The organism is Rhizobium sp. RSm-3 (assembly GCF_001854685.1).
GTDB classification, from domain to species: domain Bacteria; phylum Pseudomonadota; class Alphaproteobacteria; order Rhizobiales; family Rhizobiaceae; genus Rhizobium; species Rhizobium ecuadorense.
This window is the reverse complement of sequence record NZ_MAWZ01000058.1, coordinates 1-226,281: the sequence shown is the minus strand read 5'-3', so window position 1 is coordinate 226,281 and position 226,281 is coordinate 1. Positions and strand designations below refer to the sequence as shown.

219 protein-coding genes and 2 pseudogenes (1 of these 221 only partly in view) are annotated in these 226,281 nt (G+C 62.3%); 95 read left to right on the top strand and 126 right to left on the bottom strand.

What is annotated here, in order from left to right:
• The 9 genes from BBJ66_RS29810 to BBJ66_RS29770 all read right to left on the bottom strand — a co-directional run.
• Positions 1–466: the 5' portion of a 2-hydroxychromene-2-carboxylate isomerase gene (locus BBJ66_RS29810; RefSeq protein ID WP_071092559.1), read on the bottom strand. Its footprint begins 131 nt before the window's first position; the window shows 466 of its 597 coding nt (coding positions 1–466); the start codon lies at positions 464–466; its stop codon lies off the left edge, out of view.
• A gap of 63 nt (positions 467–529) precedes the next feature.
• Positions 530–1,564, bottom strand: coding sequence for an LLM class flavin-dependent oxidoreductase (locus tag BBJ66_RS29805; protein WP_071092558.1), 1,035 nt, complete (start codon positions 1,562–1,564; stop codon positions 530–532).
• Positions 1,565–1,593: 29 nt separating this feature from the next.
• A complete protein-coding gene (locus BBJ66_RS29800; protein ID WP_071092727.1) occupies positions 1,594–2,532 on the bottom strand; it encodes an ABC transporter substrate-binding protein in 939 nt (312 codons plus the stop codon).
• Between the two features lie 79 nt (positions 2,533–2,611).
• Positions 2,612–3,556, bottom strand: coding sequence for an ABC transporter substrate-binding protein (locus BBJ66_RS29795; protein ID WP_071092557.1), 945 nt, complete (start codon positions 3,554–3,556; stop codon positions 2,612–2,614).
• A 92-nt stretch (positions 3,557–3,648) separates the two neighbouring features.
• Positions 3,649–5,427 (bottom strand): amino acid ABC transporter permease/ATP-binding protein, encoded by a 1,779-nt coding sequence (locus BBJ66_RS35720; RefSeq protein WP_083335651.1) that lies wholly within the window; start codon positions 5,425–5,427, stop codon positions 3,649–3,651.
• A 35-nt stretch (positions 5,428–5,462) separates the two neighbouring features.
• Positions 5,463–6,014: a GNAT family N-acetyltransferase gene (locus tag BBJ66_RS29785; protein WP_083335658.1), complete on the bottom strand. Its 552-nt coding sequence runs from the start codon at positions 6,012–6,014 to the stop codon at positions 5,463–5,465.
• An 8-nt stretch (positions 6,015–6,022) separates the two neighbouring features.
• Positions 6,023–7,222: a M20 aminoacylase family protein gene (locus BBJ66_RS29780; protein ID WP_071092548.1), complete on the bottom strand. Its 1,200-nt coding sequence runs from the start codon at positions 7,220–7,222 to the stop codon at positions 6,023–6,025.
• A gap of 17 nt (positions 7,223–7,239) precedes the next feature.
• Positions 7,240–8,589, bottom strand: coding sequence for an LLM class flavin-dependent oxidoreductase (locus BBJ66_RS29775; protein WP_071092546.1), 1,350 nt, complete (start codon positions 8,587–8,589; stop codon positions 7,240–7,242).
• A gap of 23 nt (positions 8,590–8,612) precedes the next feature.
• Entirely contained in the window at positions 8,613–9,605 is a 993-nt protein-coding gene (locus BBJ66_RS29770; RefSeq protein WP_071092544.1) for an LLM class flavin-dependent oxidoreductase, read from the bottom strand.
• A 187-nt stretch (positions 9,606–9,792) separates the two neighbouring features.
• Here BBJ66_RS29770 and BBJ66_RS29765 point away from each other — a divergent pair, with 187 nt between their 5' ends.
• A complete protein-coding gene (locus tag BBJ66_RS29765) occupies positions 9,793–10,074 on the top strand; it encodes a type II toxin-antitoxin system Phd/YefM family antitoxin (RefSeq protein ID WP_071092541.1) in 282 nt (93 codons plus the stop codon).
• Positions 10,074–10,397: a type II toxin-antitoxin system RelE/ParE family toxin gene (locus BBJ66_RS29760; RefSeq protein ID WP_071092538.1), complete on the top strand. Its 324-nt coding sequence runs from the start codon at positions 10,074–10,076 to the stop codon at positions 10,395–10,397. Before BBJ66_RS29765 ends, BBJ66_RS29760 begins: the two co-directional genes overlap by 1 nt.
• 42 nt (positions 10,398–10,439) lie before the next feature.
• On the opposite strand, the gene repC is transcribed toward BBJ66_RS29760, so the two are convergent.
• The 5 genes from repC to BBJ66_RS29740 all read right to left on the bottom strand — a co-directional run bounded on the left by repC (position 10,440) and on the right by BBJ66_RS29740 (position 16,210).
• Positions 10,440–11,744, bottom strand: a complete 1,305-nt coding sequence (gene repC / locus BBJ66_RS29755; protein ID WP_071092535.1) for a plasmid replication protein RepC — start codon at positions 11,742–11,744, stop codon at positions 10,440–10,442.
• A 198-nt stretch (positions 11,745–11,942) separates the two neighbouring features.
• Positions 11,943–12,932: a plasmid partitioning protein RepB gene (gene repB, locus BBJ66_RS29750; protein ID WP_071092722.1), complete on the bottom strand. Its 990-nt coding sequence runs from the start codon at positions 12,930–12,932 to the stop codon at positions 11,943–11,945.
• A complete protein-coding gene (gene repA, locus BBJ66_RS29745; RefSeq protein ID WP_071092533.1) occupies positions 12,929–14,146 on the bottom strand; it encodes a plasmid partitioning protein RepA in 1,218 nt (405 codons plus the stop codon). Before repA ends, repB begins: the two co-directional genes overlap by 4 nt.
• 293 nt (positions 14,147–14,439) lie before the next feature.
• Positions 14,440–14,616 carry a hypothetical protein gene (locus tag BBJ66_RS35110; RefSeq protein ID WP_190238057.1) on the bottom strand — a complete coding sequence of 59 codons (177 nt, stop codon included), beginning with the start codon at positions 14,614–14,616 and terminating at the stop codon, positions 14,440–14,442.
• Positions 14,617–15,124: 508 nt separating this feature from the next.
• Positions 15,125–16,210, bottom strand: coding sequence for an ROK family protein (locus BBJ66_RS29740; RefSeq protein WP_071092531.1), 1,086 nt, complete (start codon positions 16,208–16,210; stop codon positions 15,125–15,127).
• Positions 16,211–16,332: 122 nt separating this feature from the next.
• On the opposite strand from BBJ66_RS29740, the gene otsB reads away from it, so the two are divergent.
• The 7 genes from otsB (at position 16,333) to BBJ66_RS29705 (ending at position 23,227) form a co-directional block, all read left to right on the top strand.
• Complete coding sequence (gene otsB / locus BBJ66_RS29735; RefSeq protein WP_190238058.1) at positions 16,333–17,112, top strand: trehalose-phosphatase; 780 nt, start codon at positions 16,333–16,335, stop codon at positions 17,110–17,112.
• A gap of 201 nt (positions 17,113–17,313) precedes the next feature.
• On the top strand, positions 17,314–18,198 hold the full coding sequence (locus BBJ66_RS29730) for a helix-turn-helix domain-containing protein (protein ID WP_071092528.1): 885 nt from the start codon (positions 17,314–17,316) through the stop codon (positions 18,196–18,198).
• A gap of 250 nt (positions 18,199–18,448) precedes the next feature.
• Positions 18,449–19,522: an ABC transporter substrate-binding protein gene (locus tag BBJ66_RS29725; protein WP_190238059.1), complete on the top strand. Its 1,074-nt coding sequence runs from the start codon at positions 18,449–18,451 to the stop codon at positions 19,520–19,522.
• 67 nt (positions 19,523–19,589) lie between these two features.
• Positions 19,590–20,411: an ATP-binding cassette domain-containing protein gene (locus BBJ66_RS29720; RefSeq protein ID WP_071092524.1), complete on the top strand. Its 822-nt coding sequence runs from the start codon at positions 19,590–19,592 to the stop codon at positions 20,409–20,411.
• Positions 20,408–21,667, top strand: coding sequence for a sugar ABC transporter permease (locus tag BBJ66_RS29715; protein ID WP_071092521.1), 1,260 nt, complete (start codon positions 20,408–20,410; stop codon positions 21,665–21,667). The genes BBJ66_RS29720 and BBJ66_RS29715 overlap by 4 nt, the downstream gene beginning before the upstream one ends.
• 26 nt (positions 21,668–21,693) lie before the next feature.
• Complete coding sequence (locus tag BBJ66_RS29710; RefSeq protein ID WP_071092518.1) at positions 21,694–22,422, top strand: SDR family oxidoreductase; 729 nt, start codon at positions 21,694–21,696, stop codon at positions 22,420–22,422.
• A gap of 40 nt (positions 22,423–22,462) precedes the next feature.
• On the top strand, positions 22,463–23,227 hold the full coding sequence (locus tag BBJ66_RS29705; RefSeq protein ID WP_071092514.1) for an SDR family NAD(P)-dependent oxidoreductase: 765 nt from the start codon (positions 22,463–22,465) through the stop codon (positions 23,225–23,227).
• A gap of 21 nt (positions 23,228–23,248) precedes the next feature.
• Here the strand turns inward: BBJ66_RS29705 and BBJ66_RS29700 are convergent, their stop codons facing one another.
• Positions 23,249–23,644 carry a VOC family protein gene (locus BBJ66_RS29700; RefSeq protein WP_071092511.1) on the bottom strand — a complete coding sequence of 132 codons (396 nt, stop codon included), beginning with the start codon at positions 23,642–23,644 and terminating at the stop codon, positions 23,249–23,251.
• A gap of 74 nt (positions 23,645–23,718) precedes the next feature.
• Positions 23,719–24,147 carry a tautomerase family protein gene (locus tag BBJ66_RS29695; RefSeq protein WP_071092507.1) on the bottom strand — a complete coding sequence of 143 codons (429 nt, stop codon included), beginning with the start codon at positions 24,145–24,147 and terminating at the stop codon, positions 23,719–23,721.
• Between the two features lie 119 nt (positions 24,148–24,266).
• Here BBJ66_RS29695 and BBJ66_RS29690 point away from each other — a divergent pair, with 119 nt between their 5' ends.
• The gene (locus BBJ66_RS29690; protein ID WP_071092504.1) at positions 24,267–24,863 is read left to right on the top strand and encodes a TetR/AcrR family transcriptional regulator; all 597 of its coding nucleotides are present in this window, start codon (positions 24,267–24,269) and stop codon (positions 24,861–24,863) included.
• Between the two features lie 41 nt (positions 24,864–24,904).
• On the opposite strand, the gene BBJ66_RS29685 is transcribed toward BBJ66_RS29690, so the two are convergent.
• The 5 genes from BBJ66_RS29685 to BBJ66_RS29660 all read right to left on the bottom strand — a co-directional run bounded on the left by BBJ66_RS29685 (position 24,905) and on the right by BBJ66_RS29660 (position 29,636).
• Positions 24,905–25,945: a sensor histidine kinase gene (locus tag BBJ66_RS29685; RefSeq protein WP_071092500.1), complete on the bottom strand. Its 1,041-nt coding sequence runs from the start codon at positions 25,943–25,945 to the stop codon at positions 24,905–24,907.
• Positions 25,945–26,649: a response regulator gene (locus BBJ66_RS29680; RefSeq protein WP_071092498.1), complete on the bottom strand. Its 705-nt coding sequence runs from the start codon at positions 26,647–26,649 to the stop codon at positions 25,945–25,947. Before BBJ66_RS29680 ends, BBJ66_RS29685 begins: the two co-directional genes overlap by 1 nt.
• A gap of 46 nt (positions 26,650–26,695) precedes the next feature.
• A complete protein-coding gene (locus BBJ66_RS29675) occupies positions 26,696–28,192 on the bottom strand; it encodes a DUF4153 domain-containing protein (RefSeq protein WP_071092494.1) in 1,497 nt (498 codons plus the stop codon).
• 369 nt (positions 28,193–28,561) lie between these two features.
• A complete protein-coding gene (locus BBJ66_RS29665; protein ID WP_064841742.1) occupies positions 28,562–28,750 on the bottom strand; it encodes a hypothetical protein in 189 nt (62 codons plus the stop codon).
• A gap of 169 nt (positions 28,751–28,919) precedes the next feature.
• Positions 28,920–29,636 carry an Ig-like domain-containing protein gene (locus BBJ66_RS29660; RefSeq protein ID WP_071092488.1) on the bottom strand — a complete coding sequence of 239 codons (717 nt, stop codon included), beginning with the start codon at positions 29,634–29,636 and terminating at the stop codon, positions 28,920–28,922.
• 444 nt (positions 29,637–30,080) lie between these two features.
• Here BBJ66_RS29660 and BBJ66_RS35105 point away from each other — a divergent pair, with 444 nt between their 5' ends.
• The 3 genes from BBJ66_RS35105 (at position 30,081) to BBJ66_RS29650 (ending at position 30,771) form a co-directional block, all read left to right on the top strand.
• The gene (locus tag BBJ66_RS35105) at positions 30,081–30,233 is read left to right on the top strand and encodes a hypothetical protein (RefSeq protein WP_190238060.1); all 153 of its coding nucleotides are present in this window, start codon (positions 30,081–30,083) and stop codon (positions 30,231–30,233) included.
• A gap of 35 nt (positions 30,234–30,268) precedes the next feature.
• A complete protein-coding gene (gene rpsU, locus BBJ66_RS29655; protein WP_071092484.1) occupies positions 30,269–30,502 on the top strand; it encodes a 30S ribosomal protein S21 in 234 nt (77 codons plus the stop codon).
• 74 nt (positions 30,503–30,576) lie between these two features.
• Positions 30,577–30,771 carry a hypothetical protein gene (locus BBJ66_RS29650; protein WP_071092481.1) on the top strand — a complete coding sequence of 65 codons (195 nt, stop codon included), beginning with the start codon at positions 30,577–30,579 and terminating at the stop codon, positions 30,769–30,771.
• A gap of 70 nt (positions 30,772–30,841) precedes the next feature.
• Here the strand turns inward: BBJ66_RS29650 and BBJ66_RS29645 are convergent, their stop codons facing one another.
• Positions 30,842–31,753 carry a LysR family transcriptional regulator gene (locus BBJ66_RS29645; protein ID WP_071092478.1) on the bottom strand — a complete coding sequence of 304 codons (912 nt, stop codon included), beginning with the start codon at positions 31,751–31,753 and terminating at the stop codon, positions 30,842–30,844.
• Positions 31,754–31,849: 96 nt separating this feature from the next.
• Here BBJ66_RS29645 and BBJ66_RS29640 point away from each other — a divergent pair, with 96 nt between their 5' ends.
• Complete coding sequence (locus BBJ66_RS29640) at positions 31,850–32,725, top strand: aldo/keto reductase family oxidoreductase (protein WP_071092475.1); 876 nt, start codon at positions 31,850–31,852, stop codon at positions 32,723–32,725.
• Between the two features lie 104 nt (positions 32,726–32,829).
• Here the strand turns inward: BBJ66_RS29640 and ppk2 are convergent, their stop codons facing one another.
• From ppk2 to BBJ66_RS29605, 7 genes are all read right to left on the bottom strand, one after another.
• The gene (gene ppk2 / locus BBJ66_RS29635; protein ID WP_071092472.1) at positions 32,830–33,744 is read right to left on the bottom strand and encodes a polyphosphate kinase 2; all 915 of its coding nucleotides are present in this window, start codon (positions 33,742–33,744) and stop codon (positions 32,830–32,832) included.
• A 108-nt stretch (positions 33,745–33,852) separates the two neighbouring features.
• Positions 33,853–35,505, bottom strand: a complete 1,653-nt coding sequence (locus tag BBJ66_RS29630) for a GMC oxidoreductase (RefSeq protein WP_071092468.1) — start codon at positions 35,503–35,505, stop codon at positions 33,853–33,855.
• An 83-nt stretch (positions 35,506–35,588) separates the two neighbouring features.
• Positions 35,589–36,671 (bottom strand): ABC transporter ATP-binding protein, encoded by a 1,083-nt coding sequence (locus tag BBJ66_RS29625; RefSeq protein ID WP_071092463.1) that lies wholly within the window; start codon positions 36,669–36,671, stop codon positions 35,589–35,591.
• A gap of 7 nt (positions 36,672–36,678) precedes the next feature.
• Positions 36,679–37,563, bottom strand: coding sequence for a carbohydrate ABC transporter permease (locus BBJ66_RS29620; RefSeq protein WP_071092455.1), 885 nt, complete (start codon positions 37,561–37,563; stop codon positions 36,679–36,681).
• A complete protein-coding gene (locus BBJ66_RS29615) occupies positions 37,563–38,450 on the bottom strand; it encodes a carbohydrate ABC transporter permease (protein ID WP_071092453.1) in 888 nt (295 codons plus the stop codon). Before BBJ66_RS29615 ends, BBJ66_RS29620 begins: the two co-directional genes overlap by 1 nt.
• A 93-nt stretch (positions 38,451–38,543) precedes the next feature.
• Positions 38,544–39,776: an ABC transporter substrate-binding protein gene (locus BBJ66_RS29610; RefSeq protein ID WP_071092451.1), complete on the bottom strand. Its 1,233-nt coding sequence runs from the start codon at positions 39,774–39,776 to the stop codon at positions 38,544–38,546.
• A gap of 58 nt (positions 39,777–39,834) precedes the next feature.
• Positions 39,835–40,788: a sugar phosphate isomerase/epimerase family protein gene (locus tag BBJ66_RS29605; protein WP_071092716.1), complete on the bottom strand. Its 954-nt coding sequence runs from the start codon at positions 40,786–40,788 to the stop codon at positions 39,835–39,837.
• Positions 40,789–41,009: 221 nt separating this feature from the next.
• On the opposite strand from BBJ66_RS29605, the gene BBJ66_RS29600 reads away from it, so the two are divergent.
• From BBJ66_RS29600 to BBJ66_RS29575, 6 genes are all read left to right on the top strand, one after another.
• Entirely contained in the window at positions 41,010–42,080 is a 1,071-nt protein-coding gene (locus BBJ66_RS29600) for a LacI family DNA-binding transcriptional regulator (protein ID WP_071092449.1), read from the top strand.
• Positions 42,081–42,182: 102 nt separating this feature from the next.
• A complete protein-coding gene (locus BBJ66_RS29595) occupies positions 42,183–43,613 on the top strand; it encodes an SWIM zinc finger family protein (protein WP_244511763.1) in 1,431 nt (476 codons plus the stop codon).
• Positions 43,610–45,022, top strand: coding sequence for a DUF5691 domain-containing protein (locus BBJ66_RS29590; protein WP_071092437.1), 1,413 nt, complete (start codon positions 43,610–43,612; stop codon positions 45,020–45,022). The genes BBJ66_RS29595 and BBJ66_RS29590 overlap by 4 nt, the downstream gene beginning before the upstream one ends.
• Complete coding sequence (locus tag BBJ66_RS29585; protein WP_071092433.1) at positions 45,015–46,097, top strand: ATP-binding protein; 1,083 nt, start codon at positions 45,015–45,017, stop codon at positions 46,095–46,097. Before BBJ66_RS29590 ends, BBJ66_RS29585 begins: the two co-directional genes overlap by 8 nt.
• 3 nt (positions 46,098–46,100) lie before the next feature.
• Entirely contained in the window at positions 46,101–48,431 is a 2,331-nt protein-coding gene (locus BBJ66_RS29580) for a DUF5682 family protein (protein WP_071092429.1), read from the top strand.
• Positions 48,428–49,576: a VWA domain-containing protein gene (locus tag BBJ66_RS29575; protein ID WP_071092427.1), complete on the top strand. Its 1,149-nt coding sequence runs from the start codon at positions 48,428–48,430 to the stop codon at positions 49,574–49,576. Before BBJ66_RS29580 ends, BBJ66_RS29575 begins: the two co-directional genes overlap by 4 nt.
• Positions 49,577–49,668: 92 nt before the next feature.
• Here BBJ66_RS29575 and BBJ66_RS29570 read toward each other — a convergent pair whose 3' ends face one another.
• Together BBJ66_RS29570 and BBJ66_RS29565 are read right to left on the bottom strand one after the other, a co-directional pair.
• Positions 49,669–50,091, bottom strand: a complete 423-nt coding sequence (locus tag BBJ66_RS29570; protein ID WP_071092424.1) for a type II toxin-antitoxin system VapC family toxin — start codon at positions 50,089–50,091, stop codon at positions 49,669–49,671.
• Complete coding sequence (locus BBJ66_RS29565; RefSeq protein WP_071092421.1) at positions 50,088–50,342, bottom strand: type II toxin-antitoxin system Phd/YefM family antitoxin; 255 nt, start codon at positions 50,340–50,342, stop codon at positions 50,088–50,090. Before BBJ66_RS29565 ends, BBJ66_RS29570 begins: the two co-directional genes overlap by 4 nt.
• A gap of 279 nt (positions 50,343–50,621) precedes the next feature.
• Between BBJ66_RS29565 and BBJ66_RS29560 the strand changes: the two genes are divergently transcribed.
• The 7 genes from BBJ66_RS29560 to BBJ66_RS29530 all read left to right on the top strand — a co-directional run bounded on the left by BBJ66_RS29560 (position 50,622) and on the right by BBJ66_RS29530 (position 56,618).
• Positions 50,622–51,053: an acetyl-CoA carboxylase biotin carboxyl carrier protein gene (locus BBJ66_RS29560; protein ID WP_071092418.1), complete on the top strand. Its 432-nt coding sequence runs from the start codon at positions 50,622–50,624 to the stop codon at positions 51,051–51,053.
• Positions 51,053–52,447, top strand: a complete 1,395-nt coding sequence (gene accC, locus BBJ66_RS29555) for an acetyl-CoA carboxylase biotin carboxylase subunit (protein WP_071092413.1) — start codon at positions 51,053–51,055, stop codon at positions 52,445–52,447. Before BBJ66_RS29560 ends, accC begins: the two co-directional genes overlap by 1 nt.
• On the top strand, positions 52,444–52,869 hold the full coding sequence (locus tag BBJ66_RS29550; protein WP_071092410.1) for an acetyl-CoA carboxylase biotin carboxyl carrier protein: 426 nt from the start codon (positions 52,444–52,446) through the stop codon (positions 52,867–52,869). The genes accC and BBJ66_RS29550 overlap by 4 nt, the downstream gene beginning before the upstream one ends.
• Positions 52,866–53,573 (top strand): 5-oxoprolinase subunit PxpB, encoded by a 708-nt coding sequence (gene pxpB / locus BBJ66_RS29545; protein ID WP_071092408.1) that lies wholly within the window; start codon positions 52,866–52,868, stop codon positions 53,571–53,573. Before BBJ66_RS29550 ends, pxpB begins: the two co-directional genes overlap by 4 nt.
• Complete coding sequence (locus BBJ66_RS29540) at positions 53,570–54,565, top strand: biotin-dependent carboxyltransferase family protein (RefSeq protein ID WP_071092405.1); 996 nt, start codon at positions 53,570–53,572, stop codon at positions 54,563–54,565. Before pxpB ends, BBJ66_RS29540 begins: the two co-directional genes overlap by 4 nt.
• A gap of 21 nt (positions 54,566–54,586) precedes the next feature.
• Positions 54,587–55,354, top strand: a complete 768-nt coding sequence (locus BBJ66_RS29535) for a 5-oxoprolinase subunit PxpA (protein ID WP_071092402.1) — start codon at positions 54,587–54,589, stop codon at positions 55,352–55,354.
• Positions 55,355–55,415: 61 nt separating this feature from the next.
• Entirely contained in the window at positions 55,416–56,618 is a 1,203-nt protein-coding gene (locus BBJ66_RS29530) for a pyridoxal phosphate-dependent aminotransferase (RefSeq protein WP_071092714.1), read from the top strand.
• A gap of 91 nt (positions 56,619–56,709) precedes the next feature.
• On the opposite strand, the gene BBJ66_RS29525 is transcribed toward BBJ66_RS29530, so the two are convergent.
• From BBJ66_RS29525 to nac, 5 genes are all read right to left on the bottom strand, one after another.
• Entirely contained in the window at positions 56,710–57,396 is a 687-nt protein-coding gene (locus tag BBJ66_RS29525) for a GNAT family N-acetyltransferase (RefSeq protein WP_071092399.1), read from the bottom strand.
• Between the two features lie 43 nt (positions 57,397–57,439).
• On the bottom strand, positions 57,440–57,832 hold the full coding sequence (locus BBJ66_RS29520) for a cupin domain-containing protein (RefSeq protein WP_071092396.1): 393 nt from the start codon (positions 57,830–57,832) through the stop codon (positions 57,440–57,442).
• A 78-nt stretch (positions 57,833–57,910) separates the two neighbouring features.
• Complete coding sequence (locus BBJ66_RS33870) at positions 57,911–58,231, bottom strand: helix-turn-helix transcriptional regulator (protein ID WP_161492686.1); 321 nt, start codon at positions 58,229–58,231, stop codon at positions 57,911–57,913.
• 120 nt (positions 58,232–58,351) lie between these two features.
• On the bottom strand, positions 58,352–58,702 hold the full coding sequence (locus tag BBJ66_RS29515; RefSeq protein ID WP_071092393.1) for an AraC family ligand binding domain-containing protein: 351 nt from the start codon (positions 58,700–58,702) through the stop codon (positions 58,352–58,354).
• A gap of 501 nt (positions 58,703–59,203) precedes the next feature.
• Entirely contained in the window at positions 59,204–60,109 is a 906-nt protein-coding gene (gene nac / locus BBJ66_RS29510) for a nitrogen assimilation transcriptional regulator NAC (RefSeq protein ID WP_042954472.1), read from the bottom strand.
• 232 nt (positions 60,110–60,341) lie between these two features.
• Here nac and BBJ66_RS29505 point away from each other — a divergent pair, with 232 nt between their 5' ends.
• From BBJ66_RS29505 to BBJ66_RS29480, 6 genes are all read left to right on the top strand, one after another.
• A complete protein-coding gene (locus tag BBJ66_RS29505) occupies positions 60,342–61,115 on the top strand; it encodes an SDR family oxidoreductase (RefSeq protein ID WP_071092390.1) in 774 nt (257 codons plus the stop codon).
• On the top strand, positions 61,112–61,819 hold the full coding sequence (locus BBJ66_RS29500; RefSeq protein ID WP_071092388.1) for an amino acid ABC transporter permease: 708 nt from the start codon (positions 61,112–61,114) through the stop codon (positions 61,817–61,819). The genes BBJ66_RS29505 and BBJ66_RS29500 overlap by 4 nt, the downstream gene beginning before the upstream one ends.
• The gene (locus BBJ66_RS29495) at positions 61,816–62,571 is read left to right on the top strand and encodes an amino acid ABC transporter permease (RefSeq protein ID WP_071092385.1); all 756 of its coding nucleotides are present in this window, start codon (positions 61,816–61,818) and stop codon (positions 62,569–62,571) included. Before BBJ66_RS29500 ends, BBJ66_RS29495 begins: the two co-directional genes overlap by 4 nt.
• Entirely contained in the window at positions 62,568–63,332 is a 765-nt protein-coding gene (locus tag BBJ66_RS29490; RefSeq protein ID WP_071092382.1) for an amino acid ABC transporter ATP-binding protein, read from the top strand. The genes BBJ66_RS29495 and BBJ66_RS29490 overlap by 4 nt, the downstream gene beginning before the upstream one ends.
• A gap of 31 nt (positions 63,333–63,363) precedes the next feature.
• A complete protein-coding gene (locus BBJ66_RS29485) occupies positions 63,364–64,200 on the top strand; it encodes an ABC transporter substrate-binding protein (protein WP_071092378.1) in 837 nt (278 codons plus the stop codon).
• A gap of 88 nt (positions 64,201–64,288) precedes the next feature.
• On the top strand, positions 64,289–64,963 hold the full coding sequence (locus BBJ66_RS29480; RefSeq protein WP_071092376.1) for a 4-carboxy-4-hydroxy-2-oxoadipate aldolase/oxaloacetate decarboxylase: 675 nt from the start codon (positions 64,289–64,291) through the stop codon (positions 64,961–64,963).
• A 59-nt stretch (positions 64,964–65,022) separates the two neighbouring features.
• Here BBJ66_RS29480 and BBJ66_RS29475 read toward each other — a convergent pair whose 3' ends face one another.
• Positions 65,023–66,057, bottom strand: a complete 1,035-nt coding sequence (locus BBJ66_RS29475; protein WP_071092373.1) for a LacI family DNA-binding transcriptional regulator — start codon at positions 66,055–66,057, stop codon at positions 65,023–65,025.
• Positions 66,058–66,217: 160 nt separating this feature from the next.
• On the opposite strand from BBJ66_RS29475, the gene BBJ66_RS29470 reads away from it, so the two are divergent.
• The 9 genes from BBJ66_RS29470 (at position 66,218) to BBJ66_RS29430 (ending at position 75,735) form a co-directional block, all read left to right on the top strand.
• Positions 66,218–67,192 carry a sugar ABC transporter substrate-binding protein gene (locus BBJ66_RS29470; RefSeq protein WP_071092370.1) on the top strand — a complete coding sequence of 325 codons (975 nt, stop codon included), beginning with the start codon at positions 66,218–66,220 and terminating at the stop codon, positions 67,190–67,192.
• Between the two features lie 106 nt (positions 67,193–67,298).
• Positions 67,299–68,345, top strand: a complete 1,047-nt coding sequence (locus BBJ66_RS29465) for an ABC transporter permease (RefSeq protein ID WP_071092367.1) — start codon at positions 67,299–67,301, stop codon at positions 68,343–68,345.
• A gap of 10 nt (positions 68,346–68,355) precedes the next feature.
• The gene (locus tag BBJ66_RS29460) at positions 68,356–69,354 is read left to right on the top strand and encodes an ABC transporter permease (protein WP_071092365.1); all 999 of its coding nucleotides are present in this window, start codon (positions 68,356–68,358) and stop codon (positions 69,352–69,354) included.
• 9 nt (positions 69,355–69,363) lie between these two features.
• A complete protein-coding gene (locus tag BBJ66_RS29455) occupies positions 69,364–70,185 on the top strand; it encodes an ATP-binding cassette domain-containing protein (protein ID WP_071092362.1) in 822 nt (273 codons plus the stop codon).
• A 107-nt stretch (positions 70,186–70,292) separates the two neighbouring features.
• A complete protein-coding gene (locus BBJ66_RS29450) occupies positions 70,293–71,198 on the top strand; it encodes a sugar phosphate isomerase/epimerase family protein (RefSeq protein ID WP_071092359.1) in 906 nt (301 codons plus the stop codon).
• Complete coding sequence (locus BBJ66_RS29445) at positions 71,195–72,220, top strand: Gfo/Idh/MocA family oxidoreductase (RefSeq protein WP_071092356.1); 1,026 nt, start codon at positions 71,195–71,197, stop codon at positions 72,218–72,220. The genes BBJ66_RS29450 and BBJ66_RS29445 overlap by 4 nt, the downstream gene beginning before the upstream one ends.
• A 31-nt stretch (positions 72,221–72,251) precedes the next feature.
• Positions 72,252–73,424, top strand: a complete 1,173-nt coding sequence (locus BBJ66_RS29440; RefSeq protein WP_071092353.1) for a Gfo/Idh/MocA family protein — start codon at positions 72,252–72,254, stop codon at positions 73,422–73,424.
• An 80-nt stretch (positions 73,425–73,504) separates the two neighbouring features.
• A complete protein-coding gene (locus BBJ66_RS29435) occupies positions 73,505–74,446 on the top strand; it encodes a sugar phosphate isomerase/epimerase family protein (protein WP_071092349.1) in 942 nt (313 codons plus the stop codon).
• 104 nt (positions 74,447–74,550) lie between these two features.
• Entirely contained in the window at positions 74,551–75,735 is a 1,185-nt protein-coding gene (locus BBJ66_RS29430; protein WP_071092346.1) for a hypothetical protein, read from the top strand.
• Here BBJ66_RS29430 and BBJ66_RS29425 read toward each other — a convergent pair.
• Genes BBJ66_RS29425 through BBJ66_RS29390 form a run of 8 tightly spaced genes read right to left on the bottom strand, consistent with a single transcriptional unit; the run spans position 75,732 to position 83,903 of the window.
• Entirely contained in the window at positions 75,732–76,745 is a 1,014-nt protein-coding gene (locus tag BBJ66_RS29425) for a succinylglutamate desuccinylase/aspartoacylase family protein (protein WP_071092343.1), read from the bottom strand. The genes BBJ66_RS29430 and BBJ66_RS29425 overlap by 4 nt on opposite strands.
• 20 nt (positions 76,746–76,765) lie before the next feature.
• A complete protein-coding gene (locus tag BBJ66_RS29420; protein WP_071092339.1) occupies positions 76,766–77,110 on the bottom strand; it encodes a RidA family protein in 345 nt (114 codons plus the stop codon).
• A gap of 33 nt (positions 77,111–77,143) precedes the next feature.
• The gene (locus BBJ66_RS29415; protein ID WP_071092336.1) at positions 77,144–78,454 is read right to left on the bottom strand and encodes an alanine racemase; all 1,311 of its coding nucleotides are present in this window, start codon (positions 78,452–78,454) and stop codon (positions 77,144–77,146) included.
• Positions 78,447–79,403 carry an amidohydrolase family protein gene (locus BBJ66_RS29410; RefSeq protein ID WP_071092333.1) on the bottom strand — a complete coding sequence of 319 codons (957 nt, stop codon included), beginning with the start codon at positions 79,401–79,403 and terminating at the stop codon, positions 78,447–78,449. The genes BBJ66_RS29415 and BBJ66_RS29410 overlap by 8 nt, the downstream gene beginning before the upstream one ends.
• Entirely contained in the window at positions 79,400–80,341 is a 942-nt protein-coding gene (locus BBJ66_RS29405) for an ABC transporter permease (RefSeq protein WP_071092712.1), read from the bottom strand. The genes BBJ66_RS29410 and BBJ66_RS29405 overlap by 4 nt, the downstream gene beginning before the upstream one ends.
• A complete protein-coding gene (locus tag BBJ66_RS29400; RefSeq protein ID WP_071092329.1) occupies positions 80,338–81,300 on the bottom strand; it encodes an ABC transporter permease in 963 nt (320 codons plus the stop codon). Before BBJ66_RS29400 ends, BBJ66_RS29405 begins: the two co-directional genes overlap by 4 nt.
• Positions 81,297–82,811 carry a sugar ABC transporter ATP-binding protein gene (locus BBJ66_RS29395; RefSeq protein ID WP_071092326.1) on the bottom strand — a complete coding sequence of 505 codons (1,515 nt, stop codon included), beginning with the start codon at positions 82,809–82,811 and terminating at the stop codon, positions 81,297–81,299. Before BBJ66_RS29395 ends, BBJ66_RS29400 begins: the two co-directional genes overlap by 4 nt.
• A 21-nt stretch (positions 82,812–82,832) precedes the next feature.
• Entirely contained in the window at positions 82,833–83,903 is a 1,071-nt protein-coding gene (locus tag BBJ66_RS29390) for an ABC transporter substrate-binding protein (protein ID WP_071092323.1), read from the bottom strand.
• Positions 83,904–84,126: 223 nt separating this feature from the next.
• Between BBJ66_RS29390 and BBJ66_RS29385 the strand changes: the two genes are divergently transcribed.
• From BBJ66_RS29385 to BBJ66_RS29365, 5 genes are all read left to right on the top strand, one after another.
• Positions 84,127–84,912, top strand: coding sequence for an IclR family transcriptional regulator (locus tag BBJ66_RS29385; RefSeq protein ID WP_071092320.1), 786 nt, complete (start codon positions 84,127–84,129; stop codon positions 84,910–84,912).
• A gap of 360 nt (positions 84,913–85,272) precedes the next feature.
• The gene (locus tag BBJ66_RS29380) at positions 85,273–86,625 is read left to right on the top strand and encodes an LLM class flavin-dependent oxidoreductase (protein ID WP_071092316.1); all 1,353 of its coding nucleotides are present in this window, start codon (positions 85,273–85,275) and stop codon (positions 86,623–86,625) included.
• A gap of 10 nt (positions 86,626–86,635) precedes the next feature.
• Complete coding sequence (locus BBJ66_RS29375) at positions 86,636–87,490, top strand: ABC transporter permease (RefSeq protein WP_071092313.1); 855 nt, start codon at positions 86,636–86,638, stop codon at positions 87,488–87,490.
• Between the two features lie 38 nt (positions 87,491–87,528).
• On the top strand, positions 87,529–88,512 hold the full coding sequence (locus BBJ66_RS29370; protein ID WP_071092310.1) for an ABC transporter substrate-binding protein: 984 nt from the start codon (positions 87,529–87,531) through the stop codon (positions 88,510–88,512).
• A gap of 9 nt (positions 88,513–88,521) precedes the next feature.
• On the top strand, positions 88,522–89,292 hold the full coding sequence (locus BBJ66_RS29365; RefSeq protein WP_071092305.1) for an ABC transporter ATP-binding protein: 771 nt from the start codon (positions 88,522–88,524) through the stop codon (positions 89,290–89,292).
• A 27-nt stretch (positions 89,293–89,319) separates the two neighbouring features.
• Here BBJ66_RS29365 and BBJ66_RS29360 read toward each other — a convergent pair whose 3' ends face one another.
• From BBJ66_RS29360 to BBJ66_RS29350, 3 genes are all read right to left on the bottom strand, one after another.
• Positions 89,320–89,742: a type II toxin-antitoxin system VapC family toxin gene (locus tag BBJ66_RS29360; RefSeq protein WP_071092302.1), complete on the bottom strand. Its 423-nt coding sequence runs from the start codon at positions 89,740–89,742 to the stop codon at positions 89,320–89,322.
• Positions 89,739–90,005, bottom strand: coding sequence for a type II toxin-antitoxin system Phd/YefM family antitoxin (locus BBJ66_RS29355; protein ID WP_071092300.1), 267 nt, complete (start codon positions 90,003–90,005; stop codon positions 89,739–89,741). Before BBJ66_RS29355 ends, BBJ66_RS29360 begins: the two co-directional genes overlap by 4 nt.
• Positions 90,006–90,151: 146 nt before the next feature.
• Entirely contained in the window at positions 90,152–91,963 is a 1,812-nt protein-coding gene (locus BBJ66_RS29350; RefSeq protein WP_071092296.1) for a chloride channel protein, read from the bottom strand.
• Positions 91,964–92,160: 197 nt separating this feature from the next.
• On the opposite strand from BBJ66_RS29350, the gene BBJ66_RS29345 reads away from it, so the two are divergent.
• A complete protein-coding gene (locus BBJ66_RS29345; RefSeq protein WP_071092294.1) occupies positions 92,161–92,598 on the top strand; it encodes a MarR family winged helix-turn-helix transcriptional regulator in 438 nt (145 codons plus the stop codon).
• Between the two features lie 18 nt (positions 92,599–92,616).
• Here BBJ66_RS29345 and BBJ66_RS29340 read toward each other — a convergent pair whose 3' ends face one another.
• The 8 genes from BBJ66_RS29340 to BBJ66_RS29305 form a co-directional block, all read right to left on the bottom strand.
• Positions 92,617–93,405 carry an ABC transporter ATP-binding protein gene (locus BBJ66_RS29340; protein ID WP_071092291.1) on the bottom strand — a complete coding sequence of 263 codons (789 nt, stop codon included), beginning with the start codon at positions 93,403–93,405 and terminating at the stop codon, positions 92,617–92,619.
• Positions 93,402–94,454: a FecCD family ABC transporter permease gene (locus tag BBJ66_RS29335; RefSeq protein WP_071092288.1), complete on the bottom strand. Its 1,053-nt coding sequence runs from the start codon at positions 94,452–94,454 to the stop codon at positions 93,402–93,404. The genes BBJ66_RS29340 and BBJ66_RS29335 overlap by 4 nt, the downstream gene beginning before the upstream one ends.
• Before the next feature lie 66 nt (positions 94,455–94,520).
• Entirely contained in the window at positions 94,521–95,639 is a 1,119-nt protein-coding gene (locus tag BBJ66_RS29330; RefSeq protein ID WP_071092280.1) for an ABC transporter substrate-binding protein, read from the bottom strand.
• Positions 95,640–95,818: 179 nt separating this feature from the next.
• Positions 95,819–96,727: a homocysteine S-methyltransferase family protein gene (locus BBJ66_RS29325; protein WP_071092277.1), complete on the bottom strand. Its 909-nt coding sequence runs from the start codon at positions 96,725–96,727 to the stop codon at positions 95,819–95,821.
• 74 nt (positions 96,728–96,801) lie between these two features.
• Positions 96,802–97,491: an ABC transporter permease gene (locus BBJ66_RS29320; RefSeq protein ID WP_071092274.1), complete on the bottom strand. Its 690-nt coding sequence runs from the start codon at positions 97,489–97,491 to the stop codon at positions 96,802–96,804.
• Positions 97,492–97,503: 12 nt separating this feature from the next.
• The gene (locus BBJ66_RS29315) at positions 97,504–98,229 is read right to left on the bottom strand and encodes an ABC transporter permease (RefSeq protein WP_071092271.1); all 726 of its coding nucleotides are present in this window, start codon (positions 98,227–98,229) and stop codon (positions 97,504–97,506) included.
• 9 nt (positions 98,230–98,238) lie between these two features.
• Positions 98,239–99,012 carry a transporter substrate-binding domain-containing protein gene (locus BBJ66_RS29310; RefSeq protein WP_071092268.1) on the bottom strand — a complete coding sequence of 258 codons (774 nt, stop codon included), beginning with the start codon at positions 99,010–99,012 and terminating at the stop codon, positions 98,239–98,241.
• A gap of 45 nt (positions 99,013–99,057) precedes the next feature.
• Positions 99,058–99,837 (bottom strand): ABC transporter ATP-binding protein, encoded by a 780-nt coding sequence (locus BBJ66_RS29305; RefSeq protein WP_071092265.1) that lies wholly within the window; start codon positions 99,835–99,837, stop codon positions 99,058–99,060.
• Positions 99,838–99,999: 162 nt separating this feature from the next.
• Between BBJ66_RS29305 and BBJ66_RS29300 the strand changes: the two genes are divergently transcribed.
• The 5 genes from BBJ66_RS29300 to mctP all read left to right on the top strand — a co-directional run bounded on the left by BBJ66_RS29300 (position 100,000) and on the right by mctP (position 104,514).
• Positions 100,000–100,464, top strand: coding sequence for an Lrp/AsnC family transcriptional regulator (locus BBJ66_RS29300; RefSeq protein ID WP_071092262.1), 465 nt, complete (start codon positions 100,000–100,002; stop codon positions 100,462–100,464).
• An 86-nt stretch (positions 100,465–100,550) separates the two neighbouring features.
• A complete protein-coding gene (locus tag BBJ66_RS29295) occupies positions 100,551–101,936 on the top strand; it encodes a cache domain-containing protein (RefSeq protein WP_071092259.1) in 1,386 nt (461 codons plus the stop codon).
• Positions 101,933–102,604, top strand: a complete 672-nt coding sequence (locus BBJ66_RS29290) for a response regulator transcription factor (protein ID WP_071092257.1) — start codon at positions 101,933–101,935, stop codon at positions 102,602–102,604. Before BBJ66_RS29295 ends, BBJ66_RS29290 begins: the two co-directional genes overlap by 4 nt.
• Before the next feature lie 247 nt (positions 102,605–102,851).
• On the top strand, positions 102,852–103,049 hold the full coding sequence (locus BBJ66_RS29285; protein WP_003577760.1) for a DUF3311 domain-containing protein: 198 nt from the start codon (positions 102,852–102,854) through the stop codon (positions 103,047–103,049).
• On the top strand, positions 103,039–104,514 hold the full coding sequence (gene mctP, locus BBJ66_RS29280; protein WP_071092253.1) for a sodium:solute symporter family monocarboxylate transporter: 1,476 nt from the start codon (positions 103,039–103,041) through the stop codon (positions 104,512–104,514). The genes BBJ66_RS29285 and mctP overlap by 11 nt, the downstream gene beginning before the upstream one ends.
• Before the next feature lie 76 nt (positions 104,515–104,590).
• Here the strand turns inward: mctP and BBJ66_RS29275 are convergent, their stop codons facing one another.
• A complete protein-coding gene (locus BBJ66_RS29275; RefSeq protein WP_071092250.1) occupies positions 104,591–106,555 on the bottom strand; it encodes a HAMP domain-containing methyl-accepting chemotaxis protein in 1,965 nt (654 codons plus the stop codon).
• 499 nt (positions 106,556–107,054) lie between these two features.
• Here BBJ66_RS29275 and BBJ66_RS29270 point away from each other — a divergent pair, with 499 nt between their 5' ends.
• Positions 107,055–108,731: a GGDEF domain-containing protein gene (locus BBJ66_RS29270; RefSeq protein WP_071092247.1), complete on the top strand. Its 1,677-nt coding sequence runs from the start codon at positions 107,055–107,057 to the stop codon at positions 108,729–108,731.
• Between the two features lie 31 nt (positions 108,732–108,762).
• Here BBJ66_RS29270 and BBJ66_RS29265 read toward each other — a convergent pair whose 3' ends face one another.
• From BBJ66_RS29265 to BBJ66_RS29230, 8 genes are all read right to left on the bottom strand, one after another.
• Positions 108,763–109,833 carry an LLM class flavin-dependent oxidoreductase gene (locus BBJ66_RS29265; protein WP_071092245.1) on the bottom strand — a complete coding sequence of 357 codons (1,071 nt, stop codon included), beginning with the start codon at positions 109,831–109,833 and terminating at the stop codon, positions 108,763–108,765.
• 406 nt (positions 109,834–110,239) lie between these two features.
• Positions 110,240–110,578, bottom strand: a complete 339-nt coding sequence (locus tag BBJ66_RS29260; RefSeq protein WP_071092242.1) for a hypothetical protein — start codon at positions 110,576–110,578, stop codon at positions 110,240–110,242.
• A gap of 95 nt (positions 110,579–110,673) precedes the next feature.
• Positions 110,674–111,771, bottom strand: coding sequence for an ABC transporter substrate-binding protein (locus tag BBJ66_RS29255; RefSeq protein WP_071092239.1), 1,098 nt, complete (start codon positions 111,769–111,771; stop codon positions 110,674–110,676).
• 50 nt (positions 111,772–111,821) lie between these two features.
• Positions 111,822–112,862, bottom strand: a complete 1,041-nt coding sequence (locus BBJ66_RS29250) for an ABC transporter permease (RefSeq protein ID WP_071092236.1) — start codon at positions 112,860–112,862, stop codon at positions 111,822–111,824.
• Positions 112,863–112,880: 18 nt separating this feature from the next.
• The gene (locus BBJ66_RS29245; protein WP_071092233.1) at positions 112,881–114,377 is read right to left on the bottom strand and encodes a sugar ABC transporter ATP-binding protein; all 1,497 of its coding nucleotides are present in this window, start codon (positions 114,375–114,377) and stop codon (positions 112,881–112,883) included.
• Between the two features lie 102 nt (positions 114,378–114,479).
• The gene (locus BBJ66_RS29240) at positions 114,480–115,373 is read right to left on the bottom strand and encodes an NAD(P)-dependent oxidoreductase (RefSeq protein ID WP_071092227.1); all 894 of its coding nucleotides are present in this window, start codon (positions 115,371–115,373) and stop codon (positions 114,480–114,482) included.
• A complete protein-coding gene (locus tag BBJ66_RS29235; RefSeq protein ID WP_071092224.1) occupies positions 115,363–115,917 on the bottom strand; it encodes a gluconokinase in 555 nt (184 codons plus the stop codon). The genes BBJ66_RS29240 and BBJ66_RS29235 overlap by 11 nt, the downstream gene beginning before the upstream one ends.
• Positions 115,918–115,930: 13 nt before the next feature.
• Positions 115,931–116,695: an SDR family oxidoreductase gene (locus BBJ66_RS29230; protein ID WP_071092222.1), complete on the bottom strand. Its 765-nt coding sequence runs from the start codon at positions 116,693–116,695 to the stop codon at positions 115,931–115,933.
• A 135-nt stretch (positions 116,696–116,830) separates the two neighbouring features.
• Here BBJ66_RS29230 and BBJ66_RS29225 point away from each other — a divergent pair, with 135 nt between their 5' ends.
• On the top strand, positions 116,831–117,772 hold the full coding sequence (locus BBJ66_RS29225; protein WP_071092217.1) for a 2-hydroxyacid dehydrogenase: 942 nt from the start codon (positions 116,831–116,833) through the stop codon (positions 117,770–117,772).
• Between the two features lie 10 nt (positions 117,773–117,782).
• Positions 117,783–118,814: an L-idonate 5-dehydrogenase gene (locus BBJ66_RS29220; protein ID WP_071092214.1), complete on the top strand. Its 1,032-nt coding sequence runs from the start codon at positions 117,783–117,785 to the stop codon at positions 118,812–118,814.
• A 12-nt stretch (positions 118,815–118,826) separates the two neighbouring features.
• Here BBJ66_RS29220 and BBJ66_RS29215 read toward each other — a convergent pair whose 3' ends face one another.
• Entirely contained in the window at positions 118,827–119,897 is a 1,071-nt protein-coding gene (locus tag BBJ66_RS29215; protein ID WP_071092211.1) for a LacI family DNA-binding transcriptional regulator, read from the bottom strand.
• Between the two features lie 180 nt (positions 119,898–120,077).
• On the opposite strand from BBJ66_RS29215, the gene BBJ66_RS29210 reads away from it, so the two are divergent.
• Positions 120,078–121,004: an SMP-30/gluconolactonase/LRE family protein gene (locus BBJ66_RS29210; RefSeq protein WP_071092207.1), complete on the top strand. Its 927-nt coding sequence runs from the start codon at positions 120,078–120,080 to the stop codon at positions 121,002–121,004.
• A 188-nt stretch (positions 121,005–121,192) separates the two neighbouring features.
• On the opposite strand, the gene BBJ66_RS29205 is transcribed toward BBJ66_RS29210, so the two are convergent.
• Both BBJ66_RS29205 and BBJ66_RS29200 read right to left on the bottom strand, forming a co-directional pair.
• On the bottom strand, positions 121,193–123,280 hold the full coding sequence (locus BBJ66_RS29205; RefSeq protein WP_071092204.1) for a vWA domain-containing protein: 2,088 nt from the start codon (positions 123,278–123,280) through the stop codon (positions 121,193–121,195).
• A complete protein-coding gene (locus BBJ66_RS29200; protein WP_071092201.1) occupies positions 123,277–123,801 on the bottom strand; it encodes an RNA polymerase sigma factor in 525 nt (174 codons plus the stop codon). The genes BBJ66_RS29205 and BBJ66_RS29200 overlap by 4 nt, the downstream gene beginning before the upstream one ends.
• A gap of 255 nt (positions 123,802–124,056) precedes the next feature.
• Between BBJ66_RS29200 and BBJ66_RS29190 the strand changes: the two genes are divergently transcribed.
• Positions 124,057–124,968: an alpha/beta hydrolase gene (locus BBJ66_RS29190; protein WP_071092195.1), complete on the top strand. Its 912-nt coding sequence runs from the start codon at positions 124,057–124,059 to the stop codon at positions 124,966–124,968.
• A gap of 3 nt (positions 124,969–124,971) precedes the next feature.
• On the opposite strand, the gene BBJ66_RS29185 is transcribed toward BBJ66_RS29190, so the two are convergent.
• The 10 genes from BBJ66_RS29185 to BBJ66_RS29140 form a co-directional block, all read right to left on the bottom strand.
• Positions 124,972–126,975 carry a CocE/NonD family hydrolase gene (locus tag BBJ66_RS29185; RefSeq protein ID WP_071092193.1) on the bottom strand — a complete coding sequence of 668 codons (2,004 nt, stop codon included), beginning with the start codon at positions 126,973–126,975 and terminating at the stop codon, positions 124,972–124,974.
• Between the two features lie 13 nt (positions 126,976–126,988).
• Positions 126,989–128,620: an ABC transporter ATP-binding protein gene (locus tag BBJ66_RS29180; protein ID WP_071092191.1), complete on the bottom strand. Its 1,632-nt coding sequence runs from the start codon at positions 128,618–128,620 to the stop codon at positions 126,989–126,991.
• Positions 128,613–129,440: an ABC transporter permease gene (locus BBJ66_RS29175; protein ID WP_071092184.1), complete on the bottom strand. Its 828-nt coding sequence runs from the start codon at positions 129,438–129,440 to the stop codon at positions 128,613–128,615. Before BBJ66_RS29175 ends, BBJ66_RS29180 begins: the two co-directional genes overlap by 8 nt.
• Positions 129,437–130,444, bottom strand: coding sequence for an ABC transporter permease (locus tag BBJ66_RS29170; RefSeq protein WP_071092181.1), 1,008 nt, complete (start codon positions 130,442–130,444; stop codon positions 129,437–129,439). The genes BBJ66_RS29175 and BBJ66_RS29170 overlap by 4 nt, the downstream gene beginning before the upstream one ends.
• Before the next feature lie 89 nt (positions 130,445–130,533).
• On the bottom strand, positions 130,534–132,123 hold the full coding sequence (locus BBJ66_RS29165) for an ABC transporter substrate-binding protein (RefSeq protein WP_071092178.1): 1,590 nt from the start codon (positions 132,121–132,123) through the stop codon (positions 130,534–130,536).
• 119 nt (positions 132,124–132,242) lie between these two features.
• Positions 132,243–133,025, bottom strand: coding sequence for a carnitinyl-CoA dehydratase (locus BBJ66_RS29160; protein WP_071092175.1), 783 nt, complete (start codon positions 133,023–133,025; stop codon positions 132,243–132,245).
• A gap of 7 nt (positions 133,026–133,032) precedes the next feature.
• Positions 133,033–135,087 (bottom strand): acetate--CoA ligase family protein, encoded by a 2,055-nt coding sequence (locus tag BBJ66_RS29155; RefSeq protein ID WP_071092172.1) that lies wholly within the window; start codon positions 135,085–135,087, stop codon positions 133,033–133,035.
• Between the two features lie 4 nt (positions 135,088–135,091).
• Positions 135,092–136,252: an acyl-CoA dehydrogenase family protein gene (locus tag BBJ66_RS29150; RefSeq protein ID WP_071092169.1), complete on the bottom strand. Its 1,161-nt coding sequence runs from the start codon at positions 136,250–136,252 to the stop codon at positions 135,092–135,094.
• A 10-nt stretch (positions 136,253–136,262) separates the two neighbouring features.
• The gene (locus tag BBJ66_RS29145) at positions 136,263–137,750 is read right to left on the bottom strand and encodes a carnitine 3-dehydrogenase (protein WP_071092166.1); all 1,488 of its coding nucleotides are present in this window, start codon (positions 137,748–137,750) and stop codon (positions 136,263–136,265) included.
• A 7-nt stretch (positions 137,751–137,757) separates the two neighbouring features.
• Positions 137,758–138,660: a 3-keto-5-aminohexanoate cleavage protein gene (locus BBJ66_RS29140; RefSeq protein WP_071092163.1), complete on the bottom strand. Its 903-nt coding sequence runs from the start codon at positions 138,658–138,660 to the stop codon at positions 137,758–137,760.
• On the opposite strand from BBJ66_RS29140, the gene BBJ66_RS29135 reads away from it, so the two are divergent.
• A complete protein-coding gene (locus BBJ66_RS29135; RefSeq protein WP_443217148.1) occupies positions 138,659–139,747 on the top strand; it encodes a GlxA family transcriptional regulator in 1,089 nt (362 codons plus the stop codon). The two genes, BBJ66_RS29140 and BBJ66_RS29135, sit on opposite strands and share 2 nt — an antisense overlap.
• On the opposite strand, the gene BBJ66_RS29130 is transcribed toward BBJ66_RS29135, so the two are convergent.
• Positions 139,734–140,597: a LysR substrate-binding domain-containing protein gene (locus BBJ66_RS29130; protein ID WP_071092159.1), complete on the bottom strand. Its 864-nt coding sequence runs from the start codon at positions 140,595–140,597 to the stop codon at positions 139,734–139,736. The two genes, BBJ66_RS29135 and BBJ66_RS29130, sit on opposite strands and share 14 nt — an antisense overlap.
• Positions 140,598–140,708: 111 nt before the next feature.
• On the opposite strand from BBJ66_RS29130, the gene BBJ66_RS29125 reads away from it, so the two are divergent.
• Positions 140,709–141,614, top strand: coding sequence for a DMT family transporter (locus BBJ66_RS29125; RefSeq protein WP_071092156.1), 906 nt, complete (start codon positions 140,709–140,711; stop codon positions 141,612–141,614).
• A 49-nt stretch (positions 141,615–141,663) separates the two neighbouring features.
• Here the strand turns inward: BBJ66_RS29125 and BBJ66_RS29120 are convergent, their stop codons facing one another.
• Positions 141,664–142,098 carry a hypothetical protein gene (locus BBJ66_RS29120; RefSeq protein WP_064841648.1) on the bottom strand — a complete coding sequence of 145 codons (435 nt, stop codon included), beginning with the start codon at positions 142,096–142,098 and terminating at the stop codon, positions 141,664–141,666.
• A 290-nt stretch (positions 142,099–142,388) separates the two neighbouring features.
• On the opposite strand from BBJ66_RS29120, the gene BBJ66_RS29115 reads away from it, so the two are divergent.
• On the top strand, positions 142,389–142,568 hold the full coding sequence (locus BBJ66_RS29115; RefSeq protein WP_071092153.1) for a hypothetical protein: 180 nt from the start codon (positions 142,389–142,391) through the stop codon (positions 142,566–142,568).
• 195 nt (positions 142,569–142,763) lie between these two features.
• Positions 142,764–143,954, top strand: coding sequence for a formaldehyde dehydrogenase, glutathione-independent (gene fdhA / locus BBJ66_RS29110; protein WP_071092710.1), 1,191 nt, complete (start codon positions 142,764–142,766; stop codon positions 143,952–143,954).
• A 101-nt stretch (positions 143,955–144,055) separates the two neighbouring features.
• Here fdhA and BBJ66_RS29105 read toward each other — a convergent pair whose 3' ends face one another.
• The gene (locus BBJ66_RS29105; RefSeq protein WP_071092150.1) at positions 144,056–144,862 is read right to left on the bottom strand and encodes a transporter substrate-binding domain-containing protein; all 807 of its coding nucleotides are present in this window, start codon (positions 144,860–144,862) and stop codon (positions 144,056–144,058) included.
• Between the two features lie 104 nt (positions 144,863–144,966).
• Between BBJ66_RS29105 and BBJ66_RS29100 the strand changes: the two genes are divergently transcribed.
• Positions 144,967–147,354, top strand: coding sequence for a putative bifunctional diguanylate cyclase/phosphodiesterase (locus tag BBJ66_RS29100; protein ID WP_190238062.1), 2,388 nt, complete (start codon positions 144,967–144,969; stop codon positions 147,352–147,354).
• A 76-nt stretch (positions 147,355–147,430) separates the two neighbouring features.
• Positions 147,431–148,015: a cysteine hydrolase family protein gene (locus BBJ66_RS29095; RefSeq protein ID WP_071092147.1), complete on the top strand. Its 585-nt coding sequence runs from the start codon at positions 147,431–147,433 to the stop codon at positions 148,013–148,015.
• 162 nt (positions 148,016–148,177) lie between these two features.
• Here the strand turns inward: BBJ66_RS29095 and BBJ66_RS29090 are convergent, their stop codons facing one another.
• The 7 genes from BBJ66_RS29090 to BBJ66_RS29060 form a co-directional block, all read right to left on the bottom strand.
• Positions 148,178–148,531: a cupin domain-containing protein gene (locus BBJ66_RS29090; RefSeq protein ID WP_071092139.1), complete on the bottom strand. Its 354-nt coding sequence runs from the start codon at positions 148,529–148,531 to the stop codon at positions 148,178–148,180.
• Positions 148,524–149,192: a cysteine hydrolase family protein gene (locus BBJ66_RS29085; RefSeq protein ID WP_071092137.1), complete on the bottom strand. Its 669-nt coding sequence runs from the start codon at positions 149,190–149,192 to the stop codon at positions 148,524–148,526. The genes BBJ66_RS29090 and BBJ66_RS29085 overlap by 8 nt, the downstream gene beginning before the upstream one ends.
• Positions 149,192–150,742: an ABC transporter ATP-binding protein gene (locus BBJ66_RS29080; RefSeq protein WP_071092135.1), complete on the bottom strand. Its 1,551-nt coding sequence runs from the start codon at positions 150,740–150,742 to the stop codon at positions 149,192–149,194. The genes BBJ66_RS29085 and BBJ66_RS29080 overlap by 1 nt, the downstream gene beginning before the upstream one ends.
• A complete protein-coding gene (gene biuH / locus BBJ66_RS29075; protein ID WP_071092133.1) occupies positions 150,739–151,440 on the bottom strand; it encodes a biuret amidohydrolase in 702 nt (233 codons plus the stop codon). Before biuH ends, BBJ66_RS29080 begins: the two co-directional genes overlap by 4 nt.
• Before the next feature lie 65 nt (positions 151,441–151,505).
• The gene (locus tag BBJ66_RS29070) at positions 151,506–152,432 is read right to left on the bottom strand and encodes an ABC transporter permease (protein ID WP_071092131.1); all 927 of its coding nucleotides are present in this window, start codon (positions 152,430–152,432) and stop codon (positions 151,506–151,508) included.
• Complete coding sequence (locus BBJ66_RS29065) at positions 152,432–153,559, bottom strand: ABC transporter permease (RefSeq protein ID WP_071092129.1); 1,128 nt, start codon at positions 153,557–153,559, stop codon at positions 152,432–152,434. The genes BBJ66_RS29070 and BBJ66_RS29065 overlap by 1 nt, the downstream gene beginning before the upstream one ends.
• Positions 153,560–153,579: 20 nt before the next feature.
• Positions 153,580–154,707, bottom strand: a complete 1,128-nt coding sequence (locus BBJ66_RS29060; RefSeq protein ID WP_071092125.1) for a BMP family ABC transporter substrate-binding protein — start codon at positions 154,705–154,707, stop codon at positions 153,580–153,582.
• 339 nt (positions 154,708–155,046) lie between these two features.
• Between BBJ66_RS29060 and BBJ66_RS29055 the strand changes: the two genes are divergently transcribed.
• A complete protein-coding gene (locus BBJ66_RS29055; RefSeq protein WP_071092122.1) occupies positions 155,047–155,721 on the top strand; it encodes a GntR family transcriptional regulator in 675 nt (224 codons plus the stop codon).
• 36 nt (positions 155,722–155,757) lie between these two features.
• Here BBJ66_RS29055 and BBJ66_RS29050 read toward each other — a convergent pair whose 3' ends face one another.
• The 13 genes from BBJ66_RS29050 to BBJ66_RS28990 form a co-directional block, all read right to left on the bottom strand.
• On the bottom strand, positions 155,758–156,555 hold the full coding sequence (locus tag BBJ66_RS29050; RefSeq protein ID WP_071092119.1) for an ABC transporter ATP-binding protein: 798 nt from the start codon (positions 156,553–156,555) through the stop codon (positions 155,758–155,760).
• Positions 156,556–156,567: 12 nt separating this feature from the next.
• Positions 156,568–157,461 carry a nitrate ABC transporter permease gene (gene ntrB / locus BBJ66_RS29045; protein WP_071092116.1) on the bottom strand — a complete coding sequence of 298 codons (894 nt, stop codon included), beginning with the start codon at positions 157,459–157,461 and terminating at the stop codon, positions 156,568–156,570.
• 58 nt (positions 157,462–157,519) lie between these two features.
• Positions 157,520–158,833 (bottom strand): CmpA/NrtA family ABC transporter substrate-binding protein, encoded by a 1,314-nt coding sequence (locus BBJ66_RS29040; RefSeq protein WP_071092113.1) that lies wholly within the window; start codon positions 158,831–158,833, stop codon positions 157,520–157,522.
• A 511-nt stretch (positions 158,834–159,344) separates the two neighbouring features.
• Positions 159,345–160,532 carry an alpha-hydroxy acid oxidase gene (locus BBJ66_RS29035; RefSeq protein ID WP_071092110.1) on the bottom strand — a complete coding sequence of 396 codons (1,188 nt, stop codon included), beginning with the start codon at positions 160,530–160,532 and terminating at the stop codon, positions 159,345–159,347.
• A 202-nt stretch (positions 160,533–160,734) separates the two neighbouring features.
• The gene (locus BBJ66_RS29030) at positions 160,735–161,646 is read right to left on the bottom strand and encodes an ABC transporter permease (RefSeq protein ID WP_071092107.1); all 912 of its coding nucleotides are present in this window, start codon (positions 161,644–161,646) and stop codon (positions 160,735–160,737) included.
• Positions 161,643–162,743 (bottom strand): ABC transporter permease, encoded by a 1,101-nt coding sequence (locus tag BBJ66_RS29025; protein WP_071092104.1) that lies wholly within the window; start codon positions 162,741–162,743, stop codon positions 161,643–161,645. Before BBJ66_RS29025 ends, BBJ66_RS29030 begins: the two co-directional genes overlap by 4 nt.
• Entirely contained in the window at positions 162,740–164,263 is a 1,524-nt protein-coding gene (locus tag BBJ66_RS29020) for an ABC transporter ATP-binding protein (RefSeq protein WP_071092102.1), read from the bottom strand. The genes BBJ66_RS29025 and BBJ66_RS29020 overlap by 4 nt, the downstream gene beginning before the upstream one ends.
• Before the next feature lie 3 nt (positions 164,264–164,266).
• A complete protein-coding gene (locus BBJ66_RS29015) occupies positions 164,267–165,364 on the bottom strand; it encodes a BMP family ABC transporter substrate-binding protein (RefSeq protein WP_071092099.1) in 1,098 nt (365 codons plus the stop codon).
• A gap of 25 nt (positions 165,365–165,389) precedes the next feature.
• The gene (locus tag BBJ66_RS29010) at positions 165,390–166,769 is read right to left on the bottom strand and encodes an amidohydrolase (protein WP_071092095.1); all 1,380 of its coding nucleotides are present in this window, start codon (positions 166,767–166,769) and stop codon (positions 165,390–165,392) included.
• Position 166,770: 1 nt separating this feature from the next.
• The gene (locus BBJ66_RS29005) at positions 166,771–167,433 is read right to left on the bottom strand and encodes a glutathione S-transferase family protein (protein WP_071092091.1); all 663 of its coding nucleotides are present in this window, start codon (positions 167,431–167,433) and stop codon (positions 166,771–166,773) included.
• Positions 167,430–168,275, bottom strand: coding sequence for an aromatic ring-hydroxylating oxygenase subunit alpha (locus BBJ66_RS29000; RefSeq protein ID WP_071092088.1), 846 nt, complete (start codon positions 168,273–168,275; stop codon positions 167,430–167,432). The genes BBJ66_RS29005 and BBJ66_RS29000 overlap by 4 nt, the downstream gene beginning before the upstream one ends.
• A complete protein-coding gene (locus tag BBJ66_RS28995) occupies positions 168,272–168,925 on the bottom strand; it encodes a Rieske 2Fe-2S domain-containing protein (RefSeq protein ID WP_071092085.1) in 654 nt (217 codons plus the stop codon). Before BBJ66_RS28995 ends, BBJ66_RS29000 begins: the two co-directional genes overlap by 4 nt.
• A gap of 126 nt (positions 168,926–169,051) precedes the next feature.
• Positions 169,052–169,441, bottom strand: a complete 390-nt coding sequence (locus BBJ66_RS28990) for an acylphosphatase (protein ID WP_244511762.1) — start codon at positions 169,439–169,441, stop codon at positions 169,052–169,054.
• Positions 169,442–169,556: 115 nt separating this feature from the next.
• Here BBJ66_RS28990 and hpaR point away from each other — a divergent pair, with 115 nt between their 5' ends.
• From hpaR to BBJ66_RS28940, 10 genes are all read left to right on the top strand, one after another.
• A complete protein-coding gene (gene hpaR / locus BBJ66_RS28985; protein WP_443217149.1) occupies positions 169,557–170,072 on the top strand; it encodes a homoprotocatechuate degradation operon regulator HpaR in 516 nt (171 codons plus the stop codon).
• A 111-nt stretch (positions 170,073–170,183) separates the two neighbouring features.
• Positions 170,184–171,170, top strand: a complete 987-nt coding sequence (locus BBJ66_RS28980; protein ID WP_071092076.1) for a helix-turn-helix domain-containing protein — start codon at positions 170,184–170,186, stop codon at positions 171,168–171,170.
• 204 nt (positions 171,171–171,374) lie between these two features.
• Positions 171,375–172,781 carry an aldehyde dehydrogenase family protein gene (locus BBJ66_RS28975; protein ID WP_071092073.1) on the top strand — a complete coding sequence of 469 codons (1,407 nt, stop codon included), beginning with the start codon at positions 171,375–171,377 and terminating at the stop codon, positions 172,779–172,781.
• 3 nt (positions 172,782–172,784) lie between these two features.
• Complete coding sequence (locus BBJ66_RS28970; RefSeq protein WP_071092070.1) at positions 172,785–174,380, top strand: GMC family oxidoreductase; 1,596 nt, start codon at positions 172,785–172,787, stop codon at positions 174,378–174,380.
• 57 nt (positions 174,381–174,437) lie between these two features.
• A complete protein-coding gene (locus BBJ66_RS28965; protein WP_071092067.1) occupies positions 174,438–175,691 on the top strand; it encodes an ABC transporter substrate-binding protein in 1,254 nt (417 codons plus the stop codon).
• 68 nt (positions 175,692–175,759) lie between these two features.
• The gene (locus tag BBJ66_RS28960; RefSeq protein WP_071092064.1) at positions 175,760–176,626 is read left to right on the top strand and encodes a branched-chain amino acid ABC transporter permease; all 867 of its coding nucleotides are present in this window, start codon (positions 175,760–175,762) and stop codon (positions 176,624–176,626) included.
• Complete coding sequence (locus tag BBJ66_RS28955) at positions 176,623–177,660, top strand: branched-chain amino acid ABC transporter permease (protein WP_071092061.1); 1,038 nt, start codon at positions 176,623–176,625, stop codon at positions 177,658–177,660. Before BBJ66_RS28960 ends, BBJ66_RS28955 begins: the two co-directional genes overlap by 4 nt.
• Positions 177,657–178,361, top strand: coding sequence for an ABC transporter ATP-binding protein (locus BBJ66_RS28950; RefSeq protein WP_071092058.1), 705 nt, complete (start codon positions 177,657–177,659; stop codon positions 178,359–178,361). The genes BBJ66_RS28955 and BBJ66_RS28950 overlap by 4 nt, the downstream gene beginning before the upstream one ends.
• A gap of 1 nt (position 178,362) precedes the next feature.
• Positions 178,363–179,079, top strand: coding sequence for an ABC transporter ATP-binding protein (locus BBJ66_RS28945; protein ID WP_071092055.1), 717 nt, complete (start codon positions 178,363–178,365; stop codon positions 179,077–179,079).
• Positions 179,080–179,094: 15 nt separating this feature from the next.
• Positions 179,095–180,039 (top strand): helix-turn-helix domain-containing protein, encoded by a 945-nt coding sequence (locus tag BBJ66_RS28940; RefSeq protein WP_071092051.1) that lies wholly within the window; start codon positions 179,095–179,097, stop codon positions 180,037–180,039.
• A gap of 33 nt (positions 180,040–180,072) precedes the next feature.
• Here BBJ66_RS28940 and BBJ66_RS28935 read toward each other — a convergent pair whose 3' ends face one another.
• From BBJ66_RS28935 to BBJ66_RS28860, 16 genes are all read right to left on the bottom strand, one after another.
• Complete coding sequence (locus tag BBJ66_RS28935; protein ID WP_071092706.1) at positions 180,073–180,462, bottom strand: nuclear transport factor 2 family protein; 390 nt, start codon at positions 180,460–180,462, stop codon at positions 180,073–180,075.
• Positions 180,463–180,473: 11 nt separating this feature from the next.
• Complete coding sequence (locus BBJ66_RS28930) at positions 180,474–181,253, bottom strand: MoaF C-terminal domain-containing protein (RefSeq protein ID WP_071092048.1); 780 nt, start codon at positions 181,251–181,253, stop codon at positions 180,474–180,476.
• Positions 181,254–181,268: 15 nt separating this feature from the next.
• Positions 181,269–182,057, bottom strand: coding sequence for an SDR family NAD(P)-dependent oxidoreductase (locus BBJ66_RS28925; RefSeq protein WP_071092045.1), 789 nt, complete (start codon positions 182,055–182,057; stop codon positions 181,269–181,271).
• Between the two features lie 111 nt (positions 182,058–182,168).
• Positions 182,169–182,975 carry a 4-hydroxy-2-oxoheptanedioate aldolase gene (hpaI, locus tag BBJ66_RS28920; RefSeq protein WP_071092042.1) on the bottom strand — a complete coding sequence of 269 codons (807 nt, stop codon included), beginning with the start codon at positions 182,973–182,975 and terminating at the stop codon, positions 182,169–182,171.
• 11 nt (positions 182,976–182,986) lie between these two features.
• Positions 182,987–183,790 (bottom strand): 2-oxo-hept-4-ene-1,7-dioate hydratase, encoded by an 804-nt coding sequence (gene hpaH / locus BBJ66_RS28915; RefSeq protein WP_071092039.1) that lies wholly within the window; start codon positions 183,788–183,790, stop codon positions 182,987–182,989.
• Positions 183,790–184,662 (bottom strand): fumarylacetoacetate hydrolase family protein, encoded by an 873-nt coding sequence (locus BBJ66_RS28910; RefSeq protein ID WP_071092036.1) that lies wholly within the window; start codon positions 184,660–184,662, stop codon positions 183,790–183,792. Before BBJ66_RS28910 ends, hpaH begins: the two co-directional genes overlap by 1 nt.
• Before the next feature lie 25 nt (positions 184,663–184,687).
• Positions 184,688–186,139 carry an NADP-dependent succinate-semialdehyde dehydrogenase gene (gabD, locus tag BBJ66_RS28905; protein ID WP_071092033.1) on the bottom strand — a complete coding sequence of 484 codons (1,452 nt, stop codon included), beginning with the start codon at positions 186,137–186,139 and terminating at the stop codon, positions 184,688–184,690.
• Between the two features lie 59 nt (positions 186,140–186,198).
• Complete coding sequence (gene hpaD, locus BBJ66_RS28900; protein WP_071092031.1) at positions 186,199–187,179, bottom strand: 3,4-dihydroxyphenylacetate 2,3-dioxygenase; 981 nt, start codon at positions 187,177–187,179, stop codon at positions 186,199–186,201.
• A gap of 40 nt (positions 187,180–187,219) precedes the next feature.
• Positions 187,220–188,737, bottom strand: coding sequence for a 5-carboxymethyl-2-hydroxymuconate semialdehyde dehydrogenase (gene hpaE / locus BBJ66_RS28895; RefSeq protein WP_071092029.1), 1,518 nt, complete (start codon positions 188,735–188,737; stop codon positions 187,220–187,222).
• 45 nt (positions 188,738–188,782) lie between these two features.
• Positions 188,783–189,169, bottom strand: a complete 387-nt coding sequence (locus tag BBJ66_RS28890) for a 5-carboxymethyl-2-hydroxymuconate Delta-isomerase (RefSeq protein ID WP_071092026.1) — start codon at positions 189,167–189,169, stop codon at positions 188,783–188,785.
• Positions 189,170–189,221: 52 nt separating this feature from the next.
• Positions 189,222–190,241 (bottom strand): phosphotransferase, encoded by a 1,020-nt coding sequence (locus tag BBJ66_RS28885; RefSeq protein WP_071092023.1) that lies wholly within the window; start codon positions 190,239–190,241, stop codon positions 189,222–189,224.
• A gap of 7 nt (positions 190,242–190,248) precedes the next feature.
• Positions 190,249–191,532: an aspartate aminotransferase family protein gene (locus tag BBJ66_RS28880; protein WP_071092020.1), complete on the bottom strand. Its 1,284-nt coding sequence runs from the start codon at positions 191,530–191,532 to the stop codon at positions 190,249–190,251.
• A gap of 2 nt (positions 191,533–191,534) precedes the next feature.
• Positions 191,535–192,890 (bottom strand): aspartate aminotransferase family protein, encoded by a 1,356-nt coding sequence (locus BBJ66_RS28875; protein WP_071092017.1) that lies wholly within the window; start codon positions 192,888–192,890, stop codon positions 191,535–191,537.
• Between the two features lie 15 nt (positions 192,891–192,905).
• Positions 192,906–193,556: an HAD family hydrolase gene (locus tag BBJ66_RS28870; protein ID WP_071092013.1), complete on the bottom strand. Its 651-nt coding sequence runs from the start codon at positions 193,554–193,556 to the stop codon at positions 192,906–192,908.
• Entirely contained in the window at positions 193,553–194,806 is a 1,254-nt protein-coding gene (locus tag BBJ66_RS28865) for a Tm-1-like ATP-binding domain-containing protein (protein WP_071092010.1), read from the bottom strand. Before BBJ66_RS28865 ends, BBJ66_RS28870 begins: the two co-directional genes overlap by 4 nt.
• Positions 194,806–195,591, bottom strand: a complete 786-nt coding sequence (locus BBJ66_RS28860) for an IclR family transcriptional regulator (protein WP_071092007.1) — start codon at positions 195,589–195,591, stop codon at positions 194,806–194,808. Before BBJ66_RS28860 ends, BBJ66_RS28865 begins: the two co-directional genes overlap by 1 nt.
• 321 nt (positions 195,592–195,912) lie before the next feature.
• Between BBJ66_RS28860 and BBJ66_RS28855 the strand changes: the two genes are divergently transcribed.
• A complete protein-coding gene (locus BBJ66_RS28855; RefSeq protein WP_071092004.1) occupies positions 195,913–197,367 on the top strand; it encodes an APC family permease in 1,455 nt (484 codons plus the stop codon).
• Between the two features lie 56 nt (positions 197,368–197,423).
• Positions 197,424–198,902: an aldehyde dehydrogenase gene (locus tag BBJ66_RS28850; protein ID WP_083335643.1), complete on the top strand. Its 1,479-nt coding sequence runs from the start codon at positions 197,424–197,426 to the stop codon at positions 198,900–198,902.
• A gap of 352 nt (positions 198,903–199,254) precedes the next feature.
• Here BBJ66_RS28850 and BBJ66_RS28845 read toward each other — a convergent pair whose 3' ends face one another.
• The gene (locus BBJ66_RS28845) at positions 199,255–199,767 is read right to left on the bottom strand and encodes a flavin reductase (RefSeq protein ID WP_071092000.1); all 513 of its coding nucleotides are present in this window, start codon (positions 199,765–199,767) and stop codon (positions 199,255–199,257) included.
• 10 nt (positions 199,768–199,777) lie between these two features.
• Entirely contained in the window at positions 199,778–201,340 is a 1,563-nt protein-coding gene (locus tag BBJ66_RS28840; RefSeq protein ID WP_071091997.1) for a 4-hydroxyphenylacetate 3-hydroxylase N-terminal domain-containing protein, read from the bottom strand.
• A gap of 95 nt (positions 201,341–201,435) precedes the next feature.
• Here BBJ66_RS28840 and BBJ66_RS28835 point away from each other — a divergent pair, with 95 nt between their 5' ends.
• Positions 201,436–202,311, top strand: a complete 876-nt coding sequence (locus tag BBJ66_RS28835; RefSeq protein WP_071091994.1) for a helix-turn-helix domain-containing protein — start codon at positions 201,436–201,438, stop codon at positions 202,309–202,311.
• A 28-nt stretch (positions 202,312–202,339) separates the two neighbouring features.
• Here BBJ66_RS28835 and BBJ66_RS28830 read toward each other — a convergent pair whose 3' ends face one another.
• Positions 202,340–203,233: a DMT family transporter gene (locus BBJ66_RS28830; RefSeq protein ID WP_071091992.1), complete on the bottom strand. Its 894-nt coding sequence runs from the start codon at positions 203,231–203,233 to the stop codon at positions 202,340–202,342.
• Positions 203,234–203,398: 165 nt separating this feature from the next.
• On the bottom strand, positions 203,399–204,274 hold the full coding sequence (locus BBJ66_RS28825; RefSeq protein ID WP_071091989.1) for a GNAT family N-acetyltransferase: 876 nt from the start codon (positions 204,272–204,274) through the stop codon (positions 203,399–203,401).
• 240 nt (positions 204,275–204,514) lie between these two features.
• On the opposite strand from BBJ66_RS28825, the gene argE reads away from it, so the two are divergent.
• Genes argE through BBJ66_RS28810 form a run of 3 tightly spaced genes read left to right on the top strand, consistent with a single transcriptional unit; the run spans position 204,515 to position 206,952 of the window.
• Positions 204,515–205,642, top strand: a complete 1,128-nt coding sequence (gene argE, locus BBJ66_RS28820; RefSeq protein WP_071091986.1) for an acetylornithine deacetylase — start codon at positions 204,515–204,517, stop codon at positions 205,640–205,642.
• 15 nt (positions 205,643–205,657) lie between these two features.
• Positions 205,658–206,581: a 2-hydroxyacid dehydrogenase gene (locus tag BBJ66_RS28815; RefSeq protein ID WP_071091983.1), complete on the top strand. Its 924-nt coding sequence runs from the start codon at positions 205,658–205,660 to the stop codon at positions 206,579–206,581.
• A gap of 14 nt (positions 206,582–206,595) precedes the next feature.
• The gene (locus BBJ66_RS28810) at positions 206,596–206,952 is read left to right on the top strand and encodes a cupin domain-containing protein (protein ID WP_071091978.1); all 357 of its coding nucleotides are present in this window, start codon (positions 206,596–206,598) and stop codon (positions 206,950–206,952) included.
• A 43-nt stretch (positions 206,953–206,995) separates the two neighbouring features.
• Here BBJ66_RS28810 and BBJ66_RS28805 read toward each other — a convergent pair whose 3' ends face one another.
• Positions 206,996–207,706, bottom strand: a complete 711-nt coding sequence (locus tag BBJ66_RS28805; protein ID WP_071091976.1) for a cupin domain-containing protein — start codon at positions 207,704–207,706, stop codon at positions 206,996–206,998.
• A gap of 300 nt (positions 207,707–208,006) precedes the next feature.
• Between BBJ66_RS28805 and BBJ66_RS28800 the strand changes: the two genes are divergently transcribed.
• The 3 genes from BBJ66_RS28800 (at position 208,007) to BBJ66_RS28790 (ending at position 212,643) form a co-directional block, all read left to right on the top strand.
• Positions 208,007–209,284 (top strand): NAD(P)/FAD-dependent oxidoreductase, encoded by a 1,278-nt coding sequence (locus tag BBJ66_RS28800; protein ID WP_071091973.1) that lies wholly within the window; start codon positions 208,007–208,009, stop codon positions 209,282–209,284.
• Between the two features lie 105 nt (positions 209,285–209,389).
• Positions 209,390–210,844 (top strand): aldehyde dehydrogenase family protein, encoded by a 1,455-nt coding sequence (locus tag BBJ66_RS28795; protein ID WP_071091970.1) that lies wholly within the window; start codon positions 209,390–209,392, stop codon positions 210,842–210,844.
• 341 nt (positions 210,845–211,185) lie between these two features.
• A complete protein-coding gene (locus tag BBJ66_RS28790) occupies positions 211,186–212,643 on the top strand; it encodes an NAD-dependent succinate-semialdehyde dehydrogenase (RefSeq protein WP_071091967.1) in 1,458 nt (485 codons plus the stop codon).
• A 150-nt stretch (positions 212,644–212,793) separates the two neighbouring features.
• On the opposite strand, the gene BBJ66_RS28785 is transcribed toward BBJ66_RS28790, so the two are convergent.
• The gene (locus BBJ66_RS28785) at positions 212,794–213,462 is read right to left on the bottom strand and encodes a haloacid dehalogenase type II (protein ID WP_071091964.1); all 669 of its coding nucleotides are present in this window, start codon (positions 213,460–213,462) and stop codon (positions 212,794–212,796) included.
• Positions 213,463–213,874: 412 nt separating this feature from the next.
• Here BBJ66_RS28785 and BBJ66_RS28780 point away from each other — a divergent pair, with 412 nt between their 5' ends.
• Entirely contained in the window at positions 213,875–214,708 is an 834-nt protein-coding gene (locus BBJ66_RS28780) for a GNAT family N-acetyltransferase (RefSeq protein WP_071091961.1), read from the top strand.
• A gap of 13 nt (positions 214,709–214,721) precedes the next feature.
• The gene (locus BBJ66_RS28775; protein WP_071091958.1) at positions 214,722–216,098 is read left to right on the top strand and encodes an aspartate aminotransferase family protein; all 1,377 of its coding nucleotides are present in this window, start codon (positions 214,722–214,724) and stop codon (positions 216,096–216,098) included.
• A 133-nt stretch (positions 216,099–216,231) separates the two neighbouring features.
• Here BBJ66_RS28775 and BBJ66_RS28770 read toward each other — a convergent pair whose 3' ends face one another.
• Both BBJ66_RS28770 and BBJ66_RS28765 read right to left on the bottom strand, forming a co-directional pair.
• Positions 216,232–216,708 (bottom strand): Lrp/AsnC family transcriptional regulator, encoded by a 477-nt coding sequence (locus BBJ66_RS28770; protein WP_003577877.1) that lies wholly within the window; start codon positions 216,706–216,708, stop codon positions 216,232–216,234.
• A 166-nt stretch (positions 216,709–216,874) separates the two neighbouring features.
• Complete coding sequence (locus tag BBJ66_RS28765; protein ID WP_071091955.1) at positions 216,875–217,948, bottom strand: tartrate dehydrogenase; 1,074 nt, start codon at positions 217,946–217,948, stop codon at positions 216,875–216,877.
• 128 nt (positions 217,949–218,076) lie between these two features.
• On the opposite strand from BBJ66_RS28765, the gene BBJ66_RS28760 reads away from it, so the two are divergent.
• Positions 218,077–218,991 carry a LysR family transcriptional regulator gene (locus BBJ66_RS28760; protein ID WP_071091954.1) on the top strand — a complete coding sequence of 305 codons (915 nt, stop codon included), beginning with the start codon at positions 218,077–218,079 and terminating at the stop codon, positions 218,989–218,991.
• Between the two features lie 62 nt (positions 218,992–219,053).
• Here BBJ66_RS28760 and BBJ66_RS28755 read toward each other — a convergent pair whose 3' ends face one another.
• Complete coding sequence (locus BBJ66_RS28755; RefSeq protein WP_071091951.1) at positions 219,054–220,049, bottom strand: LacI family DNA-binding transcriptional regulator; 996 nt, start codon at positions 220,047–220,049, stop codon at positions 219,054–219,056.
• 170 nt (positions 220,050–220,219) lie between these two features.
• On the opposite strand from BBJ66_RS28755, the gene BBJ66_RS28750 reads away from it, so the two are divergent.
• From BBJ66_RS28750 to BBJ66_RS28720, 8 genes and pseudogenes are all read left to right on the top strand, one after another.
• Positions 220,220–221,167 (top strand): sugar ABC transporter substrate-binding protein, encoded by a 948-nt coding sequence (locus BBJ66_RS28750; protein WP_071091948.1) that lies wholly within the window; start codon positions 220,220–220,222, stop codon positions 221,165–221,167.
• 125 nt (positions 221,168–221,292) lie between these two features.
• A complete protein-coding gene (locus BBJ66_RS28745; protein ID WP_071091945.1) occupies positions 221,293–222,414 on the top strand; it encodes an ABC transporter permease in 1,122 nt (373 codons plus the stop codon).
• 2 nt (positions 222,415–222,416) lie between these two features.
• The gene (locus BBJ66_RS28740; protein WP_071091942.1) at positions 222,417–223,211 is read left to right on the top strand and encodes an ATP-binding cassette domain-containing protein; all 795 of its coding nucleotides are present in this window, start codon (positions 222,417–222,419) and stop codon (positions 223,209–223,211) included.
• 82 nt (positions 223,212–223,293) lie between these two features.
• Positions 223,294–224,097: a TIM barrel protein gene (locus tag BBJ66_RS28735; protein WP_071091940.1), complete on the top strand. Its 804-nt coding sequence runs from the start codon at positions 223,294–223,296 to the stop codon at positions 224,095–224,097.
• Between the two features lie 41 nt (positions 224,098–224,138).
• Complete coding sequence (iolG, locus tag BBJ66_RS28730; protein ID WP_071091937.1) at positions 224,139–225,131, top strand: inositol 2-dehydrogenase; 993 nt, start codon at positions 224,139–224,141, stop codon at positions 225,129–225,131.
• 138 nt (positions 225,132–225,269) lie between these two features.
• Positions 225,270–225,548, top strand: a pseudogene (locus BBJ66_RS35550) (MurR/RpiR family transcriptional regulator); the annotation flags it as partial.
• 52 nt (positions 225,549–225,600) lie between these two features.
• Positions 225,601–225,717: pseudogene (locus BBJ66_RS35545) on the top strand (AbrB/MazE/SpoVT family DNA-binding domain-containing protein); the annotation flags it as partial.
• The gene (locus tag BBJ66_RS28720; protein WP_071091934.1) at positions 225,714–226,118 is read left to right on the top strand and encodes a type II toxin-antitoxin system VapC family toxin; all 405 of its coding nucleotides are present in this window, start codon (positions 225,714–225,716) and stop codon (positions 226,116–226,118) included. The pseudogene BBJ66_RS35545 and the gene BBJ66_RS28720, both read left to right, overlap by 4 nt.
• Positions 226,119–226,281: the final 163 nt, after the last annotated feature.

The following is a 226,281-nucleotide window of genomic DNA, read 5'->3' as shown; positions in this document are numbered from 1 at the left end:
ACCATTTGTTCTGGACATCGTCGTCGGCCTGCCGCCGGAGAAGGGCGGCGCCATCGAAACCGGCTGATGTGACGATCGCCTCGCGTATATCGGGCTTGCCGATATCCCTCGCCTCGGCCCAGAAGGCATGCTGCAGGATCCTGCTGACACCGATCCAGTCCTGTCCGTCGAGATAGGCGGCAATCACGAAGAGGGATGCCGGCGTCGGATCGCTGAGCTCAGGGCGATGTTCGAGCCGCAATTCCTTGCCCCGCACGCGCGCCCAGCGTTTAAGGTCCCGCGTCCAGTAAGCACGCCGGATTTCCGGCCGGTTGCGCGAGAAGATCCCGCCATTTTCCTCGACCACCGTGGTCAGATAGGGCGTGATGACGACATCGTTCTTTGCCGCCAGTTCGGTGAAGGCGTCGAAGCCGATGTAGGACCAGGGCGATCCGATCGAAAAGAAGTATTCCACCGTTCTCGTCACTGATGATTGTTCCTCGTGAATGATTGTCTGGAGTCGAATGAGAGGCCTCAGCGCGGCGATCTTTCAGGAAGCGGCCCAAATTTCGGGCTGTGCTTTCCATCCGAGCTGCGGCGCGATCCTTGTCACGAAGTCGTGCAGGATCTGACGGTATTCCTCGTGCTCGAACTCGTAAGGAAGTTCCAGCCGCAGCTCGCTGACCTCTGGCAGGATAGGATCGGAAAAAAGTTGCTCCAATATTTCCTCAGACGTGCCGACGATATCGCGGGCAAACAGGGTTCGCCGCTCGCCCTGGGGCGAAAGCGTCCGCTGATGGCGGCCGTCAGCATAATCGCGATAGCGGCGGCGTGTCGCCTTATCGGCGCTGTCGAAAGGCACAATGACGCGGCCGAGCGCGACGCGACGCTGAGATCCGGCGGCACGGTAGGTTTCGATCAACCTGGATTGCGCGACGAAGAAGTCGTCGGTCCCCTCCCCCGTTATGACATTGCCGGTCAGGAGATTGAAGCCGTTGCGCCCGGCCCATTCGGCCGAGCGCTGAGACCCGCCGCCGTACCAGATCCGATCGATCAGGCCTTTGGCATAGGGCTGCAGGCGCGGCCGCTGCTGCCCGAAAGGCGTCTTGATGAAGGTCTCATCGTCGCCGAGATAGGCGCCGCGCAGATTGCCGGCGAAGCGCAGCACGCGGTCATGCGAGAAATCATAGCGCGTCCAGTCGCCGTCGAAGGCGAGCGGGGCAATCAATTCGGCATGCAGCGGCCGGCCGGCGCTGACACCGATATTCAGCCGCCCGCGTGAGAGGACGTCGACCGTGGCGAGGTCTTCGGCCAGCCGGTAGGGGCTTTCATAGCCGATCGGAATGACCGCCGTTCCGAGCTGGATCCGGCTGGTTCGCTGGGTGGCGGCCGCCAGAAAGGCGCTGGCGGAAGAAATTCCCGGCTCCAGGTGCCGCTGGCGGACCCAGGCGCTGTCGAAACCTAGTTCTTCGCCATATTGCAGCTGCTGAAGCGTCTGCTCCAATCCCGACAGGGGATCGTCGTCGCGATAATTGCCGGGGGTGAGGAAACCGATATGGCTGATGGATAGGCTGCGGCCGCTCATGTCGTCACGTCCATTCATGCTTTCCGCAATCAGTATTTCGGCAAACCGGGCGGATTGGTCTCGGATGCGGGCAAGGCCTCCTCGGAAAGATGCCAGTGGTCGAGGATTTTGCCGTAGGTGCCGTCCTTGATCAGGCCGTTGGTGGCGACGGTCAGCGCATCGGCAAGCCCGCTTCCCTTGCGGGTGGCGATGGCGACGTCCGAGCGTTCCGGCCAGCCGGCGCTGAGCGTGCCGACGCGCTTGATATTCTTGTCGCGCGCGGCGATGAAGACGAGCTGCGCATGCGGCTGGACGATGACATCGGCCCTGTCTGACCGCAGGGCGAGAAGGCTTGCCGCCTCGTCATCGTAATATTGCAGCTCGATCGGTTTCAGGCCGGCGGCGACGTCCTCATCGCTCCACTTCAGCAGAATGCGCTCCTGGTTGGTGCCGGCGCCGACGATGGTTCTCAGGCCCGCCGCATCCTTGGGTTGCTTGATCGAGGTGATTGGACTGTCGGATTTCACGAAGAAACCGTGCAGGCCCTGGCGGTAAGTGGAGAAATCGAATTTTTCCTTGCGCTGCTCGGTGACGCCGACATTGGAGATGACGGCATCATATTTGCCCGAGGTCAGGCCGAGCGGCCAGTCGATCCAGGCGACCGGCACGATCTCCAGCGTCAGGCCGAGACTGTCGGCAATGGCAGAGGCATAGTCGGGATCGGCTCCGACCACGGTCTTGGCATCCGTGGCATAGGTGGAAAGTGGCGGACTGCCGGGGCTGACGGCGATGGTGAATTTGCCCGGGGTGACGAACTTGAAGTTCTTCGCAATCGCTGCGATCGCCGCATCGTTCCTGGCGGCATGAAGCCGGCCCGGCTGTTCCGGGCTGAGGTCGAAATCGTCGGCCGCACGGGCGGCACCGAAACCAGTCAATGCTGAGAGCAGGGCTGCGAAAAGCAGGGTGCGAGATATTGGATGGATCGTCACGTTCAATTGTCTCCGTTTGCGTCGAGGAGCGGGAACGGACCGGCGCGATTCCCTATAACGCCGGTCCGCCAGACCAACGTTACGAACCGCTCTTCGGCAGGCCGGGGGGATTGGTCTGCGCCTTGTCGATCGCCTCAGGACCGAGATTCCAGGTGTCGAGGACCTTCTTGTAGGCACCGCTGGCGATGAGGTCGTTGACGACATCGGTCAAGGGCGCCGCCAGGCCGCTGCCCTTGCGGGTGGTAACCGCAATCTCGGCGGTGATCGGCCAACCGCCGCTGACGGTGCCGACGAGCTTGGTCTTGCCATTGATGCCCGCCGCATAGGCCTGCGTCGCGTTGACGCTGAAGACGGCGTCGGCTCTACCGGACTGGACGGCGAGATCCTTGACCGCATCGTCGTCATAATATTGCACCTCGATCGCCTTCAGGCCGGCGGCGACGTTCTGACGGTCCCATTCCAGCAGGATCTTCTCCTGGTTGGTGCCGGCATCGGTGATGACTTTCAGGCCGGCAATATCCTGCGGTGCCTTGATCGCCGCAATCGGGCTGTCGGCCTTGACGTAAAAGCCGAGCTCATCCTTGCGGTAGGTCGAGAAGTCGAATTTCTCCTTGCGCTCTTCCGTGACGGTCACATTGGAGATCACCGCGTCGAATTTGCCGGAGGTCAGCCCGAGCGGCCAATCGGCCCAGGCAACGGAAACGAGATTGAGCTTGAGGCCCAGGCTGTCGGCAATCGCCTGCGCCAGATCGACGTCATAGCCGATGACCGTCTTGGAATCGGAAGCATAGTCGTGCAGCGGCAGATTGCCGCTTGAGCTGATGCCGACGGTGAAGACACCGCTTTCGACGAACTTGAAGTCCTTGATTTCAGCGATCCGCTTCTCGTTCTTTTCCACCCGCAGCCGGTTCGGCTGTTCGGGGCTGAGATCGAATTTCTGCTGCGCCTGAGCGGAACCGAAACCAAGCGCGCCAATGGTGACGGCTCCCGCTATCAGAAGCCTTACTCTATCTGTAAATGCCATGCCCCTTCTCCATTTCATTTTAAGGTTGTAGCTATTGTCATTCGACCGGAGCAGCCCGTCGCGGCCCGGCATTTCACCAGCGCTGATCGGCGCTAGAGAACCTTGGCGAGGAATTCGCGGGTCCGGGGATGCTCCGCCTGCGTGAAAATCCGGGCGGGCGGGCCGGCCTCCAGAACACGGCCGCTTTCCATGAAGACGACGGTGTCGGCGACTTCGCGGGCAAACCCGATTTCATGGGTAACGATGACGAGCGTCGTGCCGGTGCGGGCGAGTTCCTTGATGAGGTCGAGCACTTCGCCGACAAGTTCCGGATCGAGTGCGGAGGTCGGCTCGTCAAAGAGCAGCATCTTGGGACGGAGCGCGAGCGCCCGGGCGATCGCCACACGCTGCTGCTGGCCGCCGGAGAGCTGGCGCGGATAGGCGTTGATCTTGTCGCTGAGGCCGATGCGGGCAAGCAGTTCCTGCGCCAGCTGCACGGCCTGCTCGCGGCCGAGCCCACGAACCTGGATAGGCGCCTCGATGAGATTTTCGAGCACGGTCAGATGCGGGAAGAGATTGAAGCTCTGGAAGACCATGCCGATATCGGCGCGGCGCCTGAGGATCTCTTTTTCCTTGAGTTCGTAGAGCGTGTCGCCCTTTCTGCTGTAGCCGACGAAATCGCCGTCGACGGAGATGAAACCCTCATCGACACGCTCCAGATGGTTGATGGCGCGCAGAAGCGTCGATTTGCCAGAGCCGGACGGACCAAGGATGGCGGTCACGCTGCCCGAGGGCAGGCTGAGCTCGACTTTGTCGAGCACCTTCAGCGAGCCGAAACTCTTCGAAATCGTTTGCACGCGCACCACCCCGCCCGCGGCCCGCAGTGAGGCCGCATCCCGGAAACCGACCGTGCGCACGGGCTCCGCCGCCGTATCCAAGACAGGAAGCGGACGGCGGAAACGCTCGAAGAATGCCTGAAAGGGCAGTGGCGTCGGATTGCGCACGGCGCCCTTGGAGAAATAACGCTCGATATAATGCTGGGCGATCGACAGCACCGTCATGATGATCAGATACCAGACGGTGGCGACCATCAGCAGCGGAATAACTTCGAGGTTGCGGCGATAGATCACCTGCACCGTGTAGAAGAGTTCCGGCAGCGCCAGCACATAGACCATCGACGTGCTTTTGGCCAATCCGATGAGTTCGTTGAAACCGGTCGGCAGGATGGCGCGCATGGCCTGCGGCAGCACGATGCGGAAAGCCTGGCGCCGGCGCGGCAGGCCGAGGGCGGCCGCCGCTTCCAGCTGCCCATGATCCACCGAAAGGATACCGCCACGGACGATCTCGGCGAAGAAGGCCGACTGGTTGAGTGTCAGGCCGAGGAAGGCGGCAGCAAAGGGCGTCAGCAGCTGCACCGTGGGATAGTCGATGAAGACCGTGTTGGTGAAGGGAATGCCGATCCTGATCGTTTCGTAGAGATAGCCGAGATTGTTCAGAATCAGCAGCAGCACGATCATGGGGATCGAGCGCAACAGCCAGATATAGCCCCAGGAAAGGCCTGATAGTAGCGGCGACTTGGAGACCCTGGCGAGCGCCAGGGCCGTACCCAGAATGGAACCGGAAACGGCGGCAAGCGCGGTCAGGAGCAATGTCCTGCCGAGGCCGACGAGCACCGGCTCGGCAAAAAACCATTCGGCAAAGACGTTCCAACCCCATCGCGGATTGGTGAAGGTGGAATAGAGCGCGGCGACGATGACGACGGCGGCGAATATGGTGCCGGCCAGCCGCTCCGGATGGCGCGCCGGCACGATACGATACCGGGAATGATCCTGCTTTGGTTCTGCCGTCCTGCTGTCGGGCGCGATGCCTGCGAAATCCGTCGTCAGTGCCATTGTGCTTCCCTTTTATGATTTTCGTCTTGTCGCTTTCAGAGGTTTGCGCCGGCCACACGCAGGCGCGGTTCGGCCGCCTCGGTTCCGAAGACCGGCGGAACGAGATGGGTGATGTCCTTCTCGAAGGGCAGACTCTTGTAGATCTCTGGATCGGCTGACGTGTCGAAGAGAGCGGTGTAGCCATAGTTCAGATAGAGGCCGACGGCCTCCGGCTGGCGGAAACCGGTCGTCAGATAGATCCTCGTATAGCCTTGGCGGGCCGCCTGAGCCTCCAGCTCCACCAATACCTTGCGGGCAAGACCCTGACGGCGCAGGTCGGAACGGGTCCAGATGCGTTTGAACTCGGCCGTGCGCTCGTCATAATGTTTAAAGGCGCCGCCGCCGATGGTTTCGCCGCCCCGGATCAGCAGGAGAAAACTGCCCTGTGGCGGCGCGAAGGCCTCGGGAGGATAACGGTTCAGCTCGGCCGCAGCACCTTCGGCATTGAAATAGGTGCCGTAGCGGCTGTCATATTCGTGGATCAACTCATCGATCAGCGGCTTGGCGCGGGGGTCGAGAGGGCTCGTATAGAGAAACGTATCGCTCATATCGTTCGTCACCCGTGATCATCAGTGAGAAAGGTTTCTGCAAGCCGCACCCAATAGCGGGCGGCGGGCGCAATGATCGCGTCGTTGAAATTGTAGTGGGCGCTGTGCAGAGGCGCGCTGTCGCCATTGCCGACGAAGAGGTAGCTGCCGGGATTGGCCTGCAGCATGAAGGCAAAATCCTCGCTCGCGGTGCGCGGCCGAAAATCCTTCTCGATCGCCGCGAGACCGAGCGCGTCATAGGCGACATCCCGGGCAAATGCCGTTTCCTTGGCGTGATTGACCAGCGCCGGAAAACCGAGCCGGTAGTTCACCTCCGCCACCGCGCCGAAGCTTTCGGCCTGGGCGCGGGCAAGGGCTGGAATACGCTCCTGCAGCAGCTGGCGCACCGTCTCGCTGAAGGCCCGCATCGTCAACTTCATCTCCACGCTCTCGGGGATGACGTTGGAGGCGGAGCCGGCATGGATCGAACCGACGGTGGCGACCGCCATGTCCTGCGGATCGACATTGCGCGAGACGACGCTTTGCAGGGCGGTGATGAAGGAGGCCGAGGCCAGCACCGGATCGACAGCGCGGTGCGGCTCGGCGCCGTGACCGCCCCTGCCGACGATCTTGACGATCGCCTGGTCGACCGAGGCCATGGCCGGACCGGCGACAAAACCGAACTGGCCCGTCGGCACCCCCGGCCAGTTGTGCAGCCCGAAGACCGCATCGACCGGAAACCGCTCGAACAGGCCTTCCGAGATCATCTTGCGGGCGCCGGCGCCGATTTCCTCGGCGGGCTGGAAGATCAGCCTGAGCGTGCCGCTGAAATTGCCGCTTTCGGAGAGATAGCGGGCGGCCGCCAGCAGGATCGAGGTATGACCGTCATGGCCGCAGGCATGCATGACGCCGGGATTGCTGCTGGCATAGGCAAGACCGGTCGCCTCCTCGATCGGCAGCGCATCCATGTCGGCGCGAATGCCGATCCGTTTCTTGCCTTCGCCGCGCCTGAGGGTGGCGACGATGCCGGTGCCGGCAATGCCCGTCGCCACCTCATAGCCCCAGGAGGAAAGGCGGGAGGCCACGAGCTTGCTGGTCCTGAACTCCTGGAAGGCAAGCTCCGGATATTGATGCAGATCGTGGCGAAGCGCGATGATCTCATCGAGATAGGCGGCGATACCCTTCTCGACCGGATCGTTGCTGCGCGGGTTCTGAGCGATGACGTCCATGGTGGTTCGCCGGCGCCTCAGGCGCCGACAGCCCTTCCTTGCTCGAGCTGATCGGCGCCGGCCGCATGGCGGCTTTCGCGAAAGGGCAGGCCCAGATGATCGCGCAGCGTCTCGCCCTTTAGGATCGGATCGAAATAACCGCGCGCAGTGAGGATCGGCAGGACATGTTCGGCAAAATCGTCGAAGCCCTCGGCGATAACGGGGAAGCCGAGAATGAAGCCATCGGCAGCGCCATGATCCACCCAACGGATGATCTCGTCGGCGATATGTTCTGCCGTACCGATGAAGGCGGTGCGGGGCGTCGCGGAATCGAGCGCGACCTGGCGGAGCGTGAGGCCTTTTTCCCGCGCCGTTTTTTTGATCCGGTCGGTGGTGGCGCGGAAATTATTCCTGCCGATATCGCCGAGTTCGGGGAAAGCCTCATCGAGCGGGTAGACGCTGAAATCATGGTGATCGAAGAAGCGGCCGAGATAGAGGAGCGCCTCTTCGATGGTGACGAGATTGCGGATCGCCTGATATTTGGCTTCCGCTTCCTCGGCCGTCTTCCCGACGATTGGGCCGATGCCGGGATAGATGCCGACTTCGGCTGCCGGGCGTCCATGGGCGACGACGCTGTCCTTCAGCTGCCGATAGAAGGCCTGGGCTTCCTCGAAAGGGCCGCCATTGGTGAAGACGGCATCGGCATGTTTGCCGGCGAGCCTGATGCCGGAGTCCGACGCACCCGCCTGGAATACGACCGGTTGCCCCTGCTTCGAACGGCCGATGTTGAGCGGCCCCTCGATGCGGAAGAAGCGGCCCTTATGGTTGAGACGATGCATCCTGGTCTTGTCGGCATAGACGCCGGTTTCGCGATTGCGGACGAAGGCGTCGTCATCCCAGGAATCCCACAGGCCTTTGATCGCATCGATATAGTCCTCGGCGATCTCGTAGCGCAGCTCATGTTCGGGATGTTCGCGGCTGTAATTGCGCCCCGAGCCCTCGAGCGGCGAGGTCACCGCGTTCCACCCTGCCCGGCCGCCGCTGATGAGATCGATCGAAGCGAACTGGCGCGCGATGGTGAAGGGATCGCTATAAGAGGTCGAGACTGTGCCGACGAGGCCGATTTTCGAAGTCGAGGCGGCAAGCGCCGAGAGGATGGCGATCGGCTCGAACCGATTGAGGAAATGCGGGATCGACTGCTCGTTGATATAGAGCCCGTCGGCGACGAAGGCGAAGGCAATGCCGGTCGCCTCCGCCTTGAGCGCCGTCTTGACGAAGAAGTCGAAATTGACGCTGGCATCGGCCGGCCCGCTTGGATGCTTCCAGGCATTCATGTGACCGCCTGGGCCCTGCAGCATGATGCCGAACGTGACGTGTTTTTGAGCCATGTGATCGATCTCCTTGAAAACGGTCAGGCGACGAGGGAAAGCCGCTCCTCGGCGAGCAGCTCGATGGAGGCCAGGCGCTCGGCAACCGAAAGCGCCGGCGTGTCGAGCACGAACTCCTTGACGCCGTAACGGCGGTGAAGCTCATCCAATTCCTTGCGGATCTGCTTTGCCGTGCCGTGCAGCACGCTCGGCACCTTCTCCTCGATGCGGTAATCGGTGACGTCGGCCTGGCGGGCAAATTCGGCCGCCTGCTCCGCGCTGCCGACATTGACGGTCTGGCCGTCCGGCAGGAACAGTTTGACGATGCGCAGATGGCCGATCCGCTCGCGGGCATAGTCCTCGCTTTCGGCGGCAAAGGCTGCGAGCGCCAGGATCGGCCGTTTGCCGCCGGACGCCCGCTCATAAGCCTCGAAGGTTCTGCGCAGATTGTCAGGATCGCCGTTCAGGTGACCGGCAAAGACCAGTTCCCAGCCCTTCTCGGCCGCCAGTTCAGCGCTTTCGACGCTGGCGCCGAGCAGGAAACGTTCGGGCGCGGTCGGCGGAAACGGCGTTGCCTGGGCGCCCTGGTAATTCGGGTCGGCGGCGAGATAGGTATTGAGATCGGAAAGCTGGCTCGCGAAATCCGGCTTCCTGGCCGGATCGACGGCAAGCTGTAGGGCGCGCGTCGACAGCGGAAAACCGCCCGGCGCCTTGCCGACGCCGAGATCGACACGGCCGGGCGCCAGCGAAGACAGAAGATTGAACGTCTCGGCAACCTTATAGGCGCTGTAATGCTGCAGCATGACGCCGCCGGAGCCGATGCGGATCTTCGAGGTCCTGGCAAGGAGATAGGCGATCAGCGCCTCCGGCGCGGAGCTTGCCAGATTGGACATGTTATGATGCTCAGCCACCCAGAAACGGTGATAACCGAGTTCCTCGGCGCGGGCGGCAATCTTGACCGTCGCCCGCAACGCGTCCGCCGCGGTGAAACCCTGTTCGATCGGGCTTTTGTCGAGAAGGCTGAGGAGATAGGTCATGAGATCACGATCCGATCGGTGGTTGCAAAGTTTAATCTATAAAATCAGTAGACAATATTCATTATAAGAAATGGCATTCTCTTTCGCGGAGGTTGCGTGAAAAAAAGCGGCCGCGACTGAAATGGGAGAAGGCTTCTTTCAATCGACCATTTGATGATCTATATTCTGGTCAAAATGGAGTAATCGCATGAAGCTGTCAGAACAGGTCAAGCCGATCAGCTATCTCAAGGCCCATGCGCCTGAGATCATCCGGACACTCAAGGACAACCCGCAGCCTGTCGTCATTACTCTTCACGGCGAGGCGAAAGCCATTCTGCAGGATGTCGGCCAATACGAGGAAACGCAGGAGACCTTGGCGCTGCTCAAGGTGCTGGCGCTGACCAACCGGCAAGTCGAGGAAGGCAAGCTGCGCCCTGCTGCCGAGTCCTTCGCACGCATCCGCAAGCGTTTGTCCGACAGCCAAACCTGATGCCTTATCGTGTTCTTTTCGCCGAGGAAGCGGAACGCGACATCGAGGATCTCTATCGTTTCATCGCCGGCCGCGACGGCGCAGAGACGGCTGAGCGCATCCTGACGGAAATCGAAAGTGCCTGCGCCGATCTCGAAGAATTCCCTGCCCGAGGAAATGCCCCGAAAGAACTCACCGGTATCGGCCTCACCGAATATCGGGAGCGGCACCATAAGCCCTGGCGCATGATCTACCGCATCATGGGCAATGATGTCGTCGTCTATTGTGTCGTCGACGGTCGCCGCGACATGCAGGCTTTCCTGGAGCGAAGGCTGATCCGCTGATCCCCGACCTATCCATTTCAGCGGTCTCACAACCCTCGCGCCTTATCCAGCTATTCGGCCGGCCGGCGCATTTGCCCGCAGGAGCGCCATGAGCATCGGGCCGATCGCGAATTCTCCCTTTTCACTTCGCCGCGTCAGGTCGCGGAGATAGCCACCGGCCGAATTGATATGGCCGCCGCGCTCCAGGATGCATGCCATCACCGTCGCGGCATTTTCCGGTCCCATTGTATTTGCCGCCTCCTCGTAGGCTGACGGGCTGACGCCCAGCATCGATCGAACGGTCACCGCCGCGGCCATCAGGTCACGCCAGTTGCGGATTTCGCCATTCGGCCCGTAGGCAAGGATTTCAGGGCAGGCCTGCAGAACCAGGCCGAGCGGGAAGGATTTCAGGCCGCCGGCATCATCGCGCCCCCCTGGCCGTCGACTCAGCCCCTCCCCCTGCCTGCTCGGATGAGCAATCTCAGCCCTCCCCTCTTCCAGCGTCACGGCCCCTCGCCCATTGCCTTGCTCCGGCATCGCGCCCTGCTTCGTGTCGAAGCCTGGTTCAAGTTCAGAAGGGGATTCGGGGTTTGAATTCTGTATGTGACGCTCGCTATAAGCGGCATTGCCGCGCTCTTTTGTCGATTTAACTCGAATTTCCAGCCGGTTAAGAATATCCGCCCTAAGCGTGGTCAATTCGTCCAGCAATTGTTCGAGCTGTGCCGTCGTCGGCGACCGGGGCAGGCCTTCGATCATATCCCGAAATTCCTGGTACAGGCCCTGCCAATCCCCTTGAACGTCTTCTTCGACGGCCGCTTCGATCAGCTTGGCGATATCGCGGCGGCAAAGCGTGATGCGTTCGCGCAGGCGCTGGACATGCAGCCGCTCGGCCATCACTTCGACAGCCAGCTGTTCGATCTCCTCGGCGCGGGCAAGCAGCGGCGCCAGCGAGAAGCCGAAGGCCTCGTTGACCTCCCCTGCCCTGTCCCTGCGGACATAACGCTTGCCGTTGGGGCTGTCCTTGCGCAACAGGAGCCCCGCCTCGACGAGCGCTGCAAGATGGCGCCGCACCGTCTGCTCGGCCATGCCATGCGTCCTCAGCGAAAGCTGGATATTCGATGGAAAGACGATCAGCCCGTTTTCCTGCGCCAGCTCGTTCTTGGGGTAAAAGCTTAAGAGTGCGTTGAGCACGGCAAGCGCTCGATCGCTGACGCCGAGCAGCGGCTTTGCTTCGCACAGCGCACGAAACAGCTTCCATTTGTCGACCGACTGATCGGGCTTGATTTCGCCTGCCATCGCCTGGCTGGCAAGCATGCCAAGCGTCATCGGCCGCCGCCCGAAGGGCGTCGTTACACTTCCGATTTCCATCTCTTCCACCTCAACAAGGCAAAAGAAATCCGCTCGCCAAACGGCGCCAAAAACTCTTGACAGCGATTCTCGGAAGTGCGATTCTCGGAGGTGTTCAAGACTACGAGGAAAGCTTCCGTGACGGTGACGTTCGGGGGCTTTTTTCTTTTGCGCGCTATCTCCTATCCGAATTGTCAGCTGACAATCGGTCTAAATGCCTCATTTTCCCTCATTTTCCTCTTCGAACTCGGCGGCGAGGCCAACCAACCGCTGAGCCAGGAATTCTGAAAATGCCGCCGATTTGACGGTGATGCGAAAGGTCTTCCCGGAGCGGGTCACCGAAGCAAGCTGTGCGCCGCCTTGGGTCCGAAGCGTCTGTTCGGCCCGCTGCGGCGCGCTCTTTTCCTCCAGCGCCTTCCAGATGGCGTCGAAGCGGCCATTGCTCTCCAACGCTTGGAAAGCTGTAGCGTCGATTGCGGTCCGCGCCTTCTTCTGCCCGCCTGCCTCCCTGAATTTCTCGGCGAAGGCCAGCCAGCGCGGCCGTCCAACCTTGGGCGCCGGTCCGATGGCGAGAATGACCTCGGGATCGATCGTCTGTGCCACCTGCAGCAGCCTCGACGTTTCGGGCTTGTCCGTCGCCAGCGCCTGGGCAATCATGTCGCGGCTGAAGCCGTGTTCATCCATGCGTCGTGCAAACAGCGCCCGCTCGATGAAGCTCAAGTCGACACGCGGGCCGTTTTCCTGACCCTGCGCGAGGATCAATTCCTCATCGGTAAGCTTGCGCACCACAGCCTTGATGGGAACCCCAATCTCAGCTGCCGCACGCAGACGCCTGTGGCCATAGGCGGCCTGGTAATGCCCGGCCTTTACGGGATCCGGCCGCACCAGGATAGGAACCTGCTGCCCGCTTTCCTGGATCGACTGCTTCAGCCGCTCGAACTCGGCATCCCTATCGACCGGAATGCGGTCGCGGATGAAAGACATTTCGACGGCAGCCGGATCTATCTCCAGCACCTTGTCGCCGGAGGCGAGCGATTCCCGCAGCGCCTTGGCGGCCGCCGCTTCCTCTCCCAGCCGTCCAAGCGACAGGTTCATCGCCTTGACCGCCCCCGATGGCCGATGCGGCGGCGGCGCGGCCGGCGCATCCGGCCGTGCCGGCTCGACGGCGCCAACCATGCTCTTCAGGATATCGCGACCTTTGGGGCTCATGTCCTGCTCCATGCACTGCGAATGAGTTGTTCCACCTCGGCATTGACGTTGTCGACCGATTCGACGCCGCGGTCATAGGTCTGGCGATGCATCGTCTCGCGTCCCGCTTCATAGATCGTCTGCTTGGACAGGCCCGCATCCGAGACCGCCGTCGACTTGACCATCATCGAGGTCAGCACACGCTCCCCGAACAGGCTGCGCAGGAAGGCGACGATCTGCGCCTGCGGGCCATCATTGGCCTCATAGCGGGTAACCAGATAGCGCATCCAGTCGTAATCGAGATTGCCGCCGGCCTCCTTGACCACGGACAGAAGGTCGGAGGTCATCGTCAGGAACTGGTTCATCGACGCGACGTCGAGCATCTGCGGATGAACGGTGATCAGCACGGCAGTGGCGGCGCAGAGAGCAGACAGCGTCAGGAAGCCGAGGGTAGGCGGGCAATCGATGATGACAACGTCGTAGCTTTGCTCGAGCGAATGCAGCGCATTGCCGACCCGCATGAAGAACATGTCCTTGTCGTCGCGGTTGGTGTCGGCCAGCGCCTTTGGCGTATCGTGCTCGAACTCGTGCAGCTCGAGATTGCCGGGAATGAGATCGAGACCGGGGAAATAGGTCTGGCGGACGATGTCGCCAACGTCGCGGCGCGTCTCGTCATATTTGATGGCGCCGTAGAGCGTCTCGTTTTCACCGACGTCGAATTCGGGCTGATATCCGAGCATCGCCGACATCGACGCTTGCGGATCGAGATCGACGGCCAGCACACGATAGCCCCGAAGCGCCAGGAACTGCGCCAGATGGATGGATGTCGTCGTCTTGCCGGAACCGCCCTTGAAATTGGTGACGGCGATCACCTGGAGATGATCGCCCGGCCGGCGCATCGGCAGATAGGAGGGTTTGGTACGCCCGAGATGCTGGCGCATCGCATGGATTTCCTCAAGCGAGAACACCCGGCGGCCGGACGCCGTCTTTTCAGGATTGATGGTTTCCACCTGAGCGGCGAGGTGGCGAACATAGCTATCGGTGACGCCGAGCAGCTTGGCGGTCTCTGTGCTGCTGAAGCGTCGCAGCGATTTGCGGGCATCGGGCGAAAACAACCGCTCGAACAGCACCTGGAGCTGGCTGCTGAGCATTGTCGAGTCCTGCGCAATCGTCTCGTCGATCGAGACTTGACTCGCCCTCTTGGCTTTCTCAACAATCGCGGCCTTGGTCGGCATTCACGCAAATCCTGATAAATCGGGTAATTTTGCGCAAATGATCGTGAGTCTGGCAATGACGTCAAGCGGTTTCTTGGTTAGCGAATGGATAACAAACCGGATTCAACGAAAAAAATCATGTGCAATTCCGGAATCTTAGTTCTGTTGTCAGCTGACAACGGTGGCCGTCTCCACATTCGCCGACGTCAGCCTTCAAAATATCGCAGAAGATTCGATGCGACTCAGCATTGGCGCCGACTCGGCGAAGACCGATTTCCGCCGCTGAGCGCGAACCGGATTGGGCAATCCGCCTCTCATTTATAGGCGGACGAATGGTACAGGTTTTCGACTTCCGATCCGCGGACGGGGCCATTGCCTGAGGACTTACCGTTAGCGTCCTGGGTTTCAGGTTCACGGCGCGACGGGGCAAGGCCGAGCATTTGTTCGAGACGACCGGCATTGAGCGGAGCGCTTATTCCCTTGAAGTTCATGATCCATCTTTCGTCTGCGCATAGCTTGTGTAACGCTGCAGAGATAAGCGCAATTTGAAGCCGCCGAGAACAACCCGTCGGCGTTATCACCATCTTTTCCGACGAGAAGCAGGAAAGGGGAGGGGCCTCCATCTTTTTTTTGCCGCCGCCCCGAATACGGCATCTGAAGGTGACGCTGAAGGTAGCGGACAGGTTTCAGCCCCTCATGCCGGCAGTTGAGAGCGAGGCGATACTGGAGCAGGGGCCAGTCATGGTCACAACGGCATAGGCTAGGCGAATCAGGTCTCGGTGAGTAAGCTCGATAGCGTTCGCATGATTGCGGCACCGCAGAGCGGCCGCCAGCCCGATCCGACCTCATCTCCATAGTCGAACCGACAGCCTTCCTAACGGAAATTATTGATGCTTTCGCTTCCGTCTGCGAAAATCCTTGTTGTTTACCTGTTATTTACCATAACGCGCCGCAGCGCAAAGAGCCTGTGGTTCTGTGGGCGTAGCGTGAGGGGTGAGCCTATCGCGCCTTCGTTGTCTCGCGATTGGTGAAATGCGCATTGCCCAAACCGGTGCCGATCGTCAGCACTGCCCATCGCGATACGTCGGTCATAAAAGGGATCTGCGACAATCCCTGGACGACAGCGTCGTTGTGCATCATCACGAAAGTGCTGTCGTCACCGATTTCAGGGATGGCCTTCATCAGCGCGGCGGGAAGGTTGAAGCTGTCGCTCTCCCAGTTTCCCCCCGGCAGGTTCTGCCCGCCGCGTTCGATGGAGCCATCGGCTTTGATGATGCCGGGGCAGGCGATCCCGATGATCGGCGCGGGCTTGAGGTTCGCCTTTTCGGCCTTGTCGATCAGTTCCTGCAGCATCTCGGCTAGGCGCTCGATGGTTGCGGTGCGACTCGGCTCGTCGTCGGCATGACGCCAGATCGTTGATTCCCAGACGCTCGCATCCGCGAAATTCGGCACGTCATCCTTTCCGAATTTAACGACGCCGGCGCGAACATTGGTGCCGCCGATATCGACGGCCAGGATCGCCTCGTGACCTTTAAACATCCAGCGCGGCATCAGATGGACAGAACCGATCAGTCCGGCCTCATCAGGATGGTGAACGATCGGCACCACCTCGACGTCGATGCCGGCCGCCTTGAGAATAACCATGGTCCTGGCGATCGTCAGTTCGCCAAAGCGGCTATGCCGGAAGCCACCGCCGACGACGATGCGTTCCGTCTTCACCCATCGTTTGTCCTTCAGGAACTTTCCGATCACATCGGCAAAGTCCTGAGCGAAGTCCTCCACCGCGCCCATGACCAATGCCGCTGCCTCCATATCGTCACCGTTCAGAAAGGCATCGATCTTTTTCTTGGAAAGCTTCGCCGTCGCGGTCTTGCCGATCGGGTCGTCTCCGATCTTGCGGACGCGTTTTCTCCAATCGTCGAGCTTCATCTGAAACGTCTTCTTGTTGGCGTTGTCGCCAACGAAACCATCCTTGTCACGCAGTTCGTTGTTGTAATCGTCGATCGTCACCAATGGCAGGCTTAACGCGCCATGTGCCAACGGGGCATCGACCTCATCACGGGACTCGGAACTGCTTTTGGCCATCAAACTACCTTCTGCGGCGCGAGTGCTCAAACGGGCGGCGAGATAAAACGCAGACTGGCCCCGGATGTTCCGGCGTCCGAAAAGTCACTTGCCCTCGTCGGCCGGTGACCTAGCTTCCATGATTGCAGAGTTTGGAGAATGCCGTGCAGGACGATACCGCGACCCAGGAAATGCTTTCACTGGTCCTCGAAGAGCCGGATCATTGGGCGATGTTCCTCGACATCGACGGAACGCTGCTCAACCTCGCGCCCACGCCAGATGCGATCGAGGTTCCGGAAGCTCTTCCCGGACAACTTCACCGGCTGTCGAACAAGCTCGGCGGCGCTTTAGCGCTGGTCACCGGGCGATCGCTTGCCTATGCGGACGCGCTGTTCAAACCCTTTGCATTTCCGACGGCAGGCCTTCACGGCGCGGAAATCAGGAGCGCCGGCGGAATGCACACGGTCGAGGCCACACCCGAATTTCAGGCGCTGAAACATGCCTTGACGGCCGAAGCCGAGCACTATCCCGGCGTCCTGATCGAGGATAAGGGCGCGGCCGTGGCCGCCCATTACCGGCTGGCGCCCGAATATGAAAAGGTGCTCGAAGAGCGCATGCATCATTATGCCGAGGTCGCCGGGCCGAACTGGGCGTTGCAGCTCGGCAAGATGGTTTTCGAGCTGCGACCGGCACGATCGAGCAAGGGCGATGCGCTGGAGCGGTTTTTCCAGGCCGACCCGTTCAGGAACCGCTGCCCGATCACGATCGGCGATGACCTTACCGACGAGTCGATGTTTGCGATCGCCAACGCGCGCGGCGGCGTTTCGGTGCGTGTCGGTGCGATCGGCGCCCCGAGCTGCGCCACGAGCCGGCTGTCCTCCTCTGCACTGGTGAGAAATGTCATTGCCGGTTTGGCCGCCTGAAGCAGGTCCTTGGTTGATATGCGTGCGGATCGCTGCCGCCTTTTACCCGGCCGCACAGCGTCAATCGTCAAAAAAGTATCGGTTTTGACCGGGAATCGTGGTGGCGGGCGTGAAACGAGCCCACTACACTCCCCTTCAATAATAAAGCCAAAAAGGGAATTTGGCGGGTGGGCTTGGAACCCGTCCTCGGAGGAGGAAACGATGGAACCCGACTTGGAAGTCATTCAGATCAGGCCGGGCGAATCCTTCGCGACGAAGGCGCATGGCTATCCCTATCATACGGTTCGCTGGCACTTTCATCCGGAATACGAACTGCATCTCGTCGTGGCGACGACCGGGCGCTATTTCGTCGGCGACTTCATCGGCGAGTTCGAACCGGGCAATCTTGTGCTTGCCGGCCCCAATCTTCCCCACAACTGGATCAGCGACGTCCCGAAGGGGTCGAGCATTCCGCTGCGATGCCAGCTCATCCAGTTCAGCGAGAATTTCATCAGCGACACGATGAAGGTGCTGGCCGAGCTCGGCCCCTTCGAGCCGGTGCTCGAAGCTTCCCGCCGCGGCGTGCTCTTCGGCACTGATACCAGCCGTCAGATCGCGCCGCTGATGAACGAGGTGCAGCAGGCGCAGGGCGTGCGTCGCATCGAACTCTTCATGATGATCGTCGGCCTGCTCAGCCGGGCGCAGGATGCCCAGCTTCTCGCCAGCCCGAGCTATCTACCCGATCCGTCAGGCTACATGTCGGCCGGCATCAACAAGGCACTCGCCTATATCAGGGAGAACCTGACGAAATCTTTCGACGAAGCCGATCTCGCCAGGATTGCCGAACAGTCCACAGGTGCCTTTTCGCGCGCCTTCCGCCGCCATACCGGCATGTCGCTCGTGCAATATGTGAAACGCCTGCGCATCAATCTCGCCTGTCAGATCCTGATGAGCGACGACCACGCATCGATAACCGACATCTGCTTCGAAGTCGGCTTCAACAATCTGTCCAATTTCAACCGGCAATTTCTCGCGGAAAAGGGCATGACGCCTTCGCGCTTCCGGCGGCTGTTGGGTGACAATATCAACGTGGCGAAGGCGGCTTAAGCGAGCCGGACGAGCACCGTTGTCGGGAATATGATGAAGGTCGGCCGAAGACGGCGATAGGGAGGACGAGGAGGAGGAACCAAAACAGACATCGATTTGGACGCGAGCGCGCAACGAGCGGTTCGCGACAGGAGACGCTTGTCCTCAGAAAACTGCAAACCGCCGGGACAGGCGCGGCTGTTCGCTCGACCGAACGGCCACAGCAGACCACTGCAATGCCGAAGCTACACAATTTTTCCAATGGGAGGAGATGGAAATGATGAAATTCTCGACAAAAGCGGCAGGGGCCGCGGCACTTGTCCTGTCCTTGCTCGGCGGTACTTCCGCCTTTGCGCAAACCGCCGTTGCCGATGCGACGGTCGCATTCCTCATGCCCGACCAGGGCTCGACCCGCTACGAAGAGCACGACCATCCGGGCTTCGTCGCGGAAATGAAGAAGCTCTGCGCCACGTGCAAGGTCCTCTATCAGAATGCCGATGCCGATATCGCCAAACAGCAGCAGCAGTTCAATTCGGCCATCACCCAGGGCGCCAAGGTCATCGTGCTCGACCCGGTGGATTCGGCAGCGGCCGCCTCTCTCGTCCAGCTCGCCCAGAGCCAGGGTGTCAAGGTCATCGCCTATGACCGCCCGATCCCGAAGGGCAAGGCCGATTTCTACGTCTCCTTCGACAATAAGGCGATCGGCAAGGCAATCGCTGAATCGCTCGTCCAGCATCTGAAGGCGAAGAATGTGCCGACCGATGGCGGCGGCATCCTGCAGATCAACGGTTCACCCACGGATGCGGCCGCCGGGCTGATCAAGGACGGCATTCACGAGGGTCTCGCCAGCGGCGGCTACAAGACGCTTGCCGAATTCGACACGCCGAACTGGCAGCCGGCGAATGCCCAGCAATGGGCAGGCGGCCAGATCACCCGTTTCGGCAAACAGATCGTCGGCGTCGTCGCCGCCAATGACGGCACCGGCGGCGGCGCCATCGCCGCCTTCAAGGCAGCCGGCGTCGATCCCGTGCCGCCGGTGACCGGCAATGATGCGACGATCGCCGCGCTGCAGCTGATCATATCGGGGGATCAGTACAACACGATCTCCAAGCCGAGCGAAATCGTTGCCGCGGCTGCGGCCGACGTCGCGGTAAAGCTCTTGGCCGGAGAACCGATCAAGGCGGAAATGACGCTTTACGACACGCCGGCGCAGCTCTTCGTCCCTGCCGTCGTCACCGCCGAAAACCTCAAGGCCGAGATCATCGACAAGAAGATCAACACCGCCGAGGAACTGTGCACCGGCCGTTATGCCGAAGGCTGCAAGAAGCTCGGCATCACCAAGTAATCGAGCCAAGGGAAAGCGCGGCCAACTGCCGGTCGCGCTTCCGCTCTCGCTTCGGAAAGGCCAGGCGATGTCTGACACCTCTCATATTCCTGACGGCTCCCGCCAGCCCGTTCTCAGCCTGCGCGGAATATCGAAGAACTTCGGGGCGGTGTCGGCGCTCACCGATATCGAACTGGACGTCCATGCCGGCGAGGTCGTGGCGCTCGTCGGCGACAATGGCGCCGGCAAATCGACGCTGGTCAAGATCCTGGCCGGCGTGCATCAGCCGAGTTCGGGCACGATCCTGTTTGAGGGTAAACAGGCAAATCTGTCGAGCCCGAGTGCTGCGCTCGATCTCGGCATTGCGACCGTCTTCCAGGATTTGGCGCTCTGCGAAAATCTCGATGTCGTCGCCAATATCTTTCTCGGCAAGGAGCTCAATCCCTTCCAGCTCGACGAGGTCGCCATGGAGATCCGCGCCTGGAAGCTACTGAACGAGCTTTCGGCCCGTATCCCAAGCGTGCGCGAGCCCGTCGCCTCGCTCTCCGGCGGACAGCGCCAGACCGTGGCGATCGCCCGGTCGCTGCTGCTTGAGCCGAAACTGATCATGCTGGACGAACCCACGGCAGCGCTGGGTGTCGCCCAGACCGCCGAGGTGCTGGATCTGATCGAGCGCGTGCGTGAACGCGGCCTCGCCGTCATCATGATCAGCCACAATATGGAGGATGTGCGTGCGGTCGCCGACCGTATTGTCGTCCTTCGGCTTGGACGCAACAACGGCACCTTCATGCCCGACGCCTCCAATGAAGAGCTCGTCAGTGCGATCACCGGCGCATCCAACAATTCCGTCTCCCGCCGCGCCACACGCCGCAAGGCGCAAGGCCGAGAGAACGAGGAGGGCAGGGCATGATGAAGACCTTGCAGAACGAACCGGCGGCACCCGCGCTCCTCGACCGGCGCGACGAAAGAGTGCGCCATGACGACAGCCTTGCCGGCTCGATCCGCGCCTTTTGGGATCGCATCCGTTCCGGCGACCTCGGCTCGCTGCCGGTCATTGTCGGCCTGGCGATCATCTGGACGGTGTTCCAGGCGCTCAATCCGGTGTTTCTCTCCAGCGCCAATCTCGTCAACATGCTGTTCGACTGCTCGACGGTCGGCGTCATCTCGCTCGGTATCGTCTGCATCCTGATGGTCGGTGAGATCGATCTTTCCGTCGGCTCGGTCAGCGGCTTCGCCTCGGCGCTGGTCGGCGTCTTCTGGGTCAATCAGGGCTGGCCGGTGCTCCCAGCCGTCCTCGCAGCAATGATCGTTGGCGCCCTGATCGGCTCGCTGTACGCCTTCCTGTTCAACCGCTTCGGCATGCCGAGCTTCGTCTCCACCCTGTCGGGCCTGCTCGCGGTTCTCGGCCTGCAGCTCTATATTCTGGGAGCCACCGGCTCGATCAATCTCCCCTATGGCTCCTGGCTGGTGAATTTCGGGCAGATCATGGTGATGCCGGACGTGGTCGCCTATCTGCTGGTGGCGCTTGCCGGCATTGCCTTCTTCTTCGCGAGCTACCGCACGTCGGCGCGCCGGCGGGCAGCCGGACTGTCTGCGAAATCGACGGGCGGATTGTTGCTGCGCGCCGTCGTCATCACGGTCGCTCTGGAAGCGGTTGCCTTCTACCTCAACCAGTCGCGCGGCATTCCCTGGATGTTCGGCCTCTTCGTCGGGCTCGTCGCCGCCATGAACTATGCGCTGACGCGCACCAAATGGGGACGCTCCATGCAGGCCGTCGGCGGCAACAGGGAGGCCGCCCGCCGCTCAGGCATCAACGTGTCGCGCATCTATGCCAGTGCCTTCGTCACCTGTGCCCTGCTTGCAGCGACCGGGGGCGTGCTTTCGGCCGCGCGGCTGGCAACCGCCAGCCAGCAGGCCGGCACCGGCGACGTCAATCTCAACGCCATCGCCGCTGCGGTCATCGGCGGCACGAGCCTGTTCGGCGGGCGCGGCAGCGCCTATTCGGCCCTTCTCGGCATCATCGTCATCCAGTCGATCGCCAGCGGGCTGACGCTTCTCGATCTGTCGTCGTCGCTTCGATACATGATCACCGGCGCCGTCCTTGCCGTCGCCGTCATCGTCGACTCGCTCGCCCGCCGATCGCGGATCTCGCACGGCCGGGCCTAAACCACTCAAGAAAACAGAGGAAGAAAATGGGACAGGATCTGTCTGGAAAAGTCGCGGCCGTCACCGGAGCGGCATCGGGTATCGGCCTGGAATGCGCCAGGGCCTTGCTGGCCGCCGGCGCCCGCGTGGTGCTGGTCGACCGCAACGAGGAAGCATTAAAAGAGATCTGCTCGACGCTCGGCGCCAGTGCCATTCCGCTGGTCATCGATCTCACCGATCCGAAAAGTGTGGCAGGAATGATGCCGCAGATTCTGGAGAAGGCAGGGCAGTTGGATATTTTCCACGCCAATGCCGGCTCATATATCGGCGGCGAGGTGCTGACCGGCGACCCCGACGCCTGGGACCGGATGCTCAACCTGAACGTCAACGCCGCCTTCCGTTCGGTGCATGCCGTCTTGCCGCATATGGTCGAGCGCAAGACCGGGGATATCATCCTGACGAGCTCCGTCGCCGGTCTGGTTCCCGTGGTATGGGAGCCGATCTACACGGCTTCGAAACATGCGGTGCAGGCCTTCGTCCATACGTTGCGGCGGCAGGTGGCTAAACATGGCCTGCGCGTCGGGGCGGTCGCGCCAGGCCCCGTGGTCACCGCTCTTTTGAGCGATTGGCCGCAGGAAAAGCTGGATGAGGCGCTTGCCGCCGGCGGCTTGATGGAGCCTAAGGAAGTGGCCGAGGCGGTGCTCTTCATGCTGACGCGCCCGCGCAACGTCACCATCCGCGATCTCGTCATCCTGCCGCAGAGCACCGACATCTGATGCGCGCTTGCCGCTTTCGCAAAACCAGAAAGGAACCACCATGATCTTCGACAGATTCCGCCTGGACGGGCAGGTGGCGCTGGTAACCGGCGGCACGCGCGGCATCGGGCTTGCGATCGCCGAGGCGCTCGGCGAGGCCGGCGCCAAAGTTGTCATCACCGGACGGACCCGCAATACGGCGGCGGAAGCCCGGCTCGTCAAAGCCGGTGTCGATTGCGATTTCATCGCCGCCGATCTGACGAAAGACGATGCCGCCGACGCGCTTGTCACCGAGACCCTCTCGCGGACCGGCCGGCTCGACATCCTTGTCAACAATGCCGGCATCGCCATTCATGGCGATAGCGGCGAATTCTCCGATGCCATCTGGCGCGAGATCATGACCGTCAATGTCGACGCCGTCTTCCGCGCCTGCCGCGCGGCACTCGCCCCCATGCGGCGCCAGGGCAGGGGTGTTATCCTCAATATCGGCTCGATGTCGGGCATCGTCTCCAACATTCCGCAGAACCAGGTCGCCTACAACACCTCCAAGGCGGCGGTCCATATGATGACGAAGAGCCTGGCGAGCGAAGTCGCCGCCGAGAATATCCGCGTCAACGCCATCGCGCCGGGCTATATCGACACCGATCTGTCGCGCGGCGGCATCGACAATCCCGACTGGTTCCCGACCTGGCGCAGCATGACCCCGATGGGACGCGTCGGGCAGCCGGAAGAGGTGGCGGGTGCGGCCTTGTTCCTCTGCTCGGCGGCGGCAAGCTACGTCATTGGCGAAGTGCTGGTGATCGATGGTGGTTATACGACACGATAATGGACTGACGGCGGCACGAGTTCACCCCAAGCAATCGAGCATCCATTGGACACCAAAACGATCGGTGAGCTTGCCGTAATAGCTCCCCCATGGCTGGACAGCGAGTGGTGTCGTAATCTTGCCGCCTTCGGCGAGCCGGGCGAACAACCCGTCGGTCCTGTCGCGGTCATCCAAGATCAGCATGTGGGCGGAGCCTCGCATCGGCTCCGCATCGTGATTGTCCGAAGCGAAGAACAAAACACCAGGCCCTTCGAAACGAGCATGCATCACCTTGGCCCGCATGGTTTCGCTGGCAATGGGCATTCCGTCCGCGCCGTGGCGCTTTAATTGCGTGACCCGGCCAAGCCCGCATTCGGCATAGAAGGCGAGCGCCTCCTCGCAGCCGTTGGAAAAGAACAGATAGTTGGCAAGCTGCATGGCTGGCTCCGTCGCGCCGCCGGATAGCGGCGCTGCTGTGTCAGGTCTGAGGTTCCGCACGTGCGCCGCAAACCCTACAACGCGGCGGCCGCGCCCTGGATGGCGCCGACGAAGTCGGCATTGCTGTAACTGTCGCCGGCGATTCCCCAGGCCCCCTCGGGAGCATAGACGATGTTCGACCATATATGCTCTCGCTTGAGCCGGCCTTCGGCGGCCTGCTCGACGACATCGGCCGCTTTTTCGATGAAGGCCTGCTTCGCGTCGGCGCTCGCCAGCGCTACCTCCGGCAATTTAAGTTCAACGAACGCTGCGGCGATCGGCTTTCCCGCCGCCAGCACGTGCTCGCGCGGCAGCACGTTGATGGTGCCGATGACATTGGCGGTCATGAAAGCGTTGCCGGTCAAACCGGCGACATCAAGCAAGGCGTCCGTCAATCCGGCAAAGGCTCGCGCCTGGGCCTCCGGCGAGAGCAGGCCTTCCGGCACGGTGAGTGTGATAGGCATCTAATATCTCCCTCTTTGAATCGTGACCGCTTCTGATATACCGATCACTCTTTATGGATACACACCGGTCACTCTCTTAGCAAGCAATAAAGAGAGATCACTCTCTAAATGAGGTTTTCATGCGTTACAGCGCCGAGCACAAACTGGAAACCCGGGCCCGCGTCATCGCTGCCGCGGGACAGGTCTTCCGCAAGGACGGTTATGGCGGCGCCGGAATCGACGCGCTGACGAAGGCTGCCGGCGTGACGAACGGCGCCTTCTACGGACATTTCAAATCGAAGGCCGAAGCCTTTCGTACAGCCGTGCTGGAGGGGCTCGAAGAGCTGCGGCAGGGAATCGCCGCGCTGAAGACCAATCAGCCGAAAGACTGGCTGCAGACATTCGTCAGCTACTATCTCGGTTATAAAAGAACCTGCGATTTAGGCGAGAGCTGTGCTCTGCCGAGCCTTTCGCCCGACGTGATGCGCGCGGATAAAGAAACACGAAGCGCCTACACGGCTGAGATCAAACGCCTAGTCGACGAAGTCGCTGCCGGCCTGCCGGAGCACAAGATAGAGGGCCGATCCGAAATGAGCCGGGAAGATCAGGCGATTCTGCTTCTCGCCATGCTGAGCGGCGGTGTCACCCTTGCGCGCGCCGTGTCCGACCCGGCGCTGTCCGAACGCATTGCAGATATCATCGCGCAGGCGGCGTTGACGGCAATAAAACGCAACTGATCCGCTTGCTTGCGAGCATGCGGTCGGCACCCGAAAGGCCCCTAACTCAACGTGGGATTCCCAATCATAAGAGAATACACAGGTATGGTGATTTCGAACTCGGCGCCTGCGCCGGCCGTCTGCAGCAGGCGGATCGTACCGCCATGGGCGCTCAGCATGGCGCGAACGATGCCGAGACCCATGCCGGTGCCGCCTTGTTCGCGGCGGGTTGAAAAGAACGGCTGAAAGACACGTTGGCGATTTGCCTCGGAAATACCGCCGCCGTCGTCACGGACAAGAATGACGGTTGTCCGGGCATCGGCTGACACGCTGAGTTCCAACAGCGTAGCGCCATGCTGAAGGGCGTTCTCGGCGAGATTGGCAAAGACGATGCCGGCTGCTTCCCGGGGAAGAGCAAGCGATATGTCCGTGTCGCCTTTGCCTGAGATATCAAGGGCGGGGAATTGCCCGCGCAGCGAGGGCAGGATGTCCGTCATGCTGCTTTTGCCCTCGGCTACCGGGATTTCCGCTTGCGCAAGCTCTCTCAGCCGCTGTAACAGCGCATCAAGCCGGGCTGCATCGGCGACGATATTGTCGAGAAAGTGCAAACGTTGGGCCTTCGTCATCGGCCTTTCGGCATCGTCGTCGCGCAGAAGCTCCGCCGCACCGCGGATGGCCGTTAGCGGCGATTTCAGTTCGTGGGAGACATGGGCGGCAAAGGAGCGGACATATTCGGTGCGATCGACCAGTTTTCCGGCGAGATCGAGGAAGCTTTGCGACAGGACGGCGATCTCGCGCGTTCCATAGCTTTCAAGCGGCCGGATTGCCCCCTTGCCGCCGCGGGCGATCTCGTCCGTGCGGGCGATCAAGGCGTCGATCGGGCCGGTGATGGTGCGCGTCAGCACATAGGCGATGCCGAGCGTCAGCATGGCGACGACGGCAAGCGCCCCGATTTCCGCCGGCGCCATCCGGTTCGAACTCACTTCCATGGCGCGAAACCAGACGACGATCAGGATCGGCAGCGCCATGACGGCGAGAAGCACGACATAGACGATCAGCGCCAGCGTCGGGCGCCATTTCGTCCTGACTTTCGGTGCCGGCATCAGGCCTTCCTCCCGATTTCACTGCCGAGTTTAAAGCCGATGCCGTGAACCGTCGCGATGATCCCCTGGCCGCCGGCCGCCAGGAATTTGGCCCTGATGTTGCGGATATGGCTGTCGATCGTCCGGTCGGCGACATAGGTTCCGGCGCCATAGGCCGCCTCCATCAGTCGTTCGCGGCTGAAGACCATGTCGGGGCGTGACAATAACGCGTCCAGGATGGCAAATTCGAGCGCTGTCATCGTGATCGCGCTGTCGCCGAACATGACCGTCCTGCCATGGCGATCCAGACTGAGCTCGCCGGCGACAAAGCTGGCGCGGCGCCGGTCAGGCCCCGCTTCGTTGCCGCTGCGCTTCAGGATCGCCTTGACCCTGGCGACGAGTTCGCGCGGGCTGAACGGTTTGGTGACGTAGTCGTCCCCGCCGATTTCGAGCCCCAAGACCCTGTCGATCTCCTCGTCGCGCGCCGAAAGAAACAAGATCGGCAAACCCGAAGTCTTGCGGATCTGGCGGCAGACCTCCAGACCATCCATGTCGGGCATGCCGATATCGAGGGTGATCAGATCGATGTTGCCGCGGCGGAAGGCCATCATCGCCTCGGTGCCGTTGCCGGCTGCGATCGGCGTCATGCCGGCGCGCTCGAGGGCAAAGCAGATCACATCTCGGATATGCGGTTCGTCATCGACGACGAGAATGCGGGGCGCCATCACCGGTCCTGCGTTGTTTGTCGTGCCTGTTGTTATCGTTCTCGTTCTATCTTGCAATGGCTGCGGGAGACAGAAGATAGGTCTCCAGCCGCGCCGCCCGGAAAGTCCAGCTCCGCCAGTCACGCCGACGCATCTCGAAACTCCTGGCGAGGGAGTCTCGAACCGCCACCGCTTCGCTCCTTTGGTCGATCAGGTGGCCCGGCAATTCAAGGAGGTAGAGATCGAGCGCCGGAATGACGGAGGGGCCGAGCGAGGAGAGATAAGAAAGGTCGAGCGGCGGGCCTTCCTGGCTGATCTCCTGGCTGTGGGCGACATTGAAGCGGGCGATGAAAGCCGGGAAATCGATGAAGGAGCTGATGTAGAAAACCATAAGGAGGGAGGCGAGATTCGCCGCGACCAGCCACGCATTGGATCGGTTGAGCAGAATGCGCAGCAGGATCAAGACAAGGCCGATGGCGACGATACCCATCCAGAGGCCGGCGGCGACACGCAGTTCGGTCAGCGAATAGACCTCGACATAGAGACCAAGCCGCAGCATCGACGACAGGCAAAGCAGAACGTTCTGGCCGATCCAGGCGTGAACGAGGCCGCGGATCAGCGGGCTGTGATCGCCGGGACCGCCGCGCCGCATGGCGACGAGAACGAAAGCTGCGGCAAGAAGCGCTGTGGCAATCAGCGGATAGGCGCCGCGATGGGCATATTCGGCATGGCTCATGTGCTTCGGCAGATCTGCGCCGCCCCAGAGATAGACGAGGTCGAGAAGCGTCTGCACGGCAAAGAGCGCATTGAACAGGACGAGCGACCGCAGCAGCGAGGCATGGCCGAACGGCGCATTTTTGACGGGCACGATCATGAAGGTCCTGCCAGCCTGCAACCTCTTGGCGCGACGCTTCAGGCGCGGCCGCAACATCGCCCAGACCACAACGGCAATCATCATCCAGAAGCCGATCCGCCACAGATCGAAAAACTGCAGCAGGGCGGCAAAATTAATGCTGCGCAGCGCGATTTCAATAAGCGGGTTCGCAGCTGCAAAGAGAGATACGAAGACCGCTGCGAGGACGATCGGCATGATCCAGAGGCCGACGCCCTGTCGGACCGCGGTGAAAGAGAAGTGTTTTCCCGGTGTCGCAAGCGACTTCCTGATATCTTCGGCAAGCCGCAGCGGGATGACGAGGACGAAACGGAAAAATACCAGGGGCAGAGCGGGCAGGCGGCGGGGCAGGAGCCTGGCGCTGGCGAGCGCAACCGACATCAGCGCGCCGAGGCAAAGAGCCATGCCCGTCAGCGAAGGCGATTCCATCAGGGGCGCCGACGCCAGAACCGAAAAGCCGAGCAGGAAAGCCGCCATCGAAAATCGAGCTCTCTTCCTGGCCGAAAGCAGAATGCCGGCGCAGATAGCGAGCGCAAAAAGGAAGAGGTTTATCCCGAATTCCTGGCCAAAGATCAGAAAATCACCAAGTGCCACCAGCGCAGGCAGCGCGACGGTCCGGCCGCTGCCGCGTCTGATCGGCATCGGTTCTGTCAAAGTATCGGCTGTATCCATTGCTGCTCCTCTCGCAAATGCTGCGTTTCGATCACGATGAGCCTGCTTCCCAACCTCGCCGCGGCGGGGGCGTCTTGAGGTCCCTCCGCAAGCCACCACCCGTCATTGCGGAGGCGTTCCGGCAAGACGGAGGGGGCGGGACGGAGTTGGATGTCGTTCTTGCTCATGGCGGCAACATGCCGCGCCGAATTGCAGATTCTGTGCAGAAGGTGAGGAGCTATTCAGGAATCGTCCACAGCCCGGAAGACACGGAAAAGGCTTGCGAAAGCCGCGCCGACGGGCGTCACCCGATCAAGCGATGTCTGACACGGCCTCGTTCACCGAACGACCGGCATTTGTGAGAAGATCAATGAGGGAATAGAGACGGGTTCATCTGAATCGTGGTGCGCGCTTGGCATTGTGGAGCAGTTCGCAGGCTGTCGCGAATGGCCCGAAAAGTTTGAGCAGCAGCGCCTGTTCTTCGGCATCTATCCGATGGCGGGCGCAGAACTCGGTGACCGACCAGACTTTCGTCAGGTCATCGGTCTCAATTTGCTTGGGTTCGATGTGTTCGGTCAAGGGCGTGTCCTCCGAACTTCGAGACTACCCTTCGCCGACATATATAAGAACTAGCTAAAAAGAATTATTTTTGGCGGTCCATCCAGACCTTGCCTCAAGACAGGCGGAGAGACGAAGACGCCCGCCGATTGCGCGGCGGGCGTCGTATTCCCTGATCTATCGTCGTCGATCAAACGATATGGGACGAGTCAAAATCCGTGCCGGTGATGTTGAGCGTCACCTTGGCAGTGTCCGTGTGGCCTTCGCCGTCGGAGATCTTGTAGTAACGGAGAACTTCCGTGTAGGTCTGACCGGCAACCAGATCGGTGTCCAGGTCGTAGGTGAACGTGCCATCCGACTTGACATGGAAGGTGCCGTAGGTGCCGGCAACGTCGGTTACAGCGTCGGCAGCGGCGTCTACCTTGGTGGTCAGGAACTGGCGGAGGAACATCTTGCCGTTGTCGCCGGCAATGTCGTTGTCCAGAACGTTGCCGCCGATGGCATGGCCTTCGGTGAAGCTGAAGGTATCGTCGACAGCGACCGGCTTGACCTGGGTTACGCCCTGGATATTCAGGGTGAACAGGCCGACATCGGTATGACCGCTGCCGTCGGAGATCTTGTAGGAGACCTTTTCCTGGTACGATTCGCCGTTGGCGAAGCCGATCTTGGCGGCATCGCTCAGGACATAGGTGTAGCTGCCGTCCGGCTTGACGAAGAACGTGCCGTAGTCGCCCTGGATCTCGGTGATCTGGCTGTTGCCGCCCTTGGCGTTAACCGTCGCGCCGTCGAAGGCGCGCAGGAACAGGTGGCCGTTGTCGGATGAATCGTTGGAAAGCAGATTTCCTGAAATAACGTCGGTTTCTAGAAATGTTGCACTATCATCGGTTGCGTGTATCGGCGAAGCCATCGCTCTCTCCTTAAATTATTATGACGGGTCAGTTTTGACCTCAGCAAGCGGGCCCTTTAACAACCTATTAATACTGCAAGTCAATAGCTTATTTAACGAAAGGTTAATGTCGTCCCCGATATCGGCATTGCTTCATTCCCGGCGGAATATTTTCATTTTCAAGACAAATTGAAGAAAATCCGACTAAATCTATACCCGGCTAACTTGAAGATCGGCAATGAATATATCTAAGGGTGATTCCCGGCGCTGAGCCGGGCCATTCCGCGCTATCCGTTGCAATCGCGTTCGCCAACGACTATTTTAGGGCTGAAGCGGAAATCGAAGCCGGCACGGCTTGGGAACGAGACGCTTTTACATCGGCTGAATCGACGCGCCCTTGGGGCGGCGCGATGGTCAAACCCACAACAATCGAATGAGGCCGGCAATCGCCGGTAAAGGATTTTTTTGAACGATACAAAGACAGCCACCGCGGTTGCGGTGGCCAATCCGCGGGAGCGTGACGAAGCCGTCTGCCGCGCTGCCAAGCCTTGGAAGCCGTATCCCTGCCTTCTCACCCGCCGTGAATTGCAGGTGCTGATCGCCGAGCAGCTCGGCTGAGCACTGGGCATACCTTACGAAAAGGAGAATTCGAAATGCAGGTACTCGTCAGAGACAACAATGTCGATCAAGCCCTCCGGGTTTTGAAAAAGAAAATGCAGCGCGAAGGCCTGTTCCGCGAAATGAAGGAACGGCGCGCCTATGAGAAGCCCTCCGAGCGACGCGTCAGGGAAAAGGCACAGGCGATCGGCCGGCAGCGCAAGGCGGCACGCAAGAAGTTGCAACGCGAAGGCCTGATCGCCAGGCCGAAGCGGATGGGTGCCCGTTAGAGCAATTCCAACCAAAGTGCGCACGGCCGGCCTAGCCACGCTTCGACGGTTACATTCTCTGGAAAGGACAGACGATGGACGAATTGAATAGCCTTACCGTTTCGGAAGAACGCCTCGAGGATTGCCGCGATGTCGTGGAGCCGGATCTGCAGGATCTGATCCAGCGCGCATTGACTTCAGGCTTTTCCCGCGAGGAAATCCTCATCGCCGTCAGCGAACTGGTCGCTGAAGACTTCGCAATCGTGATGGAAACCCCAAGCGTGCATTGAGGAACAAACGCAGTAGATGTGTCAGTGCCCGAATATGCGGAACATTGACCTCGGTGCATGAAAGCGCCGTTCAAGCCTGCTTGGTCGAGGCCTTGACGAAATCGATGAAGGCCCGCAAGGGCGCCGGCACCAGCCGCCGTCCGGGATAATAGAGGAACGGCCCGGAAAAGCGCTGCCACCACGGCTCGAGGATAGGCTCCAGGGCGCCGCTCTCAAAATGCGGACGCAGCCAGTCCTCGAAAACGCAGACGATCCCCGTGCCCGCTATCGCTGCGTCGACGGTCAGATCGGTCGCCCCGCCGACCCTGACGATCAATGGCCCCGAAGGGTCGACCCGCACCACTTCGCCGTCCCGTTCGAACTCCCAGGGTGTCGTCAGCGCACCGCTGGCAAAGCGGCCGAGCAGACAGGCGTGGTCGAGGAGTTCACTCGGATGCTGCGGCCGGCCATGGCGGTCGAGATAGTCGGGGGAGGCGGCGGTGGCAAAGCGCTGGACACGCGGCCCGATCGGCACGGCGATCATATCCTGCTCCAGCCGCTCGTCATAACGGATGCCGGCATCGCAGCCGGCGGCGAGCACGTCGACGAAGCTCTCCTCGGCGATCACCTCGAGGCGAATGTCGGGATAGGCGGCGAGGAACGGCGGAACGATGGCGGGCAGCACCAGCCGCGCGGCGCTGACCGGCACATTGAGCCGCAGCGAGCCGGCCGGCCTGTCGCGGAATCCGTTGACCACGTCGAGTGCCGACTCCACCTCGGTCAGAGCCGGGCCGAGCCGCTCCAGCAAACCCTTGCCCGCTTCGGTCGGGACGACGCTGCGTGTCGTGCGGTTGAAGAGCCTGACGCCGAGTTCGGCCTCCAGACGGCGCACCGCCTCGCTGAGGAAGGAGGCGCTGCTGCCGCTTACGCGCGCGCCCTCGCGAAAACCGCCGGCCCGCGCCACCGCAACAAAGGCGTTGAGATCCCCCAGATCGACTTTCACTGTTCGCCACTCCGCACGGCCTGTGCGGATTGTACCGAATTATCATGCGCGCCGACAACGCCTATCTTGGGGTCACCTCTTGAAAGGAGTGAGATCATGTCCATCATCGATCAGTCCGGAACCTTCAAACTCGGTGACCGCAGCGTGAAGCGGCTCGGCTACGGCGCCATGCAGCTTGCCGGGCCCGGCGTGTTCGGCCCGCCCAGGGATCACGGCGCGGCCTTGGCCGTGCTGCGCGAGGCGGTTGCATCAGGCGTAAACCACATCGACACCAGCGATTTCTACGGCCCGCACGTCACCAACCAGATCATCCGCGAAGCGCTCCATCCCTATCGCGACGATCTCGTCATCGTCACTAAGATCGGCGCACGGCGCGGCACGGACGGATCCTGGATTCCGGCTTTCTCGCGCGAAGAGCTGACGGCGGCCGTGCACGACAATCTTCGTAATCTGGGCCTTGACGTGCTTGACGCCGTCAACCTCAGAATCATGTTCGACGTTCATGGCCCTGCCGAAGGGTCGATCGAAGCACCCCTAACGGTCCTGGCCGATCTCCAACGACAGGGTCTCGTCCGTCACGTCGGCTTGAGCAACGCCACATCGAAGCAGATCGCCGAAGGGCGTGGGATCACCGAGATCGTCTGCGTGCAGAACCAGTATAATCTTGCGCATCGGGCCGACGATCGGCTGATCGACGAACTCGCCCGCGAGGGCACCGCTTATGTGCCCTTCTTCCCCCTCGGCGGCTTCAGCCCGCTGCAGTCCTCAACCCTGTCCGGTGTCGCCGCACGCCTCGATGCGACGCCCATGCAGGTCGCGCTCGCCTGGCTGCTGCGTCGCGCACCGAATATCCTGCTGATCCCCGGCACCTCGTCCGTCGGCCATCTCAGGGAGAACCTCGCCGCTGCCGCGCTTGTTCTGCCGGATGAGGCGATCGAGGAACTCGCCCAAATCGGCAACATCGTCGCCTGATCGCAGGCCGCGAGCTATCGCTATATCACGCTCTCACCTGGTGTATCGAAGCCGAAAGCATAAGCGACGCTGGAAACCGCACGTCATCTCCGGCCGTGAATGCCTCAATAACGCTCCGGTACGCACATTTCAGGCGGCACCGGCGCCCTGGTGTAGTCGGCGTGGCGGATGCGGTCCGGCAGCTGGATTTCGGGTTTCGGAACATCTTCGTAGGGGATCTGCTCGAGGAGATGCGCGATGCAGTTCAGCCGCGCCCGCTTCTTGTCCACCGCCTGTACCACCCACCAAGGCGCTTCCTCGGTGTGCGTGCGGGCCAGCATTTCTTCCTTGGCCTTGGTATATTCCTCCCAATGGACACGGCTTTCCATATCCATCGGTGAAAGCTTCCACTGCTTCAGCGGATCGTGGATGCGCATCCTGAAGCGGAATTCCTGCTCCTCGTCGGTGATCGAAAACCAATATTTGATCAGCACGATTCCGGAGCGCACCAGCATACGTTCGAATTCAGGTACCGAGCGGAAGAATTCGTCGAGTTCTTCCGGGGTGCAGAAGCCCATCACGCGCTCGACGCCGGCGCGATTGTACCAGCTGCGGTCGAAGAGCACCATTTCGCCGGCCGTGGGAAGATGCGGGACGTAACGCTGGAAATACCATTGATGGCGCTCCCGCTCGGTCGGGGCGGGCAGCGCCACCGTCCGGCAGACACGCGGATTGAGCCGTTGGGTCACGCGCTTGATCGCTCCGCCCTTGCCGGCCGAATCCCGGCCTTCGAACAGCACCACCACCTTCAGCTTCTTATGCTGCACCCAATCCTGAAGCCGCACCAGCTCGTGCTGCAGCCGGAAAAGCTCCCGGAAGTAGATTTTTCGCTCGAGCGTCTGCTCGGCCGGTTCCGACATTCCTTCGGCGACCAGATCATCCAGCCGGTCTTCCTCCATCTGCATTTCCAGCTCTTCATCGAAGCTGTCGGCGATTTCGGCCTTTATCCGGTTGAGCTGGTCCTGATGTGTTTGCGACATAGGTTTTTCCTTCCTGCTTTTGTTGACAGGAGCATGTCAGTGCGAAGCTTATATGACGGTCACTGATCGAAGCTGAAACGGTTACCCGCGCCTGTCGTTCCAAGCGCCTTAGAGCTGTCCCGCCCGGTACTGGTCGACGAGGTTGCGGCAGGCGCGGAGCGTCAGCGCCATGACGGTCAGCGTCGTGCCGGCGATGCCGCTGCCGGGGAAGGCGCTGGCATCGGTGACGATGAGGTTCGGAGCGTCCCAGACTTGATTATAGGGATTGAGCACCGAAGCCTCCGGGCTTTCGCCCATGCGCGCGCCGCCGGTTTCGTGGATCGCCGCGCCCATGCACATGGTCTTGCGGAACCATGTGCGGAACATGAAGCGGCTGAAGGCGTCGGCGTCGGGGAAGGCGCCCTTGCCCATCTCCTTGAGGCCGGTGGGCGAACCGATGAATTCGAGATCGCCGCCAACTTCTTTAATCATCGCGATCAGTGTTTCCTCCTGCCGGCGAAGCAGCGCCTGCTCCTCGGCCTGCATGACGCAGCGGATATGCGGCACGGGAATATTCCAGGCGTCCTTGCGCCTGACATCGATGGTGATGCGATTATCGGCATAGGGCAGCATGCGGCCGAAGCCGAAGAAGGCGAGGCGTGCATCGGCATCGTCCGAGACCGGCGCCCGGCCGACGCTGCCCTGATAGTCGAAATCGCCGCGGGCCATGTCCCGTTCGCCGAAGCGAGGGATGAAGATCCCGCCCGACGGATTGTAGAACGGATCGGTCGGGGCGGATTCGTCGGTTGCCCAGCCCTTCGCCTTCGAAAAGGAACCAAAGGCGAGGCAGGGAAGCTGGTCCATGAAATAACGGCCGAGAGCGCCCGAGCTGTTGCCGAGCCCGTCGGGATGTCTTGCCGAAGCCGAATTCAGAAGCAGCCGCACGCTCTCGATCGGCGAGGCGGACAGAACCACCATCGCGGCACGCGCCGTCGATACTTCTCCTGTATTGCGATCGACGAAGTCCGCGCCGGTGGCGCGGCCGGTTTTCTCGTCGGTGGTGATGCGGCGGACGACGGCATCGTAGCGGACCGTCAGACGGCCGGTGGCCTTGGCGTCCCTGAGCGGCCGCGGCATGCGGTCGGCATCCGGCGCGATGTAGCGCCAGGAGACGACGTGCCTCTCCGGCCAGCGGCTTTCGACAGCCTGCTTGAAGGTCTGTTCTGCCGGTGTCAGGCTTGCCGGTTTGGCATAGATGCCGTCCGGCAGGGTCGCCACATCGTCCTTGTTGCCGTAGAGCCCGAGATAGGCCTCGACCTCGTCGTAGAAAGGCGTGAGTTCGTCATAGGAAACCGGCCAGTCGACGCCCTTTCCGGTGCGCGACCGGATCTTGAAATCATCGTCGGTCCAGCGCAGCAGCACCCGGCCGAAGCTGTGCAGACGCCCGCCGCCCTGGCGGCCGCGGATCCAGAGAAAGGGCTCGCCCTTTGGCGTCGTATAGGGATTTTTGCGGTCGTTGACGAAGAAGTGGCTGAAGCGCTCGGTAAAAAACGCCGCCCGCGCCTGGATCGGCTGGCCCTTGATTGTGGCCCGCGCCCGCTCCCAGATATTGATGCTGCTTGCGGGCGCCTTCTTGCGCGCCGGGTCGAAATCCCCAGGCCCGACAGCGGGACCTGCCTCCAGAAGCAGCACCGACAATCCTTGTGCCGTCAGTTCTTTAACCGCGAAGGAACCCGCCGCGCCGGAGCCGATCACCAGCGCATCATAGACGATCTCAGACATGTCTTTTCAAATCCTGTCCTGGAGCAATCCCCGAAACGGCGAGCAGCGCGTCCGGAATTGCGGGAAAACAAAGGGATGATGCGTCACAGCCGCGATCCGTCGGCGCCGAAGAGCGACGCCTTGGCGATATCGAGCCCGGGCGCCAAGGCATCGCCGGGCTGCAGGGTGACGTCTCCCATCAGCCGGAGCGAGAGGCTTTGATCGGCCCAGTCGAACCAGACGACGGCATCCGAGCCCATCGGCTCGACGACAGAAACCCGGCCCGGAATGGTGGGCAGGCTGCTTGCGGCTCCATCGAGTACGAGATGCTCGGGCCGAAAGCCCAATGTAACAGGTCCGTCCGCCGCGGCGTGGCTGAAGGCATAGCCGGAAAGATCGACGGCGAGCCCCTTGCTCCGGAAGACCGGCGAGGCGCCGCCGCGCTCGATCCGGCCCTCGATGAAATTCATCGCCGGCGCGCCGATGAAGCCGGCGACGAAGAGATTGGCCGGGCGACGGTAGATCTCGGCCGGCGAGGCGAGCTGCTGGATCACGCCGTCCCGCATGATGGCGATGCGGTCGGCAAGGGTCAGGGCTTCGACCTGATCGTGGGTCACGTAGATCATGGTATTGCCGAGGCTTTGATGCAGCTTCTTGATCTCGACGCGCAACTCGTTGCGCAGCTTGGCGTCGAGGTTCGACAGCGGTTCGTCGAAGAGGAACACATCGACTTCGCGCACCAAGGCCCGGCCGATGGCGACACGCTGGCGCTGGCCGCCTGACAGTTCGGCAGGGCGGCGGTCGAGCAATGTGTCGAGATGAAGGAGAGCAGCCGTACGGGCAACACGCGCCTCGATCTCGGCCTTCGGCAGGCCGGCGACGCGAAGGCCGAAGGAGAGGTTTTTGCGCACCGACATGCGCGGGTAAAGCGCGTAGGACTGGAAGACCATGCCGATGCCCCGGTCCTTCGGCTCCTCCCAGCTGACGTTCTTGCCCGAAATCCAGACTTCGCCTGCGGTAATGTCCTGCAGGCCGGCAATGGCGTTCAACAGCGTGGACTTGCCGCAGCCGGAAGGGCCAAGCAGGACCAGGAACTCGCGCGGCGCGATGTCGATCGACATTTTCTCGATCACCGTATGGTCGCCATAGGCGATCTTCAGGTCCTTGACGGAGACGGCGGATTGCATGGAAACGTTACCCCTTGACTGCGCCGGCGGCGATGCCACGCACGAACCAGCGGCCGGACAGGAAATAGATGGCAAGCGGAACGATGGCGGTCAGGATCGTCGCCGCCATGTTGACGTTGTAGGTCCGCTCGCCCATCGTGGTGTTGACGATATTGTTGAGCTGCACGGTCATCGGCAGGTTGTCACGCCCGGCAAAGACCAGGCCGAGCAGGAAGTCGTTCCAGATGCCGGTGAACTGCAGCATCGAGACCACGACCACCATCGGCACGGCGATCGGCAGCATGATCTCGAAAAAGATCCGCCAGAAGCCGGCGCCGTCGACGCGCGCCGCCTTGCAGAGCTCCTCCGGCACGCTGACGAAATAGTTGCGGAAGAGCAGCGTCACCAGCGGCAGGCCGAAGATGACATGCACGAGAATGATGCCGGCGAGCGAATTGTAGAGGTCGATATTCGCCATCGCCCGGACCATCGGATAGAGGAATATCTGATAGGGGATGAGACCGCCGGCCATCAGCAGGCCGAAGAGCAGATTTGCCCCGCGCGGCCGCCAGAGCGACAGCGCATAGCCGTTGACCGCGCCGATAAAAACCGAGAGCGCCACCGCGGGAAGGGTGATCGCCACCGAATTCCAGAAGCCGCTGCGAATGCCGACACAGACGGTCCCCATGCAGGCGCCCGACCAGGCAGTCACCCAGGCGGAGAAATCGAGCGTTGCCGGCAAGGCGAAGATCTGCCCGAGCCGGATTTCGTCCATCGACTTCAGCGAGGTGACGATCATGGTGTAGAGCGGCAGAAGAAAGAAAAGTGCGGCGACGACCAGGAAGGCATAAAGGCCGATGCGCCCGGCGGTGATCTGCGCCGGCTTCGGCCCGTTCGGATGAGGCTTGATCATCACGCCGCTCCCTTTGCCCGGTTGCGCATATGCATCGCGTAGCGGAACGGAGCGACGGCAATGACCACGCCGAGGACAAGCACCGTCGCACCGGCGGTGGCGAGGCCGAGGTTCTGGCGCCCGAACAGATTGTCCATGATGAATTTCGCCGGCACCTCCGTCGCATTGCCGGGGCCGCCATTGGTCATGGCGACGACGATGTCGTAGGTCTTGATCACCCCCATGGCGAGCAGCATGCCGGCTGCAGCCAGCGCCGGCCCGAGCTGCGGCAGGACGATCGAGACATAGATCCGCCAGACGGGAATGCCATCTATCCGCGCCGCCTTCCATTGCTCGGCCTCGATGCCGCGCATGCCGGCCAGCGCGATGACCATGACCAGGCCCGCGCCTTGCCATACGCCGGCAAGCACCAGCGCATAGATCGCCATGTCGCGATTGACGACCCAGTCGAAGACGAAGCTTTCCCAGCCGAGCGAACGCACGCTCGCCTGGATGCCGAGCGTCGGATTGAGCATCCATTGCCAGATCAGTCCGGTGACTACGAAGGACATGGCGTAGGGATAGAGGAAGATGGTCCGGAAGGCGCTTTCGAAGCGGATCTTGCGATCCAGCGCCGCAGCCAGCAGGAAGCCAAGCAAAAGGCAGCCCGCGACGTAGAGCACGCCGAAGATCAACACGTTTTGCAGCGATGCGAGCCATTTGGCGGAAGAGAACAGTTTCGAGTACTGCGCAAATCCGACATAGGTCGAGGATGGAAAAAGCGTCGAGTTGGTGAAGGACAGGCGGATCGACCAGCCCATGGTGCCGATGAAGACCACGACCGCGACGAACCAAGTCGGCAACAGGGCGATGGTGGCGGAAAGATTGGGTTTGCGTTTGATGGGCATCGGCCAGCTCGTTGACGGAAAAGCGGGGCACGCCGCCGCGCACTGCAGTCGGCAATGCGGCGTCGGGATCAGGCCGACGCCGCAGGCACTATTCTACTCGAAGACGGCGAAGAAATTCTCGGCCGCAGAGGCCGCATCGTTCGAGCCACCGCTCCAGTACTCGTCGACGAAATCGTCGAGCGCGCCGACTTGCTGGGGAGTAAGCACGATCGCCTGATCCGGGACGATCGCACCGGCAGCCATCAGCTCGGCACCCTTCTGGGCGCAGACATCAAGCTTCGACTTGTCGACGTCGGTGCGCATCGGAACCGAGCCTTTCTTCAAGGCGAATTCGACCTGCACCGCCGGATCCATGACGACTTCGGCGAGAAGTTTCTGCGCCTTGTCGGTCGCGGCATTGCCGGTCTTCGGGAACCAGAGGGAATCGGCGATATAGACCATGCCCTTGGACTCCGGCACGATCATGCAGCCATAATCCTTGCCCGGCTCTTTGCCGGCGACAGTGAATTCGCCCTTTGCCCAATCGCCCATGAACTGCACGCCGGCCTTGGCGGTGATCAGCATCGCCGTCGCGTCGTTCCAGTTGCGGCCAGCGGCACCCGCATCGACATAGCCGCGCAGCTTGCCGAGAATTTCGAGGGTCTTCTTCACGCCGTCAATGGAGGCCTCGCTCTTGTCCTTGTCGACATAGATCTTCAGGAAGCCGTCGATCCCGACCTGCGAGAGCAGGATCATGTTGAAGACCTTGGTCTGCTGCCAGGGCTGGCCGCCCCAGGCGACCGGAACGATGCCGGCAGCCTTCAGCTTGTCGAAGTCGGCGAAGAACTCGTCCCAGCTCTTGGGCTCCTCGGCGATGCCGGCCTTGCCGAAGGCTTCCTTGGAATAAAAGACCCAGCTTTCGCCATGGGCGCCAGTCGGCGAGAGATAGACCTTGCCGTCATAGGAGATGAGATCATGGATCGATTTCGGCAGGACGTCGGCCCATTTGCCGGCAGCCGCCACGTCGTCGATCGGATTGAACAAGCCCTGGCCGACGAAATCCGCGGCTGCGAGGCCGATGACGCCCTGCTTGGCGCCGGGCGCGTCACCGGCGACGATGCGGTTCTGGAAGGCGGCATCGGCGGCGCCGAAGCCGGCGATCGAGGAATCCTTCCAGACGCCGCCGCGCTTTTCGAACTCGGTCTTGATGACGTTGAGGGCTGCCGCTTCGCCGCCCGACGTCCAGGACGACATGATCTCGATTGTCGGTTTGTCCTCGGCATGCGCCGAAGCGAAGAGACCGGCGAATGCTACACCGGCAAGAAAAAGCTTCATCATTGTCTTCATTGTTCCACCTCGTGAAAATGCCCTCTTTGCGGGGCGTTCGTTGTCTTGGGAATCATTGTCAGCGATAGATCGGCAAGAGCGCCTGCCGGACGAGCCTGAGCCCGTTGGCGATGTCGCGGACGGGATCCGGCGCGGCATCGAGTTCGAGAATTGCCCAACCTTCATAGGCCCGGTCGCGCAGCAGCCGGATCCAGGCCGGCCAGTCGACCCGCCCGAGGCCGAAACCACAGAAGTAGGGCTGATGGCGTTCGTGAATGTGCTTGTCGATCGGGGTGTCGGCCGGCATCGGGCCGATCGCATCCTTCCAATGGGCGATGATCATCCGCTCGTGATGGCGATCGACGAGTTGCACGGGGTCGGAGCCGGCAACGATGATATGAGCCGTGTCCGGGCACATATGCACATAGGCCGGGTCGGTCAGAAGCATCATCAGGTCAACGTCACGCGCGGCGGCAAAAATCGAGTGCGCCTCGGTGTGCAGCGCCAGCCGCACGCCCCTGGCATAGAGGGTCGCGCCGAGCCGGTTCAGAAAATCGGCGATCACCTTGGCGCGGTCGAAATCGTAAAATTGCACCGGCTGGGCGCCGAGCGTCTGGCGAAGCGGGGCGCCGATCACCATGATGTCGCTGCCGCAGGCTTTCAGGAAGTCGGCATAGCGTTCCGCCTTGTCGATCAGCGCGCGCTGGGCCTCGGGCTCGGCAAAGTCGCCGGCCGCCTCCAGTTCCGCGAAGAAGCCGCTGCAGAGCGTCAGACCGCGTTTTGCCAATTCGGCTGCGAAAGCGTCGATGGAACCATAGGTCTTGATCGCATCCTGCCAGTTGAAGGGAGAGAAGGTCAGCTCGACGCCGGTGACGCCGGAGGCCTGGACGCTGTCGAGAATCTTGTCCCAGAAGGCGCGCGGTTCAGCGCGCGCATAGGCGACGATCGCATCATAGCTGTCGACGCCCCAGAAGCCCGGATGAAAGAACGTCACGAGATCGACGCCGAAACTCAACCTGCCGCCAGTAGCCATCATCAATCCTTTTCTCCAGGCACGACCCGTCTGCATGCGGAAGGGCAGTTCCGCATGAAATAAGCCATTAATTTCAATGCATTAATAGATGGCAATCGTTTGCCATGCACAGATGATAGCCAAGCTGGTTTTTTAAGCAAGCGATTTTTGGCAAACGTTTGCTATAAACCGTCGCCTGCCTTAGATTACAAATCGAAGCATTCGGGAGGCGGAAAGTAAACGTGAATAAAAACAAGGGCCTGCCCGGCGAAGATCAATCAGGCGCATTGATGGCTGACGTCGCACGGCTTGCCGGTGTGGCGATATCGACAGTCAGCCGCGCCCTTGCCAATCCCGGGCGGGTCAACGAGAAGACCCGCGCCAAGATCAATGCGGCGGCCAGGCAACTCGGCTATACGCCGAACGCGATGGCGCGCGGTCTTAGGGTCGGCAAATCCAACATCATCATGATCATTCTGCCGGGATCGCTCTATTATGGCGTTTCCCAGATCATTCCGCAGGTTCTGCAGAGCATCAACAAGACGCTGATCCAAGGCGGCTACAACCTAATGATCGCCAACCTCGATCGCGACGAGGCCTCCGAGCGGCACATTCTCGACCTCGCCTTCGGCGGCAGCGTGCGCGGAGCCATCATCTTGTCGTCGAAACTTCCTGAGGTCGATGGGCGGTCGCTGGCAAATTCCGGCCTGCCGATCGTTTCGATGCTGCTCGACATGAGCGATGCGGGCCTGCAGAGCGTCGTCACCAACGACCGCGAGGCTGTGCGCGACGTCACGGCCGAACTGATCCGGCTGGGCCATCGCCGGTTCTTCTATCTTGCAGGACCTGAAGGCAATTATCATGACGTCGAGCGCTATGGCGGCGTGCTGGAGGCGCTTGAGGCAGCCGGCCTATCGAAGGAGGCAGTGCGTCGCTCGGGCGGTCGCCTCGATTATCAGCACGGTTTCGACATCGGCGTGCAGGCGGCAGACGATTTCGCTGAATTGGCCGAAAAACCGACGGCGGTCATCGCCACCAGCGACGACATGGCCATTTCATTCGTCAGCCGCATCAAGCGCGCAGGCCTGAGCATTCCCGACGATCTCTCCGTCGTCTCCTTCGACGGCTCGCCGGTCTGCGAATTCTCCGCGCCGCCGCTCTCGACGATCGAGCAGCCGGTGGAAGAAATGGGCCGCGCCGCGGTGGAACTCCTGCTCGACGCCATTGGCCAGAGGCAAAACGTAGAAACGCTGCGCACTATCGTCCGCAGCCAGTTTATCCTGCGGGAGAGCATCGCTCCTCCGAAGGATTGACGATCAGCCACCTGAACGCGATCGAGCGGGCAACCATATGAAAGAGCGCACCCGGAGAGCAGTTTTGCTTCCTCAAGTTGGCGTTGCACATCCTGCTATGCCGTGCCAGAAAACCCACCATCGTGGGATGCAGACGAGTCGAGGGTTCCATTGAGTTTGAGTCTCGCAAAGATCGAAGAGCTTGCACCCGATCAAGGCTCGCTTGCAGCGGCCAAGGCACTGCTCAAACCCTCGAATTGGCCGACGCTCGCCGAGGACGGATCAGGCCTCATCTGGGGCGAATGCCAGGGATCCGGTGCCACGCCCTATAGGATTTCCGTCACGGAGGCCGATGCCGGCTACAAATGTAGTTGCCCTAGCCGCAAGTTCCCTTGCAAGCATTCGATTGCCCTGATGTGGATGCGCGTCGAGGGCAAGGTCGAGTTCGCCGCCGGGACCGCCCCGGGTTGGGTGACCGATTGGCTGTCGCGCCGACGTGGCCCATCCGCCGGCGTCTCTGTAGCCGATACCGACAGGCCCAAAGCCTCGATCGCGGCAGTTGAGGACAGCCGGGTCGAAGCCGATCCGAAGGGGGAAGCTCGTGCCGCCGCAGCCCGGGAGCGCAACCGGCTCGAGCGCGAGACTTCCATCGCCGCCGGCCTCGACGAACTTGATGTCTGGCTTGCCGATCAGATGGACGCCGGGCTCGCCGCTTTTCCGGCCAAGGCAACGGCCGCGTGCCGGGTGATGGCACAGCGCCTGTTCGATGCCAAGGCGTCCGGCCTGGCCATTCGCGTGGATAGCATTCCGGCTCGGCTTTTCGCGTTTTCGGAAGCGATGCGTCCTTCTATCGCGGTTCGGGAACTCGGGATGCTGTGCCTTCTGGCAAACACCTATCGCCGGCAAGACAGCCTGGCGGCCCCGATGCGCCATGACATCCGGCAGATGATCGGCTGGAACGTCACCCGGGAGGCATTGCTCGCCGATGAGCACGCATTGCGCGTCTCGGGTCGCTGGCGCGTTTGGGCGACCCGAAGCGAAGTGCAGGCTGATAAGCTGCGACGGATCGAAACATGGCTTCATGGCAGTGACCGAAATGCCGTGTTGATCGAATATGTCCCGGTTTCGACGGGCGCCTCCTCAAGCGGCTACAGTGTTGGCGATACCTTTGAAGCCGAACTCGTCTTCTATCCGTCAAGCATGCCGCTTCGCGCGGTGATTGCCCGGCAGAGCAGTGGTACCGAGCCGTCTGACACCCCATGGATTTTTCCTGATAAAGACCTCGCATCGGCTTACCTCAGCTACGAAGAGGCGCTGATCGAAAAACCGTGGCTCGGCGATTATCCGATGATGTTTCATGGGGCACGATTGATGCGCTCGGGCGAAAACATCTATCTCAGCGGCAGCGAGATCAGTCTTCCGGTAGCGAAGGCGCAGTCGGCAGCAATCTGGCCGCTCCTGCAGCTCGAGGGGATCGATGGCGCAGGTCTCTGGGACGGCAACGAACTGATATTGTGCTGGTCGGAAACTGCACTGGGACGGTGGACCGCATGAATGTGCCGGACCTGAAGAATGTGATCCTGCCGAAGCTGCTCTCCGGTGTCCGGGATGGCCTTCCGCTGGATGCCATCGGCGCGACGGATTGCCTGCAGGCACTGGCGCTGACCGGCCAGGCCTTGCGTTTCGACCGCCCACGGCATCCGGAGCGGTTTCAGGTCGAAGAATCCGCCGTCGATCACGGCGCAATCCTGCCGGATGTGGCAAGAAAATTGGTGCTGCGCCTGCTTTCGGGCAAGAATCCAGCCTCGGCCCCTTTAGCTGCGGCAATCGTTCGAAAGCTTGCCGAAAGAAAGCTCCGGCTGCACCCGTTCGACCTCCCAAAGCTCGAACCCTTCGTGAAGGCTCACGCAGAAAACCTTGGCGCCGAAGCGCTCGCCTTTTCGCAACGCGAAACCCCGGCAGCGCAGAAGCAGAATTATTTCGCACCCGAGCGGCTGAGTGACGACAACTGGATGCTCGCCACGCCTGCTGTGAAAGCCGGCTATATCAAGGGTCGCAGAGCCTCCGACCCCGATGCGGCCCGGGCAATGGTCGAGGCGGTCTGGACCTCGGAAAATGCCGATAGCCGCTTGCGTCTTCTCGAAGCTTTTCGCGAAGCCCTGTCCGAAAACGATGCGCACTTTCTCAAGGGACTGGAAAAGGATCGCGCGCCACGCGTTCGCGAGCTGGCTCAGAGACTGCTCGTCAGGTTGCCCGGATTCAACGGCGATGACCCGAGTCTGCGCGCAGCCCTTGAGCGCATCAAGGTTTCGAAAGCCGGACTGATCTTCAAGAGAACAGCGCTCACGCTCGAATTGCCGGCGACCGTGAGGGACTTCACCAAGATGGCCTGGCTCAACGAGACCTTCGGCCCGGTCGGTTTGGACACCCTGGCCGGGGCCTTGTCGCTGCCGGTCGATGACATGGTGGCCGCGGCCGAGAAGCAGAGCGATCTGCTGGCAGCCTTCCTTTTCATGGCGACGCGAGACAAGCGGCTGGATGTGGTGAGAACGATCACCGAGCGCCATCTTCGCGACGTTTGGGAAGCCTTTTCCCAATTCGATGCCCAGATGCTGGCGGATTACAGCCCCGACATGCGACAGCTCTGGGTCGAGCATATCTTTCGCCCGGACAGGTGGGCCGCCGACACATCTGCGTGGGCGATCCGCCAGACGGCGCAATGGCTCGACGGCGAGGCAACGGAAAACCTCTTCAGCGCGATCTTGCAATCCAAGCCGTGGCACTCGCTGCGCAGGGATAATGGGCGCTATGAGGCGGACATTCTCGACAGCATGGCCGTCATGTCTCCCTCATCGATGCGTTCAACGCTGCGCGCTGAACTTGCCGCACTCGAACCCGCCAAGAGCGGGAATGCCTTCCTTTTCCTCGATCTCATGGATAGCCTGGAGACCGCACATGCCTGAAGCCCATCTTCGTCGTCCTGCAGAACAGATCTATGCAGGCGAACTGGCCGCGCTTGCGAAGGGCGACGACCGTCCAAGACCCGCCAACTGGCGGCTCTCCCCGCAGGCAGTCGTCACCTATCTTCTCGGTGGCAAGGCATCCGACGGAACTGCAATATCGGCCAAATATGTCGGAAACCGCCGGCTGATCGAGACTGCGGTTGCGACGCTTGCGACCGACCGGGCTCTATTGCTGCTCGGCCTGCCGGGTACGGCTAAATCCTGGGTGTCCGAACATCTCGCTGCGGCGATTTCCGGCTCATCGCAGCGTCTGATCCAATGCACCGCGGGCACGGACGAGAACCAGATCCGCTACGGCTGGAATTATGCCCTTCTGCTCGCAAAGGGGCCGTCGCCGGAAGCGCTGGTCAAGACGCCGCTGGTGCGGGCGATGGAAGAGGGGACGCTCCTCAGGCTCGAAGAGCTGACCCGCATGGGCTCCGATGTGCAGGATACGCTGATCACCGTCCTTTCGGAAAAAATCCTGCCGGTGCCGGAACTCGATATCGCAATCGATGCCGAACGCGGCTTCAACATTATCGCCACGGCCAACAATCGCGACAAAGGCGTCAACGAACTGTCCTCGGCGCTGAAACGCCGCTTTAACGTTGTCGTGTTGCCGTCGCCAAGCACGCTGGAAGAGGAAACCCAGATCGTCGTCAAGCGCGTCGGCGAGATCGGCACCAATCTCAGCCTGCCGCCGATCCAGCCTGCGGACCAGGAACTCGCCCGCGTCGTCACCCTTTTCCGCGAAATCCGCGACGGCAAGACACTGAACGGCAAGACGAAGCTGAAGACGTCGACCGGTACGCTTTCGACCGCGGAGGCGATTTCCGTCGGTGTCTCGGCGTGGGCGGAAGCCGCCCATTTCGGTGACGGTCGCATCGATGCCAATGCGCTTGCCACGAACATCGTCGGCGCGGTGGTCAAGGATCCGGTGCAAGACAGCGTCGCGCTTGCGGAATATCTCGAAACCGTGGTGCGCACCCGTGACGGCTGGAGCGATCTCTATGAGGCCATCCGCGAGGTGATCTGAGCGATGAAGCGGAAAGCGCATCTTTTCGGCATCCGGCATCACGGGCCGGGTTCGGCGGCCCTCTTGCAGGGCGCACTCGACGCGCTTAACCCTGCCTGTGTGCTGATCGAGGGATCGCCGGAGGGTGACGCGCTGATCCCTCATGCCGCGCTGCCGGGTATGAAACCGCCGCTGGCCATGCTGTTCTATGCGGCCGACGAGGCCGCCAACGCCGTCTTTGCACCCTTTGCGGAATTCTCTCCGGAGTGGGTTGCCATGCAATGGGCGCTCTCGCACGGCTGTCCGGTACGTTTCATCGACTGGCCGGCGGCCGTGTCTCTGGCGCTTGCCAGAATTACCCGGGAAGAGACGCTTGCCGCCGTGGAGACGAGCCAGCCGGCGGCGTCGGACGTCGACGAAGATGACCCGGCCGAAAGTGCGGATATGACGGCGGTGGAGGCCCCACCGGTTGACCTTGACCCTCTGGACATGCTTGCGGCGGCGGCCGGATATGGCGACGGCGAGACTTTCTGGAACGGGCTGATCGAACAGCATGGCGGCGGTCAGTCGCCGCTAGAAATCTTTGCGGCCATAGAAACAGCCATGACCGAAACGCGCCGACACCAGGCAGATGCCGGAGGCATCGGTGAAGCTCGGCGGCTGCGCGAAGAGCGCCGCGAAGCCTTCATGCGGGGACATATCCGCGAGGCGCTGAAACAGCATGATGGCGAGGTCGCGGTCGTGATCGGCGCCTGGCACATCGGCGGGCTTCGCGCGGAGACGACGCTTGCCGAGGATCGGGCCATTCTCAAGGATTTGCCGAAGATCAAGGTGGAGGCGACCTGGGCGCCTTGGAGCGACGGGCGACTGAGTTATGCCTCCGGCTACGGCGCGGGTGTCATTTCACCCGGCTGGTACCGGCATCTGTGGAGCCTCTATTCAAGCAACCGCCACGAGGGACCGGAAGCCTTTGCCGCCATCTGGCAGGCCCGGACCGCGGCTTTGTTGCGCGAGGAAGGCTTCGAGGCCTCCACGGCTTCCGCAATCGAGGCTGCGCGGCTCGCCCTTGGACTTGCCAGCATGAGGGGTCTCGGCGTGCCTGGGCTCGCCGAAATGCAGGATGCCGCGCTTTCGTCCCTCTGCCATGGCGATCACGTGAAGCTCGCGATGATCGAACGGAAGCTCTATATCGGCGGCAGGATCGGCGAGATCGACGAGGCGGTTCCGCAGATGCCGCTCGCCAAGGATTTCGAACTCTGGTGCCGAAAGACGCGCCTGAAGCCGGAAGAGGCGGCAAGCGAAATCAGACTAGATCTGCGCAGCGAGGCTGGCCTTCTCAAATCGACCTTCCTGCACCGGCTCAACCTGATCGGCATCCAGTGGGGCCGCCTGACCGACGCCGAAGCGGGTCGGGGGACATACCGCGAGGTCTGGCGCCTTGCCTGGTCTCCGGACATGACCGTCGGCCTGGCAGAAGCCCTTGTCTGGGGATTGACGATCGAAAACGCGGCAGCCGCCGCGACAATCGATCGGGGCCGCAAGGCGAACGGCATCGCGCCGCTTTCCGATCTCGTGCGTGGCGCACTGGTTGCCGATCTTCCGGAAGCGGCAGGCGTCTGCATCGATCTTCTGCAATCGGCAGCCGTGCAGAATGGTGACATCACCGACCTGATGAATGCGGTGGCGCCGCTCGTACGCATCGTCCGCTACGGAACCGCCCGCAAGCTGCCGGAGTTCGAACTGCAAGCGCTCGTCAGGGCGCTGGGTGCTGAAGTGAATGCCGGCATCCGGATCGGCTCTCGTCAGTTGAACGACGACGCAACGTCCGAGCGCTTGAACGCTATGCGCGCTTACGACGAGGCTCTCGGCCTTTTCGGGGATGCAGCGCTGCTTGAGGAATGGCGGCGCCAGCTCACCCTCATGGTCGATGATGAACAGGCCGTTGCGCCGGTGGTCGGTTTCAGCCTTCGCCGGCTGCATGATCTCGGTCTTTGGGACGAGGCGCAAATAGCAGCCGCTTTTTCGCGGCAGATCCTTGGCGAGGTGCCGGGCCGGGCCGGTTCTTTCATCGAGGCCTTTCTGTCCGGGGCTGCTGAAGTGCTGATCCAGGATCAGACACTGCTCTTCCTGATCGACGAATGGCTTTGCGGGCTGGATGAAAACCTGTTCATCGACAACCTGCCACTTTTGCGCCGTGCGCTCGCCGGCTTCGGCTCGGTTGGCCGGAAACGGATCCTGGAGCGTATCGCTGGTGGAAAAAAGCAGCGGCCAGCCGCCGCCGATGCTGTGAGACACAACCCTGCTTTCGAACGCGCACTACCTTTGCTGAAGCAGATCTTGGGAATGGATGCATGACTTCCGAACGCACCCGCCGCTGGAAGCTGGCACTTGGCGACGACGACATGGATGGTCTCGGTGAACGCGACCAGCGGCTGAGCCGGGCGCTCTCGGCTCTCTATGAAACCGAGGGCGGCAAGGGTCGCGGCGGCCTCGGCGCTTCCTCGCCCAAAGTCTCGCGTTGGCTCGGTGACATTCGCGAGTTCTTTCCGACGCCTGTCGTGCAGATCATCCAGAAGGATGCGTTCGAGCGCCTCAATCTCAAGGCGCTCATGTTGGAGCCGGAGTTTCTTGAGACGCTGGAAGCGGATGTGCATCTCGTCGCGGATCTCATCTCGCTTCGCGACGCAATGCCCGAAAAGACGATGGAAACTGCCCGCACGGTGGTCAACAAGGTCGTCGATGACCTGATGAAACGGCTGCAGTCCAAGACGGTAGAGAGGCTGACCGGCGCAGTGAACCGCTCTCAGCGGACCCATCGGCCCCGTCACGCCGATATCGATTGGCCGCGAACGATCCGCGCCAACCTTCGCCACTATCAGGAAGACTTCAAAACAGTCGTGCCGGAGACTCTGATTGGCTTCGCTCGCAAAACCCGGACACGTGCAGATCTCGACCATGTCATGCTCTGCGTCGACCAGTCGGGTTCGATGGCATCCTCGGTCGTCTACTCGTCGATCTTCGCGGCCGTCATGGCGTCCATTCCGGTTCTGTCGACGAAACTCGTCTGCTTCGACACCGCAATCGTCGATCTGACGGAGGATCTATCCGATCCGGTCAAGGTTCTCTTCGGCGTGCAACTGGGAGGAGGCACTGATATCAATGCGGCGCTCGCCTATTGCGAGACCAAGATCGATCGGCCGGGCAAGACACATCTCGTTCTCGTCACCGACCTTTATGAAGGCGGTGATGCTGCCTCCATGCTGGCGCGCGTTGCCGCACTCAAACAGTCCGGCGTCAACGTCATCGTTCTGCTGGCACTTTCCGACGACGGCCGGCCGAGCTACGACGTCCGTCATGCCGGCGCGATCGCCGCGATGGATTGTCCCGTCTTTGCCTGCACGCCGGATCAGTTTCCGGATCTGATGGCAACCGCCTTGACCAAGCAGAATATCGGACAGTGGGCGAGCGCAAACGGTATTGAGCTCGTGCGGGGTGTCTAGAGCGCCTTCTACTTTTCAGAAGTGGATTGTCGAGGTTGCGTTCCCCGCAAGGCGAATATCGCCGAACGACCTGTTCGGACTGTCCACATTGCTCAACCCTGCCAAGGATCGATGATGACGACACCGGTGCCGTCGAAATCTCTGACGTTTCGCGTGACCACGGCAAGATTGTGAACGAGTGCGGTCGCAGCAATCAACGCATCTGCCTCGTTGCGGCGGTCGGGAATGTGCAGATGCGCACAGCGCGTTGCGATATCATCATCGATCGGCAGTATCCGGCCGCCGAACTGCGGACGCACGTGGTCATCAAGCCATGCACGCAGGCGTGAACCTTGCCGGGCATCTCGCCGCTGGACGGCAAGCACGCCCCGTTCCAATTCGAGAATGGTAATTGCAGAGAGATAGAAGTCTGAAACGTTCGCCGCTTCGATCCATGCCACGACCTCAGGATCGGCCTTGCCGTCACCAATCTTGCGCAGTTCGGAAATGACGTTCGTATCCAGCAGATAGCTCAAGACAAGTCGACTCCGCGGGTTTTGATCTCGACCCGCGATGGCATGAAATCGATTTCCGACAGGCCCGGCATGGAAAGCCCATCGACCAGGCTTTGGCGCCGGCCGGAAAGACGCTCGAATTCCTCATATGTCAGAAGGACATGGGAAGGCTTGCCGCGATCAGTGATGATGACCGGGCCTTTTTTTGCAGCTTTCTTCGCATTGCTGACATCGTGGTTGAGTTCACGGCTGGAAAGTGTCGTAATGGCCATGGCACGCTCCATGTAGGTATTTACCTACATATAGCACCGCCGGCCGGCAGAACAAGCTCCGCACGAGCAATGAGATCGAAAATGACTTTCGACTTGTTGCGGCCACCGTCGTGGGAAATTCGCGCGCGCTCGGCGTCACGCCCGTAGGGCGCGGATTGCGCTCCATCAAAACTTCGTCTGACCCCATCAGTCGACGCATCGTGCTACGAAAAATGACGACACCGGGCGACGTCAAACTTCAGGTCTGCGCGGTGGAATTCTGAAATTCCGAGCACGCATATGGACCTCTCGAAGATCAAGACGCTGATCGACTTTGTCGGACGATCGAATATTACCGAGCTGACCGTGACGGAAAAGGACGTGACGGTTCGGATTTTCCGCACGTCGCCGGGAGAGGCAGCTGTTGCCGAGCCTTCGCAAAAGCCGGAATCGACGATAGGCCTCGGCTCCGATGCGCCTTCGAGCACCGAGAAAACCTCCCATGCGGTGAAGGCGCCCGTCTTCGGCGTTCTGCACCGGGCGCCGGCGCCCGGCGAGCCGCCGTTCGTCGCGATCGGCGACGTGGTGGAGGAGGGGCAGACCCTTTTCATCATCGAGGCGATGAAGGTCTTCAACACGATCGCCGCGCCGCGGTCCGGGCGCGTCACGCACCTGACCGATATCGACAATGGCGAGGTCGAGACCGGCGACCTCTTGGCGGAGATCGCCTGATGCCGGAAAAGTTGGAACAATCCGCTGCCTCAGGACGCCGTTTCGATACGGTCCTCATCGCCAATCGCGGCGAGATCGCCGCCCGAGTTCAGCGCGCCTGCCGCGAACTCGGCCTGACGACGGTGGCCATCTGCTCCGAAGCGGACAGGCAAGCGCCATACATCAAGACGGCAGACCATTTTCTCTGCATCGGCCCGTCGGCTGCGGGCAGGAGCTATCTCAATCAGGATGCCATTCTTCTCGCCGCACGCCTGACCGGCGCCGGCGCCATCCATCCCGGTTACGGTTTTCTGTCGGAGAATGCCGCATTCGCCGACGCCGTCGAAAGGGCCGGACTGACCTTCATCGGTCCGACGGCATCATCGATCGCAACCATGGGCGACAAGATCGCGGCGAAGCGGGCGATGATGGTGGCCGGCGTCCCCTGCGTTCCCGGTCCCGATAGTGCACTGCCCGACGACCCTGAAGCAATCGAGCGCATCGCGCTGGAGATCGGCTATCCCGTCATCGTCAAGGCGTCCGGCGGTGGCGGCGGCCGCGGCATGCGCGTCGTCCCGAAAGCCGATCAGCTGCATGAAGCGATCGCGCTGACCCGGGAAGAGGCGCGCAAGGCCTTCGGCTCGCCCGCCCTCTACATGGAGAAATTCCTCGAGCATCCGCGCCATATCGAGATCCAGGTTCTTTGCGACGACCACGGCAATGCCGTGTGGCTGGGCCATCGGGATTGCTCGATGCAGCGCCGCCATCAGAAAGTGGTAGAGGAGGCGCCGGCGCCCGGGATCGCGCCTGAGATCATCCAGCCGGTCGGCATGGCTTGCGTGCAGGCCTGCCGCCAGATCGGCTACCGCGGCGTCGGCACCTTCGAATTCCTTTATGAGGACCGCGCTTTCTATTTCATCGAGATGAACACGCGGCTTCAGGTCGAACATCCCGTCACCGAACTGACGAGCGGAATCGATATCGTCCAGGCGCAGATAAAAGCGGCCCTGGGCGAGATTCTAGATCTTGCCCAGGGCGATGTCACCTGCGAGGGCCACTCTTTCGAATGCCGCATCAACGCCGAGGATCCCGACACCTTCCTGCCGTCGGCCGGCGTCGTCACTCATCTGACTTTGCCGCAGGGGCCGGGCATCCGGGTCGATACGCATATTCATCCCGGCTACAGGGTCTCGCCCTATTACGACTCGCTGATCGCCAAGCTGATCGTCCACGCACCGACGCGGGCCAAAGCAATGGCCAGAATGTGCGAAGCGCTTGCCGGCACCGAGATCGAGGGCATCGCCACCAATATCCCCTTCCTGCGCGCCCTGTTCGAGGACCACGCATTCGCGCGCGGTGAGACCGATATCCACTATCTCGAGCACTGGCTGAAGCTGCGGAGGGCGGCGGCATGAACGCCATCGACTTCAGCGATCCCACAACCATTGCATTTCTCACCGACGCGCTGACGGCCGCCGGCGTGGAGGGCCTCGAAATCTCCCGGCCGGACGGGCAGATTCGCATCGTCATTTCAGGGGAGGGCAGCGCCCGGATCGGTTCGAGCGAAGCCACACCCCGCGCTTCGGGTTCCGCACCTGAAGTCGTGAAGGCGCCGGTGGCGGGGCATTTCTGCGCCGAACATCCGGCCGCCGCCGTCACGCCGCAAGCTCTGCCACGCTCGGTATCCGATGCCGATATTCTCGGCTTCATCAGGGTAGGGCATGTGCTGCTTCCCCTTCGCGCCGGCCATTCCGGGGCCTTGACCAGGCTGCTCGCCGAGCCCGGCGCCCTGATCGGCTTCGGTGACCCTCTGTTCGAAATCGAGCTGCCATCATGATCGCCACGACGAACAGACATGCCTCGCAACGCGAAATCGTTCCGGCCACCCAAAGCCGGGCGCGGGTTTCCTCGATCGGGGCCAGATCCTTCCTGCTCGAGGCACCGGGCGATTTCGATCTCATCGCGCAGCGGCGAATCTGGGCCCTGTCTCAGACGGTCAGACGCTGGGCGGACCTTGCCGAAAATATTCCCGGGATGACCAACCTGCTGGTGATCTTCAAGGAGACGCCCGAGGATCCCGATGCGGTGGTCGTCCGGCTGCTGGAGGCATGGGAGCATGCGCAGAGCATCGATCTCGACGGCAAGACCATCGAGATTCCCGTCCATTACGGCGGCGAACATGCGACCGATCTCCCCGCCCTTTGCGATCTCTCGGGCTTAAGCGACCGCGAGGTCGTCCGCATCCATCATGAAGCGACCTACCGGGTCTTCGCCTTGGGCAGCGCGCCCGGCTTCGGCTATCTGCATGGCCTCGATCCGCGCATCTACATGCCGCGAAAGACCGTGCCATCGCTGAAGATGCCGAAGGGCTGCGTGACGATCGGCGGCATGCAGACCGGCGTCGCCATGCTGACCGGCCCCAATGGCTGGAACTCCATCGGTTTTGCGACGCTTGAGATGTTTGACCCAACCGCGCCGACCCCTGCCATGATGGCGCCCGGAGATACGGTGCGGTTCCTGCCGGCAAGGATCGAGCTATGATCGAAATCTTGGAAACCGGGCCCTTCAACACGGTGCAGGATCTCGGACGCCCCGGCTATCGTGATATCGGCGTGTCGGCGAGCGGCGCGATGGATCCGCTCGCGGTCAGGATCGGCAATATTCTCGTCGGCAATGACGAAAATGCGGCCGTGATCGAGGTGCAGACTTTCCCGTTCAGCCTGCGTTTCGAGCAGCGCACCGTCTTTGCTGTGACCGGCGCCGACGGTCATCCTCGTCTCGACGGATCGGAACTCATTTCCTGGTGCGCCTATACGGCAGAGCCGGGTCAGCTTCTCCAGTTGCAGCAGCCCCTACGGCTGGCGCGCGCCTATATTTCGGTCGGAGGCGGGCTGGATATTCCTGTCGTCATGGGGTCTCGAAGCACGTCGCTGCGCGGCGGCTTCGGGGGCAATGCCGGCCGGCCGCTGGCGAAGGGCGATCGGATCGCGGTCGGCGAGGACTCGGAGATTGACATGCTGCCGGCCACGGGCCTCGCCGTCATCGAGCCGGCTGTGGCACTGCACGAGGTCTTCCCGGCGCCCGTCGATGGCGTCCTGCCGATCCGCGCCCTGCCTGCCGGCGAGCATGGTCTTTTCGCCGGAGACGGCGAAGCCTTCTGGAGCCAGATCTGGCGAATTTCCTCGCGCAGCGACCGCACGGGCTATCGTCTGTCCGGCGAGCCGATCACGCCGACCGCCGCCCTCGAGATGCGCTCCCACGGCGTCGTGCCCGGCGTGATCCAGGTTCCGCCCGGCGGCGAACCGATCGTGCAGATGAGCGATGCGAACACCGCCGGCGGATATCCGAAGGTCGCCGGCGTGATCGAGTGCGACCTCTGGCGGCTCGGCCAGGCCCGCACCGGTGCTCGTCTGAAATTCATCCGCGCGACGCATGCGCAAGCGCGCGCGGTTGAACAGGCCGTCGCCCGCTATGTCGACGATGTCAGGCAGACATGCGGGATGGTCAAGCGCGCCCTGAAGGCAATGGCCTAAGGGAGGCGAAAGGAGGAACTGATGAAGATCGATCTGAATTCCGACATGGGCGAAGGATTTGGTCCCTACCGGCTGTGCGACGACGAAGCGATGATGAAAATCGTCTCCTCGGCCAATATCGCCTGCGGCTTCCACGGCGGCGACCCCGATACGATGGGGCGCATGGTGCGGCTGGCAAAGCAGAATGGCGTCGGCATCGGCGCCCATCCCGGCCTGCCCGACCGGCTGGGCTTCGGCCGGCGCGAAATACCCTTCCAGGCGGACGAGCTTCGCCAGCAGATGCTCTACCAGCTCGGTGCGTTGATGGCGATCGCCAGCGCCGAGCGCGTCGCCGTCTCCCATATCAGCTTCCATGCGGCGATGGGCAACATGGTCAACCGCGATCCTCTGCTGGCCGACCTGATGATGGATGCGATTGCCACCGTCGACGCCAATCTCGTCGTCTTCGTCACGTCAGGCAGCGAGATCGAGCAGGCGGCGAAACGTGCCCGCCTGAAGACACTGGCGCTTTTCCTTGCGGACCGGGCCTATGACGCCGGCGGCAGGCTTGTCGCGCGCGGGCTGCCCGGGGCCGTCATCAAGGACGAAGCCGCCGTGCGCGCCCGTGTGCGAAAATTCCTCGTCGACGGAAGTGTCGAGACGATCGACGGCGCCGTGATCGCCATGCCGGCGCGTTCCATTCTCGTCCACAGCGACACGCCCGGCGCCCTGGAGCTTGCCGGCATCGTGCGCAGCGAGATCGAAGCCACGGGCGCGACACTCGCTCCCGCCGCCGAACTCGCCGACTGATAGAATCCCGATCGCCCGCGGGCGGTCTCTCACCTCAATCCCTCATCGAAGGACCATGTCGATGTCCGTCATCGCAGATCGTCTGAAAAACGTCTCCATATCCGCCTCCGCCGCCATGACTCAACGCGCCCGGGAATTGGCCGCCAAGGGGATCAAGGTCGTCAGCCTCTCCTCCGGCGAACCGGATTTCCCGACTCCGGCACACGCAATCGAGGCGGCTCACGCCGCAGCGCTGGCGGGGGATACGAAATATCCGCCGATGGATGGTACGCCGGCGCTGAAGGCCGCCATCATCCGGAAATTCAAGCGCGACAACAATCTCGACTACGATGCCAGTCAGATCGTCGTCTCGGGCGGCGGCAAACAGGTGATCTTCAACGCCATGCTGGCGACCTGCAATCCGGGCGACGAGGTCGTCATCCCGACGCCTTCCTGGGTGAGCTATGCCGACATCGTCAAATTCGCCAGCGGCGTCCCGGTCGCCGTCCCCTGCCACGAACAGACCGGCTTCAAGCTGCGTCCGGAGGATCTGGAGGCGGCGATCACGCCGCGCACCAAATGGCTCTTCCTGAATTTTCCGAACAATCCGACCGGAGCAGCCTGCTCCCGGGCGGAGATGGCCGCCATTGCCGAGGTCATGCTGCGCCATCCCAATGTCTGGATCATGACCGACGACATCTACGAACACCTGGTCTATGACGACTTCCAGTTCTGCACGATGGCGGAAGTCGAGCCGAGACTGTACGACCGCGTCCTGACGATGAACGGTGTCTCGAAGGCCTATGCGATGACCGGCTGGCGGCTCGGTTTCTGCGCCGGCCCGAAAGAGCTGATCTCCGCCGTCAGCAACGTCAACGGCCAGAATGGCGGCGGCATCGCGACGCTGACCCAGGCCGCCGCGACCGCAGCGCTTGACGGGCCTCAGGACCTGCTGAAGGAGAGGGCGGCGATCTACAAGACGCGACGCGACTTCGTCCTCGACAAATTGTCTGATGTGGAAGGGCTGCGCTGCCATCGGCCCGAGGGCGCCTTCTACATCTATCCCAATATTTCTGGGCTGATCGGCAAAACCAGCAAGGGCGGGCGAAAGATCGAGACCGACGTCGACTTCGTCATGGGCCTGGTGGAGGAACATCACGTCGCGACGGTGCAAGGCGCGGCTTACGGAATGAGCCCCTTCTTCCGCATTTCCTACGCGACGAGCATGGAAAAACTCGGCGAAGGCTGCGCGCGCATCGCCCAGTTCTGCAAGGACATGCGTTGAGCGGCAACGCGCTTTGAGTCTGAATTCAGATCTAAAGCCAAGAAATGGAGCATGATGGCATCACGACACGAGAGAACATCCCACGCGATCGTTAGGTGCCGACTTCTCGACGCAATTCCTCAAGCTTACGCTTCTGCTGGCCGTCAGCGTAAAAATTCTCAGCCGCGAGCCATGCCTCGTATGCAGGTTTGAGGGCGACCCAATCCTTGTCGATCATGGCAAACCAAGCGGTATCGCGGTTCAATCCTTTGACTATCAAATGTTGGCGGAACAGGCCTTCGTATTGGAAGCCAAATCGCAGAGCCGCCCGTTTGGAAGGCAGGTTATCGTTGTTGCATTTCCATTCAAAGCGCCGATAGCCCAGGTCATCAAACAGATAGCGGGCGAACAAGTAGAGTGCTTCTGTCGCCGCCGGTTTGCGCGAGATCATCGGCCCCCAGTAGATGTTGCCAATCTCGGCCACTCCGTTCGGAGCATCAATGCGCATGAAGGTTTGGCGACCGGCGACCTTGCCTGATGCCTTGTCTATTACCGCATAGAACAACGGATCTTCACTCGCCGCCGATTTTTCCACCCATGTACGGAACACATCCCTGTCGGTCGGCGGCACATCGGGCAGCCAACGGAAACGTTCGTCACCATCAGGCTGGACAGAGGCGTCGAAAAGACCATGGGTGTGGGTTTCGGGGTCGAGCTTTTCCAGCCCAACGAAACGGCCCTCCAACGCCTGAACATCGGGTCGCGGACGCGGTGTCCATTGTAGCATATTTTCGGCCATTTCAGGCTCCTTTGTTTGGTGTTATCTTCTTGGATTGCTTAGGTTATGCTTCGGGGGTATCGACGTTTTCCAGTGTCTCGCCCTTTCCGACCCGAACGAAGATGTAGTGCACGTTGTCCCCACCTTCGAGAATTTGGCAACGATGGATCGCGCGGCGCGGGAAATAGGCATAGTCCCCTACGCCAAGTTCAAATGATTTCTTGCCGCCCACGCCGTAATCAACACGGATACGGCCCGACAGCATGTACATCACGCTGTCGAAATCCCTGTGGTGGTGCCACTGGCTAGGTTGATCAAGGGCGGTGACATGGCACTCGCCGATCCAAAGGTCCCCCGCCACCAGCGCCTTGCGACGGTTTTGACCCGGCGTGATCGGCCCCTCCTCAAGTTCGTCCGCCCGGACGATACCGATATCTCCAAACAGTCCGATGCTCATTTGTGTCTCCTTCCTGAGTACAGGCGCATTATGCACAGGACAGTAGAAACTAAACGGCCATCCTTTGTTGTGAAACGGTCAAACGTCGGGCGTTTCAGCGCTCGAGCTCGGGCGAAGATGCAAGGTGCGAGCTTGTCCGGGTGTGAAGCCGAACGTGCGCCGGAAGGCGACGCCGAACGCAGATTGGCTACTGAAGCCCACTGCATCCGCAACGAGGGGAATGTCCCCGTGCGTCATCAGCAGCACGAAGGCCGCGTTCAGTCTTGCCTGTAACCGCCATTGCCCAAAACTAATGCCGGTTTCGCGATGGAACAGCCGTGCCAATGTCCGACTGGAGGCGCCACAGGTTTCGGCCCAATCCTCAAGTGATCGTGGATCGCCGGGGTTTGCGATGATCACTTGCGCAACCCGTGACAATCGGTGATCGCGGGGCAAGGGCAAGCGCGTCAGCAAGGTCCTGGCACGGTTGATTTCGTCAAGGATGAGCGCGACGATATGAGGCGTACGCCCTCCCAGTTCCTAGTCGACCGGCTCATCGCAGATCGCAACGATCAATTCCCGAAGAAGCGGGCTGACGGCCATGACCCGAGCTTCGTTGGCAGCGGCCTGCGCGATGTCTTGGTCCATGAACAGTTCACGCATCGCCACTTTACCTTCCATGGCGATAGAATGCTGCTCGCCTGCGGGCAACAGCAGGGCTTTCGTTGGGGGAAGGACGAATAGGGCATCCTCGGTTTCTATCCGCATCACACCGGTTATGCCGTAGACGAGTTGCGCTCTTGGGTGACTGTGCATCCCGGATACGAACCCATCAGGATAATCCATGGCATAGCCAACAGCGATCCGCTCCGCCGCCTCATACTTTGCCATAAGCGCCTGTCGCTCTGGCGACAAGAATACATATCCCGACTGCATTGGGACAGCGTAGAGGCGATTATGGGCTGAAACAAGCTGCTGCCGTGTTACACCGGCGTCCAAATAGTCGACGCTGACAAAACAGGCTCACTCAGCACGGCTAATGGCTTTGCATTTGATATCTCGGCCCGTGCGTCCCGCGACGCGGTATCCGAGGCTCGCCTGGGAATCGCTGTTGGTTCGGGCGCGCTTACGCGACAAATAGTGCACAGGTGGCATGAGCGGCATCCTGGAGATCACTTCGAAGAACCCTCGGCCTGATATCCATAAGGTAGATTCATCCGCCGATGGCTTTGGTTGGCCATCCGATCCTGATGCATTCGACGAATTGCCGTATCCACTGCTAGGCAGGCATAGATTCCGCATCCGTCCTCAAAAGCCGGACAGATTCGCCACTTTCGTGCCGTGACGCCATGATGTCGTCCGAAAACCGCTCACACTTTTCGCCATCGTGCTCTAGCTTTTTAGCCGCGCCGTCAGCTCGAGAAGGATGTCGCGGACGGCAAGGGCCGGTTCCGACAGCGGGTTCTGGTCGGACACGCACAGCGACAGGGTTTCCTCGATCCGTGGCGAGACGAGCCGGCAGATCAGCGGCTCGCTCGATTCCGAGACGATGCGATCGGCAATCGCCTTCGGCATGATCGTCGCGCCGAGGCCGCTGCCGACTGCGCGGGCGAGCGTGCGCACGATTTCGACTTCCGCCACGACCTTCAAATTGGTGCGCGTGCGGGTGAAGGCAGTGTCGACCGCACGCCGGACGAAATTATAGGCGGGCGGCAGCAGCAGCGGTATTCCGTCGAGTGCGTTCACCGGAACGGGTTTTGCATCCGCTTCGATGGCAAAGTCGCGGTGGGCGACCAGGAAAAACTCTTCGCTGAGGATCGGTTCGAAGCGCACGCCCTTGATCGGCCCGGTTCCATGCAGAAGCGCCATCTCCAGCCTGCCGTTCATGATCATCTGGCTGTAGGTCTGGCCGACGCTTTCTGTCAGGTGCAACAGGATGCCGGGATGCCGTTTCCGCGTTTCCGCCAGGAGATCGACGGAGAGCGTCGCAGCACTGCTGAACGGCACGAGGCCGACCGAGACGCGCCCGGCAAGCGAATTGCCGGCGGCGGACGCATCGGCCTGCGCCTGCTCCATTTGCCGAAGGATAATCTGCGCATGACGATAAACCGCGTGTCCGGCATCGGTCATGCTGACGCCCTGCTGGCTGCGGATCAGCAGCTTGTGGCCGAAATGCTCTTCCAGCGCCGCAAGCTGCTGGCTCAGAGCCGGCTGGGCGATATGCAAAAGATCCGCCGCTCGCGTGATGCTGCCGCTGTCGACGATCACGATGAAAGATTTGAGGCGTCTGATGTCCATGGGGATCGGGGTACCATTCTGATCTGCGGATGGCATGTTTGCAGAGGCGCATTGCTTTTGCAACGCGACGCGGCCCGAAGCGAGGCCGCCAGAGAATACCGGCATCGCCGCTTTCTCTTCTTCGGCAGGCCGCACCGGCTCCATAACCGTTGCTTATTGCTCCAGAGATAATCGGTCTTAGGCAAGGGGTTAAAGCTTCGCTACTGTTTCAATCAACCACAAGGGAACGACAATGCCATTCTCCGACTACAAGACTGCATTGGTGACCGGCGCCTCCTCCGGGATCGGCGCAGCCGTGGTTGAGCGGCTCCGCCGGGAGAATATCGAGGTCCATGCCGTTGCGCGCAGCGCCCAGGCGCTGCAGCAGCTGGCCGAGCGCACGGGCTGTGTCGCCCACACCATCGATGTGACCGACCGCCAGGCGATCGCCGAGCTGGCGGGCCGGGTGGAATTCGACATTCTCGTCAACAATGCCGGCGTCGACCGGCCGAAGAAGTTCCTGGAAGCCGACGAGAGTGATATCGATCTGCTCGTCAACGTTAATCTCCGGGCAGTATTGCACATCTGCCGCCTGGTCGTGCCGGGCATGGTGGCGCGCGACCGCGGCCATGTCATCAACATCTCGTCGATCGCCGGCGCCTATAATTTCGGCGGCAACTCCTCCTATCACGCCACCAAGGCAGGCGTGAGCATGCTGTCGAACCAACTGCGCATCGACGCTTTCGGCAAACGGGTGCGGGTGACGGAAATCTGCCCCGGCCGGGTGGCCACCGATATCTTCAATCACGTGCACGGCGATGATCCCAGCATCCGTGAACGGTTCATCGACGGTTTCGAATTGCCTGAAGCGACCGATATCGCCGACGCGATCGCTTTCGCCATATCGGCTCCCGTTGCCGTCAACATCGGGCATATGGAGATCACACCGACACTGCAGGTCATGGGCGGCCTGCAGACGGCAAGGCCGCAGCCGAAGACGGATCCATCCGGGGAGCCAAATCCGTGAGTGGGTTCGACCTTTCGGCAATCCTGGGAAATCCCGAATATGCCGCCATGCTGCTGCATGGCATCGAGATGACCTTCATCATCTATGCCGGGTCCTGGTCGCTGGCGATGGCGCTCGCGCTTCTGCTGCTGGCTGTGCGCCTGTCGCCCTTTCGCTTCGGCGATCCGTTGGTCGCCGCTTACGTATCCTACCATCGCAACGTCCCCACCCTGGTGCAGTTGATGCTGTGGTATTTCGGGATTTTCACCTTGATGCCGAACGGGGTGGCGACCTGGCTCGCAAGCCACAATGCCGAGGCGATCTTCGCGGTGATCGGGCTCGGGCTCTGCCAGGCAGCCTATTTCAGCGAAGACCTTCGTTCGGGCGTGCGCTCGGTCGGACCCGGCCAGATGGAGGCAGCCCGGGCGCTGGGCCACGGTTACGTCTCGGCGATGCGGTTCGTCATCATGCCGCAGGGCGTGCGCAACGCGCTGCCGCCGCTCATCAATCACAGTGTCTCGCTGTTCAAGAACAGCAGCCTCGCCGTCGTCATCGGCGCGTCGGAACTGACGCATGCCGTCAAGGAAATCGAAAACCTCAGCTTCCGCACCTTCGAGATCTACCTGATCGGCACCGTTATCTACCTTTTCTTCTCGCTCGTGATCATGAGCATCGGCGCCTATCTGTCGATGCGCGCGGATCCTGCCAGGAGTGCGCGCGCATGATCCAGGACATGATCGCCATCGTCCGCGACTACTGGCTGCTGCTCCTGATCGGCCAATATCCGAACGGGCCGCTCGGCGGGCTCGCCAATACGCTGATCCTATCGGCGCTGAGCATCGCTCTCGCCTTTCCGGTCAGCATCCTGTTTGCAATGGCGCGGCTCTCGAAGTCGCCGCTGCTGCGCTGGCCGGTCACTGCCCTTGTCTATTTCACCCGCGGCGTGCCTCTGTTGATGCTCATCCTGTGGAGCTATTTCCTGGTTCCGCTACTGACCGGCGCCGACGTGCCGAGCTTCGTCACCATGCTGACGACACTCGTGGTGTATCAGAGCGCGTTTTTGAGCGAAGTCGTCCGAGCCGGCATCGTCGCGCTCGGACCGGGCCAGATGGATGCGGCCCGCGCGCTTGGCCACGGCTATATCGGCGCGATGCGCTTCATCATCCTGCCACAGGCGCTCTACAACATGATCCCGAGCATCCTTTCCACCTTCGTCTCGACGATCAAGGACACCACGCTCGGCTATGTGATCAACGTGCCGGACCTGACCTTTGCCGCAAGCCAGGTCAACAATCAGCTCCTGACGCAGCCCTTCCAGGTCTTCCTCATCCTGGCGATCGTCTACTTCGCCATCTGCTGGACGCTGACCTACTTCGCAAATCGCCTCGAGCGGCGCATCACGCGGCGGCGTGCGGGTCTTCTCAACATCCCCGCCGCCGTGGTCACGCCGTCGAAAATCGTATCGGAGCAGCTATGACCATGTCCGTTTCAACGCAGGACTCGCACACGATCCGGCTTTCACGGGTCTGCAAGAGCTACGGCGACTATCCGGTTCTGAAGGACATCGATGCGCAGGTGGCGCGCGGCGAAGTCGTGGTCATCTGCGGACCGTCCGGTTCGGGAAAATCGACGCTGATCCGTACGATCAACCGGCTTGAGGAGATCAACAGCGGATCGATCACGCTCGACGGGCAAGATATTCATGCCTCGATGCGGGCAAAGGCGCTCAACGCGATGCGCAGCCGGATCGGCTTCGTATTTCAGAACTTCAACCTGTTTCCGCATCTCTCGGTCGCCGAAAACGTATCGATGTCACCGATCCGGGTGAAGGGCGTGGCGCCCGATATCGCGCGTGAAAAGGCTCTCAAGCTCCTCGACCGGGTCGGCCTTGCCGACAAGGCCCGCGCCTATCCCGGTCAGTTGTCGGGCGGCCAGCAGCAGCGGGTGGCGATCGCCCGCGCGCTTGCCATGGAACCGCCGGTGATGCTGTTCGACGAGCCGACGAGCGCGCTCGATCCCGAGATGGTCGGCGAGGTGCTCGCCGTCATGAAGAGCCTGGCCTCCGAAGGCATGACCATGCTCTGCGTCACCCACGAAATGGGTTTCGCGCGCGATGTCGCCGACCGGATCTGGTTCATCGATGCCGGCCAGATCATCGAAACGGCGACCCCCGAGGAGTTCTTCAGCAATCCCACCCATCCCCGGGCTCAGCGTTTCCTCGCTGATCTCAGGCACTGATACCAATCACCAAAAACAAAGGAGAACAGCAATGAACTGGAAATACCTAAGCCTCACCGTCGCATTTGCCGGCATGACAGTCGCCTTGCCCGCAAAAGCCGATCAGCTCGACAACATCATGTCGGCCAAGACCTTGCGCTGCGCGACCTTCGCCGACGTTCCCCCTTTCGCCTCGCCCGATCCGAAGACCCGTGAAATGGCCGGTTTCGACGTCGATCTCTGCGGCGCCATCGCCAAGGAACTGGGCGTCAAGGCCGAGATCAAGCCGGTTTCGGTCGAGGCGCGTGTGCCCGAAGTCAAGCTCGGCCGCGTCGACATCACCGTTGCCAATCTTGCCTATACGCTGAGCCGTGCCGAGCAGATCCAGTTCAGCGATCCCTATTATCTCGCCAAGGAAATGCTGATCGTGCCGGCCGACGATGCCGGCAAGACGAAGGCGGATTATGCCGGCCAGCGCATCGCCTCGACCAAGGGTTCGACCTCGGAAATGTCGATCAAGCTCAACAAATCCGACCCGCTGACATTCCAGGATACCGCCTCGGCCTATCTCGCCGTTCAGCAGGGTAAGGCGCGCGGCATGGTCGCCAACACCATGACGACGACCAAGTTCGTCAATGAATCGAAGAGCAAGGGCAAGGAAATGCGGATGATCGAGGAGCCGATGCTCTACCAGCCGATCGGCATCGGCATGGCCAAGGATCAGCCGGCGCTGACCGCCAAGGTCAACGAAATCCTCCACAAGCTCGACGCCTCAGGTGAAATCAACAAGATCTGGGACAAGTGGCTCGGCCCGAACACCGAATACAAGATGACCCGCACCGACAAGGTCGTGCCGCTCTCCGAGCTGAAGTTCGAACCGATCCCGTAGACCGACAGGTCTCGGAACCTCCCGAAGACATTCAACCGAGATAAGACGGCGGGATTTGCCCGCCGTCTACCAACGATGTGAGGCACCCATGATTCATATAAAAGACATCGCTGAACGGCCCAGCAAAGCTGACATCGAGGCCGTTTCGAAATTTTCGCCGGCGACCATCCACGAAGCCCAGGGCCGCCGCGGCGCACTTTCCTCCCGCCTCAAGCCCGTCGACTACCGCATGAAACTCTGCGGTCCGGCCTTCACGGTCAAATGCGCGCCGCGCGACAACATCATGCTGCAGCTCGCCATCAACTATGCCAAGCCCGGCGATATCATCGTCGTCTCCGCCGGCGAATATGAAGAGGCCGGCTCCTTCGGCGACGTGCTTGCCAATGCCTGCCTTGCCAAGGGCATCGGCGGCCTGGTGACCGATACCGGCGTGCGCGACACACTGCAGCTCAGAGATCTCGGTTTCCCCGTCTTCTCGCTCAGCGTCTGCATCAAGGGCACGGTGAAGGAAACCATTGCCGCGGTGAACGACCCGATCATCGTCGGCGGCGAAACAATCAATCCCGGCGACATCATTGTCGGCGATGCCGACGGTCTGGTGGTCGTGCGCAGGCAGGAAGCCCAGGAAGCCGCTCGGCTGTCGCAGGCTCGCGAAGATGCCGAAGCCGGTTATATCGCCGCCTACAAGGCGGGCAAATCGGTCATCGAGGTCAGCAATCTGGCGCCGGTGCTGAAAGCCAAGGGCCTTGTCGTCGACATCTGAGACGATAGCGATCGCCTTATTCTCAATTCTCAGCCCGCGCCGGCTTTCCGGTCGCGGGCTCAGATATTCTCAGGCGTCACGATTTCGAAGGTAATGGTCCGCTGAATCGTGCCGCCCGACGCACCCTGCGTGATCGTTTCGATCATCGTCTCGACCAGCGCCGCGGACGTCTGTTCCAGCGGATGACAGAGAGCCGCGGTAATCATCCCCTCTGACAGGCCTTTTCGCGTCTCCGGGCCAATGTCCCGGCAAACGAGGCGGATGCTTCGACGCCGCTCCTGCGGCACTTCCCTCAGCGCCCGCAAGACCCCGGAGATGCCGCCGCCGACAATCAGGATGCCGGTGAGGTCATCCGTCGTCGCCAACAATTCCTTGACCATCCGGTAGGCCTCATTCGGCTCCTCGTGCGTGGGGCGGCTGTCCTCGATGGTCAGATGCGGCGCATGTTCGCGCACATAGGAGCGGAAGCTCGCATCGGAGACGTCCTGACATTGGTAACGATGGTTGCCGATGAAGACGGCAATGCGCCCCGGCCCATGGGTCATGTTCGAGATCAGCCATGCCGCCGTTCGCCCCATTTTCCAATTGTCGGCCCCGACGTAAGCCGCCCGTTCGCGGGCGGATTGGTCGGTAATATAGGCGATGACCGGCTTGCCCTTCTCGTGCAGCTCGCGGATGGCCTGGGCAATCACCGGGTGATCGGCGGCGACCACGGCGACGGCGTCGCAGTTTGCGCCGAGCGCCTTAAGCCGGCCGGCAATATTCTCCGGCGTCAGGAGATCGACGAAATCGACCACCGGGTCGATGACCTCATCGCGCCTGGCGCGGCATGCCTCGACGATTTTCTTGCCGAAGAGCTGATAGAGCTCGCGGCTGGATTGCTGCAGCAGAAAGCCAAGCCGGTATTTCGGCGCCGACTTGCGCAGCCGGTCCTCGATCGCGCCGGCGCCGTAAAAGCCGATCCGCTCCGCCGCGGCCTGGACGCGCTGCACCGTCGTGCCTTTGACGGAGGCGGTGCCGGCCAGAATCCGGTTGACGGTGGCAATGGAGACATCGGCCTCCTTGGCAAGATCGGAGATGGTCGGCCGCCGCATGATTATTCCCCTCCATTGTCAGAGCGATCGTATCATTATGATTGATACTCTGTGATACTTTATGCATGTTTAGTATGATTTCACATTTCGAGAATTTCAAGCAGTGATATGTTTCTCTTCACGGTCACGCCAGGGAGGCGGGCCAAGGGAGGAGATTGAGATGACTAAATTTCGCCGCTTCGCGGCAACCGTGTCGGCCGCCGCCGTCGTGACCTGCACTGCCACCGCCGTTATGGCCGCCAACATCTTCGTCGTGGGCGGCAAGCCGGACGATCCGTTCTGGTCGATCGTCAAGCGTGGCGCCGAGGATGCCGGCAAGGTCGCGGAAGCCCAGGGCGGCAAGGTCGTCTGGCTTGGCCCGCAGAACTACGACAATCTCGGCGTCGATGCGGCGGAACTGATACGTCAGGCCATCGACCAGGGCGCCGATGCGATCGTCGGCCCGGACTGGGTGCCGGAAGCGATGGACCCCGCTTTCAAAGCGGTGGTCGACAAGAAAATTCCGCTAGTCATCTATAATGCCGGCGGCATCGAAGCCGCCGATCGCCTCGGTGCGATGAATTATGTCGGCTCCAACGACTATCTCTCAGGCAAGGCCGCTGGCACCTACTTCGCCAAGCATGATCTGAAGAACGCCGTCTGCCTCAACACGCTGCCCGGTGCAGCCAACATCGAAGCGTTCTGCAAAGGCATGACCGATGGCGTGACGGAAGGCGGCGGCACCGGTTCGTCGCTGCCGCTGCCGGCAACCTCGTTCGGCTCGGCGACTGCGGTGGCGCAGGCCCTCAAGGCGCATCTTCTGCAGCATCCGGAGATCAAAGCGGTTTTCGCGATCGGCAACGTCGACACCAATTCCGCGGTCAACGGCGTGACGCAGGCCGGCAAGCAGGGACAGGTCAAGGTCTGCGGCATGAACATGGATGAAACCGTCCTGAACAACATCAAGAGCGGCAGCCAGCTTTGCGCGATCGACCAGCAGGGTTACCTGCAGGGCTACCTGGCGGTCTCGATCCTGAACGGCAATGCCAATTATGGCCTGACCGTGCCGACGCGGGAGATCCTGACCGGCCCCGGCGTTATCGACGCTTCCAACGTCGACACCACCCTGGCAGGCGTGAAGGCCGGCGCCCGGTAAGGGATCGGCCCAACGTGGTGAAGCTGCCTGCCCCTCACGCGGGCAGCTTCCACTCTTTCAGAAGCGCCGACCGTTACCGGTCACGCGGCTTTATTGGTGGTGTCAAATGAACGCGAGAAACGATGTCCTCGCCCCGTCGGCTGCTTCGGGCGGCCATGCCAAAGCGACTATCGGTCAGCTTTCGCGGCGCCCCGAAGCGGGGTCGCTGCTGGGCTTGATTGCGGTGTTCGTCTTCTTCGCCCTGCTGGGCGGAAAGGTCTTCCTGTCCGCTGCCGGCTATGCGAGCTGGCTGAATGTCGCGGCCGAGATCGGCATCGTCGCGCTGCCGATCGGGCTCCTGATGATCGCAGGCGAAATGGACCTCTCGATCGGCGCGGTGATCCCGGCATCATCGCTGACGGTGGCGATCGTTTCCGGCCATTACGGCCTTCCCGAAATCGTCGGGATTTCCGCCGGTCTCGGCGTCGGGCTCCTCGTCGGATTTTTCAACGGCTACCTCGTCAACCGCACGCGCGTCCCGTCCTTGATCGTCACCATCGGTTCGATGTTCGGCGTCATGGGGCTGACGCTGGGCTTCACCGTGCTGATCGCCGGCAGCACCGGCGTATCGCTGGTGCCAAGCGCGACCGTCAAGGCGATCCTCGGCGATTTCATCGGCGGCATGTTTCAGGTGACGATCTTCTGGTGGATGCTGTTTGCGGCAGCGTTCTTCTGCCTGCTGCACATCTCGCCCGTCGGCAACTGGATCTTCGCTCTCGGCGGCGACAAGGTCTCGGCCCGCAACGCCGGCATTCCGACGGAAAAGCTCACCATCGCGCTCTATATGCTGTCGGGCTTTTCCGCCGCCTTCGTCGGCGTCAGCCAGGTGCTCGTCTATCAAAGCGCGCAGGTGCTCGGCGGGCAATCCTTCATCTTCAATTCGATCATGTGCGTGGTCATCGGCGGCGTGCTGCTGACCGGAGGCGCCGGATCGGTGGTGGGCATCGTCTTCGGCACGCTCACCTTCGCGATCGTCAATCAGGGCATTTATTTCACCGGCATAGACCCGAACCTCGGCAGCGTCATCATCGGGGCGCTCCTGCTGCTCGCCGTGATGATGAACGACAAGTTCCGGCTGATGGCGATGTCCTATGCCACGAAAAAGAAGAAGTGAGGGCGGGGAGATGAACGGCTTTTCCATAGGACACTTTGTACGCCGGCCGGAATTCGGCGCCGTGTTGAGCTTCGTTGCGGTGATCGCCTTCTATGTCGCCTTCGGGGGCGTCAGCCTCGCTGCGCTGTTCGGTGCGGCAAGCTGGGTCAATTTCGCCGCCAATCTCGGTATCGTCGCCCTGCCTGTCGGCCTTCTGATGATATCAGGCGAACTCGATATCTCGATCGGCGCGATGATCCCGGCAGGCTCGATGACGATCGCCATTCTCTCGGGCTATTACGAACTGCCGATCGTCATCGGCATGCTCGGCGTGCTCGCCATCGGCATTGTCGTGGGGCTGATCAATGGTTTGCTGGCGGTGCGCACCAGCGTGCCCTCGCTGATCATCACACTCGGCACACTGGTTGCGGTGCAGGGGCTCGTGCTTGCCGGATCGGTCATCCTGACCGGTGCCGCTTCGGTTCCGCTCAATGCTCCGGCCTGGGCCAAGACGGTGTTCGGCGACCTCATCCAGGGCAAGTTCCAGGTGATCATCCTGTGGTGGCTGGCGCTGACGGTGGTCTTTGGCTTCGTGCTGCACGCAACGCGCTACGGCAACTGGATCGTCGCCATGGGCGGCGACGAGGTCAGCGCCCGCAATGCGGGCATCCCGACCGACCGGCTGAGGATCGTCCTCTTCATTCTCTCGAGCACATCAGCCTCTTTCGTCGGGATGTGCGGCGCCATCCTGTTCAATTCCGCGCAGGTCTCGGGCGGCATGAACTATATCTTCAATACGATCGTCTCGATCGTGGTGGGCGGCGTGCTGCTCACCGGCGGCTTCGGTTCGGTCGCCGGGATCTCTCTCGGCGCACTGACCTTCGCCGTCGTCAGCCAGGGCATCTACTTCACCGACATCGACCGCAACTGGTCCAACCTGATTATCGGCGTGATGCTGATGGCCGCCGTTCTGATGAACAACACGTTCCGGCAGATGGCCTTGAGCTTCGTGCCGAAGAAAAAGAAGTGAGCGTCAACCATGTCCGACAATATTCCGATCCTTGAACTGCAAAATGTCGACAAGAGCTTCGGCCCGATCGACGTGCTGCACGACATCTCGCTCAAGGTCCGCGCCGGCGAGGTGCTCTGCCTGCTCGGCGACAACGGCGCCGGCAAATCGACGCTGATCAAGACGCTCGCCGGGGTCCACAAACCGACGCGCGGCACCATCCTGATGGATGGCAATCCGGTCGAATTCAGCGGGCCGCGCGATGCGCAGGAGAAGGGCATCTCGGCGGTGCATCAGTTCGGCGGCACATTCCCGCTGATGTCGATCGGCCGATCCTTCTTCGTCGGCGTCGAACCGACCAAGGGCTGGGGTCCGTTCAAGGTCTATGACCGCAGGAAGGCCAACGAGATTGCCGTCAAGGCCGTCCAGGATTTCGGCATCACCCGGATCGACGATGGCGATCGTCTCGTCGGCGGGCTGTCGGGCGGCGAGCGCCAGTCGCTCGCCATTGCCCGGGCCGTGCATTTCGGCGCGCGCGTGCTGATCCTCGACGAACCGACGGCCGCTCTTGGCGTCAAGCAGGCCGCACACGTGCTGCGGATCGTCAACGAGGCGAAGCGGCGGGGCCTGGCGGTGGTCTTCATCACCCACCAGGTCATGCATGCGATGGCGGTGGGCGATCACTTTGCCGTTCTCATTCGCGGGGCGATCGCCGCCGATTTCCGCCGGGGCGAGAAGGCTCGCGAGGAGATTACCGACTTGATGGCCGGCGGGGAAACCATGGCGGGCCTCGAAGCTCAAATCGATACTTACATGGCAAGCCATGAGGGACACCCGCCGCCGGCCGAGTAACCGCTGACGGCACAGCAAACGACACAGCGCAAAGCACACAACATCCGGCAGCGGCAGAAAGACCGCCGCCGGGGAAGGAAAATCATGTCTGGAATCCGGAGGTCAAAATGAAAATCGCAATCGACCCCTTCATGCATCGGCATCTCTCGCTCGAGGAATTGCCTGGGAAGGTGAAGGAACTCGGCTACGACTGGATCGAACTCTCGCCGCGCGGAGATTTCCTCGAATGGTTCAAGGCGCCGCGCGTCTTTCCCGAGCGGATCAAATCATTGAAGCGCGCGCTGAAGCAGGCGGATGTCGGCATTGCCTCGCTGCTGCCGATGTACCGCTGGGCCTCCAACGACGAGACCGAGCGCCAGGCCGCCGTCAAGCACTGGAAGCGTGCCATCGAGATCGCGGTCGAGCTGGAAGTCGACACGATGAATTCCGAGTTCGGCCGTGGCCCGCACCCGGACAGGGGATCGTGCTATTGCTGCCACACCGGCTCGATGATCGAGGCCTGCGAGGATGCCTGGTGGCGGTCGATGGAGGAGCTGGTGCCGATCTTCGAGCGCGAGGGCATTCAGCTCAATGTCGAACCGCATCCGGAAGACTGGTGCGAAACACTGCAGCCGGCGCTCGACATCATCCGCACGGTCAATTCGAAGAGCGTCAAGTTCCTCTATTGCGCTCCGCACACCTTCTATTTCGGCGACGATACCAAGGCGATGCTGCGCGAAGCGAAGGACGTGCTGGCGCATGTCCATGTCGGCGACACGTTCAACCACAAGGCTTCGTCGGGCCTCAGATATATCCTCAACCCGCCCGGCACCAACGCCCGGGTGCACCAGCACCTCAATATCGGTCAAGGCGAGGTTCCCTGGGACGAGTTCTTCGGCACGCTGGCCGAGATCGGCTTCGACGGCATCATGACCGCCTGCGTCTTCGCCTGGGAGGACAAGGCGGATCAGAGCGGCACGTTCATGCGCGGGGAAATGCAGCGTTACATCGATAAGCACTGGGGGGCGAAATGACCCTTCAGGTTGGCGTCATCGGCACCGGCATGATCGGTCAGGATCATATCCGCCGCCTGACGAACGTCGTTTCCGGAGTCGAAATCGTCGGTGTGACCGATATCGACCAGGCCCGCGCTGCCGCGACCGCCCCCGCGGGTGCGGAGGTATTCGCCACCCCCTCGGCGCTGATCTCTTCGGAAAAGGTACAAGCCGTGATCATCTGCTCCTGGGGGCCGGCTCATGAGGAACAACTGCTCGCCTCTATCGCCGCCGGCAAGCCGGTCTTCTGCGAAAAGCCCCTGGTGACCTCGGAGGCGGCTGCACTCCGCGTGATGGAGGCCGAAGCGGCCTTCGGCCGGCGGCTCGTGCAGGTGGGCTTCATGCGTCGTTTCGATGCCGATTACCGCCGCCTGAAGGCGGTAATCGACGGCGGCAAGCTTGGCGCGCCCCTGCTCTTCCACTCCGTGCATCGCAATGCCTCGGTTCCCGCAGAGCTCTACACCTCCGAGATGCCGCTGAACGACACGCTGGTGCATGATGCGGATATCTCCCGCTGGCTCCTGTCGGATGAAGTCACCGGGGTGGAGGTGCGTGTGCCGCGCCGGTCCTCGCGCGGCGGCGCGTTGCGCGATCCGGTGTTCGTCCTCCTGCACATGGCCTCGGGCGCGCTTGTCGATGTCGAGATCTCGGTGAACATCGCCTATGGCTACGACATCCGCGGCGAGATCAGCTGCGAGGCGGGTGTCGCTGCACTTCCGAACCGCCCGGCAACCGTGATCTCGGATTCGAGCGGCATTCGTCAGGCGATCCCCGAGGATTGGCGCGAACGCTTTATCGAGGCTTACGACCAGGAATTCCGTGAATGGATCATCGCCGCCTCCAAGGGCACGGCCGGCGGCCCTTCCAGCTGGGATGGTTACGCGGCCGCGCTGGTGGCCGATGCCGCTCTCAGAGCCGTGTCCAGCGGCGGTCTCGAACCCGTCAACATGATACCGAAACCCAAGCTTTACGCAGCGCCGACCGCCATGGCGGCGGAATGACGCGGCAGGCCTTTTCAGGAGCAATGATCAGATGATCAACGGAGAAAGATCCATCGAGCGCCCCTTACGTTGGGGCATGGTCGGCGGCGGCCGCACCGGGCAGGTGGGCTACAAACATAGAACCGGCGCCCAGCGGGACGGCACCTACAGGCTCGTCTGCGGAGCCTTCGACCTCGACGCCGAGCGAGGACGCGACTTCGGCACGAAAATCGGCGTCGCAGCCGACCGCTGCTACGGCGACTACAAGGAGTTGATCGCCAAGGAAGCCGGACGCGAGGACGGCGTCGAGGTCGTCTCGATCGCCACGCCGAATTTCACCCATTACGAGATCACCAAGGCGTGCCTGGAAGCCGGCCTGCATGTGATCTGCGAAAAACCGCTGTTCTTCACCGTCGCCGAATGCGACGAGGTGGCGAAGCTCGCCGAAGAGAAGGGCCTGATCGTCGGCGTCACCTATGGCTTCACCGGCCATCCGCTGGTTCATCAGATGGCGGCGATGGTCAGGAAGGGCATGCTCGGCGAGATCCGCATCGTCGACATGCAATATACCCACGGCTTCAATGCGGGCGATGATGTCGGCGCCGGCGAAGCGGTGAAATGGCGCACCAATCCGAAGACGGCCGGCCCGACCTTCGTTCTCGGCGATATCGGCACCCACCTCTACTACCTCTCCGAAGTGGTGCTGCCGCATCTGAAGATCGAAAAGCTGCTCTGCGACCGCAAGGCCTTCATTCCGACCCGCGCGCCGCTTGAAGACCATGCAACCGTTCTCATGCATTACGACAACGGCGCCCGCGGCCGTCTCTGGGTGTCGTCGGTCAATGCCGGCAACATGGGTTCGCAGCGCTACCGTTTCGTCGGCTCCAAGGCCTCGATCGAATGGTCGGATGCCCATCCCGACCAGCTGATCTATGAAGTGCAGGGCGAACCGAACCGCACCCTGCATCACGGCATGCCCTATCTCGAAGAGGAAAGCCTGGCGGCCGACCGCATGGGCGCACTGCATACCGAGGGCCTCGGCGACAGCTGGGCGAACATCTACCTCTGGATTGCCCAGGCGATCGATGCAAAACGCCGCGGCGACGAGGCCTTCCTCAAGGGGCACCACTATCCCGGCATCGAGGCCGGCACCGAAGGCGTGCGCTGGCTGGAAAATTGCGTTCGCTCGGCCGATGCGGGCGCGGCCTGGGTCGCATTCGAGTGATCAGTCCCGGGGGCGCGCCGGATCTCCTCCATCCTCCTCCCAGACGCGCTCCCCACCCCCTCTTTTAGAAAGACAATGATATGAAACTTTCGATCTGCACCGACGTCATGGGCAACCTTTCTTTCACCGACATGCTCGACAAATGCGTCAAACTCGGCGTCGAGGGCATCGAGATGACCGGCGGCGGCTGGTCGCGTGCGCCGCATTTCCGAGCCGACGAGCTGCTGGAAGACAAGGGACTCCTGAAAACCAAGCTCAAGGAAATCGAAGCCCGCGGCCTGGAAATCGCGGCGCTGAATTGCTCGGCAAATCCGCTCGATCCGGGCGAAATGGGCAAGCGCCACCGCAAGGAAATGGAGCAGACGATCCGTCTTGCCGGCGAAATCGGCGTCAAGACGATCGTCACCATGTCCGGCCTGCCGGAAGCCGCCCCCGGAGACAGCGTGCCCAACTGGCTCGTCTACACCAAGAGCTGGCCGGACGAGATGCCGGAACGCGATCGCTACCAGTGGGAAGATCGCGCCTTCCCGCTCTGGCACGATCTGGTGAAGCTCGCCAGCGAAGTCGGTGTCGAGAGATATGCACTGGAAAACTTCTCGGCCATGCTCGTCTGGAATCCGGAAACCCTGTTCCGTCTGCGCAACGAGGTCGGTCCGTCCGTCGGCATGAACCTCGATCCGAGCCATCTCTTCTGGAAGGGCGCCGATCCGATTGCTTCGGCACGGGCGCTGGGAACCGCAATCCATCATTGCCACGGCAAGGACACGCGTATCGAGCGGGTTCTTGCCGACATCAATGGTCTTCTGGAATTGAAGGACGTGACCGACGTCGCCAACCGCACATGGAATTACGTCGCCGTTGGCGCCGGCCATGACCTGCAGTGGTGGAAGGAATTCTTCTCGGTCGTCAGGATGGTCGGCTACAACGGTTGGGTCAGCCTCGAAATGGAGGACTTCACCATGTCGACCGAGGCCGGCATCCAATCCTCCATCGAGGCGCTGCAAGCAACGATCAGCCGTTGACGGGGCAGGGCGGCTTTCGCGCCGCCCTCCGCGTTCAAAGATCAGCCTGGACACTATTATGGACACATGTTCTATAAAGCGGACAGACTTGAGCGGAGCGCGCCATGCACCTTTCCATGTGGACTTACCCCTGGGATATCCAGGACCAGGGGCTCGATGCGATTGCCGCCGAGCTTCGCAACCGGGCAGGCCTCAGCACGATCAGCATGGCCACTTCCTATCATGCCGGCCGCTTTCTCCAGCCGCGCAGCCCGCAGCAGAAGGCTTATTTCCCCGAAGACGGGACAATTTACTTTCAACCGGATGAAAGTCTGTGGCGGGACCAACTGATCCGGCCGCTGATGGCCGGAAATGTGACCGAGCGCGGCGATATGCTGGAAGCGCTCGTCAAACAGCGTGACACGACGGGCCTCAAGGTCTCCTGCTGGACGGTCTGCCTTCACAACACCCGTCTCGGCATGCTGCATCCCGATCACGTGACGCAGAACGCCTTCGGCAATCCCAACTATTACAATCTTTGCCCCTCCAGCCCGGCGGCCCGTGACTATGCCGTCACCCTGGTCCGCGACATCACGGTGAACTACCGGCCGGATATGGTCGAGCTCGAAAGCCCGAACTTCATGGGCTTCGCGCATGAATATCATCACGAGAAAGACGGCGTCGGACTCAATGCCGAAGACGATTTCCTGCTATCGCTCTGCTTCTGCGCGCATTGCACCGCCCGCGCCGGGAAGGCCGGCATACCGGTCGAAGGCGCGCGCCGATCGGCCGCGCGTTTCATCGCGGAACTCTGTGAAAGGGCCGTGCCCGAACGGCAGTTCCCGGATTTCCCGGCAGCCGGCATCGATGCCTTCCGCGATCATCCCGATCTGCATGCCTATCTCTCATGGCGAGCCGAGCCGGTGACCAGCCTGATCGGCGAGATCAAGGCCGCGGCCGATCCGGCGACACGCATCGTGCTCATCGACCTGAAGGACGGCTGGCTCGGCGGCGTCGATCTGACCGCCGTCGGCAAGCTCTGCGACGGGGCGATCCTCTGCTGCTACGACATGACGCCGGCTGCTGTGGGCGATGTCATCCGCGCCGGCCGGGCGGCGATCGGACCGGAGAAATTCCTCGGCGTCGGCCTGCGCGTCTTCTGTCCCGAGGTCGGTGAAGCCGCGGTGCTGGCGGCACGCGCCAAGGCCGCCGTCGATGCCGGCGCTGACGGCGTGAACTTTTACAATTACGGCCTCATCCCGGCAAAACGTCTCGACTGGGTCAAGGCGGCGGTCGATAGGCTTCGCTAACCGGCAATCGGTTCGGCGACCTGGATCAGGCAATCGCCGGCCTGACTGTCGCAATGCAGCCGGTGGGAAATCACGATGCCGCCCTCGGCAAAGGGCAGCTCTTCCTCCGGCTGCTCCAGCCGTTCCAGATCATGATACCATCCGGCCAGATCGCCGGCCGAAACGGTGGCGCCAAGGGCTACGGCCGGCTCGAACCAGCCTCGGCGATCGGCATAGATGCCCTGGCTATGGCGGGAGAGCGAAAGAAGCTGTAACGGCCCCGGCTCGGCGAGGGGCGCGCGGGAGAGGACCGGACGCGCGACAATACCGAGCGTCACCAGCAGCCGGTCGATCGCCGCCGCCGTGAAGGCCATCGTCGCGGGCATCACGGTTCCGCCGCCGCCGAATTCGCCGGAAAGACCGATGGTTCCCGCCCTTGCCGCAGCCCCCATCGATGTCGGCGCCGCCGGTCCGTTATCGGCGATGAAGGCATGCGAGGCGCCGATCGCCCGCATCAGCGCGACCGACCGCTCGAAGCGGGTGGCATCGGCCTGCCGCTCGATCAGCGTGCAGGGTAGGTGCGCCATCGACGTCCCGCCCGAATGCAGGTCGAGCACCGCGTCATGGCGCGGGAAGAGGTCGTGTTCGAGGAAATGCGCCAGGCGCGCCGTCGGCGACCCCATGGGATCCCCGGGAAAGGCCCGGTTGAGGTTGCCGCCGTCGAAGGGCGAGCAGCGCTTCGCCGCCATCACCGCCGGCAGGTTCGCCATCGGCAGGATGGTGACGGCGCCGCGGATTTCGGCGACATCCAGCAGGCGCATTAACCGGCCGAGTTGGAGTTCGCCCTCATATTCGTCGCCATGGTTGCCGGCCATCAGCAGCAAAGACGGCCCCTCGCCATTCCTGAGGCGAAGGATCGGAATGCGGATCTGATAATAGGGCGAACGGTCGATCGAATAGGGAATGGCGAGATGACCGGCCTGCCGGCCTTCGCGCGAAAAGTCGATCGGGTTGACGAGGCCGCTGTGCATGGTCCCTCCAGTGCCGGCGGTTACAACGCCGCGACCGCGGTCATTTCGACGCGCAGATCGGGATCGGCGAGCCGCGCTTCCGTGCAGGCGCGCGCCGGCGGGTTTTCGATGTCGATCCAGCTGTCGTAAACGCCGTTCATCGCCTCGAAATCGGCAATCGCCGGCAGGAAGACGTCGACGGCGAGCAGGCGCGAGCGGTCCGTGCCGGCTTCCTTCAAAAGGGCATCGATTTTAGCGAGCACGTCGCGGGTCTGCTCCTCGATGCCGGCCTTGCGGTTTTCCGCGACCTGGCCGGCAATATAGACGAGGCCGCCATAGCTGACGGCCTGGCTCATTCGTGAGCCCTTCTGGTAACGCTGGATCATGCAGCTTTTCCTTTTCTTAGCTGGAAGGAGAATTCAGCCGAAGCTTGTGAGATAGGCCGCCGTTACCGAATGATCCGGATCGAGGCCATAGAGGATTGCATGCCGGTCGAGGCAGGTGCAGGGATGCGAAATGCCGAACTCGACGACGTCGCCGACCGAGACGTCGCTATCCTCGGCAAGAGTCAGGAAGGCATGCTGATCGTTAAGGCGGGAAACCTCGGCGCTTTCGAAATTGCCGAGATATGCGCCATTGCGATAGAGCGCCAAAGGCCGCGGCAGGCCCTGGTCCATCGCCACGTCGCGCATGCCCATGCCTGAAATCGCAAGCTGTGGCTCCGGCCGCGAGAGGACCTCGGCCCAGACCCTGAGCGCCGGACGGAAACCCGCCGCCGCGGGAACCGTCTTGTCGCCAATGCGCAGACCGCCGCGTGCATCGAGGCCGGTAAGGCCGCGTTCGTAGATGCCGTGATCGTGAAAGAAGATCGCGCCGCTGCGCAGCACGAGCCGGCAGGCGGGATCGGCCGCGACGGCGGCTGAAAGCCGCGCCACCACTACATCGAAAAACACCGAGCCGCCTGATGTCAGAAGAAGCGGCCGTTCCTTGCCGATGCGGGCCCGTATCTTCGGCAGGAAATCGGATGTCATCGTCATCAGCGCGTCGATACGAAGCATCGTCTCTTCCGCATTGGCGGTCGCGGCCGCACCCTCATAGGCCGCGATACCGGTCAGCCGGAAGGCCGGCGTCTCCACCGCCAGGATCGCGTCGAGAACTGCCGCCGCGGCGTCGGTGCTGCGCAGACCGGCGCGGCCGGCGCCGAACTCCACCAGCAGGCCGAGAGGCGGCAGATCCGCGCGCTCCTGCCATGCGGACCGGAGTGCCGCGACAAGCGGCGTCGAATCCGCGAAAACATGCAATTCTGCATCGGGATAATGGCCGAGCAGGGCCGCAAGCCGGCGGGCGGCGGCGATCCCGCCGATCTCGTTGGCAAGGATCAGCCGTCGCTGTCCCGCCTTGAGCATGACGGCGGCCTGGCGGATATCGGCGACGGTCGTGCCCCAGGCGCCCGCGGCCAGAAGCGCCGCTGCCAGCGCCGTCGACATCGGCGTCTTGGCGTGCGGCGCGATTTCGGCGCCATGGCTTTTCACATAGGCCATCATCAGGTCGACATTACCGGCGAAGGCCTGCCGGTCGAGCGAGATCAGCGGCAGCGCCATCCTGCCGTCATAAGGTTTCCATCCCTGCGTTCCCACTGCCGCAAGCGGCAACTGCGGATGGCCCGGCGGAAAGCCGCGCACCCGCTCATCGAGCATCATATCGTCCGTCGCAGCATGAAGATCAGACATGGCGGCCTCTGCCGATCCCGGCCGGATCGTCCAAGCCGAGGCGATAGGTGTCGTTGGCTGTGGCAAAGAACAAGGCGCGCTGCTCGTCGAGAGAGAGCTCAGCGGCAACCGTGCGAAAAGTCTGATAGACCTCGTCGAAAGAAGCATGCAGACCCGCGACCGGGAAGTCGCTGGCAAACATCGACCGCGCCGGACCGAAACAATCGAGGCAATGTTCGATCACCGGTCGCAGGCTTTCGAGCGTCCACGCATGGTCATAGGCGACAAGGTCGGAAATCTTCACGCGCACGTTGGGCGCGCCGCCGAGCGCCCGCAGGCCGCGATGCCAGAGCACCATGCCGTCCTTCGTCCGGTCGGCAGGGCTGCCGCCGTGGTTGAGCACGAAAAGCGTGTCGGGAAAAGCCTGCACCAGATCGAGCGCCTCAGCCATCTGCCAGGGATAGAGCATCAGGTCGAAGACCAGCCCGAGCCGCGTGGCATGGGCAAGCCCCGCGCGCCAGGCGGGATCGCCCATGCGATCCGGACGCGGCGCAAAACGCTTCGCCGCATCGGGATGCCAGCTCAGAATATCGCGGATGCCGACGACGTTGGGGTTTTCCGCTTCGGCTTCGAGCAGGCGCCGGGCGTCCGGCCCGTCGAGGGGAACGCGGGCGACATAGCGGCGCGCCACGCCGGAGGTGCGGTCGAGGCCATCGAGCCAGCGGCTCTCTTCCAGCGGATAGGCGACGGACCAGCCGGCCTCCACATGCACGGTCGCAACCACGTTCTGGCGCACGGCGTCGTCACGATAATCGTCGATGCCGTAATCGCGAAGGATCGGCGCCAGGCTGCCGAACACCATCTCCTCGCCCGGTGCCCGCGCCTTCTGCAGCCAGGGATGGCGTTCCAGCGCAAGGTCCCAGAGATGGTGGTGCGGGTCGATCACCGGCCCGTCGTAGCGCTCGGTCATCTGCGCGCCTCGCGGCCGGAAACGAGCAGCAGGGCGAGGATAAGCGTCCCGAACATGATCGAGCGCCAGCCGGGCGAGGCGTTGACGACGGTGATCAGCGCCGTCGTGGTGACGAGCAGGATCGCCCCCGGAATGGTGCCGGCATAGGTGCCGCGGCCGCCGAGGATGGAGGTGCCGCCGAGCACGACGGCTGCGATCGACGTCAGCAGATAGGGATCGCCGATGCCGACATAACCCTGCCGGTTCATGCCGAGCACCAGAATGCCCGCCAGCCCGGCGAAGAAGCCGGACAGGGTGTGGGCGATCAGCGTGTTGCGGGTGATGCTGACGCCGGAAAGCCGGGCGGCGAGCGGGTTTGCCCCAAGCGCCAGGAACCGGGCGCCGATCGGCATGCGGTGGACGAGCAGCAGCACGACGATCGCAACGGCGAGCCACAGAATGATGCCCGAGGGAATGCCGAGCGGCCGCGCCTGCCCGAGCAGAATGACTGCCGGATTGCTGACGGTGACGGCACTGCCGCCGGCGATGATGACCAGCAGACCCTGCAGGAAGGTCGCCATGGCTAGCGTCATGATGATCGGCGGCACGCGCAGATAGGCAGCACCCGCACCGTTCATCAGGCCGATGCCGGTGGCGATGGCAAGCGCCGCCGCAATGCCGGCAAGGCCGGTCGGATCCCAGGCCGGCGAAATCAGCGGCAGCAGGATCGCCGTGACGGTGATGACGGCCCCGACCGAAAGATCGATGCCGCCCATCAGGATGACGAGCGTCTGCCCGGCAGCGACAATGCCGATGACGGCGGCGAGTTCGAGCAGGTAGCGCAGATGACCATAGGCGCCGAAACCGCGCAGCGAGAGGCTTGCGACGATCCAGACGAGCGCGACCAGAAGCAAGGTCAGCAGCGGCGGATTTCGGAACATGGACCGGATGATGTTCATCGCCTTGCCCTCCATACCCCAAGAAGCTCGGGAACGGCGACCGCCCCGACGATGATCAGGCCTTGCGCGACATATTGCGCGACCGGCGGGAAACCGAGAAAGAACATGACGTTGATCATCACCGAGAGCAGCAGGCTGCCGCAGATCGCCCCGCGCATCGTGCCTTTGCCGCCGAGGAAACCGACGCCCCCGAGCACGGCGGCGGCGATCGAATTCAGCGTGAAGGGCGTGCCGATCACCGGATCGCCGGAGCCGGTCTGCGCCGCGACGAAAAGGCCGGTCAGTGCCGCAAGCAGACCGGAGAGCGCGAAGGCTGCGACCTTCACCCGCTCGACCGGGACACCGGAACGGAACGCGCCGACCGGATTGTCGCCGGCCGCATAGATGCCGAGACCGAGCGGCGTTGCCAGAAAGGCTTTCCAGAGCATGAGGATCACGACGAGCAGCAGGAAGGCGACGGGCGTATGGCCGGCAAGCGCCGTCGACAGCCAATCGGGAATGAAGCCGCCCGGCCGCGGCAGCAGGATCAGCGCGACGCCGCTGATGATGAAGGAGCCGGCCAGCGTGACGATGATCGCCGGCAATCTCAGATGCGTCACGATGGCGCCGATGACGGCGCCGATCGAAAGGCCGGCGAGTGCGACCGCGACAATGCCGCCCGGCACGCCGAGTACCCCTTCCATCGTCGTCGCCGCGATCACCGCGCCAAGGCTCACCAGCGGGCCGATCGCCAGGGTGATGCCGCCGTTCAACATGAGCAGCGCCTGCGCCATGGTGACCAGCGCAAGCGGGAACCAGTTCTGCGTGAACTTCGAGAAGCCGCCGATCGAAAGGATGCCGGGAAAGAGCACCGCATAGAGGATGAGAAAGGCGGCGACCACCAGATAGAGCCCTGTCAGCCCGCGATTGCGGCGGAGCTGGATTGCGCCATAGAGCCTGGATGACGACATCGTGTTCATGCCGCCTCTCCCTGCGTCGCAGCCGCAATACCCATGGCCGCGCCGACGATCGCGCCTTCGCTGATCGCTTCCTGCGACAGCGTTGCGGCGATACGGCCTTCGCGCAGAACCACGACGCGGTCGCAGAGATGGACCAGCTCCGGCGTATCGGAGCTGACGAGAATGACGAGCCGCCCCTCGGCGGCGAAGGCGCGCAGCATCAGGTAGATTTCCCGCTTGGTCTCGATGTCGACGCCGCGGGTCGGATCGTTGAGCAGCAGAACGGAGGGATCGAGCGGCAGCCATTTGGCGAGCGCCACCTTCTGCTGGTTGCCGCCGGAAAGCGCCTGCACCGGGCGGGCCGTATCGCCCTTGATCGTCAGGCGGCGGGAGAGATCGGCGACCAGATCGGTTTCCGCCGGCCGGTCGCGCAGCCCTTTACGAGCGAGCCGTCCGAGCGAGGGCAGGGCGAGATTGGAAGCGATGGAATGGGGCAGCACCAATCCTTCATGTTTGCGGTCGGCCGGCACATAGACGATACCCGCCGCATTCGCCGCACCGACATTTGCGGGCAGGCCGGGTTTGCCGGAGACCTCCGCCCGGGCGGCGGACGCGGGAATCGCGCCGTAGAGCCCGAGCAGCAGGTCTTCCTGGCCCTGCCCGACGAGCCCGCCGATGCCGACGATCTCGCCGGCGCGAGCGGAAAAGCCGATATGGCGCACGATGCCGGCGGAAAAATCCTCGACGTCGATGCGCATCGCGCCGGGCTTGGCGGCGACACGCGGCGGGAACAGGTCGCCGGTGTCGCGGCCGACCATCAGGCGGACCAGCCCTTCGCCGTCGATGCCGGAGAGCGACTGATCGGCCGTGACGCCGCCGTCCTTCAGCACCGTGACATGCGAGCAGAGCGCCTGCACCTCGTTGAGGCGGTGGGAAATATAGAGAAGGGCGGTACCGCGGCCCTTGAGCGTTTCGATCAGCCGGGCCAGGATGCCGGCTTCATGGGCGGAGAGCGATGAGGTCGGCTCGTCCAGAATGAGCACGCGTGGCTTGCGGAACAGCGCCTTGGCGATCTCGACCATCTGACGGCGGCCGAGCGCGAGATCGGCGACCGGCATGTCAAGCGGTTCAGTGAGCCCGACCATATCGCAGACCTCTCGCACGCCGCGATGCAGCGCTGCGTAGTCGATCAGGCCGAACCGGCGCGGAAAGGCGCCGATCCCGATGTTTTCGGCAATCGACAGGCTGGCCGTCAGGCTCAACTCCTGCTGAACCACGGCGATGCCGGCCGCACGCGCCGCCGCCGGGCTGAAACGCCCGACGGGCCTGCCGTCAATGAGAATGGACCCGCTGTCCGGCTGGAGGGCGCCGGACAGGAGATTGATCAGTGTCGACTTGCCGGCGCCGTTTTCGCCGAGCAGGGCGTGAACCCTGCCCGGCAGAAGGGCGATGTCGACGCCCTTCAAAACGGGATTGCCGAAAAATCCCTTGAACACCTGCCGGGCTTCCAGCAGGGGCCGTTCTTCCGTCATGACGGTTTCCTCAGCTCAGGATTACTTGGCCAGCAGCTTGTCGAAGAGCGCCTGGTCGTAGTCCGAGTAGATATAGCCGTCAGCCGGGAATTTGTCGGCTCGGGCGAGGTAGCTGCCGATGGTGCTGTCGTCGATGACGGGCAGCGGCACCTTGACGAAGGAAGGCACGTCCTTGCCTTGCAGCGCCTGCACGGCGGTATAGACGGAGAGCGCGCCGAGCCAGTTCGGCTGCATGGTCGCCCAGCCCTTCAGGCCCTTTTCCTTCCAGAGTTCCAGGAACTGCCGGGCGTTTTCGCCTGTCGTCGGCACCTGGTCGCGGCCCTGGCGCTCGAAGGCGAGGACGGAGCCGGCCGACAGCGCGCCGCCGAGCGACAGCACGCCGTCGATCTCAGGATTGGCAAACAGCAGGCTGGTCATCGCTTCCTGTGCGGGCGCGACGTTATATTCGGTATTGGTCTCGGTGATCACCTGGAGGCCCGGATTGGCATCGAGAACCGGCTGGGCGCCCTTGCGGCGGTCGTCACTGACCGAGATGCCGGCCGGGCCGTTCATGATGATGATCTTGCCCTTGCCGCCGAGCTGGCTGACCATCCACTTGGCCGCAGTCGCGCCCCATTGGCTGGAATCGGTGTTGATCTTCGCCGTCACCTTGTCGGTATTGACAAGGCTGTCGAAGTTGACGACCGCGATGCCCTTGTCGCAGGCATCCGAAATAACGCGGTCGAGTGCGTTGGAGGAGCCGGCGATGACGACGATGGCGTCGACATTGGCGTCGATCATCGACTGGATATGCTGGATCTGCGTCTGGGCATTGCCCTGCGCATCGGTAATCATCAGGTCCTTCACGAGGCCGGCTTTCTTCAGCTCCTCCACTTCGGCGGTGATGGTGCCTTCGGTCTGCTTCATCCAGGTCGGCACCGAATAGATGTTCGCCCAGCCGATCGTATAGGGCGCTTTCCTATCGCCCTTGATGCAATTGGCGGCGGCCGAGGCCGTGCCCGTGGAAAGGACGAGGAGGGCCGCGGCAGCGGCAGCACCGGCGAGAAGACGGCGGCGCAGTGAAGCGGAAATGCTGTTTTCAAAATTCTTCATGTCGATCCCCTTTTTTTGTGCGGCAGCCTTGACGGCCTGCCATCAGTGTCCAATATACTGTACATATGATCCTTATACCGGACTAGTCGATCTTATGCCGATTTTTCTACCTCGCAAGAGGGGTGAAAAAAATTTTCGTCTGCTGTGAAATCACAGAGGTCGGTTGACAGATGCGGCGGAGGATTTGAAAAGCTTGGCCGAACAGAAATTGGGATCGACAGCAATGGATGCAGTTCAGGACGAAGCAGCCGGCAAACGCGCCCGCGGGCTCGACCGCGCCTTCGAAATCCTCGATTTCCTGCGCCAGAAACGGCAAGCGCTGAAGCCGAACGAAATCGCAGCACAGATCGGCGCGCCGCGCTCCTCGGTCTACGAGCTCGTCAACCTGCTGCTGAGCAACGGCATTTTGGAATTCACCGGCGGCGAGGGACGGGTCTATCTCGGCCGCAAACTTTATTTCCTCGGCGCCGCCTATGAAAATCATTTCGATTTCACCCGCGAATGCGAGGCGGCGCTGGAACAACTTGCCGACGAGACGCGGGAAACGGCGCAGTTCTGCATGCTGGATGGAAACAGGTACACGGTCGTGCGCATGCGCGAAGGTGCGCGACCCTTCCGCATTTCGACGGATGTCGGCCAGTCGGTGCCGATCCCGTGGACGGCGTCGGGCCGCCTGCTCGTTGCGCATCTGTCGGATCAGGAAATTCTCAACTTCATTCCGTCGCAGGATTTCCGCCTGCCGGGCGGCGAATGGCTCGAGCCGCAAACCTTCATCGCCGAGGCGCGCCAGGCCGAGCGTGAAGGTCTCTTCACCTTCAACAGCATCGTCGACAGCTTCACCCATTGTTTTGCCGTGCCGGTGCGCGGTGAGGAAGGTCATGCAGCCGCAACGCTCTGCCTTGTCACTCCACGCGATGACGGCATCGCCAACCGGGACCGCTACCTCGACTGTCTGAAGAAGGCGGCCGCCGGCCTGGAGCATGCCCCGGCCCGGCCAAAACGAGGCTGACGCCCGGCCAGGGACACATGATCGATCACCGGCGACACGGAAATCGTGCATAAACCGGTCACCAGGGGCATGCCCTTTTAAATCTTGTCACGCGCCCCAGGCTCTTCGCCGGGCATTCGCGGAATGCTGCGTATCGACCTATCCGGACCGAAGACGGAGAAGACCTCCCCGTTTAGCCCGATCGTTGATTTCCAGATTCAAGCCAATCCCGAAAATCTATTCACTCTTCTCCCGAAACTACGGAATGAAGTTTCTCTATAAAATCTATGGAGAACGTATTTTAGTACTCCGGCAGCCGACCTTTCATACCTTGGCCTTGGGAAAGGCCGGGCTACCGACGGCAAACGGAGAGGACACGAAATGACACGGAAAATCAGGCTTGGAGCATTTCTTCCCGGTGGCGGTCAGCACGTCGCCTCGTGGCGCCATCCCGACCAGCCGGCCGACGGCGCCACCAGTTTCGAGTTTCACAAGCAACTCGCCCTGACGGCTGAGCGCGGCCTCTTCGATGCCTACTTCCTGGCCGATGGGCTGGCTGTCGGTTTTGGCGGCGCACGCGAAGGCGGCAATGCCCGTGTCGCCGGCTTCGAGCCCGTCACCTTGTTTTCCGCACTCGCGCCTCTGACCACCCATCTCGGCTTTATCGCCACCTCCTCGACCACTTATGAGGAACCCTACACGACGGCCCGCAAGTTTGCTTCGCTGGACCTGATCTCGGAGGGCCGCGCCGGCTGGAATGTCGTGACGACCACCGGCGATCTCACCGCGCAGAATTTCAATCGCGACACCCAGCTTCCGCATGCCGAGCGCTATCGCCGCGCCGGCGAGCATGTCGACGTCGTCCGCAAACTCTGGGAAAGCTTCGAGGACGACGCCTTCATCCGCGACAAGGAAACGGGCCTGTTCTTCGATCCGGCGAAGCTGCACGACACCGACCACCGCGGCGAACATTTCAGCGTGCGCGGTCCGCTCAACGTCTCACGCTCGCCGCAGGGGCATCCCGTCATCGTCCAGGCCGGTCAGTCCGAGGATGGACGCGGACTGGCCGCAGCAACGGCCGAAGTCATCTTCACCGCCCATCAGCACATCGAAACCGCCCAGGAATTCTACCGGGATATCAAGGCCCGCGCCCGCGGCCTCGGCCGCAACCCCGATCATATCCTCGTCATGCCCGGCGTCTCCGCCTTTGTCGGCAGGACCGAGGCCGAAGCGCGCGAGAAATACGACCGCCTGACGTCGCTCATCCTTGAAGAAGACGGGATCGGACTGCTCAACGGCCTGACGGGCGGCACGCTCGACCTGCATGGCTACGATCTAGACGGCCCTCTTCCGCCGGCACCGCCGACCGAAGGCATGAAGAGCCGCCAGGCCCTGATCCGCCAGATCGCCGACGAAAACAACTTCACCATCCGCCAGCTCTATCAGTGGATTGCATCGGCCCGCGGCCACTACACCATCGTCGGCACGGCCGAGCAGATCGCCGACACGCTGCAGACATGGTTCGAGAACGAAGCCGCCGACGGCTTCAACATTCTGCCGCCCTGGCTGCCGACGGCGCTCGACGATTTCGTCGATCTGGTCATCCCGGAATTGCAACGCCGCGGCCTGTTCCGCACCGCCTATGAGGGCAGGACGCTCCGGGAAAATCTCGGCCTGCCTTTCCCCGCCAATCGATGGGCTACCGAACACGCAGCCCTCCAGGCAGCAGAGTGAGGAGCGACCCATGGCCTATGAAATCAACCAGACCCTGCCGAGAAGCTTCGGCCGCCTGAAAAGCGGCGAAAGAAGCACGATTTCGATCCTCGCATCTTATCTGCGCGGCGCGCTGGCATCGCTTTTGCCGCGCTACGGCCTGCTCCTCGCTTTCCTCGCGCTCTGGCAGGTATCGAGCACCGAAGGCTGGGTCAATCCCGCCGTCTTCCCGCCCTTGAATACAATCCTCTCGGCTCTGTGGACCAACCTTGCCAACGGCGCGCTGCTTGATGACATCGCCATCAGCCTGCAACGATCCGGAACCGCCTTCGCCTTTGCCGTCGTGATCGGCATTCCGCTCGGCCTGTTCATGGGCCAGGTTCGTGCGGTCGAGCACGCACTCGATCCCATCCTGCAGCTCTTCCGCCAGACCTCGGCGCTGGCGCTCTATCCGGTCTTCATCCTGCTGCTCGGCCTCGGCGAAACATCCAAGATCTTCGTGATCTTCTGGGCGACGCTGTTTCCGGTGCTGCTCGCCACGATCGGCGGCGTCAAGGAAGTGGACCAGAAACTCATCGAGATGGCGCGGACCTATGGCGCCGGATCGCTGACCATCTTCCGCCGCGTCATCCTGCCGGCCTCCGTCCCCGCAATCTTCGTCGGGCTGCGCCTCTCGGCGACGACGGCGCTGCTCCTGCTGATCGCCGCCGAAATGATCGGCGCCAACAAGGGCATCGGCTTCCAGGTCATGAACGCCCAGTACAATTTCCAGATCCCGCTGATGTTTGGGGCGATCCTGCTGCTCGCCTTTCTCGGCCTTGCCGCCAATGCCTTGCTGGTTCTCCTGCAGCGCCGCCTCTGCCGCTGGTCTCAGCCGAACGCCTGACCGCTTTCTCCGATTTTCCTCTTCCCAAAGGACACGTCATGACTTTCCATCCGCGCAATCTTCTCCTGCCGGCCGTGATCGCGCTCGGTCTCGCCACGCCGGCCGCCGCCACCGATACGGTCAAGCTGCGCTACCTCGCCAGCCAAGGCGGCCTTGCCGCCCATGAACTCGCCGACGCACTCGGCTATTTCAAAGACACCGGCATCACCTTCGAAAATGTCGGCTATGCCCAGGGCGGCCCGGCTTCGCTCATTGCCCTGGCATCCGGCGATGTCGAGATCGGCAGCGCCGCGACCTCCGCCGTGCTGAATTCGATCATCGGCGGCAACGACTTCGTCGCCGCCTATCCGTCGAACGGTATCAATGACGAGGTGCAATCGACCTTCTACGTGCTGGAAGACAGCCCGATCAAAACAATCAAAGACATTGCCGGCAAGAGCATTGCGGTCAACACGCTTGGCGCCCATCTCGACTATACGATCCGCGAGGCCCTGCATTCCGTCGGCCTGCCGAGCGACTCCGCCAACCAGATCGTCGTTCCCGGACCGCAGCTCGAGCAGGTGCTGCGCTCCAAGCAGGTCGATATTGCCGCCTTCGGCTATTGGCAGACGACGTTCGAGGGCGCGGCGCTCAAGAATGGCGGCCTGCGCGCGGTTTTCGACGATACCGACGTGCTCGGCGACATTGCCGGCGGCTTCGTGGTCCTGCGCCGCGATTTCATTCAAGAGCATCCCGAAGCCTCGAAGATCTTCGTCGAGCAGTCGGCCCGCGCCCTCGACTATGCCCGCGAACATCCCGAGGAGACCAAGAAGATCCTGGCCAAAGCGCTCAGTGAGCGCGGCGAGAACCCCGATATTGCGCAGTATTTCCGCGGCTACGGCGTGCGCGCCGGCGGCCTGCCGGTCGAACGCGACATCCAGTTCTGGATCGACGTCCTGGTTCGCGAAGGCAAACTGAAGCAAGGCCAGCTGGCGGCGAAGGACATCATCTTCGCGGCCGATGCCAAGCCGGCAAGCAACTGAGGAAGCGTGATGAGCCTCGCCCAAGACATTCGCCGCGGAGAGGTGACGATCCGTCACCTTTCCAAATCCTACAAGCTGAACGGCAGTCATCTGCAGGTTCTCAAGGATATCAATCTCCACATCCGCTCCGGCGAAAGCCTTGCAATCGTCGGCGCCAGCGGTTCGGGCAAGACGACCCTGCTCAGGGTGTTGGCCGGGCTCGAAGAGTCCGATACCGGCGAGGTGCTTGTCGACGGCAAGGCGATACGCGGCGTCGGCGCAGAACGCGCCGTCATCTTCCAGGAGCCGCGCCTTCTTCCCTGGCTTGATGTGCTCGACAATGTCGCCTTCGGGCTGGAAACCAGGGGCCTGTCCCGCGAGCAGGCGAGGGACCGGGCACGCCACTATGTCAAGCTTGTCGGCCTGCAGCAATTCGAGGCGGCCTATCCCCGGCAGCTCTCCGGCGGCATGGCGCAGCGCGTCGGCATCGCCCGGGCGCTTGCCGTCCAGCCCGAAATCCTGCTGCTCGACGAGCCGCTCGGCGCGCTCGACGCCATGACCAAGATCGGCATGCAGCAGGAACTCGCGCGGATCTGGCGCGATGAGGATGTGACGACCATTCTCGTCACCCATGATCTCGAGGAGGCGATTTATCTCGCCGACCGGATCCTCATCCTGCCGCGGGAAAAGGGAGCCGAACCGCGCCTGATCGACATCGATCTGCCGCGTCCGCGCGACCGCAGCGCACCGGAATTCGTCCGCCATCGCGAAGAGCTGCTGAACCTGTTCGGGCTGCATTGAAGGCTGCCGCTACAGCCTTCGCCAAAACTATACGATCCAGGGATCGATCAGTTTGATTCCAAAGCCCTCGAAATATCTGGTGTTGCGCGTGGCGAGGCTGAGATCGTGAGCAACCGCGGTCGCCGCGATCAGGCCGTCCATCGACGACAGACCGCGGCCGCTTCGCTTTGCATGGCCCATGAGGTCTCCCCAGGTGAACGCAACCGGTTCATCCACCGGAATGATGCGGCGCTCGAAGCGTTGGGTCAGGTCCTGGGCAAGCCATTCGGCCAGCGCATCGCGTTTCCGCCCCTTGTCCATCAGGGCAACGCCGCGCCGGATCTCGGCGACCGACACGATGCTGATGAAGCTGCGATCCTCGTCGAGCCTGTCCAACCATTCCAGGACGCGCGCATCAGGATTCGGCTTCGTCACCTCCGACAGGACATTGGTATCCAGCAGAAGCCTCACAGGTCAGGATCGCGCGGTTCGTCGCGCTGCCGCTCAAGGTCCAGATCGGCGCCGCGCAGCGGCGATTCCATCAGGAATTCGGCAAGCGTCCCCTTGCGCGCCGTCTTGCGCTGCCATTCCTCAGCAGAAACGACGACAACGCTCGGCCGGCCGTTTCGTGTGATGGTCTGCGGCGCGCATTGCGCGCGCTCGATCACCTCGGAAAGCTTTGCCTTTGCACCGGCGACAGTCCAGCTTTCATCGCCTTGCCGTGATGACTGCATTGCTCAACTCCTGACCAGAATGACTATCATGACTATACAACCGGAACTCAGCGGGTGGCAAGCCGCGCTATCTGGATCGAGGGGTCAATTTGCGGGGGCCGACAACGCTCGGCCCCGCATTGCGCCGAAGAAACCGGAGGCGGCTATCAAGGCTTTCCCTTCGCTCCGGCAGTCAGATAAGGCCGCCGATCCAGTTCCGCCGACCGGTAGGAGCTGCGCAGCCGCAGCAGGTCCTTGCGGGCGATCAGGCCGCAGAGTTTGCCGGAAGCCGGATCGACGATCGGAATGCGGCCATCGCCGGTCGACAGCATCAGGTCGGCGATGAAGGCGATGGTATCATCAGGGTGCCCGACAGGAACGGAGCCGTCCGCGACGTTTTCGCCGAGCGTCTGAACGACAAGATCCGCCTTCCCCTGCCAGAGCAGGGCATCCGCCCGCGAGACAATGCCGGCCAGCCGGCCTGAAGCATCGACCACCGGGTAGATCCGATGGGTTTTCTCTTGAGAGGCAAAGAAATCGCAGGCCTCTCCGACCGTCATGGTAGCGGGAAGCGTGTCGACATCGGTGATCATGATCTCGCTTGCCCGGGAGAGTTCGAACGGATCGACGCCATATTCGCGGGTGATATGCTGCCCGCGCCGCGCGATCTTCTCGGTGAGGATCGAGCGGCGCAGCAGAAGCACTGTGACGGCATAGGCCACGACCGTTGCGGCGAGCAGCGGAACGAGCGTGCCGATGTCGCCGGTGATCTCCATCGCGAAGAAGGTCCCCGTCAGCGGCGCCCGCATGGTTCCCCCCATCATCGCCGCCATTCCGAGCAACGCCCAGAAACCGGGATCGTTGCCCGGCATGACAAGCCCGACCAGCCATCCGAGAGCGCCGCCGAAGATGAGCAACGGCGCGAGCACGCCGCCCGAAGTGCCCGATGACAGGGCAAACAGCCAGATGACGGTCTTCACCAGCAGGATCGATAGTACCGCCGGCGCGAGCAGCCGGTTGTTGAGCAGGCCGTCGATAATGTCGTAGCCGACGCCCATCGCCCGCGGTTCGATCAGGCCGCCGAGACCGATAACGAGACCGCCGAGCGCGGGCCACCACATCCAGTGGATCGGCAAGGCTTCGAACAGATCCTCGATCCTGTAGAGCAGCGTCGTCAGCAGCCCCGATTGCAGGCCGGAGATAATGCCCATCGCTGCACAGGCGAAAATTCCCCACCAAGGCAAATCTACCTGGAAATGAGTCGGGAACAGCGGGCCGGTGCCGAACAGCAACGGACGCCAACAGATCGAAACACAGGCGGCAACGGCGACGGGAATGAAGCTGCGCGGCTTCCATTCGAACAACAGCAATTCGACGGCCAGCATGACCGCGGCGATCGGCGAACCGAAGATCGCCGTCATGCCGGCGGCGGCACCGGCGACGAGCAGCGTCTTCCGCTCCGCCGCACTCATGTGAAAGAATTGGGCAAAAAGCGAGCCGATCGCTCCGCCGGTCATGATGATCGGCCCCTCGGCGCCGAACGGCCCGCCGGTTCCGATCGAGATTGCCGATGACAATGGCTTGAGGACCGCCACCTTCGGCGACATCCGGCTGCCGCCGATCAGGATCGCCTCGATCGCCTCGGGAATGCCGTGGCCGCGGATTTTTTCCGACCCGAAGCGGGCCATCAGTCCGATGACCAGTCCGCCGAGCGGCGGCACCAGCACCACCCACAGCGAGCGCGGCACGGCAGCCAGAGAAGCCGGCTCGATGCCGATCTGCCTGAACCAGATGACATTGGTGACAAGCGCGATCAGGCTGACGAGACACCAGGCCGCAAAGGCGCCGGCCGAGCCGATGATGATGGACATGCCGATCAGGACGAGGACTCGCCTGTCGGTGGTGAAATCCCCCGCCTCGCGCCGGGAAAGACCGCCGGTGAAATCATGCGGCCGGTTGCTGGGTTGATGTTGCGCCATGGAAGCCTCTGCTACGCGGAAATGGGTATGCTTGAGGCGCGTCAATATATCGTGATACGATATAAATCAATGGACGAAAACACTGAGACGAAAATGTCGCGTGAAGATGCCTCACTTGACCGGTTGTCGGCTGCGCATCTATTCATTTTCGGAACAATTCGCGCGCTGCGGATCGCAAGCGGCAGAGGAGAATGAGTGTGAAGAGAATCCCGCCGCCGCTGAGACAGGAGGATTACGAGGCACTCGCAGACCTCCGCTTCGCGCTTCGCCAGTTCACAGATTTCAGCGCCTCTGCCGCCCAGTCGGAAGGACTGCCCGTGCAGCAGCATCAGGCGCTGCTGGCGATCAAGGGACAACGCGGCGGTGAAGCGATGACGATCGGCATGCTCGCCGAACGGCTGCTCATCGCGCCCCACACGGCGACCGAGCTCGTCGGACGGCTCTCGGATGCCGGACTGGTCGAACGCCATGCCGACCCAGCTGACAGGCGCCGGCAGACGCTCCTCCTGACCGCGAAGGCCGACGAGCTCCTGACGAGGCTGAGCGCCGTCCATCTTTCGGAAATCCGGGTCATGGCCCCGAAGCTGATCGAGCTTCTCGTCGAGCTGCAGAAGACGGCGCCGAAAGCGGAATGAACCGCGACGCAGCGGGACTTACAAATTCTCGGCGACCAGCGGCTGAATGACGGGCTGGCCGCGGCGGTCGCGCAACACCTCGACATCGACGCCGTAAGTCCGGGCGATGAGCGAGGGGGTGACGATCGACTGCGGATGACCGCATGCCTTCATCGTGCCGTCCGCAATCACCAGCAAATTGTCGGCATATTGGCAGGCGAGATTGAGATCGTGCAGCACGACCATCGTCACCCAGCCGTTGGCGCGGGTTTCCCGGCGCACGAGATCGAGCAGGGCGATCTGGTGCTTCAAGTCCAGGGCACTGACGGGCTCATCCAGCAGCATGACTTTCGGCGCGCGCATCAGCACCTGGGCAAACAGCGCCATCTGCCGTTGTCCGCCGCTGAGCGACGCGATGTCACGCCCGGCGAGATGAGCGATGCCGGCCTGCGACAGCCGCGTCATCGCCATGTCGAGCGTTTCGTCATCGATGTGCAGCGACAGCCGGCCAAGCCGCCCGAGAACCACGACCTCGAGAACGGTGAGCGCAATATCGGCGGCGGTGTCCTGCGGCATATAGGCGAAGCTCTCGCGCCACGACTTCAGCGCCCGCGCGCTCGTGCGTCCGGCGGCAAGGCTGTTGCCGCCGAGCGTGAGCCTGCCCTCGGCGAGCGGCAGGTCGCCGAAGAGCGCGCGCAGAAGCGTGGTCTTACCCGTGCCGTTGGGGCCGATGACGGCGTGGATCTTGCCGGTCTCCAGGCAGGTGTCGACGCCGGATACGATTCTCTGCCCACCGCGCTCGATGGCAATGCTTTCGAGACGGATCATGCGCCTGCTTTCCTCGGCGCAAAGATCAGCCACAGCAGGAACGGCACGCCGACGATGGCGGTGACGATACCAACAGGAAACAGCGCGCCCGGAATGATCGACTTCGACACGACGGAAGCGGCCGACAGCATCAGCGCGCCGCTGACCACCGACATCGGCAGAAAGAAGCGCTGATCCTCGCCCACCGTCATGCGGGCGATGTGCGGGGCGACGAGACCGATGAAGCCGATCACGCCGACGAAGCTGGTGGCGGTCGCCGTCATGATCGCAACGATGACAAGGACCTTCATGCGCAAGAGCCGGACATTGACGCCAAGGCTTGCGGCCCGCATCTCGCCCATGCGCAAGGCCGCCAGTTTCCAGGAATCCGCCATCAGCAGGGCGCAACAGACGAAGGTGACAGCGGCGGTGAGGCCAAGTGTCGGCCAGGTCGCTTTCGTCAGGCTGCCGAACAGCCAGAACAATATCTGCTGCGACAGCTCCGGCGAGGAGAGAAACTGGATGAGCGACAGAAGCGACTGGAACAGGAAGAGAAGGGCGATGCCGCCGAGAATGATCGTTTCCGCCGTCATCCGGCGCATCGATGCGAGCGTGAAGAGAAACAGCGCCGCCAGCATGGAGAAGATGAAAGCGCCGAGCGGCACGGCGATCATCGGATCGAGGCCGAAGCCGCCGAGCGCCAGAACGAGCGCCGCCCCGAACCCCGCCGCGGCCGCCATGCCGAGCGTATAGGGACTTGCCATCGGATTGTTGAGAAGCGTCTGCATCTGCGCGCCTCCGGCTCCGAGTGCCGCGCCGACGGCAAGCGCCATCAGCGCCATGGGCAGGCGCAGGCCGCGAACGATGGCGTCCGTCATCGCCGCCCGCTCGCCAAGCCCTGTGAGCGAGCGAACCACTTCTGCCGGCGACAGCAGCGAGGGACCCGTGGCGATATCGAGAACGAGGCATACCGCCATCAGAGCCACGAAAATCGAAAGGCTGCGCCAGCGCCTGCGCTCACGCAGCCGGTGCGCGCCGATCGCTTCGGCATTGCGCGCGGTCACTGTCATGGGAAAACTCGCGATTGGAACCAAGCGCCATCCGAGATGGCGCTCGCAGAGGCGGGCGGGCTGAGGTCAACCCTTGGCTTCGATGGCGAAGGTGCCTTCGGGAATCACCGGCAGATATTTCTTGTAATAGCCGAGGTAATCGGCAACGGGATCGAGGTCTTTGAACTGCTCGGGATAGAGCTGCTTGGCGATATACTGCACCATCGCAAAATCGGAGATGGTGCGGGACGCGCCCTGATAGACGCCGAAGAGCTGGCCGTTCTTGACGGCGGGCAGTTCGCTCCAGCCCTGGCGGCTCTCGAAAGCCTTGAGCTTTGCACGGGCTTCGTCGGCCTTCACGCCTTCGCCCATCGGCAGGGCGGTCTCACTCTTGTTATTCTCGCGGCCGGAAATGAAGATGGCATCGGGCTTCGACGCCAGAACCTGCTCCGGATTGATCGCTCCCCACCATTCCACGAAAGGCGCCGCAATGTTGTCGCCGCCGGCGGCGGTGGACATGGCGCCCCACATGTTCTTGCCGTAGGTGAACGAATATTCCGCCGGTCCCTTGTTGCCGAATTCGACATAGACCTTCGGCTTCGGCTTGCCCGATGCGGCGACGCGGGCGGCGATGTCCTTCAGCGCACCGGCATAGAAATCGGCGATCTCCTTGCCGCGCGCGTCCTGGCCGGTCAGTTCACCGAAAAGCACGGTCGAGGCGACATGGCGCTCGACCGTCTGGGCGTTGTAATCGACAACCACCACCGGAATGCCTTGCTCTTCCAAACGGTGCGCGTCCTGGCCGAGCGCCTGGTACTGCCAGTCCGCGAGGATGACCAGATCGGGATTGAGGCTCAACACCTTCTCGATGGAAAAGGTCTGCGCTTCCACTTCGCCGACATCGGCGATGTCGCCGAGCGAGGGGCGGTGGGCAAGGTGCATCTTCCAGTTCGCGGGAACCCAGCCTTCCCATGCCTCACGGGAAATGCCGACGACGGAATCGTAGGCCTTCTCGCCGCCGACAGCCATGTAATCCTCGAAATAGAAGCCGAGGACCACGCGCTTGGCCGGAAGGTCGACCTTCACCGCGCGGCCGATCACATCGGTGATCGTCTTCTGCTCTGCCATGGCAGACGGGGCAAAGAAAACAGCGGAAACAGAAATAAGCGAGGCAACCAGCCAGGCGGCGCCGGATCTAAAATTCATGACGACCTTCCATCAGTTAAATACGAGGCCGAGTTATAAAAGGTGATGAAATAAATCAAGTTATTTATCGACCGGCTCCCTCATCCGGAAAGCTTAGCTTTCGGCCCTGGGAATTGCGGCGCGCACCATCCCGATCGATAGGTGCAGCGGCGGCTGACGACCGCCGCCGCCCTGCGGCTTCACCGCAAAAGCGTCTTGCCGAGGCGATGGATATGAGCAGCACCGATGCCGCAGCAGCCGCCGATGATCGTGGCGCCGGCCTCAGCCCAGGAGCAGGCAAAGCGCGAATAGGCGTCGTCGTTCAGATCGTCGCGGGTATCGTGCAGGCCTTCATTGGCGGCCGAGTCGCCCTGTTCTCCCTCAAAGGCGTTGGCATAGACGCCGATTTCGATCTGGGCGTCCGCCTTGCGGAACACGCCCGCCGCCGTCTCGACGGCCGCGCGCATGACTTCAGGCTTGCTGCAGTTGAACAGGAAGGCTTCGGCGCCTGACGAAACCGCCCAGGACGCGGCTGCTTCGACGCTTTCGCCGGAACGAAGCCTCGGTTCGCCGCTTTCGATATCAGCCGCGTCATCCGCCAGTGTGAAGGAAATCCAGAACGGCTTGCCGGATGCCGCCACCGCCTGGCGGACAGCCTCGCCCTCAGCGATCAGGCTTAACGTCTCCCCGAGCCATACATCGACGAAGGGTGCGAGGTTTTCGACCAGCACTTTGAGATAGTCCTGCACCCGTGCAGGCTGAAAATTCTGCGGCTCGTAGGAGCCGAAGATCGGCGGCAGCGAGCCGGCGACCAGCACCTTGCGATCGGTGACGGCATCGGCCGCTTCGCGCGCCAGGCGGCCGGCAAGGCGGATCAGCGCCGCGCCCTCTTTCTGGAACCGGTCCTCACCGATATGGAAGGGCACCAGCGCATAGCTGTTCGTCGTAATGACCTCAGAACCGGCGGCGATGAATTCCTTGTGCACCTCGCGGACGATATCCGGCGAATTGATCAACGCCAGCGCCGACCATTCCGGCTGTTTCAATTCGGCGCCGAGCCGCAGCAGCTCGCGGCTCATGCCGCCATCGAGGATTCGTGTTGTGCTCATGAAGGGTCTCCATTCAGGCTGTCGCGCCGTCACCGGCGGCGGGCTTTAAAAACAATGTGGGGAACGTCCTCCGCCTAGCGCCGGACCGGCACTTGCGCTTCGAGACCTCGAAAGACGCGGGCAATGACTGCGGTCAGGGCGAGATAGAAGAGAGTGACGACCAGCAGAGGTTCGTAGACCAGCAGCGTATCCTGACGGACCTTGTTGGCCACGGCGTAGAGATCCATCACCGTCACCGTGAAGGCGAGCGGCGTCGCTTTCAGCTGCATGACGATCTCGCCGGCAATCGTCGGCAGGGCGATGCGGATGGCGCGCGGCAGCCAGATGCGGCGGGTCAGCTTCCAGGGCGACAGGCCGAAGGCCCGCCCGGCTTCGAGCTCGCCCTTGGGCACGGCAAGCAGGGCGCCGCGCAAGACCTCGGCCTCATAGGCGGCGTAGTTCAGCGTAAAGCTGACGGCTGCGAAGAAGAAGCCTTCGCGCAGGATCGGCCAGAACAGGCTCTGGCGGATGCCGGGGATCATGGGCAGCAGCGAGCCGACGCCATAGTAGAGCAGCCAGAGCTGGATCAGCAGCGGCGTGCCGCGGAAGAAGGTGCAATAGCCGCGGGCCAGCAGCCGCGTCAGCCTGCCGCCGCTGACCTGCGCGAAAGCGAGTCCGATGGCGATGAGGAAACCGAACACGACTGAAATGATCAGCAGCGCCACCGTCTGCCAGGCGCCGGTCAGAAGCAGCGGCCAATAGGAGGAGATCCAGGTGAAATTCATGATCGCGGCTCCTCAGGCGAGACGCGGCTGTCCCCGCCGCACCCGTCCCTCGATCAGCTTGAAAGCGACGTTGGAAACGAGCGTGATGGCGAGGTAGAGAAGGGCGGAAGCGAGGAAAAACACGAAGTAGTGTTTGGTGCTTGCCCCGGCAAGCCGGGTGGCGAGCGCCAGTTCCTGGTAGCCGACGACCGCGACGAGCGCGCTGTCCTTGGTGACCGACATCCACAGATTGGCAAGCCCCGGCAGCGCGTTCGGCAAAAGTGCCGGCAACAGGACACGGCGAAACCGCAGCGCCGGCCCCATGCCGAAAGCCTTGGCCGCCTCGATCTGACCGGTGGGAATGGCGAGGATCGCGCCACGCAGCACCTCGGTCATATAGGCGCCCTGCACGAAGCCGAGAACCGCGACGGCGGCGACGAAGCCGTTCACATCGATCGGCGGCAGCTCCATTGCCGCAAGCAGCCGGTTGAGGCCGTCGGTGCCGGCATAATAAAGACCGACGATCAGGATCAGCTCGGGAACGGCCCGGATGAGCGTCGTATAGAGATCGAGCACCAAGCGCAGCGCGCGGTTGCCCGAAAGCTTTCCGAGCGCACCGCCGGTGCCGAGCAGCAGGCCGATGGCGAAAGCGCAAGCAGAGATGGCGACCGTGGAGACTGCACCTGTCAAGAGAACGCCGCCCCATCCCGGAGGATAGGGAGACAGCAGGTCCAGAATACCTTGTTGCGTGGTCGCCATCGGGATCGCTTACTTCGCGCCGTAGATGTCGAAGTCGAAGTATTTCTTGGTGATGGCGTCATACTGGCCGTTGCTGCGAACGGCAGCGATCGCCGCATTCAGCTTGGCCTTCAGCTCCGTGTCTTCCTTGCGCAACCCACCCGATACGCCGGCGCCGAGAATTTCCTTGTCGTCGGCGACATCTCCCATCTTGGCGCAGCAATCCTTGCCGCCATCGCTTTTCAGGAACGCGTCGAGCGCCAACGAATCGCCGAAGACGTAGTCGATACGGCCGGAGGCCAGATCCTGGAAAGCCTCGTCGAGCGTCTGGTAGGTCTTCTCCTCGGCAGCATCGGCAAAATACTTCTTGTAATATTCAGACTGGATCGTCGACACCTGGATGCCGATGGTCTTGCCCTTCACGTCGTCGGCCGTGGCGCCCGGCTTCTGGTCTTTGGGACCGATCAAGGTGCTCGGCGTGTTGTAATACTTATCGGTGAAATCGATCACCTTCGAGCGTTCGGCGGTGTTCGACATCGACGACCAAATCACGTCGAACTTCTTGCTCTGGAGAGCCGGAATGAGACCATCCCAGGAGATGTCGACGATCGAGCATTTCTCCTTCATCTCTGTGCAGACGGCGTTCATGAGGTCGATTTCCCATCCGTGCCACTCACCGGAGGCGTCCTTGGCGAAGAAGGGCGGATAGGATTCGTTCATGACGCCGAAGCGGACTTCGGCCTGCGCGGTGACGGCGGAAAGCGCAAGGGCCGCGCCGGCGAAAAACATGGGAAGCAGTTTCATTCGCAGGATTCTCCTGGTTCGTGTGTTATCGATGATGGATGCGCATCAGTGGGCGCTGAGACGGGTGAAGTCCCGGCAGCGGGCGCTGACGGGCGAGCCGAATATCTGCTCGGGCGGGCCTTCCTCCTCAATCCGTCCCTGATGCAGGAAGAGGACACGGCTCGAAACATCCCGGGCGAAGCGCATTTCATGGGTGACGATCAGCATGGTCCGGCCTTCTTCCGCGAGATCGCGGATGACCTTGAGGACTTCGCCGACCAGCTCCGGATCGAGCGCCGATGTCGGCTCGTCGAACAGCATGACGGCGGGATCGACGCAGAGCGCCCTCGCAATCGCCGCCCGCTGCTGCTGACCGCCGGAGAGGAAGGCGGGATAGACGTCACGCTTGTCGAACAGCCCGACCTTGTGGAGCAGGGCTTCCGCCTTTTCGATCGCCTCACGCCTCGACATGCCCATGACATGCACCGGCGCCTCGATGACGTTTTCCAGCACGGTACGATGGGCCCAGAGATTGAAACTCTGAAACACCATGCCGAGCCCCGTCCGCAGCCGTTCGATCTGCCGCCAGCTCTGCGGCTGCAGCCGCCCGCCGCGGCCGGCCTTCATCGCGACTTCCTCGCCGTTCACGGCAATACGGCCGCGATCCGGCGTTTCCAGGAAATTGATGCATCGGAGAAAAGTGCTCTTGCCGGAGCCCGACGAGCCGATGATAGAGATCACATCCGACTTGTGGGCCTCGGTCGAGATACCCTTGAGAACCTGTTGCGAGCCGAAGCTTTTATGAAGATCTTCGACGCGAAGAGCAGGAAAGGGTTGATCCGACATGCATGGGTCCGGCTGAACTGAATTTGGGAAGGATAATGATAAAATTACGCGGTTTTTTCGCGCAATTATCACCTCTTTTGCATATTTTGTGCAAAATAATCTTCCTCGCGCATCGAATGCGGCAGAAAGTCTGATGTGCCGCAGCTGAAATGGGACTGGACAATGGAACAGCTAGATCGTTTTGACCGTGACATCCTCGATATCGTTCAGCGCGACTGCCAGCTGAAGGCCGAAACCATTGCCGAACGGGTCGGCCTGTCGGTCTCGGCCGTGCAGCGGCGGTTGAAACGGCTGCGCGAGGAGGGGATCATCAAGGCCGAGGTCGCCGTCGTCGATCGCAAGGCGACGGGAACATCGATGGTGTTCATCGTCGGCATGGAGATCGAGCGGGACAATTACGACGCGCTAGCGAAATTCCGCATCTGGGCGGAGAAACAGGATCATATCCAGCAGGTCTATTACGTCACCGGCGCGGTCGATCTGATCGCGATCGTTACCGCCCGCGACGTCGAGCATTATGACGACATCGCCGCCCTGATCATGGCTGAGAACCCGCAGATCCGCCGCATGCACACGAATGTGGTGCTGCGCGACGTCAAGCTCGGCCTGTTCGTGCCCCCGGAATAGCGATCATCCGCTCTCACCGGCAACCGACTGGACTCATGTAGGACAAAGGGCATAATTCCGGACGCAATTCTCGGGAGGAACGATCCTTGACGTTACGACACCAGATCATCGCATTGGCGATCGTCCCGCTCATCATCTCGATCCTTGCGATCACCACCTTCATCACCTGGCAATCGGCAAACCTCGCCAAGAACAGCATCGACACGTTCGAGCAGAACATGCTGAAGACCAAGGAGGCCGAGATCCTCAATCTGACCAATCTTGCGCTGTCGGCTATCCAGACGATCTACGACAAGGCGGGCGCCGACGACGAGGCCGCCAAGCAGCAGGTGGCGGCGATCCTCACCTCGCTCGACTACGGCAAGGATGGATACTTCTTCGTCTACGATTACGACGGCAACAATATCGTCCATCCGCGCCAGAGTTTCCGGCATGGGCACAATTGGCTCGATCTCACCGATCCGGATGGCGACAAGGTCATCGCCGAACTGATCGCCACGGCAAGAGCGGGCGGCGGCCTGCATCAGTACAAATGGCAGAAACCGTCGACCGGGCAGATCGCCGACAAGCTTTCCTTTGTCGTCAGCCTCGACAAATGGCACTGGGTGGTGGGCACCGGCGTCTATCTGGATGACGTCTTTGCCCAGAGTGCCGCCGCCAACAAGGTGATGCGCGCCAACATCAGACGGACCTTCGTCATCGTCGCGCTGATTGCCGTGCCCGCGGTGCTCGTCGTGTTCACCACCTGCATGCTGCTGACCTTCCATGAGCGCCGCATGGCCGACGGCCGGCTGAAGGAGCTGACGCAGCGGGTCATCGACACCCAGGAAGAGGAGCGCACCCGGCTGGCGCGCGAACTGCATGACGGCATCTCCCAGACCCTTCTCGGCGTGCGTTATGCGATGGATCTTGCCGGCCGCAAGGTCAGGACCAATGTCGACGAGGCCGCGCTGACCATCGAGCGCAGCGTCGCGGCGCTGAACGGCGCCATCAAGGAAATACGGCTGCTCTCGCACGATCTGCGCCCCCGCGTGCTCGACGATCTCGGCCTGACGGCGGCGCTGGAGGCGCTCTGTCATCACTTTGCCGAACGGACAGGGATCGAGACGGACATCGACGCCTCGGGCTTCACCGGCATGCTCAAGGCGGAAGCCAGTACCGCCCTTTATCGCGTCGCCCAGGAGGCCTTCAACAATGTCGAGCGCCACGCGGGTGCCTCGAAGCTCTCGGTCAAGCTCTGGAGCGACGGCGGCCGTGCCCGCATGACCATTTCCGACAACGGCACCGGCTTCGACGGTGCGAGGGATGGCGCATCCGGCAGCTCGGGTCTCGGCCTGCGCAACATGCAGGAGCGGATGGCGCACTTCCGGGGCCTGCTGCTCATAGACAGCAGCGAGGCCGGCACGACGCTGACGGCGATGATGCCGAGATCGGCCAATCTGCCCACCGGCAAGCAGGCGGAAGCCGCATGACGGAACGCCCAAAAATCAGGGTGCTCCTGATCGACAACCATCCGCTGGTATTGGACGGGCTGAAAGCCGTGCTCGAAACCTTCGATCATATCGAGGTTGCCGGCACCGCGGGCTTGGCGCAGACCGGGCTCGACATCGCCCGGCAGATCCAGCCGCAGGTGGTGCTGATGGACATCAACATGCCGAAGCTCAGCGGCATCGATGCGATCGAACTGTTCCGGAGCGAGCTTCCGCAGACCCGCGTCGTGATGCTCTCCATGCATGACAGCCGCGAGTATATTTCCTCGTCGGTCATGCACGGCGCCGCCGGCTACGTCCTGAAAGACGTCTCGACGGACGAGATCGTCGCGGCCATCGAGACCGTCGCCGATGGCGGCACCTATTTTTCCTCCGGCGTCTTCGACGCGCTGATGGGCGACCGCGCGGAGGAGGGGAGCGGCCCCTTGACGCCGCGCGAGCGCGACACACTCGGGCTGATCGTTGCCGGCAGGAGCAACCGAGAGATCGCCGAAATGCTGGGGATAAGCGCCGCCACGGCCGAAACCCATCGCAAGAACCTCAAGAAAAAGCTTGGTATCGCCACCACCGCCGGGCTCATCCGCTATGCGCTCGACCACGGCATCGTCTCGAAAATCGAAGGAAATCCGCGCCTACCCACTTCTGGGTAGAGCCCGGTATTTCGGCTCCGCGCCCATCTTGTGAGGATAAAACCAACGCCCTAGGACTCCATTCGCGGCTGGCCAAGTGCCAAGCCGTTGGGAGGACTTCACATGCGTTACATCAGCTTCCGAACGTCCGGAAAAGCTCGAGCGACCCGAACCGGGCCTGCTGCCGCCGCCGGCTGACAGACTGCCTTCCACGCCGACAACTGGAACATGGCGACCGCCGCCCGCGGCGCCTGAAAGGTATTCCGACATGGAAAAACCACGTAGCAAGGCAGCGCTCTGGCTGCTGATCATCCCGTATATAGGTCTGCTCTGGCCATCATTTTACAATGTCCGCGAGCCGTCGCTTTTCGGCTTTCCCTTCTTCTACTGGTATCAGCTTCTCTGGGTGCCGATCACGGCGACATTGACCTGGATCGCTTATCGGAGCGTTCGCCATGACGACTGACATCAACGGCACGGCGCTTGCCGTCTTCATCTTCTTTTTCGTCCTCGTCACCGTCATGGGCTTCGTCGCCAGCCGCTGGCGCAAGCCCGAGACGCTCGCCCATATCGATGAATGGGGCCTCGGCGGCCGCAACTTCGGCACCTGGATCACCTGGTTCCTCGTCGGCGGCGATTTTTATACCGCCTATACCGTGATCGCCGTTCCGGCGCTGGTCTATACGGTCGGCGCCTACGGCTTCTTCGCGCTGCCGTATACGATCGTCGTCTATCCCTTCGTCTTCATGGTGATGCCGGTCCTGTGGAAGCGCGCCAAGGATTTCGGCTATGTGACGGCGGCCGACGTCGTGCATGGCCAATACGGATCGCGCGGTCTCGAACTCGCCGTCGCGGCCACGGGCGTCATCGCCACCATGCCTTACATCGCCCTCCAACTCGTCGGCATGACGGCGGTCTTGAAGGCGCTCGGGCTGCATGGCGAACTGCCGCTGGCAATCGCCTTCATCGTGCTGGCGCTCTACACCTATTCGGCGGGCCTGCGCGCTCCGGCGCTGATCGCCTTCGTCAAGGACATCATGATCTATATCGTGGTGATTGCGGCGGTCGCGCTGATCCCGTCGAAGCTCGGCGGTTATGCCAATGTCTTCGCCTCGGCCGATGCGGCCTTCCAGGCCAAGGGCTCCGGCAACCTGCTGCTCGGCGGCAATCAATATGTCGCCTATGCCACGCTCGCTTTCGGCTCGGCGCTTGCCGCCTTCATGTATCCGCATACGCTGACCGGCATCTTTGCCTCCAACAGCGGCAAGACGATCCGCAAGAATGCGATCATGCTGCCCGCCTATACGCTGCTGCTCGGACTTCTGGCGCTGCTCGGCTATATGGGCCATGCCGCCAACCTGAAACTCGACAGCGCCAATGACGTCGTTCCCACGCTGTTCAAGACGCTGTTTTCGGGCTGGTTCTCCGGCTTCGCCTTTGCGGCGATCGCGATCGGCGCGCTGGTGCCGGCGGCGGTGATGAGCATTGGCGCCGCCAATCTCTTCACCCGCAATTTCTGGAAAGCCTATGTCGATCCCAAGGTCAGCGATGCGGGCGAGGCCAAGGTCGCGAAGGTGACGTCGCTGGTGGTGAAGGTCGGGGCGCTTCTCGTCATCATCTTCCTGCCGACGCAGTTCGCGCTCGATCTGCAGCTGCTCGGCGGCATATGGATCCTGCAGACGCTCCCGGCCCTGGTCTTCGGTCTCTACACCGGCTGGTTCCGTGCACCCGCTCTGCTTGCCGGCTGGTTCGTCGGCTTCTGCGGCGGCACCTTCCTGGTCTGGGATGCCGGCTGGAAGCCGCTGCACCTGATCAGCCTCGGCGGCGAGCCCTTCACCGTCTACACCGGACTGTTGGCGCTTGCGGCAAACATCGGCGTTGCCGTCGTGGTCAACGCCCTTCTTCCGGCCAAGGCTCCGGTTCGGGCATAAGACAAAAAGCGAAGGGCAGCAAACGCTGCCCTTCGCCATTGCCGTCCGGAGGAAGCCGGAGAAAAATCAGTGCGATTTAGAACTCTTCCCAATCGCCGGCCAAGGCCGCATTGCCATTCGACTGGAACGACTTGCCCACTTTGGCAATCATCTGGCGGGCGGGCGAGGAAACCGGCTGAGCATGTTGTGCCGCGGCAGCGGGCTGCGATATGCGCCTGGGTGCTGCCACGCCGCCGCCGATGCTGAACTGACCCAGGAGCTGGAACAGTGCGTCGGCTTCCTTGGCGAGATTATGGGCGGCGGCGGTCGCTTCTTCCACCATCGCGGCGTTCTGCTGCGTGCCCTGATCCATCCTGTTGACGGCGGTGTTGATCTCCTTCAGCCCGGTTGCCTGCTCTTGCGAAGCGCCGACGATAGCGCCGACATTGCCGTCGACCTGTTGCACCTGTGCGACAATCTCTTCCAAGGCTTTTCCGGTCTCGCCAACCAAGGCGACGCCGTTTTTCACGTGGCCGTTCGAAGCGTTGATCAGCTCCTTGATTTCCTTCGCCGCCTTGGCGGAACGTTGCGCCAATTCGCGCACCTCCTGGGCAACGACCGCAAAACCCTTGCCTGCTTCACCGGCTCGGGCGGCTTCGACACCGGCATTCAGCGCCAGCAGGTTGGTCTGGAAGGCGATCTCATCGATGACGCCGATGATGCTGCCGATTTCGGTGGCGGAGGATTCGATCTTGCCCATGGCGTCGACCGCGCCTCGGACGACGCTCCCCGAACGTTCCGCGCTGTCCTTCGTCTTGCGAACGAGCTGTCCTGCTTCCTGTGCCTTGTTGCTCGAGTCGGCGACGGTGGTGGTGATTTCCTCGAGCGCCGCGGCGGTTTCCTCAACGGATGCGGCCTGCTGTTCGGTGCGCTTGGCGAGATCGTCCGAGGAAGATCGGATCTCCTGTGCGCCGGCGGCGATGGCGCTGGCGTTCTGGGCAACTTTCTGCATGGCGCCCCGCAGCTTTTCGACCGCGGTATTGAAGTCGGCTCTGAGCTTTTCCAGAGACGGGATGAACGGCGTGTCGATCTGCTGTGTGAGGTCGCCGTCGGCCAATGCCTGCAGTGCAGTGCCGAGCTGACCGACAGCCCGGTCGGTCTGTTCGGCAAGAGTGCGGCGTTCATCGGCATCCTGTTCGAGCCGATGCCGTTCCGCCACAGCCCGCTTGGCTTCCGTGTCGGCTTCTCGCTCGGCCTTTGCCGAAATGGCATCGCGCAGGCCGGCCACGGCCCGCGCAAGCTTGCCGATCTCATCGCCCCGCGCTTCGAGGCGACGATCGCCGTCGAGATTGCCTTCGGCCATCGCCTTCAGCGACAGCTGCAGTTTTGCCAGCGGGCCGACGATCGTGCGCGATGTAATGGCAGCGGCAACGATCGAAAGAAGAGCCGCGATGCCGAGCGCCGTCAGGACGATCGGTTTGAAGCCGCTTGCCGTACTGCGAACCTCGCCGCCAATCGATTTGTTCAGTGCTTCCTGATAGTCGATGAATTTGTTGATGGCGCCGAGCCAGGCAACGAAGGCCGGCCGCGCCTGTTCGAGCAGGATTTTGCGGGCCGCGTCGCCATCGCCCTTCTCCTGCAGCGCAATGATCTGGGCGACCAGGGGATTGGTTTTCGCCTGTATGTCGGCGATCTCGCTCAGAATGGTCTTTTCCTGGTCCGTCGCACCCGCCGGCGATGCAACCATCTCGGCCATGCGTTTTTCGTTCTCGGCGTAGGAGGCGGCCAGCTTTTCGATCAATGCCTCGGCCGCCTTGCGTTCATCGGCGGAGGTCACCAGGGTCACGTCGCGAATGGCGATCGCCCGATCATGCACGCTGCCGCGGTAGTTGATGGCAAATCGCTGCTTGACGCTGTTGACGTCGTTGATCGTCCCGAGATTGTTGTTGATCTCCGCGACCTGCACGGCCGAGTAGATGCTCAGGCCGGCCATCAGCAGGATCAGAAAGCTGAAACCAAGGGCGAGACGCATCGCGATCCCGAAACTCTTAATACTGTTCATTCGCGCTCTCCATCGTGTCGGCGAGGTTTAAAGGTGTCTGTGACCAGGATCTTTCCCGAATGCCTCCGCCCGCCGCCACTGCGCGCGTCGCGTCTAAAGCGAGACGGCGTCAAGGTAACAACGTCGATTTCATGCGGGATTTCGGGATACCTGGCCGGCCATCATGGCGTAGGTGACGATCCTCAGAACGTCGCTCCGATATGCTTAAAAATAGGAGGAGATATTTTAGAGAGTGTAAACGAAGCCGGTGAGGCGTCATTATGCTGCGCTTTTTGTATAATTTGACGCATTTTACGTCACAAATGGCCCGAAGTCTGCGCCGGAAAGAGTACATCAAGTTGCCGATTTGAATTGACACACATCTCCTGTTGCAAAACGGACCATTTGAATCCGCTTGCCCGCATCGATGTTCAGCGATGAAGTTCGCCGTTAAGCGCAACTCTTTGAGAATTGTTAGAAGTTCTCGCAGACTATGCGGTGCGGAAAGAATGGGGCAGAGGTGGCACGACGGGCGTCTTCCAAGTCAAGGCACGATCAGAACCTGGCAGCGAGCTGGCAGGAACTGCTCGACAGTGCCGTGCGCCTGGACTGGGAATGCCGCACCGCCGAAGCGCTCGAGATGGCGGAAACCGCCTATGAGGCAGCACTCGAAGCGGGTGATATTGCCGGAGCCCTGCGTGTTTCACATCGACTGGCGCTCATCCATTTCAACAAGGAGAACCTGGCGGAAGGCTTGAAGATCTGCCTGCGCGCTGAAACTTGGCTCCGATATTGCCAGGATCAGGCGGCCATCATTTCCCTGCAGTCGATCCATGGTGGCCTTCTGGTCGCGCTTGGCGACCTGGAAACCGGCTTCGGCCTGCTGATCGATTGCCAGAAGCGCACCAAGTCCTGCATGGATCCCCTGGCCAACTGGCGGGCGCGCACGGCCTATGCCGTGGCGTTGTTCGATTCGAAGGATTTCGATCGCGCGGCGGAGGCCGCGGCCGAAAGTCTGGACTATGCGGAGACAAGCAGTCTGGCAAAAGGCTCCGTGCTGATCGCTCGCTCGATCGCCAGCCGTATGGCGGCGCGCGCGCTCGGCGAGCATCGCCTGGCAGCACGGGACATCGACACCACCCTGCTTGATCGCACGGAAGAACAGCTGCGGTCTATTCTGACCGAGGCTCAGGCGGAAAACCTGCCTTATGAGATCGCCGAGTGCCATTGCTATCTCGGACTTCTCGCCTGGACGCGCTGCGAAGACGCCGCGGCCGCCGCCCATTATATCGCCGCCATCGCCGCCTGCCGCATCGCAGAGGACGACGTGCTGATGGCGGAAACCTCCTATTGGTACGCCTATCTTCTGGCAGGGCAGGGCGTTTTCGACGAAGCCGTGTTGCTGCTTGCAGCCATCGAGGCAACGGAAGCCGCCCTGGCTACCCCACGCATGAAACTGCGCCATTTCGACATGCGATACCGGATTGCCGAAATGGCCGGCGACTGGCGGGCAGCCTTCGACCATCACAGGGTCTATCACGAACTGGTGGTCGAGGATTACCGGCGGCTTGCCTCGGCACGCGCCTATACGATGAAGCTGGCACTCGATCTGGAGACGATGCGCCGCAAGGAAGACAGCGCCCGTCTGGAGCGCGAGCGCCTGCTGGAAGAAAATCTGCGGCTTGCCGCCGAACAGCGCGAGGCGGTGCTGGCCTCGCGCACCGATCCGCTGACCGGTCTCGGCAATCGCCGCGAATTGCAGCTCAAATGCCGGGAGTGGGCCCAATCCAGCGTCACCCATGCAGCGCTGATGCTGGTCGACATCGACCATTTCAAACGCATCAACGATGTCTTTTCCCATTCGATCGGCGATATCGTCCTCTCCCGCCTTGCCGCCTTGCTGGGCGATGCCGGAGCGAAAGGCGGCTTGGCGATCCGCATGGGCGGCGAGGAATTCCTGCTTCTGCTTCCCGATACGCGGGCCGTGGACGCCTTTGCCGCTGCCGAGCGGCTACGCCTGCGGGTGCAGGACCACGAATGGTCTGAGGTCGATCCGAAGCTCGACGTCACCTGTTCCATCGGCCTGGCGGATTGGTCTCTGGCCGACAATATCGAGATCGCGCTGCAGGCGGCCGACGCCAACCTCTACACCGCCAAGAATGCCGGCCGCAACCGATGCGTGGCGCCGGCGAGCTGACGCTTCTGCACATCCGTCGCCGCCCCCGGCTTCAGCCACGCAGCAGCGGCAGCAGCTGATCGCCCTGCCGCTTGATCTCCGAGAGATAGGGCGTGTCGGACAGCACGAATTGCGTGATCCCCAGATCCTGATATTTGCGCAGTGATCGGGCGACATCCGCCGCCGAGCCGACCAGCCAGGTGGTGCCGGCACCGCCGCCGCCGAACTTGCCCGGCGCGGTATAGAGATTGTCGTCGAGGACGTCGCCGCGCTCGTGCAAAGAGAGCAGCCGTTGCTGACCGACAGCGAGCACGCGCTGGTGATCGTGCCAGCCGGCGCCGTTGCTCCTCGCCATCTCGGCGACCTTCGCCTCGGCATCGGCCCAGGCCTCATCCGTCGTGTCGCGGACCAGCGTCGTGATCCGCAGCCCGAATTCCAGTGGGGGAAGGTCGCGGTCGAGGTCCCGGCTCAAGCCCTTGAGCCGGTCGATCCGTTCCCGGACGCCGTCGAGCGGCTCACCCCAGAAAAGCTGGACATCGGCCTCGGCGGCCGCCACCCGCTCGGCCGCCTCCGAGGCTCCGCCGAAATAAAATGTGGGGTGACGGCGGTCGCCGCGGGCCGCGATGCGCGGCACCACGGTGGAGCCGGCGACCCGGAAATGATCGCCTCCCGCCGTGACATTTTCCTCCGTCCACAACCGGCGAACCAGCCGCATAAATTCCTTGGTCCTGGCATAGCGATGCGCCTGGTCGCCTTCGCTGTCGCCATAGGCGGCGAGATTGTCCTTGCCCGAGACGATGTTGATCCGCACCCGGCCGCCGGTCAGGTGATCCAGCGTCGCCGCCGCGGAAGCGAAGTTCGCCGGCCGCCAATAGCCCGGCCGGATCGCAATCAGCGGCTCGAAGCTGGTGGTGCGCGCAGCAAGCGAGGCCGCGACGGTGAACGTGTCGGGCCGGCCCCAGCCGGTGCCGATCAGCGCGCCCTTCCAACCATGCTCCTCCAGCGCCCGCGCATGGCTGGTCAGCGTATCCAGGCTGTTGTGGTTGTCGACAGCGGAATCGCCGCGATGACCGGCTCTGACGTCGTTCGGAATATACCAGAGAAATTCGGAATGCTTGCTCATGCGATGCCGCGGTTCTGCCTGGCTAGAAAGGATATCAAAGGAAATCCTGCTGGGAGATCACGGAAGGACGCCTGCACCTTCTGTCCCGGGCTGCAGCCGGATTGTGAACCGCGCCGAAGCCAGGTGGGCTGAAGGACGCGATGTTGAATCTCTTTGCCAATGTCATCGTCAATCTTCCCGGACTGCTTGTTGCGAGAATGATGCACGGGAGAATGAAGTATAGAGCACCAATTATATAGATTATTTAGTTTAATAATGACGCAGCGGATAAAAAATTGTCCCAAAGCGCCTACGGTCGGAACTGTGGGGCCACGGGATTACCGATGCTTAGATATAAAAAAGCGCCCGAGACATTTGTCCCAGGCACTGTGTGATGTGGCAGGTCGGTCGCTACGGTCGCCGGATATCAGGCAATGGCCGGCGGGTATTCGTTGGCCTGGAAGACGTGATGATGCACCTTGCCGGTGAAGAGCCGCAACAGTTCGCCGGTGACCTCGCGGCTCTCGAAGCGCACATCGGAGCGAAGCGCTGCGTTGACCGCATCCATATCGGGATAACGTATGGCGAGAGCCATGGCGTAGACCGGAGCGCCTTCGTCGCGGTCCATTCCATCAAGCACCCGAACTTCCTCGGCGCCCGGAAATTTTGTCCAGAGAGGGACGAGCCGCTGCCTGACAAAGGCGCGGAATTCCTCTTCTCGGCCGGGATGGATTTCGCCTTCAAACAAAGCATAACGAATAATCATGGGTTCTCTTTTCCAAAACTCGCCGGAGCTGGATCGATATTGGCGTGGTGTCAGCGGGGATAAGGGCGTATCCGTCGATACGCCCTTGGGAAGGCTTATTTGCCCCAGATTTTCTTGTATTGATCGCGATAGCCGTTGTCGGGATCGAAGCTGTTCTTCGGCCCGCCGTCGAACTCGACGTTCGCGCTGGTCACCACGTGCAGCGGCGACACATAGCCAGACCACGGGGCGCCGGCGAAAGCGCGGTTCAGCTCGTCGACGAGCTGCCAGCCCTGAAGGTTGAGCGGTTCGGCGACGGTGACGGCCTGGAACTGCTTGGCGCGGATACGCTGATAGGCGCTCTCCGAACCGTCGCCGGCTGCGACGTTCACCGGCTTTCCGTCGCCGGCAATGCCAGCCGAGGCGAGCGACGGGCCCATGAAATCGTAATAGAGGTCGTTGATCGCCAGCGAATGCGTCCACTTGGCGCCGTACTTTTGCAACAGCGAGGTGGTCAGCTGCGGCATGCGCTGAGAGGTTTCGGCGATCGGCGTGTCGACATATTCGAGCACGGTGCCGCCGAGATCCTCGATCTCCTTCTTCATGCGGTCGGCCTTGGCAATGGCGATCGCATAGGTCGAGTCGGTGAAGATGATGACTCCAGGCTTGCCGCCGGCATCGGCGAAGGCCCAATCCGCCGCAGACTTCGAGACTTCCATCGCATCGGTGGTCACGTTAGCGAAAACGCCGACGTCCGGAACCGGGCCAACGGCCGAGGCGGCGTGCCACGACACCATCGGAATGCCGGCCGCCTTGGCCGCTTCCATCGCCGGCTTCTGCTCGACGGCGTCGAAGCCGTTGATGATGATGCCATCGGGCTTCAATGCCATGGCCTGGCCGAAGGCCGCCGTCCGTCCGCCGATCGAACCGGCGCCGTCAAGCGCCTTGACCGTCCAGCCCAAAGCGCCTGCCGCTTCCTGAACGCCGTTGACGACGCCGAGAATGCCGCCGTTCTTCATATCGGCGGCGAGAATGACAATGTTCTTGCCGCTCGCGCCCTTGGGGCCGCTCGTCGGACCATCCCAGGCGCTCACCTTGGACGCGTATTTGTCGACCACGGCCTTGGCGTCAGCCATCGAATCGGCCATCGCCGGCACGCTGAGCATAACGGCGACGGTTGCGACCGTTGCCTGCAATAAAGTCCTGCGTTTCATGTTCACTCCTCCATTTTGTTTGTTATGAAATGCCGGGTGAGCCGGCATCCTCATTTGGATGCGGGTGTGATCCTCCTCACAGCTCCGCGCTTGCGCTGGGCGTAACCTGCAATGCCGATGGCAATCAGCAGGGTCACACCGTTGAACAGCGGTTCGACGAAGAACGACCCGCCGAATTGCTGAATTCCTGATATGCCGACCGCCAAGATGATGACGCCGATCAGCGTGCCCCAGACGTTCACCCGCCCCGGCTTGATCGTCGTCGATCCCAAGAATGCACCGACAAGCGCCGGCAGCAGATATTCGAGGCCGACGCTCGCCTGGCCGATGCGCAGCTTCGAGGCGAGCAGGACCCCGGTCAGAGCCGCCAGCAGGCCTGAGGTGACGAAGGCGCCGATCACGAATTTGCGGACAGGAATGCCGTTGAGGGCTGCCGCCTTGGGATTGGCGCCGATGGCATAGAGATAGCGGCCGATCGGCAGGTATTCGAGCACGATCCACATGCAGATTGCGATCAGCAACACGTAGAAGCCGGTGATCGGCAGGCCGAACAGCATGGTGCCGTTCAGCGCATAGAAGCCCTCAGGCAGGACACCGACCACCTGCCGGCCGCCGGTGTGCCAAAGGGCAAGCGCGTAGAGAACGGTTCCCGTGCCGAGCGTGGCGATAAAACTGTCGATCTTGGCGACCTCGACCAGCAGGCCGTTGATGAAGCCGGTGAGGACGCCGAGCGCGAGGACGATGATCACAGCCACCGGCCAGGGCAGGCCGTAAGCCGTCTGCAGGCTGATGGCGAGAATGTGCCAGAGCACGATGCCATAGCCGACAGTCAGGTCGATGCGGCCCGATGCCATCGGGATCATCGCGGCGAGCGACAGAAGCGCGATGATCGCCTTGTCCGAGACGATCGAACGGACGTTCAGCACGGTCGGGAACGTATCCGGCAGAAGGATCGAGAAGATCACGATCAGACCGAGAGTGAGGATCACCAGCCCGTAAACCGGGATGAGACGGCCGATCTTCTGGCCTGTGGACAGGCCGGCCATTTCGCTCTTGGTCGGCTCCAGCGCGGTGGATTCAATGGATTGCATGGCTGTTCTCCCGATGGCTCAAGCCGCTTCCGACGCCGAGGCGGCCGTGATGACCGCCTCCGTGGTCAGAGCGCTTCCACTCAGTTCGCTGACGATTTTTCCGCGCGAGAAAACCAGCGCGCGGTGGCAGATATGGGCGATTTCCTCGAAATCCGTCGAGACCACGACGACCGCGAGACCGGCTTCCAGCGCCTGGGTGATCAGGCGGTAGATTTCGGCGCGCGCGCCGATGTCGACGCCGGCGGTCGGGTCTTCCGCGACCAGCAGCTTTCGCCCGGTCGCCAGCCAGCGGCCGACGACCACCTTCTGCTGGTTGCCGCCCGACAGCGCCTCCACCGGCAGATCCGGATCGTTCGGCCTGAGGCCGACGGAATGGCCGATCGCATGGGCAAGATCGGCTTCGCCGCGCGGCGACAGGAAGGAGAAAATCCCGCGGCCGACGGCGCCCGGATTGAGATAGGTATTTTCGCGAATGGACAGCGACAGCGCGACGGATTCCTCCGTCCGGTCACGGGCAATCAGACCGATGCCCGACGCCATGGCCTGCCGCGGGCTGGAAAGATCCGGCGCCTGGCCATGCAGCAGAACCGAGCCGTTGAAGGGCTCGCAGCCGAACAGCGCCCGGCCGATCCGTTCTTGGCCGGCGCCGCGCAACCCAACCAGCCCGAGCAGCTCGCCCTCGCGGATATCGAAGGAGATCGGGCTGGTGCCGGCACAGACGAGGTCGCGAACCTCGACGATCGCCTTGCCGGGCTTGATCTCGGCCTTGGAAAAGAGACTGTCACTGCTGCGGCCGATGATCATCGTCACCAGTTCGTCGGGGGTGGTCTCGCTGACCGGCTTCTGCCCGACCATGCATCCGTCACGCAGCACGGCGACGCGATCGGCGATGCGGAAAATCTCGTCGAGCCGGTGGGAGACATAGATCATGCCGACGCCGCGCTCCTTCAGGGGACGGATCGCATTGAACAGCCGATCGACTTCGTCGGCGGGCAGGCTCGCCGTCGGCTCGTCGAGCACCAGAACATCGGCTTCGACGGCAAGCGCGCGGGCGATGGCGACAAGCGATTTTTCGGTGCGCGACAGGGCCGAGACCCGCGTCGTCGGGTCGAAGTCGCAGCCGACGAGCTTCAGCGCTTCCTTGGCCCGCGCCTGCGTCCTGTTCCAATCGATGAGACCGCTTCGCATCGAGAAGCCTTGCGACAGACCCATATTCTCGCCGACCGTCATCCACTCGATCAGACCGAGATCCTGATGGATGAAGGCGACCGGCTGCCGCTCGTTCGGTTTCGGCGGGCGATGATGGTAGCTGTGGCCGCGGAAAAGGATGTCGCCGTGATCCGGCTTGTAGATGCCGGCAAGCGTCTTGATCAGCGTCGATTTGCCGGCGCCGTTTTCGCCCAGCAGCGCCAGGATTTCGCCCTCGCGCAGATCGATCGATACGTCACGCAGCGCCTGCGTACCGCCGAAGCTTTTGGTGATCGATTGGAACTCCAGCAGTCTCTTGGCTTCCACTGTGGCTCCTCCCAAAGCTGCAGCTCTTATAAAAGTATGTTATCGATAACATTCATCGATAGTCAAGCGGAAAATGACGATCCCCAACCCCGCGAAATGACATCAGCCGGGACGAAATCCGTCGAGAAGACGCATCATCTCGACAGAGTCCTTCGGCCCAAGGCCGGCGACGCACAACAGGCGGTGAATCTCCACCACCGCACCCGTCATCGGCAGCGGCGTCTTGGTCTTCAGCGCAAAGGCCTGGAGCGAATCCAGGTCCTTCAGCATATTGTCGATCCGCCCTGTCGGCGAGAAATCCCGGGCGGCGAATTTCGCCATGAATTCCTGCAATATCCGGCTATCCGCCCGCCCGCCGGCAAGCGCTGCCGGAATGGCTGCGGGATCGACGCCGCCGGCTTCGGCGAGCTTGACGGCTTCCGCCACCGCCTGGAACAGCACGGCGCAGAACAACTGATTGATCAGCTTGGTGGTCTGCCCAGCGCCGGAGGCGCCCATCAGCGTATAATTGGCGGCAAGATGCCGCATCACCAACCGCGCGCGCTCGAAATCCTCAGCGCGGCCGCCCGCCATGATCGTCAATTTGCCGCCGAGCGCGCCGGGCACGCCGCCGGACAGCGGGCAATCCACCCATGCCATGCCCGTTTCCGCACGCAGCCGCTTCGCCATGTCGGCCGTCTCGGCGGGATCGATGGAGGACATGTCGATCAGCAGCTTGTCGGCGCTGGCCGCCGCCGCAACGCCCTTCTCGCCGAAGATGACGGCGCGCACGATGCTGGCGTGATTGAGGCTGAGCACGCAGAATTCCGACGCCGCGACCGCATCCTGCACGGAACTCGCCGCATCCGCGCCCTTGGCCGCCAATGCCGCGACCTTCTCGGCATCGAGATCGAAGACCGATACTTTGTGGCCGGTTTCGATCAGTCGCGTGACGATCGCCGTTCCCATGATGCCGGCGCCGATGACGGCGACATCTGCTCTATTATCATCCTGCATGAAACCCTCCCTTGACGGCCGCGCTTCTCAGCCCCTCACAAGCCAGCGCCACCATATCATCCAAAGCCATATCGATCGCCACCGTGACCACCCCAGCTTCACCGGTCGGCGGCTCCAGCGTCTGCAACTGGCTGTCGAGCAGCGACGCCGGCATGAAGTGGCCCTGACGGGCCTGCATCCGCGACAGCAGCAGATCGCGCGTCCCCTCCAGGAAAACGAAGGCCAGGCGCCCGCCTGCCGCCTGTCTCAACCTCTCCCGATAACTGCGCTTCAGCGCCGAGCACGAAATCACCAATCCCTGCGATGCGTCTTGCGCGGTCTTTATTTCCGCGCCGATCCGGTCGAGCCAGGGTAGCCGGTCGTCGTCGGTGAGCGGTATGCCCTTCGCCATCTTCTCGACATTGCGAGCCGGGTGAAGCTGGTCGCCCTCCAGGAACCGCATGCCGTTTCGAGCGGCGATGCCCTCGCCGACCGAGGATTTGCCGCAGCCGCTGACGCCCATGACGACGACGGCCGGAGGCGGTGTTTCTTTCTTGAGCTCCATCGTCGCGTCCCTGTCAGAGGCAGGTGGTGATGCCGCCGTCGACGTAAAGCGTGTGGCCGTTGATGAAGGACGAGCCACGGCCGGAGAGGAAGACGGCGGCGCCGACCAGTTCCTCGACGTTACCCCAGCGTCCGGCCGGCGTCCGCTTCTCCAGCCAGGACGAGAATTCCGGATTGTCGACAAGCGCCTGGTTGAGCGGCGTCTTGAAATAGCCGGGCGCGATCGCGTTGATCTGCAGTCCATGCTTGGCCCAGTCGGCGCACATGCCGCGCGTCAGATTGCGCACCGCGCCCTTAGTCGCGGTATAGGGGGCGATGCCCGGGCGCGCCAGTTCGCTCTGCACGGAAGCGATGTTGATGATCTTGCCCTGGCCGCGGGCGATCATGGCTTTGGCGGCCGCCTGACCGACGTAAAATACGCTCGAAATATTGGTGGTCAGCAGCAGCTCCCATTTGTCCGCCGGAAAGTCTTCCAGCGGCGTGCGAAACTGCATGCCGGCATTGTTGATCAGGATGTCGAGCGGCCCGATATCGGCCTCGATCGCATCGATGCCCGCTTTGGCGGCGTCCTTGCTGGTCACGTCGAAGATGGCGGCATGGGCAGACAGTCCCTGGACCTTGAGGCTTTCGACGGCGCGTTTGACGCTTTCGGGCGTGCGGCCGTTGATGACCACCTCGGCGCCATGCTGCGCCAGGCCCTCGGCCAGCGCATAACCGATCCCCTGGCTCGAGCCGGTGATCAGGGCCAACTGCCCGGTCAGATCAAACAGGTTCTTCATGCAAATAAGTCCTCCGGTGTCGCTGCGAATGACGGCTTATACCGCCACTTCAGGTGAAACTCACTTGACATCGCTTTTCCGAATTATATGTTATCGATAACATAATCAACTGTCAAAATGCGGGACGGAGACGGAATGCCTGAGGTAGAGATCTTGATGGCCGGAGCCTATCCGGAATGGGATATGGTCGATCTGGAGGCGAAGTATCGCGTTCACCGCCTGTGGGAAGCGGCCGATAAGCCGGAACTGATCGCAAGGGTCGGCAAGGATATTCGCGCCATTGCGACACGTGGCGAACTCGGCGCTTCCGCCGAGCTGATGAAGCAATTGCCGAAGCTGGAGATCGTCTCCTGTTATGGCGTCGGCACCGATGCCATCGACCTCTCCTATGCCCGCGCCAACGGCATTCGCGTCACCAATACACCTGATGTGCTGACCGAGGATGTCGCCGATATCGCCATCGGACTGCTGCTTGCCACGGCGCGGCAGATTCCGCAGGCCGATGTTTTCGTCCGCACCGGCCAGTGGGGCAATGTCGCCATGCCGCTGGTGACCCGCGTCGCCGGCAAGAAGGTGGGGCTTGCCGGCATGGGCCGGATCGGCAAGGCGATCGCCAGGCGTGCCGCCGCTTTCGGCTGCGACATCTCCTACTTCGCCCGCAATGAGCACACGGATGTTGCCTATGCCTATCAGCCGGACCTGGTCGCACTTGCCGATTGGTCCGATTTTCTGATCGTCATCGTTCCGGGTGGGCAGGCGACCATGAAGATCATCAACGCCGAGGTGCTGAAAGCGCTCGGCCCCAACGGCATGTTGATCAATGTTTCGCGCGGGACGACCGTCGACGAAGAGGCGTTGATCGCAGCCCTTCAAAACGGCACCATCCAGGCCGCCGGCCTCGACGTCTTCCTGAACGAACCCAAGATCGATGCGCGTTTCCTGACGCTTCAAAACGTCGTGTTGCAGCCCCATCACGGCTCCGGTACCGTCGAGACCCGCAAGGCCATGGGCCAGCTGGTCAGAGACAATCTCGCTGCGCATTTTGCCGGCAGCGTGCTTCCAACTCCCGTCGTGTGAGGGTTTTGATATGAAAGCCATCGTCATTCATGCCGCCAAGGATCTCAGGATCGAGGAGCGCGAGCCGGAGGTTGCGGGAGAGGGGCAGGTGGAGATCGCCATCGAAGCCGGCGGCATTTGCGGCTCCGACCTGCATTATTACAATCATGGCGGCTTCGGCACCGTTCGCCTGCGCGAGCCGATGATCCTCGGCCACGAGATCGCCGGCACGGTCAAGGCACTCGGCGCCGGCGTGAGCGATCTTGCCGTCGGCGACCGCGTTGCGGTATCTCCGAGCCGGCCGTGCAATCATTGCCAATATTGCCTGAAGGGACAGCAGAACCACTGCCTCAACATGCGGTTTTACGGCAGCGCCATGCCGATGCCGCATATACAAGGCGGCTTTCGCCAGCGGCTGGTGGCGGAGCGCTGGCAATGCCACAAGGTTGCCGACGGCATCTCCATTCACGAGGCGGCCTTCGCCGAACCCTTTGCCGTGACGCTGCATGCCGCCAGCCGCGCCGGATCGCTGCTGGGCAAACGCGTGCTCGTCACCGGCTGCGGCCCGATCGGCATGCTGGCGATCGTTGCGGCCCGCGTGCTTGGCGCCCGCGAAATCGTCGCGACCGATGTGACCGACAGCGTTCTGGCGATCGCCCGCACCAGCGGCGCAGATCGAACGATCAATGTTGCCACCCATGCCGCCGACCTGGCCGCCTACGGCGCCGACAAGGGATATTTCGATGTCATGTTCGAGGCGTCAGGCAATGAGCGGGCGGTGCGCGCCGGTCTTGAGGCGCTGAAGCCCCGTGCCGTTCTCGTGCAGCTCGGCCTTGGCGGCGATGTCTCCATCCCGCAGAACATGATCGTCGCCAAGGAAATCGAGATGCGCGGGACATTCCGCTTTCACGAGGAGTTTGCGCTCGCGGTCGAACTGATCAATGCGCGCCGCGTCGATCTGAAACCGCTGCTGACAGGTGTCTTTAAGATCGACGAAGCCGTCGCCGCCTTCGAACTGGCCGGCGACCGAAGCAAGTCGATGAAGGTGCAGATCGCCTTCTGATATCGGGGCCAATTACGGGACGCTTCGATCCGTGCTTTCGCGCAGCACGACCCTATAGCTGGTCAATGTAATCTCGTCGCCGGTCGCCTCGCCGCTGCCCTGCAGGGCATCGAGCAGGCGGACGGCGGCTTGGCGGCCGATGCCGTAACAGTCGACATTGATCGTGGTGATACTGGGATGACAGATCGACGAGATTTCGTAATCGCCGAAACCGGCAATGGCGATATCCTCAGGCACGCGCATTCCCCTGCGCTTGCATTCCATGATCGCACCGAAGGCGGACAGGTCGGAAACGCAGAGAACGACTTCCGTGTCCGGCCAGCGCTCCAGGAGACTCACCACTGCTTGGCCGCCCTGTTCCATGGTAATCGGCGGCACACCGAAAGAAATCGCCCGGCCCGGTCCCAAGCCCAGTTCGTCGACGGCCTTCAGGAAACCGCTTCGCCGCTGGCTGCCGCGCGTATCGCGCGCCGTCGTACCGCCGATATAGCCGAACCTGCGATAGCCCTGGCTGGCAAGCGCCCGCACCAGCAGGGCCATCGCCTCGCTGTTGGAAAAGCCGACGACATGATTGATCGGCTCTTCTGGAAGCTCCCAGGTTTCAACCACCGGAATTCCGGCCTTATCAAGCATGCGCCGCGCCCGGTCGGTGTGCGAACCGCCCGTCAGGATGATGCCTTCGGGGCGCCGGCGCAGCATCGCCTCGATCAGCTTTTCCTCTTTCTCGGCGGAATAGTCGGTATAGCCGAGCAGCAGCTGAAGACCGGTATTCTCAAGCGCATCGGTAATCCCGCGCGCCGTGTCGGAGAAATTCGAATTGTTGATGGAGGGCACCAGCGCCGCGATGAAGCCGCTGCGCCGCGAGGAAAGGCTGCCGGCGGAGAGATCGAGCACGTAACCGAGCGCATCGACCGCTTCCATGATGCGCTTGCGCGTCTCTTCGGAAACGCTCGCATCCTGGCGAAAGGCGCGCGAAACGGTCATCGCCGATACGCCGACATATTTGGCGACTTCAGCCATCGTCAGCTTTTGGGCGTCTCCTCCCTTGAGACGTTTGTCTTTCGGCTCATCCTCGTTTTTCACTGGTCTCCGCCCCTAAAACAGCTTCCGAGTTGGCAACTCAGGATACGATAAAGTTATCGCTATCATCGCACAATCAATATTATTACAGGAATGCTGCGTTCCCCAGTCCATCGATCTCTGTACGAAGGCCGCGAAACAAGGCAGAATGGTATCGATAACAATTTGAGACGAGGAGGCGCCATGTTCGGGGAAATCGAGGGTACGGGGTTCGAGGTTCTCGACCCGCGCTTTGAAAGCTGCTTCGTCGGCCATGCCCGCGTCGAGCGGCTTTGGACGGGCGGCCGCTGGCTGGAGGGACCGGCCTGGTTTGCCGCCGGCCGTTATCTGGTCTTTTCCGATATCCCGAACAACCGCATGATGCGCTACGACGACACCAGCGGGCAGACATCGGTCTTCCGCTCGCCCTGCAACAATTCCAACGGCAACACCGTCGACAATCAGGGCCGGCTGGTCACCTGCGAGCATCTGACGCGCCGCGTCACGCGGACGGATTTCGATGGTGGAATTACCGTGCTGGCCGATCGGATCGCGGGCAAACGGCTCAATTCGCCCAACGACGTCACGGTGAAGTCCGACGGCACCGTCTGGTTTACCGACCCGAGTTACGGCATCCTCCACGACTATGAGGGCGACTACGGCGAGGAAGAAATCGGCGGATGCCACGTCTACCGGCACGACCCGGCGACAGGCGCAACCGACCGGGTAGCGTCCGATTTCGTCAAGCCGAATGGGCTGGCTTTCGCCCCTGACGAAACGATGCTCTATATCGCCGATACCGGGGCATCGCACCTGTCCGGCGGTCCGCGTCATATGAGAAAGCTCGCTGTATCCGCGGATGGAAAGCTCACCGATCTCGGCATTTTTGCCGAATGCACCGCGGGCTTTTTCGACGGTTTTCGCGTCGACCGAAAGGGAAGGATCTGGACGAGCGCCGGCGACGGCGTGCACGCTTACGATCCGGATGGCACGCTGCTCGGCAAGATCCACATTCCCGAGATCGTCTCCAACGTCGCGTTCGGAGGAGAGAAGCTGAACCGTCTCTTCATCACCGCAACAACCTCGCTCTACGCTGTCTATCTCACGGCCAACGGCTCAAGCCTGGGATAGAGCGCCCTATCTTGCACCAACAATAAATCAGCCCGCGACCTGTATTAATGGGTTTCCGTTTCATACTGTGGGCTGATTTAACCATATCGATTATCAGTCCACAGACTGAACAGGGAAGTCCTCGTTCCAAACGCTCAGAAGCAGAGGCCGCCTTCCCAGGCGGTCTCTGCTCTGTGGTGCTTCTCTCTTCACCGTTGGCTGAGTCCGTCAGCCAACCTGACGAGACCGAGGAAATCCGACCTGTAGCCGAAGCTATCCGTTCCCCGCGATGCCGCAGCGAGATCGGCAATCGCCTGATAGGAATAGGCATCGAGGGCGCTGGTGCCGCTCAGCTTCTGGCCGAAAGCAGCGACGGCCACCGAGAAGCGGACATCCCCAGGCGCAGCGTCGACGGTGGCGACCGCGTTGCCGTCACCGACAGGGGTGGTGATCAGCGCGCTCTTGTCTTCCCCCGGCCGCTTGTAGCGCATCTTGACGAAGGCAAGCTCGCCCTGATGCGTGCCGTCCGATGCAACGGCCGGCGCCTTGTCGGCTGCGCCATACCGCAGGTCGTCATTCATGACCGCGGGACTTCCCTTGGGGGTGATCTCGTAGATCGCCGTGACGCTGTGGCCGGAACCGATATCGCCGGCATCGACGCGGTCATTGTTGAAATCCTCGCGTTTGAGGGCGCGCGTCTCGTAGCCGATCAACCGGTATTCGGCGATCCGTTGCGGGTTGAACTCGACCTGGAACTTGACGTCCTTCGCAATCGGAAACAGCGTTGATCCCGCTTCTTCGACCAAAGTCTTCTGCGCTTCCGCCAGCGTGTCGATATAGGCGGCGTTGCCATTACCGTTCTGCGCCAGCGTCTGCATCAGGGAATCGTTGAGATTGCCGCGGCCGAAACCGAGAACGGTCAGGAAGATGCCGTCCTTGCGTTTCTCCTCGATGATGCGTTTCAGATCCTCGTCGCTCGACGGGCCGACATTGAAGTCGCCGTCCGTCGCCAGCATCACCCGGTTGACGCCGTCCTTGACGAAGGCCTGTTTGGCAAGATCGTAGGCCGCCTCGATGCCTTCGGCGCCGCCGGTCGAGCCGCCTGCCTCCAGCCTGTCGATCGCCGAGAGTATCTTAGCTTTCTCCGCCACCCGCGTCGGCTCGAGCACCGTGCCGGCATTGCCGGCGTAGGTGACGATCGAGACAGTGTCGTCGACCTTCAGCCTGTTGACCAGAAGGCGGAAGGCGCTTTTCAGCAGCGGCAGCTTGTCCGGCTCGTCCATCGAGCCGGAGACGTCGATCAGGAAAACCAGATTGGCATGCGGCGCGGTTGCCGGCGCGATGTCGTAGCCCTTGATCGCCACATGCATCAGTTCCGTGTCGTGGTTCCACGGCGTCGGCATCACCGTCACGGTCGCCTTGAAGGGCTGGTCGGCATTTTCAGGCCTCGGCCAGTCATAGGGGAAATAGTTGATCATCTCCTCGACGCGAACCGATTGCGGATCGGGCATTGCCCCGCCCGTCAGTGACTTGCGGACGAAGGAATAGGAGGCGCTGTCGACATCGGCGGAGAAGGTCGAGACCGGATCGGTCGCGACACTCTTGATCGGATTTGCCGCCGCATTGGCGAAGCGTTCGCGGCCGGGATCGACTTGAACCTGCAAACGGCTTTCCGTCGGCGGAGCAGGCGAGGGGGCGACGGCCAAAGGCTCGGCCAGCGGCTGCTGAGAAGCAGCGGCGCCTGATGCAACAGAGCGCTTGGCCGCTTCGGACATCGTACCCCGCCTATTTAAGAGGCCGGAGACGTCGTCGGAATTGAGATCAGACTTCCGCGCCGCGACCGCCTGCTCCTTGTCCTGCAAGGCCAGAGCGCTGTCAGCCGCCGCCGATTGGGCCTGCCGGTTTTCCTCGGTCACGGCTTCGGGAAGCTGAGGCGCGGCAGTGACCGCTTCGGCCGGTTTGGGCGCGGTTTTTTGCGGAACATTGCCGGCAATCTCGGTCTGGTCGACGATCGGTTGGTTGCGGGTCAGCTCGACGGTGAGATAACCGGCGGCGGGAATGACAAGCAGCGTCGCAAGCGCTGAACCGGCGAGAAATTTCTTGTTCACGGCAGGGCTCCATATCCAGTTGATGATGGAGCTTGGACGCCAGCCTTTGGCATTTCCTTGGGCTGCCGCTGCATTATTTTCCGCGCTGTCGAAGGCCTGCATCGCCGCAGCAAGGGCACGCGCACGCGCCTGCGGATCGGCGGCCGGCGGGGTGAGGCGGGAGAGCTTTTCGAGTTCCTTGTCCATCATACCTCTTCCTTGCCGAGCATGGCCTTCAGCCGCTTGCGCGCCTCGTGAACCTGCCAGGAGACGGTCGCCTCCGAGCAGCCCATGATATCGGCGGCGGCGGAATGGCTGAGGCCTTCGCCATAGACGAGCAGCACGGCGTCGCATTGCCGCTCCGGCAAAGCGCGCACGGCCGCCCATAATTGGCTCGATACCTCGTCGTCGTTTCCATCAGGCGCATCCTGCGAGGGTTCAGCGGCGTAAGCGCGGAATGTCTGCTCGTCCCGCGCAAGCTTGCGCCTGTGGTCGCGGGCGGCGTTGAGCGTCAGCGTATAAAGCCATGTCCTGAAGCGGCTGGCGCCGCGAAAGCCGCGAATGGCCGCGCCGAGTTTGACGCAGACCTCCTGGGCGATGTCGTCGGCGTCGGCGGAACTACCCGACCACCGCCACGCCGTCGCGTGGACGAAATCATAATGGCGCGAGACCAGTTGCCCGAAGGCCTCCCGGTCGCCCCCCTGCGCTCGTTCTATGAGCTTCGCATCCAATGCGCACCTACCCCCAAGCTATCAAGCAAGATGCTATTTCGGGATTGAGACGTTTCTCCGATGGCTTTCCTTGGGTCGGCGGCGAAAATTTTTTGAAAAAGACGGCAAAGCTCTGGAAATGCAGGATCAAAATAAGAAAGCATCGCGACATCCACGGGTCGCGACCAGACAGATCGCCTCCGCCGCAAAGGCGCATGATGGACGCAGAGTCGGCCAAGGGCATGATCCGCATGTCCAAAATCGAAAGGACCCTCAATGTCCGCTCCATCGCCTGTCCCCACCGAAAGGGGCATCCTGCAGTTTCTCGAAATCTGCGATAGCTTCTATCCCGCCGACGCCGTCGAAGCGCCGGTCGAGCAGCAGCGGCATTGGTACGACGCTCTGTGCGCGCGCTTCGACCGCCCGCTGCCGCCCGATATGATCTTTGCGGACGGCATGGTCCAGCGCATACCGATCCGGCGCTATCGTCCGCGGAAAATCGTCACGCGGACCATTCTGCTTTATCTCCATGGCGGCGGCTTCGTCGTCGGTTCGCTCGAGAGCCATCATGCCATCTGCGCCGAGATCGCCGATTTTGCCGGTGCCGAACTCGTTTCCGTCGATTACCGGCTGGCGCCTGAATATCGCTGGCCGGCACAGACGGATGACGGCTTCGCCGTGTTGAAACACCTGCTTGCCGCCAACAATAAAGTCGTGTTGATCGGCGACAGCGCCGGCGGCAACCTTGCGGCGGGGCTTGCCTTGCGGGCGCGCGACGAGGGACTATCAGGCATCGTCGGCCAGGTTCTGATCTACCCCGCGCTCGGCGGGGACCTTGCTGCTGGCTCCCATGTCGAAATGGCCGCAGCCCCGGGTCTGACGACGGCGGATGTCAGCTATTATCGCGAGATCCTGCAGGCGCCTGAAGGACATGAGATCGCCGAGCCGCTGCAGGCATTCTCCCTAGCCGGGCTGCCGCCGGCCTTCATCACGGTGGCGCATTTCGACCCCTTGCGAGACGACGGCCGGCATTATGCCGCCCGGCTCACAGAAGCGGGCGGCGAAGTCTGGTTCCGGGAGGAGCCGCAAATGGTGCATGCCTGGCTGCGCGCCCGCCACATGAGCAACGGCGCAAAGGACGGCTTCCATGCTGTCTGCGAGGCCGTCAAGCATTTCGCCACGGCGTGACGATCACATCAGGTCGCGCGCAATCTTCTTTTCGGCAAAGATTTTTTCGAAGATCTGCACGTCGTCCTCGAAAGCGGTGACGACGGCGCTGACGATCCAATCCGTCGCAGTGCAGGCAATTCGCGCGGTTGCGACGGTCCGCACGAACCAGCCGGGGCGGCGCATGTCGCAGGTCCAGGTCGATGTGCCGGTCATCGACAGTGGATCATCCGGCGAAATCGACCAGATCTCCTCGCGCAATTGCCGGGTCGACAGGCCCGTCTCAGGATGTTCGGAGAGCCCGGTATCCTCATGGATGCGATAGTCCGTCCGATTGGCAGAGAGGTTGCGAACGACCTGCCGCTCCGTCGCCGCCGCCACGTGTTCGATATATCTCGGCAAAGGATCGGGATTGGCCGGCTCCTTGATTTCGATCCGGCGATGGTCGCCGAGCACCGGCAGCGCCAGGCCGAGCGACGCCATGTCGACCTCGATGCCTTCATCCTCCGGCGGCGGAAGGATCATCGGCCAATAGGCGGTGGACAGCGAAAGACGGATGCGATGCCCCTTGCGGAAGCGATAGCCGCAGGCATCAAGCACGAGTCGGATCGGCACCGTCCCGCCCGGGATCAGCGGCCTGGGGTCGGCATTGCCGCCGCGGTGGGTGAGATTGACGACGCCGAAGGCGACCCGCGTCGCGGTGCCGTCCGGATGGACGTCGACAAGCCGGGCGCAGAGGTTCCCATGCGCCGCCCGGGGACGCAGCTTAAGCGTCAGCACGGGCCGGCCGAGATAGTCGCAATCATGGTCAAGCGGCATGGTATCGAAGACCAGCGAGCCCGCATCGTCCGAGCGCTGATCGATCGCCATTTCGGCGTCGGGCTTTAGCGTGAAATATTCACCGGATGCCGTGCCGGTATCGAGGGGAGACCTCACATAGACGGGATGTTCGGGCGCATGCGGGATCGGCATGCCTTCGGTCAGCCTGCCGAATTGCTCGACGTAAAAACACTGCATGCGCGGCGGCGACCAGAGGTCCTTAGCCACCCAGAAACCCGGATCGCTGTCGCGCCGCGGAGCGGGACGGACAGCATCGAGAATATAGGCGCGAGTCTGCGGCAGCCTGTCGATGCCATTGTCCTCGCCACGCAGCCATTTGTTCCACCAGGCGATCGCTTCGCCATGGAAATCGGCGCGCGGTTTCGGCCAGGCGAAGTGCGGATATTTGTGCACCCAGGGGCCGATCAGTGCCTTCGCTTTCTCGCCCAGGCCCTCGACCGCCATCAGCGGCGTATTGCGGTAACCATCGGCCCAGCCGGCGATGACAAGCGTCGGGATCTCGACGCTGGAAAAATCCTCCGAGATCGAGCCGTGACGCCAGAAATCGTCGCGCCGCTGGCGGCTCAGCCACTCTTCCATGAAAAAGGGTTCACCCGCCAGGCGCTCCAGCCACATCGCCTTCCAGCGCTCGCCCACAAGTGCCGGATCGGGCGGACGCGACTGGTAGCCGAGCATCGTCGCCGCCCATGAAAGCTGGGCGGAGAGATGGCAACCGTTCTTGTAGTGGATGTCGTCATTGTAGCGGTCGACGGTCGAGGCTATCGAGATGACGGCCTTCAGCGCTGGCGGGCGCAGGGCTGCGACCTGCAGGCTGTTGAAGCCGCCCCAGGAGATGCCCATCATGCCGACCGCGCCGTTCGACCATGGCTGCGCGGCAATCCAGGCGATCAGCTCGCAGGCGTCGGCGAGCTCCCGCTCGGTATATTCGCCGTCGATGACGCCGTCCGATTCCCCCGATCCGCGGATATCGACCCGAACGCCGGCAATGCCGGCGGCAGCGAATACCGGATAGGTGGATTCGTCCCTTGGGCTCGTTCCATCGCGCTTGCGATAGGGCAGGAATTCGAAGACGGCGGGAACGGGATCCTGCTCCGCGCCGTCCGGCATCCAGATGCGGGCGGCAAGCCGCGTTCCGTCTTTCAGCGTGATCCATTCATTCTCGATGGTGGTGAAGCCGCGCGACGTCATTCCCTGTTCCTTTTCAGTGACCGGCACTTTCCATGCGCCGGGTGGCGAGTACCCGTTCCAGCCAGCCGATTTCCATCTCCGGTACCGATTTCAGAAGCAGATCGGTGTAATCGTCGAAGGGCGGCGACAGCGCCGTCGATTTCGGCCCGAACCGCACCAGCCTGCCGCGATGCATCACCGCCACGCTGTCGGCGATCGCCCGGACGATCGCGATGTCGTGGGTGATGAAGATATAGGACAGCTGCTCTTCCTCCTGAAGGCGCAGCAGCAGTTTGAGGATGCCTTCCGCCACCAGCGGGTCGAGCGCCGAGGTCGGCTCGTCGCAGAGGATGAGTTCGGGCTTGGCGGCAAGGGCTCTGGCGATCGCTACGCGCTGCTTCTGGCCGCCGGAGAGTTCGGCCGGGTAGCGGTCGATGAAGCCGTTGCCCATTTCGATCTGGTCGAGCAGTTCCTTCACCCGGGCGGTTTTCCCTGCACCCCTCAGGCCATAATAGAAGGTCAGCGGCCGGCCGATGATGTCGCGCACCGTCTGCCGCGGGTTCATCGCCGTATCGGCCATCTGGTAGATCAGCTGGATGCGCCTGAGGTCGTCGTTCGGCCGGTTCTTGAGCCCAGGCAGCAGCGGCTTGCCGTCAAAGACGATGCGGCCGCTGCTCGGCGGCAGGAGGCCGGTAATGACGCGCGCCAGGGTCGACTTACCGGAACCGGATTCACCGACGACGGCAAGCGTCTGCCCCTTCGGCACATGCAGCGAGACATCGTGCAGCACCTTGAAGCCGTTGGAATATTCGGCGCTGACATTTTCCACCTTGAGAAGGGCCGCGGACTGGTCGGCGGCCTCCTCGCGATAGGCCTGCCTGACATTGACCAGCGCCCGGGTATAATCCTCCCGCGGCGCTTCGATGATCTGCCGGACGCTGCCATATTCCACCTGTTTGCCGTGGCGCAGAACCATGATGTCGTCGGAGATCTGGGCGACGACGGCAAGGTCGTGGGTGATGTAGAGGGCAGCCGTATGGGTCTCCTCGATGGCATGTTTGATCGCCGCCAGCACGTCGATCTGGGTGGTGACGTCAAGGGCCGTGGTCGGCTCGTCGAAGACGATGAGTTCAGGGTTGGAGCAGAGCGCCATCGCCGTCATCGCGCGCTGCAGCTGGCCGCCGGAGACCTGATGGGCGAAACGCTCGCCGAAGGTCTCGGGATTGGGCAGGCCGAGCACGCGGAACAGATAAAGCGCCCGTTTGCGCGCCTCCTCCCTCGTCATCAGCCCATGCTTGACCGACGCTTCGATCACCTGATCGCCGAGCCTGTGCGCCGGATTGAAGGCCGCCGCCGCCGACTGTGCGACATAGCAGACCCGGGCGCCGCGGATCTTCCGGATGCCGTTCTTGCCGAGCGTCAGGATATCGGCGCCGTCGAGTCGCACCTCGCCGCCGGTGATTTCGGCGCCGCCCCGGCCGTAAGCGAGCGCGGAAAGGCCGATCGTCGACTTGCCGGCACCCGATTCGCCGATCAGGCCGAGAACCTTGCCCTTCTGCAAGTCGAAGGAGACGCCGTCGACGATCGTCACCCGCTTGGGCGCTTCGCCGGGGGGATAGCTGGTTGCTTCGATCTTCAGATTGCGGACGGAAAGAAGCTCAGGCATCGCCACGCCCTCCCTTGAGGCTGGATGTGCGTTTCAGCAGCCAGTCGACGACGAGATTGACGCAGACGGCCAGCACGGCGATCGCCGTGCCCGGCACCAGCGCGGCTGAAATGCCGAAGATGATGCCGTCCTTGTTGTCCTTGACCATGCCGCCCCAGTCGGCCGCCGGCGGCTGGATGCCGAGGCCAAGGAAGGACAGTGTCGAGAGGAACAGGATCGAGAAGGCGAAGCGCAGCCCGAACTCGGCCAGCAGCGGCGACAGCGTGTTCGGCAGAATTTCGCGGAAGATGATCCAGAGCTTGCCTTCGCCGCGCAGCTTCGCCGCCTCGACGAATTCCATCACCGCGACATCGAGCGCCACGGCGCGGCCGAGGCGGTAGACGCGGGTGGAATCGAGGATTGCCATGACAAGGATCAGGACGACGATATTCTGCGGCAGGACCGCCAGCACCACCAGGGCGAAGATCAGCGTCGGGATCGACATCATCAGATCGTTGAAGCGCGACAAGACAGTGTCGACGACACCGCGCGAGACGGCGGCGGTGAAGCTGAGGATAATGCCGAGCGAGAAGGAGATGATGGTGGCGGCTGATGAGACCAGCAGCGTCGTGCGCGCGCCGTAGATCAGGCGCGAGAGGATGTCGCGGCCGAGATTGTCGAGACCGAAGAGATAGTGATCGTCGGGCAACTGCCAGACATCGCCGACGACCTGCGTCTCCCCATAAGGGGCGATCCAGGGCGCGAAGAGCGCGAAGATGAAGGCGATGGCGATACCTGTCATGCCGATCCAGGCGGTGATGGGGATGTCTCTTGCTCTCATCGCGGATGCCTCAGCCGGGGATTGGCGACGATCGCGAGGATATCGGCCGTCATATTGAGGAAGATGTAGACGGCCGCGAAGATCAGGCCGCAGGCCTGCACCACAGGCATGTCGCGCACGGTGACTGCATCGACCATATATTGCCCCATGCCGGGATAGACGAAGACAACTTCGACGACGACGACGCCGACCACGAGATAGGCGAGGTTCAATGCGACGACATTGATGATCGGCGCCAGCGCATTGGGAGCGGCGTGTTTGACGATCGAGCGGAAGGCGCCGAGGCCCTTCAGCTCGGCGGTCTCCATATAGGCCGACGACATGACCGAGAGGATCGCCGCCCGCGTCATGCGCATCATGTGCGCGAGAACGACGAGCACGAGGGTCGCGGTCGGCAGCGCGATCGCCTTCAACCGCTCGACCAGACCCATGCTGTCATAGACCGTCGCCGGAAAGGTCGCCATGCCGAGCTTCACCGCGAAGAAGAGGATCAGCAGGTAGCCGATGAAGAATTCCGGCAGGGAGATCGCCGCAAGCGAAATCACGTTGATGATCTTATCCGGCATGCGGTTGCGGAAATGCACCGAGAGCATACCGAGACCGACGGCGAGCGGCACTGAGATCAAAGCTGCGAAACCCGCCAGAAAAAGCGAATTTCCCAAGCGCCTGCCGATCTGCTCGCTCACCGAATTCTTGCTGGCCCAGGAGGTGCCGAAGTCACCCTGGACAGCGTTGCCGAGCCATTCGACGTAACGTGTCGTCACCGGCCGGTTCAGCCCGAGATCCTGACGGATATTGGCAACGGCCTGCGGTGTGGCCGACTGACCGAGATAGGTGGTGGCGAAATCGCCGGGCAAGGCTTCCAGGCCGCCGAAGATCAGGATCGAGACGGCGAAAAGCAGGACGATGCTGAGCACGAAGCGCTCGAGGATGAGGGCAAGCAGCGGAAAACGCTGCCGCAACCTCAAGCCCGGCAAGATATTGCTCGGGACAGGATTGGTCATGGCGAAGGCCTCTCGTAAAACGTCAGGAGGGACCGCAGGTTTCATCCCGCGGTCCCGGCTTCGTCGGAGATCGAAGGGCGTTGCGCCCCTCAGGCGTCCAGCCAGACGCGCGTTGCGACATAGCCGTTCGACATGTCGTTGCCGATGTCGTGGACATAACCCTTCACCTGTTTGGTGGAGGCGTTCACGAAGTCGTTGAACATCGGCAGGATCACGCCGCCCTCGTCGCGCACCATCATCGCCATGGCGCGGTACAGGTCCTTACGCTTGGCTTCATCCAGTTCGGAGCGGGCCTGCAGCAGCAGCTTGTCGAAATCGGGCCGCTTGAACTTGGTGTCGTTCCAATCCGCCGTCGAGAGATAGGCGGTGGAATACATCTGGTCCTGCGTCGGACGGCCGCCCCAGTAAGAGGTCGAGAAGGGCTGGACGTTCCAGACGTTGGTCCAGTAGCCATCGCCCGGCTCGCGCTTGACCTCGATCTCGATGCCGGCCTTCTTGCAGCTTTCCTGATAGAGCACGGCCGCGTCGACGCCGCCGGGGAAGGCGACTTCTGAGGTGCGCAGCAGCACCGAACCGCTATGGCCCGATTTCTTGTAGTGGAAAGCGGCCTTGTCGGGATCGTAGACACGCTGCTCGATGCCTTCGGGGAACAGCGCATAGGTGCTGTTGATCGGGAAGTCGTTGCCGACCTTGCCGTAACCGCCGAGGATCTTCTGCACCATGGTCTCGCGGTCCATGGCGTATTTGAGCGCCAGGCGCAGGTCGTTATTGTCGAACGGCGCCTTGTCGCAATGCATGATGAAGACGTAATGGCCGCGGCCGGCAGTCGAGAGGATCTCGACATTGGGCGCGCGCTTCAGGAGGTTGACGGTCTTCGGATCGACGCGATTGATGTAATGCACCTGGCCGGATGAGAGTGCGGCGATGCGGGCAGTCGCATCGTTCATGCCGATGACCTCGATCGAATCGACATAACCCCGGTCGCTGCGCCAGTCGTCCTTGTTCTTTTCGAAGGTGGCGCGAACGCCGGCTTCGAAGCTCGTCAGCTTATAGGGACCGGTGCCGATCGAAGCGAGCGGATCGTCGACGCCGCCATTTGGCTGGATAACCAGATGATAGTCGGAGAGCAGCAGCGGCATGTCGGCATTGCCTTCGCTGAGCGTCAGTACCAGATTGCCGCCGTCGGCCTTGATTTCCTTGATCGAGCCGAGGACACCGAGCGCGCCGGATTCCGACTTTTTATCGGTGTGGCGTTTCAGCGTGGCGACGACGTCGTCGATCGTCAGTTCCTTGCCGTCGTGGAACTTGACGCCCTTGCGGATCTTGAAGGTCCAGGTGACCGCATCTTTCGAGGGCTCCCAGGATTCGGCAAGCGCCGGTACGGCCGCACCCGTCAGCGGGTCGGATTCAACCAGCATGTCGCCCCAGCAGCGGCCGACGCAGAACATGAACTGCGACAGGAATTTCGCCGGGTCCTTGGAATCGGTGGCGGCACCGCCTTCAAGGCCGAGCTTGAGGTGGCCACCGCGCTTCGGTTCGGCCGCTTCTGCACTTTCGGTGAAGAGCTTGTCGGCAACGGCAAGTGTGATGCCCGCCGCCATGGCGCGTCCCATGAATTCGCGGCGGCTGAGGCCGCCCGCGGTGACGCGACTTGCGAGATATTTGGTATAATCGTTCATTCCCCAGTTCCTTCTTTATGGTGCGTTGACAGAGAACTTCCGGGCAGGATCGCAGGCGGTTTCCTCTCCACCTCCGATGCCCGCATCATGCGGGAAACATTGCGGTTGCAGCCGCCTGCTTATTGTCCTTTCCAAATAGGGTTGCGCTTCTCGGCGAAGGCGCGGGCGCCTTCCAATTGGTCACCGCTCGAATAGAGCTTGTCGACCGTCGCAAACTGCCGCTTGGTGATCTTGTTCATGGCAGTCTGAAACGTCGAACCCTCCGCTTCGCGCACGATTTCCTTGATGGCCGCATAGACGAGCGGCGGCCCGCCTGCGAGCAGGCGGGCAAGCTCCCAGGCTCTCTCCATCAGCCGCTCGGCCGGCAGGACCTCGTTGACGAAGCCCCAGCGATGCGCCTCGTGAACGTCGAGCCAGCGCCCTGTTAAAAGCATGTCCATGGCAATGTGATAGGGGATGCGCTTCGGCAGCTTGATCGAGGCGGCATCGGCGACCGTGCCCGAACGGATTTCCGGCAATGCAAAACTCGCATGCTCGGCGGCGATGATCAGGTCGGCCGAAAGCGCGATCTCCAGTCCGCCGCCGCAACAGATGCCGTTGACCGCACAAATGACCGGCTTGTTGAGATCGCGCAGCTCCTGCAGCCCGCCGAAGCCGCCGACACCGTAATCGCCGTCGACCGCATCGCCTGATGCAGCCGCCTTGAGATCCCATCCGGCGCAGAAGAACTTCTCGCCCGCGCCCGAGACGATGGCGACACGCAATTCAGGATCGTCGCGGAAATCCCGGAAGATCAATCCCATGGCACGGCTGGTCGCAAGGTCGATGGCGTTCGCCTTCGGCCGGTCGATGACGACTTCAAATACGCCGCCGTCACGTCGTGTGCGAATATGGTCGCTCAAACCTGCGTTACCTCCTTCGCCGTATGAGAGCATCAACCGCGGCCACACCGCGCCCTTCGGGAAGAACCATCAAGGGATTAAGGTCCAGTTCCTCCAGGCGCACCGCATTCGTTACGACATATTCTGCCGTAGCTGCGACAGCATCGACGGCGGCTTCGAGATCGCCCCTCGGCCGGCCGCGATAGCCATGAATCAATTTTGCAATCTTGAGACGCGAAATCGCTGCGTTGATCTCGGCTTTCGTCGCCGGCAGCGGGAGGATGACCGAATCCTCGAGCAATTCCACGAAAATACCGCCCGCTCCCAAGGTGAGCGACAACCCGAAGACGGGATCGCGGGTGGCGCCGACGATGAGTTCTGCGACCGGAGGATCGACCATCTTCTCGACGAGATAACCGGCATCGCAGGCCATGGCCGCTGCCGCATCCGATACCGCCTGCGAATTCCTAAGATTGAGCACAACAGCCCCTGCTTCGGTCTTGTGTGCAATGCCAAGCCCCTTCAGCACGACGGGGAAACCGAGCCGCTCCGCCTGCTCAGCGGCTTCACGCGGAGAAAAAGCCTGCAGCCCCCAGGGAACAGGGAGGCCGCAGGCAGCAAGCTCCGTCTTCGCATCGGCTTCCGTCAGCGTCTCGATCTCGCCGTCCAAGGGCGGCACGTCGAGCAGCGGCGGGGGAGGCGGGGCTTGCCAAGCTTGGCCGATGCCGGCTGCGACCTCGGCCGCAATGACGGCTTCATCGATGCCCGAGAAGGCGACGATGCCATTGGCCATCAGCCGGTCGGCGACAGGTTCGGGCATATTCTCCGGAAGCGTCGCGAGAAGACCGGCCAGCGCACCGGTCGCAGAGGCGGCAGTGATGACCGCATCTGCCGTCGTCGCCCATTCGGATGGATCGCAGCGGTCGCCCCGCGGGAAGTCGAGGACGACGAGATTGAGGGCACAGCCCCCTTTGAACATGGCGCTGAAGGCTTCGGTCTGGCGGTCGACATCACCCCAGACGAAGGTGTGGTAGTCGAGCGGATTGGAGAGCGTCACCATCTCGCCCAGCACCCGCCGCAGACGCGGCAATTGTTGCGGCTGCAGGGGCGGGAATTCGACATTGCGGCCGACGGCGGCGTCCGCCATCAGCGAAGCCTCGCCACCGGAGCAACTCATGGATGAGATCGAACGGCTTGGGAGAGGGCCAGCGACATGCAGCAGCTTCAGGGTTTCCAGCAACGCCGGCAGGCTTTGGACACGGCCGATGCCGAGGCGGGCAAGCACGGCATCCGCAACCGCATCGCTGCCGGCAAGCGAGGCGGTGTGCGACACCGCCGCCTGTTTTGCCTGCTCGGACCTGCCGACCTTCAGGGCGACCACAGGCTTCTTCGACCGGCGGGCAATGGCGGCGAGGCGTTCGAGGCCGGAGAGATCGCCGAAACCTTCGACATGCAGTCCGACCGCCGTGACGCGCGGATCGTCGATCAATGCGCAGGCGACATCGGCAAGCGATGTCTGCGCCTGGTTGCCTGCCGTGACCATATAGGCGATCGGCAGCCCGCGGTTCTGCATGGTCAGGTTGATGGCGATATTGGAAGATTGCGTGAGGATCGCCACACCGTATTCGATGCGCTTCATGCCGTGCTGGTCGGGCCAGAGCAGCGCGCCGTCGAGACCGTTGATCAGCCCGTAGCAATTCGGGCCGAGGATCGGCATGCCGCCGGCTGCGGCCAGCAGGGCCTGCTGCAGCTCGGTGCCATCGGCAAGTTCCGCCGTCGCCTCGCTGAAGCCCGATGCATAACAGACCGCGCCGCCGGCACCGGCCGCGGCAAGGCTGCGCACGATCTCGACGGTGAGCGTCCTGTTGACACCGACGAAGGCGGCGTCCGGCGCCTGGGGAAGATCGGATACGGAGCGATAGCAAGGCCGCCCCAGCACCTCGTCGAGTTTGGGATGGACGGGCCAGATCTCGCCTGAAAAGCCCATGCGGTCGCACTGCTCGATCACCCGGCGCGCCTCGCGGCCGCCGAAGACGGCCATCGTTTGCGGTCTGAGCAGGCGGTCGAGCGGGCTGGATGTCATCTGGTCATGCTCCCAGGGGCCGAAGCAGGTCGCGGCTGATGATATGTCGCTGGATTTCGGAGGTGCCGTCCCAGATGCGCTCGACACGCGCATCCCGCCAGAAGCGGGCAAGCGGCAGGTCGTCCATCAGCCCCATGCCGCCATAGATCTGGATCGCCTCATCGGTCACCCGCGCCAGCATTTCAGAGGCATAGAGCTTGGCAGAAGCAATCTGCCGGTCGGCCGGGAGGCCGGCATCGAGCCGCCAGGCGGCTGAAAGCGTCAGCCAGTCGGCCGCGTCGATCTCGGTGATCATATCGGCGAGCTTGAACGACACGCCCTGATTGGCGCCGATCGGCCGGCCGAACTGCTTGCGCTCGGCGGCATAGGGCAGGGCCATCTCGAAGACGCGACGCGCCCGGCCGACACAGGTGGCGGCGACCGTCAGCCGCGTGCCGTAAAGCCATTGATTGGCGATATCGAATCCGCGATGCACCTCGCCCAGCACCTGCGCCTGGGGAATGCGGCAATCTTCGAAGCTGAGCGTCGAGTTGTGATAGCCGCGATGCGAAACGGAATCGTAGCCTTTGAGGATTTGAAAGCCCGGCGTGCCGCGATCCACCAGAAAGGCGGTGATCTTCTTCTTGATGCCCTTCGGCGTTTCCTCCTCGCCCGTCGCGGCAAAGACGATGACGAAATCCGCGACATCGGCATGCGAGATGAAGTGTTTCGTACCGTTCAGCACGAAGTCGCCGCCGTCGCGGCGGGCGGCGCACTTCATGCCGCGCATATCGGAACCGGCATCTGGCTCGGTGATGGCGAGCGCATCGATCTTCTCGCCGCGCACCGCCGGCAGGAGGTAACGCTCCCGCTGCTCGCCCTCACAGGCCATCAAGATGCCGGAGGGCCGGCCAAAGAAAACCGTCAGCCCGAGCGAACCGCGCCCGAGCTCCCGTTCGACCAGCGTGAAGGTGACATGATCGAGGCCGGCGCCGCCGATCTCTTCGGGAAAATTGCAGGCATAGAAGCCGAGATCGATGCATTTGCGCTGGATCTCGCGCCCGAGCTCCGGCGGGACGATGCCGGTGCGCTCGACCTCGTTCTCGTGCGGATAGATTTCGGTTTTGACGAAGGCGCGAACCGTCTCGACGATCATGTCCTGTTCCTGGCTGAGACCGAAATCCATCCCGATCCTCCTAACGCTTCTGACCGACGTGACGGCCGGCGCCATCAGGCAGCGCCAATTCCGCATGGGCCGCAGCAATCGCTCTCACCTTTCCGAGCACGGCGGCGGGCGCCGGGGTGGCCTTGCCGGCCTCGCTGTCGACATGCAGCAGCATCTGCTCGGCGGTTGCGAGAGCTTCGCCGGTCGCCGTATCGTGCAGGGTGTGGAACACATGTAGCCGCTTCTCATCGATCGACAGGATCTGGCAGGTGGCGTGGATCGCCTGGCCAAGTTTCGCCTCGCCGAGATGTCGGATATGGCTTTCCACCGTGTAATAGCTGTGCCCTGCCTCGACATAGGCAAGGTCGACGCCGACGAGGCGCAACAGCGCGTCAGACGTATCGCCGAAGATCTGAAGATAGCGGTGCTCGGTCATATGGCCGTTATAGTCGACCCAGGCAGGGCTGACCTTGGTTTCGACGAGCCGCAGCGGCTTCGACGGGTCGAAAGACGCGTCAGCGCCGCCTTCGGCCCGGAGCGACTGCTCGAAATCCTTCAGCAGCTTGCCGGCGCCCCAGCCCTTGCCGCCGTCGCCGCCCTTCAGCGCCTGGAGGATGCCGACGAGGTTTTCGTCGCGGATGCGTTCAAGCGCGCGGATCGAGAGATCCCCCGCCTGCCCGTCGGATTGCCGGCCGATCTTTTCGATCAGGGCATCGTCGAGATCGACGACATCGGTGAGCTTGGTCCAGGGCCAGGCCAGGCAGGGACCGAACTGGGCGAGGAAGTGGCGCATGCCGGCCTCGCCGCCGGCGATGCGGTAGGTCTGGAACAGGCCCATCTGCGCCCAGCGCAGGCCGAAGGAATAGCGGATGACGTCGTCGAGCGTTTCGACGGTGCAGATATCGTCGTGGATGAGCCACAGGGCCTCGCGCCAGAGCGCTTCGAGCAGGCGGTCGCCGACGAAGGCCTCGATCTCCTTGGCGATGTGGACGCCCTTCATGCCGATCGGCGGCAGCCTTTCCATCGCCGCCCGGATGGTCGCCGCCGAGGTCTTTGCGCCGCCGACGATTTCGACGAGCGGCAGCAGGTAGACGGGATTATAGGGATGGGCGACGAAGAGGCGTTCGGGATGCGTCATGTCGCGCTGCAGATCGGTCGGCAGCAGCCCTGAGGTGGACGAACCGATCAGAGCGTCCGGGCGGGCCGCGGCGTCGATCTCGGTCAGCACGCGGCGCTTGAGATCGAGCCTTTCCGGCACGCTTTCCTGGATCCAGTCGGCGTCCGTGACGGCTTCGGCAAGCGTCGGGCAGAAACGCAGCCTTCCGCGCGGCGGCAGCGGCGCGCCGGTCAGCATGGCATAAGCTCGTTCGGCATTGGCGATCACCTCGCCGACGATGCGGTCCGCTTCCGGATGGGGGTCGAAGACGTCGACGTCGATGCCGGCCAGCAGGAAACGGGCGATCCATCCGCCGCCGATGACGCCGCCGCCGATACAGGCCGCCTTGCTGATCTTGGTCATGATATCCTCAGCGCTTCGTCAGCTTCAGCTTCTTGCGCACATCTTCCGGTCCGATGATCCGTGCGCCCATGCCCTCGACCACCTGCACCGCCTTTTCGACAAGCTGCGCATTGGTGGCGAGCTGACCCTTACCGACGAAGAGGTTGTCTTCCAGGCCGACGCGCACGTTGCCGCCGGCCAGAACCGCCGCCGCCGGATAGGCCATGGCGTTGCGGCCGATCGAAAAGGCCGAGAAGGTCCAGCTGTCAGGCAAGTTGTTGACCATCGCCATGAAGGTGTTGAGATCGTCGGGCGCGCCCCACGGAATGCCCATGCAGAGCTGAATCAGCACCGGATCTTCGATCAGACCTTCTTCGGCGAGCTGCTTGGCGAACCAGAGATGGCCGGTGTCAAAGGCTTCGATCTCAGGCCGAACGCCGAGATCCGTCATCTTTTTCGCCATGGCCCGCAGCATGGCCGGCGTGTTGGTCATGACATAGTCGCCGAGATTGAAGTTCATCGTGCCGCAGTCGAGCGTGCAGATCTCCGGCAGGCATTCGGCGACATGGCTGACCCGCTCGCTGGCGCCGGCCATATCCGTGCCTCTCCGATTGAGGGGAAGGGGGCTTTCGACGTCTCCAAAGATCAGATCGCCGCCCATGCCGGCGGTGAGATTGAGGACGACGTCGATATCCGCCGAGCGGATGCGGTCGGTGACTTCCCTGTAGAGATCGTTGCGGCGGCTGGCGGCCCCCGTTTCCGGATCGCGGACATGGCAGTGAACAACGGCCGCCCCAGCCTTGGCGGCGTCGATCGCGGAATCCGCGATCTGCTTGGGAGTAATGGGAACGTGGCTGGATTTGGAGACCGTATCGCCGGCGCCGGTGACGGCACAGGTGATGAAGACATCGCGGTTCATCGCAAGAGGCATGTTTTTGTTCTCCCCGTCTTGTCAGGCATTACGCGGCAGGATTGGCGGAGATGCTTTGCATTTTCGGACGTCATTGATACATTATCAGAACCAGAGGGAGGCGAGCTTGCTGCAACGATCGACGGAACGGCTCGATATCGATCTCCTCGTCCTGCCGGATACGAACCTGATCCTGATCGCGTCGGTCATCGAGCCGCTGCGCGGCGCCAACCGCATCGCCGGCAGCGAACTCTATCGCTGGCGGCTGCTGACGCCGGACGGAGCGCCGGTCCCGACCACCAGCGCTATCGCCATCCCGGCTGAGGGAAGCTTCAAGGCGACGGCAGAGGAGACGCCGCTTTTCGTGCTGGCCAGTTATAACTGGCGTTGCAGCGCGACGCCGGCGCTGAAGATGCAGCTTTCGCAGGCGGCCCGCCACCGCCCGATCATTGCCGGCATCGAGTCCGGCACATGGCTGCTGGCCGAAGCAAGCCTGCTCGATGGGCTGCGGGCGACGGTCCACTGGGAGGATTACGAGGATTTTGCCCTGGCCTATCCGGAGGTCGGGGCCGTCAAGGACCGTTTCGTCATCGACGGCAAGCGGCTGACGACATCAGGATCGCTGCCGACCGTCGACCTGATGCTGGAGGTGATCCGGCAGCGGCAGGGTTATTCGCTGGCGCTCGAAGTCAGCCGGCTGTTCCGTTACGAGCAGCCTTCCTTCCATGTGGACGAACCGCTGTCCGCGGCCTCGGCGGGCCTGCGCATGCATGATCCCCGGGTGACGCAGGCGGTGCGACTGATGGAAGAGCATATCGAGCAGCCTCTGGTTTTGGCCCGGCTTGCCCGCAGAGTGGGCATCAGCGCCCGGCATCTGCAGGATCTTTTCCAGCAGAGCATCGGCGCGCCGCCGCATGTGCATTATCTCGCGCTGCGTCTGAACGCGGCGCGGCGCAAGGTGATCGAGACGACAGCCTCCTTCGCCGACATCGCGGCGGCGACCGGCTTCAATTCGGCCTCGGCCTTTGCAAGAAGCTACCGGGCGAGTTTTTCCGAGAGCCCGTCCGAGACGAGGCGCCGCCTGCGTCGCCGCATCACGCCGACGTAGGCTGGAAGGCGTCTCGTAACATATCTGCGAGTTCGCGAACTGCTTCGCTGGATCGGTAGGGATTGCGCCGGAGCACGACCTTCGAGGAATCGACCGGCGGGAAGCCGTCTTCGGCAGTCAGTTCCCGGCAGCCGGGCGGGATGCTGCTGCGGGAAAGCGTGGTGACGGCAAGGCCTGCGGTGACGGCATTCTTCAGCCCTGAGCCGGTATCGGCGATGAAGGCGATGCGGTAGTTGCGGCCGATCTGCTCCAGCGACCGCAGCGCAAAGTCGCGTGACCAGGTGGAGTTGCGATAGGTCGCAATGGGCAGCGGATCGATGTCGTGCAGCCGATGGACCATCGATGTGACCCAGACCGTCGGATCGATGCAGAGAACCTCGCCCTTGTTCTGATCGCTCCAGTCGAAAACGACAGCCAGATCGAGTTCGTCCCGTTCCAGGGCGGAAAGGTTGCGAACCGTGTAGTCACAGGAAACGGTGACCTCGACCGCCGGATGGCGCACCGCGAAAGCCGCAAGGGCTGCCGGCAGCACCGTCTGGCTATACTCCTCGGGAATTCCGATACGCACCGGCCCGTCGAGCGGCTTGCTGCGGATCGTCACGGCGGCTTCGTTCAAGAGATCGATCACCCTGCGGGCATAGGGGACGAGCTGCACGCCCTGGCGGGTGAGCAGCACGCCGCGGGCACCGCGCTCGAAAAGGATCTCGCCGATCGCCTCCTCGAGCCTCTTGATCTGGGTGCTGACGGCCGATTGCGTCCGCCCGATGCGCTGGGCAGCCGCCGAGAAGTTCAAGGCCTCGGCGACGACCAGAAAGGTTCTCAGCAGGTCGCTCTCGATTGGTTCGCGCATGGACAGCCATAGAAAAAATCGATGGCAGCCATCTCTACTATTCGTTTGTCTAATGTCAATTCCCGGCGCACAAAAGAACCGCGTTCGACTTCCTTCTTTGAGACCATCTGCGTGACCATAGAAAATCCGACCACGCGCCTCGCGGGCAGCGAGCACGAGAAGGGTGTGCTTCTCATCGTTGCCGCGACGCTCGCCTGGAGTGCGAGCGGCGTTTATTCGCGGCTCTTGACCACCGACGTATGGACGGCGATCGCCTGGCGGTCGTTGTTCGGCGGCCTGTTCCTGCTGATCCCCTGCCTTTTCCTCGAAGGGGGCATCTCGCGGCGGCAATGGCGTTCCGTCTTCCATCCCTCCGGTCTTGCGATGATCGCATGCCAGACCTTCAGTCAGGGCTGCTTCATCGGGGCGCTCTATATGACCACCGTCGCCAATGTGACGATGATCTATGCGACGACGCCGTTCATCGCGGCCTTGTTCGGCTGGCTCATCCTCAAGGAGAGGGTCGCCAGGCGCACGCTGATCGCCGGCGGCGTCTCGCTCCTCGGCGTCGCCGTCATCGTCGCCTCATCGATCGACGGCGGGACCGGCTGGGGCGATCTGCTGGCGCTCGGCATGACCGCCTCCTTCGCGCTCGTCATCATCATTCCGCGCATCAGCCCCGGCGTGCCGAGCCTGCCGCCGACCGTCGTCAGCGCTTTCCTGACCCTCGTCATCTTCGCGCCCTTCGGTTCGGTCGGCTCGCTCGACCTGCACAACTGGATCGTCCTCGCCGCCTTCGGCGCCACCAATTTTTCCCTCGCACTGGTGCTCTTCCTCGCAGGGGCGAAGCGGATGCCGCCGGCCGAGGCGGCGCTGATCGGCACGATGGAAATCGTGCTGACACCCCTCTGGGTCTGGCTGCTGTTTTCAGAGCAGCCGCCCGTCGCCACCTATTTCGGCGGCGCGATCATCCTCGGCGCGGTGTTCTGGCACACGGCGGTCGACGTCAACCGGGGCCGGCGGACTTACGACGGCTAAGCACGTCGCCGATTGCCGTGGCGGCCGTTTCATGTGGCCTTGGCCTCAATTAGCCAAAGAACGCACGGAGCTGAGCAAAAAAACCGCTTGGTTTGGGATCTGCCATCTTTCGCACCCGGCGAGCGATCGTTGCCGCGCTGACACGTTCACCAAAATGACAGAAGCAGACAAGCTCGTGCAATTCCCCGTCGCTGAGCTCGAAGAACCGCCTGGCCTCTCCATAGCTATCATTTTCCATTCCTGCCGCCCGCAGAATGGGATCAGCGAATGCGACAGAGATCGGAGTGTCATCATCCCGCATGGCAATCCGATCTTCGATCGGTTGATATTCCGTTTCGTGAAGCGTCCTAAGAAACGGTCTGGGGCTGCGTTCGAGACTTTCCGCCCACCGTTCAATCCGTTCGCGCCGCGTTAATTCAAGGCGCTTGCAGGTCGTGCTGACCTTCGCAATCGTTTTCAACTGCTCCAGTGCATACTGTTCCATTTCGGCCTCCTATCCTTGAGAAAAATAGATGGTCCGCTCCCAAAAACAGCGTGGCTCAGGTCGCAGCCGATGTCCAATCACGATTGGAAACGGCGCCTGCCGCTGTCGAGCGGATGCGATCACAGCGCGAAGCGGCGGAGGAACCCTGCATTGCTCGAACGATTTGATCGGAGACTTGCAATCAAATCTTCTGAACCGATCCGGAAAACCGCCCTATTCCGGGGATCAACTCATACCTGTCGGCGGCATGCTATCCACAGTTTTCCGACTGTCGTCTTTGAGTTGCACCCATGTCGTTTTTTCGGGCGCTGTTTTCCGCCGGGCATGGTTTTCTTGTGGTGTTCAAGGCGCTCGTTACTGGCGACAGAACCGTTGGAAGGCCGACCGAAGATTCCAAGATGAATCAAAAGGAGGTTCTGGAGCCCGGAAACCAGCTCTTTGCGCAGCAAATCGGCGGATTGCGGCGGTGATGACGAGCGGAACGACAGGCCACACCTATCGTCTTCACTCTTCCCCTCCATCAAATCTGTCCCGTCTATTTGCGAAATTCGAATATCGCCGATGCGGCGTTATGATTACCGGCCTGCAGAGGAGGCAGACCGGAGGAAAGTTGCCATCGATTGCATCGGTTGCAGATCGAGGCATTCAACGAATGGGAGGAATCCATGAGCAAGAATAGAGGCGTCGTTTATTTGAGGCCGGGCAAGGTCGAAGTTCGCGACATCGACGACCCGAAGCTGGAAGCGCCCGACGGCCGCCGCATCGAGCACGGCGTCATCCTGAAGGTAATCTCGACCAATATCTGCGGCTCCGATCAGCATATGGTCCGCGGCCGCACGACGGCAATGCCGGGTCTGGTCCTCGGCCATGAAATCACCGGCGAGGTCATCGAGAAGGGCGTCGACGTCGAGATGCTCGACATCGGCGATATCGTCTCGGTGCCGTTCAATGTTGCCTGCGGCCGTTGCCGCTGCTGCAAGTCACAGGATACCGGTGTCTGCCTGACGGTGAACCCGGCCCGCGCCGGCGGCGCTTACGGCTATGTCGACATGGGTGGCTGGATCGGCGGACAGGCGCGCTACGTCACCATCCCTTATGCCGATTTCAACCTGCTTAAAATCCCGGATCGGGACAAGGCGATGGCGAAGATCCGCGATCTCACCATGCTCTCCGACATTCTGCCCACCGGCTTCCACGGCGCGGTGCGCGCAGGCGTCGGGGTCGGATCGACCGTCTACGTCGCAGGCGCCGGTCCTGTCGGCCTTGCGGCTGCGGCTTCGGCGCGCATCCTCGGCGCCGCCGTCGTCATGATCGGTGACTTCAATAAGGACCGCCTGGCGCATGCGGCGAGAGTCGGTTTCGAACCGATCGATCTCTCCAAGAGCGACCGTCTCGGCGACATGATCGCACAGGTCGTCGGCAGCAATGAAGTGGACAGCGCCATCGACGCTGTCGGCTTCGAAGCACGTGGCCATTCGGGCGGTGAACAGCCGGCGATCGTACTCAATCAGATGATGGAGATCACCCGCGCCGCAGGTTCGATCGGCATTCCCGGTCTCTACGTCACCGAGGATCCGGGGGCCGTCGACAATGCCGCCAAACAGGGCAATCTGTCGCTCCGCTTCGGCCTCGGCTGGGCCAAGGCGCAGTCTTTCCACACCGGCCAGACGCCGGTGCTCAAGTATAATCGGCAGCTCATGCAGGCGATCCTGCACGACCGGTTGCCGATTGCCGATATCGTCAATGCCAAGGTCATTCCGCTCGACGAGGCCGCCGCCGGCTATGAGAGCTTCGACCACGGAGCGGCGACGAAATTCGTCCTCGATCCGCATGGCGAGGTGGCAAAAGCCGCCTAAAGCCAAGGACTGAAGACCAAATTTGCAGCGCCGCACTTCTTTTCAGACGCGCGGCGCTGCAACATTTTGAATCTCTCAATCGTAAGAACCTGTCGGCAAAACTACTCGATGCTGAACGGGAAATATTTTGCGTTGATCATGTCATAGGTCCCGTCCGCCTTGATTGTCTTCAACGCTTCGTTCAAGCGCGTAAGGCGTTCCTTGTCATCCAGGCGCAGCGCGATACCGGCACCTTCACCGAAATATGTGACGTCGACCAGATCCGGTCCTTTGAACTCGCAGCAGGTTCCCGCCTTCGTATTGGCGATCCAGTCGTAAATGGCGAGTTTGTCCTCCAGGATGATATCGACGCTGCCGTCCGACAATCCCTTGTACAATTCAGGCGAAGACCGGAAGACCTTCTTTTTCATCTCCGGATAAAGATGGTTGGCGTAGGATTCCTGCGCCGTCGACGACGTTACCCCAAGGATTTTACCGTTGAGAGCGGCGGGGCTGACATCGCTGATCGGCGAATCTTTCCGGGCGATGAACACCGACGGGCTGTTGTAATATTTCTCCGTGAAGGCAACCTTTTGCCGCCGCTCGAGGCTCATCGACATGGACGAGATGATCGCGTCGTATTTATCGGCAACGAGATTGGGGATGATATCGTCCCATTTCTCCATGATGAACTGGCATTCGAACTTGCCGACCTCGCAAAGCGCATTGGCGATATCGATGTCGAAGCCCTGAAGCTTGTTGTTGGCATCGAGATAGTTGAAGGGCGGAAATGCGCCTTCGACGGCAATCCGCATCGGCATCGGATCTTGCGCGGCCGCCTGGAATGGCAAGGCTGCGGCCAAGAAGATACCCAGCCCGCCCGCCATCAGCGCTCCGCGCACCATAGTCTGAAGGGATATGCGCAGCATCGTCGGGAGCTCCTTAGGGCGTAATCGATCTCGCCCATACTGCGCCGTAGCTTTTAATTCTACGTGAACGCTTCTTTGTTAGCGTCGACGCATGCGCCCGCGTGGTGGTGTTCAGGGGTTTTGGCTTGCACATCGTTGTTCCTTCCAGCTCCAATACGTTTCAGCAATCCTGGATCGCCTCGGGAAGAATTCTCTTTCTGATCGCCGTCAGCGGGCTTGGAGCGATTGGTCTCGTCGTTTTGTCGGCGCTGTGGGCAGGAACCGAAAGCGATGCTGCCGCCCTTGATCGCCAGCGCCAGCTTGTGAATGCGCGCCTGCGGGAGCAGGTCGATCAGGTCGCACATGTTATCGGCCAGTTCGGCAACGGTTATCTCACGCGCGTTTATCCTGCCGCCCGTTCAACCGGAGGCTCCTCCAGTCTCGATGCCGTCCTGACGGCAGCGGCCGGCAGTGCAATCAGTCAGACCGCAATGTCCGCCTTCGGCTACGACCAGGCTTTCGTCGTCGACGAGAAGGCCCAGCTGCTCATGCTGGCGGACGCCCAGACGGAAAAGCGTTATCGCTGGATGAAGCCTCTGTTTTTGCCTCTCCTTCAGGATGCCCGCCTGGGGGTCAGACAAGGGACGGCGCCCGAACGAACACCGGCCTCGATGGAAAGCCGCCTTGCGAGCGCGGCCCGCTCCAACCGTGCGTTGGCCAATCTGATGCGGCTGGAAGGTCGCCCGACGATCGTCGGCGTCGTCGCCATCAACGACGCCGATCAGGGACGGCAGCAGAGGATGCGGCAATTCCTGATCGTCGTTCGGTTTATCGATGGTGCGGCGCTCGACGAATTGAGCCGGCAACAGGGGCTCAACGGCGCGCGCTTTGCGCGCACCGCCGATGCCGACGAAAACGAGGTCGCGTTTCAGATCGACGCGACGGCAAACGGCGAACCGATCGGCTTCATCGTCTGGCGGCCCGATCTTCCAGGGTCGAGGGTCATCGGCCGCCTGATGCCGGCACTGTCGATTGCCGCCCTGGTGATCGCGGTGCTGTTTTCGGTTCTGCTGGTGCGCCTGCGAAGCAGTCTCGGCGAATTGAAGAAAAGCGAGCTGCATGCACGCCAGCTTGCCTTGCATGATGTGCTGACCGACCTTCCCAATCGCGCCTTGTTCGCGATGCGGTTCGACGAGTGCCTGGCCGAGACCCGGAATTCGACCGAGCGGTCGGCCGTTGCGCTTCTCGACCTCGACCGCTTTAAAGCCGTGAACGACACGTTCGGCCATGCCGCCGGCGATGAACTCATCAGGATGGCTGCGGAGCGGATCCGCTCCATACTGCGCCCAGGCGACACGCTTGCCCGGCTCGGAGGCGACGAATTTGCCCTGCTTCTCAGGGACATCAAAGATTATGATCAAGTTTTGCCGGCAATATGCGAGGCGATCGTAGCCGAACTTGGCAAGCCCTTCCCGCTTTTGCGCGGCGAGGCGGTCGCCCGCGTCGGCGGCTCGATCGGCGTGACCGTCGTACCGGATGCCGGCCGGAATGCCGACGACATCATGCGCTATGCCGACGTCGCGCTCTACGAGGCAAAAATGGGCGGGAGAGGCCAATGGCGCTTCTATTCGCCGTCCATGGACGGCGGCAGAAACGCGCGCGACATTCTCAAGAACGAATTGCGCGAAGTTCTGGCCAAGGGCACGGCCTCATCAGGTGGTCCACACCCGGATCTCGTTGCAAACAGGCCGGACTTCGGATCGCTGGAGGTCTATTACCAGACGGTGCACCGCGCCGAGGGCGGATATTCGGCCTCGGGTGCGGAGGCCCTGGTGCGCTGGCGTCACAGCCAGCGCGGGTTGTTGACACCCGCCAGCTTCATCCCTGTCGCCGAGGAGGGCGGCCTCATCGACGCTCTCGGGTTCTGGGTGTTACGCGAAGCCTGCCGAGCCGCCTGCAAATGGCCTAACGATACGTTTGTTGCCGTCAATGTGTCTCCCGCCCAGTTGCGACGGCCGAATTTTGCCGAGGAAGTCTTCGCCGTGCTTCAGGAGAGCGGGTTGCCGCCATCGCGGCTTGAGCTCGAACTCACCGAATCCTCGCTGATCGAGGATAATTCCGACGTCTATTCGGTGCTGAAGTCGCTGCGTAGCCGGGGTATTCAGATTTCGCTCGATGATTTCGGAACCGGCTTTTCATGCCTCAGCCACCTGATGCGCTTCGACATCGACCGCATCAAGATCGATCGATCGTTCGTTTCGCTGCTTGGCACAAAGGCCAACGGGGCAGCGATCATCGGCGCCATCGTCGCGCTCAGCCGCAACCTCGGCATCTCGACGACGGCGGAAGGGGTTGAAACCGAATACCAACGCGACTTTCTGGCCGCCCTCGGCTGCACCGACCTCCAGGGCTATTTCTTCTCCAAACCGGTTCCTCTGCGCGAACTCGACTGTTTCCGGGAAACTGCGAGCGCCGCCGGATCGCTGACAAACGCTCCAGACGCGGTCGCCTGAAAGGCTTCCGAGCATCCGCCAGCTAGGGGAACTTTCGCCGCAGGCGGCGGTTGACGCCCGGAGAACGGAGGATGTGATGGGCGAGATCGGCGAGTGGCGGCACCTTTGCGTCGACATGCAGCGGATGTTTGCCGAAGACACGCCGTGGCATGTTCCCTGGATGGCGCGGGTCTCGCCGCAGATCGAGGAGCTCGCCGGACGGCACCCGTCCCGAACGATCTTTACCCGCTTCCTGCCGCCCGATCATGCCGACGAGATGCCGGGAAAATGGCGGGATTATTACCGGAAATGGTGGATGATGACCGGCGAGCACCTTCCGCGCGACCTCGTCGATCTGGCCGCATCGCTGGCATCTCTGGTTCCGCCGGCAAGGCACTTCGACAAACGCACCTATTCCCCCTGGATCGACGGCCGCCTCCATCCGATCCTGCAGTCGGAGCGGGTCGATACGCTGGTGATAACAGGCGGTGAAACCGATGTCTGCGTGCTTGCCACGACACTTGGCGCCATCGATCTCGGCTATCGTGTGATCGTACTGAAGGACGCCGTCTGCAGCAGCGCCGACGACACCTATGATGCGTCGCTGGAACTCCTGCACGATCGGTTTTCCGTGCAGCTCGAACTGATGGAAACCGAGGAATTTTTGCGGCGTGTTGGCTGAAGCAACTCCCGTCAGCGCACTCCCAGTTCGCGATGCGACCGGCTGAGTTTTGCGGAAGTGACGTGATGGGTGCGCCTGAACCAGTTCACCAGATTGGCGCAATCGGTAAAGCTGCATTTATAAGCAATCTGCAGCAAGGCACTGCCGAGGCGGGGAACGGCATCATGCGATTTCCTCTTCGAGGATCTTCACCGGCCGGTCCCAATGGATGAGCACGACACAGCCGGTATCGCTCCAGACCGAATGCTCGCTGCCCGGTGCATTGACGATATAACTGCCGCTGGCGTAATCGCCCGTCTCGTCGGATTGAATACCATCGAGCACCAGGATGGTCTCAAGCCCCTCGTGGCGATGGCGAGGAACGGAGGCGCCGGGCTTATATTTCAACAGCGCCACACCGGGCTGATCACCCTCGAACGGACGGATCCAGTGAATGGTGACATTTTCGCGGAAAGGGCCGAATTCCAACTCCTTCCAGCCGCCTGATGTCAGCAGTTCGCGGGTCGTTTCAGGCATTGGCAACGCTTTCCAGAATATCGTCGACATGGGCGGTCCAGCCGACGATAGCGCCCTGGGCGCGGATCATGGCGATGGCTGCGGCTTTGAATTCTGGGAAATAGCTTTCTGTCGCCTCCTCGGCGAGCAGGCATTCATAGCCGCGGTCGTTTGCTTCGCGCATCGTCGTCTGCACGCAGACTTCGGTGGTGACGCCGGCAATGACGAGCTGACTGATGCCCTTCTGCTGCAAAATGGCACCAAGCTCGGTCGCGTAGAAGGCGCCCTTGCCGGGTTTTTCGATGATGATTTCCCCCTTCAAAGGAGCAAGCTCCGGAAGAATTGCCGTGCCGGGTTCGCCCGAGATCAGGATGCGGCCCATCGGGCCTTCGTCGCCGATCCTGAGCGAAGGATTGCCGCGGTCGCGTTTCGTCGGCGGCAGATCGGACAGATCAGGCCGATGGCATTCCATCGTATGGATCACAGGCAGGCCGGCATTGCGGAAGCCCTGGATGAGGCGTTTGACATCCGGCACGATCCTGGTGATGCGGCTGACATCGTTGCCAAGGCTTGCGCCGAAGCCGCCGGGCTCGGCAAAATCGCGCTGCATGTCGATGACGATAAGGGCGAGCTCATCGAGCCTGACCGGAAAGGCGAAAGGTTCGGCCCTGATCCCTACCATCAGTGATGCCCCGCCATGTGGGCGCCGATCACGCCGATATCGGCCGAACGCGCCGGCGTCTCGTAAACCAGCCTGCCTTCCGAAATGACCATGATGCGATCGGACATCTCGAGCAGTTCGTCGAGGTCTTCGGAGAGCAGGAGCACGGCAGCACCTGAATTGCGCGCCTTCATGATGCGGGCGCGGATTTCGGCAACGGCCGAAAAATCGAGGCCGAAACAAGGGTTGGAGACGATGAGCAGATCGACATCGCCGGTCAGCTCGCGGGCGAGCACCGCCCGCTGCACGTTGCCGCCTGAAAGCGCAGCGATCGGCGAGGAGGAAGAGGCGGTCCTGACCTTGAAGTCGGAGATCAGCGCCGACGCACGCTTCTTCATGCTGCCCCTGTTCAGCCAGATCGCGTCCTTGCCGTCCGGCTTCAAGTCGAAGGTGCGGAACGCAAGGTTCTCGCTCACAGTCATCTTCGGCGCGCAGGCATTCTGCAACGGCTCTTCGGGGATGAAACGCACCTTGTTCTTGCGGGTCTCGCCGCGGGTCGCGCCGTAAGCCTCGCCATTGACCATGATCCGGCCGGTATTCGTCGGGCGCTGGCCGGCGAGAATTTCCGTCAGCTCCTTCTGGCCGTTGCCCGATATGCCGGCGATGCCGACGATCTCGCCGGAGCGCACCATGAGCTCGTCGATTTCGATCGTTTTCAGGCCGGAACGATCCGGCGTTGTCACCCGGCTTACGGACAGCACCGACCTTGCAGATTCCGCCACCGGCAGGCGGCTGTCGAGTTCGGCGAGCTTGACGTCGCCGATCATCATCGCCGCCATATCGGATTTGGAGAGCTCGCCAACCTTGCCGGTGCCGACCAGTTTGCCGCGCCGAAGGATCGAGACGGCGTCGGCGAATTTCGTCACTTCGTGGAATTTGTGAGAAATCATCAGCACGGTGAGTTCGCCGCGCTCGGTCATCCCGCGCACGATGCCGAGCATCTCGTCTGCCTCCGCCGGCGTCAGCACCGAGGTCGGCTCGTCGAGGACGAGGAAGGAGCGGCCGAGATAAAGCTGCTTGACGATTTCGAGCTTCTGCTTTTCGCCGGCGGCAAGCTGGCTCACCGGCCTGTCCAGCGGGATCTTGAATGGCATGCGCTCCATGAAACCCGCCAGATCCTTGCGTTCCCCGGCCCAGTTGATCACCGCGGGTACTTCGGCGCGGCTGATCACCAGGTTTTCCGCGCCGGTCAGAGAGGGTACCAGTGTGAAATGCTGGTAGACCATGCCGAGCCCGTAGGTCGCGGCATCCCTGGGTGAGCCGATCGCCACCTCGCGGCCGTCGACCGACAGCGAGCCCGATGTGGCGTGGTAGAAGCCCATGATGCATTTAACAAGCGTCGACTTGCCGGCGCCGTTTTCGCCGAGAAGCGCGTGAAAAGAGCCGGCCGGAACGGCGATCGAGACGTCGTCGAGCGCGGTAAAGCTGCCGAAGCGCATGGTCATCCCCAGCGTATCGATACCGATCGCCTTGCCGGCCTTGGGAAGGGGCGTGTCGCGAACGGTGCTCATGGCAGTTGGCTCGCAAAGGCTTCGGAATTGGAAACCGAGCCGAAGACGCCGCCCTGCATCTTCACCATCTTGATGGCGGCGAGGTGGTTTCCATAGTCGGTCGCTCCACAGCAGTCCTCCAGCAGCAGGCATTCGTAGCCGCGGTCGTTCGCCTCGCGCATCGTCGTCGAGACGCAGACATCGGTGGTGATTCCCGTGAGGATGATGTTCTCGATGCGCTTCTGGTTGAGGATGAGCTCAAGATCGGTGGCGCAGAACGAGCCCTTGCCTGGTTTGTCGATGATCGTCTCGCCCTCGATCGGGTAGAGTTCGGGGATGATGTCCCAGCCGGGTTCGCCACGCGTCAGGATGCGGCCGCAGGGGCCGGGATCCCCTATGCCGGCGCCGATCCGCTGCGAGCGCCAGCGTTTGTTGGCCGGCAGATCGGCGAGGTCGGGGCGATGGCCCTCGCGCGTATGGATGATGTGGTAACCCTTGGCCCGCATGGCGGCAAGCACGCGCTTAATGGGTTCGATCGGCGCCTGCACCAGCGACAGGTCGTAGCCCATATGGTCGACATAGCCGCCTTTGCCACAGAAATCCGTCTGCATGTCGATGATGATGAGGGCGGTGTTATCAGGCCTCAGAGCGCCGTTATAGGGCCACGGATAAGGATCGGCGTCGATAAAATGCCCTTTGGTTTCGACCATCGCGTCCATCATTTTCTCTCCTCTTCCGCGGCAGATTTGTTGAGGCCGACAATTCCGTTCATTACAGGGCTCCGTTATTTCGTCAGCGACAGCGCGCCCGGCGCACCGGCGAGCGAGCGGGTGGGCGAGGAAGTGGCAATCAGGATGATCAGGGTGAGCACGTAAGGGGCAGCGTAGAACAGGTAGTAGCCTTGTGTGACACCGACCGATTGTAGCGCCGGGCCGAGCGCGCCGGCACCGCCGAACAGCAGGGCGGCGAGGAAGCAGCCGATCGGGTTCCAGCGCGCGAAGATCACGAGGGCCACGGCCATCAGGCCCTGGCCCGACGAGATGCCTTCGTTCCATGAGCCCGGATAATAGAGCGAGAGATAGGCGCCGCCGATCGCCGCCAGCGAGCCGCCCGCGGCCGTCGCCAGCAGGCGAACCCGATCCGGGTCGATGCCCATGGCCCGGGCCGCGTCGGTGCTGTCGCCGACGACGCGCAGAATCAGGCCGATGCGGGTGTTCTTGAAGGCCCAGAACAGGAAGAGAGCAAGTGCTGCGCCGATAAAGAACAACACGTTGATATTGAGCGCCGCCTGTACCTGCGGCATGCTCGACCAGCCTCCGAGCGCGATCGAGGGTAGTTTCGGCGCCACCGGCTGGATGAAGGATTTGCCGAGGAAGAACGCCATGCCGAGACCGAACTGCATCATGGCGATGCCGATGGCGATGTCATTGACCTTGGGGAATTTGCAGATCCAGCCGTGAATGACGCCGAAGATCGCGCCTGCCATCATGGCGGCCAGCACGCCGAGGGTCGGCGAGCCAGTCATGACGGCCACCGCATAGGCCGTCATGGCGCCGAAGACCAGCGTGCCTTCCAGGCCGAGATTGATGCGGCCGGAGCGTTCGGTGATCGTCTCGCCGAGGCTGACGAAGATGAACGGGGTGGAAACGCGGATGGCGCCCGCGAAGATCGCCAGCGGCACGCCCCAGATGCCGATGCCTGTCTCTTCCATCAGAGGCTCCTTTTCCAGAGATCGGGATTGAAGATCTTGAAGCGGCCGTAGAAGGTCTCGCAGAAAAGAATGACGATGAAGAGCGTTCCCTGCAGCACCAGAACGGTCGCATCCGGCAGGCCCATGCGCCGCTGGATGAGGCCGCCCGAGGCATCGATGCCGCCGAGCAGGATCGCCACTGGAATGATCGCCAGCGGATTGTGCCTGGCGAGGAAAGCGACGAGGATGCCGGTATAACCGTAGCCTGCAGCAAGCGAAGCATTGGCACTTCCCTGCACCGCCGCCACTTCGATCATGCCCGCCAGACCGGCAAAGCTGCCGGCAAGTGCGGTAAATCCCGCGATCAGTTTGCCGACCGGCAGCCCCTGGATCTGCGCGGCGCGCACGTTGCCGCCGGCGATGCGGGCGGCAAAACCGTAGCTCGTCGCCTCGATCACGATCCAGGAGACCATGCAGGCGAGGATGCCGATGACGAGACCCCAATGCACGTCCATGCCGGGAATATTGCCGAGCATGTATTCCGCCGGCAGCGGCCTGGTCGATGGCTTGTTGAGGCTTGCCGGATCGCGGAGCAGCCCTTCGACGAACTGGTTCATCAGGGCAATGGCGATATAGGAGAGCAGCAGCGACGATATGGTTTCGTTGACGCCGCGGTAGTGGCGCAGGAAACCGGCAAGACCGATCCAGATGCCGCCGACCACCATGGCCGCCATCGCCATCAGAACGAGGGTGAGGAAGACCGGCGCGCTGCCGGCGAGCGGCAGAGCCATGCCTGCCGCAGCAACGCCGCCCAGCACGACCGCTCCTTCCCCGCCGATGATGACGAGGCCGAGACGGGCGGGCAGGGCGACGCAGAGTGCCGTCAGGAGAAGGGGTGCGGCACGGCTGAGACTGTTCTGCACCGAAAACCAGCTGCCGAAGCCGCCGGTGTACATCAGTTGGAAGAGGGTGGCCGGTGACTTGCCGACCGCCAGGATGAAGAGGGAGAAGATCGCAAGACCGATGAGGATGGCCGTAAGCCCGATGACGATCGGCTCGGCTCGCCGCGCGGTCCATTCGAGGACCGGGCGCAGCGAAGCCGGTTTTCCCACGATCGATAGTACAGGATCATTGGCCTCGATGGTCATGGCGCTTCTCCCCTCGCGGTTTACGCTGTGGACCCGACGACGCCCTCGACCAGATAATTCATGCTTTCGAGCTCGATCGCGTCTTCAGCGTAGCTCTTGTCGGCAGTCACGACGATGTCGCCCTTGTTGTCCTTCAACGGTCCCTTGAAAACCGAGAAGCCGCCCTTCATCATGTCCGCCTGCGTGGCTTCGAAGGCCTTGCGGCCCTCCGCCGACACGCCAGGGCCGAGCGCGCTCATCTTGACGAAGCCGTCCTTCAGGCCGCCGCGCACGAAGTTGCCGAGCTTTTCGCCGGCCTGCGCCTTTTTGACGAAGTCGCTGTAGACGTTGCCCCAGGCCCATTCGGCGCCGGTGAGGTATTTTTCAGGAGCAAGCGGGCTCTGGTTGGCGTGATAGCCGCAGACGAAGGCGCCGCGGCCCGCGGCCGTCTCGACGACCACTTTCGGGCTGTCGACATGGCAGGTGATGACGTCGGCGCCCTGGTCGACCAAGGCGTTGGTGGCTTCGGCCTCCTTGACGGCGAGCGACCACTCGCCGGTAAAGATCACCTGGCAGGTGATCGTAGGATCGACTGTGCGCGCGCCGAGCAGGAAGGCGTTGATATTCTGCAGAACCTGCGGGATCGGCTTGGCGGCGACGAAGCCGATCTTCTTGCTCTTCGTCGCATGGCCGGCGGCGATGCCGTTCAGATACTGGCCCTGGAATATATAGCCGAAATAGGAGCCCGTATTGGCCGGATGCTTGCCTTCCTGCCAAAGGCCGCCGCAATGGCGGAACTGAACGTCGGGATGCTTGGCGGCCATGGCCAGCATATGTGGGTCGAAATAGCCGAAGGAGGTCGGAAAGAGCAGGGTCGCACCGTCGAGATTGATCATCGACTCCATGGTCTTCTGGACATCGACGGTCTCAGGCACATTCTCTTCTTCGACCAGCGTCACGCCCGGCAGGGCCTTGACCACGGCCGCGCCCTCCGCATGTGCCTGGTTGTAGCCGTAGTCGTCCTTGGGGCCGACATAGATGAAGCCGATCGTCAGCGCGGTTTGGGCCGCTGCGGGGGAGCCGATCAGGCCCGGCATGGCGCCGGCGAGCGCTCCGGCAGCGGAAGCCTGCAGGAAATTGCGGCGATTCATGGAAAGGAGTTTGGTCATTGGAATGCTCCTTGCGGCGTTGGGCCGGTTGCGAAACAGGATAGTAAAGTGCATGCAATGCACATGCCAAAAGGCAAATTATTGTTTTCTATATATTATTCTTGAAGCGACAATCTGTTGCGTTTAAAGTGTATGCAGATCCATCGCAGTAACGCACAAAAAGTAATCACGATACTTTTTATGCCTAATTTAACTGCGGAGTCAGCGTGTCGCCAGCCGCGGTAGACTGCGCCTTCCATCAGAAAGTGAAAACCTAACAATATCTTCCGCACGTAGTTTGACTTATCGAGTGCCGAGCGGCATCTGTATGCAGAGTGTTGACGTGAGCAGATTCGTATCGTGAAGCAGGCCAGACGCAGAGAAGTCATCCGCACCGGAACCACCGTTGAACAGATGGTGAGGGCGATTTCCGACATGATCGTTGCAGGCGAAATCCTACCGGGTGGAAAGCTGGACGAGGTGTCGCTTGCTGTTCGTTTCGACGTTTCGCGCACGCCGGTCAGAGAAGCCCTGCGTGAACTCAGCGCCATGGGATTGGTTGCGCGCGAACCAAACCGCAGTGCCGTCGTTACCAATGTCACCGAGGCTTATCTGCATTCGATGTTCGAGGCGATGGCGGAACTCGAAGCTATCTGCGCCAGGCTCTCGGCCGAGCGTATGACGGTCGATGAGCGCCGGGCTCTGGAACTGGATCATCGGGGATCGGTGAAGCTCGTACATGCCGGCGCGGAAGAGGAATATTCGGCTCACAACACCGAATTTCACACCCGGCTTTATCGCGGCGCGCATAACGATCATATCTTCGAGATGGTGACTCAGACGCGGGCGCGGCTCGCGGCTTTTCGGCGGGCGCAGTTCCGCCTGCCTGGGCGTCTGGCGAAATCCTATGAAGAGCACAGCCGGATCGTGACCGCAATCATGCGCGCGGACGCAGCCGCCGCGGGGCAGGCGGCATATTCCCACGTGGAAATTGTCAGCGATGCCAGCGCGGTATTTGCAACGGCCGAGGAGTAGGCAGACCGCGACCGGTCAAATCACCCCGTTCCCGGTCTATTCCGCGGCTTCAATGAAGCGGTGGCGTTCGTAAAGGAACTTCAGCACGGCCTCCCGGCATTTGAGATATGTCCTGCTGGAGGCGAGTTCGATGCGATTGCGGGGACGAGACATGGTCACATCGAGCACTTCGCCGATGCCGGCCGCCGGGCCGTTGGTCATCATCACGATGCGGTCGGAGAGCAGCACCGCCTCATCGACGTCATGAGTGATCATCACCATCGTGTTGCCGAGCCGGGCGTGGATTTCCATCACGGCGTCCTGAAGATGCGCGCGGGTCAGCGCATCCAGCGCGCCGAAAGGCTCGTCGAGCAGCAGGATCTTCGGCTCCATTGAAAGCGCGCGGGCAATGCCGACGCGCTGTTTCATGCCGCCGGAAATTTCCGAAGGCCGCTTATCCCTGGCATGCGCCATCTGCACAAGGTCGAGGTTGGCCATGACCCAGTCATGCCGCTCGGCCTTGGTCTTTGTTCGGTTGAAGAGTTTGGAAACGGCGAGATTGACGTTCTCGTAAACGGTCAGCCAGGGCAGCAGCGAGTGGTTCTGGAAAACGACGGCGCGTTCGGGACCGGGTCCGTTGACCTCACGGTTTTCGAGGAGCACGGCGCCTGCGGAAACCGGGGTCAGGCCGGCAATCAGGTTGAGCAGGGTGGATTTGCCACAGCCCGAATGGCCGATGATCGAGACGAATTCGCCCTCTGATATCGTCAGGTTGATGTCCTTCAGGACTTCGGCGCGCACGCCGCCGCGATCGAAATATTTGTCGATATGATCGAGCTTCAGATAGGCATTCATCGGGACGTTCCTTCAGTTGGCGGTGGCGCCGCGCGTGATGAGTTTGCCGAGCGCAGCCACCAGCTTGTCGAGGGCGAAGCCGACGATGCCGATATAGGCGAGCGCGACGATGATATCGGGCAGGCGCGACGAGTTCCACGCGTCCCAGATGAAGAAGCCGATACCGACGCCGCCCGTCAGCATTTCGGCTGCGACGATGGCGAGCCAGGAGAGGCCGACGCCGATCCTGAGGCCGGTGAAGATGTAGGGGGCAGCCGAAGGCAGCATGATCTTCCAGAAAAACTCGAACTGGTTGAGCCGCAGCACTTCGGCGACGTTGCGGTAGTCCTGCGGGATATTACGGACGCCGACGGCGGTGTTGATAATCACCGGCCAGATCGAGGTGATGAAGATCACGAAGATGGCGGAAGGGTTGGAATCCTGGAAGGCTGCGAGCGATAGCGGCAGCCAGGCGAGCGGCGGAACCGTTCGCAGCACCTGGAAGATCGGATCGAGACCGCGCATTGCCCAGACCGATTGGCCGATGATCGCCCCGATGATAACCCCGGTGACGGCGGCAAGGCCAAAGCCATACAGCACGCGCTGCAGCGAAACGAGCACGCGCCAGCCAAGCCCGATATCCTGAGAGCCGTTGTTGAAGAACGGATAGGCGATCAGGTCGTAGCTCTCTTGCCAGACCCGATGCGGCGAGGGCAGAGAGGCATCCGGCGATGAACAGAGCACCTGCCAGACAAGCAGGACGAGTACCAGCACGACGACGGGCGGAACGACGTTGCGAAACGCGGCGCTTGCCGCACGACCAAAATCGATCCGTGATCCGTGCTTGCCGGAAAATGGCAGAACCTTTGCCGCCGGCTTGGCAGCGGCGGCAGCGGAGAGATTTTCTTTACTTGCCAGGGCGGGCATCGACGCGCTCCTCACGGGAATGAAAGGCCGGCGCGCCCGTGGCGCGCCGGAGGCGAGATCAGGAGACGGCCTTGATCGAAAGGCTGTCGAGATAGGCGGAGGGATTTTCAGGATCGAAAACCTTGCCGTCGAAGAAGGTCTCCTTGCCGCGGGAAGACGATGCCGGGATGTCGGCTGCAGCAACGCCGAGATCCTTGGCGGCCTCGCGCCAGACGTCCTCGCGGTTCACCTGGTTGACCAGCGCCTTGACGTCGGTCGTACCAGGCAGATTTCCCCAGCGGATGTTTTCCGTCATGAACCAGGTGTCGTGGCTCTTGAACGGATAGGATGCGCCGTCTTTCCAGAACTTCATGTAGAGGTCGGTGGCCTTGGCCTCGCGACCGTTGCCATAGTTGATGTCGCCCTTGAGGCGGCCGAGCACGTCCTTGGTCGGAACGTTGAACCATTGGCGCTTGCCGAGGATATCGGCCATCTCTGCCTTGTTATCCATGCTCTCGCACCACTGCTGAGCCTCCATCACAGCCATCAGCAGGGCCTTGGCCGCATTGGGATTCTTTTCGATCCATTCGGCGCGCAGCCCCAGTGCCTTTTCGGGATGACCCTTCCAGAGCTCGCCGGTGGTCGCCGCGGTGAAGCCGATGCCCTGGTTGACGAGCTGCTCGTTCCACGGCTCGCCGACGCAGAAGACGTCCATGTTGCCGACCTTCATGTTGGCGACCATCTGCGGCGGCGGCACGACGATGGTGGAAACATCCTTGTTCGGGTCGATGCCGCCGGCGGCGAGCCAGTAACGGATCCAGAGGTCATGGGTGCCGCCGGGGAAGGTCATGGCGGCCTTGATCTCCTTGCCCTCAGCCTTCTTCTTCTCGAAGGCGGCCTTCAGCTTGGAGGCATCGAGTTGCACGCCGGTTTCGGCATATTCCTTGGCGACGGAAATGCCCTGACTGTCGAGGTTGAGCCGGGCGAGGATTGCCATCGGCACCGGCTTGTTGTTCTGGGTCACCTTGCCGGTATGCATGAGATAGGGCAGCGGCGAGAGGATATGGGCACCGTCGATGCCGTTTGCTGCGCCGCCCAGCACGAGATTGTCGCGGGTCGCACCCCAGGAGGCCTGTTTGGCCACATCCGTTTCCGGAAGGCCATGCTTGTCGAAAAAGCCCTTTTCTTTAGCGATGATCAGCGGCGCGGAATCCGTGAGAGCGATAAAGCCGAGCTTGACGCCTTTCACTTCAGGGCCGGTCCCGGCGGCGAAGGCGCCGGACGGAAAGGCAGTCTTGACGGCGCCGATGAGGGCAGCCGTCGCGGTCGTCTTGAGCATGCTTCGGCGGGTAATGCCGGTTGTCGAAATCCCAGTCGTCGAAATCTTTTTCATCTGCAGGTTCCCCTCTGCTGGCTGAATTCGAACGCAAAAAAACGCCGCCGGAATTTACGTCCAGGGATGGGAGTATCCTGGAGTGCAAAGACCTTGCGACGTCGGTGTCTGTGTAGGCGCTTATGCCGCGCCTATCCGCGCCGGTCGCCGTTGACCGATGCGCCTTAGAACCTGCAATCAGCGTGCCAATCCTGAAAGCGGCCGATAACCGCCTGAATCAACAGGAGATATTGCGCAAATCCGCGCTTGATTATATTTTAGGCATTTATTCTATGTGATGATGATTTGAGCGATTGCTGCTATGCTCGCAGTCGTGAATGCGCCTATTTGTGCAGTGCACACGCGCCGTTTCGGTCGCCTGGCTGGTACCATCAAGCCGAAATCATCGCTCCGATCATAGATCTTGCCGAAAAGGGCGGAGAGGCTTTGGCAAAAAATGCCGACGGCCACGCCCGCTGCCAGATGGTTCGCTGGGACGATCCGCGCCGGCGAGAGATCACGGCTTGTCTCGTCAAGCCGGAACGAGGTGGCCGCGTGAAATTTGCTCGATCGTCGTCACGCCGAGCAGGGCCATATTGCTATGGAGTTCAGATTTTAGGATGTCTGCCGCCCTCAATACGCCAGGCAGACCGGCAACGGCCGCCGCATAAAGGAACGGCCGCCCGACAAACACGAAACGTGCCCCCAGCGCCAAAGCCTTGATAATATCGGTTCCGCGGCGAAAGCCGCCGTCGATCATGATTGGGATCCTGTCGCCCAGACGTTCCACGATCTCGGGAAGCGCCGCCAGCGGAGAGATGGCGCCATCGAGCTGACGGCCACCGTGATTGGAGACGATCACCCCGTCAGCCCCTGTCTCGGCGGCACGCACCGCATCGTCCGGATGAAGAATGCCCTTGACGATCAGCTTGCCGCTCCAGCGGTTGCGGATGCGCTCGAGATGGCTCCAGTTCAGATGGTCTCTTCGGCCAAAGTCCCGCGTGACGTTCGAGGCGATGATGGGCGCGCCTCTGGTTGCGTAGGAGTTTTCAAAATGCGGGATGCCGTGGCGGGCGATCGTGCGCAAAAATGTCCCGATGGTCCATTGCGCGTGCGAAACACCCTGCCAGGCCAAAGCGAGGCTGGGCCGCAGAGGCGTCGAGAAGCCCGCCCGGATATTGTTTTCCCGGTTCGGGAGCGTGGCCGTATCGACGGTCAGCAACAAGGTGCCAAAGCCTGCCGCAGCAACGCGGTCCACCAGCGCATCGATGCGCTCGGGTTCACCGGGAAGGTAGGCCTGGAACCAGGTCGCGGGCGCGGCGGCAACAACCTCTTCGAGCCGGATGAGCGAGGATCCGCTCATGATCATCGGAATCCCGACCTTCGCTGCGCCGGCGGCAAGAACAATGTCGCCGCGATAGGCCATGAGCGCGCTGATCCCCATTGGGGCGATACCGAAAGGTGCGGCATAGGTTTGACCGAATAAGGTCGTTGCCGTGCTTCGCGTTGATACGTCCTGGAGAACACGCGGTCGAAACGCATAAGCCTGAAAGGCTTCGACATTCTTTCGCAGCGATGCGTTGGTTTCGCTTCCACCGGAAATATAGCCGTAGAGCGGCTTTGGCAGATGCCGTTTTGCCTTTGGCTCGAAGTCATCGAGGCAGAGCATAGCCTGCGCCAGCCGGGTCGACCGACGGGTGTCAAGGCTGCTTACTTTCATGGGCTTGCTCCACTGGATTACAGACGAATTTGTTTCCTTGGAGAAGGCGGTGAATGCCATTTGCATCCACCGCTGCCGACTGTCAGCCTCCCCGCAGCTTCAATCTTCGCTTGCCTCGAATGCTTCCTCGCGACCCTTCCGAATGGACGGAAATATCAAGGTAACCAGCATACCGGCGGTAATCAACAGACCGCGCGATGCGCTATCGCTCGAATGGTTCGCCGAGCGAAGCGACACCGTTCAGCTTCAGCAGGCGACGATCGGCGGAGATGATGCCGAGCACGATGATCGTGACGAGATAGGGCAGGCTCGACAGCAGCTGCGAGGGAACATCCAGTCCGGTTGCCTGGGCCGCAAGCCCCATCAACGAGACTGCGCCGAAGAGGCAGGCGCCGAGGAAGATGCGGCCGGTGAGCCAGGTCCCGAAGACGACGAGGGCGATGGCGATCCAGCCGCGTCCGGCGATCATTCCATCGGCCCAGAGCGGGGTGTAGACCACCGCCGCATAGGCGCCGGCGAAACCGGCCATCGCGCCGCCGAAGGCGATGGCAAGGACGCGGACCGATATCACCGAATAGCCGATGGCATGGGCAGCCTTCGGGTTCTCGCCGACGGCACGGATGATGAGACCGAGCTTGCTGTAGGCAAACATCGCCCAGAGAGCGAGGGTCGCGGCGAGCGAAATCCACACGACGATATCCTGAACGAACAGGCCGCCGATAACAGGCAATTCCGAAAACCAGGGAAGGGCGAGTTTCGGCAGTCCTTTGACCGTCAGGCTTTCATAGGTCTTGCCGAAAAGGGCCGAGAGACCCTGGCCGAAAATGCCGATGGCAAGGCCCGCCGCCACCTGGTTTGCCCGGAATCCCAGCGTAACGAAGGCAAAGAGCAGGGACAGGGCTGCACTGCCCAGCCCCGCGACGACGAAACCCAGCAGATGTCCGCCGCCCTGGTAGACGACGATGAAGGCAAGCACGGCGCCGAGGGCCATCAATCCCTCGACCCCGAGGTTGAGGACGCCGGCGCGCTCTGCCACCAGTTCGCCGAGTGCTGCGAGAAGAAAGGGGGTCGCCGCCGCGAGCATGCCGGCCAGAATGAATTCGATGGCGTTCATGAGGGGCTCCGACGGGCGGGGCGGGGCCATTCGAGACGGTAGCGCACGAAGGCGATGGCGACGAGATAGGCGAGCAGCAGGCTGCCCTGGAAAACCCGGACGGCGGCGATCGGCAGGTTGGCCGCGACCATGGCATTGTCGCCGCCGATATAGATCACCGCCATAACAAGCGCCGAGACGATGATGCCGAGCGGGTGCAGGCCGCCGAGATAGGCAACGATGATCGCCGCATAGCCATAGCCACTCGAAATCGAACGCTGCAGCTGACCGAGCGGACCGGCGACTTCGGCTGCTCCCGCAAGACCGGCGGCAAAGCCGCCGATCAGCAGCGACAGCCAGATCGCCCAACCCTCCCTGAAGCCGGCATAACCGGCAGCCCGCGGCGCCAGGCCGCCGACCTGCAGCTTGTAGCCGATGAAGCTCTTCTGCATGAAGATCCAGGCCGCAAAGGACAAAACAAGCGTGATGAGGAACGAGACGTTGAGGCGGGTGCCGGAAATCAGGGTCGGGATCATCGCATCATATTGGAACATCACCGATTGCGGGAAGTTGAAGCCGTTCGGATCCTTCCAGGGGCCGAGTAGCAGGTAGTTCAGCAGTTGCACCGCAACGAGGCTTAACATCAGCGAGACGAGAATTTCGTTGGCATTGAGACGCACGCGCCAGAAGGCGGTGAACGACGCCCAGAAGGCGCCGCCGAGCGCGCCGAGCAGCAGCATCGCCGGCCAGATCCACTGGCCCGTCGCCTGTGGAAACCAGACGGGAATGGCAGAGGCGAAGATCGCGCCGAGAATGAACTGGCCCTCGGCGCCGATATTGAAGACCTTGGCGCGAAAGCCGATCGCCAGCCCCTGGGCGATCAGGAGAAGCGGGCCGGTCTTCAAAAGCACCTCCGAAAATGACGCCCAGGAAAGGAAGGGCTCGAGAAGCATCGCATGGACGACCGCGACGGGATCACGGCCCATCAAGATATAAAGACCAAGGTTGAGAGCGATCGCACCCCCGAGCGCGATAACCGGCGCAAGGAAGGCCGCGGCGAGCGAAGCGCGCTCCCGGCGGACGAGTGTGGGGAGGAAAGCAGGAGACCAGGCGCTCATGGATGGACTTTCTCGGGCGAGGCTTGTGCCCCGATCATGTATCGGCCGATCTCCTCAGGCTTCGTGTCCCGGGTGGCGAGCGGCGGGCTGAGCCGGCCGTGATACAGCACCTGGATGGAATCGCAGAGTTCGAACAGCTCTTCGAGCTCCTCGGAAATGACGAGGATCGCCATGCCCTGATTGCGCAATGCGATCAGGCGGCTGCGGATGGCGGTTGCGGCGCCGATATCGACACCCCAGGTCGGCTGCGCCGCAAACAGCAATTTGGGAGAGAGCATGATTTCGCGGCCGACGATGAACTTCTGCAGATTGCCGCCGGACAGAGTGCCGGCTTCCGCATCCGGGCCGGGCGTGCGGACATCATATTGGCGAATGCAATCGCTGGTGAAGGCCATCGACTTCGCCCTGTCGACGAGGCCGCGGCGCAGGAGCTTGAGCGGATGGGCCGTCAGCAGGCTGTTGAGGACGAGCGACATTTCGGGCACGGCGCCGCGGCCGAGCCGATCTTCCGGAACGAAGGCAAATCCGAGTTTCCGCCGGGCGGCGGCGTCGAGCGCGCCGACCTCCGTTCCCATCATGAAGATCCGGTCGCGCTGTTCGCGCCCCAGCATGGTCTCGCCTGAAATCAGCGCGGCAAGCTCACTTTGGCCGTTGCCCGAAATACCGGCGATGCCGAGGATTTCGCCGGCACGCACTTCGAGGCTGATGCCGGAGAGCGGCACCGCAAAAGGATCGTCTGACCGATAGTCCAGACCGATGATCTCCAGCCGCTTTTCCCCACCCGACAGCGGCAGCGCCGAGATGGGCGTTGGCATATCGCGGCCGATCATCATGGCGGCAAGGTCATGGGCATCATGGTCACGCGGATCGACATCCCCGGTCACGCGCCCGCCGCGCAGGATCGTCGCCCGGTCGCAGATCGCCCGGATTTCCTCGAGCTTGTGCGAAATCAGCAGGATGGAAACGCCGCCGTCACGCAGACGACGCAGGGTGTCGAACAGCTTTTCCACCAGTTGCGGCGGCAGGACGGAGGTGGGTTCGTCGAGGATCAGCAGCTTCGGATTGGTCATCAGGCTTCGGATGATCTCGACCCGTTGCCGCTCACCGACGGACAGCGAATGCACGTCGGCAAGCGGATCGACCTCGAGGCCGAATTCTCGGCCGAGCGTGCGGATGCGTTCTTTAAGCTCGGCCTTCCCACCTGGCACGACCAGCCGGATATTCTCCAGGACGGTCAGGGTCTCGAACAGCGAAAAGTGCTGGAAGACCATGCCGATGCCGTTGCGCCTCGCCTCCGCGGGGGAGGCGAGGCGCAAGGGTTTTCCTTGCCAAATGACGTCCCCGTCATCCGGTTGTTCGACGCCGTAGATCAGCTTCATCAGCGTCGATTTCCCCGCACCGTTTTCGCCGAGGATCGCATGGATCGATTGCGGAGCCACGTCCAGATCGATCGCCTGATTGGCGTGGATCTGGCCGTAGCTTTTCGAAATGCCGCGCAGCGACAGGAGGGGAGCGGTCATGCGTTATTTCGGCAGCGGCGTCGACACGCCCTTGACGTGCCAATTCATGGCGATGATCTCGGGGTCGGCCATGGTGGCACCCGATGCGACACCTTCGCTGCCGTCAGCTTTGGCGATCGGCCCGGTGAAGGGCGAGAAGCTGCCGTCGGCAATCTTTGCCTCGATCGCCTTGATCTTGGCCATCACGTCGGCCGGAATATCGGCGCTCCAGTCGACCACCTCGACAACCTTGTCGGCTACGCCGAGGAACGCATTGGCCCCCTTGAACGTCCCGGCGAGATGGGCATCGACCGAAGCCTTGAAGAAGGGCGACCAATCCGTCGAGATGCAGCCGAGATAGGTTTTCGGCGCATACTTCTTCATCGACGAGTTGAGGTTGAAGGCATAGACGCCGGCATCTTCACAGGCCGAGATGACGGATGGCGTGTCCTGGGCGTTGGAAAAGATCACGTCGCATTTCTGTGCGATCAGCGCCTTGGCTGCCTCCTGCTCCTTGGCCGGGTCGAACCAGGAATTGACCCAGACGACGGAGACTTCGATATCCGGCTTTACCGCCTGGGCGCCGAGCGTAAAGGCGTTGATCGAGGTAATGAGTTCGGGAATGGCAAAGGCCGAAACGGAGCCGAGCTTGCCGGTCTTGGAAAGCGCTGCCGCGGCCATGCCGAGCAGATAGGTGCCCTGGAAATATTTGGCGGCGAACGGCGAGAAATTGGGAGCCACCTGGAAGCCGGAGGCATGCAGGACCGTCACGCTCGGATCACGGCGGGCGATCTGCAGGGCGCCGTTCTGATAGCCGAAGGAGCCGGCGATCAGGAATTTGTTTCCGTCGGCGACGGTCTTGGTCATGATGCGGTCGGCGTCCGGGCCTTCGGCGATATTCTCAAGCACGGTGACCTTCACCTTGTCGCCGTAGGCGGCCTTGATCGGCTCCAGGCCGGCGGCAAGGGCGTGCCCCCAGCCGACATCGCCAATCGGCGAAGGGACGACGAGCGTGATGCCGAGCGGCTGGTCGGCGGCGAAAGCAAGGCGGCTGCCGAGCGCGCCGGCAAGGCCGGTGGCGGCAGCGGCCGTCATCAGGTTTCTGCGGGTCAGTTTGGTCATGTTCTCAGTTCCCTCTTTTGGCTTTTTAAAATTCTACGGCGGATAGTGCGGCCTCGGCGTCGGCTGACAGTTTGGCCTCGTCGAGACCGGGGAATTCCCCGTTCTGCCAGACGATGCGGCCATTGATCATCGTCATATCGGTCGCCATGCCGATGCCGACGCGGGCAATCAGGCTCAACGGATCGTGCCGCGTACCGACATAATCCATGCGGCGCGTGTCAATCGCAAACAGGTCGGCTGCCATGCCCGGCGCCAGCCGGCCGATGTCGCGCCTGCCGAGCAGGCTCGCACCGCCTGTCGTGCCGTAACCGAGGAAATCGACGGGCGGCGGCACGGGATGGGCGCGGCTCGAAGACACCAGGCACTGCAGCATATAGGCGGAGTGCAGGCAGTGCATCAGATTGGAATTGTCGTTGGAGGCAGCCCCGTCGCAGCCAAGGCCGATGCGCAGGCCGAAGGCAGCCATGGCGGGAATGTCGGTGACCTCGGCGCCGACAAGATAAACCGGTTCAGGGCAGTGCGCCACGCCGGTGCGGCTCGCCGCCATCGTCCTGAGTTCGTCGTGGGTCAACTCCCAGCAATGGGCATAGAATGCGTCGGGGCCGGCAAAGCCGAGTTCTTCCAGATAGTCGACCGTGCGCATGCCATGGCGAGCGTGAATGACCGGGCTTTCGCCCTCGCCGACATGGGTGTGCATCATGACGCCGCGATCACGCGCCAGCGCCACCGATTCCGCAAAGGTCTCGCGATAGCAATTCACCGGCTGGCAGGGCGCCACCACGACCTGGCGCATACTGAACGGCTTGGCATCGTGGTAAGTGTCGATCAGCCGGGCGCAGTCGGCGATAAATTCGTCGGTCGTTTCCAGCATCTCGTCGGGAATGGTCGAGCCCTCCGACTTCGGCAGGGTGTTGCCGCCGCGGCCGGCATGGAAACGCATGCCGAACAGCTCGGCGGCCTCGAACTGGCGGTCGATCAGCCGCTTCCCGGCGTGGCGGGGGAAATTGTACTGGTGGTCGAAAGCAGTGGTGCAGCCATGTTTGATCATCTCGGCCATCGCCGTGACGGAGGAGTGGTAAAAACACTCCTCGTTGAGCTGCGAAAAGATCGGATAGATCCGATCCAGCCACTCAATGACCGAAAGCTTCGTCCAGTCGAGATCGGCGCGATTGCGCACGAAGCATTGGAAAAAATGATGGTGGGTGTTGACGAGGCCGGGATAGACGAACCAGCCGGCGGCATCCTGAACGGTCGTGCCGGCGGGAAGCGCGTCCGCCGCCAGATTTTCACCGATCGCCACAATCGCCGAACCGTCGGTCAGGAGATCGACATTGCGACGGACGACCGGCCCCTTACCCTCGTCGACGATCACGGCCGCGCAGTTCTTTAGGAGATAGCCGGCCATGTCACGCCTCGCCCGGTTCTTCGATATGGGGTTCGGGCCTCAATTCGTGCAGCCGGTGAATACCCGGCATTTCGATAAACCTGTCGAGGGCGCGCAGTGCGCGGGACCAGAGCCGGATCGCAGGATAGGGATCCAGCGTCACGCCCCCATCGGGCGCCAGCGCCACATAAGGAAAGCAGGCGATGTCGGCAATTGTCGGCCGGTCGGCGGCAAGAAAGCGCATGCCGCGAAGACCCTGCTCGACGAGCCCGGCTTCGAGTTCGCGAAGCGCGGCGATGCTCTGGGCCTGCAGCCCGCCGATATCGCCAGGCCGCAGCAGCATTTCATGAAGCCGCGCGCCGCCCAGGCTTGCCGTCAGCCGGCCCGAGAACGACAGCCATTGCTGCACCCGGGCCGCTTCCTCGGCCTTGCCGCTGCCAAGCCATTCGGGTGCTGCCCTGGCGGCGAGATAGACGAGGATCGCCGACGACTCGGTCAGGATCAGATCGCCATCCTCCAGGATCGGAATGGATCCCGCCGGATTGAGCGCCAGGAGTTCCGGGCCGCGATGCTCGGCGCCGGGATGGAAATCCACCGGGCGCAGCTCCAGCTTCACGCCGGTCAGCGCCGCCATCAGGCGCACCTTGTAGCAACTGGGGGAGAGAATGTAGTCGTAGAGCTTCATTGCGCCACCAGCTGCGCGCCGTAGGTATAATTGTGCCGCTTCAGCCAGCGCCGGTAGGCGATCGATGTCAGATCGGCCCGTGTGGGAATTTCCATGCCGGGGTCGAGCGGCAGGAGCCGCGGGATCTGGTTTTCGAGGATCGACCGGTCCTGCAGGAAGATCGTCTGCTGAAAATGGATGAGATCGGTCATCGCGGTCTCGTCATCGAAAAGCGCCATCCACGGCCAGACGTCGCACAGATCCTCGGCCAGCGGCTGCACGAAGAGCGTGATGACATCCCATTCATTCGGGCGTGGCGGACAGGTCTTGTAGAGCACGGAGCAGGTCGGTGCCGGCACGCGGTACATATACTCCGTCGTGATCCCGCCGCTTGCCGATTTGGCGGCCTGTGGCTGGTAGAATTTTACCTGCGTTGCCCAGACCTCGTCTTCTTCCTCGCGGATCTCGACCTTGTAATTCTGAACCTCGGTGTGCGGCTCAGCGCCGAGGATGTCGGTGTGGACGAAGGGGAAATGGGCGATGTCGAGGAAGTTCTCGACGGCGCGCAGGGGCGAGCAGCGCACCCGCACCACGCCGACATCGACGAAACGGCGGCCGGGCTGGTCGGCCTCGGGGATCGGGAAAACTTCCTTCTTCGGCTCGCCGAGCGAAGACCAGACATGGCCGTAGCGTACGCGCACCGGCAGAACGCGGCCGTCGCCGCCCGTGACCCGCGCATTGCCATCGGCGTCGCGCGCCACGTCGATCGGCTCTCCCATCAGCGCCGTCTTGCGACCGGCGCTGTCGAGCTGACTGAAGAGCCCGACCGGATACCATTCGTCAATCATCGCCTGCTTGGTCATTGCGCGATCTCCTTTTTCTGAAGATCCTCGGCCCGGCGGCGCAGACTTTCGGCAGCCCGCGAAGCGCCGATGGCCGCGGCAGGGCCGACATTATCCTTTAGCAGCACATGGATCAGCGTCTGCCCCTCTTCCTGGACAGATAACAGCAGCCAGAGAGTGCCGGTGGATGCGTCGATCTCGACAAGACCGTCAGGGTTCGCCTTCGCGCCGGCTGCCGCCTCGATCGCGGCAGTGCCTGCAAACGCCGTCAGCGAGCGCAGGGGAATGAGGCCGTCGAGCCTTGGCGGCTTCGAAGCGGGCGTGCCGACGGCCACCCAGATCACGCTGCCCGCTTCCTCGACTTCATGGGTGGCGACACGGATGGTCTCCGGCGGCGCCAGCCCCGGATGGGCGGGAATGCGCAGACAGTTTCCGGCCTGGCCATAGCTCCAGCCGTGATAGATGCACGAAAGTGCCTCGCCGCGCACGAAACCATGAGATAAACGCATGCCGCGGTGCGGACAGCGATCCGCCGATGCCGATATACGCCCCGAAGCGCTGCGCCACAGAGCAATCGATCCAGATGCCGTCCGGGCGGGGATGACGGTTGCGGCTGGCAGATCCCGGGAAAGGGCGACTGGCGTCCAAAAGCCGGTCGGATCGGATGGCATGACTAGACTTCCTGAACCATACTACGTTTTGTAGAACGATACGCTCAAGGCCTCACGTTTGCATAGTTTTTTCGCATTGGCAACAATGGTTAAATAATATGCACATCGCAAAAACCGCATTGGGTGTCAGGCGGTTTTGCCGATCATCGCAGTGCGTTCTATGCTCTCGACCCATACGTCAATCGGCCCCAGTGAGCACCCCACCTCCATCATGTCGATCAAATCCTCCGGTCCTGAAAGCTCGAGTTCTATCCGCATTGCACTCGCATGAGATATGGTGTGCGCGAGCCCGAGCTTGGCGGCATGACGCCGGATCCAGGGGATAAAGGACGCAGCCTTGAGATCACCGACAATCGTCATCCGCTCCTGAAGGTGGCTTGTATCTTGTCCCATGCTCGCCCTTGTTTTTCCAACACCATAGCGCCTGAATGAACTTGCGAAAGGGGTATCGTCGAAGCGAAGGTACGCCGTCGGCGTTTGCTCTGCAAAAGACCGGCGACCGCCCACAATGCTCATAGGCTTTGTCGGTCGATCGAGAGGCTGGGCTTGTGATTGGTCGTTGCTGTGTTAACTAGCTGTCTTGCGATTTTCCGCGGCAGCTCAAGGTCGCGAAAAGCCGGTATTCAATTCACTGCACGATCGGACCCCGATGAAGAATGGACAGCAGGAAAAACGAGAGATGCCGTCATTGCCGGGTTCATCGCAAGAGCGCCCGCGGTCGCTCGCGATCGGGCTTCTGCGTGCGCGCGAAGCGGTGATGAGCCATTTCCGGCCGATCCTGGCGGCGCACGACGTCACCGAGCAGCAGTGGCGGGTGATCCGTGTTCTGTCCGAAGCGGGAACGCTCGATGCAAGCGAAGTGGCGGACAAGGCCTCGATCCTGGCGCCGAGCCTGACGCGCATGATCCGCTCACTTGAGGAGCGCGGCTTCATCACCAAACATAAGGACAAGGCGGACGGTCGGCGGGTGCTGCTGCGGATTACGCCCACGGGGCGAGCAATGGTCGACGAAGTCATGCCGGAGAGCCTGAAGGTCTATGCCGATATCGGCACACGCTTCGGGGCGCAGCGAGTTGAGCAACTGTTGGACATGCTCGACGAGCTGGCGGCGCTGAGGCTCGAAGGCGCGACCAGCGGTGAGGAGTGATGGCTTTCCGTCCTTGTGCGAAGCCGCTTGATTAATGTGTTAAATACATGATTGACGGACGACCCGACCTGTAGCAGTCTTCAGCGGTGTGGACACTGTTGGGAGGCAGAGTTGGACCTGTTGCAGAACCGCAGCCTCGTCGATCGCGCCTGGCCGCCGACCCCTTACGATCAATGGGCGGACGATCTTCATAACATCTGCGGAAATTTCAACGCACACACGATGCAACGCGGCGACAAGGTGATCGGCACGGCAAGCCGCATCGACGTCTGCGGCATGGAATTCGCTCAGGTCTCCAACGATCTCGATTACGTCCACCGCGACTGGGATGATATCCGCCGGGATGCCCACGAACATCTGTTCCTGATCCTGCAACTCGAGGGTGCCTGCGGGGTTGAGCATTCCGGCCAGCAGAACATCCTCGACGTCGGCGAATGCATTCTGGTCGATTCGACGCGGCCGACCACCTTCTATTTCCGCGGCCATTTCTCCAATCACCTGTCCCTGCATTTGCCGCGACAATTGATGTATTCGGGCAGCAAGGTGGATTTCGACGTGGCCCGCAAGCTTGTCGCGAGCGATCCGATGGCGATGATGCTGCGTGCGCTGATCACCAAGATGATGACGACGCCGGAAAGCGAGTCAGCCTCGCCGCATCTGCGCCAGCTGATGTTCGACACGACGCGCCAGGCGTTTCTGTCGACCGACATCCAGACGGCAAGCCTGAATTCGTTGCATGACAGTGCGGGCCGGCGCATGCAGATGGTCGACATTCTGATCGACAAGCACCTGACCGAGAGCGATCTCAGCGCCAAATGGCTGGCGACGAGGCTCGGCGTATCGATCCGCACGCTGCAGCAGGATTTCCAGGGATTGGGCATGACCTGCACCACCGTCATCCGCGACAAGCGCCTGCGCTTCGCACGCGAAAAGATCGAGCAGCTCAAGGAGCAGCGCAACGCCGGAACGATCGCCGAAGTCGCCTATTCCGCCGGCTTCAACGATATTTCCTATTTCAACCGCAGCTTCAAGGAGCTGTTCGATTGCGCGCCGAGCGAGCTGCTTCGCGCCGGCGAACCGGTGCCAAAGATGGTCTGAAGCGCAATTTGCGCTTCCGTCCAAGGCGAGGCGCGTTTCTCCCCAAGACGCTTTTTCCAGCGAAAGTCATAGTCTCCCTACCGCATCGGCCCGAAAATCGGAATCGATTTTCGGAAAGCACGATGCGTAGATTCAAGATGTTAGAGCGTCCTTTGTGCGTCCGAAAGGACACACGGCGCTCTAATGTCACGGGAGGAGAATATCGTGAAGCAGTCTACCCTGCTCATCGGTGGCGAAACCGTCGCCACGAGCCAACATGCGCCGGTCACAAATCCGTCGAACGGCGAAATCGTCGGTTACATGCCGCTCGCCGGGGAAGCCGATCTCGACCAGGCCGTCGCCGCCGCAGCAGCAGCTTTCAAAAGCTGGTCGCGGACGTCGAATGAGGAGCGAGCAGCGTCCTGCCGGGCCATAGCGGAAAAGATCAGCGAGCACGCCGAAGAACTGGCGCAGATCCTGACCCGGGAGCAGGGAAAACCGCTCAACGGCCTCGGCTCACGCTTCGAAATCGGCGGCGCGCTCGCCTGGACGCGGCATACGGCCGAACTCGACCTGCCGGTCGAAATCCTGCAGGACGACAATGAGGGCCGCGTCGAGCTGCACCGCAAGCCGATCGGCGTCGTCGGCTCGATCACGCCGTGGAACTGGCCCGTGATGATCGCCTGCTGGCACATCATGCCGGCGGTGCGGGCCGGCAACACCGTCGTCATCAAGCCGTCGCCCCTGACGCCGCTTTCGACCATCCGCCTGGTCGAGATCATCAATGATGTGCTGCCGGCCGGCGTCGTCAACGTGATCACCGGGGAAAACAGCATTGGTGCGGCGCTTTCCGCCCATCCCGGTATCGCCAAGATGACCTTCACCGGCTCGACCGAGACCGGCAAGAAGATCATGGCCTCGGCGGTGGCCACCCTGAAGCGGCTGACGCTGGAGCTCGGCGGCAACGATGCCGGCATCGTGCTGCCCGACGTCGATCCGAAAAGCATCGTCGAGGGCCTGTTCTGGGGCGCCTTCATCAACAACGGCCAGACCTGCGCGGCGCTGAAACGCCTCTATGTGCATGACAGCATCTATGAGGAGGTCTGCGCCGCCCTTGCCGATTATACCGGCAAGATCGCCGTCGGCGACGGCCTGGATGAGGCAAGCATCCTCGGCCCAGTGCAGAACGAATTGCAGTTCAACAAGGTGCGCGATCTCGTCGACGATGCGCGCGCCCAGGGCGGCCGCATCCTGACCGGCGGCGCGCCGCTGGACCGGCCCGGCTATTTCTACCCGATCACGCTCGTCGCCGATGTCGACCACGGCGTCCGGCTGGTCGACGAGGAGCAATTCGGCCCGGCTTTGCCGATCATCCGCTACAGCGATCTCGACGAGGTGATCGCCCGCGCCAACCAGAATCCGGCCGGCCTCGGCGGCTCGGTCTGGTCTGCCGATGTCGAGAAGGCGAAGCGCTATGCGATGCAGCTCGAATGCGGTTCCGTCTGGATCAACAAGCACGGCGCGATCCAGCCCAACGCGCCCTTCGGCGGCGTCAAACAATCCGGCATCGGCGTCGAATTCGGCGCCGAAGGGCTGAAGGAATTCACGACGATCCAGACGGTATTGAGCTGAGCCATGACGACTTACGATTACATCATCGTCGGAGGCGGATCCTCGGGCTGCGTGCTGGCGAACCGATTGTCGGAAAACCCGGCGCACAAGGTGCTCCTGATCGAGTCCGGCCGCCGCGACGCCGATCCGTGGATCCATATCCCCGCCACCTTCTTCAAGGTGCTGGGCAAGGGGATCGATATCCATCCCTATGCATCGAACCCCGACAAGGGGCTGAACGGCCGGCCGAGCATCGTGCCGCAGGGCAATGTGCTTGGCGGCGGCAGCTCGGTCAATGCGATGATCTATATTCGCGGCCATCGCAACGACTACGACACCTGGTCGCAGATGGGCTGCCAGGGCTGGTCCTATGACGACGTGCTTCCGGCCTTCCGCTCGCTGGAAAGCAACGAGCGGCTGAACGGCCAGTTCCATGGCAGAAAGGGCGACCTGCACGTCTCCGATCCGCGCCACCGGCATCCGCTGAGCGAGGCCTTCGTCAAGGCGGCGACCGAAATCGGCATTCCCCACAATGACGATTTCAACGGCGCCGATCAGGCGGGTGTCGGCTTCTATCAGAGCACCACCCATGGCGGCCGGCGCTGGAGTTCGGCCCAGGCTTTCCTGCGCGAAGCGGAGAAGCGACCGAACCTCACCGTGCTGACGGAGCGCAAGGTGGCGCGCGTCCTGTTCGAGGGGCAGAGGGCGGCCGGCGTCGAACTGCTCGACGGCACGACCTTCAAGGCGTCGCGCGAAATCGCGCTCACATCGGGCGCCATCGCCACACCGAAGATCCTGCAATTGTCCGGTATCGGCGACGGCGCGCATCTTGCTTCGCTCGGCATCAAGGTCGTCGCCGACCTGCCTGGTGTCGGCGCCAACTATCAGGATCATCTCGAGGTGCCGGTGCAGGGCGAAACGCACGAGCCGATCTCGATCCTCGGCCATGACAAGGGCCTGCGCGCTGCCGGCCACATGCTGCGGTACCTCACATCGCATCGCGGGCTGCTGTCGTCCAATGTCGTCGAATGCGGCGGCTTCGTCGATACTTCGGGCACCGGTCAGCCGGATGTGCAGTTCCATGTGCTGCCCGTGCTGATCGGCTTCGTCGATCGCGAACCTGAACCAGGTCACGGCCTCAGCATCGGGCCTTGTTACCTCAGGCCGCGGTCGCGCGGCTGGATCAGGCTGAAGAGCGCCGACCCCAGGGAGCAGACGGATTTCAACGCCAACCTGCTCTCCGATCCCGCCGATATCGAAACCCTGGCGCGCGGCGTCGAGACGGCGATCCGCATCCTCGATGCGCCGGCGCTTGCCAAACTGGTCAAGCGCCGCGTGCTGCCGAAGCCCGGCATCGAAAAGGATCCGGAGGCGCTCCGCGATTACATCAGGCAGTCGGCCAAAACCGTGTTTCATCCGGCGGGAACGGCCCGCATGGGCCGCGCCGACGATCGCATGGCCGTCGTCGGACCCGACCTCAAGGTGCGCGGCGTCGAGGGGCTGCGTATCTGCGACGCCTCGGTGATGCCGACGCTGGTCTCGGGCAACACCAACGCGCCGACGATGATGATCGCGGCAAAGGCCGCAGCATTCATGACAGGAAAGGCGATTTCCGGCTGAGCCCGGCATCGCGATCGCACTACCCCGTGGGGAGCGGGGCAACAACTGGAGGAGACAATGCCTATCAATCCAAAAGGGCTGGCAATCGGCCTGTTGCTGACGCTCGTTTCGGCGTTCAGCGCCCATGCCGCCGCATCCTGCGGCGACAATAGCGGCAAGCCGGCGACCGGCGAACCGATCGTGATCGGCGCCATCACCGGCAAAACCGGGCCGGACGATTTCTCGAATTCGACCCGGGCCGCCAAGGCCTATTTCGACTGCCTGAACGCCAATGGCGGCATCAAGGGGCGCCCGGTCGAATATCTGGTCGAGGACGACCAGTGGAACCCCGAGACCGCAGCACAGCTCGCGGCCAAACTCGTCAATGACGAGAAGGCCGTGCTGATGGTCGGCAATTCGAGCTTCGTCGAATGCGGCGCCAATGCCGATTTCTACAAGAAGTCAGGCATTCTCGTCGTCGCCGGCGTCGGCGTTCCTCGCGAATGCTTCTTCGCGGCAAATTACGCGCCCACCAATGCCGGTCCGCGCGTCTCGATGCTCGGCGCCATGGGTTATGCACTCGATCATCTGAACGCGAAGTCGGTGGTCTGCATCGGCCCGAACATCCCGAACGTCGGCACCTGGTCCTGCGACGGGATCATCCAGCTCGCCAAGGAAAAGGGCCTGAAGGCCGAGACGATCCTGATGGATCCCGGCACCGCCGATTCCACGTCGACCATCCTGCAGGCGGCGGCTTCCAAGCCCGACGTTGTCATCCTCGGCCTGCCCAAGGGCGTAACGGTGCCGCTGCTGACCGCCGCCGAGGAGCAGGGGCTGAACCAGAGCATCAAGTTCCTGAGCGCCGCCTCTGCCTATGATCTCTCCGTGCCCGGCACGATCGGCGCCGGCTGGGACGGCAATTTCATCGTCAACATGGAGTTCAACGATCTCGAGGCGACGACGCCGGATAATCAGAACTGGCTCGCCGTCATGGATCAGTACGGCCAGAAATCCGATCCGCGCGATACCTTCGCCCAGGCCGGCTATCTCGCAGCACGGATCGCCGAAACGGCGCTGATGACGCTCGATCCCGCCAATATCAACCGCGAAACCGCATCGGCCGCTGTGCGGGGGATCAAGAGCTTCAAGAGCGATATCTTCTGCGCCCCCTGGTACTTCGGCGACGGCCAGGCCCGCCACAACGCCAATTCGACGACGCGCATGGCGGTCAGCGAGGGCGGCAAGTGGAAAGTCGTCTCCGATTGCGCGCCGTCACCGGATCCCGAGCTGAAGGACGTCCGCGCCTTCGAAAAATCCGCTGGTCTCAACTGAGCCTGCGACTGCCATCGGCTCCGCGGCCGTTACGCTGCGGAGCCGGGCAAGTTCTAGAGGATCGGCTTATGAACATTCTTCCTTTCGTCATATCGGGGCTTGGAATCGGCGCCGTCTATGCCTTGTCGGGCGTCGGCCTCGTCGTGCTGTTTCGGGCAACCGGCGTTCTCAATTTCGCTTTCGGCGCCTTCGGCGCGATCGGCGCGCATTGCGCCTGGCAGCTGCTCGAGTGGAAAATGCCGCTCGCCGTCGCCATTCTTGCCGCCGTTGCCGTCTCGACGGCGATCAGTTTTCTCTATGGCCGGATCTTCGCGCCGATGCTGTCGCATCGCGATACCGTCGTGCGCGCCGTCGGCACACTGGCGCCGGCGCTCGTGCTGATCGCCGTCATGGGTGTCGTCTGGGGCGAGCTTCCGCGCCGCCTGCAGTTTCCGACCGACCAGATGTTCGTGTCGCTCTTTGCCGTGCGCCTGACCTATACCCGCATCATCGCCCTTCTTCTCGCCGTCGCCATGGTCGTCGCGATCACCTTGCTGCTTTCCCGCACGCGGCTTGGCCTCGACATGCGCGCGCTGGCCAATGACCGCGATCTCAGCGCCGTGCTCGGCGTGCGCGTCCTCCATACCGAGACAGCGGCCTGGATCATCACAGGCATCTTCTCCGGCCTTGCCGGGCTGCTGCTTGCCGATCTCGTGCGGCTGCAGGGCACCTTCCTGACGCTGCTGGTCATCCCGGCCATTGCCGCGGCGATCCTCGGCCAGTTGCGCTCGCTCTGGGAAACGGCCGCCGCCGGCATCCTGATCGGCATTGCCGAGGCGGCGCTGACGCCCCTTGCCTGGATATCGCCCTATCGCGCGGCCGCACCCTTCATCATCGCGCTCGCCGCCGTCACGATCCTGGGAGGCACGGCGAAAGCCGCGTTGAAAGACCGATGAGCCTTCAGCCGCAAACGATCGCCTCCAACGCCGAAGGCCCGCCGATGATGCGCCTGCCGAAGCAGCTCTTGCATGTGCCCGCCGCGATGGCGATCTTCGCAGCCGCCGTCGCCTTTTTCGCCAACTCCTTCTGGCTTTCGGCGGCAACCTCGGCGGTCGCGCTGTCATTGTCGGTGGCCGGCCTTGCCATTCTCTACGGCCAGCTCGGCCTGGTTTCGCTCTGCCAGTTCGCCCTCGTCGGCGTCGGCGGCTGGGTGACGCTGCGCATCGGCCATGCCTTCCATCCGCCCTTCGAAGTGAGCCTGCTTGCCGGCGGCATCGTCGCCTCCGCGGTCGGGCTCGCCTTCGGCGTGCCGGCGCTCAGGCTGCGCGGTCTTTACCTCGCGCTCGTCACCCTCATGCTTGCGGGCGCCTTCCAGATCGTCATCAGCGCCTGGGGTTTTCCCGATGGCGGCCCCGGTTTTCTCGGCCGGGCCGACGGTTCGGGCCGCGAGATGCTGGCAAGACCTGTGGTGGCCGACGGCGAGGTTGCCTATTTCCTCTATGTCTGCGTGGCGGCAGCAATCGGCCTTTCGATCGCGCAATGGCATAAGCTCGCGCGTCCCGGCAGGGCCTGGGCGCTGATCCGCAAGGGCGAGACCGTCGCGGTCGCGAGCGGCGTCAACGTGCTGGTCTACAAGGCCTGGGCCTTTGCCCTCAGTGGGCTGCTCGCCGGCCTTGCCGGCGGGCTGCTGGCCGGCAATGTCGGCCAGCTCGACGGGCGCGCCTTCGGTGCATTCGAGAGCCTCAACCTCTTCGCGCTCGCCATCGTCGGCGGTGTCTTCAACTGGTACGGCGCGCTGATCGCCGGCCTGCTGCTGCGGGCGGTGCCGGCGCTGCTCACCGATCTCGGCATCGACGGCTACGTCACGATCGGCATTTTCGGCATCGCGCTGTTCCATGCGCTGGCGACAGCGCCAGCCGGCATCGCCGGCCAGATCGCGGCGTTGATCGCCCGTCTGAACGGCAGCCTATCGAAGGGGAAGGGACGATGATTACCATCGACAATCTCGTCGTCCAGTTCGGCGGCGTCAGGCCGATCAACGAACTCAGCGCCGTCCTGACGGCGCCGGTCGCAGGGCTGATAGGCCCGAACGGCGCCGGCAAGACGACGCTGCTCAACGTGCTTTCCGGCTTCGTCAGGCCGGTTCAGGGGCGGGTATCGCTCGGCGCTGAGGCGCTGTTGCCGATGTCGCCGCTGCAGCGCGTGCGCGCCGGCCTGCGCCGCTCGTTCCAGACCGAGCAGGTGGTCGAAGACCTGACCGTTGCCGGCAATATCGCGGCGATCGCCGATCACGTCGTCGGCGCGGCGGATCGCTCCGAAGCGGTTGAGGCGGCGCTTTCCTTCGTCGGTCTCAGTGCGGCCGCCGACCGGCTGGGGCAATCGCTCAATCTCTTTCAGCGCCGCCTGGTCGAGCTGGCGAAATGCGTCGTCGGCAAGCCGAAACTGATCCTGCTGGACGAACCGGCCGCCGGCCTGACCGAGGAGGAGGGAAAGGCGTTCCGCGAGCTGGTGCTGCGCATCCCGGCCGAATTCCGCGCGCAGGTTCTGGTCATCGATCACGACGTCGAGCTCATTCGCTCCATGTGCAGCGAAACCATGGTGCTCGACTACGGCAAGCTGCTGGCGCTCGGCCCGACGCAGACCGTGCTTGCCGATCCGAACGTGCGGCGCGCCTATCTGGGAGAGTTCTGAAATGAGCGGGATTTCCGAGGTCAGCGTCGAAAACCTCGTCGTCGAACGCGGCGGCAAACGCGTCATTCACGATATCTCCTTTTCAGTCGCGGCCGGCAAGGTGACGACCCTGCTCGGTGCCAACGGGGCCGGCAAGTCGAGCACGGTCATGGCCATGGCGGGCGTTCTGCCGCGCGGCGGGGCGGTGCGCCTGGGAGACATCGCGCTCGAAGGATTTGCGCCCGACCGCATCCGCCGCGCGGGCCTTGCGCTCGTTCCGGAAGGGCATCGCGTGCTGGGGCAACTGTCCGTGGAGGACAATATCCTCGTCGCCGCGCTCGATCCGTCGCAGGCTGCGCGCCGGCAAGGGCTGGAGCGCGCCTATGAGATATTCCCCGAGCTTGCCGAGCGCCGGCGCCAACCGGCATCGGATCTCTCGGGCGGCCAGAAGCAGATGGTGGCGATGGCGCAGGCTTTCGTCGCAAAGCCGCGCTTCATGATCGTCGACGAGCTTTCGCTCGGCCTTGCGCCTGCGGTGGTCAAGCGTCTGGCCGAGGCGCTGAAGATCGCCGCCGCCGGCGGCATCGGTGTGCTGTTGATCGAGCAATTCGCCAATCTCGCGCTTGACCTTGCCGACAAGGCTCTCGTGCTGGAGCGCGGCCGCCTCGTCTTCGACGGCCCCGCCGCCACGCTGAAAGCGCAGCCGGACATTCTTCATGGCGCCTATCTGGCGAGCTGAGGCGAGGAGACCGTCATGCGTTTTGCCGCCGATCACCGCCATGTCGAGACGGCTCGAGGCCGGGAGTTCGCAGGGCTTGCCCGCACGCTGTTCGGCAATGTCAGGCTGGATTTCGGTACCGCCGACGAGGAAAGGAGCGCAATGCTCTCGGCTATGCTTGGAGCATGCCGGCTGACGCGGCTGGAAGCCGACCGGCATGTCGTCTTCGGCGAGCGGGTGACGGCGGGGCCTGAGGATCCCGATGCGATCAAGCTGATCCTGCAGACCGAGGGCAGCGCCTCGATCGGACAGAGCGGGATGGAGGCGCCGGTTTCCGCCAATGCCCTCGTCATCTACGACCCACGCCGGCCCTATGTCCTGACCAACAGCACGCCGGTCCGCCAGTTGCTGCTGCAACTGCCGCGGCAGGCGCTGCCGCAGGCCGCGATCGAGCGGCTGACAGCACCCTTCACGGCGCATGCCGGGCAGGACGGCATGTGCGGCATTCTGCTGTCGCTGATGGAATCGACCATGCAGGAGATCGGCCATCTCGACCAGGCGCGGCGCTCGAGCGTCGGCCAGACGATGATCGATCTCGTTCGCACCATGATCGGCGAGGGGCGGCCGCGGCGGCTGATCGCCGATCCCCTCGATCTCCTGCTGGCGCGCATCAAGGCGTTCATCGCCGGCAATATCGCGCGGCCGGATCTTACCGTCGCCATGATCGCGCGGCGCATGGGCTGTTCGGTGCGCTACGTCTATCGCGCATTCGAGGCCGAGCGGCTGACGCCGTCGGATTATATCTGGGACCTGCGGCTGCAGCTGGCTGCGGCGAGGCTGCGCGAGGCCGGCGGCCACAGCGGCGAAATATCCGGTATCGCCTTTGCGCTCGGCTTTTCCTCCAGCGCGCATTTTTCGCGGGCTTTCCGCTCTCGCTACGCTGTTTCGCCCTCGCAATGGCGCAAGGCTGCGCTTTCCTGAGGTGGCCCAGCTTTCCGCCGGGCCACCTGGATTTTATCGCATCGATTCCGCGACGCGCAGCGTATCGGTGAACTGCTCGAAGCGCCGGATCTTGCCGTCCGCCACACGCCAGGCATGGACGACGCGGGCCTTGAAGGATTTGCCGGTCTGACGGTGGGTGCCGCTGTAATCGCCGATGGCGATGACGTCGTCGCCGGCATCGAGGAGGCGCTCCAGCGTGAAGGTATAGCCGTCGAATGTCTCGCCAAGCGCCTGGAAAACATTCCTGAAGATCTCCTGCGGGCCGACATAGGTGCCGGCGCAGGGAAAGCCGTCCATCTCGGTCCAGCGGCAGTCGTCTGCGATGTCGGCCAGCATTCCGTTTAAATCGCGGCGATCGTTGGCGTCGTAATGCGCCTTCACGATGTCGAAAGCTCTTTTCATGGATTTGTCCTTCACACCGGTTCCTGGCCCGGCAGGTAATAGGTCATCGAAGCCTTGCGGATGAAGGCGCCGGCCGAGCTGTTCTGGATGCGCCCGTCGCCGGTGATGCCGAGGAATTTGCCGGTCGAGCGCATGTCGCCGAAATTGTAGAAGAAGGTGGAGGCGACCGGAATTTTGAACTCCCGGAAGGTGAAGACATATTGGTTTTCGTCGAACTTGTAGGTGGTCGTCAGATCGACGTCGCCATGGCCGCGCTGGACGCCGACGAGGCACTGCCAGGCATAACGCTGCGAGGAGAGGTAGGTGTGCTCATAGACATGGTTGGGGCTGTAGGTGAAATGCGCCCTGAGCCCGATGAGATCGCGGCTTTCCGCCGGCTCCGGTCCGCTCGCAGTGCCGCCCTCGACGATACCAGGCCGGAAGATCTGCGCCACCTGAGGTTCTCCGGCGGCATCTTTCGCATCTCGGACGATCGAATAGATCGAAAGCGCTCGGCGACTGGCGACGTTGACGATCAGCGTTTCGGCCTCTCTCGGCCGGCCGGCAAAAACGATCTCGATGAAATAGGTGTTCGGCGCGACCTCGATCACCTCAACCTTGTCGGTGGCGCTTTCCTTGCCGTCCGACCATTCGGCCTCACCTTTGCCGATGGCTAGGTCGAGCATACGGCCGTCATCGAAGCCGATCCTGTAGGAAGAACCGGCCAGCGCATCGCTCGCCGGCAGGCGGTTGGTGTCGATGCCATAGGCGAATTCGTCGTAGGTTTTCCAATCCTTCGGATTTTCGTTCATCGTGCTCTCCTCCTGTCATTCTGCGAAAGCAAGCGTCGGCAGGTCGACCGTGCCGGCGCCGCCGTCCACGGTCAGGATCGCGCCGTTGATCATCGAAGCCTCCGGCGAGGCCAGGAAGCAGACGGCGTTGGCGACATCTTCGGCGCTCGCCGGGCGGCCAAGCGGTACGTCCTTGGTGACGAGCGCATAGGCTTCTTCGACGCTCTTCAGCTGGAACTTCTCGACGATCACCTGCATCTGCTCATCGGCCATGTCAGTCGTCACCCATCCCGGGCAGACCGTGTTGGTGCGCACGCCCTTGCGGCCGTAGTCGCGCGCCAATGACTTCGCAAGGCCGATGCAGCCATGTTTCATGGTGACGTAACCCGCTGCATCCGGCCCGGCGAACAGCCCGGCGATCGAGGCGAGCACGACGATATTGCCCTTGCTGCGGATCAGGTGCGGCAGGGATTCGCGGGCGCTGACGAAGGCGGTGTTGAGGTTGAGCCGGGTGGCGAGATTCCAGGTTTCATCGGACATGCTGATCGTCGGCCCGACACCATGGCCGCCGGCATTGGCAATCAGCACATCGAGCCCGCCGAAGGTCTCGACGACAATTTCGAGCGCGGCCCGCATCGCAGCGCCATCGGCCGCATCGGCGGCAATGACGGTGGCGCCGATCTCATCGGCAACAGTGCGAAGCGGCTCGGGGCGTCGCCCGACGAGCACGACATTGCCGCCTTCCCTACGGATGCGCCGGGCGACGGCAGCGCCGATGCCCGTGCCGCCGCCGGTGATCAGCGCCGTCTTGTTGCTGAAACGCATATCTCTTCCTCCTGAGCCTTTCGATCATCATGGTCGAAAGGCGGGGAGGCGTCCTGTCCAGCTGTGCAGTTCGTTTTGACTGAGCGTGCAAACACTGCGGGATGCGGGAGGTCAGTAAACCTTCACGTCGCCCGCCGGTCTGGCCGGTTCGGCCTTGTGGAAGTCCTCGAGCAGCTTGGCCGTGGCATTGGCCAGCAGCATGACGTCGTTGCCGATCGCGACGAAGGTGGCGCCGAGTTCGAGGTAGCGCTTGGAGAGGGCGAGATCGCCGATCAGGATGCCGGCGGCCTTGCCGTGCGACTGGATCCTGGCAAGCGCCTTTTCGACTTCCGCCTGCACCTCAGGCGCACCCGGCCTGCCGAGATAGCCCATGTCGGCGGCAAGATCGGACGGGCCGATGAAGACGCCGTCGACGCCCTCGGTCGTCGCGATCGCATCGAGCGCGGCTAGCCCCGCCCGGCTTTCCACCTGCAGGAGCAGGCAGATCTCGTCATTGGCGGTCTGGAGATAGTCGGGAATGCGGTTGAAATCGGAAGCGCGGGCTAGGGCGGCGCCGACACCGCGCACGCCCTGCGGGGGATAACGCACGGCGCGGACCATGGCTTCGGCCATCTCCTTGCTGTCGACCATCGGAATGAGCAGCGTCTGCGCGCCGATATCGAGCATCTGCTTGATGATCCAGGTCTCGCCGACCGGCGGGCGGATCACCGCATGGCTTGCCGATCCCTTCATCGCCTGCAGCTGCGAGGCGAGCAGCGGCACGTCGTTCGGCGCATGCTCGGCATCGAGCAGCAGCCAGTCGTAACCGGCGCCGGCTGAGATTTCGACCGTATAGGGGCTGGCGAGCGCCTGCCAGAGGCCGATCTGGGCCCGCCCCTCTTTCAGGGCTTGCTTGAAGAGGTTCCTGGGCGCCGGCATGTTTCACTCCTTCATGCAAAATAGAGGCTGACCGAGCCGTAAGGGCCGAAATCGGCATGGATGGTGTCGCCGTGCCGCGCCTCGATCGGACGGATGAATGAACCAGCCAGCACGATCTGTCCAGCCTCGATGCCATCGCCATATTGCGCCAGCCGGTTGGCGAGCCAGGCGACGCCGCGGGCAGGCTGGTTGAGGACACCGGCCCCAAGCCCCGTCTCTTCGACTTCCGCATTGCGGCTGACGATCGCGCCCATCCAGCGCATGTCGATCTCACCCGGCTGCACGGCGCGGCCGCCGGTGACGATACCGGCATTGGCGGCATTGTCGGAGATGGTGTCGACGATCGTGCGCGGCTTCTTCGTCTCCGGATCGACGCGCAGGATGCGGGTATCGAGGATTTCGAGCGCCGGGGTGACGTAGTCGGTGGCGTTTAGCACGTCGAAGATCGAGATGCCTGGCCCGCGCAGCGGCGCCTTCATGACGAAGGCGATTTCGGCCTCGATGCGCGGCTGGATGAAACGGTCGGCAGGCACGGTAGCGCCGTCTTCGAACACCATGTCATCGAACAGCACGCCGGAATCGGGGATATCGATATTGAGCGCATATTGCATCGCCTTCGACGTCAGCCCGATCTTCCAGCCGATCGGCTTGCGGCCGCCGGCGATCTTCTTCTTCACCCAGGCGCTCTGGACGGCATAGGCGTCGTCCATCGTCATTTCAGGATGCTTCAGCGATAGAAGCCCGGTCTGGACACGCGTCCGCTCGGCCTCGTCAAGTTTGTGCGCGGCCTGCTCGATCTCATTTGACGTCAGCATCAGAACACCTCGTCGGCGATCGTGTTCTTCAGGATGCCGAGACCATCGGCCTCGACCTCGACAACGTCGCCGGGTTTCAGCCAGATCGGCGGATCGAAGCGGGCGCCGGCGCCCGTCGGCGTGCCGGTGACGATGACGTCCCCGGGAACCAGCGTGGTGAAGGTGGAGATATAATTGATGATCTTGCGGAAGGAGAAGATCATCCGGCTGGTGCGGTCGCTCTGGCGCACCTCGCCGTTGACGCGGGTTTCGAGCTTGATGTCCTCGAGCTGGGCGTCGTCGGTGAAGGGGATCAGCCAGGGGCCGATCGCGCCGGTGCGATCGAAATTTTTGCCCTGGGTGACGTTGAATTTCGCATGACGCACCCAGTCGCGGATCGTGCCTTCATTGCAGAGCGACAGGGCGGCGATGTGGGAGAGGGCATCCGCCTCGGCGATCCGTCGGCCGCCCTTGCCGATGACGATGACGATCTCGCCCTCATAATCGAGCTGCGGGCTTTCCGGCGGCCGGATCAGCGCTTCGCCGTGGCCGGTGAAGGAGCGGGGAAAACGGATGAAGAGCGAGGGGTTGGAGGGTGCTGCCTGGCCGTCCTTATATTCCTCGTTGCGGTCGGGGAAATTGACCCCGACGCAGATGATCTTTTCCGGTGACGGAATGGGAATCTCGAAGCGGATATCGTCGAGCGCGAAATCCGGCTGCAATGATCTGCTCTCCTCGGCGAGCTGAACGAGGCGGCCCGCCTCGATCAGCTCGCGAAGGCTCGCCCAGCTTGCGCCGTGGCGAGCCGACAGGTCGATGACGCCGCCCTCGACGGCAAGCCCATAGCCATGACGGCCGCTTCTGGAAAAGGACAGGAATCGTGGATGGGTCATGCTTGTCTCGGGCCTTCTCTTGGCCTCAGGCAATACCGCCGAGGCAGACATATTTGATTTCGGTGAATTCCTCGATGCCGTATTTCGAGCCTTCGCGGCCGAGACCGGAGAGCTTGACGCCGCCGAAGGGGGCTTCGGCCGTCGAGATCAGCCCGGTATTGACGCCGACCATGCCGTATTCCAGCGCTTCGGCGACCCGGAAGACCCGGGCAAGATCCTTGGCGTAGAAATAGGAGGCAAGGCCGAACTCGGTGTCGTTGGCCTGGGCGATCACATCTGTTTCGTCCTTGAAGCGGAAGAGTGGCGCCACGGGTCCAAACGTCTCTTCCTTCGCCACAGCCATGGCAGGGGTGACGTCGGCGAGCACTGTCGCCTCATAAAAGCGTCCGCCGAGTGGGTGGCGGTGGCCGCCGGCAACGACCCGGCCGCCCTTGGACAGCGCATCGGCGACATGCTCCTCGACCTTGGCAAGGGCAGACTCGTCGATCAGCGGGCCGAGATTGATGCCTTCGTCGAAGCCGTTGCCGGTCTTCAGCGCGCCGACCGCCTTCGACAGCTTCTCGGCAAAGGCATCATAGACGCCTTCCTGCACATAGAGGCGGTTGGCGCAGACGCAGGTCTGGCCGTTGTTGCGGAATTTGGCGATCAGCGCGCCTTCGACCGCCGCATCGAGGTCGGCGTCGTCGAAGACGATGAAGGGTGCATTGCCGCCAAGCTCCAGTCCGAGCTTCTTGATGGTCGGGGCGCTCTGCTTGTAAAGCTCGGCGCCGACTTCAGTGGAGCCGGTGAAAGTCAGCTTGCGCACGACGGGGCTTGCGGTCATCTCGCCGCCGATGGCGCGCGCCGAACCTGTGAGCACGCTGAACAGACCCTTGGGGAAGCCGGCGCGCTCGGCGAGGATAGCGATGGCGATCGCCGAAAACGGCGTCTGCGAGGCTGGCTTCAACACCATGGCGCAGCCGGCGGCAAAGGCCGGTCCGGCCTTGCGAGTGATCATCGCATTGGGGAAATTCCACGGGGTGATGGCGGCAACGACGCCGATCGGCTGCTTCATCACCAGAATACGCTTATCCTTCTGATGGCCGGGAACGATGTCGCCGTAGACGCGCCGCGCCTCCTCGGCAAACCATTCGATGAAGCTCGCGCCATAGGCAATTTCGCCCTTGGCTTCAGCTAGCGGCTTGCCCTGCTCAGCCGTCAGGATGCGGCCGAGATCGTCCTGGTTCGCCATCATCAGCTCGAACCAGCGCCGCAGGATGACCGAGCGCTCCTTGGCGGTGCGGGCGGCCCATTCCTTCTGGGCAACCTCGGCCGCGGCAATCGCCGCCTTCGTCTCGGCTGCTCCCAGATTGGGAACGCGGCCGATAGTCGCGCCGGTCGCCGGATTATCCACCGCGATCGCATTGTCCCCGGCCTCGATCCACTCGCCGCCGACCAATGCGGCCTGCCGGAACAATGCTGCGTCCTTCAATTCCATGACTCTATCCTCGCCAACGTTGAAAAGCGGGCGATTTCGCCCGCTCTCGGGGTAAACGTTCAAGGCGCGATGATCGGCTGTGCCTTCAAATCAGGCTCGACCACATCGGCGCCGGCAAACAGGCTACCATGTTCGAACCAGGATTTGGGAGCCGGTGCGCCCCAAAGTGTCTGGCGCTGCGGATCCTTGAGGTCCCACTTGATCGGCTCCAGATCGGGATCGACCGTCTGATAGTCCGAGCAGTAGATTTCGATGCGGTGGCCGTCGGGATCGAGGATATAGAGGAAGAAGGCGTTGGAGATGCCGTGGCGCCCCGGGCCGCGCTCGATGTTGGCGACCCAGCCGGTGGTCGCCATCAGGTCGAGCAGGTCGATGATGTTGAGCGGCGTCGGCACCCAGAAGGCGGTGTGGTGCAGGCGCGGGCCGCGGCCGTTGGTGAAGGCGATGTCGTGCACGCCGCCCTTGCGGTGCGTCCAGGCGGCCCAGAGACGGCCGGTCTCGGCATCCTCGGTATATTCGGTGACGCGGAAACCGAGCTCGTTATAGAAGGCGACGCTCTCGTCGACATTCGGCGAGAAGCAGTTGAAGTGGTCGATGCGCAGCGGCTTGACGCCCTTGTAGAGCGCATACTTCTGATGAATCGGCGGCAGGCGGTCCATCTTCGAATAAAATTCGAGCGGAATGCCGTGGGGATCGCGGGTGCGGAAGGTACGCGCCTGGTAGGGGCGCTCGACCCATTCCACAGGCAGGTCCTTGCCCTTGAAGAAATGGGCAGCCTTGTCGAGATCCTCCTCGACGAAGACCTTGAAGCCGAGGTCGCGGGCTTCGGCTTTGGCGGATTTCTTGAGCACGATGCAATGATGGCCGCGCTCTTCGAGCGCTCGGAGATAGATCGTATCGGCGGTTTCATCCGTCACCTGCAGGCCGAGCGTGTCGACGTAAAAGGCGCGGGACTTGGCGAGATCGGCGACGCCGAGTTCGACATGGCTGAGGCGCACGATGTTGAACGGCGGATAGAGATTGGGTGTCGGCAGGGGCATGGGTTCCTCCTCTAAATGCGTACTTATGTGTAGTGGCGGCTCAGCCGCCGAGTTTCTGAATGGCGTGCGGCTTGGTGGCGAAGGCGACGTTCTTGGTTTCCATGTAGAAATCGAAGGACCAGTCGCCGCCGTCGCGGCCGATGCCGGAATTCTTGACGCCGCCGAAAGGCGTCGGTAGATGGCGGACGTTTTCCGAGTTCACCCAGATCATCCCGGCATCGAGATGGTCGGTGAAACGGAAGGCGCGGGTGACGTCGGAGGTCCAGAGATAGCCGGTCAGCCCGTACTGGACGTCGTTGGCGAGCGCCAGCGCATCGGCTTCGTCCTTGAAGGGAATGGCTGTCAGCACCGGCCCGAAAATTTCCTCCTGAGCGATGCGCATCCCGTTGTTGGCGCCGGTAAAGAGGGTGGGGGAGACGTAGCAGCCGCCGCCCGGGCCATCGAACTTCTCGCCGCCGGCGGCAAGCGTCGCGCCCTCCGAGCGGCCGATCGCGATATATTCCAGCACCTTCTTTTCGTGCACGGGATGGATAAGCGGTCCGATCACCGTCTCCGGGTCGAGGGGGTGGCCGACCTTGATGCGCCTTGCCTTTTCGGCGACGAGCGCGGTGAACCTGTCATAGACGCTGTCTTCGACCAGCAGGCGCGAGGACGAGGTGCAGCGCTCGCCGTTCAACGAATAGATCATGAAGACGGCAGCGTCGGCGGCGCGCTCGAGATCGGCATCGGCAAAGACGACGACCGGGTTCTTGCCGCCGAGTTCGAAATGCACGCGCTTCAGCGTGTCGGCGCCCTGTTTCATGATCATCGAGCCGGTACGGCTCTCGCCGACGAAGCCGATCGCCTTGATCAGCGGATGTTCGGTCAGCGCCTTGCCGGCGTCCTCGCCGAAGCCGTTGACGAGGTTCCACACACCCTTGGGCAGGCCGGCCTCTTCGGCGATCTCGACGAGCAGGCGGGCCGTCAGCGGCGAGAATTCGGCCGGCTTGTGGACGATGGTGCAGCCGGCGGCAAGGGCCGGCGCGATCTTCCAGGTCGACAGCATGAAGGGCGTATTCCACGGCGTGATGATGCCGACCGGGCCGATCGGCACGCGCGTCGTCACGTTCACCTGGCCGTCGGTGCGCAGAGCCTTGCCGTCACGGGCCTCAGGCGCGCGATCGGCGAAGAAGCGGAAATTCTCCGCCCCCCGCAAGGCGGCCTTGGCCATGAATTTCAGCGACTGCCCGGTATCCATGCATTCGACGAAGGCGATCTCTTCGGCGCGCGCAACGATCGCGTCGGCGATTTTATGCAGCAGCTTCTTACGCGCATCGCCCGGCATGGCGGCCCATTCGCCAAAGGCTGATTTGGCGGCCCTGGCGGCGCGGTCGATATCGGCGGCGTTGCCGCGGGCGACGGTGGCGAGCGGCTTCAGATCGACCGGCGAGAGGGTCTCGAAGGTCGCGCCGTCACCACCCGTCGCATCCTCGCCGCCGATGCGGTTGAGGACGCCGCGCTCCTTGAACTTCGCAAGGTAGGTTTCGGCCTTTGCGATGTTTTCCTGCAGTGTGGACATCGTCTGTTTCCCTGATGTTGTCTCGTCCCGCGGTGCGGGGTGTTGTCACTTGCCGCGAAGCCGCGGATGGATGGCGTTTTTCTTCCAGCTCAGCTCCGCATCGATCTCGCGGATCTCCAGCGACAGTGCGAAATGCGGCGTCTCGAAGAGGGGGCCGAGGCTGTCGGCCGCGGCCGCAAGGATCGCTTCGCCGGTGCGCTTCTTCTCCTCGGCCGTGCGGCCCTTGCCGATGCGGAAGTTCAGGTCGACGAAGGCATTTTCCGCGAGCCGGTCGGCGATCGCGTAGTGATCAGCGCGAAGGGCGCGGACGCGCACCGCACCGATCTCGAAAAGCCCTGTCTCGAGCACGGTCTTCAGCAATGTCTCACAGAGCGCGCCGATGTCGGCGCGGCCATCGAGATTGGCCGAATATTCGATGGTGAGATGTGGCATCCGTCCTCCCACGGCTTATTTACTTAACACGTTAATCAATTTGCGAGGGATGTCAAGCGGCGATATCGAGCTTTCTTGCAAGCTCCAGACTTTCGGCGACATAACGCGACAGCCGCTCGGGAGCGTTCGGGATCTCGGGCCGCTCGGCAAGCCAACCGATATAGGTGAGGCTCCTCAGCACCATGAACAGCGGCAGGCTTTGCAGCGCCGCATCGGAAAGCGCGCGCCGGCTGCGATAGCCTGTGACCAAGGCATTCTCGATGGCAGGGTAAGCCGGTTCTTGACGGTTCTTCAGCAGGGCCGTGGCGAGATCGAACAGGCGGAAGCCATATCCCGCATCGTCGAAGTCGATGAAGGCGATATCGTCTTTGCTTCCCGCCAGGAAGATGTTCTCGCGCACAAGATCGGCATGGATCAGGCCATAGTCGAGGCCGTGTCGTTGCGCATTGGCAAGACGGTCCCGCAAGTCGTCGCGCAATGCAGAAAGCGACGAGGTCTCGTCGCCGGAAAGCCCCGGGCAATCCCAGAACCGGCCCCAGAGAGGCCTTTCTCCGAGGAGGCCCTCGGCATCCCACGCCGAGCGGCGGAAATGTTCCGGCGGGTCCCAGGCATCGGCCAGATCATGCATCGTCGCCATCGCCTGGCCGGTGCGGAAAAAGATTTCAGCCTGCGTCTCGGCTGATTGCGGTAGCGGCGTGCCGGTCTGCCCGAGGGCCGTGCCGTCGATCCAGCTGACGACATCGGCATATTGCTCGGGAAACCTTCGGTTGGCCGGAAGAAAGACGAGATTCTCGCCGTCGCTCGTCGCTACGGGGGCAGGCACGTCGAGACCTCCACGCCGCAGTACTGCCATGAGGTCCAGTTCCGAGTGCAGGCTCGTCTCGTCATGATAGCCCGGCCGATGCAGCCGCAGGGCGGCCAACGAGCCATCAGCAAGAGTGATGCGGAAGACGGCGTTTTCCCGGTATTTCAGCAGGATCGGTTCCTGCGGCTGGACCGCCCAATGGCTGAGCGCTTCGCGCGCCCGGTCCTGCAGGTCATCCCGGATGGTCTGTGGCAATTGATCGGCCATCTCGGTCTCACAGGCCCGACAGGACGTCGTCGAAGACCGACAACATCAGATCGGCATTTTCCCGCGAGAAGGGCATCGGCGGTCGGATCTTGGTGGCGCATTGGTGGATGCCGATCTTGCCCATCAGCACGCCGCGTTCGCGCATCTCGTTGACGATCCGGCTCGCAAGAGCGACGGCCGGCTCCTTCGTCGCCTTATCCAGCACGAATTCCATGCCCATGAACAGGCCGCCGCCGCGCACGTCGCCGATGATCGCATGTTTCTGCGCCAGCCGCTTGAAGGCATCGCGGGTATATTCGCCGACAGCGCGGGCGTTCTCGACGAGATTCTCATGCTCGATCACGTCGAGCACCGCCATGGCGGCGGCGCACGAGACCGGATTGCCGCCGAACGTATTGAAATAGCGGAAGGCCTTGCGGAAGGCGTTCAGCACCTCGGCATTGGCAACGACGCCGCCGACAGGGTGGCCGTTCGCCATCGGCTTGCCGAGCGTCACGATATCGGGAACGATGCCGGCGCGCTGATGGCCCCACATATCAGAGCCGGTGCGGCCGAAACCCGGTTGCACTTCGTCGGTGATGACGAGGCCGCCGGCCTTGCGCACTGAAGCCACCGTTTTGTCGAGGAAGCCCTGCGGCAGATCCGGAAAGCCTTCATTGGCGAAAAACGGATCGATGATCAGTGCGGAAAAACCATGCGGGCTCTCCTGCAGCGAAGCGATCGCCGCCTCGACTTCGGCTGCGAAGGCTGCGGCAAAGGCCTCGCCACCTTCGCCGCCGAGCGGGCGGTAGCTGTCAGGCGCCGGCACGTGACGGACATGGCCGCCGAAACCGCCGACCGGCGGCATGCGGGTCGAGAGTTGCGACACGGCCGCGGTATTGCCGTGATAGGTGTGGTTGGTGGCGATGACGCCGGTCCTGCCGGTCACCGCCTGGGCCATGCGCAGCGCCACGTCGTTCGCCTCGCTGCCGGTGCAGGTGAGGATTGCGGCGTCGAGGCTGCTGTCGAAGGTTGCGGTCAGGCGTTCGACATAGTCGAGGATGCCTTCGTGCAGGTAACGCGTGTGGGTGTTCAGCGTCGAAGCCTGCCGGGTGATCGCTTCGACCACACGCGGATGGCAATGGCCGACATGCGGCACATTGTTGTAGCAATCGAGATAGCGCCGGCCCTCGGCATCCCAGAGCCAGACGCCTTCGCCGCGCACCAGATGCACGGGATCGTCATAGAAAAACGACATGTTGTGGCCGAGAAGCCGCTCGCGGCGCGCGATAAGGGCAGCGTTGTCGGACATGATCAGGCTCCCGCTGCGGCAAGGCCGGCGTCGAGCGCCGACAGGATCGTCTGCACGTCCGCTGCCGTGACGATCAGCGGCGGCGACATGATGACATTGGCGCCGGAGGTGCGCACCAGCGCGCCGGCCTCATAGGCGACATCCTGTACCTTCTGCATCACATCCTTCGATGCGGCGCTTTTCTTCTCTCGGTTGCTGACGAGTTCGAGCGCGCACATCAGGCCCTTGCCGCGCACGTCGCCGATCAGTTCATACCTGTCCTGCAGCTTCCTGAGGCCGGCAATGAGTTCCTCTCCGCGGACGGCGGCATTGGCGGCGACGTTCAGCCGCTTCGTCTCCCTCAAGGTCGCAAGCGCGGCCGCCGCACCCGTCGGATGGCCGGAATAGGTATAGCCGTGGCCAATGCTGCCGAACGCGCCCTTGCTGCCTTCGAAGACCTCCGCCACCTTGTCGGAGATCATGACGGCGCCGAAGGGGAAATAGCCGTTGGTGATCGCCTTGGCGGTCGACATCAGATCCGGCTTGACGCCCCAGAGGCGCGATCCCGTCCAGGCGCCGGTACGCCCGAAAGCGGTGATGACCTCGTCGGCGATCAGCAGGATGCCGTGGCGGTCGCAGATCTCGCGCATGAGCGGCAGGAAGGTCTCGTGCGGGACGATGACACCGCCGGCGCCCAGCACCGGTTCGACGATCAGGGCGGCGATGGTATCGGCACCCTGGAAGGCGATCTCGTCCTCGAAGAGCCGGCCGATCGCGGCCGCGATCGCGGCATCATCGGTGGTGCCGAACGGGTTGCGATAGGCAAGGGGCGCCGGCAGATGGAAGACGCCGGGAAGCAGCGGCTCGTAATTGCGGCGGAAGTTCTGGTTGCCGTTGACGGAGGCGCCGCCGAAATGCGTGCCGTGATAGCCTTTCTTCAGCGCGACGAATTTGGTGCGCTCCGGCTGCCCGTTGATCTTGTGATATTGCCGGGCAAGCCGCAGGCAGGTCTCGACCGAATCCGAGCCGCCCGAGGTGAAGAAGGAACGGCTCAATCCATCAGGCCTGAACCATTCGGCAAGCTCGTAAGAGAGCTCGATCAGCGGCGAATTGGTCGTACCGCGGAAAGTCGAATAATAGGGCAGCTCGTCGAGCTGGTCGCGGATCGCCTTTTTCACCGGCTCGCAGGAATAGCCGAGATTGACGTTCCACAGGCCGCCCACGGCATCCAGCACCTTCTTGCCCTGGATGTCGACGATTTCGACGCCCTCGCCTGAATTGATGATGCGCGGCGGCTGGGCCTGCATTTCGGCCGGATGGGCCATCGGGTGCCACATGTGGCGGGCGTTGTTTTCGATTATGAAGTTGGTTTCACGCATCTCAATTCCTCTCGTTCAGAGGCCCAGCATCGCAAGGGCGCGGGCATAACTTTCGGTAGGGCGGGTGACGTCGAAATGCACATGCGGCAATCCGACGGCTTCGGCGCCTTCGATGTTCTTCTTCTGGTCGTCGACGAAAACGCAGGCCTCGCGCGGCAGGCCGAGTTCGGACAGCACCTGCTCATAGGCGCGCGGATCGGGCTTGAGAATCCTGGTGTAGGTGGCGTCGACGATGACGTCGAAGAGGTCGATCAGCGGGAAGCGCTGGCGGAATTCGACACCGTAGAAGAGATCGAGCTCGTTCGAGAGGATCGCGAGCTTCAATCCCGCCTCCTTCGCCCGCAGGATGGCGTCGCGGGCTTCCGGCCGCAGCACCAGCTCGGGCTCGGCGCCGCGGGCGCGGCGCACGAATGTCTGCATATCGGTCCAGCTTTCGCCGACCATCCGGCCGATTTCGCCGGCGCGCGTCAGCCAGTAATCCCGTTCGGTGATCTCGCGGTTCTGCATTTTCACCCAGAGCGGGTCGGTCGCCGTGTCGAACGGCCCAAGCCAGGTGAGCGAGCCTTGGGGAAGGCCGAGCGTCCGCTCGGTGATGTCATGCGTCTCGAACAGCGTGCGGGTGACGACACCGCCGAAATCGAGGATGAGGGCGCGTTCGCTCATCATGGCCGTCCTTCCGGAATGATGCCCTCGGCCACCCATCTGTCGAAAACGGCAAGGGCTGCTGCGGAAAAGGAGGGAGAATTGATGTGGGCTTCGACTTCCTGGAAGGTGACGGAGGGCGGGACCGTGCGGCGCATCTCGTCGAGGAAAGCGGCGAGGCCTTCCGGATCGTGCAGCGGCTCGTCCGGCTTGTCCCATTCCTGCAGCCCTTCGGTCGGCAGCAGGAAGGCGACCTTGGCGTCGGCCCGTTCCAGCTTTTGTCCGATCAGCCGAGCCACTTCCCGCCGGCCTTCCGGCGAGGTCGTCACCGACCCGATCAGCCGGTTGTGGGCATGGTAGGGGCGGTCGGCGAAAATGCCAGGCAGCGCCTGCCAGGCCTGAAGATCGACCATGTCGACGGCGCCGGGGGCGACGATCTGCGGAATGCCGGCGCGGCCGGCATTTTCGAGCCTGTCCGGCCCCGATGTCACCACCGTGCCGTAATGATGATTGCTGACCTCCTGGATGCAGAAGTCGAAGACGGCGGCAAAGCCTGACTGCGCGGCGATGGCTTCGAAGGCGCGGCCGCCCATGCCGGTGGAATGAAAGACGGCAACGTCATAGCCGCGCTTTTCCAGTTCGGGCCGCAGATACTTCATATATTTCAGGCAGGAGGAACCGAGCGAGGTCATGCCGATCAGCGGACGGGCGTGATCGGGTCTGGTGCCGTGCCGGGCGGCGCCGACGACCGCGCCGCAGGCCTGGGACAAGACCGAACGGCAGATATTGTTGAGGCCGTAAAGGCCGCCGGCCCACAGGATCATCATCAGGTCGGGTGCGATGCGCTCGGGCGGGATCAGGTGCGAATAGGCGATGGTCGAGACCACGAATTTCGGCACGCCGAGCGGCAGGACGGCGGCGACGTCGAGAGCGAGGTCCGTGCCCATCGAACCGCCGAGCACGATGATCCCGTCGACCAGCCCGTCCTTGTAAAGCCGGCTGGTCAGCGCTGCCGCACCCCTGGCCATGGCGGCCATGGCACTGTTTTCATCGCCGCTTTCGGTAATCGCCGCAATCGAGGTCGCAGCCGCCTTGGCGATATCGTGCTTGGAATAATCAGGAACATAGGGCGGATCGCCGAGAATGCTGACATCGACCATAACAGGCCGGCCGCCGGCTTCCTCGATGACGGAGGCCATGAATTGCAGTTCGTCGCATTTGGTGTCACCGGTTCCGATGACAAGGATCTTTGGCGAGGGAGCCGCAGGGCTCATCACTCTCTCCTCCTGTTTTTTGCAATGGTTCCCGTGAGCCTTTCCGACCCGTAGTATTTTTCTGAAATTCCGTCGGCAGCGGCGATCGCCTGCGCGCCGAATTCGTGAATGGCGGTCTTGGTGGTGCGCGAAAGCGGGGCGGCGATCGCCACGCAGCCAATCGGCCGGCCGTCGGGCGCACGCACGGGTGCGGCGGCACTGATGACGCCGGCTTCGAGGCCCTGATGGCTGATGGAAAAGCCGCGCGCGGCCGTCTCGTCGAGCAGGCCGCGGACCAACTTCGGGTCGACGACGGTGTGGTCGGTGAATTTTTCCAGCGGCTTTCGCAGCGCCGCGTCGATCTCCGTCGACGGGCAGAAGGCGAGGAAGGCGAGGCCGGATGCGGTGGCGTGAAAGGGCAGGATGCTGCCGACATCGACGATGATGCGGTGTGCCCGCGGCGGATCTTCCACATGGATGGTCGACAGCCGGCCGCCGGAGAATTCCGAAAGATGCACTGTCTCCGTCGAGGATTCGGCGAGCGTCCTGATGAAGGGCACGGCGACCCGCAGGAAGGGATAGCGGGCCTCGCGGATGCGGGCGAGCCGAACCGGCGCCGAGCCGATCCGGTAGCGGCGGCTGTCGGGATCCTGCTCGACAAAGCCGTGTTTTTCCAGTTCCACCAGAAAGCGTCGTGCCGTCGCCTTGTCGAGCGAACACAGGCGGGCGATGTCGGTCAGACCCACCTCCTTGTCCAGCCGTGACAGGGTATCCAGCAATGAAAGCGCCTTTCCGATCGTGCTCATCATTCTTCCTCTTGGGGCGGGTTCATGTCCCGGCTTGTCGCATCCGGCTTTACGCCAGCCGCCAAATCAGCCCGCAAACCCGGTATCGCGGCACGATAGCAGCGACCCAAGATACTTAACATGCGAATTAACTTGACAGAGGCCGGCATTGTTTGCAAGTCTATATTTGAAGCTGTGGTTCAAATAGTGAACCATAAGCGCTGACGGCGGCAAAATCAACAAAAGCCATAAACGCCCCTCGTCAGTCCGGTTCTGGTGGAGGTCGCCTGCGTGCAATCGCAGCGATGATCGGATGTTCTTAAACAAGGGGAACGAAGGCAGATGAATACGCAAAATTCGCAAAGTGCCGTTGAGAACCAGCTGCGCAAAAACAGTCTCGGCGTCGGCGCCGTGACCTTCCTGGTGGTTTCGGCCGCCGCACCGCTGACGGCGGTTGCCGGCGGTGTGCCGCTGTCGATGATGCTCGGCAACGGAGCGGGCATTCCGCTGACCTTCCTGCTGGTCACCGCCATCCTGCTGCTGTTTGCGGTCGGCTATGTCGCCATGGCGCGCCATATCCGCAATGCCGGCGCCTTCTATGCCTATACCGCCCAGGGCCTCGGCGGCCTGATGGGCGGGGCGGCGGCGCTGATCGCGATCCTCGCCTACAACGCCATGCAGGTCGGCGTTCTCGGCCTCTTCGGCGCAGCGACCAAGGGCTTTTTCGCCGAGCAGCTCGGCCTCGACCTTCCCTGGTGGGTCTGGAGTTATATCGGCATCGCCTTTGTCGCCGTGTTCGGTTACCGCAGGGTCGATCTTTCGGCCAAGGTGCTGATGGTTCTCGTCATTCTCGAATATCTCGTCGTCCTGGTCATCGACGCTTCGATCTTGGCCAAAGGCGGCGACAGCGGCCTGTCCGCCACCCCCTTCACGCCCACCGCCTTCTGGAGTGGAACGCCGGCGATCGGCATCCTGTTCTGCTTCGCCGCCTTCATCGGCTTCGAGGCAACGACCATCTACAGCGAGGAAGCCCGCGAACCGCACAAGACCGTACCGCGCGCCACCTATATTTCCGTGCTGATCATCGGTCTTTTCTACATGCTGACATCATGGCTGATGGTGAATGGCGCCGGTGCCGACAAGCTCGTGCCCGAGCTGCAGGGCCTCGCTGATCCCACGACTTTCCTCTTCGGCCTTGCCGAGCGTTATGTCGGCCGCTGGATCACCGTCGTGATGAGCGTTCTCTTCATCACCAGCCTGTTTGCCGGCGTCCTTGCCTTCCACAATGGTGTCGCCCGCTACATGTATGTCGCCGGCCGCGAGGGTCTGCTGCCGAAGTCGGTCGGCGTTACGCATCCGGTCTTCCAGAGCCCGCATGTCGGCTCGATCATCCAGACCGTCGTTGCCGTGCTCGTCGTCGCGCTCTTTGCAGCGACAGGTCAGGATCCGGTGCTGGCGCTCTTCTCCTGGCTCACCAATGTCGCGACGCTGGCCATCATTCTGCTGATGGCGTTCACCGCCTTCTCGATTGTCGTCTTCTTCAGCCGCAATCCGGGGCTCGAGCGTAATGTGCTGGCCGTCAAGGTACTGCCCATCGTCACGGGACTGATCTTGCTGGCGCTGGTCTATTACATCTCGGCGAATTTCGGCGCCATCGCCGGCGCCAACGGTGCGCTCGGCGTGTTCCTGCCGGGTCTCGTGCTGATCGCCGGGGTCGTCGGATTGCTTGCCGCGGCGCGTCTGAAGTCGGCAGACGCCGTCGGATTTGCCCGGCTTGGCGCCGGGCAGGAAGCCTGACAAAACCGATCAACGGTGGCGGATCATCTCCGCCACCTTTTTTGATGAGGCATGAGATGCAGGACAAGATCGATCAGCTCCGGACATTGTCCGTTCCCTCCCAATCGCTGTTCATCGACGGCGCCTGGCGCCCCGCCGTCAGCGGCGCCGCGATGGACGTCATCTCGCCGATTGACGGCGTGAGGTTGACGACAATCGCCGATGCCGGCGCCGAAGACGTCGACCAGGCGGTCAAGGCGGCGCGGCGGGCCTTCGAAAAGGGCGGCTGGTCGCGGGCAGCGCCTGCCGAGCGCAAGAAGGTGCTGCTGAAGATCGCCGAGCTGATTGACAAGAACGCGCTCGAACTCGCCGTGCTCGGCGTGCGCGACAACGGCACGGAAGTCTCCATGGCGCTGAAGGCCGAGCCGGGCAGTGCCGCCGGCACCTTCCGCTATTATGCCGAGGCGATCGACAAGGTCTATGGCGAGATCGCCCCGACCGCCGACAACATTCTCGGCCTCATTCATCGCGAGCCCATAGGCGTCGTCGCCGCCATCGTGCCGTGGAATTTCCCTATGATGATCGGCGCCTGGAAGATTGCGCCGGCCCTTGCGGCCGGCAATTCCGTGGTACTGAAACCCGCCGAGGGCGCATCGCTGACCCTGCTGCGGCTCGCCGAACTTTGCTCCGAGGCGGGATTGCCCGATGGCGTGCTCAACGTCGTCACCGGCCTCGGCGCCGTCAGCGGCGAAGCCCTCGGGCTGCACATGGATATCGATGTGCTCGCCTTTACCGGCTCCGGCCCGGTCGGCCGCCGGCTGCTGGAATATTCGGCGCGTTCGAACCTGAAGCGCGTCTATCTGGAACTCGGCGGCAAATCGCCGAACATCGTCTTTGCCGACGCGCCGGATCTCGATCAGGCCGCCAAGATTTCCGCCTACGGCATCTTCCGCAATTCCGGCCAGGTCTGCGTTGCCGGCTCCCGCCTGCTTGTGGAAAAATCGATCCATCAGGAATTTTCGGAAAAAGTCGCCGGCATCGCCGCGGCCTTGAAGGTCGGAGATCCCCTGCAGCTCTCCACCGAAGCGGGCGCGATCTCGAGCGAGATCCAGCTGCGGAAAGACCTTGGCCATGTCGCCGACGCCCTGTCGGAAGGTGCTTTGCTGCGCACCGGCGGCGCGCGCATCCTGCAGGAGACGGGCGGTTATTATATGCGGCCGGCGGTCTTCGACGTGACGCCATCCATGGCGCTCGCCCGCGAGGAGGTCTTCGGGCCGATCCTGTCGGTTATTCCGTTCGAGACGGAGGCGGAAGCCCTGCAGATCGCCAACGCCACGGAATATGGCCTGGCGTCCGCCGTCTGGACATCGAACCTGTCGCGCGCCCATCGGATGGTGCGCGGCATTCGCGCCGGCGTCGTGCACGTCAACACCTATGGCGGCGCCGACAACAGCGTGCCGCTCGGCGGCGTCAAACAATCGGGCAACGGTCACGACAAATCGCTGCATGCGCTGGATAAATATGTCGATCTGAAAACCGCGTGGTTCCAGCTCTGAAACAGGAACTCGGCCAGCAGGAGGAGGCTGCCCATGACTTTCCCCGAAACCATCACAGTCGAGGATCTCGAAGCCGACCCTTATCCGATCTATGCCAATTGCGGCGGGACATGCCGGTCGCCTATATCCCCGCCGTCAATCTCTGGTTCGTGACGCGTTTCAAGGATGTCGAATACCTGTCGAAGACGCCGGAAATCTTTACTGCCGCAGTCGAAAGCTCGCCGCTCGACCGGAGCTGGGGCAAACCGACCATCCTAACCGCTGAACGGTCCGGTGCACAAAAATCTTCGCAGCGGCGTCGATCCAAAATATCATCCGAAGCGTGTTGCCGCCTATATGGACGATCTGGTCCTTAGCCTCCGAAACTGCCCACCTGCGTCGGCACGTTGATATAGTTGCGGTCGAAGTAAAGCAGTGCATTGCCATCCGCCCGCGAGCGAATGCCAATGACCTGGCCGATGAAGATATGATGCGTGCCGACCAGGCGCGCCTCGGTGAGCCGGCAGTCGAAGGAGACCATGGCGCCGGCCAGCGCCTGGCTTCCCGACGGCATGTCGACCCATTTTGCCGCGGCATAGCGTGCCGCCATATCCGCCTGGCGGCCGGCGAAATAGCCGGCGAGTTCCTGGTGGTCATCGGCGAGGACGTTGACGCAAAAGCGGTGGTTTTCGAGAAAGACGCCGCATTGGGCCGAGCGACCGTTCATGCAAACCAGCAATGTCGGCGGTTCGTCGGTGACGCTGCACATGGCCGTGGCGGTGAACCCGCCGCGCCCGGCGGGTCCGTTGGTGGTGATGACGTTGACCGGGGCACAGACCCTGGCCATCGCGTCGCGGAATTCGGTTTTCGAGACTTGCTCCTCCATGGCCATCTCCTCATTCGGCCGCGTTGCGCATGGAGGATGCCTGCTCGAGTGGCGGCAGCCAGGTGTCGCCGGTCCAGCCGGTTTCATCGTAGTCGCTCATGCAGCGATCGACGAGCGCTTCCATCTCCTTCAGCCGTCCGCCGCGCTCGGCGCCCTTCAGCACCTGCAGCCGGACCTCCTCAGGGGCGCCGGCATAGTTGAGTTCATAGAGCGCGTGGCGCCCGCCGAATTCGGTGCCGGTCGCATCCCACAGCAGCTTCATGATCTTGATGCGCTCGATATGGCCCATGTCGTTGGAGCCGCGCACATATTGGGCGAGATAGCGGTCGATTTCCGGATTGCCGAAATCCTTGGCGGAGGAGGGAAGATAGATCAGCCCCGAGGCAACGACCTTGCGCACCGTCTCGATAACGCGCGGATAGGCCTCCGACATGAAGGTGCGGTAGGAAAGTGCCGCTTCCATGTTGGGCAGCACGGCGCCGTTCGCCCATGGCTGCGGATTGTGGGCCATGGCGTTGGAGAAGGACCAGAACATGTGGCGCAGAGCGATGACCTCGCCGAGTGCGGCCTGATTGCCGCGGAAGGCGTCGCCGCCGGTGGCCCGCAGCGCCTTGGCGAGCAGTCCCGCCATAAAGTCGAGCTTGACGGCAAAGCGCGTGCAGCCCTGGAAGCAATAGCCGTGCATGAAGCCGGAGGCCGGGTGGAAAGACAGGATCTTGGCCGCATCACGCAACACCAGCACGTCCTCCCAGGGAACGAAGACGTTGTCGAGCACCAGGATCGCATCGTTCTCGTCGAAGCGCGACGACAGCGGATAGTCGAAGGGCTGACCGACCGTGTTGGCGGTCTGCTCGTAGGAGACGCGGCAGAACATCTTAATGCCCGGCGCATTCATCGGCACGATGAACATGACCGAGAGCGAGGGATCTTCCGTCACCGTCGCCGAGCTCTGGGCGAGGAAGTTGTAATGCGTCAGCGCCGAGGAGGTCGCCACCACCTTGGCGCCTGAGACGTAGATGCCGGCATCGGTTTCCTTGGTGATGTGGACGAAGACATCCTTGACGGCATCGGCCGGCTTGTGCCGGTCGATCGGCGGATTGACGATCGCGTGGTTCATGAACAGTGCTGCTTCCTGGGCGCGTTTGTGCCAGGCGAGCGCATTGTCCTTGAACGGCCCATACCAGTCGGCATTGGCGCCGAGCGTATTCATCAGCGCCGCCTTGTAGTCAGCGGTGCGGCCCATCCAGCCATAGGACATGCGAGCCCAATCGGCGATGGCGCCCTGCTGAGCGACGAGCTCGGTCGAGGATTTCGCCACCCGGAAATATTTATGGGTATAGCCGCCATTGCCGGTATCGGTCGGCGATGTCAGGCTGTCTTTGGTCTTCTCGTCATGCAGCGCATCGTACATCCGCGCGATCGAGCGGGCGGAATTGCGCATCGACGGATGGCTGGTGACGTCGGCGATGCGCTCGCCGTTGATATAGACCTCGCGCCCATCGCGCAGGCTGGCGAGATATTCGGCGCCGGTAAACGGACGGGTCTTGTCGCCGCGGTGGTCTTCAGCTCGCATGTCAGGTTCCTCCCTTGGAATATTGACAGAAGCTAAATCGGCAGCGGCGGACAGACCATGGACAAAGAAGGGAATTCGCTGGTACTTTTTCCGGTATGGCGACACGAAGCGAGGTTCCGAATTTTTTCGTCTATGGCGAGCCGAGCCGCTCGCTCGATGTGGGATTCCTGCATGTCGAAACGGTGATGGAGCGAAAAACCCTGCATTTCGGTCATGTTTCGCCGCACAAACATCCGCTGATGGGACAGATCACCTACTGGTTTCAGGGAAGCGGAACCTATCGGATCGAAGAGGAGACTTGGAATTTTTCCGCTCCCGCCGTGAGCTTCGTGCCGAGCAACGTGGTGCATGGTTTCGATGTCGACGAGCAGTCCGACGCGATCGTCGTGTCGGTCTCGGACGACATGCTGAAGGCGATCGTGCCGCAGGTCGCGCTCAATCTCGATCTCCCCACTTTCCTGACCGGCCAGCCCGCGGATCCGGTATGGGCCAAGCTCGCAACACTGCTCGACATGGTCGCCGAGGACTATCGCGATCGGGGTGCGGACGGCGAACAGGTGCTCTGCGGCCTGATTTCGGTCGTGCTGTCGCTGATGGGCCGCATCGGCGGCCGCGTGGCCTTGCCGTCGACCTCGGCGACTGTCTCGCTCGGCCTGGCGCTGCGCCGTCTCATCGATCTTCACTACAGGAAAGATTGGCCGGTCGGGGCCTACGTCAATCTGCTTGCGACCACGCCGCATCTCCTCGACAAGGCCGCCCGCGACGTCTTCGGATTGTCGGTCAAGGAATTGCTGTTGGAGCGGCGGACGCTGGAAGCCAAACGTCTGCTGATGTTCACCGTTCGCTCGGTCGAAGATATTGCCGGCGAGATCGGCTTCGAGGACCCCGCCTATTTTTCCCGCTTCTTCCGCAAACGCACCGGCGAGGCGCCGGCTGCCTGGCGCCGGCGGCATTCGCAGGCGGTATCGTGACGCGCGACGGACTTCGTCGGCTCTCGGATCACCGAAGAAAGATCAAAGCCATCCCGACGACCACGAGAGCGGCGCCGGCCCAGGCGCCGCCGGCCGGGCGTTCGCCGGTTTTCAACCACAGCAGCGGTAGAATAATCGCGGGCGACGTTGCCGACAGCGTCGAAACGATACCGACCTTACCGCCGGCGAGCGCAAAGAGCAGGAGTGTCATGCCCATGCCGAGGGCTATGATCCCGGTCAGGGCGGTCTGTGCCGCGACCCTGAAGGTGAGCGGTCCCTTCGGTTTGACCGACTGGACAGGCAACTGGATCAGGATGCTCAGACAAAGAGCCGCCATGCCGACACGAAGCAGCGACGCGACGAAAGGATCGATACCGCTGACCATGATTGGCCGGGCGATGATGGAACCGACCGCCTGGCCCGTCGCGGCGCCAAGCCCAAGCAGGACGCCGATCCAAAGCGGTCCCTTGATCGTCTCCCATTGATGGATCTGTGATCGGCTCTTGCCGAAAACGATGGCGAGAAAAACGCCTGTGGCCGTCAACGCGATCCCCGCCACCGCAGACGACGACAGCGCCTCCCCCAGCACCAGCCAGCCGAGCAGCGAGGCAATCGGAGCATTGAGCGCGAACAGGATGCCGGCGCGACGCGGGCCAAGCCGGTTCAGCGTGGCAAAAAGCAGCGTATCGCCGATGAAGATGCCGATCAGTCCGGACAATAGCAGCGGACCGACGCTTGCCTCATCGAGTTGGCGCCAAGATCCGGTGACGATCACATAAAGAGCCAGAAGACCGGTGACGAAAACCTGGCGGACCCTGTTGAAAGCGGGTGCGCCGAGATGGCCGGATGGGCCCGCCGAGATCAGACCCGTAAAGGCCCAGCACGTTGCCGCTCCGAGCGCGGCAAGTTCATGAATTGGCATCTGACTTCGATCCTTAATGCATGTGGCCCGGCGTGTGCAGTGGTTCCGGGGGGTAACGACATGCATAAAACAAAGGACCAAAGCGCGGGCGCTTGGATCAGGTTTGATGCAACGCGCTTTGGAATCCGGGCGCGGAGCGTTTAAACGTGATCGAAGAGCGACTGTCTAGCTCACAGCATGGCCGGCCAAGCCATAAACCGCCGGTTCGCCATTCTTCCTGTTCAGGAAGCGTTGCCCCTTGGACATGGTCGTCACGGTTTCCGAGACGGCCAGCCGGCTTTGTTGAAGGAACTCGGCGAACAGGCCTTTTTCCCGCGTATCGACGCGCGCGAACCGACCGGCCAGATCCTTGAGATGCACGGCAGCAAGATGGATCGCGTCCTCATCATTGCTTGCCACGATCGGACCGAGGACATGGCCGCGTCCGAACTCGCGACACATGGAATAGCCGACGATTTCGTCGCCCCGCCGGAGGGTGCAAATGGAAGCACCCTCGGCAAGCAAAGCCAGCAGCTTGCCGCGATCGGTGCCGAAAGCGCGCGTATCGAGAGCGCTGATCTCCTCGACATTGTCATTTGACAATTCGCTCAACTGCCCGCTCAGCTCCGGCAGGGGAGGGAGCTTGGGCGCGACATCGCCCTGGTATTGGTAGACAATCGCTTCCTTGGTGAAGCCGAGCGAAACATAAAGCCTGTAAGCGGCATGGGTCGAATTCAGGCTCAGATTGCGGTCGCCGCACTGCTCGAACACTTGCTCCATGAGCCATCGGCCGGTCCCTTGCGCCTGCGTGCGGGGCGAGGTGATCACCAGCCCGATCGTGGCGAAATCATCGCCATGCGGAAACCACATCGCGCTTCCGAACACGCGTCCGATCCCATCGACGGCAACAATGCCCCGGCCCGCGCGCCGCAGCAGATCCCAGTCTTTGGGCCGGTGCGGCCAGCCGACGCCGATCGACAGGGCGTGAAGCAGGCTGACATCGACACTGTTGATATCCTGCGCAATCAATTCGAACGATTTCAGCCGCACTGATTTTTGCATTTTCGGGTATCCGCTCCGTTCGCCAGATCACCAGACTCCCCTGGAGGTAGACAGCGTCCTTGATCCTGCGCCGATTGCAACCAAGTCACAATATCGCACATCAAGGCCGGCAGGATCGGCTTGTTCGCCGCAACAATTCGAAATCTTCAGCTGAACCGGGGCCTCACTCAGCAGGCAAAACTCCTGCCTTTGCTTAGGCTGGTTAGCATCTGGACCACTTCAAAGGCAACTTGGTCACCCATGAACGTCATAGATATTCTCGCAAGGCTGATCGCGTTCCCCTCCGTTGTCGGAACGCCGAACGGCGCGATCGCCGACTGGATCGGCGACTATTGCCGAAAGGCGGGAGCCGAGGTCACGGTCCATCCTGGTCCGGAAGGTGACCGATACAACCTTTTCGCGACTATCGGACCGCGCGAAGGCCGAGGTTACATTCTGTCCGGGCACATGGATGTCGTGCCGGCCGGCGAACCGGAATGGAGTTCCGATCCATTCGTCCTGCGCGCTGAAGGAGACAGGCTTTACGGGCGCGGCTCTACCGATATGAAAGGTTTTCTCGCCTGCACCCTGGCCGCATTGCCGAAGCTTGCCGTCATGAACCTACGGCGGCCGATCCACCTTGCCTTCTCCTATGACGAGGAGGCCGGCAGCCGCGGCGTGCCGCATCTGATCGCCGCGCTGCCGAAGCTGTGCAACGCCCCGCTGGGGGCGATCATCGGCGAGCCGAGCCGGATGCAGGCGGTGCGGGGGCATAAGGGCAAGGCAGCCGTCCGGCTCGAGGCGATCGGGCGGTCGGGTCACTCCTCCCGTCCTGATCTTGGGCTGAACGCCATTCATGCCATGGCCCATCTGATCACCGAGGTCGCCGCATACGGCAAGTCCCTGACGAGCGGCCCCTTCCACCATGATTTCGCGCCTCCCTACTCGTCATTGCAGGTTGGCGTCATTGCCGGCGGCCAGTCGGTCAACATCATTCCGGATCGCTGCACCTGTGATGTCGAGGTCCGCGCCGTGCCGGGCATCTCGCCGTCTGTTCTGCTCGAGCCGGTACGAGCCAGGCTCGCCGCTCTCAAAGACCAGGGCTTCGAGGTCGGCTGGCACGAGCTCAGCGCTTACCCCGGGCTTGCGCTCCCCGAAGGCAGCGAACTCGCAAGCCTGCTGACCGAATTAACGGGACAGGAGCCGCTCGCCGCCGTGAGCTACGGCACGGAGGCCGGACTCTATCAGCAGGCCGGCATCGATTCCATCATTTGCGGCCCCGGGGATATCGGCCGTGCGCACCGTCCCGACGAATACATCGAGGTCGGCGAACTCGCGGCATGCCAGACGATAATCGAGGAACTCGGCACCCATCTTGCCGAAGGCTGAAAGAAGGCGATCTCCATGGCGTTTCTCTTCAACTCCGATGCCGCCCGCGGGGCGATTTTCCAGGAGGCTTTTGCCCGCGCGCTTCCGGATCTGGAATTCGCAGGGCAGGGCCAACCGGTGGATCCGGACAAGGTGCGCTATCTCCTGACCTGGACGGTCCCCGGCGACATCTCGCGCTACCGCAATCTGGAAGTTTTGTTTTGTATCGGCGCCGGCGTCGATCAGCTCAAACAGGAGAGCGTGCCGGAGCATATAGCCGTCGTCCGCATGGTCGAGGACGGCATTATCCGGATGATGCAGGAATATGTCACTCTTGGCGTCCTGACGCTCCATCGGGAGATGCTCGCTTATCGGGAGCTGCAGAAACAGTCTGTCTGGAAGACGCTCGCCGCCCCGCAGGCCACTGCGCGCAGAATAGGCTTCCTCGGCCTCGGCATCCTGGCGCAGGCGGCGATCGAGCGCTTGAAGCCGTTCCAATTTCCGCTCGCCGGATGGAGCCGCAGCAAAAAGCAAATCGACGGCGTCACCTGCCATCATGGCACGGATGGGCTTGCCGACTTTCTGGCCGAGACGGACATTCTGGTCTGCCTGTTGCCGCTGACCGACGAGACGCGCGGCATTCTCAATGCCGGGCTCTTCTCCCAGCTGCCGGCCGGCGCCAGGCTGCTGCATGTGGGCCGCGGGCCGCATCTCGACCAGGCGGCGCTGATCGAAGCCCTCGATAGCGGCCGCCTTGCCGCCGCAATGCTCGACGTCACCGATCCCGAGCCACTGCCGGCAGACCATCCGCTCTGGCAACATCCAAAAGTAACGATCACGCCGCACATCGCCTCGGTCACCCAGCCGGAGACGGCGGCGCACTCGGTCATTGAAAATATTCGGCGCCACCGCGCTGGAAAGGACCTGATCGGCTTGGTCGATCGGACACGCGGTTATTAAACGAGGAAAATCACATGTCGCTTCTGCTGACCATCGATACCGATCCGAATTTTGCGCCAAAGCAATCCGTGCCGGACGCAGACCGGCTGATTTCGGGCAGCCCGGCCTACAAGACCTGGGCTCAGGATGCCTCAAAAGGCGAGAAGGTGCTGACCGGCATTTGGGAAGCGACCCCTGGCGAACACCATTCGATTAAGGGCGCGATCTACGAATTCTGCCACATCATTTCCGGCGTCGTGGAAATCGACGAAAAAGACGGCGAGACGAAGACCTACCGCGCCGGCGACAGCTTCGTGATGAAGCCCGGTTTTGTCGGCGTCTGGCGCACGATCGAAACCGTGCGCAAGATCTATGTCTGCGTTTACGATTGAGAGGCCGCCGACGGGCGCGCCCGAAGAACGGCGCGCCTCTTAATTAGCCTTCGGCGATGACAAAGATCTTCTTGAGGTTGCCGTGAATTGAAAGGCGATTGATCGTCCCGCGGCCGACGAAGATCGCGTCTCCCGGCCCGACCGATGTTTGCGTCCCGTCGCCATCGGTCACATCAGCCTGCCCCTCCAGGATATACATCAATTCATGGACGGGATGGGGGCGCGACAGCCGGGTGTGCGGCGTCGTCGCCCAGACACCGGCCCGAAAGCCGGCCCCTTCGTCGGAAAATGCCCTGAAGAGACGGCACTGAGGCGTGTCGCCCTCCACGAACTGCGCCGGAGGCGGCGGGGAGGGGGCAAGCGTCACATCCCTGTCGATCGCCACGACGCCCTGCGTGCTCGATGTCGCCGCGGTCGTTGCGCAGTAGATCCACTGCGTGCCTTCGTCCGCTTCCGCCGTGAAGTCCTGGCCGCGGCCGATGGCCACGCTGTCGCCGCAGGCGAGATCAAACGTCAGGCCGTCCGAATACAGGACGAGACGCCCTGCCACGACGACCAAGCATTCCGTATGGGGAAAGCTGGCGATCGCGGCCTTTCCGCTCCAGTAGACTGATCCGGTAAAAACCCTGCCCGCGGCGCTCCAGACGATATCGCGGCCGGCCGCGAATATGTCGTCTGCCCCCAAGGCATTTCGTTTGCCTTCCGGGGCAGATCCGCTTTTCGCCTCAAAGAGCAGAATGGTTTTACCGGTCATCACGTCACTCCCATTTTTGGTCAGGTATTCATAGGTTTGGGGCTGGTGCCGATGGGCCGCGGGCCAACTTGGGCATGGGGCCTAATCCTGGAAGAGCCGCGGGATCGAATTCTGCAGAGATCCTAGTTCATGGCTTCAAGGGGCGCGCTGCGGAGTTGGCGCATAAACAGAATATCCTTTGGTTTGCTGCCCCCAACACAGGCAATTGTTGCGAAACAAGGCCACCTGCGCCGCACCTCTCCAGCGCCAGCAGGCATATACTTCATGCATCGGATCAGACGAGCATAAGGGCTTGCGCCAATGAAATTTGCTTCCTACTGGCATGATACCTCGATCCCCTTCGCCGGCGGCATCGCCGACCCCGTCTCGGGAGATTTCGAGGTTGCGGTGATCGGCGCCGGCTTCACCGGGCTCAACGCCGCGCGCACGCTGGCGCAATCCGGTGTGAAGGTCGCTCTGCTGGAAGCCGAGCATGTTGGGTATGGTGCGTCCGGCCGCAATGGCGGGCACCTCAACAGCGGTCATTTCGCAAGCTTCGGCGCCGCCAGGCAGCATCTCGGGGAAGACCGGGCGCGCCGCCTGTGGCGGGCCTATGACGACTCGATCGACATGATCGAACGCATCATCGAGGAGGAAAAGATCGCCTGCGACTTCCGCAGGGGCGGCAAGCTCAAGCTTGCCTCGAAGCCCTCTCATGTCGGCAAGCTGCAGGCAATGTCCGAAGAAATCCGCCGCGAGGTTGACCCTTCAGCCGAATGGCTGACGCGCGAGGACCTCCGCAAGGAGGTGGTTTCGGATGCCTTCCATGGCGGGATCCTCTATCCGAAATCCGCCATGATGCACATGGGCCGCTACGCCAACGGCGTGGCGCAGGCGGCCCAGCGCCACGGCGCGGCGATCTGGGAGCGCAACCCGGTCACCGCCCGCGAGCCCGTGCCGAATGGATGGCGGCTGACCACGCCGACCGGCTCGCTCTCCGCCCGTCAGGTCATCCTGGCGACCGATGCCTATACGCCAAGCGTCTTTAACTATTTCCGCCGAAGGCTGATGCCGATCGCTTCGTTCATCATTGTGACACGCCCGCTCACCCCGCAGGAAGTCACTGCGACGGTTCCGGGCAACCGCAATTTCACCAACTCTCTCAACATCGCCAATTATTTCCGCCTGACGCCCGACAACCGCATGCTGTTCGGGGGGAGGGCGAGATTTTCGGCGGTATCCAACCAGAAAACCGACGTCAACTCCGGCCAGTTTCTGCGCCAGCAGATGGTCGGCATGTTTCCGCAGCTTGCAGACGTCGGGATCGACTATTGCTGGGGCGGCCTCGTCGGCTGCACGCAAGACCGTTATCCCCGCGCGGGCAGCGCCGAGGGCGTGATTTACAGCATGGGCTATTCCGGCCACGGCGCCCAGCTGTCGACCTTCATGGGCAGTGCGCTGGCCAATATGGCGATGGGGCGCAAGGACGCCAATCCGCTCGACGGTTTCGCGTGGCCCGCCGTTCCCATGCATACCGGAAACCCGTGGTTCCTGCCCATCGTCGGCACCTATTACCGCATGAAGGACCTGCTGCCCTGACAGATCCCGGCGCCGCGCCCCTCGCGGCTTCGACAGCCCCGCGCAGGACGGCCGCCCCCGTTCCCTGCCGATCCTCCGTGCCTTTTGCCGCATAAGGACTTTGCAATGATCACACCTCTCGAACACCTGTCCCGCAACGGTCGTCTGGACACGTTCTTCATCGACGGTCAATGGCTTGAACCCAGGGGCAGCGCCAAGGGCGACGTGATCAATCCTGCCACGGAAGAGACGGTCGCCCATTTCGCGCTCGGAAACGGCGAGGATGTCGATGCCGCGGTTTTCGCCGCCCGGCGGGCCTTCACCACCTGGAGCCGGACCACGCCCGAATACCGCGCGGCTCTGCTCGACCGCCTGCAGACGCTGCTCGAAGCGCGCAGCGAACTGTTCGCGCAGTGCCTGAGCCTCGAAATGGGCGCGGCGATCGGATATGCGCGCAGCGCGCAGGTGCCGCTGGCGATCGCCCATGTCACGGTCGCCCGCGATGTGCTCGAAACCTTCCCCTTCGTCAAGCAGCGCGGCCACACCGCCGTCGCCCACGAACCGATCGGTGTCTGCGCACTGATCACCCCATGGAACTGGCCGCTCTACCAGATCACCGCCAAAGTCTCGCCGGCGCTCGCCGCAGGCTGCACGGTCGTGCTGAAGCCCAGTGAGCTTTCGCCTCTCGACGCGCTGCTGTTTGCCGAGACGATCGAGGAAGCCGGCTTCCCCAACGGCGTCTTCAACCTCGTCAACGGCGACGGCCCGTGCGTCGGTTCGGCGCTCGCGTCCCATCCGGATGTCGACATGATTTCCATTACCGGCTCCACCCGTGCCGGTGTCGCGGTGGCCCAGGCAGCCGCGCCGACCGTCAAGCGCGTTGCGCAGGAGCTTGGCGGCAAGTCGCCGAACGTGATCCTGCCGGACGCCGATCTCAATCGCGCCGTTTCCATGGGCATAGCGGCTGCCTTCCGCAATCTCGGCCAATCATGCAGTGCGCCGACGCGTATGATCGTGCCGCGCGCGATGCTCTCCGAGGTCGAGTCCATCGCCAGGAGAGCCGCAGATGAGATTACGGTCGGCGATCCCCTCTCAAAAGCCAGCACGCATGGTGCGATCGCCAACCGCGCCCAGTTCGACCGGATCCAAACCATGATCGGCGTCGGGATTGCGGAAGGCGCGATGCTCGTCAGCGGCGGCGAGGGTCGCCCAGCCGGGCTGCATGCCGGGTTCTACGTCAAACCGACGATTTTCTCTGAGGTGCGCACGGATATGCGCATCGCCCAGGAGGAAATCTTCGGCCCGGTTCTCTGCCTCATTCCCTACGACACGGTGGAGGAAGCGATCGCCATCGCCAACCATACCGTCTACGGCCTGGGTGCGCATGTGCAGGGCAAGAACATAGACGTCGTCAAGGACGTCGCGTCACGGATCCGCTGCGGTCAAGTGCATCTCAACTATCCGGCCTGGGATCCGCACGCGCCTTTTGGCGGCTTCAAGCAATCTGGGAACGGACGCGAATTCGGCATTGAGGGCATGCTGGAATACCTCGAGGTCAAATCCATCCTCGGCTACTTCTAGAGCACGATGCCGAAAGGGCGTGAGGAGGTGCTGACATTCCTATCCGGCACCCTCTCGCCGATGGATGCCGGGTTTCACCGGTTCATCAGCGCCTGCGGCACCTGCTAAAACTCTCGCCGACAGCTGCGGCGGCCTTCAGGCAACAGCCGAAGATGTCTGTCGCGTCGCCCAAAAACGTTATTTTCCACCGCTCTGCGACCCGCAGTCGACGCATGCTGCTTCCCCTGTTTCGCTAAGCTCAGCTCAGGATCACGTCGAGGGCTGCGATCGCGGCGCGGGACGAAATTCATCATCACGGTGGCTCTTGCAGCCGACGACCAATGGTCAGAGAGGAAAACGATATGCTTGAGTTGAAAGACAAAGACCTTTTCCAGCAGGCCGGCCTGATCGACGGGATCTGGTCGCGTGCATCCTCGGGCAAGACGGTGAGCGTCGTCAATCCGGCCACCCAGGCGAACCTTGGCATTGTTCCCGATATGGGAACCACCGAGACCCGCGCGGCGATCGACGCAGCCCAGGCCGCTTTCACCTTGTGGAAGAAGAGGACGCATGCCCAGCGTGCGCTTCTACTCGAGCGCTGGCATGCCCTGATGATCGAAAATTGCGAGGATCTCGCGCTGCTCATCACGCTTGAACAGGGCAAGCCTCTCGATGAAGCGCGTGCCGAGGTCCGTTACGGCGCTTCCTTCGTCAAATGGTTTGCCGAAGAGGCCCGCCGCATCGGCGGCCACACCATTCCCTCGCCGACGCCGGATCGCCGCATCATCGTGCTCAAGGAAGCGGTCGGCGTCTGCGCCATCGTGACACCCTGGAATTTCCCGATCGCGATGATCACCCGAAAGGTGGCGCCCGCCCTGGCGGCCGGCTGCACGGTTGTCGTCAAGCCTTCGGAGTTCACCCCCTATTCGGCGCTCGCCATGGGTGTCCTTGCCGAGCGCGCCGGCATTCCGGCAGGCGTGATCAATATCGTTACCGGTATGCCGACGGAGATCGGCAACGAGTTCATGGAAAACGCGACGGTGCGCAAGATCTCCTTCACCGGCTCGACCCGGATCGGCTCGCTGCTGATGCGCGGCGCCGCCGACAGCGTCAAGCGGCTCTCGCTCGAACTCGGCGGCAATGCGCCGTTCATCGTTTTTGATGACGCCGATCTCGATCTCGCGGTCGAAGGCGCAATCCTGTCCAAGTTCCGCAACGGCGGCCAGACCTGCGTCTGCGCCAACCGCATCCTGGTGCAGGCCGGGGTCTATGATGCCTTCGCCGAAAAGCTCGGCGCCCGCGTCAGCGCCATGAAGGTCGGTCCGGGAACGGAACCCGGCAATGTCATCGGCCCGATGATCAACACGGCGGCGATCGAGAAGATCACCCGCCATGTCGACGACGCCGTGGCCAAAGGCGCCAAGATCGCCGCACGGGGCGGCTCCGTGGCGGCGGGCTCGCAATACGCCGCGCCGATGGTGCTGACCGGCGCGACGACCGATATGCTGCTTGCCAGCGAAGAAACCTTCGGCCCGGTTGCCCCGCTCTTCCGCTTCGAGACGGAAGACGAGGCGATCGCAATCGCCAACGGCACGCCCTTCGGCCTGGCTGCCTATTTCTACACCGAAAGCCTGAAGCGCTCCTGGCGTGTCGGCGAAGCCCTCGAGTTCGGCATGATCGGCCTCAACACCGGCGCGATCTCCACCGAAGTCGCCCCCTTCGGCGGCGTCAAGCAGTCCGGCCTCGGGCGCGAGGGGGCGCAGGCTGGCATCGAGGAATATCTCGAGATGAAGAGCTTCCACATCGGCGGGCTGAGCTGAGCCTGAAGCGATTACAGCAATGTGGCGCACGCGGTGCGCCATTTTTTTGCAGCCATCGCGACACACGGGCGTTGGCAATCCCTCGGCTTCGGTCGGCGAGCAAGGACAAAAAAGCGCGGGCGAAAACGCCCGCGCTTTTGCTCGTTCGGTTCAGAGACCGAAAACGCCCGGCAGGCCGGAAATGTCGGCGATCTCGACATAACCATAGAACGGGTTGGCGGGCTCATGACGGCGGTTGACCCACACCTTGTTCTTGATGCCGATATCGTTGGCCGACATATGGTCATAGCGGAATGACGAGGAGCAGTGCACGACATCCTCGGGGGCGCAGCCGAGCATATCGAACATATATTCGAAGGCCTGCAGGCGCGGCTTGTAGGCCTTCGCCTGTTCGGCCGTGTAGACCGCATGGAAGGGCGCGCCGAGCTTTTCGACATTCGACATGATCTGCGAATTCATGGCGTTCGACAGGATCACCAGCGGAATCTCCTTGGCGACCTTCGCAAGGCCGGCCGGCACATCCGCATGCGGACCCCAGGTCGGCACGCGCTCATAGACCGTGCGGGCGTCTTCCTCCCTGAACTTGATGCCGTTGCGTTTGCAGCTGCGCTCGATCGAATTGTGAACGACCTCGGCATAGGGCTTCCAGTCGCCCAGAACCTCGTCGAGGCGATAGGCGGCGAAGTTGCGGACGAACTCCGCCATGCGCGGCTCGTCGAGCTGATCGCTGTAAAGGTCGCGCGCCGCTTCCGCCATCTGGAAGTTGGTCAGCGTGCCGTAGCAGTCGAAGGTGATGTATTTCGGACGCGAGAGGGTCATGGACATATCCTTTGGAGGGTGGATCGGGGCATTTGAAGTCATGATAGACGCGGCCCGCCCCCCGGCTCGCCTGAATGTGGCGGCGATCGAAGCAGATTATTGCGTATCGAAAGGCGGCTTTGGCAGATGGTTGTGGATGTCCCGCCCGCTTGCGGCGGCCGAACGACGGGGAGGATGGCCATATCGTCCTCTCTTGTACCTGTTCATTTGATCGGCCCGCGCACTCACTCGCCCGGCTTGCCGGCGTGCAGCGGATGTTGTTCGCGATCCGCCCGGGGACGCCCGCATGCCAGCATAAGATGCGGCGGGCGACAAAGGGAAAACGATAAGATACCGCTCAGGGTGCAGCCTTCAGACGATTAGCCAACCCGCACTCCTTCACACTTCCACTCAGGAGAATAAGGGAAGTGTCATGCAGACAAGCCAGATCGACTTTGCCGCTTTCGGCAGCGAACACCTGGGTGCCGCCCTCAACCTGTCGCGGCAGGCGGGCTGGCCCCATCGGCCCGAGGACTGGGAGATGGCGCTTGCCTTGAGCGAGGGCGTCGTCGCCATCGAGGACGATACGGTGGTGGGCACCGTGCTCGTCACCCCCTACAAGCAGGACTGCGCCACGATCAACATGGTCATCGTCGATGAAGCCATGCGCGGCCGCGGTCTTGGCCGCAGGCTCATGCATGCCGCAATGGAGCTTGCCGGCGATCGCCCGCTCCGGCTTGTAGCGACCGCCGACGGCCTTCCCCTCTACGAGAAGCTCGGCTTCCGCCAGACCGGCCGTATTCTGCAGCACCAGGGCATCGCCGGCGAGGTCGTGGCGCCAAAGGCCACCTCGGCGGCCGCCATGACCGATTTCTCCGCGATCACCGAACTCGATCGACAGGCCTTCGGCGCCGATCGCGCCGATCTGATCGCCTATCTCGCAAAGGTCGGCGAACTCGCTGTGGTCCGCCGCAACGGACGGGTCACCGGTTTTGCCGTCCTTCGCAGCTTCGGTCGCGGCGAGGTCATCGGCCCCGTCATTGCCGGCAACCCGGAGGACGCCAAAGCGCTCGTTACGCATTTCATCGCGCTGCGGTCCGGCGCCTTTCTGAGGGTCGACACCACGGCTACCGCCGGCCTGTCCGACTGGTTGGCCGAACTGGGCTTGGCCCATGTCGGCGGCGGCATCGCCATGATGAGGCCATCGATTCCAGACGCCGATGCCGTCGCCACCATCTTCGCCCTCGCCAACCAGGCGCTCGGCTGATCCGGAGAATATCATGTACAGCAATTCCCTTGTCGAACTCGACCGCGCCCATCTCGTCCATCCTGTCGCCTCCTACCGCAATCACGAAAAGCTCGGGGTTCGCGTGCTCGCTTCGGCCAAAGGCGCGACGGTGACCGATGCTTCCGGCAAACAGCTGGTCGATGGTTTTGCCGGCCTGTGGTGCGTCAATGCCGGTTACGGCCATGAATCGATCGTCGAGGCGGCGGCGCGGCAGATGCGCGAACTGCCCTATGCGACGACCTATTTCGGTCTCGGCTCGGAACCGGCGATCCGGCTTGCCGCGGCATTGGCCGAACGGGCCCCGGGCGATCTCAATCATGTTTACTTCACCCTGGGCGGATCCGATGCCGTCGACAGCACCATCCGGTTCATCCGCTATTACTGGATCGCCCGCGGCCAGCCGCAGCGCGACCAGTTCATCTCCATCGAGCAAGGCTATCACGGTTCATCGACTGTCGGGGCCGGACTGACGGCGCTTCCGTTGTTCCACGCCGGCTTCGGCATTCCCTTCGACTGGCAGCACAAGATCCCCTCCCACTACGCCTACCGCAATCCGGTCGGCCAGGATCCGCAGGCGATTATCAACGCGTCCCTCGCGGCACTGCGCCGCAAGGTCGAAGAGATCGGCCCCGAGCGCGTCGCCGCCTTTTATGCCGAACCCATCCAGGGTTCGGGCGGCGTGCTGGTGCCGCCGAAGGGCTGGATGAAGGCGATGCGCGCGCTCTGCAGCGAGCTCGGCATCCTCTTTGTCGCCGACGAAGTGATCACCGCTTTCGGCCGCACCGGCCCGCTCTTCGCCTGCGAAGAGGACGAGATCGTTCCTGATTTCATCACCACCGCAAAGGGTCTGACGTCGGCCTATGTGCCGATGGGCGCGGTCTTCATGGCCGACCATGTCTACCAGGCCATCGCGGATGGCGCCGGCGGCGCAGCCGTCGGCCACGGCTATACCTATTCGGCCCATCCCGTCAGCGCCGCTGTCGGCCTCGAAGTGCTGAACCTCTATGAAACCAGCCTGCTGGAGAACGGCCGGAAGGCCGGTGCACGGCTGATGCACGGGCTTGAGGGCCTCAGGGACCATCCGCTCGTCGGCGACGTGCGCGGCCGCGGCATGCTGGCCGCCGTCGAGCTGGTGGTCGACAAGGAAAAGAAGACGCCGCTGCCGGCCGCCGCCGATCCGGCGCGCCGGGTCTTCGACCGCGCCTGGGAAAACGGCCTGGTCATCCGTGCCTTCGCCAATGGCGTGCTCGGCTATGCGCCGCCGCTCTGCTGCACCGACGCCGACATCGACGCCATCATCGAGCGCACGCGCAAAACGCTGGACGATACTCTGGCCGACCCCGATGTACGCGCGGCCCTGAAGGGCTGAGCGCGACCGGCCGCGGCTTCATCTGCATTGTCATCTGCATTGTGATAAGTTGTGCCGCACCACCTCCTGAAGCTGGTGCGGCCCCATCCGGCCCCTGCCGCGGCAACCTGCCCGACAGGGCCGACCACCAAACCTAAAGCGGAAACAGGCTCGTCAATGGCATATGCGATTTGACGATAGGCGACTTCAGGACGACAAAGCTGAAATATTTGTCGATGCCGATCTCCATGTCGGAGAGCCGCTCCATGATCGTCTGGTATTCGCCGATCCCAGCCGTCACGAATTTCAGGAGATAGTCGTAGCCGCCGGAGACGAGATGGCATTCGATCACCTGGTCGATCTTTTCGACCGTCGTCAAAAACCGGGCAAAATCGATCTGCCGGTGGTTCTTGAGAGTGATCTCCGTGAAAACGGTCAGCGTCTGGCCGAGTTTGGCGACGTTGATCTGTGCGGAATAGCCCTCGATATAACCTTCCGACTGCAGCTTCTTCACCCGCATCAGACAGGGGCTCGGCGACAGGTTGACGAGCTCGGCGAGTTCGACATTGGTGACACGGCCATTCTTCTGCAATTCATGCAGAATTTTAATATCGATCCGGTCGAGTTTCATTGCTCCACTCCGCCTGTCGAATCGGCCAACGCCGCAGCATATTGTGCCGCTACCTTCCCAACACTACCACATCGAAGACGCGAGTCGATCGCGTTTCGCGGGGTTTTTGAGGGAGGAACGGCATGCGGCTCGTCCTCCAACAGCATTTTATGCCGTCCGCCGGCGACTAGACATTGGAGGAATGGATCGCGTCGCAGACCGCCTCCGTGACCTCTTTGGTCGTGGCGGTGCCGCCGACGTCGGGCGTGAGGATGCCCGCGCCGGTGACCGATTCGACGGCGCGCATGAGACGAGCCGAGGCCTCCTGCTCGCCGAGATGGTCGAGCATCTGCGCGGCGGTCCAGAAGGTCGCGACAGGGTTGGCGATACCCTTGCCGGCGATGTCGAAGGCCGAGCCATGGATAGGTTCGAACATCGAGGGAAAACGGCGCTGCGGATCGATATTCGCCGTGGGCGCAACCCCGATGCTGCCGGCGAGCGCGCCGGCAAGGTCGGAGAGGATATCGGCATGCAGGTTGGTCGCGACGATCGTGTCGAGGCTCTGCGGTTTCAGCGTCATCCGCACCGTCATGGCGTCGACCAGCATCTTATCCCAGGTGACGTCAGGAAAGTCTTGAGCCACCTCGGCGGCGATCTCGTCCCACATGACCATGCCGTGGCGCTGGGCATTCGATTTGGTCACGACCGTCAGCAATTTGCGCGGCCGCGCCTGCGCCAGTTCGAAGGCGTAGCGCATGATGCGGGTGACGCCGACGCGCGTGAAGATCGCAACCTCGGTCCCGACTTCCTCGGGCAGGCCGCGATGGGCGCGGCCGCCATGGCCGGAATATTCGCCTTCGGAATTCTCGCGGACGATCACCCAGTCGAGATCGCCGACGCTGCAGTTGCGCAGCGGAGGGGTGATGCCTGGAAGGATCTTGGTCGGCCGGACATTGGCATATTGGTCGAAGCCCTGGCAGATCGGCAGCCTGAGCCCCCAAAGGGTGATGTGGTCGGGAACATCCGGCGCGCCGACGGCGCCGAAATAAATCGCGTCGAATTTCTTCAGCCGCTCGAGCCCGTCGGACGGCATCATCACGCCGTGCCTTTTGTAGTAGTCGGAACCCCAGTCAAAATTTTCGATGGCGAACTTCACGTCGCCGAGACGTTTTTCCAGACTTGCGAGCACCGTGCACCCGGCAGCAATGACCTCGGGTCCGATCCCGTCCGCAGGGATAGCCGCGATAGAATATTCACGCATTGATTTGCTCCGCTAACGTCTTCCCAGTCCTGCCTGATGAGGCCTACGCTGAAGCCTAATGCCACGTTCTCGGTTTACTCAACGGCGAAATAATTATATAAAATATGAATATAATAGGAGGCTTGCCTGTGGAGCTGGAGCAGTTGAGATGCTTCGTCGCCGTTGCCGAGGAGCTTCACTTCGGAAGGGCGGCACAAAGGATCGGGCTGCTTCCGGCATCGCTCGGGCGCCATGTGCGCTTGCTGGAAGCCTCGCTCGGAAGTCAACTGCTGAGCCGCACGACCCGGAGCGTCTCGTTGACCGAGGATGGCGTAGCGCTTCTGGAAGAGGTCAGGCCGCTTCTTGCCCGGCTCGATGAACTCGGTCAAAAATTTCGCGCCAAGCAGCAGCGGCGCAGTCGCGTCCTTCGGATCGGCGCGATTGACAGCGCCGCCGCCGGCCTCCTTCCGACACTGATCCACGACTTTCGAGCAATCGCCCCCGATGTCAAAACCCAGCTGATGGAGGACAAATCCATTCGGCTCGTGCCCAAACTGCTGGCCGGAGGGTTGGATCTGGCTTTCATCAGGCCGCGTTCGGGAATGAGCCGTCACCTGGCGGTCGAGGATCTGTTTTCCGAGACGACCGTCGTGGCAGTCCCGGCCTCTCATGAACTCGCCGACCATAAGAGCGTCTCTGTCCTTGATCTGGCGAACGCGCCGCTGATCGTCCCGGACAGGCGATCCAGGCCGCACAGCTATGATTTGACGATGAACCTGTTTGCCGCAGACGGCCTGCACCCCGACATCACCCAGGTCGCCGATGAAAAACAAACCATCGTCAGCATGGTCGCCGCCGGTCTCGGCCTCGCCGTCGTCCCGCGATGGACATCCTCGCTTGCTTCAGCCGGCGTCCGCTTTCTGCCGGTTCAGGAGGGGGCAGGGCGGACGACGCCGAAACTGCCGCTGGCTGTGGCCTGGATGAAAGCCGTCCGCGATCCGGAGCGAGATGCGCTGCTTGATCTCCTGAGGCGGAATCTCGAGAGATATTCGGCACCGGCCTGAGCGCCGGTTTCTCGATCGCGCCAGCGTCGAATGCCGTTGAAAGCACGCCGGCATTGGGCATTTCACGCCGATGATCTCTGCACAAGACGCCCGGGCAGAATAATTGTTTCGGCTTCGCGCTTGCCCGTGATCATTGCCACCATGGTGTCGATCATCTCATCGGCAGGCTGTTGGTAAGAAGTCAGCTGATAGGCGGGAGCGGCGCCGAGCTCGATATTGTCGAAGCCGACGATCGCCAGATCATCTGGCACGCGAAGCCCGAATTCACTGCGGGCCACATCCATCGCGCCGAGCGCCAGAATGTCGTTCTCGCACATCAGCACATCGATGCGCGGGGAGGGGGAGGTCGCGCTCAGATAGGCGCGCGCCACCTTGGCACCGGCCTCGGCGCTGTAGCGCTCTGCAGTCATCTCGACAACGCCATCGACGCCCTTCCGCTGCCAGAATTTCAAATAGTGATGCCGTCGGCCGAGCGCGGTCGACAGGGTCTTTCCTCCCGTCATGAAGCCCGGACGGCGATACCCTTTCTCGAACAGGTAATTTACAATTTCGCCCAGAGCCAGTTCGGCATTGCAGGCGACAGCGGGAACGCCGGGGATTTGGCTATCTCGCGCAAGGACGAACATCGGCGGGAAACCGGGGCCAAGCCGTTGACTACCCAGTGTTTCCTCACGAAAGGCGGTTCCGAACAGAATGACGGCGTCGAACTGGCGCTGATCGGCGTTGATCAACGCATGAATGTGATCGAAATGGCGATTGATATTGATCAGGACGGTCAGGAGACCCTCCGCCTGCAGCCGCTCGGTCAGCATCTCCAGAACGGGGAGCTTATGTGGGTTGGCGAAGTCGTCAACGAAGACGGCGACCTGGTGCGTGACGTTCGTCGCAAGGCTGCGGGCAAGCAGGTTGGGCGAGTAATTCAGAGCCTCCGCCGCCTGAAGCACCTTCTGTCGGCTGGCATCTGTAATGGACGCACCTGGAGTGAAGGCGCGGATGACCGTCCATTTCGATACGCCGGCGGCATCCGCCACCTCTTTTGCCGTCGCCCGCTTGCGCATTTTCCGCTCCTCGATTGGAATGAATATTCCATAAAAAAATAAAAATGGAATGGATGCTTGATTTTTGTCGAGGATAAAGTAATTTTGGCCAGCTTGCTACCGGGTGCAAAAGGAGTTGCAACCGGTAGCATCGGGAAGATCCACCCGGTGGATCCTTTTGGGAGGGTAAAATGAAATTTGGTCTGAAATCACTTTTCGCAGGCGCCGCCTTTGCGGCAGCGATCATCGCGTCTTCGGCACTTGCCGCTGCCGCCGACATTCGCATCGTTGCCGTCACTCACGGTCAAGCCAACGATCCATTCTGGTCCGTCGTCAAGAACGGCGTGACCGCAGCGGCCAAGGACATGGGTGCCAGTGTGGAATATCGTGCTCCGGAAACTTTCGACATGGTGTCGATGGGGCAGCTTATCGATGCTGCCGTCAATCAGAAACCCGATGGGCTGATCGTCTCCATTCCGGACGCCTCGGCGCTCGGTCCTTCCATTAAGAAGGCCGTCGCTGCGGGGATCCCAGTCATCTCAATCAATTCCGGCTCCGATGTTTCGAAAGAGTTGGGAGCGCTTCTGCATGTCGGGCAAGACGAATATACCGCCGGCAAAGCCGCCGGCGCGAAGCTGCAAGAGCTGGGCGGCAAGGAAGGCCTGTGCGTGAACCAGGAAGTCGGCAATGTTTCGCTCGATCTACGTTGCAAGGGCTTTGCCGATGGATTCGGCGCCAAGGTCACGGTGCTTCCTGTCAGCAACGATCCGGCCGATGTTCGGGCGAAGGTCAAGGCCGCGCTGAGTTCCAACTCGGCCGTCGATACCGTTATGGCGCTCGGCGCCAGCACAGCCGGTGAGCCGGCGTTGGCGGCCGTCGAAGATGTCGGCATGACCGGCAAGATCAAGGTGGCAACCTTCGACCTTTCGGCTGATTTTCTGAAAGCGGTGGCAGACGGCAAGGCCGCTTTCGCGATCGATCAGCAGCAATTCCTTCAGGGCTATTTGCCCGTGGTGTTTCTGACCAACTGCGCCAAATACGGGCTCATCCCAGGTGGCAACGTCCCCTCCGGTCCGAACCTGATCACCAAAGAAAAGGCCGCTCAGGTAGTCGATCTTTCCGCCAAGGGAATCCGCTGACCGAGATTGCCGAAAGGCATCCTCCCCGAAGTTCCTCCCCGTTATCGGGGAGGGGCTTCGGTTTGATGGAACGCGCTGCGAGGCAGCGCAGATGAAGCGCTAGATTACATTCACAGGGAGGAATCATGGCTTCGCTTGAGCAGAAAGCGGCGGTCGCGCCGAAAGCCGATGAGCGCATCAAGCAGGTGGGCTTTCTGACGCAACTGATGCGCCGGCCCGAGCTTGGCGCCGTGGCCGGCCTGGTGCTCGTCATCGTATTTTTCTTTCTCACCGCAGACCCGACAATGTTTTCGCTGTCGGGCGTGATGACGATCATGGCGCCGGCTTCGCAATTGGGGATCCTCGCTATCGCGGCCGCGCTCCTGATGATCGGCGGCGAGTTCGATCTCTCGATCGGCTCTATGGTCGCGTTCGCTGGACTGGTCTTTGGTGTCATCCTGACAAACTTCGGTCAGCCATTGTCGGTCGCCATCGTCATGACGATGCTTTTCGCCGCCTTCATGGGCGCGATCAACGGACAGATCGTGATCCATACGCGTCTGCCATCCTTTATCGTGACGCTGGCGTTCCTCTTTATTCTCCGCGGTCTGACGCTTGTCGGCCTGAAATGGGCGACCGGTGGCTCGACGCAGCTCCGTGGCATCGGCGACCATGTCAAAGACAGCCCGCTGCTTGGAATTTTCTCCGGCGAAGCCCTGAAGGGTGCCTTCCTATGGCTTGCGGATCATGATCTGATCGACAAGTTCCCCAATGGCGTGCCGAAGGTCACGGGCGTTCCGGTTTCCGTCTTGTGGTTCGCAGCCCTTGCCCTGCTTGCGACCTGGGTCTTATTGCGTACGCGCACCGGCAACTGGGTCTTTGCAGCCGGCGGCGATCCCAATGCGGCGAGGAACTCGGGCGTCCCGGTTCACAGGGTTAAAACCGGCCTCTTTGCGCTGACGGCATGTGCGGCAGCTCTCGTCGCGATCATCACCGTACTCGATGCTGGTTCCACCGACGCCAGGCGCGGATTTCAAAAGGAATTCGAAGCCATCATCGCGGCCGTCATCGGCGGATGTCTGCTAACCGGCGGCTACGGCTCGGCGATCGGCGCCTTCTTCGGTGCGATTATCTTCGGCTCGGTTTCGATCGGTCTGACCTATACCAAGTTCGACTCCGACTGGTTTCAGGTGTTCCTCGGCTCGATGCTGTTGCTCGCCGTGCTCTTCAACAATTTCATTCGCCGCAAGGTTACCGGGGAGCGCTGATCATGGTTGATGTCAACACTCGAACTCCGGTCATCGAAGTGACCGATATCGTCAAGCATTACGGCTCGGTGATCGCATTGAACGGCGTGTCCATGCAAGTCTCCGCTGGCGAAGTGCTTTGTCTACTGGGAGACAATGGCGCGGGCAAATCCACGCTGATCAAGACGCTATCCGGCGTTGTCCGCCCGAGTGGCGGCGAGTTCCGGGTGGAGGGAAAGCCGGTCGATTTCAGGAGCCCCCGGGATGCACTCGATGCGGGGATCGCGACCGTCTACCAGGATCTTGCGATGATCCCCCTGATGTCGATCACCCGTAATTTCTTCATGGGGCGGGAACCTCGCAGAGGCGTCTTCCCATTCCGTCATATCGACTTCGATCACTGCAATGACGTCACGCGCGAGGAAATGCGAAAGATCGGCATCGATATCCGCGATCCCAACCAGGCCGTCGGCACGCTTTCAGGTGGTGAACGCCAGTGCGTGGCTATCGCACGAGCCGTCTATTTCGGCGCCAAGATCCTCATCCTGGACGAGCCGACCTCGGCGCTCGGTGTGGCTCAGACATCAATGGTGTTGAAGTACATCCATCAAGTCCGGCAGAAAGGATTGGGCGTTATCTTTATTACCCACAATGTCCGGCACGCCTATGCGGTGGCCGACCGTTTCACCATCCTCAACCGCGGTCAAACGCTTGGCACATACGCAAAAGCGAACATCGCGATGGACGAACTCCAGAACCTGATGGCCGGCGGCAAGGAGCTGCAGCAGTTGTCCGAAGAACTCGGCGGTACGATCTAGCCTGCAGTCACACCACAGGCAGTGCTCGACTATTGCAGAACAGCGACGCCTTTCATTCACGCAATAACGATGGAACACGATCATGAACGATCGATCACGAGAAGACTTGCCAACATTTTCGCTCGCCGCCTGTGCGGAAATGCTCTGGCGCGACAAGGCGATCGAGTGGCGGGCCTCCCGCCTTAAGGAATTGGGTTTTGGCGTTGGTCTATGGAATTGGCCGGATCACGATCTGAACAAGTTGGAAGCAACCGGCGCGACCTTCACGATCATGAACGGATATCTCTCCGGCCGTCTGACGGACGACGAAGGTGCCGCCGAACTTCTCAAGACGGCACGTGAAACGGCGCAGATCGGTAGGCGGCTCGGCGTGCAAAGGCTCAATCTGCACGGCACAGGCCTGGGAGATAGAGGCCTGCCGGTCCATCCAGTCGAAGTCGTGACCGGCGCTATGTGGTTGAAGGCCCGCGACACCCTCTGCCGTGTCGTCGACATGGCCGAAGAAGAAGGCGTTACCTTCACGCTCGAGAACCTCAACCTGCCGGTCGATCATCCGGGCGTGCCATTCGGGCGCGCCGAAGACACGTTGGCGCTCGTCTCAAGCGTCGATCATCCGCGGCTCCGCCTTAATCTCGATCTCTACCATGCCCAGATTGGCGAGGGAAACCTGATCGAGCTTTGCCGCAAATGCCTGCCTTGGATCGGCGAAATCCAGGTGGCCGATGTGCCCGGCCGCTGCGAGCCAGGGACTGGCGAGGTCAACTACAAGATGATCGCACGCGCGCTCAAGGACATGGGCTATCGCGGCGCCATCGGTATGGAGGCCTGGGCGTCCGGCGACGATGAGGCAGCGCTCGCCCGCTTCCGCGATGCCTTCACGGTTTGAACGATCCGACAGTTAACGCTTACAGATACGGAGAAATATCGATGATCAGGTTTGGAGTGATCGGCGCCGGCCGGATAGGCAAGGTACATGCCGCCACCATCGCGGCGAACCCGAAAGCAAAGCTCGTTTATGTGGCCGATACCTTCAGGGCCACGGCAGAGGCGCTTGCTGCCCAGACGGGCGCCGAGGTCGCTGACATGGAGGATATCATCAAGTCTCCGGCGGTGGATGCGATCCTCATAGCAACGCCGACATCAAGTCATGCCGATCTCATCGAGGCGGCTTCGAGGGCCGGCAAGGCGATCCTCTGCGAAAAGCCGGTATCCTTGTCGGTCGAACGCATCAATGCCTGCCTCGACGTTGTCGAGAAGAACAATTCCACCCTTATGATCGGTTTCAATCGCCGGTTCGATCCCAATTTCGCCAGTGTGGAGGCGCGGCTGCGTCGCGGCGATGTCGGCGACATCGAAATCGTCACCATCACCAGCCGTGATCCCGCCCCGCCGCCAGCCGAATACGTCAAATCCTCGGGCGGCCTGTTCCGCGACATGATGATCCACGACTTCGATATGGCTCGCTTCCTCATGGGCGAGGAATTCGTCGTGGTAAACGCGCTTGGATCGTCTCTCGTCGATAAAGCGATCGGGGCCGAGGGCGATGTGGACACCGCCGCGGTACAGATGCAGACAGCATCGGGTCGAATCGCTGTCATCACCAATTCGCGCCGGGCAACCTATGGCTACGATCAACGCATCGAAGTCCATGGCGCTACCGGCATGCTTGCGGCGCGGAATATCCAGGCAACCAGTGTAGAGCTTTCCAACGCGAGCGGTGTCAGCGGCGATCCTGTCCAATATTTCTTCCTTGAGCGCTACGCGCAGGCCTATGCCAACGAGATCAATGCCTTCATCGACGCGATCGACAATGGCCACCGGTCGCCGCAGCCGAGCGGGTTTGACGGATTGCAAGCTCAGAAACTCGCGGAAGCCGCAACCAAGAGCTGGCAGACCGGCAAACCGATGACGGTCGATTGATGGAAGGGAACGGGTGCGAACCGATAGTGTTTCACGCGTTATCGGTTCGCACCGGACACACCGCCTAACCTGCGCAGATCGTCGGGTGCTAGGCATGACCCGCAGATCCCAGATAGCGCTCTCAAGAGGCAGAAGCCAATGAAGCAGGCTAACGTTGGTCCTCCTCAGACATTGGAGGAGTTGAAATCTCTGATCGCGAGGCGTCAGATTGTCTTTCCCGATCGACTTGAGCAGGTTGCCAGACAAGTCATTGAACGACCGGAGATGGTTGCCTTCGAAAGCGCGGCTGAGATCGCGCGCATTTGCGAAGTATCTCAAACGACTGTTTTGCGCCTGGCGCAACACTGTGGACTTCGCACATTCGCCGAATTGCGGTCGATGATGAGAAATCATCTTCGGATGGCTGCCATGACCCACGGTGAGGTGATCAGGAGATCGAAAGCTTGCGCGACTATCCCGGGCTGGGGTGCCCAATCGACGCAAGAACCTCCTGGAAGTTCTCGCCGGTTTGCAGCCGCTTGGACCCGAAGATCAGTTCCCTGACGTTGACGAGACCTTGCTTCCCGCGAAGGATATCGACTTGTGACCAGCCTTTATATGCTGGACACCAATATCGTGTCCGAGCTTGCTCGAAACCCGAGGGGCGTTGTCGCTCGACGCATCGCTGAGGTCGGTCCGGAAGCAATCTGCGTCAGCATCATCACGGCATCTGAGTTGCGCTACGGTTGCGCCAAAAAAGGATCGGCGAAACTTCTCGCACAGATCGAGGCCATCCTTGGGAGTATCCTGGTGCTAGCACTGGATGTGCCCGCCGACGCCCAGTATGGCGTCATCCGGGCGGAACTAGAGACCTGTGGCAAACCTATCGATCCGAATGACCTCTTCATTGCCGCCCATGCCTGCGCCTTGGGAGCAGTTCTTGTGACGGCGAACCTCGGAGTGTTCGTGCGCGTGCGCGCTTTGCAGGTCGAGAACTGGTTGGATTGAATGCGACCAACACGAGTTGAGTCCATCGTCAGCGACGAGTTCCATAATAACCCTTATGCAATGTCATAATGTAGAGGCTATTTAGTAATGCGACAGTTGGGCCAGTTAGAGATGCGACAATCTCGCCTCTCGACGACTGGTCAATGCCAATGTCGGGAGCAAG

Excerpts from the sequence above, each read along its gene's own strand:
- BBJ66_RS29585 (WP_071092433.1), top strand. The coding sequence starts at position 45,015 with ATGCCTGAAGCCCATCTTCGTCGTCCTGCAGAACAGATCTATGCAGGC.
- repC (WP_071092535.1), bottom strand. The coding sequence starts at position 11,744 with ATGGAAATCGGAAGTGTAACGACGCCCTTCGGGCGGCGGCCGATGACG.
- BBJ66_RS29470 (WP_071092370.1), top strand. The coding sequence starts at position 66,218 with ATGACTAAATTTCGCCGCTTCGCGGCAACCGTGTCGGCCGCCGCCGTC.
- BBJ66_RS29190 (WP_071092195.1), top strand. The coding sequence starts at position 124,057 with ATGTCCGCTCCATCGCCTGTCCCCACCGAAAGGGGCATCCTGCAGTTT.
- BBJ66_RS29155 (WP_071092172.1), bottom strand. The coding sequence starts at position 135,087 with ATGACATCCAGCCCGCTCGACCGCCTGCTCAGACCGCAAACGATGGCC.
- BBJ66_RS29390 (WP_071092323.1), bottom strand. The coding sequence starts at position 83,903 with ATGAAGAATTTTGAAAACAGCATTTCCGCTTCACTGCGCCGCCGTCTT.
- BBJ66_RS28805 (WP_071091976.1), bottom strand. The coding sequence starts at position 207,706 with ATGACCGGTAAAACCATTCTGCTCTTTGAGGCGAAAAGCGGATCTGCC.
- BBJ66_RS29020 (WP_071092102.1), bottom strand. The coding sequence starts at position 164,263 with ATGACCGCTCCCCTCCTGTCGCTGCGCGGCATTTCGAAAAGCTACGGC.
- BBJ66_RS29040 (WP_071092113.1), bottom strand. The coding sequence starts at position 158,833 with ATGAAAAAGATTTCGACGACTGGGATTTCGACAACCGGCATTACCCGC.
- ppk2 (WP_071092472.1), bottom strand. The coding sequence starts at position 33,744 with ATGTCGCAAACACATCAGGACCAGCTCAACCGGATAAAGGCCGAAATC.
- BBJ66_RS29085 (WP_071092137.1), bottom strand. The coding sequence starts at position 149,192 with ATGGTAGGGATCAGGGCCGAACCTTTCGCCTTTCCGGTCAGGCTCGAT.
- BBJ66_RS29220 (WP_071092214.1), top strand. The coding sequence starts at position 117,783 with ATGAAAGCCATCGTCATTCATGCCGCCAAGGATCTCAGGATCGAGGAG.
- BBJ66_RS29475 (WP_071092373.1), bottom strand. The coding sequence starts at position 66,057 with ATGCGGCGGCCGACCATCTCCGATCTTGCCAAGGAGGCCGATGTCTCC.
- BBJ66_RS28790 (WP_071091967.1), top strand. The coding sequence starts at position 211,186 with ATGCTTGAGTTGAAAGACAAAGACCTTTTCCAGCAGGCCGGCCTGATC.
- repB (WP_071092722.1), bottom strand. The coding sequence starts at position 12,932 with ATGAGCCCCAAAGGTCGCGATATCCTGAAGAGCATGGTTGGCGCCGTC.
- BBJ66_RS29680 (WP_071092498.1), bottom strand. The coding sequence starts at position 26,649 with ATGGCGCCCCGCATTCTCGTCGTCGATGACGAACCGCATATCCGAGAT.
- BBJ66_RS29795 (WP_071092557.1), bottom strand. The coding sequence starts at position 3,556 with ATGGCATTTACAGATAGAGTAAGGCTTCTGATAGCGGGAGCCGTCACC.
- BBJ66_RS28840 (WP_071091997.1), bottom strand. The coding sequence starts at position 201,340 with ATGCGAGCTGAAGACCACCGCGGCGACAAGACCCGTCCGTTTACCGGC.
- BBJ66_RS29025 (WP_071092104.1), bottom strand. The coding sequence starts at position 162,743 with ATGAGCGCCTGGTCTCCTGCTTTCCTCCCCACACTCGTCCGCCGGGAG.
- BBJ66_RS29410 (WP_071092333.1), bottom strand. The coding sequence starts at position 79,403 with ATGACCGAGCGCTACGACGGGCCGGTGATCGACCCGCACCACCATCTC.
- BBJ66_RS29710 (WP_071092518.1), top strand. The coding sequence starts at position 21,694 with ATGGGACAGGATCTGTCTGGAAAAGTCGCGGCCGTCACCGGAGCGGCA.
- BBJ66_RS29310 (WP_071092268.1), bottom strand. The coding sequence starts at position 99,012 with ATGAAACTGCTTCCCATGTTTTTCGCCGGCGCGGCCCTTGCGCTTTCC.
- BBJ66_RS29445 (WP_071092356.1), top strand. The coding sequence starts at position 71,195 with ATGACCCTTCAGGTTGGCGTCATCGGCACCGGCATGATCGGTCAGGAT.
- BBJ66_RS29265 (WP_071092245.1), bottom strand. The coding sequence starts at position 109,833 with ATGAGCAAGCATTCCGAATTTCTCTGGTATATTCCGAACGACGTCAGA.
- BBJ66_RS29235 (WP_071092224.1), bottom strand. The coding sequence starts at position 115,917 with ATGGAGCTCAAGAAAGAAACACCGCCTCCGGCCGTCGTCGTCATGGGC.
- biuH (WP_071092133.1), bottom strand. The coding sequence starts at position 151,440 with ATGGACGCGATGGTCGAAACCAAAGGGCATTTTATCGACGCCGATCCT.
- BBJ66_RS28750 (WP_071091948.1), top strand. The coding sequence starts at position 220,220 with ATGAAATTTGGTCTGAAATCACTTTTCGCAGGCGCCGCCTTTGCGGCA.
- BBJ66_RS29610 (WP_071092451.1), bottom strand. The coding sequence starts at position 39,776 with ATGAAGACAATGATGAAGCTTTTTCTTGCCGGTGTAGCATTCGCCGGT.
- BBJ66_RS29355 (WP_071092300.1), bottom strand. The coding sequence starts at position 90,005 with ATGCAGTCATCACGGCAAGGCGATGAAAGCTGGACTGTCGCCGGTGCA.
- BBJ66_RS29030 (WP_071092107.1), bottom strand. The coding sequence starts at position 161,646 with ATGAACGCCATCGAATTCATTCTGGCCGGCATGCTCGCGGCGGCGACC.
- BBJ66_RS29725 (WP_190238059.1), top strand. The coding sequence starts at position 18,449 with ATGGAAATGATGAAATTCTCGACAAAAGCGGCAGGGGCCGCGGCACTT.
- BBJ66_RS29260 (WP_071092242.1), bottom strand. The coding sequence starts at position 110,578 with ATGATTATTCGTTATGCTTTGTTTGAAGGCGAAATCCATCCCGGCCGA.
- BBJ66_RS29730 (WP_071092528.1), top strand. The coding sequence starts at position 17,314 with ATGGAACCCGACTTGGAAGTCATTCAGATCAGGCCGGGCGAATCCTTC.
- BBJ66_RS29740 (WP_071092531.1), bottom strand. The coding sequence starts at position 16,210 with ATGGCCAAAAGCAGTTCCGAGTCCCGTGATGAGGTCGATGCCCCGTTG.
- BBJ66_RS29805 (WP_071092558.1), bottom strand. The coding sequence starts at position 1,564 with ATGAGCGGCCGCAGCCTATCCATCAGCCATATCGGTTTCCTCACCCCC.
- BBJ66_RS29440 (WP_071092353.1), top strand. The coding sequence starts at position 72,252 with ATGATCAACGGAGAAAGATCCATCGAGCGCCCCTTACGTTGGGGCATG.
- BBJ66_RS29700 (WP_071092511.1), bottom strand. The coding sequence starts at position 23,644 with ATGCAGCTTGCCAACTATCTGTTCTTTTCCAACGGCTGCGAGGAGGCG.
- BBJ66_RS28855 (WP_071092004.1), top strand. The coding sequence starts at position 195,913 with ATGAATACGCAAAATTCGCAAAGTGCCGTTGAGAACCAGCTGCGCAAA.
- BBJ66_RS29290 (WP_071092257.1), top strand. The coding sequence starts at position 101,933 with ATGACGGAACGCCCAAAAATCAGGGTGCTCCTGATCGACAACCATCCG.
- BBJ66_RS29250 (WP_071092236.1), bottom strand. The coding sequence starts at position 112,862 with ATGCAATCCATTGAATCCACCGCGCTGGAGCCGACCAAGAGCGAAATG.
- BBJ66_RS35110 (WP_190238057.1), bottom strand. The coding sequence starts at position 14,616 with ATGAACTTCAAGGGAATAAGCGCTCCGCTCAATGCCGGTCGTCTCGAA.
- BBJ66_RS29130 (WP_071092159.1), bottom strand. The coding sequence starts at position 140,597 with ATGCGCGAACCAATCGAGAGCGACCTGCTGAGAACCTTTCTGGTCGTC.
- BBJ66_RS28960 (WP_071092064.1), top strand. The coding sequence starts at position 175,760 with ATGAACATTCTTCCTTTCGTCATATCGGGGCTTGGAATCGGCGCCGTC.
- BBJ66_RS28950 (WP_071092058.1), top strand. The coding sequence starts at position 177,657 with ATGATTACCATCGACAATCTCGTCGTCCAGTTCGGCGGCGTCAGGCCG.
- BBJ66_RS28765 (WP_071091955.1), bottom strand. The coding sequence starts at position 217,948 with ATGCGTGAATATTCTATCGCGGCTATCCCTGCGGACGGGATCGGACCC.
- pxpB (WP_071092408.1), top strand. The coding sequence starts at position 52,866 with ATGATCGCCACGACGAACAGACATGCCTCGCAACGCGAAATCGTTCCG.
- BBJ66_RS29095 (WP_071092147.1), top strand. The coding sequence starts at position 147,431 with ATGGGCGAGATCGGCGAGTGGCGGCACCTTTGCGTCGACATGCAGCGG.
- BBJ66_RS29035 (WP_071092110.1), bottom strand. The coding sequence starts at position 160,532 with ATGAAAGTAAGCAGCCTTGACACCCGTCGGTCGACCCGGCTGGCGCAG.
- BBJ66_RS35720 (WP_083335651.1), bottom strand. The coding sequence starts at position 5,427 with ATGGCACTGACGACGGATTTCGCAGGCATCGCGCCCGACAGCAGGACG.
- BBJ66_RS28865 (WP_071092010.1), bottom strand. The coding sequence starts at position 194,806 with ATGAGCCCTGCGGCTCCCTCGCCAAAGATCCTTGTCATCGGAACCGGT.
- BBJ66_RS29490 (WP_071092382.1), top strand. The coding sequence starts at position 62,568 with ATGACCATGTCCGTTTCAACGCAGGACTCGCACACGATCCGGCTTTCA.
- ntrB (WP_071092116.1), bottom strand. The coding sequence starts at position 157,461 with ATGCCCGCCCTGGCAAGTAAAGAAAATCTCTCCGCTGCCGCCGCTGCC.
- BBJ66_RS29480 (WP_071092376.1), top strand. The coding sequence starts at position 64,289 with ATGATTCATATAAAAGACATCGCTGAACGGCCCAGCAAAGCTGACATC.
- hpaH (WP_071092039.1), bottom strand. The coding sequence starts at position 183,790 with ATGCTGACGTCAAATGAGATCGAGCAGGCCGCGCACAAACTTGACGAG.
- BBJ66_RS29170 (WP_071092181.1), bottom strand. The coding sequence starts at position 130,444 with ATGACCAATCCTGTCCCGAGCAATATCTTGCCGGGCTTGAGGTTGCGG.
- BBJ66_RS28810 (WP_071091978.1), top strand. The coding sequence starts at position 206,596 with ATGTCGCTTCTGCTGACCATCGATACCGATCCGAATTTTGCGCCAAAG.
- BBJ66_RS28850 (WP_083335643.1), top strand. The coding sequence starts at position 197,424 with ATGCAGGACAAGATCGATCAGCTCCGGACATTGTCCGTTCCCTCCCAA.
- BBJ66_RS29240 (WP_071092227.1), bottom strand. The coding sequence starts at position 115,373 with ATGCAGGATGATAATAGAGCAGATGTCGCCGTCATCGGCGCCGGCATC.
- hpaI (WP_071092042.1), bottom strand. The coding sequence starts at position 182,975 with ATGCCGGCGCCCAGGAACCTCTTCAAGCAAGCCCTGAAAGAGGGGCGG.
- BBJ66_RS28940 (WP_071092051.1), top strand. The coding sequence starts at position 179,095 with ATGCGTTTTGCCGCCGATCACCGCCATGTCGAGACGGCTCGAGGCCGG.
- BBJ66_RS29770 (WP_071092544.1), bottom strand. The coding sequence starts at position 9,605 with ATGACCTATCTCCTCAGCCTTCTCGACAAAAGCCCGATCGAACAGGGT.
- BBJ66_RS29140 (WP_071092163.1), bottom strand. The coding sequence starts at position 138,660 with ATGCCTCTTGCGATGAACCGCGATGTCTTCATCACCTGTGCCGTCACC.
- hpaD (WP_071092031.1), bottom strand. The coding sequence starts at position 187,179 with ATGCCCCTGCCGACACCCAATCTCTATCCGCCGTTCAACATCGTGCGC.
- BBJ66_RS29395 (WP_071092326.1), bottom strand. The coding sequence starts at position 82,811 with ATGACGGAAGAACGGCCCCTGCTGGAAGCCCGGCAGGTGTTCAAGGGA.
- BBJ66_RS29005 (WP_071092091.1), bottom strand. The coding sequence starts at position 167,433 with ATGAAGCTCTACGACTACATTCTCTCCCCCAGTTGCTACAAGGTGCGC.
- BBJ66_RS29370 (WP_071092310.1), top strand. The coding sequence starts at position 87,529 with ATGACTTTCCATCCGCGCAATCTTCTCCTGCCGGCCGTGATCGCGCTC.
- fdhA (WP_071092710.1), top strand. The coding sequence starts at position 142,764 with ATGAGCAAGAATAGAGGCGTCGTTTATTTGAGGCCGGGCAAGGTCGAA.
- BBJ66_RS29775 (WP_071092546.1), bottom strand. The coding sequence starts at position 8,589 with ATGGCTCAAAAACACGTCACGTTCGGCATCATGCTGCAGGGCCCAGGC.
- BBJ66_RS28825 (WP_071091989.1), bottom strand. The coding sequence starts at position 204,274 with ATGCAAAAATCAGTGCGGCTGAAATCGTTCGAATTGATTGCGCAGGAT.
- BBJ66_RS29705 (WP_071092514.1), top strand. The coding sequence starts at position 22,463 with ATGATCTTCGACAGATTCCGCCTGGACGGGCAGGTGGCGCTGGTAACC.
- BBJ66_RS28935 (WP_071092706.1), bottom strand. The coding sequence starts at position 180,462 with ATGAAAAGAGCTTTCGACATCGTGAAGGCGCATTACGACGCCAACGAT.
- BBJ66_RS28910 (WP_071092036.1), bottom strand. The coding sequence starts at position 184,662 with ATGACCCATCCACGATTCCTGTCCTTTTCCAGAAGCGGCCGTCATGGC.
- BBJ66_RS29560 (WP_071092418.1), top strand. The coding sequence starts at position 50,622 with ATGGACCTCTCGAAGATCAAGACGCTGATCGACTTTGTCGGACGATCG.
- BBJ66_RS29615 (WP_071092453.1), bottom strand. The coding sequence starts at position 38,450 with ATGCCCATCAAACGCAAACCCAATCTTTCCGCCACCATCGCCCTGTTG.
- BBJ66_RS29180 (WP_071092191.1), bottom strand. The coding sequence starts at position 128,620 with ATGCCTGAGCTTCTTTCCGTCCGCAATCTGAAGATCGAAGCAACCAGC.
- BBJ66_RS28970 (WP_071092070.1), top strand. The coding sequence starts at position 172,785 with ATGACGACTTACGATTACATCATCGTCGGAGGCGGATCCTCGGGCTGC.
- BBJ66_RS28870 (WP_071092013.1), bottom strand. The coding sequence starts at position 193,556 with ATGATGAGCGAACGCGCCCTCATCCTCGATTTCGGCGGTGTCGTCACC.
- BBJ66_RS28955 (WP_071092061.1), top strand. The coding sequence starts at position 176,623 with ATGAGCCTTCAGCCGCAAACGATCGCCTCCAACGCCGAAGGCCCGCCG.
- BBJ66_RS29685 (WP_071092500.1), bottom strand. The coding sequence starts at position 25,945 with ATGCCGGCACCGAAAGTCAGGACGAAATGGCGCCCGACGCTGGCGCTG.
- BBJ66_RS29090 (WP_071092139.1), bottom strand. The coding sequence starts at position 148,531 with ATGCCTGAAACGACCCGCGAACTGCTGACATCAGGCGGCTGGAAGGAG.
- BBJ66_RS29060 (WP_071092125.1), bottom strand. The coding sequence starts at position 154,707 with ATGACCAAACTCCTTTCCATGAATCGCCGCAATTTCCTGCAGGCTTCC.
- hpaE (WP_071092029.1), bottom strand. The coding sequence starts at position 188,737 with ATGTCCACACTGCAGGAAAACATCGCAAAGGCCGAAACCTACCTTGCG.
- BBJ66_RS29455 (WP_071092362.1), top strand. The coding sequence starts at position 69,364 with ATGTCCGACAATATTCCGATCCTTGAACTGCAAAATGTCGACAAGAGC.
- BBJ66_RS29145 (WP_071092166.1), bottom strand. The coding sequence starts at position 137,750 with ATGACCAAGATCAGCAAGGCGGCCTGTATCGGCGGCGGCGTCATCGGC.
- BBJ66_RS29330 (WP_071092280.1), bottom strand. The coding sequence starts at position 95,639 with ATGAATTTTAGATCCGGCGCCGCCTGGCTGGTTGCCTCGCTTATTTCT.
- BBJ66_RS29185 (WP_071092193.1), bottom strand. The coding sequence starts at position 126,975 with ATGACGTCGCGCGGCTTCACCACCATCGAGAATGAATGGATCACGCTG.
- BBJ66_RS29765 (WP_071092541.1), top strand. The coding sequence starts at position 9,793 with ATGAAGCTGTCAGAACAGGTCAAGCCGATCAGCTATCTCAAGGCCCAT.
- BBJ66_RS28740 (WP_071091942.1), top strand. The coding sequence starts at position 222,417 with ATGGTTGATGTCAACACTCGAACTCCGGTCATCGAAGTGACCGATATC.
- BBJ66_RS29325 (WP_071092277.1), bottom strand. The coding sequence starts at position 96,727 with ATGAGCACAACACGAATCCTCGATGGCGGCATGAGCCGCGAGCTGCTG.
- BBJ66_RS29405 (WP_071092712.1), bottom strand. The coding sequence starts at position 80,341 with ATGAACATCATCCGGTCCATGTTCCGAAATCCGCCGCTGCTGACCTTG.
- BBJ66_RS29495 (WP_071092385.1), top strand. The coding sequence starts at position 61,816 with ATGATCCAGGACATGATCGCCATCGTCCGCGACTACTGGCTGCTGCTC.
- BBJ66_RS28860 (WP_071092007.1), bottom strand. The coding sequence starts at position 195,591 with ATGAGCACGATCGGAAAGGCGCTTTCATTGCTGGATACCCTGTCACGG.
- mctP (WP_071092253.1), top strand. The coding sequence starts at position 103,039 with ATGACGACTGACATCAACGGCACGGCGCTTGCCGTCTTCATCTTCTTT.
- BBJ66_RS29120 (WP_064841648.1), bottom strand. The coding sequence starts at position 142,098 with ATGGAACAGTATGCACTGGAGCAGTTGAAAACGATTGCGAAGGTCAGC.
- BBJ66_RS28875 (WP_071092017.1), bottom strand. The coding sequence starts at position 192,890 with ATGCGTGAAACCAACTTCATAATCGAAAACAACGCCCGCCACATGTGG.
- BBJ66_RS29660 (WP_071092488.1), bottom strand. The coding sequence starts at position 29,636 with ATGGCTTCGCCGATACACGCAACCGATGATAGTGCAACATTTCTAGAA.
- BBJ66_RS29300 (WP_071092262.1), top strand. The coding sequence starts at position 100,000 with ATGGAACAGCTAGATCGTTTTGACCGTGACATCCTCGATATCGTTCAG.
- argE (WP_071091986.1), top strand. The coding sequence starts at position 204,515 with ATGAACGTCATAGATATTCTCGCAAGGCTGATCGCGTTCCCCTCCGTT.
- BBJ66_RS29225 (WP_071092217.1), top strand. The coding sequence starts at position 116,831 with ATGCCTGAGGTAGAGATCTTGATGGCCGGAGCCTATCCGGAATGGGAT.
- BBJ66_RS29065 (WP_071092129.1), bottom strand. The coding sequence starts at position 153,559 with ATGACCATCGAGGCCAATGATCCTGTACTATCGATCGTGGGAAAACCG.
- rpsU (WP_071092484.1), top strand. The coding sequence starts at position 30,269 with ATGCAGGTACTCGTCAGAGACAACAATGTCGATCAAGCCCTCCGGGTT.
- BBJ66_RS29550 (WP_071092410.1), top strand. The coding sequence starts at position 52,444 with ATGAACGCCATCGACTTCAGCGATCCCACAACCATTGCATTTCTCACC.
- BBJ66_RS29590 (WP_071092437.1), top strand. The coding sequence starts at position 43,610 with ATGAATGTGCCGGACCTGAAGAATGTGATCCTGCCGAAGCTGCTCTCC.
- BBJ66_RS29070 (WP_071092131.1), bottom strand. The coding sequence starts at position 152,432 with ATGGAAGAGACAGGCATCGGCATCTGGGGCGTGCCGCTGGCGATCTTC.
- BBJ66_RS29460 (WP_071092365.1), top strand. The coding sequence starts at position 68,356 with ATGAACGGCTTTTCCATAGGACACTTTGTACGCCGGCCGGAATTCGGC.
- BBJ66_RS29525 (WP_071092399.1), bottom strand. The coding sequence starts at position 57,396 with ATGGCCGAAAATATGCTACAATGGACACCGCGTCCGCGACCCGATGTT.
- BBJ66_RS29400 (WP_071092329.1), bottom strand. The coding sequence starts at position 81,300 with ATGAACACGATGTCGTCATCCAGGCTCTATGGCGCAATCCAGCTCCGC.
- BBJ66_RS29230 (WP_071092222.1), bottom strand. The coding sequence starts at position 116,695 with ATGAAGAACCTGTTTGATCTGACCGGGCAGTTGGCCCTGATCACCGGC.
- BBJ66_RS29205 (WP_071092204.1), bottom strand. The coding sequence starts at position 123,280 with ATGATGGACAAGGAACTCGAAAAGCTCTCCCGCCTCACCCCGCCGGCC.
- BBJ66_RS29315 (WP_071092271.1), bottom strand. The coding sequence starts at position 98,229 with ATGGCGACCACGCAACAAGGTATTCTGGACCTGCTGTCTCCCTATCCT.
- BBJ66_RS29305 (WP_071092265.1), bottom strand. The coding sequence starts at position 99,837 with ATGTCGGATCAACCCTTTCCTGCTCTTCGCGTCGAAGATCTTCATAAA.
- accC (WP_071092413.1), top strand. The coding sequence starts at position 51,053 with ATGCCGGAAAAGTTGGAACAATCCGCTGCCTCAGGACGCCGTTTCGAT.
- BBJ66_RS29605 (WP_071092716.1), bottom strand. The coding sequence starts at position 40,788 with ATGGCTACTGGCGGCAGGTTGAGTTTCGGCGTCGATCTCGTGACGTTC.
- BBJ66_RS29675 (WP_071092494.1), bottom strand. The coding sequence starts at position 28,192 with ATGGATACAGCCGATACTTTGACAGAACCGATGCCGATCAGACGCGGC.
- BBJ66_RS28755 (WP_071091951.1), bottom strand. The coding sequence starts at position 220,049 with ATGCGCAAGCGGGCGACGGCAAAAGAGGTGGCGGATGCCGCCGGCGTA.
- BBJ66_RS28785 (WP_071091964.1), bottom strand. The coding sequence starts at position 213,462 with ATGACCCTCTCGCGTCCGAAATACATCACCTTCGACTGCTACGGCACG.
- BBJ66_RS29515 (WP_071092393.1), bottom strand. The coding sequence starts at position 58,702 with ATGGCAAAGTATGAGGCGGCGGAGCGGATCGCTGTTGGCTATGCCATG.
- BBJ66_RS29050 (WP_071092119.1), bottom strand. The coding sequence starts at position 156,555 with ATGAATGCCTATCTGAAGCTCGATCATATCGACAAATATTTCGATCGC.
- BBJ66_RS28945 (WP_071092055.1), top strand. The coding sequence starts at position 178,363 with ATGAGCGGGATTTCCGAGGTCAGCGTCGAAAACCTCGTCGTCGAACGC.
- BBJ66_RS28745 (WP_071091945.1), top strand. The coding sequence starts at position 221,293 with ATGGCTTCGCTTGAGCAGAAAGCGGCGGTCGCGCCGAAAGCCGATGAG.
- BBJ66_RS29650 (WP_071092481.1), top strand. The coding sequence starts at position 30,577 with ATGGACGAATTGAATAGCCTTACCGTTTCGGAAGAACGCCTCGAGGAT.
- BBJ66_RS29375 (WP_071092313.1), top strand. The coding sequence starts at position 86,636 with ATGGCCTATGAAATCAACCAGACCCTGCCGAGAAGCTTCGGCCGCCTG.
- BBJ66_RS29520 (WP_071092396.1), bottom strand. The coding sequence starts at position 57,832 with ATGAGCATCGGACTGTTTGGAGATATCGGTATCGTCCGGGCGGACGAA.
- BBJ66_RS28800 (WP_071091973.1), top strand. The coding sequence starts at position 208,007 with ATGAAATTTGCTTCCTACTGGCATGATACCTCGATCCCCTTCGCCGGC.
- BBJ66_RS29535 (WP_071092402.1), top strand. The coding sequence starts at position 54,587 with ATGAAGATCGATCTGAATTCCGACATGGGCGAAGGATTTGGTCCCTAC.
- BBJ66_RS29210 (WP_071092207.1), top strand. The coding sequence starts at position 120,078 with ATGTTCGGGGAAATCGAGGGTACGGGGTTCGAGGTTCTCGACCCGCGC.
- BBJ66_RS29690 (WP_071092504.1), top strand. The coding sequence starts at position 24,267 with ATGCGTTACAGCGCCGAGCACAAACTGGAAACCCGGGCCCGCGTCATC.
- BBJ66_RS29620 (WP_071092455.1), bottom strand. The coding sequence starts at position 37,563 with ATGATCAAGCCTCATCCGAACGGGCCGAAGCCGGCGCAGATCACCGCC.
- BBJ66_RS28780 (WP_071091961.1), top strand. The coding sequence starts at position 213,875 with ATGCAGACAAGCCAGATCGACTTTGCCGCTTTCGGCAGCGAACACCTG.
- BBJ66_RS29350 (WP_071092296.1), bottom strand. The coding sequence starts at position 91,963 with ATGGCGCAACATCAACCCAGCAACCGGCCGCATGATTTCACCGGCGGT.
- BBJ66_RS28735 (WP_071091940.1), top strand. The coding sequence starts at position 223,294 with ATGAACGATCGATCACGAGAAGACTTGCCAACATTTTCGCTCGCCGCC.
- BBJ66_RS28965 (WP_071092067.1), top strand. The coding sequence starts at position 174,438 with ATGCCTATCAATCCAAAAGGGCTGGCAATCGGCCTGTTGCTGACGCTC.
- BBJ66_RS29575 (WP_071092427.1), top strand. The coding sequence starts at position 48,428 with ATGACTTCCGAACGCACCCGCCGCTGGAAGCTGGCACTTGGCGACGAC.
- BBJ66_RS29540 (WP_071092405.1), top strand. The coding sequence starts at position 53,570 with ATGATCGAAATCTTGGAAACCGGGCCCTTCAACACGGTGCAGGATCTC.
- BBJ66_RS29580 (WP_071092429.1), top strand. The coding sequence starts at position 46,101 with ATGAAGCGGAAAGCGCATCTTTTCGGCATCCGGCATCACGGGCCGGGT.
- iolG (WP_071091937.1), top strand. The coding sequence starts at position 224,139 with ATGATCAGGTTTGGAGTGATCGGCGCCGGCCGGATAGGCAAGGTACAT.
- BBJ66_RS29135 (WP_443217148.1), top strand. The coding sequence starts at position 138,659 with ATGTTTTTGTTCTCCCCGTCTTGTCAGGCATTACGCGGCAGGATTGGC.
- BBJ66_RS29380 (WP_071092316.1), top strand. The coding sequence starts at position 85,273 with ATGACACGGAAAATCAGGCTTGGAGCATTTCTTCCCGGTGGCGGTCAG.
- BBJ66_RS28795 (WP_071091970.1), top strand. The coding sequence starts at position 209,390 with ATGATCACACCTCTCGAACACCTGTCCCGCAACGGTCGTCTGGACACG.
- BBJ66_RS29010 (WP_071092095.1), bottom strand. The coding sequence starts at position 166,769 with ATGGCCGGCTATCTCCTAAAGAACTGCGCGGCCGTGATCGTCGACGAG.
- BBJ66_RS28925 (WP_071092045.1), bottom strand. The coding sequence starts at position 182,057 with ATGCGTTTCAGCAACAAGACGGCGCTGATCACCGGCGGCGGCACGGGC.
- BBJ66_RS29340 (WP_071092291.1), bottom strand. The coding sequence starts at position 93,405 with ATGATCCGTCTCGAAAGCATTGCCATCGAGCGCGGTGGGCAGAGAATC.
- BBJ66_RS28990 (WP_244511762.1), bottom strand. The coding sequence starts at position 169,441 with ATGAGCATTGTGGGCGGTCGCCGGTCTTTTGCAGAGCAAACGCCGACG.
- BBJ66_RS28815 (WP_071091983.1), top strand. The coding sequence starts at position 205,658 with ATGGCGTTTCTCTTCAACTCCGATGCCGCCCGCGGGGCGATTTTCCAG.
- BBJ66_RS29385 (WP_071092320.1), top strand. The coding sequence starts at position 84,127 with ATGGATGCAGTTCAGGACGAAGCAGCCGGCAAACGCGCCCGCGGGCTC.
- BBJ66_RS29150 (WP_071092169.1), bottom strand. The coding sequence starts at position 136,252 with ATGGATTTCGGTCTCAGCCAGGAACAGGACATGATCGTCGAGACGGTT.
- BBJ66_RS29115 (WP_071092153.1), top strand. The coding sequence starts at position 142,389 with ATGTCGTTTTTTCGGGCGCTGTTTTCCGCCGGGCATGGTTTTCTTGTG.
- BBJ66_RS29720 (WP_071092524.1), top strand. The coding sequence starts at position 19,590 with ATGTCTGACACCTCTCATATTCCTGACGGCTCCCGCCAGCCCGTTCTC.
- gabD (WP_071092033.1), bottom strand. The coding sequence starts at position 186,139 with ATGGAATTGAAGGACGCAGCATTGTTCCGGCAGGCCGCATTGGTCGGC.
- BBJ66_RS28890 (WP_071092026.1), bottom strand. The coding sequence starts at position 189,169 with ATGCCACATCTCACCATCGAATATTCGGCCAATCTCGATGGCCGCGCC.
- repA (WP_071092533.1), bottom strand. The coding sequence starts at position 14,146 with ATGCCGACCAAGGCCGCGATTGTTGAGAAAGCCAAGAGGGCGAGTCAA.
- BBJ66_RS29625 (WP_071092463.1), bottom strand. The coding sequence starts at position 36,671 with ATGCAATCCGCCGTCTCCGTCAAGGACCTGAAGATCGCCTATGGCGAC.
- BBJ66_RS29175 (WP_071092184.1), bottom strand. The coding sequence starts at position 129,440 with ATGAGAGCAAGAGACATCCCCATCACCGCCTGGATCGGCATGACAGGT.
- BBJ66_RS29465 (WP_071092367.1), top strand. The coding sequence starts at position 67,299 with ATGAACGCGAGAAACGATGTCCTCGCCCCGTCGGCTGCTTCGGGCGGC.
- BBJ66_RS28995 (WP_071092085.1), bottom strand. The coding sequence starts at position 168,925 with ATGCCATCCGATCCGACCGGCTTTTGGACGCCAGTCGCCCTTTCCCGG.
- BBJ66_RS29080 (WP_071092135.1), bottom strand. The coding sequence starts at position 150,742 with ATGAGCACCGTTCGCGACACGCCCCTTCCCAAGGCCGGCAAGGCGATC.
- BBJ66_RS29450 (WP_071092359.1), top strand. The coding sequence starts at position 70,293 with ATGAAAATCGCAATCGACCCCTTCATGCATCGGCATCTCTCGCTCGAG.
- BBJ66_RS29780 (WP_071092548.1), bottom strand. The coding sequence starts at position 7,222 with ATGGACGTCATCGCTCAGAACCCGCGCAGCAACGATCCGGTCGAGAAG.
- BBJ66_RS29505 (WP_071092390.1), top strand. The coding sequence starts at position 60,342 with ATGCCATTCTCCGACTACAAGACTGCATTGGTGACCGGCGCCTCCTCC.
- BBJ66_RS28930 (WP_071092048.1), bottom strand. The coding sequence starts at position 181,253 with ATGAACGAAAATCCGAAGGATTGGAAAACCTACGACGAATTCGCCTAT.
- BBJ66_RS28775 (WP_071091958.1), top strand. The coding sequence starts at position 214,722 with ATGTACAGCAATTCCCTTGTCGAACTCGACCGCGCCCATCTCGTCCAT.
- BBJ66_RS28885 (WP_071092023.1), bottom strand. The coding sequence starts at position 190,241 with ATGGCCGATCAATTGCCACAGACCATCCGGGATGACCTGCAGGACCGG.
- BBJ66_RS29335 (WP_071092288.1), bottom strand. The coding sequence starts at position 94,454 with ATGACAGTGACCGCGCGCAATGCCGAAGCGATCGGCGCGCACCGGCTG.
- BBJ66_RS29000 (WP_071092088.1), bottom strand. The coding sequence starts at position 168,275 with ATGACCAAGCAGGCGATGATTGACGAATGGTATCCGGTCGGGCTCTTC.
- BBJ66_RS29435 (WP_071092349.1), top strand. The coding sequence starts at position 73,505 with ATGAAACTTTCGATCTGCACCGACGTCATGGGCAACCTTTCTTTCACC.
- BBJ66_RS29530 (WP_071092714.1), top strand. The coding sequence starts at position 55,416 with ATGTCCGTCATCGCAGATCGTCTGAAAAACGTCTCCATATCCGCCTCC.
- BBJ66_RS29365 (WP_071092305.1), top strand. The coding sequence starts at position 88,522 with ATGAGCCTCGCCCAAGACATTCGCCGCGGAGAGGTGACGATCCGTCAC.
- BBJ66_RS29430 (WP_071092346.1), top strand. The coding sequence starts at position 74,551 with ATGCACCTTTCCATGTGGACTTACCCCTGGGATATCCAGGACCAGGGG.
- BBJ66_RS29565 (WP_071092421.1), bottom strand. The coding sequence starts at position 50,342 with ATGGCCATTACGACACTTTCCAGCCGTGAACTCAACCACGATGTCAGC.
- BBJ66_RS29105 (WP_071092150.1), bottom strand. The coding sequence starts at position 144,862 with ATGCTGCGCATATCCCTTCAGACTATGGTGCGCGGAGCGCTGATGGCG.
- BBJ66_RS29715 (WP_071092521.1), top strand. The coding sequence starts at position 20,408 with ATGATGAAGACCTTGCAGAACGAACCGGCGGCACCCGCGCTCCTCGAC.
- BBJ66_RS28770 (WP_003577877.1), bottom strand. The coding sequence starts at position 216,708 with ATGAAACTCGACCGGATCGATATTAAAATTCTGCATGAATTGCAGAAG.
- BBJ66_RS29485 (WP_071092378.1), top strand. The coding sequence starts at position 63,364 with ATGAACTGGAAATACCTAAGCCTCACCGTCGCATTTGCCGGCATGACA.
- BBJ66_RS29425 (WP_071092343.1), bottom strand. The coding sequence starts at position 76,745 with ATGCACAGCGGCCTCGTCAACCCGATCGACTTTTCGCGCGAAGGCCGG.
- BBJ66_RS29640 (WP_071092475.1), top strand. The coding sequence starts at position 31,850 with ATGTCCATCATCGATCAGTCCGGAACCTTCAAACTCGGTGACCGCAGC.
- BBJ66_RS29420 (WP_071092339.1), bottom strand. The coding sequence starts at position 77,110 with ATGATCCAGCGTTACCAGAAGGGCTCACGAATGAGCCAGGCCGTCAGC.
- BBJ66_RS29320 (WP_071092274.1), bottom strand. The coding sequence starts at position 97,491 with ATGAATTTCACCTGGATCTCCTCCTATTGGCCGCTGCTTCTGACCGGC.
- BBJ66_RS29695 (WP_071092507.1), bottom strand. The coding sequence starts at position 24,147 with ATGCCTATCACACTCACCGTGCCGGAAGGCCTGCTCTCGCCGGAGGCC.
- BBJ66_RS29285 (WP_003577760.1), top strand. The coding sequence starts at position 102,852 with ATGGAAAAACCACGTAGCAAGGCAGCGCTCTGGCTGCTGATCATCCCG.
- BBJ66_RS29760 (WP_071092538.1), top strand. The coding sequence starts at position 10,074 with ATGCCTTATCGTGTTCTTTTCGCCGAGGAAGCGGAACGCGACATCGAG.
- BBJ66_RS28830 (WP_071091992.1), bottom strand. The coding sequence starts at position 203,233 with ATGCCAATTCATGAACTTGCCGCGCTCGGAGCGGCAACGTGCTGGGCC.
- BBJ66_RS29630 (WP_071092468.1), bottom strand. The coding sequence starts at position 35,505 with ATGTCTGAGATCGTCTATGATGCGCTGGTGATCGGCTCCGGCGCGGCG.
- BBJ66_RS28845 (WP_071092000.1), bottom strand. The coding sequence starts at position 199,767 with ATGGAGGAGCAAGTCTCGAAAACCGAATTCCGCGACGCGATGGCCAGG.
- BBJ66_RS28880 (WP_071092020.1), bottom strand. The coding sequence starts at position 191,532 with ATGTCCGACAACGCTGCCCTTATCGCGCGCCGCGAGCGGCTTCTCGGC.
- BBJ66_RS29785 (WP_083335658.1), bottom strand. The coding sequence starts at position 6,014 with ATGAGCGATACGTTTCTCTATACGAGCCCTCTCGACCCCCGCGCCAAG.
- BBJ66_RS28835 (WP_071091994.1), top strand. The coding sequence starts at position 201,436 with ATGGCGACACGAAGCGAGGTTCCGAATTTTTTCGTCTATGGCGAGCCG.
- BBJ66_RS29165 (WP_071092178.1), bottom strand. The coding sequence starts at position 132,123 with ATGAACGATTATACCAAATATCTCGCAAGTCGCGTCACCGCGGGCGGC.
- nac (WP_042954472.1), bottom strand. The coding sequence starts at position 60,109 with ATGGACATCAGACGCCTCAAATCTTTCATCGTGATCGTCGACAGCGGC.
- BBJ66_RS29015 (WP_071092099.1), bottom strand. The coding sequence starts at position 165,364 with ATGACCAAACTGACCCGCAGAAACCTGATGACGGCCGCTGCCGCCACC.
- BBJ66_RS29415 (WP_071092336.1), bottom strand. The coding sequence starts at position 78,454 with ATGTCTGATCTTCATGCTGCGACGGACGATATGATGCTCGATGAGCGG.
- BBJ66_RS29275 (WP_071092250.1), bottom strand. The coding sequence starts at position 106,555 with ATGAACAGTATTAAGAGTTTCGGGATCGCGATGCGTCTCGCCCTTGGT.
- BBJ66_RS29255 (WP_071092239.1), bottom strand. The coding sequence starts at position 111,771 with ATGAAACGCAGGACTTTATTGCAGGCAACGGTCGCAACCGTCGCCGTT.